Annotated in this window: 209 protein-coding genes, 1 riboswitch and 2 other annotated features (2 of these 212 only partly in view); of the genes, 164 read left to right on the forward strand and 45 right to left on the reverse strand. The window is 37.1% G+C overall.

What is annotated here, in order from left to right:
• The 17 genes from NSQ95_RS04320 to NSQ95_RS04400 form a co-directional block, all read left to right on the forward strand.
• On the forward strand, positions 1–729 hold the 3' portion of the coding sequence (locus NSQ95_RS04320; protein WP_342560382.1) for a long-chain fatty acid--CoA ligase. The gene continues 768 nt to the left of window position 1, outside the view; 729 of the gene's 1,497 nt are visible here — the last part of the coding sequence; its start codon lies off the left edge, out of view; the stop codon is at positions 727–729.
• Positions 730–741: 12 nt separating this feature from the next.
• Complete coding sequence (locus NSQ95_RS04325; protein WP_342560383.1) at positions 742–1,926, forward strand: acetyl-CoA C-acetyltransferase; 1,185 nt, start codon at positions 742–744, stop codon at positions 1,924–1,926.
• A 318-nt stretch (positions 1,927–2,244) separates the two neighbouring features.
• Positions 2,245–3,087, forward strand: coding sequence for a 3-hydroxybutyryl-CoA dehydrogenase (locus tag NSQ95_RS04330; protein WP_251552694.1), 843 nt, complete (start codon positions 2,245–2,247; stop codon positions 3,085–3,087).
• 806 nt (positions 3,088–3,893) lie between these two features.
• Positions 3,894–4,187, forward strand: a complete 294-nt coding sequence (locus NSQ95_RS04335) for a WXG100 family type VII secretion target (RefSeq protein ID WP_169358737.1) — start codon at positions 3,894–3,896, stop codon at positions 4,185–4,187.
• Positions 4,188–4,303: 116 nt separating this feature from the next.
• Positions 4,304–4,543 (forward strand): EsaB/YukD family protein, encoded by a 240-nt coding sequence (locus NSQ95_RS04340; RefSeq protein ID WP_169358738.1) that lies wholly within the window; start codon positions 4,304–4,306, stop codon positions 4,541–4,543.
• A gap of 13 nt (positions 4,544–4,556) precedes the next feature.
• The gene (essB, locus tag NSQ95_RS04345) at positions 4,557–5,969 is read left to right on the forward strand and encodes a type VII secretion protein EssB (protein ID WP_342560384.1); all 1,413 of its coding nucleotides are present in this window, start codon (positions 4,557–4,559) and stop codon (positions 5,967–5,969) included.
• A gap of 70 nt (positions 5,970–6,039) precedes the next feature.
• The gene (gene essC, locus NSQ95_RS04350; protein WP_342560385.1) at positions 6,040–10,518 is read left to right on the forward strand and encodes a type VII secretion protein EssC; all 4,479 of its coding nucleotides are present in this window, start codon (positions 6,040–6,042) and stop codon (positions 10,516–10,518) included.
• Positions 10,515–13,361: a type VII secretion protein EsaA gene (esaA, locus tag NSQ95_RS04355; RefSeq protein WP_340884930.1), complete on the forward strand. Its 2,847-nt coding sequence runs from the start codon at positions 10,515–10,517 to the stop codon at positions 13,359–13,361. Before essC ends, esaA begins: the two co-directional genes overlap by 4 nt.
• Positions 13,351–13,893, forward strand: coding sequence for a type VII secretion EssA family protein (locus NSQ95_RS04360; protein ID WP_340884928.1), 543 nt, complete (start codon positions 13,351–13,353; stop codon positions 13,891–13,893). The genes esaA and NSQ95_RS04360 overlap by 11 nt, the downstream gene beginning before the upstream one ends.
• Positions 13,894–13,895: 2 nt before the next feature.
• Positions 13,896–14,240 (forward strand): DUF5082 family protein, encoded by a 345-nt coding sequence (locus NSQ95_RS04365; RefSeq protein ID WP_340886077.1) that lies wholly within the window; start codon positions 13,896–13,898, stop codon positions 14,238–14,240.
• Positions 14,241–14,258: 18 nt separating this feature from the next.
• Positions 14,259–14,558, forward strand: coding sequence for a YwqI/YxiC family protein (locus NSQ95_RS04370; RefSeq protein ID WP_340884926.1), 300 nt, complete (start codon positions 14,259–14,261; stop codon positions 14,556–14,558).
• Positions 14,555–16,039 carry an LXG domain-containing protein gene (locus NSQ95_RS04375; protein WP_342560386.1) on the forward strand — a complete coding sequence of 495 codons (1,485 nt, stop codon included), beginning with the start codon at positions 14,555–14,557 and terminating at the stop codon, positions 16,037–16,039. The genes NSQ95_RS04370 and NSQ95_RS04375 overlap by 4 nt, the downstream gene beginning before the upstream one ends.
• 16 nt (positions 16,040–16,055) lie before the next feature.
• Positions 16,056–16,826: a hypothetical protein gene (locus NSQ95_RS04380; RefSeq protein WP_342560387.1), complete on the forward strand. Its 771-nt coding sequence runs from the start codon at positions 16,056–16,058 to the stop codon at positions 16,824–16,826.
• Positions 16,827–16,840: 14 nt separating this feature from the next.
• A complete protein-coding gene (locus NSQ95_RS04385) occupies positions 16,841–17,299 on the forward strand; it encodes a DUF5085 family protein (RefSeq protein WP_342560388.1) in 459 nt (152 codons plus the stop codon).
• Complete coding sequence (locus tag NSQ95_RS04390; RefSeq protein WP_342560389.1) at positions 17,296–17,745, forward strand: DUF5085 family protein; 450 nt, start codon at positions 17,296–17,298, stop codon at positions 17,743–17,745. Before NSQ95_RS04385 ends, NSQ95_RS04390 begins: the two co-directional genes overlap by 4 nt.
• Positions 17,746–18,045: 300 nt before the next feature.
• Positions 18,046–18,828 (forward strand): hypothetical protein, encoded by a 783-nt coding sequence (locus tag NSQ95_RS04395; protein ID WP_342560390.1) that lies wholly within the window; start codon positions 18,046–18,048, stop codon positions 18,826–18,828.
• Between the two features lie 36 nt (positions 18,829–18,864).
• Positions 18,865–19,671, forward strand: a complete 807-nt coding sequence (locus tag NSQ95_RS04400) for a hypothetical protein (protein WP_342560391.1) — start codon at positions 18,865–18,867, stop codon at positions 19,669–19,671.
• A 165-nt stretch (positions 19,672–19,836) separates the two neighbouring features.
• On the opposite strand, the gene NSQ95_RS04405 is transcribed toward NSQ95_RS04400, so the two are convergent.
• The gene (locus tag NSQ95_RS04405; RefSeq protein WP_169358751.1) at positions 19,837–20,037 is read right to left on the reverse strand and encodes a hypothetical protein; all 201 of its coding nucleotides are present in this window, start codon (positions 20,035–20,037) and stop codon (positions 19,837–19,839) included.
• 187 nt (positions 20,038–20,224) lie between these two features.
• On the opposite strand from NSQ95_RS04405, the gene NSQ95_RS04410 reads away from it, so the two are divergent.
• Both NSQ95_RS04410 and NSQ95_RS04415 read left to right on the forward strand, forming a co-directional pair.
• Entirely contained in the window at positions 20,225–20,650 is a 426-nt protein-coding gene (locus tag NSQ95_RS04410; protein WP_169358752.1) for a HEAT repeat domain-containing protein, read from the forward strand.
• Between the two features lie 135 nt (positions 20,651–20,785).
• A complete protein-coding gene (locus NSQ95_RS04415; protein ID WP_298466972.1) occupies positions 20,786–22,387 on the forward strand; it encodes a M20/M25/M40 family metallo-hydrolase in 1,602 nt (533 codons plus the stop codon).
• 94 nt (positions 22,388–22,481) lie between these two features.
• Here the strand turns inward: NSQ95_RS04415 and NSQ95_RS04420 are convergent, their stop codons facing one another.
• Positions 22,482–24,194: a HAMP domain-containing methyl-accepting chemotaxis protein gene (locus tag NSQ95_RS04420; RefSeq protein ID WP_342560392.1), complete on the reverse strand. Its 1,713-nt coding sequence runs from the start codon at positions 24,192–24,194 to the stop codon at positions 22,482–22,484.
• A 308-nt stretch (positions 24,195–24,502) separates the two neighbouring features.
• Between NSQ95_RS04420 and NSQ95_RS04425 the strand changes: the two genes are divergently transcribed.
• Positions 24,503–24,988 (forward strand): C40 family peptidase, encoded by a 486-nt coding sequence (locus NSQ95_RS04425; RefSeq protein ID WP_298466978.1) that lies wholly within the window; start codon positions 24,503–24,505, stop codon positions 24,986–24,988.
• Between the two features lie 67 nt (positions 24,989–25,055).
• Here the strand turns inward: NSQ95_RS04425 and NSQ95_RS04430 are convergent, their stop codons facing one another.
• Complete coding sequence (locus NSQ95_RS04430; protein WP_342560393.1) at positions 25,056–26,132, reverse strand: sugar diacid recognition domain-containing protein; 1,077 nt, start codon at positions 26,130–26,132, stop codon at positions 25,056–25,058.
• Positions 26,133–26,258: 126 nt separating this feature from the next.
• On the opposite strand from NSQ95_RS04430, the gene NSQ95_RS04435 reads away from it, so the two are divergent.
• Positions 26,259–27,395: a glycerate kinase gene (locus tag NSQ95_RS04435; protein WP_342560394.1), complete on the forward strand. Its 1,137-nt coding sequence runs from the start codon at positions 26,259–26,261 to the stop codon at positions 27,393–27,395.
• Between the two features lie 4 nt (positions 27,396–27,399).
• On the forward strand, positions 27,400–28,743 hold the full coding sequence (locus tag NSQ95_RS04440) for a GntP family permease (RefSeq protein WP_342560395.1): 1,344 nt from the start codon (positions 27,400–27,402) through the stop codon (positions 28,741–28,743).
• Between the two features lie 152 nt (positions 28,744–28,895).
• On the opposite strand, the gene NSQ95_RS04445 is transcribed toward NSQ95_RS04440, so the two are convergent.
• Positions 28,896–29,267, reverse strand: coding sequence for an S-layer homology domain-containing protein (locus NSQ95_RS04445; RefSeq protein WP_342560396.1), 372 nt, complete (start codon positions 29,265–29,267; stop codon positions 28,896–28,898).
• Positions 29,268–29,503: 236 nt separating this feature from the next.
• Here NSQ95_RS04445 and NSQ95_RS04450 point away from each other — a divergent pair, with 236 nt between their 5' ends.
• A complete protein-coding gene (locus tag NSQ95_RS04450) occupies positions 29,504–30,577 on the forward strand; it encodes a branched-chain amino acid aminotransferase (protein WP_169358759.1) in 1,074 nt (357 codons plus the stop codon).
• Positions 30,578–30,764: 187 nt separating this feature from the next.
• Here the strand turns inward: NSQ95_RS04450 and NSQ95_RS04455 are convergent, their stop codons facing one another.
• Complete coding sequence (locus tag NSQ95_RS04455) at positions 30,765–31,364, reverse strand: transposase (RefSeq protein ID WP_342560397.1); 600 nt, start codon at positions 31,362–31,364, stop codon at positions 30,765–30,767.
• A 270-nt stretch (positions 31,365–31,634) separates the two neighbouring features.
• On the opposite strand from NSQ95_RS04455, the gene NSQ95_RS04460 reads away from it, so the two are divergent.
• The 4 genes from NSQ95_RS04460 to NSQ95_RS04475 all read left to right on the forward strand — a co-directional run bounded on the left by NSQ95_RS04460 (position 31,635) and on the right by NSQ95_RS04475 (position 36,282).
• Positions 31,635–32,348 carry a response regulator transcription factor gene (locus tag NSQ95_RS04460; RefSeq protein ID WP_342560398.1) on the forward strand — a complete coding sequence of 238 codons (714 nt, stop codon included), beginning with the start codon at positions 31,635–31,637 and terminating at the stop codon, positions 32,346–32,348.
• Positions 32,338–33,699, forward strand: a complete 1,362-nt coding sequence (locus NSQ95_RS04465; RefSeq protein WP_342560399.1) for an ATP-binding protein — start codon at positions 32,338–32,340, stop codon at positions 33,697–33,699. Before NSQ95_RS04460 ends, NSQ95_RS04465 begins: the two co-directional genes overlap by 11 nt.
• Before the next feature lie 41 nt (positions 33,700–33,740).
• Entirely contained in the window at positions 33,741–34,940 is a 1,200-nt protein-coding gene (locus NSQ95_RS04470) for a PepSY domain-containing protein (protein WP_342560400.1), read from the forward strand.
• A 373-nt stretch (positions 34,941–35,313) separates the two neighbouring features.
• Positions 35,314–36,282 carry a carbohydrate kinase gene (locus NSQ95_RS04475; protein ID WP_342560401.1) on the forward strand — a complete coding sequence of 323 codons (969 nt, stop codon included), beginning with the start codon at positions 35,314–35,316 and terminating at the stop codon, positions 36,280–36,282.
• Positions 36,283–36,720: 438 nt separating this feature from the next.
• Here NSQ95_RS04475 and NSQ95_RS04480 read toward each other — a convergent pair whose 3' ends face one another.
• Positions 36,721–37,695: a proline dehydrogenase family protein gene (locus tag NSQ95_RS04480; RefSeq protein ID WP_251552820.1), complete on the reverse strand. Its 975-nt coding sequence runs from the start codon at positions 37,693–37,695 to the stop codon at positions 36,721–36,723.
• Positions 37,696–37,918: 223 nt separating this feature from the next.
• Between NSQ95_RS04480 and NSQ95_RS04485 the strand changes: the two genes are divergently transcribed.
• Positions 37,919–40,234, forward strand: coding sequence for a 5'-nucleotidase C-terminal domain-containing protein (locus tag NSQ95_RS04485; RefSeq protein ID WP_342560402.1), 2,316 nt, complete (start codon positions 37,919–37,921; stop codon positions 40,232–40,234).
• A 473-nt stretch (positions 40,235–40,707) separates the two neighbouring features.
• On the opposite strand, the gene menC is transcribed toward NSQ95_RS04485, so the two are convergent.
• The 4 genes from menC to NSQ95_RS04505 all read right to left on the reverse strand — a co-directional run bounded on the left by menC (position 40,708) and on the right by NSQ95_RS04505 (position 43,553).
• A complete protein-coding gene (gene menC, locus NSQ95_RS04490) occupies positions 40,708–41,817 on the reverse strand; it encodes an o-succinylbenzoate synthase (protein ID WP_342560403.1) in 1,110 nt (369 codons plus the stop codon).
• A 26-nt stretch (positions 41,818–41,843) separates the two neighbouring features.
• A complete protein-coding gene (locus NSQ95_RS04495; RefSeq protein WP_298467017.1) occupies positions 41,844–42,134 on the reverse strand; it encodes a hypothetical protein in 291 nt (96 codons plus the stop codon).
• Positions 42,135–42,205: 71 nt separating this feature from the next.
• Positions 42,206–43,066 carry a MurR/RpiR family transcriptional regulator gene (locus NSQ95_RS04500; RefSeq protein ID WP_342560404.1) on the reverse strand — a complete coding sequence of 287 codons (861 nt, stop codon included), beginning with the start codon at positions 43,064–43,066 and terminating at the stop codon, positions 42,206–42,208.
• A gap of 337 nt (positions 43,067–43,403) precedes the next feature.
• Positions 43,404–43,553 carry a hypothetical protein gene (locus tag NSQ95_RS04505; protein WP_169358770.1) on the reverse strand — a complete coding sequence of 50 codons (150 nt, stop codon included), beginning with the start codon at positions 43,551–43,553 and terminating at the stop codon, positions 43,404–43,406.
• A gap of 210 nt (positions 43,554–43,763) precedes the next feature.
• Between NSQ95_RS04505 and NSQ95_RS04510 the strand changes: the two genes are divergently transcribed.
• Positions 43,764–43,961, forward strand: coding sequence for a hypothetical protein (locus NSQ95_RS04510; protein ID WP_169358771.1), 198 nt, complete (start codon positions 43,764–43,766; stop codon positions 43,959–43,961).
• Positions 43,962–43,982: 21 nt separating this feature from the next.
• Here NSQ95_RS04510 and NSQ95_RS04515 read toward each other — a convergent pair whose 3' ends face one another.
• Both NSQ95_RS04515 and NSQ95_RS04520 read right to left on the reverse strand, forming a co-directional pair.
• Positions 43,983–45,974: a thioredoxin domain-containing protein gene (locus NSQ95_RS04515; RefSeq protein WP_342560405.1), complete on the reverse strand. Its 1,992-nt coding sequence runs from the start codon at positions 45,972–45,974 to the stop codon at positions 43,983–43,985.
• A gap of 263 nt (positions 45,975–46,237) precedes the next feature.
• Positions 46,238–46,414 carry a hypothetical protein gene (locus NSQ95_RS04520; RefSeq protein WP_169358773.1) on the reverse strand — a complete coding sequence of 59 codons (177 nt, stop codon included), beginning with the start codon at positions 46,412–46,414 and terminating at the stop codon, positions 46,238–46,240.
• Positions 46,415–46,737: 323 nt separating this feature from the next.
• Between NSQ95_RS04520 and guaC the strand changes: the two genes are divergently transcribed.
• Positions 46,738–47,721 carry a GMP reductase gene (gene guaC / locus NSQ95_RS04525; RefSeq protein ID WP_298467027.1) on the forward strand — a complete coding sequence of 328 codons (984 nt, stop codon included), beginning with the start codon at positions 46,738–46,740 and terminating at the stop codon, positions 47,719–47,721.
• 118 nt (positions 47,722–47,839) lie between these two features.
• On the opposite strand, the gene NSQ95_RS04530 is transcribed toward guaC, so the two are convergent.
• Entirely contained in the window at positions 47,840–49,204 is a 1,365-nt protein-coding gene (locus NSQ95_RS04530; RefSeq protein ID WP_340884864.1) for an FAD-linked oxidase C-terminal domain-containing protein, read from the reverse strand.
• A gap of 105 nt (positions 49,205–49,309) precedes the next feature.
• Here NSQ95_RS04530 and NSQ95_RS04535 point away from each other — a divergent pair, with 105 nt between their 5' ends.
• The 10 genes from NSQ95_RS04535 (at position 49,310) to NSQ95_RS04580 (ending at position 58,174) form a co-directional block, all read left to right on the forward strand.
• On the forward strand, positions 49,310–49,978 hold the full coding sequence (locus NSQ95_RS04535) for a GntR family transcriptional regulator (RefSeq protein WP_342560406.1): 669 nt from the start codon (positions 49,310–49,312) through the stop codon (positions 49,976–49,978).
• Positions 49,975–51,000, forward strand: a complete 1,026-nt coding sequence (locus NSQ95_RS04540; protein ID WP_342560407.1) for a DctP family TRAP transporter solute-binding subunit — start codon at positions 49,975–49,977, stop codon at positions 50,998–51,000. The genes NSQ95_RS04535 and NSQ95_RS04540 overlap by 4 nt, the downstream gene beginning before the upstream one ends.
• Before the next feature lie 21 nt (positions 51,001–51,021).
• Positions 51,022–51,516: a TRAP transporter small permease gene (locus NSQ95_RS04545; RefSeq protein ID WP_251552732.1), complete on the forward strand. Its 495-nt coding sequence runs from the start codon at positions 51,022–51,024 to the stop codon at positions 51,514–51,516.
• Positions 51,513–52,802 (forward strand): TRAP transporter large permease, encoded by a 1,290-nt coding sequence (locus NSQ95_RS04550; protein WP_251552733.1) that lies wholly within the window; start codon positions 51,513–51,515, stop codon positions 52,800–52,802. Before NSQ95_RS04545 ends, NSQ95_RS04550 begins: the two co-directional genes overlap by 4 nt.
• 21 nt (positions 52,803–52,823) lie before the next feature.
• Positions 52,824–53,987 carry an aminotransferase class I/II-fold pyridoxal phosphate-dependent enzyme gene (locus NSQ95_RS04555; RefSeq protein WP_342560408.1) on the forward strand — a complete coding sequence of 388 codons (1,164 nt, stop codon included), beginning with the start codon at positions 52,824–52,826 and terminating at the stop codon, positions 53,985–53,987.
• Between the two features lie 30 nt (positions 53,988–54,017).
• Positions 54,018–55,085, forward strand: coding sequence for a hypothetical protein (locus tag NSQ95_RS04560; protein ID WP_251552735.1), 1,068 nt, complete (start codon positions 54,018–54,020; stop codon positions 55,083–55,085).
• Positions 55,086–55,205: 120 nt separating this feature from the next.
• A complete protein-coding gene (gene pcp, locus NSQ95_RS04565) occupies positions 55,206–55,820 on the forward strand; it encodes a pyroglutamyl-peptidase I (protein WP_342560409.1) in 615 nt (204 codons plus the stop codon).
• Positions 55,810–56,553, forward strand: coding sequence for a 5-oxoprolinase subunit PxpB (gene pxpB / locus NSQ95_RS04570; protein ID WP_342560410.1), 744 nt, complete (start codon positions 55,810–55,812; stop codon positions 56,551–56,553). Before pcp ends, pxpB begins: the two co-directional genes overlap by 11 nt.
• The gene (locus NSQ95_RS04575) at positions 56,553–57,317 is read left to right on the forward strand and encodes a 5-oxoprolinase subunit PxpA (protein WP_342560787.1); all 765 of its coding nucleotides are present in this window, start codon (positions 56,553–56,555) and stop codon (positions 57,315–57,317) included. Before pxpB ends, NSQ95_RS04575 begins: the two co-directional genes overlap by 1 nt.
• On the forward strand, positions 57,314–58,174 hold the full coding sequence (locus NSQ95_RS04580) for a biotin-dependent carboxyltransferase family protein (protein ID WP_342560411.1): 861 nt from the start codon (positions 57,314–57,316) through the stop codon (positions 58,172–58,174). The genes NSQ95_RS04575 and NSQ95_RS04580 overlap by 4 nt, the downstream gene beginning before the upstream one ends.
• A 127-nt stretch (positions 58,175–58,301) precedes the next feature.
• Here the strand turns inward: NSQ95_RS04580 and NSQ95_RS04585 are convergent, their stop codons facing one another.
• Entirely contained in the window at positions 58,302–58,427 is a 126-nt protein-coding gene (locus NSQ95_RS04585) for a hypothetical protein (protein WP_285841610.1), read from the reverse strand.
• A 421-nt stretch (positions 58,428–58,848) separates the two neighbouring features.
• Here NSQ95_RS04585 and NSQ95_RS04590 point away from each other — a divergent pair, with 421 nt between their 5' ends.
• Positions 58,849–60,582 (forward strand): cache domain-containing protein, encoded by a 1,734-nt coding sequence (locus tag NSQ95_RS04590; RefSeq protein WP_342560412.1) that lies wholly within the window; start codon positions 58,849–58,851, stop codon positions 60,580–60,582.
• Positions 60,583–60,802: 220 nt separating this feature from the next.
• Here NSQ95_RS04590 and secA (NSQ95_RS04595) read toward each other — a convergent pair whose 3' ends face one another.
• The gene (gene secA, locus NSQ95_RS04595; RefSeq protein WP_342560413.1) at positions 60,803–63,163 is read right to left on the reverse strand and encodes a preprotein translocase subunit SecA; all 2,361 of its coding nucleotides are present in this window, start codon (positions 63,161–63,163) and stop codon (positions 60,803–60,805) included.
• Between the two features lie 162 nt (positions 63,164–63,325).
• On the opposite strand from secA (NSQ95_RS04595), the gene NSQ95_RS04600 reads away from it, so the two are divergent.
• The 20 genes from NSQ95_RS04600 to NSQ95_RS04695 all read left to right on the forward strand — a co-directional run bounded on the left by NSQ95_RS04600 (position 63,326) and on the right by NSQ95_RS04695 (position 90,240).
• Positions 63,326–65,650 (forward strand): hypothetical protein, encoded by a 2,325-nt coding sequence (locus NSQ95_RS04600; RefSeq protein WP_342560414.1) that lies wholly within the window; start codon positions 63,326–63,328, stop codon positions 65,648–65,650.
• A gap of 15 nt (positions 65,651–65,665) precedes the next feature.
• A complete protein-coding gene (locus NSQ95_RS04605) occupies positions 65,666–68,176 on the forward strand; it encodes a phosphodiester glycosidase family protein (protein ID WP_298467071.1) in 2,511 nt (836 codons plus the stop codon).
• Between the two features lie 89 nt (positions 68,177–68,265).
• Complete coding sequence (locus NSQ95_RS04610; protein ID WP_298467074.1) at positions 68,266–68,661, forward strand: hypothetical protein; 396 nt, start codon at positions 68,266–68,268, stop codon at positions 68,659–68,661.
• 220 nt (positions 68,662–68,881) lie between these two features.
• Positions 68,882–69,946, forward strand: a complete 1,065-nt coding sequence (locus NSQ95_RS04615) for an MraY family glycosyltransferase (protein ID WP_340884833.1) — start codon at positions 68,882–68,884, stop codon at positions 69,944–69,946.
• Between the two features lie 96 nt (positions 69,947–70,042).
• On the forward strand, positions 70,043–71,158 hold the full coding sequence (locus tag NSQ95_RS04620; protein ID WP_342560415.1) for a DegT/DnrJ/EryC1/StrS family aminotransferase: 1,116 nt from the start codon (positions 70,043–70,045) through the stop codon (positions 71,156–71,158).
• Positions 71,159–71,234: 76 nt separating this feature from the next.
• Entirely contained in the window at positions 71,235–71,975 is a 741-nt protein-coding gene (locus tag NSQ95_RS04625; protein ID WP_342560416.1) for a hypothetical protein, read from the forward strand.
• 178 nt (positions 71,976–72,153) lie between these two features.
• The gene (locus tag NSQ95_RS04630; RefSeq protein ID WP_340884826.1) at positions 72,154–73,470 is read left to right on the forward strand and encodes a nucleotide sugar dehydrogenase; all 1,317 of its coding nucleotides are present in this window, start codon (positions 72,154–72,156) and stop codon (positions 73,468–73,470) included.
• Positions 73,471–73,484: 14 nt separating this feature from the next.
• Positions 73,485–74,216, forward strand: coding sequence for an acyltransferase (locus NSQ95_RS04635; RefSeq protein WP_342560417.1), 732 nt, complete (start codon positions 73,485–73,487; stop codon positions 74,214–74,216).
• Complete coding sequence (locus NSQ95_RS04640) at positions 74,217–75,632, forward strand: oligosaccharide flippase family protein (protein ID WP_342560418.1); 1,416 nt, start codon at positions 74,217–74,219, stop codon at positions 75,630–75,632.
• A gap of 12 nt (positions 75,633–75,644) precedes the next feature.
• Positions 75,645–77,243: an asparagine synthase C-terminal domain-containing protein gene (locus NSQ95_RS04645; protein ID WP_342560419.1), complete on the forward strand. Its 1,599-nt coding sequence runs from the start codon at positions 75,645–75,647 to the stop codon at positions 77,241–77,243.
• Positions 77,240–78,307: a UDP-N-acetylglucosamine 2-epimerase (non-hydrolyzing) gene (gene wecB, locus NSQ95_RS04650; protein ID WP_340884816.1), complete on the forward strand. Its 1,068-nt coding sequence runs from the start codon at positions 77,240–77,242 to the stop codon at positions 78,305–78,307. Before NSQ95_RS04645 ends, wecB begins: the two co-directional genes overlap by 4 nt.
• Before the next feature lie 14 nt (positions 78,308–78,321).
• Positions 78,322–79,710 carry an O-antigen polymerase gene (locus NSQ95_RS04655; protein ID WP_340884813.1) on the forward strand — a complete coding sequence of 463 codons (1,389 nt, stop codon included), beginning with the start codon at positions 78,322–78,324 and terminating at the stop codon, positions 79,708–79,710.
• Positions 79,707–80,825 carry a glycosyltransferase gene (locus NSQ95_RS04660; RefSeq protein ID WP_340884811.1) on the forward strand — a complete coding sequence of 373 codons (1,119 nt, stop codon included), beginning with the start codon at positions 79,707–79,709 and terminating at the stop codon, positions 80,823–80,825. Before NSQ95_RS04655 ends, NSQ95_RS04660 begins: the two co-directional genes overlap by 4 nt.
• Entirely contained in the window at positions 80,822–81,895 is a 1,074-nt protein-coding gene (locus NSQ95_RS04665) for a glycosyltransferase (protein ID WP_340884809.1), read from the forward strand. The genes NSQ95_RS04660 and NSQ95_RS04665 overlap by 4 nt, the downstream gene beginning before the upstream one ends.
• 39 nt (positions 81,896–81,934) lie before the next feature.
• Complete coding sequence (gene galU / locus NSQ95_RS04670) at positions 81,935–82,798, forward strand: UTP--glucose-1-phosphate uridylyltransferase GalU (RefSeq protein WP_340884807.1); 864 nt, start codon at positions 81,935–81,937, stop codon at positions 82,796–82,798.
• A 12-nt stretch (positions 82,799–82,810) separates the two neighbouring features.
• Positions 82,811–84,031 (forward strand): glycosyltransferase family 4 protein, encoded by a 1,221-nt coding sequence (locus tag NSQ95_RS04675; RefSeq protein WP_340884805.1) that lies wholly within the window; start codon positions 82,811–82,813, stop codon positions 84,029–84,031.
• Between the two features lie 79 nt (positions 84,032–84,110).
• Positions 84,111–85,154 (forward strand): LCP family protein, encoded by a 1,044-nt coding sequence (locus tag NSQ95_RS04680; RefSeq protein WP_340884804.1) that lies wholly within the window; start codon positions 84,111–84,113, stop codon positions 85,152–85,154.
• Between the two features lie 144 nt (positions 85,155–85,298).
• On the forward strand, positions 85,299–87,833 hold the full coding sequence (locus NSQ95_RS04685; protein ID WP_340884802.1) for an SH3 domain-containing protein: 2,535 nt from the start codon (positions 85,299–85,301) through the stop codon (positions 87,831–87,833).
• 160 nt (positions 87,834–87,993) lie between these two features.
• Positions 87,994–88,701, forward strand: a complete 708-nt coding sequence (locus NSQ95_RS04690; RefSeq protein ID WP_340884799.1) for an SH3 domain-containing protein — start codon at positions 87,994–87,996, stop codon at positions 88,699–88,701.
• Complete coding sequence (locus tag NSQ95_RS04695) at positions 88,702–90,240, forward strand: SpoIID/LytB domain-containing protein (protein WP_342560420.1); 1,539 nt, start codon at positions 88,702–88,704, stop codon at positions 90,238–90,240.
• 477 nt (positions 90,241–90,717) lie between these two features.
• Here the strand turns inward: NSQ95_RS04695 and NSQ95_RS04700 are convergent, their stop codons facing one another.
• The 3 genes from NSQ95_RS04700 to NSQ95_RS04710 all read right to left on the reverse strand — a co-directional run bounded on the left by NSQ95_RS04700 (position 90,718) and on the right by NSQ95_RS04710 (position 93,046).
• Positions 90,718–91,122 (reverse strand): histidine kinase, encoded by a 405-nt coding sequence (locus tag NSQ95_RS04700; protein WP_342560421.1) that lies wholly within the window; start codon positions 91,120–91,122, stop codon positions 90,718–90,720.
• An 86-nt stretch (positions 91,123–91,208) separates the two neighbouring features.
• Entirely contained in the window at positions 91,209–92,378 is a 1,170-nt protein-coding gene (locus NSQ95_RS04705; protein ID WP_340884793.1) for a CAP domain-containing protein, read from the reverse strand.
• 32 nt (positions 92,379–92,410) lie between these two features.
• On the reverse strand, positions 92,411–93,046 hold the full coding sequence (locus tag NSQ95_RS04710; protein WP_340884789.1) for a YigZ family protein: 636 nt from the start codon (positions 93,044–93,046) through the stop codon (positions 92,411–92,413).
• A 139-nt stretch (positions 93,047–93,185) separates the two neighbouring features.
• On the opposite strand from NSQ95_RS04710, the gene NSQ95_RS04715 reads away from it, so the two are divergent.
• The 3 genes from NSQ95_RS04715 to NSQ95_RS04725 all read left to right on the forward strand — a co-directional run bounded on the left by NSQ95_RS04715 (position 93,186) and on the right by NSQ95_RS04725 (position 95,487).
• Positions 93,186–94,331, forward strand: a complete 1,146-nt coding sequence (locus NSQ95_RS04715) for a histidine kinase (protein WP_340884786.1) — start codon at positions 93,186–93,188, stop codon at positions 94,329–94,331.
• Between the two features lie 37 nt (positions 94,332–94,368).
• Positions 94,369–95,043, forward strand: coding sequence for a response regulator transcription factor (locus tag NSQ95_RS04720; protein ID WP_251552765.1), 675 nt, complete (start codon positions 94,369–94,371; stop codon positions 95,041–95,043).
• Positions 95,044–95,202: 159 nt separating this feature from the next.
• Complete coding sequence (locus NSQ95_RS04725) at positions 95,203–95,487, forward strand: hypothetical protein (RefSeq protein ID WP_342560422.1); 285 nt, start codon at positions 95,203–95,205, stop codon at positions 95,485–95,487.
• Positions 95,488–95,858: 371 nt separating this feature from the next.
• On the opposite strand, the gene NSQ95_RS04730 is transcribed toward NSQ95_RS04725, so the two are convergent.
• Positions 95,859–96,785: an NERD domain-containing protein gene (locus tag NSQ95_RS04730; RefSeq protein ID WP_342560423.1), complete on the reverse strand. Its 927-nt coding sequence runs from the start codon at positions 96,783–96,785 to the stop codon at positions 95,859–95,861.
• 134 nt (positions 96,786–96,919) lie between these two features.
• On the opposite strand from NSQ95_RS04730, the gene NSQ95_RS04735 reads away from it, so the two are divergent.
• The 22 genes from NSQ95_RS04735 to NSQ95_RS04840 all read left to right on the forward strand — a co-directional run bounded on the left by NSQ95_RS04735 (position 96,920) and on the right by NSQ95_RS04840 (position 115,476).
• The gene (locus tag NSQ95_RS04735) at positions 96,920–97,501 is read left to right on the forward strand and encodes a nuclear transport factor 2 family protein (RefSeq protein WP_342560424.1); all 582 of its coding nucleotides are present in this window, start codon (positions 96,920–96,922) and stop codon (positions 97,499–97,501) included.
• Between the two features lie 107 nt (positions 97,502–97,608).
• Positions 97,609–98,460 carry a DegV family protein gene (locus NSQ95_RS04740; protein ID WP_342560425.1) on the forward strand — a complete coding sequence of 284 codons (852 nt, stop codon included), beginning with the start codon at positions 97,609–97,611 and terminating at the stop codon, positions 98,458–98,460.
• Between the two features lie 326 nt (positions 98,461–98,786).
• Entirely contained in the window at positions 98,787–99,797 is a 1,011-nt protein-coding gene (locus NSQ95_RS04745) for a DEAD/DEAH box helicase family protein (RefSeq protein ID WP_342560426.1), read from the forward strand.
• 110 nt (positions 99,798–99,907) lie between these two features.
• Complete coding sequence (locus tag NSQ95_RS04750) at positions 99,908–100,402, forward strand: ComF family protein (RefSeq protein WP_342560427.1); 495 nt, start codon at positions 99,908–99,910, stop codon at positions 100,400–100,402.
• A gap of 46 nt (positions 100,403–100,448) precedes the next feature.
• Complete coding sequence (locus NSQ95_RS04755) at positions 100,449–100,856, forward strand: TIGR03826 family flagellar region protein (protein WP_342560428.1); 408 nt, start codon at positions 100,449–100,451, stop codon at positions 100,854–100,856.
• 177 nt (positions 100,857–101,033) lie between these two features.
• On the forward strand, positions 101,034–101,297 hold the full coding sequence (flgM, locus tag NSQ95_RS04760) for a flagellar biosynthesis anti-sigma factor FlgM (RefSeq protein WP_340884770.1): 264 nt from the start codon (positions 101,034–101,036) through the stop codon (positions 101,295–101,297).
• Positions 101,298–101,310: 13 nt separating this feature from the next.
• Positions 101,311–101,805, forward strand: coding sequence for a flagellar protein FlgN (locus NSQ95_RS04765; protein ID WP_340884768.1), 495 nt, complete (start codon positions 101,311–101,313; stop codon positions 101,803–101,805).
• 12 nt (positions 101,806–101,817) lie between these two features.
• The gene (gene flgK, locus NSQ95_RS04770; protein WP_340884766.1) at positions 101,818–103,344 is read left to right on the forward strand and encodes a flagellar hook-associated protein FlgK; all 1,527 of its coding nucleotides are present in this window, start codon (positions 101,818–101,820) and stop codon (positions 103,342–103,344) included.
• Between the two features lie 16 nt (positions 103,345–103,360).
• The gene (gene flgL / locus NSQ95_RS04775) at positions 103,361–104,290 is read left to right on the forward strand and encodes a flagellar hook-associated protein FlgL (RefSeq protein WP_340884762.1); all 930 of its coding nucleotides are present in this window, start codon (positions 103,361–103,363) and stop codon (positions 104,288–104,290) included.
• 51 nt (positions 104,291–104,341) lie between these two features.
• Positions 104,342–104,896 (forward strand): DUF6470 family protein, encoded by a 555-nt coding sequence (locus NSQ95_RS04780; protein ID WP_342560429.1) that lies wholly within the window; start codon positions 104,342–104,344, stop codon positions 104,894–104,896.
• Between the two features lie 14 nt (positions 104,897–104,910).
• Complete coding sequence (fliW, locus tag NSQ95_RS04785; protein WP_342560430.1) at positions 104,911–105,345, forward strand: flagellar assembly protein FliW; 435 nt, start codon at positions 104,911–104,913, stop codon at positions 105,343–105,345.
• On the forward strand, positions 105,345–105,569 hold the full coding sequence (gene csrA / locus NSQ95_RS04790) for a carbon storage regulator CsrA (protein ID WP_340884753.1): 225 nt from the start codon (positions 105,345–105,347) through the stop codon (positions 105,567–105,569). Before fliW ends, csrA begins: the two co-directional genes overlap by 1 nt.
• 136 nt (positions 105,570–105,705) lie before the next feature.
• On the forward strand, positions 105,706–106,518 hold the full coding sequence (locus NSQ95_RS04795; RefSeq protein WP_342560431.1) for a flagellin: 813 nt from the start codon (positions 105,706–105,708) through the stop codon (positions 106,516–106,518).
• 91 nt (positions 106,519–106,609) lie between these two features.
• Positions 106,610–108,295 carry a 6-hydroxymethylpterin diphosphokinase MptE-like protein gene (locus NSQ95_RS04800; RefSeq protein ID WP_342560432.1) on the forward strand — a complete coding sequence of 562 codons (1,686 nt, stop codon included), beginning with the start codon at positions 106,610–106,612 and terminating at the stop codon, positions 108,293–108,295.
• 14 nt (positions 108,296–108,309) lie between these two features.
• Positions 108,310–108,654 carry a hypothetical protein gene (locus tag NSQ95_RS04805; RefSeq protein ID WP_340862768.1) on the forward strand — a complete coding sequence of 115 codons (345 nt, stop codon included), beginning with the start codon at positions 108,310–108,312 and terminating at the stop codon, positions 108,652–108,654.
• 2 nt (positions 108,655–108,656) lie between these two features.
• Positions 108,657–109,913, forward strand: a complete 1,257-nt coding sequence (locus NSQ95_RS04810; RefSeq protein WP_340884745.1) for a 6-hydroxymethylpterin diphosphokinase MptE-like protein — start codon at positions 108,657–108,659, stop codon at positions 109,911–109,913.
• Between the two features lie 14 nt (positions 109,914–109,927).
• Entirely contained in the window at positions 109,928–110,905 is a 978-nt protein-coding gene (gene pseB / locus NSQ95_RS04815) for a UDP-N-acetylglucosamine 4,6-dehydratase (inverting) (RefSeq protein WP_340884743.1), read from the forward strand.
• A 61-nt stretch (positions 110,906–110,966) separates the two neighbouring features.
• Positions 110,967–111,698, forward strand: coding sequence for a glycosyltransferase family protein (locus tag NSQ95_RS04820; protein ID WP_340884741.1), 732 nt, complete (start codon positions 110,967–110,969; stop codon positions 111,696–111,698).
• A 5-nt stretch (positions 111,699–111,703) separates the two neighbouring features.
• Positions 111,704–112,591 (forward strand): SDR family oxidoreductase, encoded by an 888-nt coding sequence (locus NSQ95_RS04825; protein ID WP_340884738.1) that lies wholly within the window; start codon positions 111,704–111,706, stop codon positions 112,589–112,591.
• Positions 112,578–113,654, forward strand: a complete 1,077-nt coding sequence (locus NSQ95_RS04830) for an N-acetylneuraminate synthase family protein (RefSeq protein ID WP_340884733.1) — start codon at positions 112,578–112,580, stop codon at positions 113,652–113,654. The genes NSQ95_RS04825 and NSQ95_RS04830 overlap by 14 nt, the downstream gene beginning before the upstream one ends.
• Positions 113,651–114,175, forward strand: a complete 525-nt coding sequence (locus NSQ95_RS04835) for a GNAT family protein (protein ID WP_340884732.1) — start codon at positions 113,651–113,653, stop codon at positions 114,173–114,175. Before NSQ95_RS04830 ends, NSQ95_RS04835 begins: the two co-directional genes overlap by 4 nt.
• A 212-nt stretch (positions 114,176–114,387) precedes the next feature.
• Positions 114,388–115,476, forward strand: coding sequence for a DUF2920 family protein (locus tag NSQ95_RS04840; protein WP_340884728.1), 1,089 nt, complete (start codon positions 114,388–114,390; stop codon positions 115,474–115,476).
• Between the two features lie 54 nt (positions 115,477–115,530).
• On the opposite strand, the gene NSQ95_RS04845 is transcribed toward NSQ95_RS04840, so the two are convergent.
• Positions 115,531–116,349, reverse strand: a complete 819-nt coding sequence (locus NSQ95_RS04845; RefSeq protein ID WP_340886069.1) for a flagellin — start codon at positions 116,347–116,349, stop codon at positions 115,531–115,533.
• A 132-nt stretch (positions 116,350–116,481) separates the two neighbouring features.
• Here NSQ95_RS04845 and NSQ95_RS04850 point away from each other — a divergent pair, with 132 nt between their 5' ends.
• The 4 genes from NSQ95_RS04850 to NSQ95_RS04865 are packed head-to-tail and all read left to right on the forward strand — an operon-like array spanning position 116,482 to position 119,722.
• The gene (locus NSQ95_RS04850) at positions 116,482–116,862 is read left to right on the forward strand and encodes a flagellar protein FlaG (RefSeq protein ID WP_340862776.1); all 381 of its coding nucleotides are present in this window, start codon (positions 116,482–116,484) and stop codon (positions 116,860–116,862) included.
• Between the two features lie 11 nt (positions 116,863–116,873).
• Entirely contained in the window at positions 116,874–118,934 is a 2,061-nt protein-coding gene (fliD, locus tag NSQ95_RS04855; RefSeq protein ID WP_342560433.1) for a flagellar filament capping protein FliD, read from the forward strand.
• Between the two features lie 36 nt (positions 118,935–118,970).
• Positions 118,971–119,372, forward strand: a complete 402-nt coding sequence (gene fliS / locus NSQ95_RS04860; RefSeq protein ID WP_340884724.1) for a flagellar export chaperone FliS — start codon at positions 118,971–118,973, stop codon at positions 119,370–119,372.
• The gene (locus tag NSQ95_RS04865; RefSeq protein ID WP_340884723.1) at positions 119,372–119,722 is read left to right on the forward strand and encodes a flagellar protein FliT; all 351 of its coding nucleotides are present in this window, start codon (positions 119,372–119,374) and stop codon (positions 119,720–119,722) included. The genes fliS and NSQ95_RS04865 overlap by 1 nt, the downstream gene beginning before the upstream one ends.
• 36 nt (positions 119,723–119,758) lie before the next feature.
• On the opposite strand, the gene NSQ95_RS04870 is transcribed toward NSQ95_RS04865, so the two are convergent.
• A complete protein-coding gene (locus NSQ95_RS04870; protein ID WP_340884720.1) occupies positions 119,759–120,091 on the reverse strand; it encodes an SCP2 sterol-binding domain-containing protein in 333 nt (110 codons plus the stop codon).
• Between the two features lie 156 nt (positions 120,092–120,247).
• Here NSQ95_RS04870 and NSQ95_RS04875 point away from each other — a divergent pair, with 156 nt between their 5' ends.
• The 12 genes from NSQ95_RS04875 to NSQ95_RS04930 all read left to right on the forward strand — a co-directional run bounded on the left by NSQ95_RS04875 (position 120,248) and on the right by NSQ95_RS04930 (position 136,596).
• Positions 120,248–120,952, forward strand: a complete 705-nt coding sequence (locus tag NSQ95_RS04875; RefSeq protein WP_340884717.1) for an NlpC/P60 family protein — start codon at positions 120,248–120,250, stop codon at positions 120,950–120,952.
• A gap of 19 nt (positions 120,953–120,971) precedes the next feature.
• Positions 120,972–122,660, forward strand: coding sequence for a methyl-accepting chemotaxis protein (locus tag NSQ95_RS04880; RefSeq protein ID WP_340884715.1), 1,689 nt, complete (start codon positions 120,972–120,974; stop codon positions 122,658–122,660).
• Between the two features lie 160 nt (positions 122,661–122,820).
• Positions 122,821–124,503 carry a methyl-accepting chemotaxis protein gene (locus tag NSQ95_RS04885; protein ID WP_340884713.1) on the forward strand — a complete coding sequence of 561 codons (1,683 nt, stop codon included), beginning with the start codon at positions 122,821–122,823 and terminating at the stop codon, positions 124,501–124,503.
• Between the two features lie 834 nt (positions 124,504–125,337).
• Positions 125,338–127,005 carry a dihydroxy-acid dehydratase gene (gene ilvD / locus NSQ95_RS04890; protein ID WP_169358833.1) on the forward strand — a complete coding sequence of 556 codons (1,668 nt, stop codon included), beginning with the start codon at positions 125,338–125,340 and terminating at the stop codon, positions 127,003–127,005.
• 7 nt (positions 127,006–127,012) lie between these two features.
• Positions 127,013–127,271, forward strand: a binding site (T-box leader).
• 85 nt (positions 127,272–127,356) lie between these two features.
• The gene (ilvB, locus tag NSQ95_RS04895; protein ID WP_340884710.1) at positions 127,357–129,111 is read left to right on the forward strand and encodes a biosynthetic-type acetolactate synthase large subunit; all 1,755 of its coding nucleotides are present in this window, start codon (positions 127,357–127,359) and stop codon (positions 129,109–129,111) included.
• Positions 129,108–129,626, forward strand: coding sequence for an acetolactate synthase small subunit (ilvN, locus tag NSQ95_RS04900; RefSeq protein ID WP_340884707.1), 519 nt, complete (start codon positions 129,108–129,110; stop codon positions 129,624–129,626). Before ilvB ends, ilvN begins: the two co-directional genes overlap by 4 nt.
• 24 nt (positions 129,627–129,650) lie before the next feature.
• Positions 129,651–130,688 carry a ketol-acid reductoisomerase gene (gene ilvC, locus NSQ95_RS04905; RefSeq protein ID WP_340884703.1) on the forward strand — a complete coding sequence of 346 codons (1,038 nt, stop codon included), beginning with the start codon at positions 129,651–129,653 and terminating at the stop codon, positions 130,686–130,688.
• Entirely contained in the window at positions 130,675–132,216 is a 1,542-nt protein-coding gene (locus NSQ95_RS04910; RefSeq protein ID WP_340884701.1) for a 2-isopropylmalate synthase, read from the forward strand. The genes ilvC and NSQ95_RS04910 overlap by 14 nt, the downstream gene beginning before the upstream one ends.
• A 23-nt stretch (positions 132,217–132,239) precedes the next feature.
• A complete protein-coding gene (gene leuB, locus NSQ95_RS04915; protein WP_340884698.1) occupies positions 132,240–133,340 on the forward strand; it encodes a 3-isopropylmalate dehydrogenase in 1,101 nt (366 codons plus the stop codon).
• A 15-nt stretch (positions 133,341–133,355) separates the two neighbouring features.
• The gene (gene leuC / locus NSQ95_RS04920) at positions 133,356–134,765 is read left to right on the forward strand and encodes a 3-isopropylmalate dehydratase large subunit (protein ID WP_340884695.1); all 1,410 of its coding nucleotides are present in this window, start codon (positions 133,356–133,358) and stop codon (positions 134,763–134,765) included.
• Between the two features lie 12 nt (positions 134,766–134,777).
• Positions 134,778–135,362 carry a 3-isopropylmalate dehydratase small subunit gene (gene leuD, locus NSQ95_RS04925; protein WP_340884693.1) on the forward strand — a complete coding sequence of 195 codons (585 nt, stop codon included), beginning with the start codon at positions 134,778–134,780 and terminating at the stop codon, positions 135,360–135,362.
• Positions 135,363–135,750: 388 nt separating this feature from the next.
• Complete coding sequence (locus NSQ95_RS04930) at positions 135,751–136,596, forward strand: VOC family protein (RefSeq protein WP_340884690.1); 846 nt, start codon at positions 135,751–135,753, stop codon at positions 136,594–136,596.
• 481 nt (positions 136,597–137,077) lie between these two features.
• Here the strand turns inward: NSQ95_RS04930 and NSQ95_RS04935 are convergent, their stop codons facing one another.
• Entirely contained in the window at positions 137,078–137,869 is a 792-nt protein-coding gene (locus NSQ95_RS04935) for an SDR family oxidoreductase (RefSeq protein WP_340884688.1), read from the reverse strand.
• A 488-nt stretch (positions 137,870–138,357) separates the two neighbouring features.
• Between NSQ95_RS04935 and NSQ95_RS04940 the strand changes: the two genes are divergently transcribed.
• From NSQ95_RS04940 to NSQ95_RS05010, 15 genes are all read left to right on the forward strand, one after another.
• Positions 138,358–138,852 (forward strand): C40 family peptidase, encoded by a 495-nt coding sequence (locus NSQ95_RS04940; RefSeq protein ID WP_169358843.1) that lies wholly within the window; start codon positions 138,358–138,360, stop codon positions 138,850–138,852.
• Between the two features lie 388 nt (positions 138,853–139,240).
• Positions 139,241–139,651, forward strand: a complete 411-nt coding sequence (locus NSQ95_RS04945) for a PilZ domain-containing protein (protein WP_342560434.1) — start codon at positions 139,241–139,243, stop codon at positions 139,649–139,651.
• An 81-nt stretch (positions 139,652–139,732) separates the two neighbouring features.
• Entirely contained in the window at positions 139,733–140,290 is a 558-nt protein-coding gene (gene raiA / locus NSQ95_RS04950; protein WP_251552802.1) for a ribosome-associated translation inhibitor RaiA, read from the forward strand.
• 702 nt (positions 140,291–140,992) lie between these two features.
• Entirely contained in the window at positions 140,993–143,503 is a 2,511-nt protein-coding gene (gene secA, locus NSQ95_RS04955) for a preprotein translocase subunit SecA (protein ID WP_340886066.1), read from the forward strand.
• Positions 143,504–143,531: 28 nt separating this feature from the next.
• Positions 143,532–144,633, forward strand: a protein-coding gene (prfB, locus tag NSQ95_RS04960) for a peptide chain release factor 2 (RefSeq protein WP_340886063.1) whose coding sequence is annotated in 2 segments (ribosomal slippage) — positions 143,532–143,603 and positions 143,605–144,633 — 1,101 coding nt in all. Because the reading frame shifts where the segments join, the coding sequence is not laid out codon by codon here.
• Between the two features lie 75 nt (positions 144,634–144,708).
• Complete coding sequence (locus NSQ95_RS04965) at positions 144,709–146,172, forward strand: methyl-accepting chemotaxis protein (RefSeq protein ID WP_342560435.1); 1,464 nt, start codon at positions 144,709–144,711, stop codon at positions 146,170–146,172.
• A 208-nt stretch (positions 146,173–146,380) separates the two neighbouring features.
• Complete coding sequence (locus NSQ95_RS04970) at positions 146,381–147,208, forward strand: YitT family protein (RefSeq protein WP_342560788.1); 828 nt, start codon at positions 146,381–146,383, stop codon at positions 147,206–147,208.
• A gap of 48 nt (positions 147,209–147,256) precedes the next feature.
• Positions 147,257–147,607 (forward strand): cytochrome c551, encoded by a 351-nt coding sequence (gene cccB / locus NSQ95_RS04975; RefSeq protein WP_340884679.1) that lies wholly within the window; start codon positions 147,257–147,259, stop codon positions 147,605–147,607.
• A 1,317-nt stretch (positions 147,608–148,924) separates the two neighbouring features.
• Positions 148,925–149,611, forward strand: coding sequence for a cell division ATP-binding protein FtsE (gene ftsE / locus NSQ95_RS04980; RefSeq protein WP_340884677.1), 687 nt, complete (start codon positions 148,925–148,927; stop codon positions 149,609–149,611).
• The gene (gene ftsX / locus NSQ95_RS04985; RefSeq protein ID WP_342560436.1) at positions 149,601–150,488 is read left to right on the forward strand and encodes a permease-like cell division protein FtsX; all 888 of its coding nucleotides are present in this window, start codon (positions 149,601–149,603) and stop codon (positions 150,486–150,488) included. The genes ftsE and ftsX overlap by 11 nt, the downstream gene beginning before the upstream one ends.
• A 28-nt stretch (positions 150,489–150,516) precedes the next feature.
• Positions 150,517–151,824, forward strand: coding sequence for a peptidoglycan DD-metalloendopeptidase family protein (locus NSQ95_RS04990; RefSeq protein WP_340884672.1), 1,308 nt, complete (start codon positions 150,517–150,519; stop codon positions 151,822–151,824).
• A gap of 184 nt (positions 151,825–152,008) precedes the next feature.
• Complete coding sequence (locus NSQ95_RS04995; RefSeq protein WP_342560437.1) at positions 152,009–152,587, forward strand: redoxin domain-containing protein; 579 nt, start codon at positions 152,009–152,011, stop codon at positions 152,585–152,587.
• A 72-nt stretch (positions 152,588–152,659) separates the two neighbouring features.
• Complete coding sequence (locus NSQ95_RS05000) at positions 152,660–154,081, forward strand: S41 family peptidase (RefSeq protein ID WP_340884666.1); 1,422 nt, start codon at positions 152,660–152,662, stop codon at positions 154,079–154,081.
• 82 nt (positions 154,082–154,163) lie between these two features.
• Positions 154,164–155,333: a PDZ domain-containing protein gene (locus NSQ95_RS05005; protein WP_342560438.1), complete on the forward strand. Its 1,170-nt coding sequence runs from the start codon at positions 154,164–154,166 to the stop codon at positions 155,331–155,333.
• An 8-nt stretch (positions 155,334–155,341) separates the two neighbouring features.
• Positions 155,342–155,593 (forward strand): CsbA family protein, encoded by a 252-nt coding sequence (locus tag NSQ95_RS05010; RefSeq protein ID WP_169361045.1) that lies wholly within the window; start codon positions 155,342–155,344, stop codon positions 155,591–155,593.
• Positions 155,594–155,901: 308 nt separating this feature from the next.
• Here NSQ95_RS05010 and NSQ95_RS05015 read toward each other — a convergent pair whose 3' ends face one another.
• From NSQ95_RS05015 to NSQ95_RS05040, 6 genes are all read right to left on the reverse strand, one after another.
• A complete protein-coding gene (locus NSQ95_RS05015; protein ID WP_340884660.1) occupies positions 155,902–157,104 on the reverse strand; it encodes a M20 family metallopeptidase in 1,203 nt (400 codons plus the stop codon).
• 20 nt (positions 157,105–157,124) lie between these two features.
• On the reverse strand, positions 157,125–157,988 hold the full coding sequence (locus NSQ95_RS05020) for a MetQ/NlpA family ABC transporter substrate-binding protein (RefSeq protein WP_342560439.1): 864 nt from the start codon (positions 157,986–157,988) through the stop codon (positions 157,125–157,127).
• An 11-nt stretch (positions 157,989–157,999) separates the two neighbouring features.
• On the reverse strand, positions 158,000–158,662 hold the full coding sequence (locus tag NSQ95_RS05025; RefSeq protein ID WP_342560440.1) for a methionine ABC transporter permease: 663 nt from the start codon (positions 158,660–158,662) through the stop codon (positions 158,000–158,002).
• On the reverse strand, positions 158,652–159,677 hold the full coding sequence (locus NSQ95_RS05030) for an ATP-binding cassette domain-containing protein (RefSeq protein WP_342560441.1): 1,026 nt from the start codon (positions 159,675–159,677) through the stop codon (positions 158,652–158,654). Before NSQ95_RS05030 ends, NSQ95_RS05025 begins: the two co-directional genes overlap by 11 nt.
• Positions 159,678–159,825: 148 nt before the next feature.
• Positions 159,826–159,934: riboswitch (SAM riboswitch) on the reverse strand.
• An 830-nt stretch (positions 159,935–160,764) separates the two neighbouring features.
• Complete coding sequence (locus tag NSQ95_RS05035; protein WP_340884650.1) at positions 160,765–161,073, reverse strand: AzlD domain-containing protein; 309 nt, start codon at positions 161,071–161,073, stop codon at positions 160,765–160,767.
• 1 nt (position 161,074) lies between these two features.
• Positions 161,075–161,758: an AzlC family ABC transporter permease gene (locus tag NSQ95_RS05040; protein ID WP_340886060.1), complete on the reverse strand. Its 684-nt coding sequence runs from the start codon at positions 161,756–161,758 to the stop codon at positions 161,075–161,077.
• 134 nt (positions 161,759–161,892) lie between these two features.
• On the opposite strand from NSQ95_RS05040, the gene NSQ95_RS05045 reads away from it, so the two are divergent.
• The 9 genes from NSQ95_RS05045 (at position 161,893) to NSQ95_RS05085 (ending at position 176,708) form a co-directional block, all read left to right on the forward strand.
• Positions 161,893–162,534, forward strand: coding sequence for a TVP38/TMEM64 family protein (locus NSQ95_RS05045; RefSeq protein WP_340884648.1), 642 nt, complete (start codon positions 161,893–161,895; stop codon positions 162,532–162,534).
• Positions 162,527–163,075: a signal peptidase I gene (gene lepB / locus NSQ95_RS05050; RefSeq protein WP_340884645.1), complete on the forward strand. Its 549-nt coding sequence runs from the start codon at positions 162,527–162,529 to the stop codon at positions 163,073–163,075. The genes NSQ95_RS05045 and lepB overlap by 8 nt, the downstream gene beginning before the upstream one ends.
• Positions 163,076–163,154: 79 nt before the next feature.
• Positions 163,155–166,649 carry a helicase-exonuclease AddAB subunit AddB gene (gene addB, locus NSQ95_RS05055; protein ID WP_340884643.1) on the forward strand — a complete coding sequence of 1,165 codons (3,495 nt, stop codon included), beginning with the start codon at positions 163,155–163,157 and terminating at the stop codon, positions 166,647–166,649.
• Positions 166,636–170,349, forward strand: coding sequence for a helicase-exonuclease AddAB subunit AddA (addA, locus tag NSQ95_RS05060; RefSeq protein ID WP_342560442.1), 3,714 nt, complete (start codon positions 166,636–166,638; stop codon positions 170,347–170,349). The genes addB and addA overlap by 14 nt, the downstream gene beginning before the upstream one ends.
• An 11-nt stretch (positions 170,350–170,360) precedes the next feature.
• Positions 170,361–171,521, forward strand: coding sequence for a DUF418 domain-containing protein (locus NSQ95_RS05065; protein WP_342560443.1), 1,161 nt, complete (start codon positions 170,361–170,363; stop codon positions 171,519–171,521).
• Positions 171,522–171,599: 78 nt separating this feature from the next.
• A complete protein-coding gene (locus NSQ95_RS05070) occupies positions 171,600–172,496 on the forward strand; it encodes a fumarylacetoacetate hydrolase family protein (RefSeq protein ID WP_342560444.1) in 897 nt (298 codons plus the stop codon).
• 57 nt (positions 172,497–172,553) lie between these two features.
• Positions 172,554–172,916, forward strand: coding sequence for a YisL family protein (locus tag NSQ95_RS05075; RefSeq protein WP_342560445.1), 363 nt, complete (start codon positions 172,554–172,556; stop codon positions 172,914–172,916).
• Positions 172,917–173,203: 287 nt separating this feature from the next.
• The gene (locus tag NSQ95_RS05080; RefSeq protein ID WP_342560446.1) at positions 173,204–174,013 is read left to right on the forward strand and encodes an AAA family ATPase; all 810 of its coding nucleotides are present in this window, start codon (positions 173,204–173,206) and stop codon (positions 174,011–174,013) included.
• A 1,249-nt stretch (positions 174,014–175,262) separates the two neighbouring features.
• A complete protein-coding gene (locus NSQ95_RS05085) occupies positions 175,263–176,708 on the forward strand; it encodes an alpha-amylase family glycosyl hydrolase (RefSeq protein WP_340884627.1) in 1,446 nt (481 codons plus the stop codon).
• Between the two features lie 228 nt (positions 176,709–176,936).
• On the opposite strand, the gene NSQ95_RS05090 is transcribed toward NSQ95_RS05085, so the two are convergent.
• The 3 genes from NSQ95_RS05090 to NSQ95_RS05100 all read right to left on the reverse strand — a co-directional run bounded on the left by NSQ95_RS05090 (position 176,937) and on the right by NSQ95_RS05100 (position 179,269).
• Positions 176,937–177,440 carry a DUF3231 family protein gene (locus NSQ95_RS05090; protein WP_340884624.1) on the reverse strand — a complete coding sequence of 168 codons (504 nt, stop codon included), beginning with the start codon at positions 177,438–177,440 and terminating at the stop codon, positions 176,937–176,939.
• Between the two features lie 138 nt (positions 177,441–177,578).
• Positions 177,579–178,430: a DegV family protein gene (locus NSQ95_RS05095; RefSeq protein ID WP_340884621.1), complete on the reverse strand. Its 852-nt coding sequence runs from the start codon at positions 178,428–178,430 to the stop codon at positions 177,579–177,581.
• Positions 178,431–178,459: 29 nt separating this feature from the next.
• The gene (locus NSQ95_RS05100; RefSeq protein WP_340884619.1) at positions 178,460–179,269 is read right to left on the reverse strand and encodes a Cof-type HAD-IIB family hydrolase; all 810 of its coding nucleotides are present in this window, start codon (positions 179,267–179,269) and stop codon (positions 178,460–178,462) included.
• A 134-nt stretch (positions 179,270–179,403) separates the two neighbouring features.
• Here NSQ95_RS05100 and NSQ95_RS05105 point away from each other — a divergent pair, with 134 nt between their 5' ends.
• On the forward strand, positions 179,404–180,162 hold the full coding sequence (locus tag NSQ95_RS05105; RefSeq protein WP_340884617.1) for a prolyl oligopeptidase family serine peptidase: 759 nt from the start codon (positions 179,404–179,406) through the stop codon (positions 180,160–180,162).
• Between the two features lie 48 nt (positions 180,163–180,210).
• Positions 180,211–180,519: a metal-sulfur cluster assembly factor gene (locus NSQ95_RS05110; protein ID WP_169361026.1), complete on the forward strand. Its 309-nt coding sequence runs from the start codon at positions 180,211–180,213 to the stop codon at positions 180,517–180,519.
• A 262-nt stretch (positions 180,520–180,781) separates the two neighbouring features.
• On the opposite strand, the gene NSQ95_RS05115 is transcribed toward NSQ95_RS05110, so the two are convergent.
• Positions 180,782–181,474 (reverse strand): Crp/Fnr family transcriptional regulator, encoded by a 693-nt coding sequence (locus NSQ95_RS05115; protein WP_340884613.1) that lies wholly within the window; start codon positions 181,472–181,474, stop codon positions 180,782–180,784.
• 142 nt (positions 181,475–181,616) lie between these two features.
• Between NSQ95_RS05115 and NSQ95_RS05120 the strand changes: the two genes are divergently transcribed.
• Positions 181,617–183,743 carry an AAA family ATPase gene (locus tag NSQ95_RS05120; RefSeq protein ID WP_340884610.1) on the forward strand — a complete coding sequence of 709 codons (2,127 nt, stop codon included), beginning with the start codon at positions 181,617–181,619 and terminating at the stop codon, positions 183,741–183,743.
• Between the two features lie 55 nt (positions 183,744–183,798).
• Here the strand turns inward: NSQ95_RS05120 and NSQ95_RS05125 are convergent, their stop codons facing one another.
• Entirely contained in the window at positions 183,799–183,990 is a 192-nt protein-coding gene (locus tag NSQ95_RS05125) for a DUF2929 family protein (RefSeq protein WP_169361213.1), read from the reverse strand.
• 167 nt (positions 183,991–184,157) lie between these two features.
• Between NSQ95_RS05125 and NSQ95_RS05130 the strand changes: the two genes are divergently transcribed.
• From NSQ95_RS05130 to NSQ95_RS05160, 7 genes are all read left to right on the forward strand, one after another.
• The gene (locus NSQ95_RS05130; protein WP_340884605.1) at positions 184,158–185,093 is read left to right on the forward strand and encodes a beta-ketoacyl-ACP synthase III; all 936 of its coding nucleotides are present in this window, start codon (positions 184,158–184,160) and stop codon (positions 185,091–185,093) included.
• Between the two features lie 27 nt (positions 185,094–185,120).
• A complete protein-coding gene (gene fabF / locus NSQ95_RS05135; protein ID WP_298468610.1) occupies positions 185,121–186,359 on the forward strand; it encodes a beta-ketoacyl-ACP synthase II in 1,239 nt (412 codons plus the stop codon).
• Positions 186,360–186,706: 347 nt separating this feature from the next.
• Positions 186,707–187,735: an ABC transporter ATP-binding protein gene (locus NSQ95_RS05140; protein WP_169361210.1), complete on the forward strand. Its 1,029-nt coding sequence runs from the start codon at positions 186,707–186,709 to the stop codon at positions 187,733–187,735.
• On the forward strand, positions 187,716–188,663 hold the full coding sequence (locus tag NSQ95_RS05145) for an ATP-binding cassette domain-containing protein (protein ID WP_169361209.1): 948 nt from the start codon (positions 187,716–187,718) through the stop codon (positions 188,661–188,663). The genes NSQ95_RS05140 and NSQ95_RS05145 overlap by 20 nt, the downstream gene beginning before the upstream one ends.
• Before the next feature lies 1 nt (position 188,664).
• Positions 188,665–189,627 carry an oligopeptide ABC transporter permease gene (opp4B, locus tag NSQ95_RS05150; protein WP_169361208.1) on the forward strand — a complete coding sequence of 321 codons (963 nt, stop codon included), beginning with the start codon at positions 188,665–188,667 and terminating at the stop codon, positions 189,625–189,627.
• A 30-nt stretch (positions 189,628–189,657) separates the two neighbouring features.
• Positions 189,658–190,569: an ABC transporter permease gene (locus tag NSQ95_RS05155; RefSeq protein WP_251556044.1), complete on the forward strand. Its 912-nt coding sequence runs from the start codon at positions 189,658–189,660 to the stop codon at positions 190,567–190,569.
• Between the two features lie 62 nt (positions 190,570–190,631).
• Positions 190,632–192,482, forward strand: a complete 1,851-nt coding sequence (locus NSQ95_RS05160) for an oligopeptide ABC transporter substrate-binding protein (protein ID WP_340884596.1) — start codon at positions 190,632–190,634, stop codon at positions 192,480–192,482.
• Positions 192,483–192,727: 245 nt separating this feature from the next.
• On the opposite strand, the gene trpS is transcribed toward NSQ95_RS05160, so the two are convergent.
• Positions 192,728–193,714 (reverse strand): tryptophan--tRNA ligase, encoded by a 987-nt coding sequence (gene trpS, locus NSQ95_RS05165; protein ID WP_340884594.1) that lies wholly within the window; start codon positions 193,712–193,714, stop codon positions 192,728–192,730.
• A gap of 45 nt (positions 193,715–193,759) precedes the next feature.
• Positions 193,760–193,973, reverse strand: a binding site (T-box leader).
• A gap of 51 nt (positions 193,974–194,024) precedes the next feature.
• Positions 194,025–194,369: a DUF3899 domain-containing protein gene (locus NSQ95_RS05170; RefSeq protein ID WP_340884592.1), complete on the reverse strand. Its 345-nt coding sequence runs from the start codon at positions 194,367–194,369 to the stop codon at positions 194,025–194,027.
• Positions 194,370–195,001: 632 nt separating this feature from the next.
• Here NSQ95_RS05170 and NSQ95_RS05175 point away from each other — a divergent pair.
• The 10 genes from NSQ95_RS05175 (at position 195,002) to pepF (ending at position 207,742) form a co-directional block, all read left to right on the forward strand.
• Positions 195,002–196,726 (forward strand): peptide ABC transporter substrate-binding protein, encoded by a 1,725-nt coding sequence (locus NSQ95_RS05175; RefSeq protein WP_340884589.1) that lies wholly within the window; start codon positions 195,002–195,004, stop codon positions 196,724–196,726.
• Between the two features lie 197 nt (positions 196,727–196,923).
• Complete coding sequence (gene opp3b, locus NSQ95_RS05180; protein WP_169361202.1) at positions 196,924–197,856, forward strand: oligopeptide ABC transporter permease; 933 nt, start codon at positions 196,924–196,926, stop codon at positions 197,854–197,856.
• A complete protein-coding gene (opp3C, locus tag NSQ95_RS05185; protein WP_169361201.1) occupies positions 197,856–198,875 on the forward strand; it encodes an oligopeptide ABC transporter permease in 1,020 nt (339 codons plus the stop codon). The genes opp3b and opp3C overlap by 1 nt, the downstream gene beginning before the upstream one ends.
• Positions 198,876–198,890: 15 nt before the next feature.
• Entirely contained in the window at positions 198,891–199,946 is a 1,056-nt protein-coding gene (locus tag NSQ95_RS05190) for an ABC transporter ATP-binding protein (RefSeq protein WP_340884584.1), read from the forward strand.
• Entirely contained in the window at positions 199,946–200,887 is a 942-nt protein-coding gene (locus tag NSQ95_RS05195) for an ATP-binding cassette domain-containing protein (RefSeq protein WP_169361199.1), read from the forward strand. Before NSQ95_RS05190 ends, NSQ95_RS05195 begins: the two co-directional genes overlap by 1 nt.
• Positions 200,888–201,143: 256 nt before the next feature.
• A complete protein-coding gene (locus NSQ95_RS05200; protein ID WP_298466625.1) occupies positions 201,144–202,361 on the forward strand; it encodes a putative glycoside hydrolase in 1,218 nt (405 codons plus the stop codon).
• Between the two features lie 570 nt (positions 202,362–202,931).
• Entirely contained in the window at positions 202,932–203,327 is a 396-nt protein-coding gene (gene spxA, locus NSQ95_RS05205) for a transcriptional regulator SpxA (protein ID WP_053590237.1), read from the forward strand.
• Between the two features lie 218 nt (positions 203,328–203,545).
• Positions 203,546–204,211, forward strand: a complete 666-nt coding sequence (gene mecA / locus NSQ95_RS05210) for an adaptor protein MecA (RefSeq protein WP_169361197.1) — start codon at positions 203,546–203,548, stop codon at positions 204,209–204,211.
• A gap of 498 nt (positions 204,212–204,709) precedes the next feature.
• Positions 204,710–205,879: a competence protein CoiA family protein gene (locus tag NSQ95_RS05215; RefSeq protein ID WP_169361196.1), complete on the forward strand. Its 1,170-nt coding sequence runs from the start codon at positions 204,710–204,712 to the stop codon at positions 205,877–205,879.
• A gap of 48 nt (positions 205,880–205,927) precedes the next feature.
• Positions 205,928–207,742 carry an oligoendopeptidase F gene (gene pepF / locus NSQ95_RS05220; protein ID WP_340884574.1) on the forward strand — a complete coding sequence of 605 codons (1,815 nt, stop codon included), beginning with the start codon at positions 205,928–205,930 and terminating at the stop codon, positions 207,740–207,742.
• A gap of 734 nt (positions 207,743–208,476) precedes the next feature.
• Here pepF and NSQ95_RS05225 read toward each other — a convergent pair.
• The 4 genes from NSQ95_RS05225 to NSQ95_RS05240 all read right to left on the reverse strand — a co-directional run bounded on the left by NSQ95_RS05225 (position 208,477) and on the right by NSQ95_RS05240 (position 211,027).
• Positions 208,477–209,295 (reverse strand): ClpXP adapter SpxH family protein, encoded by an 819-nt coding sequence (locus NSQ95_RS05225; RefSeq protein WP_340884572.1) that lies wholly within the window; start codon positions 209,293–209,295, stop codon positions 208,477–208,479.
• Positions 209,292–209,690 carry a globin gene (locus NSQ95_RS05230; RefSeq protein WP_169358857.1) on the reverse strand — a complete coding sequence of 133 codons (399 nt, stop codon included), beginning with the start codon at positions 209,688–209,690 and terminating at the stop codon, positions 209,292–209,294. The genes NSQ95_RS05225 and NSQ95_RS05230 overlap by 4 nt, the downstream gene beginning before the upstream one ends.
• Before the next feature lie 125 nt (positions 209,691–209,815).
• Positions 209,816–210,403 (reverse strand): lytic transglycosylase domain-containing protein, encoded by a 588-nt coding sequence (locus tag NSQ95_RS05235; protein WP_240949626.1) that lies wholly within the window; start codon positions 210,401–210,403, stop codon positions 209,816–209,818.
• 48 nt (positions 210,404–210,451) lie between these two features.
• Positions 210,452–211,027 carry a CYTH domain-containing protein gene (locus NSQ95_RS05240; RefSeq protein WP_169358859.1) on the reverse strand — a complete coding sequence of 192 codons (576 nt, stop codon included), beginning with the start codon at positions 211,025–211,027 and terminating at the stop codon, positions 210,452–210,454.
• Positions 211,028–211,124: 97 nt separating this feature from the next.
• Here NSQ95_RS05240 and NSQ95_RS05245 point away from each other — a divergent pair, with 97 nt between their 5' ends.
• From NSQ95_RS05245 to NSQ95_RS05270, 6 genes are all read left to right on the forward strand, one after another.
• Positions 211,125–211,508: a hypothetical protein gene (locus NSQ95_RS05245; protein WP_340884566.1), complete on the forward strand. Its 384-nt coding sequence runs from the start codon at positions 211,125–211,127 to the stop codon at positions 211,506–211,508.
• Between the two features lie 28 nt (positions 211,509–211,536).
• Entirely contained in the window at positions 211,537–212,196 is a 660-nt protein-coding gene (locus NSQ95_RS05250) for a GTP pyrophosphokinase family protein (RefSeq protein ID WP_340884564.1), read from the forward strand.
• Between the two features lie 18 nt (positions 212,197–212,214).
• On the forward strand, positions 212,215–213,018 hold the full coding sequence (locus NSQ95_RS05255) for an NAD kinase (protein ID WP_340884562.1): 804 nt from the start codon (positions 212,215–212,217) through the stop codon (positions 213,016–213,018).
• A complete protein-coding gene (locus NSQ95_RS05260; protein WP_340884560.1) occupies positions 213,018–213,932 on the forward strand; it encodes an RluA family pseudouridine synthase in 915 nt (304 codons plus the stop codon). The genes NSQ95_RS05255 and NSQ95_RS05260 overlap by 1 nt, the downstream gene beginning before the upstream one ends.
• A gap of 293 nt (positions 213,933–214,225) precedes the next feature.
• Complete coding sequence (gene mgtE / locus NSQ95_RS05265) at positions 214,226–215,593, forward strand: magnesium transporter (protein ID WP_342560447.1); 1,368 nt, start codon at positions 214,226–214,228, stop codon at positions 215,591–215,593.
• 52 nt (positions 215,594–215,645) lie between these two features.
• Entirely contained in the window at positions 215,646–216,032 is a 387-nt protein-coding gene (locus NSQ95_RS05270) for a hypothetical protein (RefSeq protein ID WP_342560448.1), read from the forward strand.
• A gap of 177 nt (positions 216,033–216,209) precedes the next feature.
• Here NSQ95_RS05270 and NSQ95_RS05275 read toward each other — a convergent pair whose 3' ends face one another.
• Positions 216,210–216,728 carry a CotY/CotZ family spore coat protein gene (locus NSQ95_RS05275; RefSeq protein ID WP_298469850.1) on the reverse strand — a complete coding sequence of 173 codons (519 nt, stop codon included), beginning with the start codon at positions 216,726–216,728 and terminating at the stop codon, positions 216,210–216,212.
• A gap of 141 nt (positions 216,729–216,869) precedes the next feature.
• On the opposite strand from NSQ95_RS05275, the gene NSQ95_RS05280 reads away from it, so the two are divergent.
• The 7 genes from NSQ95_RS05280 to NSQ95_RS05310 all read left to right on the forward strand — a co-directional run bounded on the left by NSQ95_RS05280 (position 216,870) and on the right by NSQ95_RS05310 (position 219,987).
• Positions 216,870–217,259: a YhcN/YlaJ family sporulation lipoprotein gene (locus tag NSQ95_RS05280; RefSeq protein ID WP_340884554.1), complete on the forward strand. Its 390-nt coding sequence runs from the start codon at positions 216,870–216,872 to the stop codon at positions 217,257–217,259.
• The gene (spoVAC, locus tag NSQ95_RS05285) at positions 217,259–217,714 is read left to right on the forward strand and encodes a stage V sporulation protein AC (RefSeq protein ID WP_340884551.1); all 456 of its coding nucleotides are present in this window, start codon (positions 217,259–217,261) and stop codon (positions 217,712–217,714) included. Before NSQ95_RS05280 ends, spoVAC begins: the two co-directional genes overlap by 1 nt.
• Positions 217,708–218,715: a stage V sporulation protein AD gene (locus NSQ95_RS05290; protein WP_342560449.1), complete on the forward strand. Its 1,008-nt coding sequence runs from the start codon at positions 217,708–217,710 to the stop codon at positions 218,713–218,715. Before spoVAC ends, NSQ95_RS05290 begins: the two co-directional genes overlap by 7 nt.
• A 1-nt stretch (position 218,716) precedes the next feature.
• A complete protein-coding gene (spoVAE, locus tag NSQ95_RS05295; RefSeq protein WP_298469861.1) occupies positions 218,717–219,082 on the forward strand; it encodes a stage V sporulation protein AE in 366 nt (121 codons plus the stop codon).
• Positions 219,083–219,146: 64 nt separating this feature from the next.
• Positions 219,147–219,320 carry a YjcZ family sporulation protein gene (locus NSQ95_RS05300; protein WP_169358869.1) on the forward strand — a complete coding sequence of 58 codons (174 nt, stop codon included), beginning with the start codon at positions 219,147–219,149 and terminating at the stop codon, positions 219,318–219,320.
• 34 nt (positions 219,321–219,354) lie between these two features.
• Complete coding sequence (locus NSQ95_RS05305) at positions 219,355–219,600, forward strand: stage VI sporulation protein F (RefSeq protein ID WP_340884541.1); 246 nt, start codon at positions 219,355–219,357, stop codon at positions 219,598–219,600.
• A gap of 75 nt (positions 219,601–219,675) precedes the next feature.
• Positions 219,676–219,987, forward strand: a complete 312-nt coding sequence (locus tag NSQ95_RS05310) for a hypothetical protein (protein ID WP_340884539.1) — start codon at positions 219,676–219,678, stop codon at positions 219,985–219,987.
• Between the two features lie 52 nt (positions 219,988–220,039).
• Here NSQ95_RS05310 and NSQ95_RS05315 read toward each other — a convergent pair whose 3' ends face one another.
• From NSQ95_RS05315 to NSQ95_RS05325, 3 genes are read right to left on the reverse strand one after another with little or no spacing between them, the layout of a single operon-like run.
• Positions 220,040–220,468 (reverse strand): GNAT family N-acetyltransferase, encoded by a 429-nt coding sequence (locus NSQ95_RS05315; RefSeq protein ID WP_169358872.1) that lies wholly within the window; start codon positions 220,466–220,468, stop codon positions 220,040–220,042.
• Between the two features lie 2 nt (positions 220,469–220,470).
• On the reverse strand, positions 220,471–220,986 hold the full coding sequence (locus tag NSQ95_RS05320; RefSeq protein ID WP_340884535.1) for a YjcG family protein: 516 nt from the start codon (positions 220,984–220,986) through the stop codon (positions 220,471–220,473).
• 56 nt (positions 220,987–221,042) lie between these two features.
• Entirely contained in the window at positions 221,043–221,765 is a 723-nt protein-coding gene (locus tag NSQ95_RS05325; RefSeq protein WP_340884533.1) for an alpha/beta hydrolase-fold protein, read from the reverse strand.
• Positions 221,766–222,269: 504 nt separating this feature from the next.
• Here NSQ95_RS05325 and NSQ95_RS05330 point away from each other — a divergent pair.
• A complete protein-coding gene (locus NSQ95_RS05330) occupies positions 222,270–222,854 on the forward strand; it encodes a phosphatidylglycerophosphatase A (protein WP_340884531.1) in 585 nt (194 codons plus the stop codon).
• Positions 222,855–223,218: 364 nt separating this feature from the next.
• Here NSQ95_RS05330 and NSQ95_RS05335 read toward each other — a convergent pair whose 3' ends face one another.
• Positions 223,219–223,374, reverse strand: coding sequence for a hypothetical protein (locus NSQ95_RS05335; protein WP_340884529.1), 156 nt, complete (start codon positions 223,372–223,374; stop codon positions 223,219–223,221).
• Positions 223,375–223,687: 313 nt separating this feature from the next.
• Between NSQ95_RS05335 and NSQ95_RS05340 the strand changes: the two genes are divergently transcribed.
• Positions 223,688–225,076 carry an aldehyde dehydrogenase gene (locus NSQ95_RS05340; RefSeq protein WP_340884527.1) on the forward strand — a complete coding sequence of 463 codons (1,389 nt, stop codon included), beginning with the start codon at positions 223,688–223,690 and terminating at the stop codon, positions 225,074–225,076.
• A gap of 190 nt (positions 225,077–225,266) precedes the next feature.
• Entirely contained in the window at positions 225,267–227,444 is a 2,178-nt protein-coding gene (locus NSQ95_RS05345; RefSeq protein WP_340884525.1) for an EAL domain-containing protein, read from the forward strand.
• Between the two features lie 173 nt (positions 227,445–227,617).
• Here the strand turns inward: NSQ95_RS05345 and NSQ95_RS05350 are convergent, their stop codons facing one another.
• Positions 227,618–229,207 carry an ATP-binding protein gene (locus NSQ95_RS05350; RefSeq protein ID WP_340884523.1) on the reverse strand — a complete coding sequence of 530 codons (1,590 nt, stop codon included), beginning with the start codon at positions 229,205–229,207 and terminating at the stop codon, positions 227,618–227,620.
• Positions 229,208–229,314: 107 nt separating this feature from the next.
• Here NSQ95_RS05350 and NSQ95_RS05355 point away from each other — a divergent pair, with 107 nt between their 5' ends.
• Together NSQ95_RS05355 and NSQ95_RS05360 are read left to right on the forward strand one after the other, a co-directional pair.
• Positions 229,315–230,364: a M42 family metallopeptidase gene (locus tag NSQ95_RS05355; protein WP_340884521.1), complete on the forward strand. Its 1,050-nt coding sequence runs from the start codon at positions 229,315–229,317 to the stop codon at positions 230,362–230,364.
• A 121-nt stretch (positions 230,365–230,485) separates the two neighbouring features.
• Positions 230,486–230,686, forward strand: the 5' portion of a protein-coding gene (locus NSQ95_RS05360; RefSeq protein WP_340884519.1) for a peptide chain release factor 3. Its footprint extends 1,374 nt past the window's final position; the window shows 201 of its 1,575 coding nt (coding positions 1–201); its start codon is at positions 230,486–230,488; the stop codon falls past the right edge of the window.

The following is a 230,686-nucleotide window of genomic DNA, read 5'->3' on the forward strand; positions in this document are numbered from 1 at the left end:
TTGAACACGTCAAAGATTAAACAAATAGAGCTTCCAAGTTTGAGGCTATTGACTTATGGTGCAGCTCCAATGCCTTATGAACTCGTTCGAAAGGTGAAATCTTTATTCCCAAATGTAAAGGTTCAAAATCTCTATGGGCAAACAGAGAATTCTCCTGCAGCAACAACCTTAAAGGACCATTATGCACTGGATAAGGTCGGGTCTGTAGGAGAGCCACTACCGAAGACAGAAGTTCAAGTGGTTGATGAGTTTGGAGATCCGTTACCACATGGCCAGGTAGGAGAAATTGTCGTGAAGGGTCCTCAGGTGATGAAAGGTTATTTAAAGAACGAGGAGGAAACGAATCGGGCAATCCAAAATGGTTGGTTATATAGCGGAGATTTAGGTAGGTTTGATGAGGATGGCCTCCTTTATATTGTCGATCGAAAGAAGGATATGATTATCCGAGGCGGAGAGAATGTTTATCCCGTGGAGGTGGAAGAAGTTCTCTATCAAGTTCCCGAGCTGCTAGAGGCGGCAGTTGTTGGAGTCCCTCACACAGTGTATGGGGAAGTGCCTAAGGCGTTTGTTGTTTTAAAAGATGGAAATGAGATAACGGAGGAAGAAATATTGGCATTTTGTTCTAAACGCTTGGCGAAATTTAAAATGCCGGTAGAGGTCGACTTTATGGAAAGCCTTCCTAGAAATGCGAGTGGAAAGGTTTTAAAGAATTCTCTTCGAAACAGTTAGGAGGAATAGTGGATGAAATCAGTTTATTTAATAGACGGAGCAAGGACAGCATTTACGAGCTTTGGAGGATCCTTCGCTCAAGTGAAAGCAGATGACTTAGGTGCAGCAACAGCAAGAGAAGCAATGAAACGATCGGAAGTCGGGCCGGATCAAATCGATCATGTCATATATGGAAACGTGATTCATTCTAGTACGAACGCAGCTTTCCTTTCACGTCATATCGGATTGAAGGCAGGTATACCAGTAGAGGTTCCAGCGATGAATGTGAATCGCTTATGTGGATCCGGCTGTCAATCAATTGTATCGGCAGCTCAAATGATCCTGTTAGGCGAAGCGAATATTGTTCTCGCTGGTGGAGCTGAAAATATGTCGATGTCTCCCTATGCAAATTTTAATGCTAGATTTGGTGGTAGTAAGATGGGGTCGATGAAGTATGAGGATATGGTGCTTAGCACGTTAACGGATGAGTATATAGGAAGTGGCATGGGGATGACTGCTGAGAAGCTAGCAGAGCAATATAGCTCACCTCGAGAAGAGCAGGACGAGTTTGCCTTACTTAGCCAAAAACGAGCAGCTCATGCACAGGAATCGGGCAGATTTGCAGAGGAAATAGTAGCTGTAGAGGTTCCTTCTAGGAAGGGAACTATAATGGTGGATCAGGATGAGCATATTAAGGGGGAAGTTACTCAAGAAAAATTGGCATCCCTTAAGCCTTCCTTTATGCAAAATGGAACCGTGACGGCGGGTAATGCTAGTGGTATTAATGATGGAGCGGCTTCGGTTATTATAGCAAGCGGTGAGGCCGTGGAGAAGCATGAGCTTAAGCCTTTAGCTAAGATTATCTCGTGGGGGATAGCGGGCGTAGATCCATCCATTATGGGGATTGGTCCCGTACCCGCAATTAAACAAGCACTTGCTCGTGCAGAAATGACGTTAGAGGAAATAGATTTAATAGAAGTAAATGAAGCCTTTGCCTCTCAGTATTTAGCGGTAGAAAAGGAGTTAGGATTAGATAGAGACAAAACAAATGTCAATGGAGGAGCAATTGCACTAGGTCATCCAGTTGGGGCAAGTGGTACTCGTGTCTTCCTTTCTTTAGCATATGAGCTTAAGAGAAGAGGGTTAAAATATGGAGTCGCAAGTCTTTGCATTGGTGGTGGCCAGGGAATTGCCGTCATTATAGAGAATGTAAATTAATTTAGTATAGGACTTTTACTTTTTTTAAAGTAGAAGTCTTTTTTAGAGCTATTTAATTGGATTATTAGTGGTAGACGTTTTACATATGTTTTATTGATGGATAGTGTTCGTCTATTATTTAAGTAGTTATTTATACTCGGGAGCAATCAATTTTACTTTTAAACCATAATTTACATGTTTCTCTAGATAACTAATGGAATAGGAAGTATAATGTTATTATTAGATAATATTCTGATAATTGAAGCTAGATATGTGTCAAAAAGAATAATGAGGGAATAAGGATTACAAAGAACATCTAAGAGTTTTTAGGAGGTTATCATGATGAAAATTGGTGTATTAGGTGCAGGTACCATGGGAAATGGCATTGCACAAGTAATGGCTTCAGCGGGACATGAGGTCACGCTTTGTGATATTGATAACGAAATACTAAGAACAGCGGCATCTACAATCGATGCTAATTTATGGAGGCTTTATAAAAAGGAAAATAAAGAGTTTAGTGAGATTGGGCGGGTACTAAGCAGAATTACGTTCACTACTGATAAAACCAAACTAGCAGGACTTGATATAGTAATAGAGGCTATATTAGAAAATCGGGATATTAAGAAAAGAGTCTTTGCTGAACTGGATGCAATTTGTGACCCAAAAACCATTTTAGCTTCCAATACCTCTGGTTTAAGTATTACGGAAATAGGATCCGCAACTGGGAGACCTGACCGTGTCATTGGGATGCATTTCTTTAATCCTGTGCCAGTCATGAAATTAGTAGAAATCATAAAAGGCTCTGAAACTAGTGATGAAACATATGATACCGTAAAAAAACTAGTAGAAGACAGCGGTAAAGAAAGCATTACTATATTAGATGCTCCGTTATTCGTCGTAAATCGTATATTAGTTCCAATGATTAATGAAGCGATTTTTGTTCTAGGAGAAGGTATAGCTTCTGCCGAAGATATAGATAAAGGGATGGTGCTAGGAACAAACCAACCAATTGGACCACTAGCTCTAGCTGATCTTATCGGGTTAGACACACTTTTATCAGTAGCAGAGACATTATTTGAAGAAACGGGAGACACCAAATATCGAGTTGCACCTCTATTAAGAAAATACGTGAGAGCCGGCAAGCTAGGCAGAAAAACAGGCAGAGGCTTCTATACGTATTAAAATACAAAACCACATCCAGCATGGATTGTGGTTTTTTTATGTGCCAAGTATGTTACAGGTGCCTGGCACCTGTAACATACTTGGCACCTGTGACATACGAGACACCTGTAACATATTAAGCTCATCGAACTTAGCATTGAACAAATAAAAATGGTATTTATAATGTGATTTTTAATGTTTTCTGTAATGTTTTTGTAATGGAATGGAGAGTTGGAAGAAAATTTTGATGGAAGTTATTATGAGTTCAAGTATCTTCGAACTAAGATATTTGACAGATGCAATGTTACAAAAGATGGGTCAAAATAATTGGTTTATGTTAAGAGTGATAAATTATTGATATTTTAGTTTGAATAATAAATTATCTAGAGTAAAAATATATTATTAAATTTAAAATATTAAATTAACGGGACAAAAGTCTATGAGCGTTTAGTTCTAAGGTTATTTATTGATTTTTTTGGATGCTTTGACTACTTAGTTTGAGAATGTTATTTATTATATTAGGCAATGGACTTAAACTCCTTTTAATCTCCAAAAAAAAATATAAGGTAAGAGGTTTAGAGATTACAAAATAGGGGGATATGGCTATAGTAAATGGTTTTTTTAGTAAATTAAATAGTTAGAAGTATATTAAAAGTAAAAAATATCCATTAACAAATATTTTCTGTAAAATATTTGTAATCTATTTGGTAAAAGAAGTAAAGTGTATTGGAAGTATCTGTGAAGGAACGGCAAGTTCATCTTGTAGTTAGCTCTCACAGTTATTTTATAAATTCATCAAAATACTAAACAAAAGGGAGATGTATGAAATGTCAGGAATTATTCGCGTAACACCAGCTGAGTTGGATGCAATGGCATCACGTTACAGTCATGAGTCAAGTGAGGTTGCTTCTCAAATCGGTCGTTTGGACGGTATGATCGGTGAATTGCAATCTATGTGGGAAGGTGCTTCTAGTGCAGCCTTTGCTGAACAATATGAAAGACTTAAGCCACATTTCAATGATATGCGTGAGCTATTAAGTGAAGTTAGCGTACAGTTAAGCCGCACTGGTCAAGCTCTACAAGATGCAGATCAACAAATTGCAAGCCAAATCAGAGGGTAACTTGGAGTATTGTTCAGGATGTAATATATAGAGCGTCATTCCATATTGGAAGGCGCTTTTCCTTCATTTTCAACTATTTTAAGCAAGCTTACACTCTTTAGGAGAGGTGTTACATTTTGTATATAGAAATTACAGTTGACCTTTCAAAGTATAACGGGAAAGTTATTGACCTCCGACTATCTGATTACTACACGATGAAAAAGATGATTGATATTGCGTGGCAGGCCGCTTCCATTTCCAACCCAAAGCGTGAGGGTCATTGGATACGCGTGGTAAACAAGGATAAATTATTCCCTGGGCATTTAACAATGTCTGAATGCGGCATTACGACCGGCGACCGAATTGAAATCATTTGAAGGAGAAATGGACATGGCCCCTAAACAGAAAGATATGAGCAAAACAAAAACCAAACTTAAAGATAGACCATATACATATTTGAAAAATCGTACGGGTGCGGAAATTAATGAGGAAGCCAATAAAACCACCTTTGTATTTCAAAAGGAAAGAGTTGCTTTTAAGCGTACCGAGGAAATAATCTTCCTAAAAGAAGTTAACCCAAAGATCTCTAAGGAGATTGTTATTACTGACGACGAATTAATCGTTCAAGCCGAGATTCCAAAAGACCATATGCGTTTTAGAGACATTCATCGAGAAGAAGAAAAATCTAGGTGGATGCTAGGTTATCAGCTAGTAGAAAAGGTTTACTCTCACCCTTATCCCCGACTAAACCTAATAGTATGCCCGGAAAATATAATCTTTAGCAAGGCTTTGGATCCAATGTTTCTTTACTATGGTGTATTAGGAAGTTTACCTCCGTATGAAACAGATGAAGATAGGCTCTGGCTTGAAACAAAAGCAGTGGTAGCAGCAGCCATAGACAATTCATTCACCTTTGAAGAGTACTTAAAGTACTCCGAAATATTAGAGCTCAAGGAAGTTGGAGCTACCATCATGGGTATGAAGGATAGCCAAGCTCTATTGGACTATATTACAGAAAAAATGGAACAGCTTGAAATCGTAGAAATGGGCAATATCAAGCTACCAAGAAAGAAATGGAAGTGGACTAAATACTTAGCAATCGGACTTGGCATTCTAATTCTTCCTGCAATCATTTTTACTATCATTTATTTTGTACATGAAAAGCCAAAGAACGAAGCTTATACACTTAGCCATGAATACTTTCTAGGACAAAATTATAGTCAGGTAGTGACCTTATTAGAACCTTATTCGGTAAAAGGGATGCCCTACATTGTTCTGTATGAGTTAGCGTACGCATCGGTTACTAATGAAAGATTAGACGAAGAACAAAAGAAAAATGTGTTATCTAATATAACCCTTCAAACAGATGCAGAGTACTTGAAATATTGGATTCACCTAGGTCGAGGTGAGGCAGAAGATGCAGTGGATATAGCAAGAGCAATGGAGGACGGAGAGCTAATTACCTTTGGGTTACTAAAAAGACGCGAGGAAGTTAAAGCAGACAAAGACCTTACTGGTGAAGAAATGCAAATTCTTCTGAATGAAATTGACCAAGAGGTAGAGGAATTTGAAAAGCTAATGCTAGAAGCTGAGGAAGCTGAAAAAGAGGCAGAGGAAGAAGCACAGAAAATAGAAAAAGAAAAAGAAGCAAAAAATGAAACAGCAGAACCGGAGGCTGCACCAGTATCAGAAACCGCACCAGCAGAAACACCAGCACCTGCGACTCCGGAAACACCAGCTGCAACCGAAGCACCACCAGCTGCACCAGAAACACCAGCAGCTGAAGAAAACGCAGCTAATTGATGTTAGAAACTACTCACTTATTATTTGGCTATTTTAATAAACTATCAGGGTACGAAAGAGGGTGTTCAGGTTGTTACAGCTATGGGTATTTTATGGAGAAGATTATCAACGATTAGAGATAAAACAAAGAGAGTTTACAACACTAACCATTGGCCCTGCTATAGAGCATGATGTGACCGTCCAAAGTTTCCCTTTTCTTTTTGGAGAAATAAGGATTGAAAATAAGGAAAATCAATTATTCCTTCACGACGGGGCACAAGAATTGGGAGTGTTGACAGAAGAAAGTGGTCTTGCAATTGAGCAGAGAGATAAGATCTTAAAAGTGTTCGTATCTTCTTTACCGGTTCAGACAAAAACTTATTTTATTGATTATACAAACGAAGTGTCATTCGACAGTCATGAGGAACAAGCAACCTTTCATCGTACGAATATTATGTTCCCTGAAGTGGAGACTGGTCATTTCTCTTTCAATAAAATCAATGATGGCTGGATTATCAAAAAGGATTTTGCATGTCCTTTATATCTAAACGGAAAACGTTGCGGTACTAACCAAATTATTCAGCTCGGCGATGTACTACAATGGGCATTTATGGAGATTAAACTGGTTCAAAGAGATTTAATCGAAATAGTGACAAGTAAGGAATATATAAGCACGCTACCTGAAATAGAATTACCTAAAACGGAAAGATATGCTATGTACCCTGAATATAGAAGAACACCTCGAATGATTTATGACTTACCAGAGGATAAAGTATCTATCTCCTTTCCGGCTCAGGAAAGTGATGCAGCAGGTCGAGGATTATTGATGACGATTGCACTACCGCTTGTCATGCTAATCGCTATTGGAACGATTACCATTTTTGTTCCACGAGGGGTATTTGTCATCATATCGATCACGATGTTCATGGCTGTCCTTGTTACATCTACGATTAATTTCTTTAAGGAACGTAAAAAGAGAAAAGAAAACGAAGCTAAGCGAAGAAGAGTTTATGCGGCCTATATGGCAAATTTACGAGAAGAGCTGGATGGCTTATCGGAAAAGCAAAAGTTTGTGCTCGAGTATCATTATCCATCCTTTGAAAAAATGAAGATAATGACAGAGGAGTTATCGGGACGAATTTGGGAGAAAAGTTTAGAAAGCCATGACTTTCTGCAATTTAGATTAGGCATTGGGGATGTCCCATCAAGCTATGAAATAAAGCTTAGCTCTGGGGATTTAGCAAACAGAGAAGTGGATGACCTACTTGAAGAGGCGCAAAGAATGGAAAAAGTATATCAAACCATCCAATCTGCACCAATAACAACCGATTTACATCAAGGTATTTTAGGATTGATCGGTAAGGAAAATGTGGTCAAACGGGAGCTTCAACAAATAATTGGACAGCTAGCCTTTGCTCATAGCTATCATGATATTCGTGTGATTAATATTTTTAATCACAAAGAATACAAGGATTATGAATGGATGAAGTGGCTCCCTCACTCCACACTTCCAAACATGCATGCGAAAGGCTTAATCCACAATGAGGAAACTCGTGATCAGTTGTTGTCCTCACTTTACGAAATAATTCGGGAAAGAGATGTGGATGAGATGAAAGGGAAAGTAAGATTTGCCCCTCATCTAGTATTTATCATTTCGGATACATCTTTAATAGCAGAACATGTCATCATGGAATACTTAGAGAAAAAGAATACAAAAGAATTAGGTTTCTCGGTAATTTTTGCTGAATCGGCTGAGGAACGGATGACCGAGAATGTTCATACACTCGTTCGATATGTAAATGATCGTGAAGGAGATATTTTAATAGAGGAAGGTAAGGCTGTAAACAGACCCTTCTATTTGGATGACTACGACGCTACAACTAATGAGCGATTCTCTCGTATGCTGCGAACATTGAATCACCAAATAGGTATGAAAAATTCGATTCCCAATTCAGTTAGCTTTTTAGAAATGTTTGAGGTAAAGGACGTAGAAGACGTTCCTGTTCAACAATATTGGAAGACAAATGAATCAGCTAAATCTCTTGCAGTTCCGATAGGGCTCAAAGGGAAAAAAGAGCTTGTTCATTTAAATCTTCATGAAAAAGCACATGGTCCTCATGGATTGCTGGCTGGTACAACTGGATCAGGGAAAAGTGAATTTCTTCAAACATATATTTTATCACTTGCGGTTCATTTTCATCCGCATGAAGTTGCATTTTTACTTATCGATTATAAAGGAGGGGGAATGGCACAGCCGTTCAAGAAAATCCCTCATCTGTTAGGAACGATAACGAATATTGAAGGTAGTAAAAACTTTAGTATGCGTGCCTTAACATCTATCAATAGCGAGCTTAAACGTAGACAGCGCTTATTTGACCGGTATGAGGTTGCTCATATCGATGACTATACAACGCTGTATAAAAACGGTCTTTCTCTTGAACCACTTCCGCATCTTTTTCTTATCTCTGATGAGTTCGCAGAGCTAAAGAGTGAGGAGCCAGAATTTATACGGGAGCTAGTAAGTACTGCTCGTATTGGACGAAGCTTAGGAGTGCACCTAATCCTTGCTACTCAAAAACCTGGGGGAATTATCGATGAACAAATTTGGAGTAATGCCCGCTTCCGAGTAGCGCTGAAGGTCCAGGATGCGAATGATAGTAAGGAAATCCTCAAAAATAGTGATGCAGCTTCAATTACCGTGACAGGTAGAGGATATTTGCAGGTAGGAAATAATGAGGTCTACGAGCTGTTCCAATCTGCTTGGAGTGGTGCGCCGTATATGGAAGAAACGTTAGAAGGAGAAGAGGACATTGCAATTGTCACTGATTTAGGTCTAGTTCCACTAACGGGGATTGAAACAAAGGTAAGTAAGAAAAAGAGTAAGATGACAGAAATTGAGGCAGTGACTGCTAAAATTGCTCAAACCCAAGAAGAAATGGCTATCCAAAAGCTCCAAAGTCCATGGCTGCCACCTTTGGCTTTAAGGATTACCCAGTCCAAGCATATAGAAGAAATGGAGGATGCCTTCCTCCTGGGAATGATAGATGAACCAGAAAAACAGGCGCAAAATCCAATTTATTACGAATGGAAGAAGGACGGGAATGTAGGAATCTTTGGTTCTTCAGGTTATGGGAAATCTTATACATTATTAAGACTCCTACTTGGTATAGCAGACAATCTAAGCCCTGCCGAGGCTCACTTTTACATTTTAGATTATGGAAATGGATCTCTTCTTCCTATGAGGCAGCTGCCACATACAGCTGATTACTTTACGATGGATGAGGAGTTAAAACGAGATAAGCTTATAAAGCTAATAAAGGATGAGATATCTAACAGAAAGATAGCCTTCCAATTGGCAGAAGTGAGTAATATCCATATGTACAATAAAGTATCAGAGTCTCCATTACCTCTTATTTACATTGTAGTGGATAACTATGATATTGTACGGGAGGAAATGGAAGAGCTAGAGGCACAGCTGATACAGTTTGGGCGCGATGGACAATCATTAGGTATTCATCTGCTTGTTTCTGCAACAAGAGTACAGTCCATTAGACAATCACTCATGAACAATTTAAAAACTAAAATAGTCCATTATTTAATGGATAGCACAGAGTCATATGGTGTCATTGGAAGAGTCCCATTTGACTTAGAGCCTTTCCCAGGTAGAGCGATTATTAAAAAAGAAGAAGCGAAGTTTGCACAATTATTCCTACCAGCACATGGAGTAGACGATTTCGAGATTTTAGAATCTATTAAGTCGAAAGTACGAGCATTGAAGAGTGCTTATGCAGAAATGCCTGCACCAAAGCCAATTCCAATGTTGCCGCTTGAGTTAAACAGCGACAACTTCCAAAACTATTTAGAGGATGACATAATGCCTGGAATAGTACAGCTTGGCTTGGATGAAGAAACAGTTAGAACGATACCAATTAACTTTAATAAAAATCGTCATCTAATGCTGATTGGTCCGGTTCAAAGAGGTAAAACGAATACGATTAAGTGGTTATTACATCAATTATTAGAAATGGAGAATGGCTTTATTGCTATCTTTGATTCATTTGATCGAGGTCTTGCAGCATTCTCAGACGAACCAAAAGTAGACTACTTAGAAACGAAAGATCGATTGGTAGATTGGATTACCAACGTGGAGCAACATTATGTAGAAGTGGAAAGTAGCTATCTAGAAAGCTTGCAAAACGGACAATCACCAACAATCGTCCCTGCCTATTTCTTCATTGATGGCTATACGAGATTTTTACAGCTCGCAGATGTAGGCATTCAGGATCGTCTATCTAAGCTAATGAAAAAATATACTCATCTAGGCTTTAATGTGATTGTATCGGCTAACAACTCAGAAATTACAAAAGGCTTCGATGCATTTACGAATGAATTGAAGCTCGTAAGACAAGGATTAGTATTTATGAAAAAATCAGAGCAAACGCTGTATACAGTACCTTATGAAAGAAAAGAGGCAGAACTGCCTTTAGGCTATGCGCATTACGTATTCAACGGAAACGCCACAAAGGTTTTAATTCCGTTATGTAAGATGGAGAGGAAGATCACCCAATGAAAAATTTAAAGGGAACGGGATTATGGAAAATAGTTGCTGGGATTGTTCTAATATTAGCTCTCCCTATTTTGTTCTTCCAGCTGATGGGGGTCAGCATATTAGATTTAGACAATCCAAATAAAAGGGTTATTGCCATTGTCAATGAGGATCAGGGAATTACAAAAGGTCAGGAAAGTATTGACATGGGGGTAGAGGTAGTGACAATTCTTGCTACCGATTCACCATATGAATGGAAGGTAGTCGGCAGAGGGGCTGCTGAAAATGGTCTTAAGTCCAATCAGTATGAGGCAATCGTCTATATCCCTTCTAACTTTTCTTCTAATGTAATGTCTTATGATCAGCAAAATCCAGAAAGAGCAGAATTCTCTTATAAGGTGCATTCACAAAAAGCTGGGCTACGAAAAGAGAGAGTGCTCCATGAGATTGAGTCAGCTACCAATCGTGTAAATGAAAAGGTGTCTACTCTTTATTGGACATACGTAGCACAGGAAATGGATCATATTAAAAAGGAATTTGCTAATATTTTAGGTAAGGAAACAGAATTTCTATCGACGATGTCAGCATACTATAAGCCAGAATCTGAAACACTTGCTGAAGAAATGAAACGACAAAAGGAACAGATGGCTGGATTGCTTTCGACAATGAGCTCAGCTAATAATTCCCATGCTGCAAGGATTGAAAATGCGGAAACCTTCGGGAACCAAATGACTGGATTTATCAGCTACGTCCAGCAATATAAAACGTTCCAGGATAGTCAAAAAGAAATTTTAAGACAAGTCCAAGATGACAGTCTTGCAAAGATAAAGGTTGCTGCCGCTTCTCAAGCAGAGCATTTCAATAAAACCGTTCAGCAGCTAGAAGATAGCAACGAAAAGTTAAATGATGAAATTTACAAAGTGAACAATATTATAGATGCCAACCAGGAGAAGTTCAATGCATTGTCTGAGCTCCGAAAAAGTGAGGTAGATCGCCAGCTTAATGACTTACTTGTCGTTCAAAAAACTGCAATCGATCGCTATAACTATTCGGTGCTTACAAGCTTAGAAAAAGGAATTGAGGCAAGAAAGAACGGTACTGCTGTATTAGGGATAATGGATGTTGGAACAGATCCACAGCAACTAGTTACTATCGGTACAGAAATGGAACAAAAGGCTGCAGCAAAAACCGGAACACTTCTTCCTACTTTAGAGGAGGAGCGTACAAAGGTTAATGAAATCCTTACAGCTCTTCAGTCTTTAAAAACAAAAATATCGGAAACAGATCCAGAGTCTACATTGTTAACTGATTTGGATCAGCTACAAGGTGAATTGACAAATGTCACCGCGCTTATTTCTCAAAAAGAAAACATGTGGAGCAGTTCCAATCAAGAAGGAACAAATGATTATGCCACTGCCGCAAAGGAATATACAAGTCTTTTAACAGATTATCAGGCCGTATACAGGGAATATCAATCCGTGCAGCAAATTATAGACACCTACCCGGCTGATACGGTAAGGATAGGGTTGGAGATTAGTCAAAAAGAAGAAGTCTTACTGACTCATCCGAATCTAACAGCTGAACAGAAAACTAGATTACAGGAGTTATTTGGTAAAAGAGTTACCAATACAGAGCTAAGCTCTTTATTGTCCTATTATGCAACTTTAGAGCAGTTTGAATATACGTTGAATGAAGGAGGGGAAAGCACCAACAAGGATGCCCTGCTAGAAGACGAAATTTTAACAGCTTTACTAAAAAATGTGGTAGACGTTAATGAACTAGAATTAGAAGGCTGGACTGCAGTAGAAGAAAGTATACCGGAAACTCAATTGGGAATGACCGATTTAAGTACAACCTTTGCTGCTATTATGTCCGGTCAAAGAGAAACAGTGGAAGGGCAGCATTTATCCTTACTAAATGATTTAGATACGATCGATAAGCAGGCGAATTTATTGCTGCAGCAAATTCAAAACCCAGCTACTATGTTAGGTGCAGAACCACAGCAAACAGTAGGTGAGGGAGAAGTTGCATCCAGTCAACAAAATGTAAGTAATCAGCTAGTGTCTCTTAGTCAAATGATGAATACGTTATCGGACCGTCAGAATAACTTGGTAAATTACGCAAATGAATTGCACGCAAAAGCAGATAACATTAAAACTACATCTGATGAGTTTAGTAACAAATGGGAGACAAACGTGGATGCTATGTCTGATTTTGATGGAGATATACAAAGCTTCCTAGCAAACACTTACGTAGATGGACAGGAAAATGGATATGCATTTAACCATTTTGTGAATCCACTAGGAGTAAAAGGAGCAACTGCTGTCTCAGAGGAAGGACAAAAGGTTCCACCAGTTATCTTATTTATCGTCCTACTAATTAGTAGTCTACTAATAGGTTACTTTACGTATCACTTAAAGGATGGGGCAGTTGGGCTTCGTATAGCAATGACAATCATCTTATCTCTTTTAGTTGGGATTATTATTAGCCTATACAGTATTAACATGTACATCTTAAATGACGATCGTGCCATTCAGTGGACGATATTTACGGTGCTATTACTATTAGCAAGTGCTTCCATTGTTCGAGCAGCGTTAGAGTTTGGTCAGGCAGCCGGGTGGCTAGCTGGAATAGTACTTATGTGTATTTACATTATTCCGCTGTTGATTTTAGCGGTGCCAGATGTGAACGTACCTGATATTTTATCCAACGTGTATCTTTCAATAAAATATGAGGCGGAGACAAACTTTACGATAGGAGTAATCATTACAGGCGTTATAGCAATAATAATGCTAGTAGTATCCTATTTTGTAAGCAAGAATAATGGCCAAAACGCTACGACAGTAGATGAAGCATATGAAGGCTAAAAAGGTCATTTTAGTTGTCCTCTGTACAGCGCTACTCTGTTTTCCTAAAAGTGGAGTAGTGCTAGCAGATGAAAATAAAACAATCGATGAATTAGAGCCATTGTTATATGAAAAGCTAGAATTTAAAAAAAATACCGATTATCTACATGATGTGAAGAAAACAGAAATGAAAAACACGATTCCTATTAAGCAGTTTGATATATATTTTGACGGTAGGAAGAAGCTGCCTAATCGTAATGACTCATCTTTCCTTTTCCAAAGTGATGAAAGAGGTGAGAATAGCACGGTGGCAGCACGCTCCGTAGAATTAAAGCTTTTCACTTCTGGGGAGAAAGAGACAAACACAAAAGGGAACTTCTCACAGCAACAGCAAGAAGGAAGTTCAAATGGAAACCTTCTTACACTTGTTTTCCTATTGATTATAGCCAGTGGGATTATTATTCTCTTTGTAGTATTTTTGCCAAAGCTCGCACAAACGTCAAACGGTACTCCAAAAAAGAAGAAGGGTATAAGGGAGGGTGAATTAATTTGATTATGTATTGGTATATGAAGCTAGCAGAAGTTAAGGCGAAGATAACTAGGTTAAATGCGTGTCAAGCTTCTCTCGCAGGGAAGCAGGGAGAATTTCAGTCCAATGAGCCTAAATGTATGGACCCGGAGCTTACTCCAACTACTTGGCATGGAACACTTGCGACAGCCTTTGATGAGATTCGTGAAGCAGGAATACATCAACCTTATTTAGAGATTATAGGAACTCAATTTGGTGCTGTATTTGCAGCAATTGCGGCAAAAATTGCTGAACTTCAAGCAGAGATAGTTAGTATCCAAGCGACTATTGATCGGCTATTAGCTGAGGAAGCTGCCAACAATATGAAATAATAGCGGGGGTGTATGTATATGTCAGAGGAAATAAAAATTGTTTATGCGGATGTAGAGAACCAATTAGAGCAAATGACAGCCTCCAATGAAGCGTTAAATCCCACAAAAGAGGCGCCAATTGAAGGAAATGTGCTAGACGTGGCTACTAAGTTAAATGAGCTCTCCGTAAATCTAGAAACTTTGTTAATTAAATATCAACAGCTATTAGGAGAAAATATCCTTACAACTAAGGAATCTGTCACATTTATGAAAGAGACGGATGAAACCATATCAACGGGTATTAATAGCTCTGGTGGCCATAGGATGTTGGCTCAATGAAGGTATTGGATGTAGATTTACTTCAGACAGGAATAAAAAATAACGTGGATATGTTGTCGCGTTTAGAGGAAGAAATGAAGGTAATTGAAACTTCTATAACTGGTTTAGTGGAGTTGGATCACTCATTAACTGGGGAGGGGGGAGCGGCTATCCGATCATTTTACAACGATTGCCATCTCCCTTTCCATAAATACTTTTTAGAATTTAATCAAAATTTCAAAATAAAGCTAAACCAAATAAAATCTGCTCTGGATTCGTTGGAGCCTGATTACGCTGGTCATATTCAAGAGAGCTTTCTGGAAGGAGAGGTTGAAGAAGGACTGGTAGTAATATCTAACACTACTAGTAATTTAACTGAGGAGTCAAATGCCATAATAGATGGGGTTGCTGATATAGTAGCATTGCCTCATCTAGATGATAGTGAGGTACAGCAAGGTGTAACAGACTCTCGTAAAAAGAAGGATGTTACGGTTGAAAACTTACATGAGTTTGATACAACCCAGACTTCCGCACTTGTAGCCGTTGAGTCAACTTTAAATGCTCTTAATAAATGGCTAATGGAGATAGAAGGAATGATGAGTGCAGGACTAACTGATACTCATTTTCCTGCAAAAGCATGGGCGGAATTTACAGCTTGTACTCCAATCCTGAGTGAGCTATCCGGTAATGTAAATGACCCTGGATCAGTGGCGGATAAAGATGCTTCTGGTGAAGCTGGTAAAGTTTCTGAAGATAATAGATTTGATCAAGTTAATGATTCTCTCGGGTACTATGGTAATGCTACTACTATTGTGAAGGATGCTGAATCAGGGTTTCTTATGTGGATGGCTACTAGGAATGGGGAACTGTCTTCTGATCTTAGATTTTATGTTCCTCAAAAAGGAGGCACCTCTTATCGAATTTATGCTAGTCCACTGGCTATGGGAGTTTTGGGCTTTCCAAATCAGAGTGGTGGGATGCTAAAATATGCTGGAAAGAAGCAAGGGCAGTCTGGCTGGTCACCGCAAGGAGAAATGGTGTTAGAGAAACATCCTCATCTTAGGTATTGGGGAGAGAATACTACTTTTGCGGAAAAGGGTAAAACTATTGGTTCCGCAACTCTGAGGGGGACAGCAGAAGGTTTTAAGGATGTATTCGATTTAAGAGGAATTGCACAAAATGGGTTAGTAAAAGGAGCCACTAGAGCTGTTGCTCCTATTACCGCTGGTTTAAGCTACTATGATAATTATAGTACTGCCAAGGAGAATGGATCGAGTGAAGGTGCAGCACATGCAAGAGCAGTTGGAGAAACTGCTGCCGATGTGGCAATCGGTAGTGCCATTCAAGTAGGCTTAACTGCAGCTGGCACTGCGTTAATACCAATACCAGGACTAGGGACATTTTTAGGAGCAGCCGCAGGCGTAGGTGTCAATATGTTACTAAATGCAAAAGGTAAAGACGACGAATCCGTAATGGATAAATTAAAAGGTTTGTTCCGGTAAGAAAGAGGAGAGACATTTGGTAAGTAAGTTGAAGGAAGAAGACTTTCAGGTTTTAAGAATACCTTTAGAGTCTGGAAGACAAGGACCATCTCAATTGGCAACCGCCTTAATATTAGGGGCAATATTCATGCCCATGATTTATGCATTAGAATACTACGTGGCAGCTTACGATTCTATTTTCCCTTATAAACAAAAAATTTTAGAGGTGCACTTTTGGCTTACTAGTGTATTAGTTTTACTCTCAATTATTTATGCTATTCCATTCATATATCGTAGAAGCCAAAAAGTCCAATATTTATTGACCATATTAGTCTCTCAAAATCTTTTTACTTTTCCTTTATTTATTTGTGCGTTGTTTTTTATAGGAAAAGAAGGAGAAGGGATGAAGGCAACTCCTGAGTCTCTTCTAAATTTTACATATATTTTATTATTTATTGGTTTACTTGTTTTTCTCTTAACATTTGTTCGATTTTATACTTTGTTACGAAAAGGACAATATAGAAAAGGTTCTAGTAAGGAGCTCCTTCGGATAAAATTTGAAAAAAAATCGTTGTTACCTACAGCTATAATAGTTGGAATTGGATTAGTATTGGTTCTTCAATATATTATTAGAAATTCTGCTATTAACGATTTTAATATGTACGGGGTAATTCTTATTGGCATAACCCTTTTTTATGTCATGCTATTTATTTTACCGGAGCAGCTAGTAATCTTATATTGTAAAATGCGGTTTAAAAGCTTTAATTTTAATGAAAGTGGTTACTTGAATAGTTTGGAATCTGAATAGAGAAGGTGAAACTGATGGGAATTGAATTATGTGCACTAATGTTCGAAAACTTGCTAGTTTATAAAACAGAGGGTAAAAAAGAAAGCTGGCAGGAAGGTATTTATTATTTGGACGATATTGCTTTAAGTAAAGATGTATATAGAAATGGACCACTATTTTTCTCTTACAAAGGGAACGACACGGATCAAACATTAGGGGAATTTACATATTATTTGCCAATAAGTAGTCCAGTCGAGGTAACAGAGGACTCTGACTTTACCTTTCAAAAGGATTTTAAACTAGATCGAGCATTATTATTAAGGCAGGCTGACGAAAAGCTTGATATCAATATTGCATTTGCTGAAGTACAAGCATTTTCTATTGAAAATAATTTAGAGATTGAAGATTACTTTTATTGTATTCTTTTAAATGTGTATGGGGAATATATAGTCGATTTATATGCTCCATTAAAAAGTAAGGGTGATGAAGAATGATCGTCGAAAATCATCAAATTGCTTATCGTCATGTAGCTTCTAAACTATACAATTTTGTCCCTGAAGAAATTGAATTAGCTTTCCAAGATTTCGTGCACATATTATCTGAATACAATTATACACCTACAGGAGTGGTATTTTATTCGGTTATTGGTGAGTCCTCAGAAGGGGTTATGACAGCTGAGATATTTATACAAATAAGTGAAACTTCTATAGCTATACCTCGTGAGGAAGCAGTGAAGTTTACGAGCTATTTTTGTGTAGATCATTTACTTATGACTCGAGTGCAGGGTGATTTTGACATGAAATCTCAAGAAAAATATCAAGAACTATCTACTTATATGGAGCAGAAAAATTATATTCAGAAAACCCCACTCTTTGTTCAAATCAAAAAAATGCATACAACCGATTCTTCTTATGTGGAAATGAGTATAGGTGTTTTGTAATTTATAAATAATGACAATCAAAAACTTAGCCTATGCCATCGTTCGTTGGTATGGGCTTGGTGCTATTTTGGGGTATAGGTTGTTTAAATTAAATTATTTAAGCCTATGTATCGTTCTTTTTTTTGTCATCTTATATTGAAAATTTTATAAATGTGCATTTAACGATTTGGAATATTTATATATTTTATATGTCGTTAATGATGGCAGAATGTTTATAAATATGAAAGAAGTGTTACTGGGAATCTAAGAAAAACGAGGGATAGAAGTTTAATAAATAAATGGGAGATGACTAGGAGAATAATGGGAAGGCTAAATGAGGAAGATTTTGCAGTTTTAAAAGGACCACTAGTATCTGGTCGACAAAGTCCATCAGGTTTAGGGCCAATATTATTTATATCAGTTTTTCTACAAGCCTTAGTATTTTCATTAGAGTATTTCATGGTTGGTCCGAATACAGTATTTCCTTATAAAGATAAAATTATAGAGATTCATTTATATTTTACAGTTGCTTTGATTATACTGTCGCTTGTTTTTGCTATACCAATGGTTTATAGGAAGTTTAATAGAATTCAGTATTTAATCTCTATTTTAGTTTCTCAAAATTTATTTTCCATTTCCTTGTTTATCTGTGCCTTGTTCTTAATTGGAGAGGTTACAGGGGGGGAAGTAGTAAGTGCCGAGAAATTGCTCAAGGTTACATATCTTATCCTTAGTTGTGGTTTAGTGATATTCATTGCTACATGTGTAAGATTCTTTATTTTATTGAAAAAAGGACATTATAGAAAGGGAAGCGAGAGAGATCATGTTAGAGGTCAACTAGAAAAGAATACTACTCTTCTAATTTTTCCTGCTATTGTCTTTGGGTTAATTATAGTGTTCATTGTCGGATATATTGTGAGGATAATGCCCGAGTTTAATATAGATTCTATTTTAATTACTACTATTGGTATCGGTCTTTTCTTCGTTATGCTGTTTGTCCTTCCAGAGCAGCTAGTTATTTTATATTGTAAGTATAAATACAAGAGTTTCAATTTTAATGAGCGAGGTTATTTGTATTCTAGTGAGGATCAAAACGAGGGATAGGAGTTTAATAAATGAACGGAGTTGAATAGAAAAACAATGGGCACATTAACGGAGGAAGATTTTGAAGTACTGAGGGAACCGTTAGAATCTGGTCGCCAAAGTAGAGAAAGTATTAGTGTTGTATTAATACTAGGTATTTTTTTACAAGCATTAATATTTGTCTTAAATTATTATTTAGCAGCACCTTACTCTCTTTTTCCGTTTAAAGAGGAGATAATTAACATACATTTTTGGTTAACTGTTACTATAATCGGATTAAGTATTGTATACTCTATCCCGTTTGTTTATAAAAGAAGTGAAAGGATACAGTACGCACTTTCCATTTTGGTTTCCCATAATGTCGGTTCCATTTCATTCTTGATTATTTCCTTATTTACAATAGGTTTAGAGGATGAGGGCATGACAAACAATGCGGATAACTTAATGCAAATTGCCTACGTTATTTTAGCTGTAGCACTCTTATTATTTATTATTATAATGGTCCGTTATTATATCTCGCTTAAAAAAGGGTACTATCGAAAAGGCTCCGAAAAGGAAGAGCAAAGAAACGAACTAGCAAACATGTCGTTTGTTCCAAAAGTCGTATTAATAGGGGGAGCTGTATTTTTACTTATCACGAAGTGGATCTCTCATAACTCTAATTACTATGACAGCAGTACTCCTGGTATCCTTGTTTTGGGCATGCTTGTATTTTACGCAATGATAGCGGTCCTACCCGAGCAGCTAATCATTTTATATTGTAAGTGTAAGTATAAGAGTTTTAACTTTAGTGAGCGAGGTTACCTTTACTCCATTGGCGAACAAAAAACTGAGCGAAGAAGAAAACCAAGGATAGAGGCATAACACTATGTTACAGGTGCCTGGCACTTGTAATATATCATAAAAAAGCATATAAAAAACGCATCCGTTTTAAAAAGGGGTGCGTTTTGCTTTTTAAGGGAAATGTATGTTATTTTGAGGGTTGATTTTAAAATCTCTTAATTATTAGGACAGAGGAACGGTGCTTCATTATCGTTGTTTTTTGACTTGAATTCTTGCTACTTGGTTTAAATTGATAGTGTATTTATTTTCGGTTTCCACGAACATTCCACCATTTATGTATTCGCGCTCTGCTGTTCTAATGTCTGTGTTTGTTTCAAATAATAGTTGATGGCCATCGTGAAAGGACAATAAAAATTTATATTTTTTTATTTCATCGACGTTTTTCAATCAATCACCTCCTTTTGGAAATTGTATCATTTATATGTATTAATTACAATATAATTGGGAATTATACAGTATTATTTAATTGCTTTTTTAAGGGAAATATAAAAAATAGGTTTTAATGAGCACATAGTATATAATTAATGGACAAACATAATGTGTTTAAGATGAAATTTAAAGGAGTATGAATTGATTGAGTAAAAAGTCTATAAAAAATGAGTTACCAGAAAACTATGAGGATCTTAAAAAAGCAGCTAACCGTACTGGAAGCTGGAGAACTCGTTTAAGTGCTGTTGAAGAGTTGGGAAATTATAATACAAGCCAAGTGATTGATATACTAAAAGTAAGATTAGACCATGACCCAGTTTTTCAAATTCAAGAAGAAGCATATCGCTCATTGCTTGAGTTAGGGGAAGATGTCGTATTACCAAAGCGTAAAAAATTCGAATTGGTAAAAGGAGCAAATAAAGTATTTGTTCGTGTGAAAAAGAGCTTACCAAAAGATCATACGATTGACGACTACTTAACTAAGCTAAAAAGAATGCGTATCGATGTATATGATGCGTATGAAGGTGAAAAAGGCTTAGAATGGCTAGAAGAAGAATGGAAAAAATTATAAGGAATTCTGGAAAAGGTCAATTTGCATTGACCTTTTTTTGTATATTTATGGATGAAATATTACAGGTGCCAGGCACTTGAAATAATGTAAAATAAACTATATAAATATAAAAAACATTTTGTTAGGAGGATTAGTATGAATAAGCTTTTATGGGATACGCCAGATCGACTGCGTGAATTATTGTGTGAGCTTGTGAGCTGGAATAGTATTACGTTAACGGATGGAGAGAGGGAGTTTGCTCCTAAGTTAATAGAAAAGATTCGAGAGCTTGAGTATTTTCAAACTCATCCGAGTCAGCTCCAGCTTCATGATGCAGGTTTGGGAAGACAGGTAGTGACGGCTTTATATAAGCATCCTTCTGCAACAGAAACAGTTGTGCTTATTAGTCATTTCGATACTGTGCAGACAGAAGAATATGGTACTTTGGAGCCTTTAGCTTATTTTCCGGAGGAGTTAACTAGAAAGTTAATGGAGAATCCTAGTGAGTTGCCGGAAGATGCTCAAGAAGATTTGGCAACTGGCAAGTATTTGTTTGGCCGTGGAACGATGGATATGAAAATGGGATTAGCCTTACATATGCAGTTGATTGAAAAAGCTACTGTAGAAGAATGGCCAATTAATTTAATTCTCACAAGTGTGCCTGATGAAGAGGTAAACTCTGCTGGTATGCGTGCGGCTGTTACTCAGCTAGTTCGAATTCGTGAAGAGTTTGATTTATCATATAAGCTATTTTTAAATAGTGAACCTTCATTTTCACAGGTGCCAAAGGATATTGACGAGTATATCTACTCTGGTACGATCGGTAAAATTATGCCCGCTGCGCTGTTTTACGGAAAGGAAACTCATGTAGGAGAGCCGATGAAAGGGATGACGGCTAACTATATTGCTTCTTTCTTAACACAGCGAATGGAATATAACCCTATATTTACAGAGCATGACCTTGGAGAAAGTACTCCGTTGCCAGTTTCTTTACAGCAAAAGGATTTGAAAATGTCTTATTCAACGCAGACACCGTACCGAGCAGTTGCTTTGTACAACGTGTTTTTATTAAGAAGAACTGCTTCTGACATTATGGATCTGTTTGAACAGGTTGCGAATGAGGCAATGGACGCTTTGAATAAAACCTATCAACAAATTTGTGATAGAGAGCAGGTCCAAGGAATTGGACAGGTCAGAGTTTTGAAATATGACGAGCTGCTTGCGTATGCCAATAAAAAATTAGGCATAGAGGAAGTTCACAGACTTAAGCAAGAAGTACTTGCGGAAGAGGAATGGGACGATCGTGAAAAATCACTTCGAATAGTAGATAATCTCATGATTCAATGCCAGGAGCTTTCACCAGCTACCGTGTTGCTCTTTGCTCCACCATATTATCCAGCGGTTAACACATCCAAGGATCCACTGATTATAGAAGCGGTGGAGCTAATGAAGCAATCTGCACAATCCTTTAATAATACAGTAAAACAAATACATTATTTTAATGGGATATGTGATTTGAGCTATGTAAACTATGAAGACGATGGAAACGGCTGGACAGCATTTGAAAGCAATACACCAGTATGGGGAGATACCTATGATATCCCATTTGATGATATGGCTAAATTAAAGGGACCAGTACTGAACGTAGGACCATTCGGCAAGGATGCTCATCAAAAAACAGAAAGACTACATATAGACAGTGCTTTTGTTGAAATGCCAGTAATGCTAGAAACCCTTATTAAAAGCTTATACAAATAAAAAAATAGACGCCCCCTGTAACGTGGGCGTCTATTTTTGTGTCTTCTGAAAATATATTACAGGTGCCAGGCACTTGTAATAATGTAAATAATCGTTAGAGTTTAAATTTGTTTATGAGGTTATGAAGTTGTTGTGCTACTTCGGATGTTTCAGCGGAATGCTGTGAAATCTCGTCTATAGAGGCAGAGGTTTCTTCTGTTACAGCTGAAATGGTGGTAGTCACTTGTTCAATTTCTCTTATAGATTCTGTTAGATTTTCGATAAGATCTACTACTTGCTTAGAGTTAGCAGCTTCTTCGGTTGTCATTGTAGAAATCCTTGAGATTTCCTCTACTGTCTTACCGACAGCTGTAGAGATATTCTGCAAGGATTGAGAAGTTTGCTGAACGGTTGCATTTCCAGTTTCGATTAGTTTGGTGCTGGTGTCCGTAGAGGTTACTACGTGTGAGATGTTTTCCGTTATCTCTTTTACGATTTCTTCTACTTGTTTAACCTCTAAGTTAGACTGTTCTGCTAGCTTGCGAACTTCTTCTGCTACAACTGCAAATCCTTTTCCATGCTCACCAGCACGAGCTGCTTCTATAGAGGCATTAAGTGCTAGTAGATTTGTTTGAGCGGCTATGCCGGCGATAGACCCAGTAATTTGCTGTATTTTATTAGTTGCTTCATCGAGCTTCACAATCATTGCGCTAGTTTCAATGGAAGCATTTCTTATTTTGTTCATGTCTCGACTAGTTTCTTCGGCTTTCTTGAGGCCTTCTTGAGCAATCTGCATAGTGGTCATCGATTGTACCGAGCACTGGTCCGCAGTTTCCTTTGAATGCTGTAGGCCGGTCGCTAAATTATTTAAGATAACGGTTGAGCTTTCAGCAGATGCAGTACCCGTTGATATAGATGCAACATTTTCGCTCATATTATTGGCAATTTGATGCGCTGCTTCCTTCATTTCAATTAAAGAGGCTGTAGTTTCTTCTGCATTTTTCATTAATTGGGAGGAAGTGTTTTGAATCGTTCCAATCATCGTACGTAAGTTACCAGCAAGTGTATCAAGCGTCCTACTTAAGTTTCCAACCTCATCCTTGCTTGAAAAATTTGTGTCTTTAACGGATAAGTTTCCTTTAGCGATCTCTTCTGCATGAGCAATCAAAACAGATAAAGGCTTTGTTTTTCTTCTAATTAAAAGAAGAGTAACTAGAGACGCTAACAATAAAGGGATAATACTTAATAGTAAGCCTTTACTAACTACATCCCATGTTCTTTCAGAGACGATGTCCGCATTAAAGTCTATTACACTAATAGCAACAATTTTTTTCGAGGGGTCATGATCCTCGAAAATTGGAGCATAGCCAGACAAACGATTCATCCCGGCGTACTCATAGCTTTCTGAGTAGGTAGGGTGTCCCATCTTGACAAGCATATCAATCGCTTCTTGATCTATGTAAAATTGATCTCCTGCATTAAACCCAGTTTCTTTTAAGTTATCATCAGTAGCTAATAGGTTTCCTTCTAAGTCAATTATATATTGAGTCTCAAAAATATCTTTATGAGCAGTAGTCCAGTTTAGCTGCTCACCTACGCTTTTAACGGCAGCAGTGTCTCCAGCAAGTATTTTATTAATATCTTCAGGTGTAATTAAACCAGTAGTAATATTAGCACAACCATATGCTTCAATCCCAGCTGCTTTGTAAAGTTCGCCATAGGCAGTTTTATAAGTAGCTATAGAAGTAATCGTAAGCATAACAATCATTACCCCGACGATAATTGTCCCGAGATGTAGAGTAAGTGTATTTTTCCATTTCAGTTTCACAATAGTAATCTCCTATTCTTTTTTGGCAAATAATAGTTAACCATCTATTTATAACACATATATCCTATGGATAGATAGAGGAAAATAATAAGAATATTATAATTCATGCTAATAAATTAGGCATATTGTACTTATTTGTTCAAATTTAAAACGGGAGGAGAGTCTTAGTATACTTTTCGGCTTGTAATCTTATTGTTACACAACTGTAAAATCACTAATGTTTAAACCGTGTTAGTATGGGTATAGAGAAATTTTTAACGAGAAAAAATAGAGAAATTTTTCAATACTTCTTTGGGGGAACATCAAAATTGACTTCTTTGTTTAAAAAACTTATCACGATCTTAACACTAACTCTAGTTTTAGCCATGGGAACATTTGCGGGAAATACAGAAGCAGCTAGCTCTGTAAAATCCAACGAAATAGTATCAAGTGCGAAAAGTCTAATAGGAACTAAATATCGTTATGGTGGCACAACGAAGGCAGGATTTGATTGCTCTGGATTTATTGGGTACGTGTACAAAGGTAAAGGTGTCTCTCTTCCGAGAACTGCTGCTGGAATGTACAGTAAAGGAACGCCAGTAACTAAAGCTAAACTAGCAGTTGGGGATTTAGTATTCTTCAATACGACTGGTAAAGGTGTTTCACATGTTGGGATGTTTATCGGGAATGGTCAATTCATTCATGCTTCATCATCAAAAGGTGTAAGAATCGATAAAATTAATGATCCTTATTATTGGGGTAAAAAATACGTAGGCGCTAAAAAAGTTGCTAACGTTCAAGTTGCTAAAAAATAATACAAATAAATAATATAACCGTTTCGGCTAAAGAGCTGAAACGGTTTTTTCGTTGAAACGTAAATTTCTAGTTTTTTAATAACAAAGCTAACTGGAGTGCTAATGCATCCTGAAAGTTAGTAGGATTATAACCTGTTACTTGTGCTATTTTGTTTAGACGGTAGGTGAGGGTATGGCGATGAATCCCGAGTTCCTCAGCACAAATAGAGAGCTGAAGACTGCAATCAAAATATTTCTGCAAGGTAGTTTGTAGTTTAATATCCAATGGCTCTAGTATTTTTTTTGTATAGGTTTGAACCTCAAAGGATTCTTTATTTTTAAACAGAGAGTAAATTTCTACCTCCTCGAAGGAAATGACTGGTTTGTTAGGATTTCCGTATTGAAGAGCGAGCTTGGCTGTTCGGTAAGCATAATGGACTTGCTCTAATAATTGAACTTCTCTACCTAGCCCAATGGAAAGAGAATAATATTTCATTAGTTTTTCTGCTAATAAGGTAACTTTGCGAGTGAATGTTGTTTTATCCAAGCCAGAAATTAAAATAAAATGCTCGCTCGCTTGGTAATGACCGACCAAAATAGAATCTGTTTCTAGATAGTATTCTATTTCCTGAATAATATTTTGATAAGAGGAAGACTCTGGATCTACCTCAAGCATCATTGCATAAAATGGGGCTTTGTTTTGAAACCCTATTTTGTTGAGCCTTTCCTGTAAATATTTCTGGATTGGCTGTCCACTCATTAATTCTTCGAAGACGAGCTCTTGTATTTTCCGCTTCCACTCTCTCTCAGAGACTATTAATGCTTGATGTACCATCATTTCAGTTGTTAACTGAAGAAGTGTTGCTATCTCCTCCATGTCGGTAGGTTCACCTGTTACTCCAATGATCCCGACTATTTCATTTTGATAAAATATAGGTAAATTAATGCCACACTTTGTTCGGGGAAAAAGGTGATTATTATCCTTTGTAATCCTTAGCGGCGACTTAGTTTTAGCTACTTCAATAGCACCTTCATGTATATGATTTACTCTTAGCTCATCGCCAGAGGCAAGTATGACTCCATTTGTCTGCATAACGTTAATATTTCGATGAAGACGAAGCATAGTTTGCTGTACTATCTGTTCGGCTAATTGCTTGGTTATCAATTGAATCACCTCAATGTATAAAAAACTAGCTGTTATAATACAGGAAAATTATACATTAAGTATAATGTAATCATTTTTTCTTTGCAATATAATCTTTGTAAGCGCTTTAATCGGAGGAGAGAATATATGAAAATTGTAATTAGTCCTGACTCTTACAAGGGTTCATTGTCAGCAACTGAGGTTGCTAGGGCTGTTTCCAACGCGATTCATGAGGTTGATCCATCTATTGAAACTGTATTACTACCTGTAGCAGATGGTGGGGAAGGAACGCTAGAACCCCTTGTCATTGCAACTGGTGGAAGATTTGTAACAGCAAACGTTCAAGACCCATTAGGAAAACAAATAGAGGCGGTTTATGGGGTGTTAGGAGACAAAGAGACTTGTGTCATTGAAATGGCGAGAGCTTCTGGTTTGACTCTATTGTCGCAAGATGAAAGAAATCCGCTAAAGACATCAACGTTTGGAACAGGTGAACTGATTCGTCACGCGCTCGATCAAGGATTCCGGAAGTTTATTGTTGGAATAGGGGGGAGTGCAACGAATGATGGCGGGGCAGGGATGCTACGTGCATTAGGGGTTGAATTTAGGAATAAAGTAAAAGAAGAAATACAAGCTGGGGGAGGCTCTCTTGTAAATCTGGAAGAGATAGATATCAGTCGAATGGATAAGCGAATTCATAGTTCTCAGTTCATACTAGCTTGTGATGTGGATAATCCTTTATTAGGCAAAAATGGAGCTACGGCTGTGTTTGGTCCACAAAAAGGGGTAACTCCACAAATGGAGGACCAGCTAGAGAATGGTTTAAAGAACCTTGCAAATAAAATAGCTGAAGTGAAAGGTATTAGGGTGCATCAGATGCCAGGTGCGGGTGCAGCTGGAGGACTTGGAGGTGCTTTTCTTGCTTTATTTCCTGTCCAATTAAAGCCAGGTATAGAAGTTGTCATGGAGGCCATTCAATTTGAAAAGCACTTAGAGGATGCAGACCTCGTCATTACAGGAGAAGGTAAAACGGACAGACAAACTCTCTCTGGTAAGGCTCCGATGGGAGTTGCTGTTGCTGCAAATAAAAGAGGGATTCCCGTTATATTGCTCTCTGGCTTTATAGAGAAAGAAAGTAAAGTAGACTTGTCTACCTATTTCTCTAAGCTTGTTAGTATAGTAGATCATTCAGTAAGTATGGAAGAATCCTTGAAAGACCCGGTTCATTATTTAACTGTAAGGACTAAGGAAACAATGCAAGCCATTCTAAAGGAAGAGGTGTAAGGTCATGTTGTTTTTAGTTATTTTGTTAGGAGTTGTTTTTGTTGTAGTGGCAACTGCAGTGTTCAAGCTACATCCCTTTTTGGCTCTATTAATCAGTGCCTTCTTTGTAGGTATTGCTTCTGGTATGCCGCTGCTTACTGTTGTAGAGAATGTTAACTCTGGTTTTGGCGGTTTAATGACGAGTATCGGAATTGTAATTGTTGCGGGAACAATCATAGGGGTTATTCTTGAGAAGTCTGGTGCAGCTTACCGAATGGCAGAGGTTGTCCTTCGTATTCTAGGTGAAAAAAGACCGCAGTTAGCTATGTCCATTATAGGTTTTATTGTTTCAATACCTGTATTTTGTGATTCTGGATTTATTATTTTATCAAGTTTACAAAAATCATTAGCAAAACGTGCGAAGGTCAAGGTAGCATCTATGGCAGTAGCTTTGTCTACAGGGCTTTATGCAACGCACACATTAGTGCCTCCAACTCCTGGACCAATCGCAGCAGCAGGGAATATTGGAGCAACAGATTATCTTGGTACTATAATTTTGGTCGGTTTGTTTGTAGCAATTCCTGCAACTATCGTAGGTTATTTATGGGCCGTGAAGGTTGGGACGAAAATCGACGTGCCAGCGGATCAGGAAGATGCACTGGATTACGAGGAGGTTATTAAATCCTTTGGAAAAATGCCATCTACCTTTAAGGCATTTTTACCAATCGTACTACCAATCTTATTGATCGGTATAGGTTCGATAGCTGCATTAGTTGGCGATGAATCAGGATTAACGAACTTCTTAAAATTCCTTGGTTCTCCAACTGTGGCACTATTGTTCGGTGTTTTAGCTTCCTTCTTATTGCTACCTGAAATTAGTGAAAAAACGTTGTCTGGTTGGATTGGTGAAAGCCTTAAGGAAGCAGCACCAATTTTATTAATCACCGGTGCAGGAGGAGCGTTTGGTACAGTTATTAAAAACTCTGGAGTAGCAGAGCTTCTACAGGAAATGGACTTAGGGGTATTGGCTAATGGAGCATTATTCTTACTAGTGCCATTCCTTATTGCGGCAGCTCTTAAAACAGCACAAGGCTCCTCAACAGCTGCTCTAGTTATTACTTCATCACTAGTAGCACCAATGTTACCAACTCTAGGTATAGAGGGTGCATTACCGTTAGCGCTAGTTGTTATGGCGGTAGGAGCAGGAGCGATGACAGTGAGCCATGTAAATGACAGCTATTTCTGGGTAGTGACCCAATTTAGCGGCATGAAGGTTACTGATGCGTACAAAGCACAAACAATGGCAACTCTACTGCAAGGTATTACAACAATCATCGTTACAGCAATCCTTTGGTTTATATTTGTGTAATATGTTACAGGTATGTCTAGGTCACCTATGTTACAGGTGCCAGGCACCTGTAACATTATCTGCAACATGGCCCTATCATTTTAATTTGCAATCAAGTGAAAAACCCCATCTAGAACCGGTGCATTCGCCGGTGTTTAGATGGGGTTTTGAGTTTAGTTGAAATTAATCATATCATCGCGATAGTTTTGTTTTAGGTCAGATTCAAGGAAGTTCATATATCTAACAAGTAGCTGTGATGCTTTTCCTCGTGTAAGGACTTCGTTAGGGTTGATGCGATTTTTTCTATCTGGATCGATTAAGCCTAGTTCACTTGCGACATAGATACTATCCTTAGCTGATTTTGGTATTTTGTTGTCGTCAATAAACTTCGTTGTGTAACCAGGAGTTGGTGCACGTCCCTCTAATCCAAGAGAGCGAATAATAATAGTTACTGCCTCTGCTCTAGTGATAGATTTATTTGCTCCAAATATGTCAGCATTCACTGGAGTTACAATTTCTTTATTTAGTGCGCTTTCAATATACACATAGTTCGGATTCATAATATCTAAAAATTATCGGTTTATTTAAAGGGATATTAAGATATAATTCCTTTAAATTTACAAAAATGAAAAGTAGAGTTAAAAATACACAAAATTTTTAGAAAATTTTCTAAAAAAGGTGTTTTCAATTTTGAGAAAAGGAGTATAATTGCATATAATATATTGCACAGTTATAAAAGTTGCAATTTACTAAATAATTAAATTGATAGGGGTAATACAACATGAACAGTGTAAAAATCAAGTTTACAGAAAATGAAATAAAAAATGAGAAAACACCTGCCGGCCAACTTGCCTTTGGTACTAAATTTACAGATCATATGTTTATTGCAGACTATACAACAGGCATTGGATGGCATGATCATCGGATTGTCCCTTATCAACCGATTACGTTAGACCCTTCTGCAACTATATTACATTATGGGCAAACGGTATTTGAAGGCATGAAAGCGTATTTGTCTAAGGATGGTGTAGTTCGTTTATTTAGACCAGAACAAAACATGAAACGTATGAATATTTCCTGCGATCGACTTAGTATGCCTCAAATAGATGAAGAGTTTGCTATGGAAGCATTGAAAGAGCTGCTGGAGATTGATAAGGAATGGATTCCAAATGAACCAGGAACATCTCTATATATCCGACCATTTATGATTGGGACTGAAGCACATTTAGGTGTTTCTCCATCTAAGACTTACAGCTTTATGATTATTATGTCGCCCGTAGGCTCTTATTATAAAGAAGGTATCCATCCTGTGAAAATATTAGTAGAAAGTGAATACGTTCGTGCAGTGGCGGGTGGTACAGGAATGGCTAAAACAGCTGGTAATTATGCTTCTAGCTTAAAGGCACAGGAAGTGGCTGATAGAGAGGGTTACTCGCAAGTATTATGGCTAGATGGAATTGAACGAAAGTATATTGAAGAAGTAGGAAGCATGAATGTTTTCTTTAAAATAGATGGAGAGGTTGTTACTCCAGCCTTAAACGGTTCTATTCTAGATGGCATTACTAGAAAATCCATTATCGAGCTATTAAAATATTGGGGTGTGCCGGTAGCGGAACGCAAGGTGTCAATGGAGGAAGTTAGAGAAGCTTATTTAAACGGTAAGCTAGAAGAAGCGTTCGGAACAGGGACTGCTGCAGTTATTTCTCCAATTGGTGAGCTTCGCTGGAAAGGCGAGCTATTCTATGTAAATAACGGAGAAACTGGTGAGTTATCTAAGAAATTATATGATACATTGACTGGCATCCAAAGTGGCACAGTGGAAGATCCTTTTGGCTGGGTTACAGAACTAAAATAAAAGTGTGAATCGCTCCTAGGTTAAGAATAGGAGCGATTCTTTTCTTTGAAAAATGAACTGATGTTATAAATTTGTTGCAATTTACAGCTCGTTTAATGAAGGACATGAGATGGTTCTGGTAGGAAAGCATGTCTTTGCAGGTTGGTACCACTGTCTCCATTATTCACACGTTGTACATCCAATTAATTTAATTAGTAGGAATCTCGTAGTCAAAATGTAAATCTTGTTTAATCCGAAAATTTTCACAATAAGTTACGTAGGTTCTTTCTTTAATATCAGGGTAGTTTTTTATTAAATTGGGAAGCAGCTCGGTGTTTACAAAAGGATAGTCACATTTCTTATCAAAAAAATAATATTGAAACGAACTATAAGGATAGTATTCCATCTTATTGGTCATAGCCTTGGAAGTCGTTAAAGGGTTTTGATGAATGTAACTACTGACATTTAATAAGCCTATAGGGTCGGAAACCATACTGGAAAAAAATCTGGTTTCATAGAGTTGTCCAAAATAATTATATTTTCGTTTGAAGTATTCTGAGTAAGTCTTGTTGATGGATAACATCACTTCCGAAAGTGGTGTCTCAGGGGAGCGGATCAAAAGGTGGTAATGATTATTCATAATACAGTAAGCAATAATTATGAAATTCGATTTTTTATATGTACGTTGTAAAGCACGGAAAAAGAGAGAAACATCTCCCTCGTTCAAGAAAATATTCTGTCGATTATTGCCTCTCATTGTCACGTGATAATAAATCTCTGGCTGCCAAATCCTCCGCATTCTCCCCATTTTTCTAACCTCCATCTATTCTTTTAACAAACATACTATAAACCTATAAAATGTACAATAATGGAAATTATGCAATATTCACAATAATTTGATTTTTATAGATAATATTCGATTAAATTCTTGTTTTATCGCTTAAAATCGTATCGGAAATAAAATTATAGCGCTTTGTTAGCGGTTCATTACAGGTGCCAGGCACCTGTAATGATTCTGTAATGTGTATAATTTGGTCGGTATATTGTGTTAAAATAGCCATAAAGAGGGGGATTCCGTATGAAAGAGCAGATATTAATTATAGAGGATGAGGAAAATATTGCTCGTGTTCTACAATTAGAGCTGGAATTCGAGGGGTATTCTGTCGAGATTGCTTATACAGGTACAGATGGCCTTATTAAATATAGAGAAAAGCAATGGGATCTTGTGCTGCTAGATTTGATGCTGCCAGGATTAAATGGGTTAGATGTATTAAGGAGAATTAGAGCAACAGAGGCTAAAACTCCAGTTATTTTATTGACTGCAAAGAGCGGGCTGGAGGATAAGGTGAAGGGTTTGGATTTAGGGGCAAACGATTATGTGACGAAGCCGTTTGAAATTGAAGAGCTTCTTGCTCGTGTACGTTCAGCCATTCGTTTCAATAAATCCTCTGCTTCTTCACCAGATCAAGTAGACAATATTCATGTTCATGTTTTCCATTCTATTACTTTAAATGAGCAAACGAGAGAGATTACTAATGATGGGGAACAAGTCAATTTGACGCCACGAGAGTATGATTTACTACTTTACTTAATAAAGCATCCTAACCAAGTGTTATCAAGGGAACAACTTTTAGACGCTGTGTGGGGCTTTGATTATTATGGGGATACAAATATTGTGGACGTTTACATAAGATATGTACGAAAAAAATTAGAGGAGAAAAATTGTTCTTCTTTCATTCAAACCGTAAGAGGCGTTGGATATGTTTTGAAGGAGCTAAAAAATGAAGCTTAAAGCAAAAATTCATCTTTTCTCTACATTTTTAACGCTAGTAATTTTAGGGTTAATGAATATAGGTATCTATTTTATATTTGAGTCAATGGCTTTCGATACCGAGTATAATCAGTTGAATAATGAAGTGGATGAGCTGGTTGGCGCTCTCAGTAAAATGGGAGCGGATGACGATCCAGCTACTATTTTACGTGCTTTTATCCCTCCTAATGGAGGAATTAGAGTGATCAACGCCAAGGGTGAATCTATCGTCTTTGTAGAGTCAATCGAAGAGATGAAAGATTATAAACCGGAGTTAGAGAATGGAGAGCGATATACCTCAGGTTATTTTCGAGGTGTCCCCGTCCTAACTATAACAAAGCCAGTCATATGGCAAAATGGCGAAGTTGTTGAAATCCATACGCTTAAACAGCTTGTTGAGGTAGATAAAAATTTAAAATTCCTTCGTTGGACCTTAATAGGGGTAACTATAATAGGGATGCTCCTTATGACAATTTCAAGTGTCACTTTAGGTAATATCATTACTAAACCTATAAATAAATTAATTAAAACCATGTCCCAAAGCAGGATGTCAGGAAAATATCAAAAAATAGAGTTAAGTAAAAATCGTAAAGATGAAATGACTCAGATGGGAATAGCGTTTAATGAAATGATGGAGCAGCTAGAGGAAAACTACAATAAGCAGGAACAGTTTGTTTCTGATGCTTCACATGAATTAAAAACGCCACTCACTGTCATCGAAAGCTATGCAAAGCTATTGTCTCGTCATGGCTTCAAAGATAAAGCAATAGCAGAGGAATCAGTAAATGCAATCATTCATGAGACGGCAAGAATGAAAGAGATGATTTCTCAAATGTTGTTACTGGCCAAAGGGAATGGACAGCACACTCAAAAGTCGGAAACAATTGAATTGTATGAGCTGGTGGAAAATACCTTGCAATCTATGCGCACTGCTTATAATCGTAAATTTATATTAAAAGGTAATGGCCCTGTCTACGTGAATACAGATATGGAGCAGCTAACACAGCTTCTTTTTATTATTCTAGATAATGCGAGGAAATACAGCGAAAAAGAAATTAAGACAACGATTACCGAGGAAGAAAATCATACAGTAGTCGCAATTTTAGACTATGGGAACGGTATTCCTAAAAAAGATCTTGATTATATCTTTGACCGATTTTATCGTGTCGACGAGGATCGAAATAGGAAAACAGGTGGAACTGGTCTTGGATTGTCCATTGCAAAAGAGATTGCCAATCGTTTATCTCTCGAATTGGAAATAGATAGCACAATTGGGTTTGGTACTACTATTTATATTTTTATTCCAAAAACTCCAATTCTCATCAATTTTTAATGTTTGTCTTTTAAAATAGAATTGGGGGGAGGGGAGCATGAATGAAATTTACTAAAATCAAAAAATATACATTGATTTTTGTGTCAGTGATCGTCATTGTAGGCACTGGGTTTTTGTTTAATGTTACCCAAACGAACAGGCAATTTATGTCAGAGAATGATGTTCGTTCCCAGCTAGAGCAATTGTATGATGCAGAAGTAACTGATATAACGTTAAAAGAAAATGTATACAAGGCTGTTATTACAAAAGGTGGCTCTGTTTATTTAGTAGAGGTTAACTCTACAAATGGAGATATTTACACAATGGAGCAGACGAATGAATATATGTTAACAGGTATTTCTCAGCCTGTTGAGCAATCGGAATTCGCCACATATAGTGATACTTTTGAAGTTAGGGAATATCCATTAACTAGTAATATACGTAAAAAAGAAACTAACAATAACATTGTAGTAGAAATGAGTCCGATTACGCAAATACAGGTAAAAGAGGATACAATGAGCATGGTTAATAAAGTAGAAACCGCTCAAGCGACTGAAATGAAGTTGATTAAGTCTAGTATTTCAGCCACTTCTTCAATCCAAGAAAAGTTAAGTGATTCTAAAGTAGACAAGCCAATTACAGAAGTAATTAAAAATGCAATAAAGGATGTCCTGAAAACTGAGCCTGTGAAAACAGAGGAAGTTAAAAAGGAACCAGTCAAAGTGGAGGTTGCCAAGTCCGATGAGGGCAAGGCTGATGCTAAGGCAGAGGCTGCAACTGATTCTATAGAAGGTATTAAAACAGACTCTTCTAAAACAGAACCAACCAAAACAGATATAAGCAAGACGGAAACTACTAAAAATGAAACCTCCAAAGTGGAGTCTGTAAAGGTAGAATCTACTAAGGTAGAGACTAGCAAGACAGAAGAACCGAAAAAAGAGGAAGCTAAAAAGGAAGAGCCAGACCCTAGCTCTACTAGTACCAATAAAACACAAACTGAAACCAAAAAACCTGAAGAAGCGAAGCAGGAAAGTACTGCTACCGTGTTAATTACTCCGGAGCAAGCAACTAAAATAGCCCAGCAACAATACAAGGGAACCGTAGATAGTAATTCCTTTATAAAAACAAATGAAGGTGGCTACTATTTAATAGTGATGCAAACCGCAGATGGTAACTCGAAGGATAGTAAGGATAAAAAAACAAAAGCGACGATCCAGGTACATGCAATCTCTGGAAAAATATTATCAGTAACATGGGAATAAAAATTCTCATCAATTTCTAATAAAACTCTCTGTGTATTCTCATTTAGTTCAGATATGATGAATATATAGAAAAATTATCTTTAATGTTGTTGAACGAGTTTTGAAGGAGCTCTTTCTCCAACTTAGTATAATCGGGGATATCTAACACACGAGCGATAAAACGATGTGGAAGTACGAAGGCAAAAAATTTACGGCGTATTAAATATACCTTGAGCGATAACAAGGAAAAAACACCTCATTCTACCATCCCCGTAGAATGAGGTGTTTTTATTTACATTTTAACTTTTTTGGAAAATAGTATATCCTTTATTTAATCGATGAAACAGAGCTATATTTCATAGTTTACAATACTCTAATAGAGGTGATTACACATATGTATGACGTGGTAGCATTAGGTGAGATATTAATCGACTTTACACCATATGGGCAATCCGACAATAAAAATACATTATTTGAAAGAAATCCGGGTGGAGCTCCAGCGAACGTATTGGTTATGCTTAGTAAACTAGGGCTAAAAACATCCTTTATCGGTAAAATAGGAGCAGATGACTTTGGGACGTTTCTTAAGGAAACTTTAGTATCTAATCATGTAGATACGACTGGTGTAGTGACAACGGGACAAGTCAACACGACCTTGGCCTTTATTCATCTCCATCCGGATGGAGACCGTTCTTTTAGTTTTTACCGTAAACCAGGTGCTGATATTACTTTAGAGGAAAAAGAAGTGAACTATGAATTAATCGACAAAGCAAAGTTATTTCATTTTGGCTCCGTTTCCATGACTAGTGAACCTTCGAGACAAGCTACTATTAGTGCACTGAAACATGCTAAGGAAAAGGGTTTGCTTATTTCTTTCGACCCGAATTTGCGTGAAAGTCTATGGGACGATCTAAGTGAAGCGAAGAAAGTCATCTCTGATAGCATGCACTTTGCAGACATACTAAAGGTATCTGAAGAAGAGCTTCACTTTTTAACTGACACAATGGACTATGAAAATGGAACTGAACTATTAAGTAGAAACTATGGAATTCCATTGATTTTGGTGACTTTGGGCGAGAAAGGATGCTTTTTTAGATATAAGGATAAAACAGAAATGATTCCGCCATATGTAGTAGAAGCAATTGATACAACCGGATCAGGAGATGCTTTCTGTGGGGCTTTACTATTCAAAATTTTAGCAGAGTCTAATATGGAGAATTTGAATATAGACAAGCTAAAATCTAGTGTGCTCTTTGCTAATGCGGCAGGAGCATTAGCTGCTACAAAAAGAGGCGGAATACCTGCTCTTCCTACATTAAAGGATATTTGTCAATTGCAGGAGGACAGCCGTAACGAAGTCTAATAGTGGCTATGAATAAAAAACCGTGAAATCAAGTTACTCATTTCACGGTTTATTATTTAGGCTATGTTAAAGTGTAGGGTTGAGTTATGATGCAAAGAAATCTTCAAGAGAGTGGAATTGATTTCCGCCCCAGCCGGACGCTTTCCTCGGGTGAGCGATAAGCCATCACCCATCGCTTACGCGCGTGGTTGTGATGTCTGATCTGTCTCACTCATCCCGTAGGAGTCGCCGTCTGGTGCTCCAATCAATAAATGGAACAGCTTTAGCATCGATAAAGCATTAAAAACATTTACTCGCATAAACAAAGCTAAAAACTGTCACCAGTCCCAATTTCACAATCTATTTATGTTCTTAATAGCCATTCGAAAGTTCCTTTGTTTATGTTTACAGTCACTATAACAAAGCTTTTATTTATTGAATAGTATGCCTTATGCAGTATTATTTCTTTCTTTTTGTCAATCTTCCTAGGGCAAATGCACCTGCTGCAAGACCAATCATAGTGTTCGTTTTTTTGTTAAACACTTGTTTTACGACAAGATTCATGTTTGCAGGGCGTTCAGCAAGACGTCTCATGAAGTAACCGTACCAGTCTTTTCCGAATGGTACATATGTGCAGAAGTTAAAGCCTTCTTTTGCTAGCTGTAACTGCATATCTGTACGGAAACCATATAGCATTTGGAACTCAAATTTATCATGTGAAATATTATTATCAATTATAAATTGCTTGATATGATTGATGACATTATGATCATGTGTTGCGATAGAAGTAAATTTACCATTTAATAAGTGCCATTCAATTAGCTCTATATAATTTTGGTCAATTTCCTCTTTTGTTTGATAAGCTACGTCTGCAGGTTCTTTGTAAGCTCCTTTTACAATACGTAGACGGAAGTTTTTATACTTTTGAATATCTTCAGCTGCTCTAAAGAAGTATGCTTGGATAACTGTTCCAACTTGGTCGTATTCCTTAGATAGCTCGTCCAATATGTCAAAGGAAGGCTGTAAATGTTTGTTAGATTCCATATCGATATTAATGAATGTATTATATTTTTTTGCGACTGCAATAATATCTTTTAAATTTTGTAAAGCAAAATCATAATCTATATCCAATCCTAATTGGGATGGTTTTAATGAGATATGAGCATCAACTTGATGTTCCTCTATTGCTTCGATCACTGCGATAATTTGAGCTTTTGCTTCTAAAGCCTCTTCTTTTTCAAAGACAAATTCGCCTAAATTATCTACCGTACAAGAGATACCTTGAGCATTAAGCTTTTTAATACTTTCCATCGTTTCTTCGATATTAGTCCCAGCTACAACATGTTGGGCACCCATTTTTAAACCATACTTTTTAGCGGCCCCATTTAATACTTGGTTTTCTGATAATGTCATAAAAATATCTTTTAACATGATGATACTCCTATCTCTATTGTGATAATTAATTATAGCATATAACACCTTTTTTCGTGCAAGTAGGACAAATAACCTCATACTCCAAATGCAAATAATCACTATTTTTACCTTTTTTAAAATAATTAGAAAATGTCTTGCGTAAATAGTCGAATTGAGATAACTTTTAGTAGTATATGAATCTATTAGTAGGAGCATTTATACATATCATATTAGGAGGTAAGACATGAGAAACAAAAAAATTAAACAGACTGCTGTAGCAGCAATCGTGGCTACATCATTATTCTCAGCTTCAAACATTTCCTTCGCAAGTACATCTTTTCAACAGGTAGTAGATAATGCCAGAAAAGACATCAAACAAGCATCCTATTCTTATAGTACACCTGCTCAAGCTGGAAAACTGGCAACGAGCCAAGAACTATATCCTATTTTAAACAAAGCTAAAGCCAATTATCAAAAAGCAAGAAATGAAATTAATAAATCTAATGTAAAAAATAAATCTGCTCTTTTAAAAAGCTTAGATGAATTATATGCTGAACGAGTGACAAAAGGACTTATTCCCTATATCGATGCTTATAACTATGCAGACAAATATTTAACACCAATTATGAAAGAAATTGAAGCTGCTGAAGCGGGTAACGACTGGGAAAAAATAGAGAAAGGCTATCACAAGCTTTCTGCCCAATTAAAAACAAGAACTGCAATTCTATATCGTTTTACTGGAAGAGATGCTCGTCATCTATTGCTAACTCAATACAAGGATCCAGCTAATGAAGTAAGAAACGAATTGATGGTTCCGGTGACCGTTTATATGAAGGTCAAGCAAGCGCAGGCATTACTGACTGCAGATAAAACAGAGGAAGCAAATAAAGTAATTGAAACAATCCAGCCACTTCTTGACAGACTACCAAGTGACAAGGACCTTCCTGCAGTTAAACAGCTTTTAGAGATGGTTCATGCATTAGCTGATCATGTAGATGCAGACTTCACTCTATCTGTTATGCATGTCAATGATACACATGGCCACGTAGAAAAAGGGCCAAAACGTGTCACGGCAGTGAAAGAATATAGAACGTTGCATCCAGATGCGCTACTTGTAGATGCAGGAGATGTATTGACTGGTACACTATATTTTAACGAATTCAAGGGACAAGCAGACGTAGAAATGATGAATCTCATGAACTATGATGTGATGACGTTTGGTAACCACGAATTTGATTTAGGGTCTTCTCCTGAGGGACATAAAGCTTTAAAAGAGTTTATCGAGAAATCCAATTTCCCATTTGTTAGCTCCAACGTAGACTTCTCTCAAGATGATTTATTCAATGGGCTATTTAATGTAAAAGTATCATCGGACCCTAAAAATGGACAAATCTACAGCGGTATCGTAAAGGAAATTAACGGTCAAAAAGTTGGTATCTTTGGTTTAACGACTGCTGAAACAGAAGGAATTTCAAGTCCAGAAAAAGTGAAATTTACAGACTACATTAAAGCAGCTCAAACGATGGTAGATGAGTTTGAAAAACAAGGAATTAACAAAGTAATGGCAGTTACTCATATTGGTTACGATGACAACCCCGCAGTAGATAATGATTTGATGCTAGCAGCCGCTGTCACAGGAATCGATGTAATTGTTGGTGGACACAGTCATACACAGCTGGACAAGCCTGTGATTGTTAATAAAGACAGTAAGGGTGTTGAGAAAGATCCTACCGTGATTGTGCAAGCATATCAATATAGCGAATTCCTAGGCACTTTAGAGGTAGACTTCGATAAAGATGGTAAAGTAATAGCTCATGAAGGTGCTTTAATACCGATAAAAGATCAAAAAGATGATGAGGAAGCCCTTAAGCTTATCGAAAAGTACTCCACGAAAGTTAAAGAAGTTGAATCAAAAGAAATTGGAGTAACTACAGATAAAGATTTAGAAAATCCTCGCCTAAGTGGTGATGATTCACAGTCAAGCGTACGTAAAAATGAAACGATACTCGGCAATATAATTACAGATGGAATGTTAGCAAAAGCTAAAAAGTATGATGCCAAAGTAATCATGGCACTTCAAAATGGTGGAGGAATTCGTTCAGATATTAAAGCAGGACCAATCACTGTTGGTGACGTAATTACGGTACTTCCTTTCGGTAATACATTAGCGACAATGGAAATCAGTGGTGCTGACCTGAAGGCTGCATTTGAGATCAGCTTTAAATCATATCCAAAGGAAAATGGAGGATTCTTACACGTTGCTGGAGGTAAGGTAGAATTTGACTCATCGAAGCCAGCGGGTGAAAGAGTTGTTTCTATTAAATACTTTGGTGCTGATGGTAAATTAGTAGACGTGAAGGATACAGAGACTTATGTAATTGCTACCAATGCGTTTACAGCTAAGGGTGGAGACAGCTACGATGTTTTCGAGAAAATTTATAAAGCTGGTAAAGTAACTGACTTAGGTCTTTCTGATTGGGAGAATTTAAGAGAACAGTTTGAATCCCTTGATAAAATACCTACAGAAATAGAAGGTAGAATTGTAGATGTAAAAAAATAGTCTTAACTTTTTTCAGGAGGCTGGGACGTAACTAGTCTATAAATTAAAAAACATGAAACGGAAACTCGATTTCATGTTTTTACTTCATTTTAAAGGTCCGCACAATTTCTTGTAAGAAACCTTTCAATTTTAGTTGTTTGAAGTGGAGGTGGCGACTCCTGGGGGAACAGCACGAGCTGAAAGCCCCGCAGGAGCGAAGCGACGAGGAGATTGAAGCCGTGCCCCCGGAAAGCGTCCACTGTAACGGAAAACAACTACAGGTATATTTGAATAGAAGCCTCGAAAAATTTACAAGGTCGTAAAATTTTCGAGGCTTTTTATTTTTGAGTAGAGTTTTGTCCCACCCTCTTTTTAGATGAGAATAAGTAGGAGGGAACAAGTATACGTAATATTCTTTAAAAAGGATTGACACATGACAATAGGGCTGTAAGTGTAGTTTGCACTTACAACCCTTTTTTAAATGAAGATATTTTCTAGGCTTTAAATTCCCACAGATTCTCCGTGAATTTTTTAATTGATTCTAAATTCGGCTCATAGCCTATCCCATAGCCTGTCGGCACTGTAATATATCCATCCTTGGCAACGACTTCAGGAGTAATAATATCCTCCTCCCAATAACGGGATGAACTCGATGTGTCTCCCGGAAACGTAAAGTTAGGTAACGAGGCAAGTGCAATATTATGTGCACGACCAATACCAGCTTCCAGCATTCCACCACACCAAACTGGTATATTTTTTTCTAAGCAATAGTCATGAATTTTTTTTGCTTCTGTAAGTCCCCCGACGCGACTTATTTTTATATTAATAACTTTAGCGCTACCTAATTCAATGGCTTTCTTTACATCTTCAAGTGACAGGATACTTTCATCTAAGCAAATAGGTGTTTTAATTTCTCGTTGAAGTTTTGAGTGGTCAACTATATCATCGTAACCTAAAGGCTGCTCGATCATTAAAAGATTATATTGATCAAGCTGCCTAAATATTTCTATGTCATCTAAGGTATAGGCTGAATTAGCATCTGCCATTAAAGGTAATTCGGGAAACGCTTCTCTTAGAGCAGAGATTAAAGAAATATCGCTTCCGGGTTTGATTTTCACTTTAATACGTTTATACCCTGCCTGTACGTAATTCTTTACGACACTTATAAGTTCATCAGAACTCTTTTGTAAGCCAATGCTGACTCCCACCTCGATATTTTTGAAGGTCCCACCAAGTGCTTCAGATAAAGGAAGACTATTTCTTTTTGAGTAAAGATCCCAAATCGCACCTTCTATTGCAGCCTTAGCCATATTGTTTTTACGAATAGGGGAAAATATAGCAGACACTTCATCTGGATGATTTATATCCTTATTTAATAGTAACGGGATTAAGAAATCCTTAATAATATGTAAATTAGTTTGAAAGGTTTCCTCGTTATACCAAGGGGCATGAAAGGCGGTAGACTCACCCCAGCCGGTATTTCCACTTTCGTCCATAACTTCGACTAACAAAAAAGGCTTCTCCTGAACACTGCCAAAGCTTGTTACAAACGAATTTTTCATCGTCATATTTAGATGATGTAATTTTACTTTTTTAATAATCATTTTTATAGAACTCCTTAATTGGGAGGTTATTTCATCTTTTTTATAAACTGATAATAATTCACCGGTTCCTTAGTTTTACGAACAGCAATTATGGAATAATTTTCAATGAATAGAGTTTGTATGATTTTTCTAATCTGAAGGTCCCATTTTAATGCTAGATCAGGCTCTGTGACCCGCATTTCTTGAATCAGTTGAGGAATTGGCACTTCATAAGCTTCCTCAGTCGGTACAAATATGCGTGGCTCGATTAAGACAGGATAATTATTTTCTGTAAAGTCAATGTGAAAAGGCTGTGTAAACTTTGTATTCTCCGGCATCGATTATCCTCCGCTTTCTTACTCTTAATCTACCACTTTTTATACTTAATTTCATTGATATCCTACTAAAATTAAGAATTTTCATCGGCACCTTCAAAAAGAAAATGACTTGGGATACTTTGATACATCAGCTGTCTATTTTTAAAGGCATCCTTTTGTTCCACTATTAACCCTGAAACAATGGCGTTCATAAAAGAAAACAAAGGTGCAACGGCATCAAAGGTTGACTTGTTTTGTGTAGATACAGGGAATAACACGTCGCTATATTCATGTATAGGGGCAAGCATAGAATCACTTATGCCAATAATATAAGCCTTTTGTTTTCTAACTAATTCTGCAATTTGAAGCGTTTCTTTCAAATAACGGTGAAACGATATAATAATTACTACCGAATTTGAATTCATGCTAGCAATGGTCCTAATCACATCTTCTGTGTCCGGTCTTATAAAGTGAACATTTTCTTTTACTAAACCAATTGAAAAGGAAAGCCAATTGGCGGCAGGGTAGGAGGTACGAAGGCCTAATACATATATTGATTTTGCCTTTGAAAGTCTTTGTACGGCTGCGTAATAAGATGCGGCATCGATTTGATCCATAGTAGCTTGAATAGATTGAATATCTTTTTCCATGACTTGTCTATGAAAGCTTTCTTCCTTAGATAATTCAATTTCTGTGTATTGGTAAGGACTTGTTGAGGATTCGTTGATAAAATAATGTTCACGCATAAGCTTTTGAAGTTCTACATAGCCGGAAAAGCCAAGTGTATAGGAAAATCGAATAACAGTCGATTCACTTATTCCTATTCTTCCTCCTAATTCGGCAGCTGAACAAAGCGCTATATCCCGAGGATGATCTAATACATAAGTAGCCATTTTTTTTTGGCTTTTAGACATAGTAACAAAATTTTCGCGAATAAGATTTTGTAAATGCACGGGGTTCTCCTTTTGAAGTTAAGGCGTTATTTTTTATGTCGTTTGAAGGTTAAGCTTCAATTTCTGATAATGCTTAATTTATCATAATATTCCATTCATTACAATTACTTTTTTTAGATAGGGGTTTTAAATAGTGTATATCAATGTATATATATAAAATCCTTTTTTTATAAAGGACACAAACAATAAGGTACAGAATGTTCTTATTTATAGGTGAAAGTTAATTGATTTATGTTTTAAGTCAACGGTTTTAGCTAATCCAATCAAGTTCATAAAAATTTCACAACCTCATTTCCGCGCAACCCAATAAAAAACCCCACGTATGGTGGGGGGATAGTTATTTATTCTCTTTTTTCTCCTGAACTATTTTTTCTTCTTCGTCAAAAAATGGACAGCCTTCTCCAATCATATTAAGGGAGGCAATTTCATCTAGATCTTGCCTTCTTTTCATTTCATTAGAATCAACAGGATTTGAATTTGAGCTCAACCAATATCCCCTCTCAACTTTTACTTCAATATATTCTAAGGAAAAAGAAAAAAGTCCAAAAAAAAAATTTCATTCTGTAAATTGAGGCTAAAATTCTATTATTTATGCGTATATCATCGCATTATGTCATAATCACGATATATATTTAATTCTGAAAATTGCAGAAAAAAGTAGATAGAGTAAAATAATAAAAAAGAAGGAGGTCTATTAATGTCGGTTCAACATTTTGTAGATGGAATGAATAAAAGTATAATTCATGTGGAAAAGTCAGTAGAACAAATGGTGCATCAAACTAGCATGACAAAAATCGACCAGCAACAAATAATGCGAGCTTTAATTGAATTGAGTGAAAAAGTAAAGCTGATTGAGATGTATATTCACATACCAAAAAAAGAAGACCACTCTTGATGTCTTCTCCATGGAATTTATTTAAGTTATTTCTTTAATGACTTTTTCTATATCTTTAAGTGGTGCATGGCAACTATTATTTTGACAAATTTCTACCGACAAGGCTTCTAAAGGCGCTGTGGTTGACCAAATATCAAACGGTCTATATGTTGTCTGAAGCACCTTTAAGATATCGCTTATTGGGTTACCAATTAACTTAATTTCTCTTCCTTTGCTATTTAACGATTGGAATGCCATTAGCGAAGACAATAGAGAGGTAGGATAAAGTGTAATTTCCTCAGCAAAAGTGGAAATAGTATTTTCAGCTAGTTGAAGCATATCTGGATTGTCGGTAATTTTAGCTAACCTCCAAAACTGCCAAGCGATTGTCCCGTTCCCAGCAGGAATAATTTGATCCATAATTATTTTTTCTCGAACAATTAGTTTTTCTCCACGTGTACTCGTAAAATAAAATCCACCATTTACTTCATCTTTAAAGTTGTCCATGATCTCTGAGGCTATCTGTTTTGCCTTCTCTAAATACTCTTCCTCATCCGTTGCTTCATAAAGCTCAACAAATGCCCACAACAAATTTGCATAATCATCCAAATAAGCAACGTTCTTCGCTTCACCATCTCTATAAGTTGCGTATAAAACATTTTCCTTAATAAGATGATTTTCAATAAATTGCACAGCTCTTTTTGCAGAGCTTATAAAGTGAGGATTCGTAAAAGCGGCTCCAGCTTTGGCAAGAGCGGCAATCATTAAAGCATTCCATGAGGTAATTATTTTGTCGTCAATATGTGGGTAAGCCCTATTCTGACGATGCTCTAATAGAATAGCTTTAGAAGCATCTAATCGTTCTTCCAATTCATCCTCCGATATATTAAATTCCTCTAGAATAGAAGCAATATCAGTATAGATTAAATTAGGTATATTTCTTCCATCAAAATTACCTTCTTCTGTAATATCATAGGATCTTGCAAAAAGTGTACCCTCATCCTCACCCAAGACTTGTATTACTTCCTGAAAAGACCAAACATAATAAGTTCCTTCTTCACCTTCACTGTCCGCATCAATTGCTGAATAGAATGGACCTTCGGGATGAGTCATTTCTCGTTCAACAAATTTAACAGTGTTGTATACAACTTCTTCATACTGAGGGATTCTAGTAATTTGATAAGCCTCCGTATATGCCATTAAAAGTAATGCCTGGTCATAGAGCATTTTCTCAAAATGTGGAGTAAGCCACATTTCATCCGTTGAGTATCTAGCAAATCCACCACCAAGATGATCTGAAATTCCACCACGAGCAATACCGTCTAATGTAATTTCAACCATATGAAGGGCATCATCCTCATTAGTTTCATGATAATACCTCATTAAAAAGAGCAACTGTAGAGGGGAGGGAAACTTAGGTTCTTTACCGAAGCCTCCGTGCTGAGAATCGAACATACCAGCTAACTGATGAAAGGCAGTTTCTATTATATTTGGCTCTATAGCTGTATGGTTGTTAGTTGTAGTAGTTACTTGAAAAGCTTCTATTAATTTTTCACTTACTTCTTCTAGTTGATCAAATTCATTTTCATATGCTTTATGTAAGCGAGGCAATAAATCTAACAGTCCAGGTTTCCCATATTTTTGTTTCTTTGGAAAATAGGTTCCCGCGTAAAAAGGTTTTTGGTCAGGCGTTAGAAAAACATGGAGTGGCCAGCCGCTTTCTCCAGTTAGCATTTGACAAATAGTCATATATATCGAGTCAATATCCGGTCTTTCTTCACGATCTACTTTAATCGATATGAAATGCTTATTTAATATGTTAGCGACCTCTTGATCCTCGAACGATTCTCTTTCCATTACGTGACACCAGTGGCATGTACTATAGCCAATGCTTACAAACAGAGGTTTGTTTTCCTTGTGTGCTTTTTCAAAAGCTTCCTCTCCCCATGGAAACCAATCAACAGGATTATTGGCATGCTGAAGTAAATAGGGAGATTTTTCTTTGGATAATCTATTGTGACATTGTGACGACATGAACATCCCACTTTCTGTCTTTAAATGTTATTAAATACTTTACCCTTACTGCTAATTAGTTACTCTTTATTTCTTGAAAATATCTCTAGTATAGCTGAATTTTAGTGGCATCAATTTCATGATTTTTCTATGTAAATAAAGCGAAACTTTAATAGAAAATAAAATGACTAAAGTTCTTTTAATAACACACAGGAGCTAAGTTTTATTGATGAAGAAAAAAAGAATCCTGTTTACGCTTAGGTAAACAGGATTCTTTACAATTGCTAAATACTTACGCCGAGTGACACAAGTAAATAGTTGAGGGAAACGATTGCTACAGATATGTGCAATAAAACCGTTAACCAGTTTTTTTGTGTCCCTTGAAAGTCTTGTACTAGCATAGCTACTGACCATATAAAAATAAATAGGTAAGCAAACTGTAATAGTATAGCTGGCAACATAATAAAAACCTCCTCTCTCTTAACATATGAAATAGATTAGTAATGGATTCCGCTCGTGCCTGTCTACAAAATAATTTCTTAATTCACACGAGTAGGCACTATTTTATTTACTGGTTAGTTATAAACCTTTTTATTTACTATATAACGCTCCTTCACGTTATTTTCATGCCATTTCATACAAATGCTTCTATGTCTTCGTTCCTAATATTCATGTTTTTCTCTAAAAGTCTTTGACAAGAGTGGAGAAATCATGTAAATTATCAAATGGGCGAACAATTACCTTTGTTTTTAATATAAATATTCGTGTTTGGGAGTGTTGAGGCGTGGAAAACGTATTTGATTATGAGGATATTCAATTAATTCCTGCGAAATGTGTGGTTAACAGTCGTTCGGAATGTGATACAACAGTTTCGTTAGGTGGGTATAAATTTAAATTACCGGTAGTCCCTGCAAACATGCAAACAATTATAGATGAAAAAATAGCTTTGTATTTAGCTGAAAAAGGATATTTTTATATCATGCACCGATTTCAGCCAGAAAAGCGTATAGATTTTATTAAGGATATGCAATCTAAAGGCTTGATTGCTTCGATAAGTGTTGGTGTCAAAGAGGAAGAATATCATTTCATAGAGGAATTAGCGAACAAGTCATTAGTACCTGAATTTATTACAATAGATATTGCACATGGTCATTCTAATGCCGTGATTAATATGATTAAGCATATTAAAAGTTATTTGCCAAAAAGCTTTGTGATTGCAGGAAATGTAGGAACTCCAGAGGCTGTACGGGAGTTAGAAAATGCAGGAGCAGACGCTACTAAAGTTGGGATTGGACCAGGGAAGGTTTGTATTACAAAGATTAAAACAGGCTTTGGAACTGGTGGATGGCAGTTAGCTGCGTTACGCTGGTGTGCAAAAGCTGCTAGTAAACCAATCATAGCGGATGGCGGTATTCGTACACATGGCGATATAGCTAAGTCTGTTCGATTTGGTGCATCCATGGTAATGGTCGGTTCACTTTTTGCTGGTCATGAGGAATCTCCTGGAGTGACGATTGAAAAAGATGGAAAACGTTTTAAAGAATACTTCGGATCTGCTTCTGAGTTTCAAAAAGGGGAAAAGAAAAACGTTGAAGGCAAAAAAATGTTCGTCGAGCATAAAGGACATCTTGAGGATACTTTAAGAGAAATGGAGCAGGATTTACAATCTTCCATTTCGTATGCAGGCGGAAACAAATTGGACGCTATTCGTAATGTAGATTATGTCGTTGTGAAAAACTCCATTTTCAATGGAGATAAGGTATATTAATTTTAAAAAAAGGACTGCACAGTGAATTAAACTGCGCAGTCCTTTTGAATATACACGAAAGCGTATATATTACTACTTTCTACTAATTATTCGTGCTATTACATAAAAATACGAATAATTAAATAAATATTTTCCCAGGGTTTAAAATTCCATTCGGATCAAATAATAATTTAATAGACTTCATTAGCTCCACTGCCTCACCATGCTCCTTAAGCTGGTATTTCATTTTACCGACTCCAACTCCGTGCTCCCCTGTACAACTGCCACCCAAGTCGATCGCTTTTAAAGCAATCTGGTCATTTGTATACTTGGCTTTTGCTACTTCTGTTGGATCGTTAGGGTCGTACATGACCATCGTATGGAAATTACCATCACCCACATGTCCGAACACGCCACCTAGAAGACCACTTTCCTCTATTAGCATGCGACCAAATACGACCATTTCTGCTAACTTGGAAATAGGTACACAAGCATCGGCCCCAGTGTTATCTTTTCCTTTAATATGCTTATAGGCATAAGAAAGTTCATGACGAGCCTTCCAAATGTCAGCTCGGTCTTTTGGGGAATTGGCGCGCTCCCAATTGTTGCAGTCTAAATCCTTCATTAATTCTTCTACCACGGTTGCTTCCTCTTCCACGATATTGGGAGTACCTGCAAATTCAAAGAATAGAGAGTGCTCTTCTGGGAATCCATAATCCCCATATACATTTACTTGTTTTATACTTTCAGCATCTACTAATTCCATTCTAAGTACCGGAATCCCACACGATAAAACTGCTTGAGCAGCTTCAGCACATTTTCCAGGTGACTCAAACGTACAACGAGCAGCTATCACTTTTTCTGGAATGCCATGAAGCTTTAAAGTAACCTTTGTAATTACTCCTAACGTTCCTTCTGATCCAGCCATAATTCCATTCAAGTTATAGCCCGAGGAAGATTTTTTTGCCTTGGATCCTGTATGGATAACGGTACCGTTTGCTAAAACAACTTCTAAATCTAAAATTTGATCTCTCATTGAGCCGTATCGTACAGCGGTCGTTCCACTTGCATTATTTGCGACCATTCCTCCAATGGAGGCATCAGCACCAGGATCAATTGGAAAGTATAGACCGTGCTTATTAACAAAATGGTTTAGCTGTAGACGAGTGATACCTGGCTCCACAGTAACCATCATATCCTCAGGATTAAATTCTATTATTTTTTTCATATTATCAAAACTAATAGAAATCCCCTTGTGAATTGGAATAGCTTGACCTTCAAGGCCAGAACCAGCGCCATATGGAGTAACAGGTACTTTATGTTCATTAGCTATTTTAAGAACGGTCACAATGTCCTCTACACTATCCGGGAACAATACAAAATCTGGCTCCACAAAAGGGTGGGAGGATTCATCTCGACTATGTCTATATAATTCTGATTCACTTTTACTTATTTTCTCTTTTCCTAGTACCTCTTCAAATTGGTCAAATAGATGTGCTTCCATAAATGACAATCCTCCTGTATATCTAAAAATTCAAAATATTTATTTACAATAATATTAACATAATATATTATTCATGTATACAGTATACAGGAAGGAGAAATTATTTTGAAAAAGCTTTCTCCAAAAGAATCTTTAGCTGATCAAGCGTTTAATGCCTTAAAGGACGCTATTATTAGCGGGAAACTAGCACAGCAGGAAGAATTACCGGAAGAAAAGCTAGCATTAGATTTAGGGATTAGTCGAACTCCCTTGCGTGAAGCTTTAAAAAGATTAGCGGCTGAGGGCCTAGTTGAAGTAAATAAGGCTAAACCGGCAATTGTAGCAACCTTTACAAAAGAAGACGGGCTACATTATATGGAAATACGTAGATTATTAGAAATATATAATATTGACCAAAATGCAAGTTATATTTCCGAGGAAGTATTGTGTGCATTAGAAGAAAATCTTGAGGAGCAATTAACTTCCATTAAAGAGGAAAGATACAACACGTTTAACGACTTAGATCAACAGTTTCATTTGCTGATTGGAAGTATAGGACCCAACAGAAAGCTGGGTGAACTGATAAATGATGCTAACGCTGGAAGTAATCGTGCTTTTCTGATTCTTTCCAATACATTAGAGGTCAGCGCAGAGGAGGCTTATTATGAGCATGAAGAGATAGTACGGGCCCTGCGGGTACAAGATAACGATTTGGCTAAACAACTTATGGCAATTCACCTAGATAATGTAGAAAGAAGATTTTTATTATATTTCAATGAGGAGGAAAAGAAATGAAAAAATTATTAGCTATACTACTGATCACCTTACTTACGTTAAGTGCATGTGGAAGGCCATCAACAAGTACGTCAACATCTAGCTCAGGGGAGGAACAAGAGCAATATACACTTCGAATTGCATACTTAGTATCTGAAGAGCAATCTACTCATCTAGCAGCTAAGTCTTTTAAAGAAAAGTTAGAGGAAGAATCGGATGGACGTTTAAAAGTTGAACTATATCCAAATGGACAATTATATGCATCCGATCGTGAAGGAATTGAAGCGGTACAGTTAGGTAATATTGAAATGACTATTCCAGCAGTAGCACCATTAGCTTCTTTCAATAAAAAGTTTATGGTTTTTGACTTACCGTTTTTGTTTAATGACCATGATGCAGCTTATCGAGCACTTGATGGTGAATTAGGCGATAAACTTCTTGCAGAGTTAGAGAGTAACGATATGAAGGGACTTGTTTTTGCGGAGAATGGATTCCGTCATATGTCTAATAACGAGGGACCAATAGAGGGAATAGAAGATTTAAAGGGCTTAAAATATCGAACATTAGAAAACCCAGTACATACAGACACATTTAAAGCTTTTGGTGCCAATGCCTCACCTTTTGCTTTTGGGGAATTATACACGGCACTGCAACAAAATACATATGAAGCAATGGAATCACCCATTTCTTTATATTATACAAACAAGTTTTACGAGGTTCAGGAATATCTAACTTTAACTAGCCACGTCTATGCTGCAACTATTTTGTTGATGAACAATGACTTCTTTAATAGTTTACCAGATGATTTGCAGGAGCTAGTGCAAACTGCATCTGAAGAGTATCGAACAGAGCAACGTGAAATTGCCCAAAAGCAAGATGTAGAATTTTTAGAGAAATTGAAGCAGGAAGGTATGAAAGTAAATGAATTGACGGAAGAGCAACGTAACGAGTTCAAGGACGCAACTCAATCCGTTTATGATAAATATGTATCTGAAATCGGGGAAGATCTTGTCAATATGGCAGAAGAAGCAAACAATCAATAATAGAGCAGGGGTGAAACGTATATGCTAAAGAAATTTGCAAGGTTCGAAGAGATATTGCTAGTACTTTCCCTTGGTTTAATGGTTGCACTTATTTTTGGTCAAGTAATAGGCAGATATGTTTTTTCCTCTGCACCAAGCTGGACAGAGGAAATGGCGAGATATATTCATATTTTCCAAGTATGGATTGGGGCAAGCTATGCAGTTAAATTAAGACAGCACATTCGCGTGGAAGCATTTATCACCCGCTTCCACGGGGTGTTTCGTCAGGTGCTTGAGATTTTATCCATAGTAATTTGGTTTGTAATGGCACTGTTTTTAGCTGTGTTTGGTACAGAGCTTGTTTTAAGTAGTATTAATCATGGACAACTGGCTCCAGCTATGCAAATACCAATTTGGATTCCGTATTTAGCTATACCACTTGGTGGGATTGGGATGGCTATTCGGTTAGTCATTCAAGTAAAAGAAGTGATACGTGGCAATTACGAAAAACCTAAGGAAGAGGAGATTATGCTATGACAGTAGCTCTTTTGTTCGGTACACTGTTTATTTGCCTTTTAATTGGAGTTCCTATTGCTATCTCTTTAGGTGTTTCCGCACTAGTTGCCATTTATTTTGGTTCTAATCTTCCACTGGGTATTATAGCCCAAAAAGCATTTACATCCTTGGATTCATTCCCGCTATTAGCAATTCCTTTCTTTATGCTGGCTGGAGTACTAATGAGTAAAGGCGGAGTTTCTAAAAGATTGCTGGACGTAGCTACTGCTTTAGTAGGTTGGATAGTAGGGGGATTGTCTCTAGTAACCATAGTAGCATCCATGTTTTTTGCCGCTATTTCGGGATCAGGACCTGCAACTGTAGCTGCAATTGGCGGTTTTATGATTCCAGAAATGAAAAACAAAAAGTATGACGGAGGATATGCAGCGGCTGTATCCGCTTCAGCAGGATCTATAGGCGTAATTATTCCACCTAGTATTCCATTTGTGTTGTATGGGGTAATAGGAAGCGTATCTGTAGGAAGCATGTTCCTAGCAGGGATATTACCAGGTATTATCATTGGTATTGGTCTGATGATCACCGCGTATTTTATTGCTAAAAAACGAGGCTATAAGTCCGAGGGAACTGCCCGCTTTTCATTTAAGGATGTGTTAAAAGCTACATACGATGCCAAGTGGGCATTGCTTATCCCAGTTATTATTTTGGGTGGGATTTATGGAGGCTTCTTTTCGCCAACAGAAGCTGCTGTAGTAGCAGTGGTCTATGCTTTAATTATCGGCTTGTTTGTTTATAAGGAGCTTACATGGAAATCCGTATTTGAATGCTTCCGCGAAGCAGTTGTTATAAATGCTACTACGATGATTATTATCGGTCTTTCCGTATCCTTTGCATATTTCATGACTTTAGAACAGGTGCCCAATGATATTTCTTCTTTCTTGACCGAATTATCTACCAATCCAATTGTCATTTTACTAGCTATTAATGTCATACTATTAATAGTAGGAATGTTTATTGATACAATATCTGCATTAGTCATTCTAACACCGATTCTTTTGCCGATTGTTATTGCAGTCGGTGTCGATCCCATTCATTTTGGGGTAATATTAGTTACTAACTTAGCTATTGGTTTTATCACACCACCTCTTGGTGTAAACCTGTTTGTAGCTTCTAGTGTAGGTAATGTGAAGTTCGAAAGAATCATAATGGCGATTATTCCATTTTTATTTAGTATGATTGTTTGCTTAATCCTCATCACATTCTTACCGAGTTTATCTTTATGGCTTCCAAGTATTCTAAGCAATAAATAATTGTGAAAGAAGGATAATTATATGTCTTTACAACTTAACCCACGTGCGATAGCACTTGAACAACCTGGTATTCGTCAGTTCTCGAATCAGCTCGTTAATTTCCCAAATGCAGTTAATCTAACAATAGGACAACCAGATTTCCCTACTCCGCAGGCAGTGAAGGATGCGGGAATACACGCTATTCAAAATGATTTAACTGGTTATTCTCACAATGCTGGGTTAATAGAGTTAAGAGAAGCTGTTAATAATTTTTTTACAGATAAATATGGTTTTTCCTACAACCCAACTAAAGAAATTGTCATCACAAACGGTGCGAGTGAAGCTATCGATACAGTTTTTCGAACTATTTTAGAAGAAGGCGACGAGGTTATATTGCCGGCTCCGATATACTCGGGCTATGAACCTGTTATTAAATTTTGTGGCGCTAAGATCGTTTATTTAGATACAACTAATACTGGTCTACAGCCTTCAGTAGATGAATTAGAGAAGCTTATTACAGATAAAACGAAGGCTATTTTGTTTAATAATCCTTCAAACCCTACTGGCATGGTTATTGAAAAGCAGGTAATGGATCAGCTAGTGGAAATGTTAAAGGATAAAGAGGTTTATATTGTCTCCGATGAAATTTATAGTGAGAATACATTTTTAGGAGAGCATGTTTCGTTTGCTTCCTATCCGGAGCTGCGAGACAAATTATTTTATATCCATGGGGTTTCTAAGTCGCATTCGATGACTGGCTGGAGGATTGGATTCATATTAGGTCCTGAGAAAATTATGGAGCATGTGTTAAAAGTACATCTTTACAATTCTATTTGTGCTTCTTTGCCATCACAGTACGGTGCACTAGAGGCATTAACCAATTCCAAGGACATCCCAAGCGCAATGAATATGGAGTATGTAACAAGACGTGACTATGTATATGATCGCTTGTTAAAGATGGGTCTTCCTGTCATTAAGCCGAATGGTGCATTTTATATTTTTCCTTCCATAGAACGTTTAGGTATGAAGTCTTTTGATTTTGCAACGAAGCTACTACATGAAGGTGGAGTAGCAGTAGTTCCTGGCAGTACCTTTACACCTTATGGAGAGGGCTATATTCGAATTTCCTATGCTTATTCCATGGCCGTATTAGAAGAGGGTTTAAATCGTTTAGAACGTTTTATAGAAAAAATTCAGTCCCAATGAATTCTATTACATGACGAAATGGAGAATACAATGAAAAAAGTAATTACGTATTCACTTGCACTTGGAATTTTTAGTAGTGTTATACTCGCTCCCGTAGCGAATGTACAGGCAGCGTCATTAACAAAAGCGGAAGCACTAGTTCAGAGAGCGGAGAAAGAAGCAACGGCTTTAAAATGGCAAATTTCTATTGAACATACCCAGTCTATTAAAACTCCAGATATGAAGGTATTCAATTCGACTAAATCTGCTTATCTAACGGCACAAAAAGAGATTTCCTCGATAAGTGATCCAGCTAAAAGGGCAGAATTAGAAAAAAAATTAGAGGAAACAGCCGGGATTCATTATAAACGCTCCATGGGATATGTGGATGCTATTACGTCTGGCAATAAAATTCAAAAGCTGGCTAACACTCTTCAACAAGAGTATAGAAAGGATCCAAGCTCTAAGCTTACGGAAACTGCTTATCATGCTTTATCCGAGGAAATTAGAAAGCAAGGAAAGCTTTTATATAGAGTTTATGGTAAGTCAACACGCGACGCTTTTATTACTCAATATAAGAGTCCTGCCGAACAGATGCTACTTAATGTAAAATCTGCAAAGCTAGCGAAAGGCTTAATAACTAAGCTGGACCAGGCTATCCAAAAGAAAACCAAGCAAGACTCCATTCTAAACGAATTGTTTTTAACTTTAGAATCCATAAAAGATGATACGATGTATTATCGACTATTTGAAGAATACAGCAAGGTCATGCGAAAGGACATAAATTTTGTTGCACAAGAAAAAGACTTCAACATTTATTTTGGTCAAATGAACCAACTGATCAATAAAAAAGATGTAACGGGAGTTTTCTCGTTATACGGTAAGGATTTTCCTGACTATGAATTTTTAAAAGAGGATATTCAAACTTCCTTCAATGAAAATGATACAAAGTTCGAACTGGTAAACGTTTATGTCTACTCCATCATTAGTGGCTATGCCTATGTGGAAGTTGAGGACCTTGCTACTACAGGAAATAAGAAGGAATCTATTTTAAATGTATATCTATTGAAAAAAGAAAATAAGGAATGGAAAATTGTCGATATTTTTACTCCTTACTAACTATTTTCTTCAAACAACCAACGAGAGAAAACTTGTTGGTTGTTATTTTTTGCTCCAAGAATGTTAAACTAAATGATATGAAGATTCAATTAAATTAATAGAGTCAATAGGAGGAGTAGAATGAAAACATTGTTATTAACAGGATTTGAACCGTTTTTACAGCTTACTGTCAATCCAACTATGAAAATTGTGGAAGAGTTAAATGGTTTAGAGATTAATGGTCATAGAATTGTTGGTAAGATCCTACCGGTAGATTTTCGTGCCTCTGGTAAGGAGCTACTTCAATTACTGGAAGCAGAAAAGCCAGACGTACACATATCTTTAGGCTTAGCAGCTGGCAGGTATAAAATTACTCCTGAGAGAGTTGCTATCAATGTACAAGATGGGGATGTAGACAACAAAGGAAATAGGCCCGTTGATGAAGTGATCCAGGCAAACGGAGAACCAGGTTATTTCTCTACGTTGCCAATTCGAAAAATGGTGGAAAAGCTAATCCAAAATGGTTTTCCTGCTGAAGTTTCTAATACAGCTGGCACCTACCTTTGTAATAATGTCATGTATGAAGCACTACATTATGCACAGAAGTCCAATAATAAACTGATTTCGGGGTTCATCCATATTCCGGCATCTCATGAACTAGCGATTGCACATGGGAAAATTCCGAGCTGGTCTCATGAGGACTTGAAAAATAGTATTATCACTTGTATTGGTGCGTTAGAACATCATGACAATTGAAATGCCAACTTTTTTTAGAACAGGGGAGAGGACTTTACGTTTTAGTTTTAAAGAGACTATAAGTCAAGAAGTATGGAGTCAAGTACATTTCTTTGCTGAAATGGTTTCATTAGAATGGAATCATCTTATAGAGGAAGTGGTGCCAAGCTATCATACAATTACGGTGTTTTTTATTGATTCGTCGGCATTAGACAAAGTCGATATTAAGGGATTCTTATTCCAATGGCAGCATAAAAATTTAGCTTTAGAAAAAATGCCAACTAGATTAATACATATTCCCGTTTGTTACGAGGAGCCGTATTCGTTAGATATGGATAGAATAGCTTCTTTAAATGGTCTTTCTTCCAAACAGATTATTCAGCTTCACACACAACCATTATATACCGTATATATGATTGGATTTTTACCCGGTTTTCCTTATTTAGGAGAGTTACATAAAAGCCTTTGCATTTCTCGCCTAGACAAGCCTAGAAGTATAGTACCAAAAGGCTCTGTTGGAATTGGAGGAAATCAAACAGGCATTTATCCCTTAGAATCACCAGGAGGATGGAACATTATTGGAAGAACACCTTTGGAGCTCTATTCGGCTTTTAGCAATGACCATTTTCTATTAAGAGCAAGAGATTTAATTAGATTTTTTCCCATTTCAATACATGAATATGAAGAGATAGCTAGTGAGTTAAAACAAGATTCTCTTGCTATGAAACGTTTTGTAGAGGAGTTGTCTAAATGATAACAATTGATATAAATGCGGATGTAGGGGAAAGCTTTGGAGCCTTTAGCGTAGGGGAAGACCAGGAATTATTTAAAGTGATTACTTCAGCTAATATTGCTTGTGGATTCCACGCGGGAGATTTTTCGGTAATGAACCGAACAGTAAAGGAAGCTAAGAAAAATAATTTATCCATTGGTGCTCACCCAGGTTTTCCAGACCTGCAAGGATTTGGACGTAGGAATATGATAATGTCACCCGAAGAAATCTATGAGATGGTTATCTATCAAATTGGGGCCTTAAAGGCTTTCTGTCAGCTTCATCATGTACGACTTAGGCATGTAAAGCCACATGGTGCTCTTTACAATATGGCTGCAAAAGATTCCTCTGTTGCTAAAGCAATTGCGCAGGCGACGTTTGATATGGAACCAGACTTGATTTTATATGGGTTATGCAACAGTGAACTAATAGATGCGGGAAAAATGATAGGTCTTCAAACTGCACAGGAGGCTTTTGCCGATCGCCTTTATGATGATGATGGGCAGCTAGTTAACCGAACAGAGCCAAATGCTATTTTGACTACTGATGAAGATATCGTTACGCAGGTTTTACGAATCGTAAAAGATCGACAAGTAAAGACCAAGTCTGGGGATAGTATAAGAATCCATGCTAATACCTTGTGCTTTCATGGCGATGGCAAAAATGTCTCGGCAGTCGTTAGGAAAGTTAGAAAAGTCCTAGAGGAAAACAATGTGAGGATTGCACCTTTGGAGTTGGGAATATGAAGGCGCTTTTTAAAGTTATAAAAGAGGGGGTTTACGCATCCTATCAGGATTTAGGCAGACCAGGGTATCGGAAATTTGGGATGCCTGTTGCTGGACCGATGGATAAATATGCTTTTCAAATGGGGAATAAAATTGTATCCAACTCTCCAAACTCCTTAGCATTAGAACTATTTTTAGGTGGCTTATCACTGGAAGTTTTAGATACTCATAAATTAGTTATCAGTGGGGCGGATCTGGAGGCTACGCTAGATGGAAACCCCGTGGAGCTATGGACATCATTTTTAGTCATCAAAGGTCAAATCCTATCCTTTAATAGTCCAAGTAAAGGAAGTATTGCTTACATAATTCCACAAGGAGGATTTTGTGCGGACGAGGTGATGAACAGTAGTTCAGCATATCCAAGAGCAGATATTGGATATGTACTGAAGCCAAACATGATTTTATATGGGAGGGATACTTCGTATACAAACAAACGCTCTCGATTAATACCGTCTCTTATTCCTACTTATGAAAATGATGTAACTGTTAATGTTTGGAGAAGTCCCCATTTACCTTTATTTGAAACGAGCAGTATTGATACTTTTTTTAATTCGATTTATACATATAAGGCTGGGAATCGGATGGGATATTATTTAGATGGCCCTGAGCTAAAGTTCGTCTCTAAGGGCGATATTCTATCGGAGGCAACCCAGTTTGGTACTATTCAAATTACTAATAATGGTCAGCCGGTTGTTTTAATGGCAGATGCACATACGGTTGGTGGATATGCTACCATGGGGAAAATAGTAGACGAAGATTTATGGAAGATCTCCCAATTGAGGAGTGGTGGAAAAATTCGTTTTCAATGGAGAGAGTGATAAGGATTGTCATAAAATACACCTAGCAGTTGTGTGTTTTATGACAATCCTTTTTGAGCATGCATATATGTTGTTTATAGAATTTTTAATGCTTTTCTAAATGTAGCTTTATTTCCTCGGAAATTTTTTAAAATTCATTCTCGTTCATCATATAATACCAAATTCCATCCTTTAATTCTCCAGCACCTTCTTCAAAGGTCAGAGTTTCAATCGTATTTATACTTTTTTTATAATCTTTTTGTATATTTAGCATCTGCTCGAAGGTCATATTTGTTTGTAGGTTTTCTTCAATAATTAGAAGTAGTTCCGTTCCTTTTCCTCAGGAGTAGATTGAAGTTTGCTCCCTTTTTAAGTAGAGATTGAATTACTTGTTTTTGACGATGTTGTCTTCCAAAATCTCCTAGTGGATCATCTTTGCGCATTCTTACATAATCTAGCGCCTGCTGTCCCTGTAATCTAATTTTTTCCTCAAGAAAGGTATAGCCAAACACTTCAAAGGTCGTTTCTTTTACAACATTTACTCCACCTACAAAGTCTACGAAATAAGACTTTGTTCATTCCCTTTTTATTATTTTATAAATTATTAATGATATTTATATGCTTAAATGTGATAATTATCACATTTTTGTACAAATATTGTAGGTATAATTAATCAAAAAGGGAGTGTTATTTATATGCGTGGTTCTTTAAAAAGTAAACTTTTAGTTCTGGCTTTAATCGTTATATTACTACCTTTATCAATACTAGGCCTAAATAATTATTTGTTAGCTAAAAAAGAATTAGATGAATTAGGGAAAATGGGGATTCAAAATGGTACCTATGCAATATTGGATTTAATTGATGAATTGAATAAAGAGGTAGAAAAAGGCGTTATAACAATTGAAGAAGCAAAAGCACGAGTTGCAGATAAAATTATCGGTCCTTTAAAGGAGGACAATAAACGTTCAATCACTAATCCGGCATCCTACGGGAAGAATTTCTATTATTATGTTATGGATGATAAAGGCAACTTATTAGTACACCCTAGTCTAGAAGGGGAAAACTTATATGATAATCAGTCGGAGGATGGTCAGTATTTTATAAGAGATAGTATAGAAAAAGCATTAAATGGTGGGGGGTACGTGTCTTATAACTGGCCACTTCCTAGTGACGAAGCTCAAGTGGAACCAAAAATTGCATATAGTATAGAGGATCCCAATTGGGGGTGGATAATTGTAGCAGCTACATACGAAAGGGACTTTAATAAAGGCGCACATACTATGTTATTTACAACCATTGTGACGATTTTAATAGCGCTCCTGTTAGGATTAGTACTGTTTTGGTACTTTGCTAGAAAAATGACAACTTATTTAAAGAAGATTATGGTTTTAACCTCGGATATAGCAGATGGAAAGCATAGTGGAAATGAGATACCAATAGAAACAAGGGATGAGTTAGGTCAGCTTGCATTAAATGTGAATACTATGAAGAATAGTTTAGAGGAAATGGTGAGTCAAACAAAAGTATCTTCAGACCATATGAGAGGCTCCTCCGAGGTGCTGAGTGCTGTAATAGAAGAAACTACGGCAGCTGCTGATGAAATTTCACATGTTATTACAGAAATCTCTAAAGGTGCAGTTATACAAGCAGAGGAAGCAGAGGTAGCTTCTGATAAAGTAAATGATTTGTCTACAGTTATTGAGAAAACACTTAAGCAATATAATGAAATTATTGTAGGGGTTAGTCAAATGACAAGCGTACAAGAAAATGGTTTATCTAACATAAATACCTTAACTACAAATACTGATAGATTGCAAGCAGTGATGGATGTCCTACAGGCTACTTTTACTCAACTTACTAATCGAATGGGACAGATATCTCAAATTGTTCAGACCATTAATGATATATCTGCCCAAACCAACTTACTTGCTTTAAATGCAAGTATCGAAGCTGCAAGGGCAGGAGAGCATGGAAAAGGATTTGCGGTAGTAGCAGAGGAGGTAAGGAAGCTATCAGAAGGTACTCAGGTAGCTACAGATAGTGTACGTAATCTTTTAAAGCAAATTGAGCAGGACACACGTTTAGCAGAAATTCAAATGACGGAAACTCAATCGATTTCAAATGAACAAATGGATTCAGTTGAATATACTAAACAATCATTCATGGAGTTGACTAAATCCATTCAACAAATAAAAGAAGAACTTATTTATTTAAATGAAGAGATGAATATCATGTATTCTAATAGAGAAGTGGTTGTAGGGGCGATATCTAATATTGCAGCCGTTGCAGAGGAGTCTGCAGCAGCAACAGAGCAAATGAATGCCTCAATTGAAGAGCAGAACAATGCTATTAATTCTATTATGAATTCAGCCCTTCAACTTCAACAGGAAGCTGAAAACATGCATGACTTGGTATCGAGGTTCAAATAAGAGATAAATGTGTTCGAATAGTATTTATTCAAAATAAACAAGGATAACAGTACCTGTTACCCTTGTTTTTTATCGTAAGAAAGCGGGAATAACACCTTTATCTTTTTCTAGTTTTATTACTAGGTAAATGTTGGGATAGAAGAATAATAAAAAAACTGCAGCAAGCTCAGGGGAAATAACTTGAGCAATAGCTGCAGTCTTTAGTTGAAATCTGTCTTTATTATTCTTCCGCTTTAGAGCTATTAACCTGTAGAAAGTATCGGCTGATATCTCGGAAAAAGGCGTTAAGCATGTTATTGAACATGTCTAATGCATCAAATGAATATAGTCTATAAGGATCTTCTTGTCCGTAGCCGCGAACGGAAATACCTTCTCTCAAGTGGTGTAAGTTTCCTAAATGAGAAATCCAGTATCTATCTAGCGTTTCAATGTAAATGCTTTGGATGTCCTTCCAAGTATCTTCATCTACATCATTCTCTAGTTCATCTAGTGCCATTCGGTAAACAACATTTAGTTCCTTTTGTAATTGTTCCTTACTTTCCGCAGTGAAGTTAGAGTAATCGATTGGCTCCGTGGTAGTAAGCGTGCCGATTATTTTAATTTCATCAATCACTTCCTGGTGCAAAGCAGCTTCCCCCGCTGCATCCATTTCTAACATATCCTTTAAGAAGTAATTTAAGCGTTCCTGTATAGCAATTTGAATGAGTGATTGCATGTTTTCCAGTTTCAATGCTTTTTCACGATAATTATAAATCACTTTTTGTTGATCATTGTTTACATCATCTAATTTTAATAAGTGTGATCTACTTGAGAAATGCATTCCTTCAATAACCTTTTGTACATTGTAAACAAATTTAGTTGGGTTAGGGGAAATTATTAAACCACTCTCATCTGTTTTTACTTTCTTTTTATACTTAGCGAATTCTTCTTCATCATAGTAGTAGAATAGTTCATCGTCTAAGGAGACGATAAACTGTGTGCTGCCTGGGTCACCTTGGCGACCACTACGTCCCCGTAATTGCATATCAATACGAGCACTACTGTGAAGCTCGGTCCCGATAATATGCAAACCACCAAGCTCTGCTACACCTTCGCCTAAAAGGATATCCGTTCCTCGGCCTGCCATATTAGTAGCTAGCATAATTTTATGCATTTGACCTGCATTAGAAATAAGCTCTGCTTCATCTTCCTCTGTTTTAGCATTTAAAATATTGTGTTTCAAGCCTTCCTCTTTAAAGAAATTGGATAGCTTTTCTGATTGCTCTATAGAGGTTGTCCCAATTAAAACAGGACGCCCAACTTCGTGGTGCTTTTTAGTTTCAGCAACAATTTTCTTCATTTTATCTTCAGAAGATAAATAGACAACAGTCTCCATATCAATTCGCTTGTTTGGTTTGTTCGTAGGAATCTCTGTGACTCTTAAATTATAAGTCTCCCAAAATTCATCGCGTGAAGGCATAGCACTGCCAGTCATTCCAGAGATATGACTATACAAACGGAAATAATGTTGAATGGTAACAGATGCCTGTGTATTGTTCTCTTCTTTGATCGAAACCTTCTCTTTAGCCTCTATTGCTTGATGAAGGCCATCGCTATATGTTCTGCCTTCCATTATACGTCCTGTATACTGGTCAACGATTTGTATTTTATCGTCCTTCACAATATAGTCGACATCTTTTCTCATAACTACTTTTGCGCGAAGCGTCTGCATTGCTATATGAAGAAACTCTCTATGTTCGCGATCATATACATTATCGATTCCAAAGGCCTCTTCTAGACGATCTGCACCTTCATCTAACAATACAATTTGTTTTGTTTCTGGGTAATAATCGTATTCTCTTTTATCCTCAAACGATTCTACTACCATCTGCATCACAGGGAAGAGATTTAAGCTTGCGTTAGACTTACCTGCAATGATTAAAGGTGTCCTTGCTTCGTCTATTAAAATGCTATCTACTTCATCGATTAATGCGTAGAAAAGCGGTCTTTGTACGAGCTCATCTTCTCGTTGGATCATATGGTCTCTTAAATAGTCGAAACCAAACTCTGTACCAGTACCGTAAGTAATATCACAAAGGTAAGCAGCTTGCTTTTCCTCTTTTTCCAGACCAGCTACGTTTAGTCCAACGGAAAGACCAAGAAATTCAAAAAGGGGCTTCATTTGTTCATAATCTCGAGTAGCCAAGTATTCGTTCGCGGTAATAATATGTGTTCCTTTTCCGTAAGCAGCCATCACGTAAGCTGGTAGGGTAGCCACTAACGTTTTACCTTCTCCCGTTTGCATTTGTGCAATTTGAGATTGTGTTAGAACAGCCCCTCCCATCAGCTGAGAATCATAATGTCTCATTCCAAGCACACGTTTAGAGGCCTCTCGAACGACAGCAAATGCTTCAATAATTAGCTCCTCTGGTGATATTCCCTCGTTAAGCTTCTCACGAAAAATATTTGTATATGCTTGTAGCTCTTCATCATTTTTTTGAGTGAATGAATCTTCTAGGGCATTTATTTTATTTACAATTTTTTTTAGCTGATTTAGCTCTATGACTTCTCCTGAAATCATTTTTTTAATAGATTGTAACATGTCTAATCTCCTATCTTTTATTTCCAATACTATTATATCATGAATCATAAGTGGTAGCATTTACTATATAAATAGCTATGATTACAATTTAGTTACATGATTATATTTAAAAAGTTTCCATATCATGTTAAAGTTAGTATAGATATGAAAGGGGTTAGAATGTTGAAAAAAATTAGTACAGCAATGCTTGCTATGGTTTTAGCAGCGCCGATGAGTAGTGTTCACGCAGAAGAGATAGTCAAAAAGCCAATGGTAGAAGTAAAAGAGCAACAAGGAATAGAAGGTATTAAAGATGTTGTCGAAGAAAATCTAGAGGTCGATAACTCGGAGGAATGGCTGGACGATATAATAGAAGAAAAGCCAGTAGAAGAAGTAATTGAGGAAGGCTACGAAAATTTAGGACCAATGATTTTTAAAGCTTCCGCAGTATCCTCTAAAATTGCAGCAAATAACGAGGGCGACTATTTTATTTACTACATCATGCATGGCTCTCCAGCGGCACTTGTTGTCGTGGATTATACGTCTAAAGAAATCTTACATACGTTTACGTTAGAAGATTCGAAAAGTGCATGGGGCTTGGATGTAGATGAAAATGGGAAGCTATGGGTTGGTGGATCAGTATCGAGCGTACTTTATAGCTATGATCCGAACGAGGAAGTATTTGAAAAGCATGGAGCGATTTTTTCCAATAAGAGTGATACATCTATTCAAGATTTAATCGTATCCGGCAATAAAGTGTATGCAGGTTCGGCTTATGGTGGTTCGTTAGTAGCATTTGATACAGAAACAAAAGAAATAGAGGAATTTGGTCAAATTCGAAAACGAAAAGAATTCGTGAAAGCTATCGTTGCTGATGAAGATAAAGATGAAATTTACGTTTCTATTGGTTCTCCAATGGATTTATTAGTAAAAAAGCCGAACACAAAAAATTTCACTTCATTTTTGCCAGCAAAATACATGTCTGAAAAATATGCACAGGACTTAGTTTTAACGGATAATTATATTATTGCTAGATTACATCCTTCAAATATGGCTGTTATTTTTGACCGTAAAACACTTAAAATAGTGGATGAATTCGAATTGAGCTCTAAAACTGTATCAGCAGTTTCTCCAAATGGAGAGGGCATCTACTATACAAAAGGGCAACAATTGATTAAATATGAGTTCGAGACAAAGATGCATACCGAACTAGGTGTTTATCTACCTAAAGGAACGGAAGCTATTAATCTAGACTTTATCGTAAAGAATCCTAAGCTTCCGAACGAGGAAGGAACAGGGGATGAAAGTGAAAATACTGTTCCAGGCGCAGTTACTGCACCTAAAGTAGAATCTGGTGTAAAAAATACAGAGATTATCGTTCCAAACCCTGCCTTGCCAATAATAGTACCGCCTTTGAAAGAAAATCCTAATGGTGATCCTTCAGAAGAAACTTTGGAGGAGCCAAAGGAATGGATTTTATCAGGTATGGTTGATAACCTAGGTCAAATTTTTGAATACAATCCACAAACAGGAGAGTTACAATATCATAACTTTAACTTGCCGGAGCAGCCGGTTGAGCTTTACACTTTAGCATCTAGCTCAGATGGTAAACATATTTATGCAAATGGGTATATGTCAGGTGGCCTTGGCGTATACAACGTAGCAACGGGGAACAAGGAATTATATCGTAACATAAGCCAAGTGGAGTCTATGTTTGAGATAAATAACAAGCTTTATATTGGAGCCTATCCTCTAGCTAGATTATTAGTATATGATCGTTCGATTCCGTGGGGAGTTGGAAATCCTGCTGAAGTAATTAGAATGAGCTCACATGGGCAAGAACGTTCTACAGCAGTTGCGCCTTATAATAAAGGAAAAGAGATTATTCTTGGTACTCTACCTGATACTAGCGTTGGTGGAGGGGCATTAGTTTTTTATGATACTTCTACTAAAAAAACAGAGATTTATGAGGATTATATTTATAACCAAAGCATTGTTTCTTTAGTAAGCAGAGGAACTCAAGTATTCGGTGGTACATCGATTCATGCCAACCAACAAGTAAATCCTAGAGGAGCAAGACTGTTCTATTTTGATCGTTTTAATCCAGAGGCAAAAAAATATATTCATCTACCATTTAGTTCAAGTATGATTACTAGTTTAATAGTAGATAAAGAGAATTATGTGTGGGGAATGGCTGATGGAAAGCTCTTTAAATACAAGGATGAATGGACTGATATCGAGACAGTTGAGTTATTACCATTAATATCAGGTCGATTCCGTAATGCACAAATATTAGAGGGTGTAGATGGTTACATTTATGGAAGTGTTGAAGGTAAGTTGTTCCGTGTAACAAAAGATAGTTTAAAAGTTGAATGGTTAAAGGATAAAGGTGTTTATGGACTAGAACAGGACTTAAACGGTAACCTCTATTACTACGATGGAAGTAATCTATGGAGATACACGATTGAGAAAAATCGTGGAAAACAAGCTGAATCAGCTGGGAAATGAAGGAGATTTAATTAAATGAAACGAAAATTGCTATACCTTGTTGTCGTTTTTGCAGTGGTCACGAGTTCACTATTCCAACCAAGTCAAGTAGAAGCGCAAGCAACGAAAGTGTATTGGGACGGTATTTTAATGGTTCCAGGTCAAGTGGGAAAAATTAAAGTAGTAAAACCGATCAACCTATGGAAACGAACATCAGATGGTTTAGTATTTGAGAGAATTCTAAAACCAGGAGAGCAATACCGTGTCTATCGCTATGACAATCTTTATGGTGGACAATATGGGCTTGGTGGCGGAATGTATATTACTAAAATGGCGGGGTATGTCGATTATAAAACACCGTCTAAAGCTAAGCTTCGAGAATTGGAGAATGCTCAGGGTGGGTCAACAGTTACCCCCCCTGTAGGTACTCCTGCTTCTAACTTATTTCCAAAAGAAGCTATCCCTACTCTATCCATTGGTAAAGTAGCTGCTCAGGCTATTACTCAAATTGCTCCCGGAGTAAGAAAAAAACTGATAGACATTGATGGGGCACTAGGGGCTCAAAAGCTTTTTGTCATTGACTATGATGGAAAAACTTCCAATATTCAAATGAAGGCAGAGCTTGCGAAGGATCAAGTAGTTGGGTTTGAAACAACTTCCTCACAAGCAAATAGTGTTCCGCAAAATGATTCTTATCATGTCGTAGCAGGCGTTAACGGCGATTATTTTGATAAAACAGGTCAGCCAGTAGATTTAATGATGATTGATGGATCTATTGTAGCTACACCGCAAACTGCGTTAAGCGACTTAGCTGTACTTGGGATTACTTCTAATAAGAAAGCTATCATTGGTGCACCTCAAGTTTCTATGAACCTTTCTGTAAATGGGACATCCTATCCTATTAATTCGGTTAATAGAAAAAGATTAGCAGATCATCTAGTTGTCTATACTAGAGACTTTGCTCCAACAACAAGCACTAACGAGCTTGGCACAGAAGTACGTGTGAAAATCGACTCAGGTAAGCTAAACGGTGGTGAAACACTTGCTGGTACGGTTACCGAAGTGATATCTGGTGTTGGAAATGCTGCTTTAAATACGAATGAAATTATTTTGTCAGGTCATCATTTTGCTAGCGATTTCCTAAAGGGAATTAATGTAGGTGACCAAATTGAAATATCTACTAAATTTACTCCAGCCGAATGGAATGATGTTCGAGAGGCTGTAAGTGGTAGATATCATTTAGTAAAAAACGGAGTACTACAAACGATTAAAGTAGCAGGTGTTGCACCAAGAACAGCTGTTGGAGTTCGAAAAGATGGTAGTCTATTCACTGCTGTAATTGATGGAAGAACTACTCAAAGTAAGGGGCTTTCCTTACAAAATACTGCAAAGCTGATGAAAGATCTTGGAGCTAACTATGCGATGACCTTTGATGGTGGTGGTTCCTCTACGGTAGTAGTAAGAGAGCTTGGTAACACAAAAGTGACGGTAGCCAATACTCCTTCCGATGGATACGAGCGCTCGGTAGCCAACTCACTACTCTTTGTGAGTACGTATAAAACAGGTCCTGCGGTAACTATTTCTCCAGCATCTAACGTACTTGAAGTATTTCAAGGGGCGACCTATACGAATCTATCAGTTCCTGTAAAAGGGATTGACCAGTATATGAACCCAGTTGCAATTTCAGGAAATGGAAAAGTTACTTCTACTATATTGTCTACTGTAAATGGTAAGCAGGTTGTCAATGCAAAACCAGGGACTTATGCAGGAATGGTTACTTATGAAGGTAAGACTACTAATATACAGTTGAGAGTAACAAACACGATAGACAGTATTAAAGCATCTGAAAATTATTTGCAATTAGCGAAAGGGCAAGCCGTTCAGCTTTCCGTAAGTGGGATTAAAAATGGACAAGCAGTTTTAACGGATGCTAGTGCATTTACATTTAGTAGTACTGTAGGTACTGTTCAAGCGAATGGTAAGTACACAGCACCAAACAAAGATGGAATTGGAACGATTAATGTAAAATACGGAAATAAGTCTTTAACTATTCCTGTCATTGTAGGTGAGGTCGCACCAACTATTTTAGAGTCATTTAACAAAGGTATCTTTAACTATGAGGCTACTAGTGACAAAGCTAAAAGTGTTTCCGTGACGTCCGTTGCTAATGATAGAGATGGGTCAAAGGCTATCAAGTTAACCTATGATTTTAAAGACACGACTGGTACTTCAGGAGCTTATATTAATGCTAAAACGAACCTTACAATTAGCACACCGTTAAAGAAAATAGGAATGTGGGTTAAAGGTGACGGTAAAGGTAACTGGTTAAGATCTCAAGTAGTTGATGCTACTGGTAAAACGGTTCAATTGGACTTTGATAAAAATGTAACTTGGACCGATTGGAGATTTGTTACAGCGAATGTTCCTGCTGGACTTTCTTATCCATTGAAAATGGATCTTCCTGTCCGTTATATGCAAACAGAAAATGCTAAAAAAGCAAATGGTGAAATCATCATTGATGACATTCAAGCTATATATAAAGACTAAAATGAGTATATAGTAGTAGGTGTTGCGAAGCATTTTAATGTGTGATAACGTATTAAGTATGGATTTTGGTAAACTTTGGAGGGAAGTACATGGCTGCAGAGGAAAAAGGGAAAGAGAACAATATTGTAGGAAATGCTCAGAAAGTAATAGGGTTTTATAAGAGACAAGCTTGGGCAGCAAAGGTTTTTGAGAAAATTGAACAGGATTCCATAGTTCAAGACGGCAAAGATATTGTACTAGCATCCTCTATTATTCAATCAAATAACAATTTATATTTTCCAGCTTTTATGCGAATTAACATGAAGGAAAATGGTAAGGTAGTAGGGGCTTATATGATTCAAGAGGAAGAAGATAGCTTTAGTCTATTACCTTTAGAGATCTTGTTAGAGGAACCAGAGATGCAAGAAATGCTTCCCTTTAAGTACCGTACTTTAGAAAAGATTGAGGGAGACAGTTTACAAGTAAACTGGCCTGAGTTCTCGTAATATAGTACTAGAAAAAATAAAGCTTTTTACAAGAATAGAAAGGACTGATTTTTGCTCATACTAAAGCGAAAAGTCAGTCTTTTCTTTCTTTATATTAAATTTGGTTACAAAGCTAGTTTTATAGTATAATCATTAATTGAAGAAACTTTCATGTCGTTAGTTCGTCTATTTTGTAGAACCTAGCGGCTAAAAAGAAAATAAAAAAACAAGGATGATATTTTTGGATATAAAATTACTTCTTGCTTTTATCATATCTATGGCCACGGCAATCGCAGTTACCCCTTTAGTAATTAAGTTTGCACACATAATTGGGGCTGTGGATAAACCTTCTGAAAGAAAAGTTCATCAAAAAGTGATGCCTCGCTTAGGCGGACTTGCAATTTTTATAGCAGTAACAGTTGGTTATTTCGTTGCGGGATTGTATGAAGCAAAGATTACTGGGATTATTGTAGGTGCACTGATTATTATCGTGCTTGGTATTATAGACGATAAATATGAGATCTCTGCAAAAATTAAGTTATTAGGTCAAATATTAGCAGCTTGCGCTGTTATGGGTAGCGGGTTAACAATTGAAGTTTTAAATATTCCTTTTTTAGGTGTATTTGAACTTGGTATTTTCTCTTATATAGTAACACTGTTTTGGATTCTAGCTATTACGAACGCTATCAACTTAATTGATGGATTAGATGGCTTATCAGCTGGGATATCATCAATCGTATTTGCAAGTATCGCATTTTTAGCATTTTCTGCTGATAAAATGTTAATACTTACATTGTCACTTATCTTACTAGGTAGTACGCTTGGGTTTTTATTTCATAATTTCCACCCAGCAAAAATCTTTATGGGTGATACAGGGTCTATGTTCCTTGGATACGCTATTGCTGTCCTTTCGTTATTAGGACTTTTCAAAAGCGTTACATTATTTAGTTTTGTCGTTCCTATTCTAATCTTAGGAGTACCAATTTTTGATACTTCCTTCGCTATAATTCGACGGTTAGTTAATCGTAAGCCGATATCGGTGGCAGATAAGTCTCATTTGCATCATAGATTGCTTGCACTTGGCTTGTCTCATCGTGATACCGTATTAGTAATATATGGTTTCGGTTTGATATTTAGTATATCAGCGATTACATTTGAGACACTAACTTTACGTTGGGCAATTTTTATTATTTTATTTATATTAATTGCATTTGAAATTGTTGCTGAAAAAATTGGGTTAGTGAATGATGAATATCGACCAATTATTTCTGCTTTTCAAAAAGTTGTTGGGTATAAGCGTAATTAGCCCTCTAGTAGGTAGATAAAAACTATCTAGACCACTTTAAAAGGTGGGTTACGCTTTTCATATATTAAATAATTCATATAGGGTTGGTGTAAACAAATGAAAGTACCAATGTTAGATTTATCGGAACAATATGCATCGCTAAAAACAGAAGTTTTAGAAGCGTTAGACGGAGTTATGAGTAGCTCTGTTTTCATTCTAGGAAGCAATGTTAAAAAACTAGAAGCGGATATTGCCGAATATAGCCATGTGGCACATGGGATTGGTTGTGGGAATGGTAGTGATGCAATTCATATTGCATTACAAGCAGCAGGTATAGGTGCTGGAGATGAAGTAATTACAACTCCATTTACATTCTTTGCTACTGGTGGAGCAATCGTCAGAGCCGGTGCAACACCTGTTTATTGTGATATCGACCCTGTTTCTTTCAATATAGATCCAGCTGAGATAGAAAAGCATATTACGGACAAAACGAAGGCTATTATTCCAGTTCACTTATATGGTCAAATGGCTGATATGGTGAGCATTCGTAAAATTGCAGACAAGCATAACCTAATTGTGATTGAGGATGCTGCACAAGCAATTGGAGCTAAACAAGGTGACTTTACTGTTGGTGAATTAGGAGATGCAGCAACTTATAGCTTCTTCCCGACTAAAAACCTTGGAGCTTACGGTGATGGGGGTATGGTTGTTACCAATAATGCTGATATTGCTGAGAAATCTCGCGTTATTCGTGTACACGGTAGTAAACCAAAATATTATCATGCTGTGCTTGGTTATAATAGCCGTCTGGACGAGCTTCAAGCAGCAGTATTAAATGTTAAGTTCCCTCATTTAGACACTTGGAGTGAGCAACGTAGAGCTCATGCAGATTTTTACACTCAATTGTTGAATGAAAAGGTTGGAGAATACATTAAGACACCTGTAAAGGTAGAAGGTTTCCATCATGTATTCCACCAATATACTATTTTGACAGAGCGTCGAGATGAGCTTCAAGCTTATTTAAAAGAAAATGGAGTAGATACAATGATTTATTATCCACTACCATTACATATCCAACCGGTATTTGAAAGCTTAGGGTATAAACTAGGAGATTTCCCGAATGCAGAAAAAGCTGCAAACGAGGCACTTTCTTTACCAATGTTCCCTGAGTTAAAAGAAGAGCAACAGCAATTTGTTGTTGAAAAGATTGCTGCTTTCTTTTCTGGAAAATAATGATGTAAAAAGTAAAGGGAGACGTTTTTACGTTTCCCTTTAACTACCTTATGAATAGAATTAAAGGAGAAAAGATATGTCAGAAAATAGATCGTTTCGATTATATGATTCTCTAGAGTTTTTCTGGAGGAAAAAGATTTGGTTCATCATCATACCAGTCATTGCAGCTTTAATAGGCTACGGTGCGTCTTTCCTAGTACCAACCAACGGTAAGTATGTAGGGAAAAGTACAGTCTTCACTGGATCTGTAAAATTAGAGGCATTAACTAACCCTGATCATATTATGACTCAGTATGGTAAACATTTTACAGGGAAAACAGAAGTCTTTGTTCCAACTAGAAGTTACATAAAAACAGAGACCTATGGAGATACTGAAGAACAAGTAACGAAAGAATTAAATCAGTTTAATGAGCAACTATTAGCTGGATTAATGAACCAGCATGACAAAGTAATCGGTGGTACTGAAAAATATGCAAGCATTCAAGCAGAGCGTATTGAAACATTAAAAACCACAATAGAAGATTATAAAAAAATATTAATTGAATCTGATAATGTTACAGTAATTAACAACTTTACTACCTTATTATCTGCAGCTGAAATGGATTTAACAAATGCTTTGGCTACGGAACAAAGAGTAAGAAATGACGTCATTGCTTATGAAAAACCAAGCATTGCTGGAGAAACCAGAGTAGGACAAACAGAAACATACGGAACACAAGGAGCTATTGCAGGGTTCATCCTAGGAATCCTATTAGCAATCCTTTCCCTATCGATGTGGAAGTATCTAATCGATGCAAGAAACTATAGAAAAGCGTAAGCACCTATGTCTGCCCCGACAGGCAAATGGGGAAATACGAGGAGGCAGTTTTTCAGCCACCGCTTGTCCCCTTTGCGCTCGGGGGAAAGAAAATTTAAGTACCCAAACATGAAACATTTATTGATAAGATGGTGTCTTTACTAGAGTAAAACGGCACCAATTAAAAGGAGAGTATAAAATGTCTACATATTATGAAGAATTATTAGCAAAAATTGAAAACCACACTGCAGTTATTGGGGTAGTTGGTTTAGGTTATGTTGGTTTACCACTTGCGGTTGAAAAAGCTAAAGCTGGCTATAAAGTAATTGGATTTGATGTACAAGAATCTAAAGTTCAACAAGTAAATGAAGGAATTAACTATATTGGTGACGTAGTAGATGTTGACTTAAAACAAATGGTTGAGTCAGGACATTTAACTGCCTCTACAGATTATGGTTCAATTAGTGCAGTAGATGCAGTTGCTATCTGTGTACCGACTCCATTAGACATTTATCAACAGCCAGATACTTCTTATGTTGAAAGCTCAGTAAATGAAATTGCTAAATATGCTAAAAAAGGTACCCTAGTTGTACTTGAATCAACAACTTATCCAGGTACAACGGAAGAGATTATTAAAAAAGCATTAGAAGATAAAGGATTTGTAACAGGAGAAGATATTTTCATCGCTTACTCACCTGAACGAATTGATCCGGGTAATAAAAGCTTCAATACAAAAAATACACCAAAAGTAGTTGGTGGGATCACAGAAAAATGTACAACAGTAGCTGCTGCAATGTATAGCAATGTATTAGAAGGAGACGTGCATAAGGTTTCTAGTCCAGCTATCGCTGAGATGGAGAAAATTTTCGAAAACACATTCCGTCACATTAACATCGCTCTAGCTAACGAAATGGCTATTCTTTGTGAGAAAATGGGAATTGACGTTTGGGAAGTAATCGATGCTGCTAAAACAAAACCATACGGCTTTATGGCATTCTACCCAGGCCCAGGATTAGGCGGTCACTGTATTCCAATCGACCCATTCTACTTAACTTGGAAAGCTAGAGAATACAATTACCATACTCGCTTAATCGAGCTTGCTGGTGAGATTAACAATACGATGCCTGAGTATGTAATTACTCGTGCAATGCAGATTTTAAATGATGAAGGTAAAGCTTTAAGAAATGCAAATGTTGTACTTTTAGGTGTAGCTTACAAAAAAGATATCGATGATATGCGCGAATCTCCATCTTTAAAATTAGTAGAACTATTAATGCAACAAGGTGCTAATTTCAAAACGGTTGATCCACATGTAACTACATTTAGAGTTGCTGGTGAAACACATGAAACTGTCGAATTAACAGACGAGTTGTTAGATTCAGCTGACCTAGTTATCCTAGCTACTGATCATACTGGCTTTGACTATGCTCATATTGCACAAAAATCAAAAGTTATTTTTGATACTCGTAACGCGTTTAAAGGAATTGACACTCCAAATCGCTATATTAAATTATAAGGGCGGGATATAAGATGAATTTTATACATGAAACTGCTGAGTTAGGCGAGAATACGACAGTTGGACACTTTTCTGTTATAGAAGAAGGAGCAAAGATTGGCAATAACGTTCGCATAGGCAATCGTGTAACAATTCACGCTGGTACCATCATTGGTGATGGTACCACCATCGATGATGGTGCCGTAGTAGGCAAACAGCCTAAGCCTGCCAAAACAAGCACAATGCAAATTACGAAAGAAATCCCTCCTTTAGAGCTTGGCAAGGAATGTACAATTGGAGCTAATACAATTGTGTATAGAGGAGCAAAAGTCGGAGAGAGTACGTTAATTGCTGATTTAGCAACGGTTCGAGAAGATGTTGAAATTGGCTCTTTTGTTATCATTGGTCGGAATGTTACAGTTGAGAACTTTGTAACGATCGGGAACCGTACTAAAATCCAATCGAATTCATATATCACTGCTCATTCTACTTTAGAAGATCATGTATTTATCGCACCATGTGTGACAACTACAAATGATAACTATATGGGTAGAACGGAAGCACGCTTCGATAAGATTAAAGGAGCTATTGTTAAACGTGGAGCTCGTGTAGGTGGAGCGTCTATTATTCTACCTGGTATAACAATAGCAGAAGAAACATTTGTAGCAGCTGGAGCAATTGTAACGAAGGATACAGAAGAGAAAACTGTAATTAAAGGTTTCCCAGCAAAATTCTTGAAAAATGTACCTGAGGAGGAGCTTCTTTAAGTGTTCTCTCAGTTAAAACGTTTAGGAGCGGATTCGCTCCTTTATGCATTTATGAACGTAGGTACTAAACTAATCGCATTTATACTATTCCCTTTATATGCACATTATCTTGAAAAAGAATCGCTAGTGGGAATGCTACAGATGGTAGATACTACTGTATCTATGCTTACTTTCCTTGTAATATTTGGTACTGATTCCGCTTTAGCTTATTATTACTTTGAATATAAAGATAAAGAAACACGGGAAAAGTATGTTCGCTCGGTTATGACGTTCCGCTTATCAATAGTTATCTTGTTATTTGCAGTATTTTTAATCGGCGGAGATTGGCTGTCTGCTCTTATATTAGAATCAGCGGGCTATTCTCAACTATTTTATATTGCACTAGGTACGTTATGCTTAGATACCATTATTACACTAGTCTTAACTATTTTAAGATATGAGTTCCATACGAAGAGAGTAGTCTTTACTACGATAGGTAAAATGCTATTAATAGCAGTAGTTTCAGTCCTTTTCTTAATGTTTGTATGGACTTCATTAGAAGGGATACTAGTAGCTCGCTTAGTCAGTGTAGCTATTATAGTCTTAGTGTTAATAAAGCCTGTTAGGGTTTATTTGAAGCCACTGTACGATAAAGCTATTTTAAAGAAAATCTTAGTTTACGCTGCTCCCCTAGTTCCTGCCTCTTTAGCCTTTTGGATCATAGCTAATGCCAACAACTTTTTTATACGGGCATATGGAACATTAGATGATGTAGGTATTTATGGGACCGCTATTAAGTTTGCAACCTTTATAACTCTATTGACGAGCGGTATACAACTAGCGTGGAGACCATTCTCTATGTCTTTAAAAGACAAAAAGGATAGTCCCCAATTATTTGCCACATTATATGCGGCATTTTTAATCATTGGTAGCTTTGGAGTTTTAGCTTTAGCGACATTTATGCCATGGATTATTTTAGTAATGCCAGATAACTTTAGAATTGCATTTCAATATGTTGCACCTATTTCAATCGCAACATTTTTAAGCTTTTACTATATGATTGTTTCTACTGGAATATTTTATTCTAAACAAACAAAACATATTTCTATAGCATTTGGGATAGCTGCAATTGTATCAGTGGCATTGAATTTTGTTTTTGTGCCGTACCTCAATATATGGGGAACTGTTATTTCGTATATAGCAGCCTATTGTATCGCTTTATTTATGGTATTCCGTAAAAGTCAAAAGCTATATTATGTACCTTTCTCAGGTGTAAAAATGGGTTGGACAATCTTTTGGCTAATAGCTGCAACTCTTGGAATTGTATATATTCAATTACACGATTTAAATAGCTGGCTAATCTTAGGAGTATGGATTGTATTCATTCTTCTAGTCCTACTAGTTCGTATGGATAAGTATTTTGTAAAAAGAAAGTAATGGGGGATAGGCATGTCAAAAAAATGTATAACAAACCTTAGGCATAAAGATTTTCATACTATACAAGGTGTCGGGTATGAAGGATTTTTCAGAGGATACTTCTATTATGAAAATCAATATGTCACCCATGAAAACTTCGCTAGCATTATAAATGAAGAAATTTTAACATCTAATGACTTCGCCAAATGGAATGGGGAATATGCGTTAATCTATACAACTCCAGTCGAAACAAAACTGGTAACTGATATGAAGCGTTCTATTCCATTATTTTATATGGAGGATCAGTCAGGCAACTGGCTTGTCCAAGATTATATACAGCCTCAGGAAGGCTTAAATATGGATCCAGAGGCAGAGGAAGAGTTCCTAATCACAGGATTTGTTTTTAGAGAGAAGACGTTATTTAAGGAATGGAAACAGGTTCCTGCAGTTTCTTATGTTACATTGCAGGAAAAGGCTGTCCATGATTACTACTATTCGTATGTTCTTCCGAAAGAAACAGAGCCAATCGATTCATTTGCAGCCGAGTTAAAGACAGTATTTCATGACTTATTTGATGATCTTGCATTTCGTTTAAAGGATCGCCAAATCGTCATTCCACTTAGTGGTGGATATGACTCTCGATTAATCGCATTGGCCTTGGTGGAACGTGGTTTAAAGGATAATATTATTGCATTTACATACGGAAGAACAGGGAACGGAGAGTCAACTGTTAGTAAACAGATTGCTGATAAGCTAGGCTTAAAATGGAAATACTTTGCCTATGATAAAAAGATGTGGGAGGATATGTACAAGTCTGACGAATGGAAGGACTATGTGGTGTATTCTAGTAATGCTGTTTCGGTAGCACATCTTCAAGATTTTCCAAGCACTAAGCTGCTGGTTGAGCAAGAAGGGTTACAAGACGCAGTGTTTTTACCAGGTCATTCCTTAGATTATCTGGCAGGGGGACATTTACCTTATGAGTCGATTGTTGACAAGCAATTTGAAAAGAGTGAAATTCAAACCTTTATAATGAACAAGCATTTTCGATTATGGGAGCTAGCTGGTAAAGACAGCTATGCAGAAACAGATATCGGTAAAGGATTGTATCAGGATATTGAAGCGTATTCCAATTATACCAATGAACGTGTCACTTCTTTAATTGATGAATGGAATTGGAGAGAACGACAAGCGAAATTTATCATTAATTCTGTTCGTGTATACGAATATTTTGGACAAGGCTGGTCCATTCCGTTATGGGATGATCGTTTAATCCACTTTTTCAGTAAAATCCCTGCGGATTTAAAGTATAAAAAATATTTATATGATTACACATTGCATCAAATGTATCCGGAATACTATCCATTGCCTCAAAAGCCAGGACCAGAAAATTCCCTTAAAAATAAATATGGTATTCTCTATCCTTTACTACGCAAAATATATAGAAAGAAAAATCTATATCGTAAATATTTTGATGAGCCAATGGAGTGGTACGGAATCTATCCGACTTACAAGCAGTATGTACAGTCTCTTACTTTTAAAAGAAATGGTCAAAAGTATGAGCATCCGTACAATATCAATTCGTTTATCGTAAAAGACATGATTGAAATGATGAAGGAGATTACAAAATGAAGGTTCTAACTATTTTAGGAGCAAGACCTCAGTTTATAAAAGCAGCAGCAGTTTCACGTGTTATTCGTGAAGAAGTAACAGAGCTTATCGTTCATACTGGTCAGCATTATGATGCCAATATGTCAGATATATTCTTCGAAGAATTAAACATTCCAAAGCCTGACTATCATTTAGGAATCGGTTCAGGAAACCATGGTAAACAAACTGGTGAAATGCTAGCTAAAATCGAAGAAATAATTTTAAAAGAAAATCCTGATTTCTTATTAGTGTATGGTGATACAAATTCAACATTAGCAGGAGCACTTGCAGCTGCTAAACTGCATATTCCTATTGTTCATATCGAAGCAGGTCTTCGCAGCTTCAATATGAGAATGCCTGAAGAAGTTAACCGTATTTTAACGGACCATGTTTCCACGTTGTTACTTTGTCCAACGGAGACAGCTATCCAGAATTTAACGAACGAAAATATTAGCGCAGGCGTGTATAATATTGGTGACGTAATGTATGATGCAGTTCTATACAATAAAGAGCTAGCTAAGTCTACATCTACTATTTTAGAGACTGAAAAGCTCGCTCCAAAGGATTACTTACTAATTACGATTCATCGTGCGGAAAATACAGATGATGTTGACCGTATGAAGTCAATTTTAGATGCGTTCCGTCAAATCGAAGATAAAAAGGTTTGGCCAATCCATCCAAGAACAAAGAAAAAATTAGAGGATTACGGCTTTAAGCTAGATGAAATTCCTAATTTACAAGTTATAGATCCAGTTGGTTATTTGGATATGCTTTCCTTAGAAACAAACGCAAGAAAAATCGTAACAGATTCTGGTGGCGTTCAAAAAGAAGCATACTTTGCAGAAGTACCTTGTGTCACTGTTCGCGATCAAACGGAATGGGTAGAGACATTAATAGAGGATGCAAATATCTTAACTGGAACAGATACAAATAAAATCGTAGACGCAGTTAAAAAAGAAGTAACTCCTTCTTATACTCCTGTTTTCGGTGATGGAAAAACATCGGAAAAAGTGTTAGCTTTACTAAAGGAATATTCAAGTAAATAAAGTAGGTGTGAGCATTGTTAATATTTAGCATATGGCTCTTTACTGTGGTGGCTTCCACATACCTTTTTAAAAAGGTTTCTGGAAGCCTTTCTCTTGTAAAGCCAAATATGATTTCTATTGTTTATTATTATTCTTTCCTTATCTCCAGTTATATTGGCGGATTGTTAATAGCTTTAGGAATAGATGATTATTATATGATCAAAAGAATGGACCATGAGGAATATCGAATAATTGGTTTTATTTTATTGACGCTATTAATGATTTTATTCCCACTAACTCAGTTAGTTGTAGGTAGAATTTTTGGGTTTAATGGGGAGCTAGAATTTAATAACTATCTGCAAAAACCCGTTCGTACAAGTGTAGATAAGAATGAGCGTATCTTTAGATTGGCTTTTGGTGCTTTATCCGCTATATCTGTTTTAGCAGTTGCTTATACCTTATTGAAGACAGCGAATGTTCCTTTATTGGAGCTTTTAAAGGGGAATACATCGGAGCTTGCAAAGCTTAGAATTGATGCGAGTAGAGGCTTCAGTGGGAATGTGTATATTCGGAATATATTCGGTATCGCATTGACTCCAGTCCTTTCTATTATTGCATTTGTATATACTACGAAATCGAGAGCATTATATTGGAAAGTATTGTTCTTTGTTTTATTCATTTCATCCGTCCTAATCTCTACCTATGATTTAGCTAAGTCTCCAATTTTCTTTTATATCATCATGCTGCTTCTAGCTGGTGTATATACACAAAAGCTAAAGCTCAATTGGAAGAGAATCAGCGGTTATATTTTGGCGGGAAGTGCCTTATTAATCGTTATGTATGTGGCGATTCAAGGGGTTACAGAGATTGAAAGCTTCTTGTCTCATAATTCTGGCCCAATTGGAAGGATTATACTGGCGCAAATTTCACCATTCTTTTTACATTTGGATACGTACTCACATTCTCTAAGCTTCTTAGAAGCGAAAGGCTTGCCTTCCTTTATTGCAGGAATTTTCGATATCGAGCAAGTACGATCAGCACGAATGGTAATGGAGAATGTGTTTCCTGAAAACGTAGACAAAGGTACTGGTGGTGTTCTTAATACCATTTTCCTTGGTGAAGCCTTTGCTTCGTTTGGATATCTAGGTGTTATTATATCTATTATTTATATTGCAGCAGTTATTCAGGTGTTATATATCATCTTTTTACGCTTACCGAAAACACCAGTGGTTATAGCATTGTTTGTCTACTTTACGATTAATCTACCAAGAACACTTGTTGGAGGAGTAGCTGACTTTTTCTTTAACCCAGTGTGGATATTAATGACCGTAGTATTGGGTGGATTGTTTATTCTGGAACAGTATTTCCATATTATATGGACGTTCCTATTAAGCAAAGTACGAAAAAAAGGAGCACCACAATGAAAAATATTTTAATTTATTATCCTTTTACTCTTGCTACTAATCCGAAGAGTGGTTCAGCAATTCGCCCCGTTGAAATGATTAAGGCAATAGAAAAATATGCAACCGAAAATAATTTAGAAACTATTGTTATTTCAGGTACTTCTACTGAGAGACGTCAATTATGGAATAAGATGCTTGCTGAAAAGAAACAAGAGCAAACATTGTTTTGTTATTCAGAAAATCAAACGATTCCTTTATGGTTAACAGATCCGGGACATATTCCAAAAGACTGGATTATTGATAAGGATGTTTTTAAAACATTAAAGAGACTTCAAGTGCCTATAGGTGTTTTTTACCGAGATGTGTATTGGAAATTCGATGAATTATATCCTTTGAAGGGTATCAAAAAAACGGTTATGAAGACTATTTATAGGATGGAAGAAAGATTCTATGAGAAGTATGTTCATACACTGTTTCTTCCAAGTGATGCTATGGGAAAATACGTAGCTATCAATACGAACAAAATGGCTCTTCCACCGGGCGGTCGCTTTACCGAGTTGAATGACAACTATCGAGAAATGCAAAAGCCGTTTAAAGGTATTTATGTAGGTGGCATTAATAACGAGGATTATGGATTACCAACACTCGTCGATGCATATGCGCTTCTAAATAAGGACGAGACATTAGGAAACTTGGTCATTGTTTGCCGTGAGGAAGAGTATACTCAACTTAGCCAAGAAGAAAAAAATAAAATACAGCAGCCATACATCGAGCTAAAGCATGTGAGTGGGGCAGAGCTACAAGCATTATACGAGCAAGTAGACTTTGCATTTATCCCTCGTAAAAGATCCACTTACAACGACTTTGCAGTACCGATTAAATTAGTAGAATACTTAACGGCGAGCTTGCCTATTGTTGCAACGAATTGCTCTGCACAAGAAGACTTTATATTATCGGGACCATACGGCGTAATAGCCGAGGATGATGCTGAGGGACTTGTGAAAGGTATGCTAGCTATTCAACCTGAATATTTACAGTTCAAACAAAATATTAAAAAAAGCTTTTTACAGCAACATTCTTGGAATGCACGTGCCGAGCAGGCTGCACAAGCGCTTATAGGAGGTAATAAAAAATGAAAATAGCTGTATTAGCTCCAAGTAAGTCTATTCATACACATAAGTGGGCATTATTTTATCAATCGAAAGGTATAGACGTAAAAGTATTTACGTTCAAGGATCATTATTCGGAAGATAATGCCAAGCAAGTACCTACCGAAATTTTGCCGAAGGTGTTACCCGGTAAGGCATCTTATATTGCAGCAGCACCTGCCTTAAAGAAAATGCTAAAAGAATGGAATCCTGACATCTTGCATTCCCATTTTATCTCAAGCTATGGATTGCTAGGAGCGATTGTTGACTATAAGGTCCATTTTGTATCGGTATGGGGCAAGGATATCTTTGATTTTCCTAAGAAAAATAAATTAAATGAAAAGCTTGTCAGATTTACGTTAAGTAAAGCAACGGCTATCTGCTCAACAAGTCATATTATGGCGAAGGAAACGAATCTTTATACGAATCGTCCTGTATACGTAACGCCATTTGGAGTGGACTTGGAGAAGTTTTACCCTGAAGCCCATACAAATGAAAGTAATGACAAAATCATTGTTGGAACGGTAAAAGCATTAGAGGACAAGTATGGGATAGCTGATTTGGTAAAAGGCTTTGCTAAGTTTCATATAGAGTATCCAAATTCTGAGCTACTCATTACTGGGGATGGCCCTCAAAGAAAAGAATATGAGCAGCTGGCAGATGAGCTTGGTATATCCAACGTTACTACATTTACCGGAAAGGTACCAAATACAGAGGTTCCTGCTATTATTCGTAGCATGTCTATTTTCGCTGTTCCTTCCACAGAAGATAGCGAAAGCTTTGGAGTAGCCGCAGTAGAAGCGATGGCTTGTGGCGTTCCGGTCGTCGTGTCGAATGTCGGGGGATTACCGGAAGTAGTAGTGAAGGATGTCACGGGTATTGTCACTGATAAGGAAAGTCCAGATCAGCTGGCAGCTGCTTTTATAAAACTGGCCGGGAACAATGATTTAAGAGCTGGAATGGGTAAAGCAGGCATAGCTCATGTAAAGGACAATTATAGTTGGGTTGATAACGCTAATTACATGTTGTCATTATACGAAAAATATACAGAGGCTTAAAAGTTTAAATTGCCTCTAATAGAAGAAAAGGTGAATTATATGATTAAGAAAGCAGTCATTCCTGCAGCGGGCTTTGGTACAAGGTTTTTACCAGCTACAAAAGCATTGCCAAAAGAAATGCTTCCAATTGTAGACAAACCAAATTTACAATATATTATCGAAGAAGCTATAGCTTCAGGGATTGAAGATATTATCATCGTTACTGGACGAAACAAAAAATCTATGGAAGATCATTTTGATAAATCCATTGAACTGGAGTTATTGCTTAAAAATACGGGCAAGCTAGAGTTATTAGAACAAGTGGAGAACATCTCTAATTTGGTGGACATCCATTACATGAGACAAAAAGAACCACTTGGATTAGGACATGCCATTCTTTGCACTAAAAAATTCATAGGCAACGAACCATTCGCAGTATTGCTTCCAGATGACATCATCGATTCAGAAGTCCCAGCACTTCAACAAATGATTGCCAAGTATGAGGAAGTACATAGCAGTATTTTAGGCGTAAATGAAGTTCCAAGTGAAGATGTAAACAAATATGGAATTGTCGATTATAGTGCAGCGGAAAACGACTTATACTCAGTTAAACGACTAGTAGAGAAACCTGCTATTGAAGATGCTCCGTCCAATCAAGCTATAGTTGGACGCTATATTTTGACTCCTGGCATATTTGAAGAACTTGAAAAAGTACAGCCGGATGCAAAAGGTGAAATTCAGCTTACAGATGCTATTGATGCCTTACTGAAAAAAGAATCCATCTATTCTTATATGTTCGAAGGCAAGCGTTATGATGTTGGAGACAAGTTTGGGTTTTTGCAGGCAACATTTGACTTTGCATTAAAGCGTGACGATTTAAAGGAACCATTACTTGCTTACTTGAAGAATAAATTGAAAGATTAAACGGTGATTGCGATGCGTATTGTATATTTATGTCAACATTTTCCACCAGAAACAGGTGCACCTCAAATTCGTGTATATGAAGTTAGTAAGGAATTACTTGCTCAAGGACATGATATTCAGGTAGTTACCGCGTTTCCTCATCATCCACACGGAATTATTCCAGATGAATATAAAGGGAAAAAATATGAGTTTGAAAAATGGGATGACATCCCGGTTCACCGAACTTGGATTTATCCATCTAAAAAAGGGTCGTTTTGGAAACGCCTTGTTTCCTATTTTTCATTTACCTTTAGTTCGTTCTTTGGGTTAATGAAAACAGGGAAAGTGGACGTTATTATTGTCAATTCTCCACCGATCTTTCTAGGATTGACTGGGTTAATTGGGGCAAAACTAAAAGGAGCCAAGTTCGTTTTTAACGTAGCGGATGTTTGGCCAGAGTCGGCTGTTAAGCTTGGGCTTGTAAAAAATAAAATGTTTATTAAGCTTGCAGAAATTCTGGAATCCTTTCTTTATAAGCATTCTTGGAAAATCGCAACTGCCACGGATGGTATTAAGTCATACATCATTAACCACTCTCAGCCAGAGGAAAAAGTATTTGTATTACCTAATGGAGTTAATACAAAATTCTTCTATCCTCAGGAAAAGAATGAAGAGTATGTAGAAAAGTTTGGCTTACAGGGTAAGTTTGTTTTTGCCTACGGAGGAAACCTTGGATACGCTCAAGGGCTTGAGTTTATTTTGTATGCAGCGAAAAAAATGCAGGAAACCGTTCCACATGCTCACTTTCTTATTGCAGGAGCAGGACCAGAAGAAGAAAAGCTTCATAAATTGAAGGATGAGCTTGGTTTACAAAACACTACATTTTTAGGACATCTTCCTTTGAAGGAAATGCCAAAATTATTTTCAGTAACAGATGTAAGTATAGTTCCACTTCGTGACATACAATTATTTGAGGGCGCACGTCCATCGAAAATTTTCCCTGCAGCAGCATCTGGAGTACCAGTGCTATATTGTGGTAAAGGGGAAAGTGCAAAAATCATTACAGAAAATAATATAGGATTAGTAGCTCAACCAGAAAATGTTGACTCAATGTCTGAAAAAATGTTTGAATTTGTAGAAATGAAGGTAAATGATAGAAAAGCTATGGAAGAAAACGGTAGACGATTAGCAGAAGACGAATATAGCTGGACTACAATTGTAAATGACTTGTTACAAAATATTACTCAAAAGTAATATTCTTTACGATATACACCATCCGTTAAATTATGTATAATTGGTAAGATAAAATTTAAAAGTAAAGTAGGGAATTATTATGACTACTTCACGTCAAAACAAGAGAAAAAACAAGACGAGAAGAAAAATTTTATATACTGTACTGATCGTTGCGATGGTGTTATTGTCTGGAGTTATCGTATTTGCTACTAATTTGTCGTTTCAGACAAAGAACGCTGTTAACAAAATCTATGAGCCACTAGATCGTGAAAAGGAAGAACAAAACGAGGCAATAGAGAAGTTCGACAATGCGAAGGCAGAAGATTCAGCGTTTACTATTTTATTGGCCGGTATTGAGAATGAAGAAAAAGCTAAATATGGCCGTTCAGATGTGCTTTTAGTTGCAACAGTAAATCCTAAGACAAATAAGATATCCATGGTAAGTATACCACGTGATACAAGAGTTTATATTCCTGACCTAGGGTATAACGATAAGATAAACCATTCCTACGCGAATGGTGGTATTAACTATACGATCAATACAATTGAAGAGATGTTAGATATTCCGATAGATTACTATGTTTCGACAGACTTCCAAGGCTTTGAAGATATCGTTGATACGGTAGGTGGAATTGATGTAGAGGTGCCATTTACATTTAAAGCACAGTTAACAGGCAGCTTAAAGTGGAAAACGTACACAGAAGGCCCTATGGAACTTAACGGTAACGAAGCTCTTGCTTATGTACGTATGAGAAAAAGCGATCCGCAAGGTGACCTTGGTCGTAATAATAGACAAAAGCAAGTAATTAAAGAAATAATTGATAGAGGCACGAGCATATCAAATATTACTAAAATAGATGATATGATTGAAGATATAGGAAATAATGTGAAAACTAATATTCCTTCTTCCGAATATCTTGGTCTAATTAAGACATACCAAAAGATTAAGTCTTCACCAATCGAGCAGCTTCAGCTTAAAGGGGTAGATGATACACGTAGAGGCGTCTATTATTTCATACCAGATGAAGAAGGTTTAGAGGAACTTAGTGAGCAACTAAAACTAAACTTAAAAGATTTCGGTAATAATGCCCAAACTGATTCAAAAAAATCAACTAAAGTAACTGATTTAACAATTGGAGAGTAAAATGAGGAGTCCATATGGACTCCTCATTTTACTCTTTTTTCTATTCCTCGAGTATATTTCATGTCTATTAATACATTTGTTGGATTGTTTTATAGTAAAATTTGCATTAAAATGTAGAAAATACACGTTTTCAGGGAGGAAAAAATGAAAAAAGTAATCGCATCATCTGTTTTAGCAACTTCTGTCCTTTTGCCCATTAATCTTCTGACAAGTGATACAGTTTACACGTATGCTGCCTCGAACACAGCAATTGCGTCTACTCAACAATCTACTAAAGGCCTAATTACAAATAACAATGTCAATATTAGAAAAGGAGCTACTACTAGCTACAATAGCATTGGAAAAGTCCAAAATGGACAGCTAGTTACTATAATTGACCGCTTTACAAATGCTAGCGGTGAATTATGGTATAAAGTAAAGGCCGATTCTATGTCCGGTTGGGTAATAAGCGATTACGTAAAAGAGGTTTCAAATGCTGTAGGAGGAAACTCTACTACTAATGGAAATTCTTACGTTGGTTCTTCACAAAAAATAGGGAAATCTGCAGCTCATATGAGAAGCGGTGCAACTACTTCCTACAAAATATTGTCTACTGTTCCATCTGGAACTTCCTTGAAAATTTTAAGTAGTTTTACAAACGCTCAAAAAGAAGTTTGGTTTAATGTAGAATATCAGGGGAAAAAAGGGTGGGTTTTATCAGATCTATTTTTATTGAATGCTACTAATGGAGAGACTGGTACCTCTATGAAGGTAGTAAATCAATCGACGGTCCATAAAGGGGCAACTAAAAGCTATGCAACAGTTGCTACTGTCAAAGCCGGCACTACATTGACTGTTCATCAAGAGTTTACAAATGCTGCAAAAGAAAAGTGGATGCAAGTAACCTATGCAACTGGGAAAAAGGGTTGGATCCAAGCTACTGCTTTTGAAGAAGCAACAAGTGATTCTAAGACAGTTGTAAAAGCTTCTACTGTACATTCAGGGGCAACTAAAAGCTATAAAGTTGTTGCAACTATTAATGTAGGAACAAAGTTAGCAGTCCATCAGGAATTTACAAATGCTGCAAAAGAAAAGTGGTATCAAGTAACTTATGCAACGGGCAAAAAAGGCTGGATATCTGGGGAAGCATTCGATAGTGTTTCTACTTCACCAGAAGCACCACCAACTGAAACGCCAGATAGTGGACAAGTTATAGAACAAAATACAAATCTAGTAGTTTCTGTTTCCGTCGCTAATATGCGTTCAGGCCCTAATATGTCCTATGATGTTGTTACTCAATCTAGATTAAACGACTCTTTTATCTCTACCCATTATGCATTAGATACAAACAATGAAAAATGGTACAAGGTTGGCACAACTAGTGGAGAAGCATGGCTTCATGAATCTGTAGTAAACATAGTGGATAGCACAATAGAGCCCCCAGTAGTCACTCCAGGCAATGGAGAAACTGGAACTATTAAAAGATATAATGCTTTGGTATACGCAGATAGTAAATTTAACTCTGCCGTTTTACAGGGGCTTCCTAAAGATACAGCATTCACGGTATTAAATAAGATAAATGGTACAGACGGAACTAATTGGTTACATATTAAAGCAGGGGCAGTCGAAGGTTGGATTCCTGACTTTGAGGTAAGTGATAACATACCTACAAAATATGCAACAAAAGCGTCTACTGTATTCAGCAGTGCAAGTGCCACCTCTAAAAAGGTAGAGTCTGTCACAGCTAGCTCTCCTTTAAGAATCTTACGTACTTTAAACAGCTGGTTAAATGTTGAAACACAAAGTGGAAAACGTGGTTGGATTCAAGCTTCCTTAGTATCCGATGCATCACCAGTCTCTCTTATTAATGGAAGAACTGAAGTGCGTAACGGACAAAATTATTTAGTATGGACAAAACCTACTAATTTTAAGATAACTTATACAATGCCATCTGCAAATGTATTAAAAATTAATGGTAATCTATCTAGTATTAATACAATCGCTTCCGGCTTAAAGGGAGTAAAAAGCATGAAGGTAGATACAGTATCAGGAGGTACTTCGGTATTAACTGTTACATTTGATCCTAACTATACGTATACAATAAGAGATTACGATAAAGAGTTAACGATCAAGGTTGTTACCAAAGGCTTAGCTGGTAAGAAAATCATTATTGATGCAGGTCATGGAGCTAAGGATCCGGGAGCAGTAGGTCCTAAAGGCACTAGAGAGAAAGATGTTAACCTTGGCACTGCTAAATTCTTGAAGGCAGAGCTAGAGGCAGCAGGTGCGATTGTAACCTTAACACGTAGTACCGATGTATTTTTAGAACTAAAAGAGAGAACTGATATTTCTAATGCTTCTGATTATGATGCATTTATCAGTATCCATGCGGATTCATTCTCATCCACATCTAAAGGAACTACTACTTATTACAATACGTCAGTTAACTTTAACGGTCCAAAGAGTTTTACACTAGCGAAAAGCGTTCAAGCAAATCTAGTCAAAGAGGTTGGTACCTACAATAGAGGAGTAAAACAACAATCATTCTATGTTAACCGCATGAATGAGATTCCTTCTGTGTTAGTGGAGCTTGCATTTATCTCTAATCCATCGGAAGAGGCATTATTAGCCTCCGATTCCTTCCGCAAAAAAGCAGCGGTAGGTATTCGTAAAGGACTACAAGACTTCTTTAATCAATAATTGTTAAGTAATAGGAAATTATGCCGATAAATATCCTAGGAGTGATTCCTAGGACATATCGGCCATTTTTTTGAAAAAATTCTTTGTCGAAATATTGGGTCATTAGTCATTAGTCATTTCTAGCGATAAAACAATAAAAAGATAGGAAGGAAGACAAAAAATGAAAAAGAAAATACTTACAACGATTGGGGTTGTATTAGGTTTAAGCTTTCTAATTGCCATTAATACACCGACCACTACGAATGCAAATTCTAATCTACTATTAGCTTCAGTTGATTGGGTGCAATCTCAATTGAATCCGTTAAATTCAAAAGTAACAACTTTAGAAAAGAAAGTTGCTGAGCAGGACGCTATGATTAAACAACTGCAAAAAGCAGTTTCAGAGGGTGGCACAGTAATTCCGCCTATTCCATCAACACCTGACACACCTACACCTGGTACTTTACCTTCAGTTGTATACACAAATGCTAGCAGCGTGAAGGTTCATAGTGGAGCTACACGTAATTACAAGGTACTTGCAACATTTACAGCAAACAAATCATTAAATGTAATTGATCAGCACGGTACGGGAGCAAACCTATGGTACCGAGTAGAAGTATCTTCAACTGTAAAAGGGTGGGTTCACTCTGGAGACGTTACAACAACAAAGCCAAGTAATGTAACACCAAGCTCTGTTAGTGCAAAAGAAGCAGTGAACATCCGTAAAGGCGCTACAACTAGCTATGCTTCTATCGAACTAGTAGCAAAAGGAACTTCTTTAAAATACATAAGTTCTTTTAAAAATGCAAAAGGTGAAACGTGGTACAATGTTCAATCCCCAAAAGGAAACAAAGGTTGGGTACTAAGTACGTTAACTGAGGTGAGATAATTGAATAAAAAATTTGTAGCAGTATTAGCGGCTGTTTCATTAAGCTTTGCGTCAGCCAATACAGCACTTGCATATAAGCAGGAGACCTATTCGAAGCAAATACAAGTCGAGGTACACAATACTTTTACAACTTCCTTGTCTTTAAATGGGGTATATAAGTTAGAAAATCTTACAACTAAAGAAATGTTCTTTGCACTGCCTAATACACCTATAACATTTTCTCAGGTTAATGGGGAGGTTTCCATTTATCAAATGGGGGCAACTATGTACTCTTCCAAAGGCTATGCCTTACATGCACTTACAGGAAATGAAAAAATAGTTGTATTTCGAGCTCCTGTAGAAGGAAGAAAGGGTGCAACCGCTGATTATGGGGTTGTAAAATCCTATCAACCGTTCCAAGGGGCAAAATATGTAACGGAGTTTACGAATGGAAATGGAGAGCTTTGGTATTCCATTACGGATGAACAGGGGGTTTCCTCCTGGGTACCTGCCAAGGACGCAACTGTAGCGTCTGTTGTCTCTCAGCCACTCGGTAAGACACCAAACGGCTCGCAATATAGAGGAAGCTTCAATGTCGTGAAATCAGGAACTAACGTCCAAATTGTGAATAGACTAGATTTAGAAAACTACTTAAAGGGCGTTATTCCTAATGAGTCTTTTGCTTCCTGGCATCTTGAAGCATTAAAAGCTCAAACGATAGCAGCCCGTAGCTACACGCTAAGCAAAGCTGGCATCTTAAGCAATACCACTAAGGATCAAATGTATAAAGGCTATACATCTGAGCATAAAAACACAAATGCAGCAGTAGATGCTACTAAGGATTTAGTAGTTAAGTATAAAGGAAAACTTGTGGAAGCATTTTATTTTTCAACTAGTGGTGGGAAAACAGCAAATATTGGTGATGTATGGGATTCTACGCAGGTACCACAATTTATATCTGTGGATGATTCGATTGAGCAATCCCCATACAAAAACTGGTCTGTACAAATTCCGGTCACTAATATTTTGACGAAGTTTGGTTTTAGCAGGGCGGATCAGCTTTTAGATATTAAGCTGACAAAAGGTGGAGCAAATGGTGAAGTTACAGCAGTAACAGCTGTAACCTCTGCAGGAGAGAAAACTATTACAGGAAATGAAACAGTAATGCGTAATGTTTTCTTAGATGCAAGCAACAAATCCTTGAAGTCAAGCTGGTTTGACGTTGCATTTACAAAACCAACTGGTGGAGGAGTAAATGATATTACTGTTCAACAGGCTAATGGAACAACTCCTGTGGATTCGCTGACTGGTGTTTCCGTTCAAACAGCTAACGGTATTGTAACGATTCCAGAAGGAGCGGTAAGCATCCAAACTAGTAGCGGTACTGTGAACACAGATACTGTACAAACGGGCATTCAATCTGTGACGGTCAACGGAAAAGGCTACGGACATCGTATCGGTATGAGTCAATATGGTGCCAAAGCTCGAGCAGAAGCTGGCTGGACATACGATCGCATACTCAAGCATTACTATCAGGGTGTAACGATTGAAAAATATTAATAAAGCAAAAAGCAAGAACGTTGAGGAATCAACGTTCTTGCTTTTTATATATAAATAATTGCTTATCGCTTAATGGAATATAGGTGAATAGAAAATAGCCGATTTTTGCTTTAGGCGGACGCTTTCCACGGGGTGAGCGATAAGCCATCACCCAACGCTTTCGCGCGTGGTTGTGATGTCTTATCTGTCTCACTCATCCCGTTGGAGTCGCCGCCTGCTGCTACAATCACAGGGAAAGTAGTACCTTAAAGTGGGCTGCTTTTGCGTTAAAGAAGCTACAGTTGCTTTTTCATAAGTAACCTATAAAATCAATCATTAGTATTATGCCTGGTAATTATAGGGAAACGTTGAAAACGTGATGTTGAGACAACAACATCCCGCCAGGGGGAGTAATATCAATGTATAAGCATTTTTTAGCGTCGTGAGGTATTATCCATTCTTTCAGTACTTCTGCAAAGACATATGAAAAGAGTTTTATTAGTCTTCGCTTATATCTTTTTTATCCCACAAGCTAAACAATAAATATATTGCAGCTGAGGCGATAGCAAAAATTACAGCTCCCGTTACCGGTAAGTAGATGGAATCTAGGAAAAACGAAACGGTCATAATAAGTATAAATGATACAATCATATAACTAAAAAACTTATGGAATTTCTGATGATTATCCGACTTACCTTCAATCAATACATCAACTGCCATAATTATGACGAACTCAATAACTCCATAAATGATAATAAACCAAATTAGATTCGACCAATGATCATATTCAATGCCAACTAGCAATAGGACTCCAATTTCTGCTGCCATGGAGACAATAAGTGTGGCAAGTACACCAACAATTACTAGTAATATACCAAATGCGGTTCCTAAATTTTTCTTCATATAATTTCCCTCGTTATTCGTGATGTCATTTAAAAAGAGTGTAGACAAAGCCAAAATACGAGACTTTGTCTACACTCTACTAGTTATTAAGGTTTTATAAAATTTTGAGTGTAATAAGGAATGGAGCCATGTGTCCATTTCACAAAGTAGACACCCACTCCTACATGGGTGTAGGCAGTGTTTATTACATTTTTTCGATGGCCTAGTGAATTCATTAATGCTTCATGGGCAAAATATGGATCCGTGTATCCCATCGCAATATTTTCTCCGGCATTTCTAAATTGTACGCCACCTTTTTCTAAACGGTCAAAAGGTGATTCACCTTTAAGATTATTATGATTAAAATAATCGTTCTTGCCCATATCCGCACTATGCTTGCGCGCTACATCCGCTGCCTTTGGAGCCGATTGTAAAACTTGTACGCCATGAGCTTTTCTTTCTGCATTGATTAAATCAAATAAAAGATTCTCGTAACCTGTTTCTAGTGTTGTAGACTTTTTGGGATATAAATTTGGATTATTGTTTATTAGTTGGTAGTCTACTAAGTAAATAGCTGAGATTTTATTGTCGTTATGGACGTCTATGAAGAAGTTTGCTTCATATTTTGGTGTCGAGTAAGTGATAATCTCTACTGGGTACGTATTTCCACTTGTTTCATAGCTTTTACCAAATTTGTTCTCGAGCTGACTGATTGTATTGGAAACGGAAATTCCGTTAACTTGAAAGCTTTTATCCTTTGTATATAAAGAAGATATTTTATTGCTAAGTGTACTGATCGCATAAAATTTGTCGTAATTGTTATGGTAAATCCCAGTAATTGCTCCAAATTCGTTAGCGACTGTTTTCTTCGCAGCACCGAGCTTATTGGTGACTGTTGAAATGGAATCACCAATCATAAAAGAAGTTGTCGGAGCAGGTGTGCAATTTAATTGGCTAAGTTTAGATTTAGATGGTGTTTGATAAATAATCGATGTATCGTCCTTAATCACTAATCCGCCACCAAGGTGATAATATGTTGACTTGTTAGCATAGACTCGATAATTATCTCCAGGCTTTACTGTTCGGAATGGTTCAAAGTTGCCATTATTGTTTTTATAAATCGTTGTCGGCTGTTGGATAAGCACTCTACCAATCTGTCCTTTTTTCAGCTCAACGCCATCCCAAGTGACTTTATCTGGACAATCAGCTGCAAAAGTAATTGCAGGAGCAATACTTAAGCCGAATAGTAACACAAGTAAAATTGAGAATTTTTTCATCTTTTTCCATCACTCCTCTACCTAATTATAAATCAAACGACATCAAACTCCAAAAATACTTTTTCGACAATGTCGATTTTTGCTTGGCCGTTTGTTATTTCTGTTACCCACTCTAAAAATTTTAACTCATCTTCGGCTTTGGTGTATACATATATTTCCACTAAATCTGCGTAAGCAATTTCTTTTAGAGGATAGACGGAGTTTCTAATTTCATTTTCAACTTTACCTAGCCATGTATAGTCAATAGAAGCTTTCATTAAATGATGGAGCTGACATTCTACTTCGCCTGCTGCCTCGATGCCTTCCGTAGTCGCTTTACTATAAGCCCGAATAAGGCCCCCACCCCCAAGCTTAATACCTCCAAAGTACCGTGTAACTACTACGACAGTATCTTTTAGTGCTCTTTTCTTAAGGACTTCAAGCATCGGGACCCCAGCAGTACCACTTGGTTCGCCATCATCATTCGCTTTTTGAATGTGATCATGCTCGCCAATTATGTATGCAGAACAGTTATGATTAGCATCTTTATGCTTTTGTTTGATACTATTAATAAAATCTTGTGCTTCCTCTTCTGTCTCAGCTCGTTGTATATAAGTTATAAATCGGGACTTTTGAATAATAATTTCACTTTGTGCGTATCCCTTAATTGTTTGATAATTGTTTCTCATAATAAATTTCCCTCCTAAATGCTTTGAAACATACTTGTAAACTAATTTTAATTTAATTTTAGTTAATTAGTGCTATAATAGAATTTGTCAGTAAAAATGAATGAAGACTCATGTTAAATGTCTAAAGGAGAAAAAACAGATGACGAACAAGAATCTTGAATTGCAATCGTTAGATGTTATTTTCGATCGAATGGTCGAAGTAATGGATCATTCGAAAAAGGATATATTTATTATAAGCGAACAAAGTCGTCAAAGCTTCGAGGAAATGAAAGTTGAGTTAGAAATAATTCGTGGAAGCATTGAGGCCGTCATTCTGGAAGGAGACTCGCTTGAGGCAAAGTCGAGACTTGCTCGTAATAGATTAGCAGAGGTTTCGAAGAATTTTAACTCATACGATGAACCGCAAGTACGTAGCGCTTACGAAAATGCAAATGAGCTTCAAATTAATCTTTTAATCAAACGTAATGAAGAAAAACAACTGAGACAGCGTAGAGATGAACTAGAACGAAGGTTGCAAGGACTATTAGAAATGATAGAACGTGCAGACCAGCTTGTCAATCAAGTCAACATTGTCATCAACTATCTTACTTCAGATTTAAAGGAAGTGGGAGAAGCACTTGAAAACGCAAAAATTAAACAGGATTTTACACTGAAAATTATTGAAGCACAAGAAGAAGAAAGAAAACGCCTTTCACGAGAAATCCATGATGGTCCTGCCCAAATGCTAGCAAACGTCTTACTAAGAACTGATTTAATCAATCTTACGTATCAGCAGCGTGGTGGAGAAGAGGCCATGAAGGAAATTATCGAATTGAAGAGCACTGTGCGCGAAGCACTTTCGGAGGTACGTCGCATTATCTATGACTTACGCCCAATGGCCCTAGATGACCTAGGTTTAATCCCGACGCTCCGAAAATACATTGCCACTACGGGAGAATACAATCCCACAAAGAAAATACATTTTCAAACATATGGAGAAGAAATACGAATTCAGCCCAAATTTGAAGTAGCCATTTTCCGTTTAATTCAAGAATGTCTGACGAACGGACTAAAACACGGTCAGTTTTCAGAAGCATGGGTGAAGGTAGAATGGGTGAAACATAAGATGAACATTATCGTGAAGGATAATGGAGTCGGTTTTGATCCAAAAGTGGTAAAAGAAAAATCATTCGGCTTGATCGGTATGCAAGAGAGAGTCGATTTACTAGAGGGTTCGATGAAAATTTTATCGTCCCCAGGAGATGGAACTACTATTTTGTTTAGTATTCCAATAAATGAGGAATAGAAACTATAGCTGTTTTTTTAATAGGAGGAAATGACCAATGACAAAAATTATCATTATAGATGATCACCAACTTTTCCGTGAGGGAGTAAAGAGAATACTAGACTTTGAAGATTCATTTGAAGTAGTAGCAGAAGGTAGCGACGGCAATGACGTTCTACGCTTATATGAGCAAAACTTACCAGACGTAGTGTTAATGGACATTAACATGCCAACCAAAAACGGCGTAGACGCTACAGAAGAACTAATCGAAAAATTCCCAGAAGCAAAAGTAATCATGCTTTCTATCCATGATGATGAATCTTACGTATCTCACGCATTGAAAACTGGTGCATTAGGCTATATGTTAAAAGAAATGGATGCTGTGGCAATCGTTTCAGCAATCAAAGTAGTAGCTAAAGGTGGCTCTTACCTACACCCAAAAGTAACTCGTAATCTAGTATCAGAATTCCGTCGTCTAAGTGAACGCGAAAACAAAGGAAACTTCCACCAAACGGAAATCCGTCGCCCATTCCACTTACTAACGAAGCGCGAATGCGAAGTACTACAATTACTAACTGACGGACAAAGCAACCGTACAATTGGAGAAACACTATTCATCTCCGAAAAAACAGTTAAAAACCATGTATCCAGCATTCTTCAAAAAATGAACGTAAACGACCGTACCCAAGCCGTAGTAACCGGCATTAAAAACGGTTGGGTTGAAGTTCGATAATACTATAATAGATTAATATAGTGTGTAATATGTATGCCCCTCCAGATTTTTTTCTGGAGGGGTTTTTGGTTTTACAAAGGGAGAAGGGGCTAGCAGATAAATTAAGTGTTGCGCAAAACTTCCAAAGTGTTGCGGAAACGGGAGAGAGTGTTGCGCCAAATGGGTCAAGTGTTGCGCGAAAGGCATGAAGTGTTGCAGAAAAATAGAGAGTTGCGGCAAACTCCCGAAGTGTTGCGGAAACGGGAGAGAGTGTTGCGCCAAATGGATCAAGTGTTGCGCGAAAGGCATGAAGTGTTGCAGAAAAATAAAGAGTTGCGGCAAACTCCCGAAGTGTTGCGGAAACGAGAGAAAGTATTGCGCCAAATGGGTCAAGTGTTGCGCCAAATGGTCCAAGTGTTGCGCAAAAGGCATGAAGTGTTACAGAAAAATAAAGAGTTGCGGTAAACTCCCGAAGTGTTGCGGAAACGGGAGAAAGTGTTGCGCCAAATGGTCCAAGTGTTGCGGGAAAGGCATGAAGTGTTGCAGAAAAATAAAGAGTTGCGGTAATCTCCCGAAGTGTTGCGGAAACGGGAGAAAGTGTTGCGCCAAATGGTCCAAGTGTTGCGGGATAGGCATGAAGTGTTGCAGAAAAATAAAGAGTTGCGGTAAACTCCCGAAGTGTGGCGGAAACGGGAGAAAGTGTTGCGCCAAAGCCCCAAAGTGTTGCGCCAAATGGTCCAAGTGTTGCGCAAACGAGAGAAAGTATTGCGCCAAATGGTCCAAGTGTTGCGCAAACAACTCGAACTGGTGCTAAAAAAATACTCTAATATAACTCCTCACAACTTATCTTTCAATTTAAAATATCTTCTATTTGCCTTACCAAAGGCTTGTAATTCAGGCATATTATTTAACATACGCGAAGCAGCGTATTTAGAATCTATTTTGCAGAAATCACGAAAAGCTTTGATTGTTATCTTCGTATTTATTAATTGGAAGTATTCATAAACGGCTGCGATGTGCGCACCTCGATCAGTAACCCCACACTTCCCGCATTTCCATGTAGAGTATTGTCGTTGCATTCCAAACGCTCCACAGCTTGGACACTCGACTCCACGCAGCAAGTCTCCCGGAGCGATTCGATAATATTCGCATAAAGGGGGCATGACATATGGTGATAGACTTCGCTCAATCAAAGAAACAATTTCCTCAAACTTCGCAGAGTCAATTGGCTCGCTCAATCCATTACCATGCATTTGATAGATTCTCTCGATCATGCTTTCTAGTTTGAAAATTGGATAGTTGGAGGGTTTTTCGCGGATGCGACTGGACTTGGCGGTCATGATGATGGCGCCGGTCACCTTCATGGTGGGGCATACATTTCGAAGAAATTCTTTCATGAAGCGGATATTACGCGTTAATTGAAAATAGGGATTGGGGAAGGGAGTTTCAATTCCATCTACTTCTTTATAAAACTCTTCATCTTTAAAATACAAATTGCCGTTCATGTTTTTGGATTCGATTACCATACAGCAGCGGTCACTCACTATTAAACAATCAATCTGTATTTTCCATTCATCCAACAACAAACCTACATTGGAAAATATATGATAGTTTCCTTCTAATCTTAATTCCTCGAGCTTCCCGAGTAACCGATCTTCACCGCGCTCTCCGGCTTCACTCCGCCGGATATCCTCGGTGACGAACGTAAATTGCTCATGCTCCAACGACAATCTTTTTAATAAAATCTTCTGGGTTGGGTACAATAAATTTATTCACCTCCATTCTACATATATCTTACTTCAAACGTCTGAAAATTCCATTATTTTGAATATCGAAACTTATTCGTTGAGTTTTCGTCCTAACTATGACAAAATAACCAACAGCAGGAGGGAAACAGATGAAACTTATAATACAAGGACTTTCTCTAGCAGCAATTATATTAGTACTTGCTGCTTGTAACGATAAAGAAGAAGTAAATTCAGAGGCTGGATCTGTAAATGATGGTGCTCCATCACAGTCAGAATCAGCACTAGATCATGGCGTTAAGGACAAATCAGACGTAGGCTTCGAAATGTCTTCTGACGGAAATGTGGAAGAAGCAACGAATGTACCTGAAAAAGAAAAAACGGCAGTATTAAATGCATTCAACGAATATATAGAAGCATTTAACGCTGAGGATATCGACCGCTATTTGAGTGTAATCTCTAAAAAACCAGAGGGCTTCAACTATGAGGACGATAAAAAGATGGTAATCGAAACCTTCGAAAATTATGATACGGTACGTACAGCCGAAGATGTCACTATTATCGAATATAACGATAAAGAGGCGCAGGTTTACTCTAATCTTCATATTGCCCTTCATGAGCCCGGATCAGGTGCTAAGCTTGATCGAAATGGTCGCCAGGTGACTGTTTTTGCGAAGGAAGAAGGCAAGTGGTTGGTAACAAGTGTCTATTTCATAGGCGAAACATCTGAATAATGAACCACTTCCCCAACGTATATGATAAATATCATGGTTGGGGTCTTTTTATGCTTTCTTTTCCTATCCAGATTAAGTAAACTAGAGTTAGGAGAGTGATTTCTTATATGACGAAAACGGTAGTAGTAACGGATAGCACAGCGTATATCCCTGAAGAAATACGAGCAAGCTTGAATATTCAAATGGTTCCTCTAAGTGTCGTGATAGGAAACGAGACTTATAGAGAAGAAATAGATATTAATACAACAGAATTTTACGATAAAATCAGAAATGAAAAAGCACTTCCAAAAACCTCACAACCGTCTCTAGGAAACTTCGTAACCACCTTCGAAAATTTGGAGAAGGATTATGACTCCATCATTTCGGTTCATCTATCTAGTGGTATTAGCGGGACATTAGCTGGAGCTGAGCAAGCAGGCGGAATGGTAGAGGGAATCGATGTCCACACATTCGATACAGAGATTTCTTGTATGGTACAAGGCTTCTACGTAATACGTGCTGCTGAAATGGCACAGGCAGGAGAAACGCCTGAAGCAATTCTCCAAGAGCTGAACAAAATGAAGCAGTCCATGCGTGCGTATTTCATGGTAGATAACCTGGATCACCTTCACCGCGGAGGTCGCCTAAATGGCTTTGAGCGTGTTATTGGTTCAGTTCTTCAAGTGAAACCAATCCTTCATTTTGAAAATAAAGTCATCGTTCCTTTTGAAAAAGTTCGTACACGCAAAAAAGCGATGAAGCGAATTGCAGACATGCTAGAAGAAGACTCTAAAAAATACGATAAAATCAAGGCTACCATCATTCATGCAAACAACGAAGAAGAGGCTAATGCATGGAAGATACTTCTCGAGGCAATCATGCCAAACGTTGAATTTACGATTAGCTACTTTGGACCGGTTATCGGTACGCACCTTGGAGAAGGATCCATGGGGCTAGGCTGGTACCACGTCGAATCGTAATGATGAACGAGCAATTACAACAATTTCTCACTGGACGCATATGGCTTCGCGCGCACACACCATTTCCGCGCGAGGTCATTGACGACCATATCCGCAGCGGCCACATTCACCTCAAGCCAGGAATAGAAACAGTACAATCCCACTCAATTTTCCAATCAAACAAGCATATCTGCAATCGATGCCACAACACAAACCCATACCTATTTTATTCATTTCCATGTTCCCGTTGTAATAAAACCTGTACCTATTGCCGCCATTGCATCCGCATGGGACGAGTTAGCAGCTGTTCTGAGCTAATTACGTGGGCAAAAGAGCCAGCATATGGAATGACAAAGGACGTTTTTAACTGGAACGGTCAGCTAACGCCGCTACAGCAAAAGGCAAGTGAGGAGCTTCTCAGCAGTGTTCAAAACAACCAATCCCACCTCTTGCATGCAGTTTGTGGAGCAGGTAAAACAGAGCTGCTCTTCCCATCGATCTATACCTCTCTACAGGCTGGTAAACGTGTATGTGTTGCTGCGCCAAGAACAGATGTCATTTTAGAGCTGTTCCCTCGATTTCAAAAGGTATTCCCTAAAACAATTATTCATGCCCTTTATGGAGGAGCTCCAGACCAGGAAGGCTTTGCCACATTAATTTTAGCAACAACTCATCAGCTATATCGCTTCGAGCATGCCTTTGACGTTGTCTTTGTAGATGAAGCGGATGCCTTTCCGTACTACGCAGACAAAACCCTTCAGCAAGCCGTTGTCAAAGCAGCAAAGCCAGATGCCGCCATTCACTACGTCACAGCCACACCAACAGACTCACTACAAACAACTAACCATTCCATTCTTTCTAGGCGATATCACAGACATCCATTGCCAGTCCCACGATTCGATAGTCTATGGGGCTACCAGAGACAATTAAACAAAGGTAAAGTACCAAAAAAGCTGCAGCAATGGATGGATGATAAAATCCAAAATAACCTCCCATTTCTCGTATTCCTGCCAACGATAGAAATGCTTGAGCAATTCCCTGGAGACCTACCTAGGGTTCACGCCGAGCATCCTGAGCGAAAGGAACGGGTCATGCAGCTCCGTGAAAAGAAGGTTCCAGGTCTATTAACAACAACGATTCTAGAAAGAGGAATCACGATAGAAAATGTTCATGTTGCGGTAGTGGGAGCAGAAAAGGCCATTTTCACTGCTAGCGCACTAATTCAAATAAGCGGAAGAGTAGGGCGTTCTAGCTCCTATCCTGATGGGGATATTGTGTTCTTTCATCATGGGATCAGTCACGCGATGGATGAGGCAAAAGAAGAGATTGAGAGGTGGAATGAGCTATCATCTGTTTAATTTGTGGAAGTAGGTTTTCACGCCCTGCGACTTGGAGGAGGCTATTCCTCTATGAAACGGAGAGTGCTTGCTGTGACCGTTGCCGGCAAAACTTTGAAAAAGCAGAAGCTGTGCTTGATTTCTCCGATTTTATTGGAACGACATACGAGGGGGCTGTCGATCAAGTAACCTCCATTTTTACTTACAATGAAGCGATGAAAGACTATCTTCACCAATATAAGTTTCTTCAGGATGTTGCACTTGCTAACGTTTTTGCAGGGGAAATAAAAGCACTACCTATGCATGGAATAGTAGTACCCATTCCAATGCACCCAGAGAAGTTAAAGGAAAGAACCTTTTCTCAAGTGGAGGAGTTATTAAACCATGCAGACATACCATTCCAGAATCTTCTTATCAAGTCTACTCCCAGCGAGCAAGGGAAAAAGTCGAAAAAGGAACGTTTGGGAGCAGAGAATTTATTCGAACTGATCCATGATGTCGAAGCAACGCACTATATTTTATTCGATGATATATACACTACTGGCGCTACCGTCCACCAGGCTGCGAAAATACTGAAGGACGCGGGTGCTAAGAGCGTGGAGGCCATCACTTTAATAAAAGGCTAATCTGCCGATATAATACATAACTAGCAGAAATAGTGGAGGTATGGTCATGGGAGAGCTAAAGAATTGCCCAACATGTGGCGAGTTTTTTAACTATACTGGGTTAAGAGAAGTATGTAATCCTTGTGCAATGAATGAGGAAAAGCAATATGAAATAGTCTATCGATTTTTAAGAAAACGAGAAAATCGAGCTGCTACCGTAGAACGTATCGTAGAAGCAACCGGAGTGGAAGAGTCGCTTTTACATAAATGGGTTCGTAAAGGGAGACTACAGCCAGCGATGTTCCCGAACCTTGGGTATCCATGTGACAGCTGTGGTAAATTGACTCAGGTAGGAAAGCTCTGTGGGAAATGCACTGAGGAGCTAAAGTCAGGTTTACGCCAGTTTGATGCAGCAAAAGAATTCCGAGAAAAAGTAAACAACCAAGAAGCAGTTTATTATAAGGACCAGAAATAACTCTCACCTAGTGTGGGAGTTTTCTTTATAGTTCAATAGACCTACAAAAAGTTTATGATGCTCGTATAATAAGACTCTTTGCCTATTCCAATCATTTCCTTCAAAAGAACTCTAAACACTCGCGAAAATAAACCGAAATAAACAATAGACAATTTTATGAACGAAAGGGGAATGTATATGAAAATCACCAACCATGGTGTCAATCAAATCAATCCATACCAACGCAATCAAATGCAAGTAGGAAAAACACAACAAACGATGAAGCAAGCCGCTGATCAACTTGAAATCTCATCTGCTGCAAAAAGCATGCAGACGAAATCACCGATAGAGGTCAATCAAGCAGAGCGCGTTGCAGCTCTTAAAGCAGAAATTGAGGCAGGCACTTACAAAGTGGATGCGAAGCAGCTAGCTACAAATATTTTAAAATATTATCAAATCTAAAGGAGACCCGAGCATGTCCATCGAAAATATTCTGCACTCTCTAACGAACTTAAATATGCTTCACAAAAGTTTATTAGACATTGCATACAAAAAAACAGAAGCAATCAAAACGGGGGACATGGACAGTCTTAACAAGCTGCTCAAGGATGAGCAAGCGCACGTAGCCGGTATTTCTCAGCTAGAGCAACAGCGTCAATTAGGGGTAACGGATTACCTTCGAGCAAAAGGAATTGCTCCAATCGACAACCCAACTGTAGCCCATGTCTTAGAAAACACCAACACCGAGAAAGAAAAGGAGCAGCTAAGTGCTGCACGAAACCAGCTTCTTCTCACATTAGGAACGCTTAAAGACCAAAACGACCTAAACCAAAAGCTAACATTCCAATCACTACAATTTGTCAACATAACATTAGATATGCTACGACCAAAGCCAGATCAAATAAATTATTCGAAGAACGAAGTAAAGGGTCCTTCCAAGGATAAATCATACTTCGATTCACAAGCTTAAGGAGGCTGACCCATGCGCTCCACATTTATGGGACTAGAAGCAAGTAAACGAGGGCTGTTCACACAGCAGTCCGCTCTTTATACAACAGGACACAATATTTCAAATGCAAACACGCTAGGTTACTCACGTCAGCGAGTGAATATGGAAGCTACACTTGGTTATCCGGGAACTGGCTTGAATGCTCCAAAAACAGCTGGACATATTGGAACAGGAGTTCAAGCACATTCAGTACAACGAATAAGAGACAATTTTATAGATCGACAATATCAACAAGAAACTACAAAGCTAGGTTATTGGGAATCACGTTCTAATGCAATTAGCCAAATAGAAGACATTGTAACAGAGCCTTCTGATTTTGGTTTAAATGCTGCGCTCGATCAATTTTGGAGCTCTTTACACGACTTAAGTGGTAGTCCCGAAAACGCCGCTACTCGTAAAGTTGTTATACAACGTGCTTTACATGTAGCAGATTCATTTAACTATACACATAAACAATTATCCGATATTCAAGGAAACGTAGGGAATGAAATTAAAGTATCAACTGATAAAATTAATTCTATGTTAAAACAAATTGCTTCTATTAATGAACAAATTCAAGCTATTGAGCCAAATGGTTATATGCCAAATGACTTGTATGATGCAAGAGATACATTAATCGATGAGTTAGCCCAATATTTCCCTGTTGAAACTGAACGAGTAGCTTCAGGTGGTAACGCTTTAGCGATTGCCGAAGGAAGTTTGACAGTTAGTCTGAAATTAAAAGATGGTACTAAAGTAGAACTTGTAAAAGGTAAAGATTTTTCACAACTAGAAACTTTAGATACTTCTAATAAGAAATTGGATGGTACGGATTTAACTGCAGGATTTAAGGAGATTAAAATTACAGGTTTGGGCAGTCAAACAATTACTTATGAACAATTAGATCCGTCCAAAGGAAAACTAGTTTCTCTAATTGACTCATTTGGACATGGAAATCCTCCAACTGGTTATTTCCCAGAAACATTAGATAAATTAAATGATATGGCCAATGCTTTTATTAAGGAATTTAACGAGGTTCATAAAAAAGGATACACACTTGCTGAAGAAAATACGCTGAGTACCACTAATCAGGAGTTCTTTACAGGAGTAGGAGCTGCAGGTATAGATGTTCGTGAGGATATCATAAATAACCCTAATTTAATCGCTGCATCAGATGCAGTTGGAGAAGTAGGAAACGGAAAAAATGCAATTAAATTAGCAAACATGAAATTTAATAAGTTAACTGATTTGGATGGCGCAACGGTACAATCTTTTTATCAAGGAGTTATTGGTAAACTTGGGGTAGATGGTGAGCAAGCGAATCGTTTAACGACTAACGCCGGTACGATACTTTTAACGGTTGCAAATAATCGCGCTTCAGTAAGTTCAGTATCTCTTGATGAAGAAATGACTAATATGATTACATTCCAACAAGCGTACAATGCGAATGCACGTATGATTACGGTAATTGATGAGACTCTAGACAAAATAATAAACGGCATGGGTCGAGTAGGCTTGTAGAAAAGGGGATATTTAAATGCGTGTAACACAATCAATGCTTTCTAGTAATATGCTTCGTAATCTCTCCAACAGCTATTCCAAAATGGGGAAACTACAGGATCAAATTAATACGGGGTCAAAAATTAGCCGTCCTTCAGATGATCCAGTAGTAGCTGTAAAAGGAATAGGTTATCGAACAAATTTAAATAAAGTAGAACAATATAAGCGCAATATGGGGGAAGTAGAAAATTGGTTAGATACTTCCGATGATACCCTTGATCATGTTGGAATTGCTCTTCGTCGTGTTCAAGAGCTTGTAACCAATGCTGCAAATGATACGAACACAGACGAAGACCGGGAAAAACTAAAAAAAGAAATAGATCAAATTAAACTACAAATTCGTGATTTAGCAAACACCAAAGTTGGAGAAAAATATTTGTTTAGTGGAACAAATACTCTGAGTCCTGTTTTTGAAAATGGAAAATTTGCTGGTCAAACTTTTACAGAAGGTGACAGCCTAACTAATTTAGCTATTTCTGCTAACGCTGGCTTTAAAAACTCAGTAGAAATTGAAGTGTATGACGGAGTAAATTTAGATATTAATACTAAAGCTATTGATATGTTTGCTCAAATTGACGATATGCTAACAAGTATTCAAAAAGATTTAGCAGATCCTACTGGAACATTAGGAAGTAAAATTGGTGATCATTTAAGTACAATAAGTACTGTGCAAAATAAAGTGCTTGAAAATCGAGCTGATATCGGGGCTCGTCAAAATCGGGTAGATATGATGATCAATCGTCTTGCGACACAGGAAGTAGTTGTAACAAAGCAACTATCTGATAATGAGGACATTGATTATGAAAAAGTAATCACAGAAATGATTACTCAGGAATCAATTCATCAAGCTGCACTTTCAGTAGGTGCCAAAATCATTCAATCCACATTAGTAGATTTTATTAGATAATTCAAGGCGTTTGGACAACCTGTTCAAACGCCTTCTTTCGAGGTGAGACAAATGAATTTTCCACAGCTTCAAATACGGACCACAGATGCGAAGTTAGGTCTTAATATCGTTAATGCTAACCAAACAATTAAACAACCGAAGGCAACTCAACATATTGAACAACCTGCTGCAATTGTAGAAATAGACACAACTCGTGGTATTATGAGAATTGATGCTTCTCAAGCAAGAAGAGATATTGGATTAATAGGACCCCTCGAATCTGCTTCTAACTTTGCGGCAGAGGGGCGAAAAAAAGTCATGCAAGGGATAGCCAGGCGTGTTAGGGAAGGAAACCAAATGATGGATATTGCCCATAACCCGAATGCAGTTCCATCTATTGCTAAACAAAACACATTTCCTCATAAAAAGGCTTTAGGTATAGATTTTATTCCATCGGTAGGTTCAGTAAAATTAAATTATGAGCCAGCTAAGCTGGATATAAATGTTCAAACACAAAAGCCCACAATAAATGCACAAATAAATAGACCAATTTACGATTACACACCAGGGAAAGTATCAGGATTTATGCTGCAAAATCCAACGATTGAAATTGACTTCATAGTCTAAAGGAGTAATGAATTATGAACATTGAAACAAAATTTTTAGGATCAATTGTAATAGATGAAAAAGAAATTATTCAATTCCCACATGGAATACCAGGGTTTGAAGAAATAAAGGAGTTTGTAATCTTACCCTTAGAAAAGGATTCACCTTTCGCAGTACTTCAATCAATTAAAGAACAGGAAATTGGCTTTGTTATTGCTTTCCCTTTTGCATTTAAAAATGATTATACATTTGATATTTCTGAGGACGATAAAGAGGACTTGCAAATAGAAAAAAGTGAAGACTTAATCACTTACTCCATTGTAACCTTAAGAGATCCATTCCATAGTTCCACAATAAATTTACAAGCCCCTTTGTTGATTAATACCAAAAATAGACTTGCTAAACAATTAGTATTACAGGATGCAACCACTTATCCGATTAGGTTTCCTATTGAAGGGAGTGCTTTATAATGCTTGTTCTTTCAAGAAAGAAAGACGAATCTATAATGATTGGCGACCAAATAGAACTGAAAATACTGAGTGTAGATGGTGACCAGGTAAAGCTGGGAATAGTAGCACCCAAAAATATAAAGGTATACCGATCAGAAGTATATGAAAGTATACAAAAGCAAAATAAAGAGGCGTTAAATATCTCCCAATCATTAATAGAACAAATTTCCAAAAAAAATATCTAATAAACTATTAAACTATCTTCAACTTGTACGATAATACTAATGTAAGGCAGAAATGGGGCGGCCGACCTTATACTGCCAAACAACTTCCACAAGGATGTGGAACTAAATAAACCAAAATTCAAGGAGGAATCTCACAATGAGAATTCAACACAATATTTCAGCTTTAAACACACACAGAAACTTAACAGCTAACCAAGGATCATCTGCTAAAAACTTAGAAAAATTATCTTCAGGTTTCAAAATCAACCGCGCTGGAGACGACGCTGCTGGTCTTGCGATCTCTGAAAAAATGCGTGGACAAATTCGCGGTTTAGATATGGCTACTAAAAACTCTCAAGATTCAATCTCTCTAATCCAAACTGCTGAGGGTGCTCTTAACGAAACGCATTCAATTCTACAACGTATGCGTGAATTAGCAGTTCAATCTTCAAATGATACTAATACAACTTCTGACCGTGGAGAATTACAAAAAGAAGTTAAAGAATTAATCACTGAAATTGGACGTATTGCTAGCGATACAGAATTCAATACAAAGAAATTATTAAATGGTTCAGCTTCTGCACTTAACTTCCATATTGGAGCTAACGAAGGACAAAGTATTACACTAGCTATTTCTGATATGAGAGCAACTGCTTTAGGTGTAGATGCTATTTCTATCTCTTCACAAGGAGATGCAGATACTGCTATCACTACTATTCAAAAAGCTATTGATGATGTTTCTGCTGAGCGTGCAAAACTTGGTGCTAACCAAAACCGTCTAGAACACACAATCAACAACCTTGGAACTTCATCAGAGAACTTAACTGCAGCTGAATCTCGTATCCGTGACGTAGATATGGCTAAAGAAATGATGAACTTCACTAAAAATAATATCTTGACTCAAGCAGCTCAATCTATGCTTGCTCAAGCTAACCAACAACCACAAGGTGTACTTCAATTATTACAATAATCGTAAATGAAAGACCGAATTCCTTTTTGGAATTCGGTTTTTTTATTGATATTTATTTATTCACGCCGATATAGAACAAGAGGTGGAATTTGTGAATCTTGAAATAGAAAATATTAAAACTAAAACAAATGGATTTACTTTGAGAATAAACGGATATTTTTTGCATAGTAAATATAATCCAGTTAAAGAAGCCGAACAATTAGCCATTAATCATTTTAAAAAAAATCATATCCATATACTGTTTGGTAATGGACTGGGGTATATAACAGAAGCTTTACTTTCGATAATGGACGCTAAAAGTACATTATTGGTAGTGGATCCGTTAGTAGATGAATTATATAAATATAGTAAAAATACAAATAAAGCAACTATTATAAAGCAACTTACAAACGAAAACTTTGGAACTTATTTGGGAGCAAGCCTTGATAATTATAATAGAAATGTCACTATTTTTTCTTCACCAAATTACGATAAGTTATTCCCAAAAGAGTACAAAGAACTATTAAAATTAGTCAAAAATAAATTAAATTTAAATATCATAAATGAAAATACAGTTCGTTTTTTTGCTGACACTTGGCAGAAAAATTATATTAATAATCTCTTCTTGGCTCAGAAGGATTACTCAGTGAAAATATTAAATAAAAAATTTAATTGTCCCGTTATCATAGCATCAGGTGGACCATCATTAACAAAACAAATTCCTATGTTAAAAGAAAAATTGGAAAATGTCTTGTTAATTGCAGCGGGTTCAACTGTAAATACTTTGCTTTCACATGGAATTGAACCGGATTTTGTAATTTCAGTTGATGGTGGAATAGAGAATTACAATCATTTTCAAGAATTAAAGTTAAAAAAGCCACATCTTATATATAGTATGACAAATCATTATAAAATTAGAGACTCATTTCATTCTAAGTGTTTCTTTTTCGTTTCAAATGAATTTGTGAACTCAAAGGATAATATTGAGTATACTTTAAATAGGGAAGTTCCAATCATATTTGGTGGAGGCTCTGTAGCAAACTATGCATTTTCCATAGCAAGTTACATCTCAAATGGACCTATAGCATTGATAGGTCAAGACCTGGCATATACTTCCAATAAAACACATGCCGAGCATAATAAACACTATAAGATAATTGATGATCAATATAGAGAAGAAAGAGCGATGTTTTACGTTAAGGGTTATAATAACGAAGATGTCCTTACTGATTATGCATTTTTGTCAATGAAAGACACTTTTGAAAGACTTGTGAGTATAGTAAAACATGAAAATTCTATCTATAATTGTACAGAAGGTGGTGTGTTTATAGAAGGATTTAAACATGATACCTTTAGTAATTTCTGCAGAATACACGTAGGGAACAAAATTCAAAAGGATATTTTATTTCCTAATGAAATTAATGATTATAATGGATTTACAGAAAAAATTAAAGAAGAAATGACAAATTATAATAAAATTATTAGTTTTTTAAATTTAGGTTTACAGGAATTGAATAATAATAAAAACAATGTAGCTTTTTCAAATAATAGTTTAAGGAAATTGAAAAATGTGGATGAGGAAATAGGAAGGTTGTTCTCTAAAGTGTCTATGAGCACAATTATAAATCCTATTACAATAGATATTTTAAAAAAATTTCAAGAAAAAGAAGGTGAAACAACAAGTGAAACCTTCAATCGAATTTATAGCCAAAATAAAGAACTTTATTCTAGATTACTAGAAGCTGCAATAATATCAAAAAAATATACAGAGAACTTAGTAAAAAAAATAGAGAGTTGAAGAGGATGAAATTAATGAGCGATTTATTAAAAGATACAGTAGAGAGTTACAATAATTATTTAGTAAGATTGCCTATAGGTTGCCAAGAAATTTCGGACTTACTTAGAAAAGATCATATTATGGATGCCATGAATTTAATTACTAATTTTAGTGAAGGAGTTATATGGTTAACAACTGCTAACGACTTTTTTTTAAAGAGTAACTTACAAAGTGAATTAAATGCTAAAAAAATTCATGAGTTTTTATACGAAGTAAATAGTGGATTAGAAATTCAAGATTATATTCTTATTGCTGATATGTTTGAATACGAAATAAAACCTTTTTTTGACGAATGTCCAGCAATAGAATTTACAAACTGATTATGGAATTTAAGGTTGAGGTTGCCAAAAGTGGGGAAAACACCTTACTCTATAATGGGAAATATATTTATAGCAAATATCATCCTTCCAAAGATGCCGAAAAGTTTATTGAGAATGAAGTAGACTTTGATGCAAAAGGGTATTTATTGGTTGGTTTAGGATTAGGTTATCATTTAGAAAGTTTATTAAATCTTGCTCCCAATAAAAATATATTGCTATTATTGTTAGACATAGAAGAAATGAATATTTTTAAAAAACATTCAAGAGACAAGCAAATAATTTGTCAGAAAAATGTTAAGCTTATTAAAGCAGGAGATAAAATTCAAGAGTATTTAGACTATCAAGTGATTTTACCGAATGTCTGGTTAAAAGCAATTTCTGAAAACCATCCATATTTCACAATTTTAGAGGATATTAAAATTAGACAAATGAGTTATAACTCTACAGCGCAACTTTTAAAAAGTAACTTTTTAAGTAATATTCAAAATAGTAACTTGTATGTTAATGGATTAAAAAATTCTTTTGAAAATAAAAGTGCCTGTCTGGTATCAGGTGGCCCATCTTTAAATGAGACTGTGAAATGGCTTCAAAAAGCAAAAAACAAAACTTTCATTTTAAGTGTAGGTTCTTCATTGAAAACATTATTAATGCATGGTGTTGTTCCTGATGCAATTATCATCACGGATCCGTCAATAAATGTTGTAAAACAAATAGAAGATAGTCGATATAAAGGCCATTTGTTTTATTTATCAACAGCTAATAATGAAATGTCAAAGATACATGATGGTCCTAAAATATTGTTATTTCAGCAGGGATATTTTCTGGCAGAGCAATATGTATTAAAAAACGAAAGTCCACTAATGGAGACTGGTGGGTCTGTTGCAACAACTGCAATTTCGCTTATTGAATATTTAGGCTTTAAAAAACTTTTTTTATTTGGTCAAGATTTAGGGTTTAAGGGTAAGAGAACACATTCTACTACATCCACTTCTGGGATTGAAATAGCAGAGAGATTTAACTTTAGAAAGATACTTTCTAACAACGGGGAAATGATTAATACAACTCCTAATTTAAGTACCTATCATCGTTGGATAGAAAGAAAGGCAAGAAATTCAAATATGACAATTTATAACACAGCGAAAGATGGAGCTAAAATTGAGAATGTTCCAATGATTAAACAAGATATTTTTGTAGAATATATCCAAACTCTTTCAGATTGTCAGTTTAAACAAATATTAGAAAATAAGTTGAAAAACTAAAAAAGGTGAAATCAATGCAAAATAAGACATTATCTAAAAAAACGATACTAGTAACTGGTGGAACGGGATCATTCGGGAAAAAAATTATACGTAAATTACTAGAAATTGATGTAAAAAAAGTTATTGTTTTCAGTAGAGATGAGTTAAAACAATATGAGATGGCACAGGAATTTCATGATAATAGGATTAGGTTCTTTATAGGTGATGTTAGAGATAAAGATAGACTTTATCGTGCTTTTGATGGAGTAGATATTGTCATCCATGCTGCAGCAATGAAGCATGTTGAAGCATGTGAGTACAATCCATTTGAAGCTGTAAAGACGAATATTCATGGTGCGCAAAATATTATAGAAGCTGCAATAGACCGTGGTGTAGAGAAAGTCATAGCTCTTAGTACAGATAAAGCATGTAGCCCAGTGAATCTATACGGAGCGACTAAACTAGCATCGGACAAATTATTTGTTGCGGGAAATTCTTACGTTGGTGAAAAGAAAACTCGTTTTTCTGTTGTTAGATACGGAAATGTCGTTGGTAGTCGAGGAAGTGTAGTACCATTCTTTAAAAAGTTAAAGGAGACAGGTACGTTGCCTATTACTGATGAGCGTATGACACGATTTTGGATTACTCTTGATCAAGGGGTTCAATTTGTTTTAGATAATTTAGAGCGAATGCATGGTGGAGAGATTTTCATTCCTAAAATTCCAAGTATGAAAGTTACAGATTTAGCAATTGCAATAGCGCCTGAATGTGAAACTAAAATTGTAGGGATTCGTGCAGGAGAAAAATTACACGAAGCTATGATTACCGAAGATGACGCACGTCATACTGTTGAATTTGATGATTATTTTATCATACAACCTGAATTTTCTTGGTGGTCCAAAGAATTTGCTACGGGAGGAAAGCTTCTTCCAGAAGGCTTTAAATATGCAAGTGATATTAATGATGAATGGTTATCTATTGAACAATTAAAAGAATTAGTGGGAGAGATTTAGGCACCGTCTAAGCATTTTCATATCTGATAATTTTTTGAAAGAAAGCGAAGAGTGACATTTTATGAAAATAGTAGCGATAATTCAAGCTAGAATGACTTCCACACGTCTACCAGGAAAAGTTTTAATGCAAGTAATGAATAAGCCGTTACTAGCATATCAGTTAGAACGTGTGAAGTTATCAAAATTTATTGATGAGATTGTTGTAGCAACAACTTTAAATGATACCGATATACCCATCGTCGAATTATGTGAGCAGTTAAGTATATCATGTTATCGCGGTTCCGAATTGGATGTTCTCTCAAGATACTACGAAGCAGCAATAGAACATAAAGCGGACATAGTAGTAAGACTTACTTCAGATTGTCCACTTATAGATCCTGAAATAATAGATCAAGTAATTAATTATTATCTTAATAATAATTATGATTATGTTTCTAATACACAAGTGAGAAGCTTCCCTAGAGGAATGGATACAGAAGTATTCTCTCTTGAAAATTTAGAATTAGCTTTTAATAATGGTAACAAAGACTATGAAAGAGAACATGTTACCCCTTATTTTTATTTGAATAAGGAGCTTTTTTCAATTGGGCAAGTGATACATGAAGCTGATAATAGCAACTTTCGCCTTACAGTAGATACAAGAGAGGACTTAGAGTTAATTACAATCTTATTAAAAAAATTGTATCTTAAAAATGGGGATTTTTGTTTAAATAATATTATTGAAGAGTTAGAAAAAGATACAAGTCTTGCTAAAATTAATGCTCATATCGAGCAAAAAAAACTGGGTGAGTAATTTTAATGAAAATTATATTAATTGGTTCAACAGGAATGCTTGGGCAAGAGTTGTATAAAAAGTTCTCGCAAAAGGATTTTGAAATCTTGACCATATCACGTTCAAACAGTACAAATAATGTTGATTTATTAATAGATTCTAAAAAGGTAACAGATTTAATTACTCAAGAAAAACCAAATATCGTAGTGAATTGTGCAGCAATGATAAATTTAAAAGAATGTGAAAAAAACGTTGATAATGCATATATGTTAAATGCTAGGTTACCATCCATTATTGCAAGAGCTTGTAGTGAAATTAACTGTTATTTTATTCAAATTTCTACTGATCATTACTATGAAAATGATAAGAATCTACAACACTCTGAAAATGATACTGTTGTTTTATTGAATGAGTATGCTCGAACAAAGTATGCAGGCGAATTCTTTGCACTAACAAATAACAACTCTCTTGTCGTAAGAACAAACATAGTAGGATTCAGAAATAAAAAGGATGAACCAACTTTTATTGAATGGGTTATTAAGTCATTAGTACAAGAACAAACTATTGTAGGTTTTGAAGATTTTTATACATCAAGTATTGATATTTATAGTTTTTCAAATATTTTAATAGAACTAATTGAGCTAAAATATACAGGTATCATTAATATAGGTGCTAAAGATGTATATAGTAAGTATGATTTTATTTATGAACTTGCAAAGAAATTTGGAAAAGAAGGAAATGTAGTTAGAGGGAAATTAAACGATTTTCAAGAAATTAAAAGAGCAAATTCATTAGGTTTAGACATTTCTAAATTACAAAAAGTTCTTCATAAACAACAGGTTCCTTCAAGTAAAGAGGTTATCAACCGATTATACGAAAAATTTAAAGAAGGTGAATTTCATGAATTATCATAGTGAGATTAATATAGGTAGCCAAAAAATCTCTATAAATGATCCAACTTATTTTATTGCAGATGTTGCTTCTAATCATGATGGAGATTTAGCTCGTGCTAAAGAATTGATTTGGTTATCGAAGGAAGCTGGGGCAGATGCAGTAAAATTTCAGCATTTTCATGCTAATAAAATAGTAAGTGATCAAGGATTTAAGAGTCTTGGAAGACAAAGTAGTCATCAATCGAAATGGGATAAAAGTGTATACGATGTTTTTAAAAAATATGAGCTAAACAGAGATTGGAATCTAGAATTAGTTAAAGAAGCCCAAAAAGCAAAAATTGAATTTCTTACAACACCATATGATATTGATGCTGTTGATGAAATAAATAATCATTTGTCTGCATTCAAAATTGGTTCTGGTGATATTTCATGGATTGAATTTATTAAATATATAGCACAAAAAGGTAAGCCGACTTTATTAGCAACTGGGGCATCAGATTTTTCTGATGTAAAGCGTGCGGTCAATGCAATAACGAATATTAATCCTAAGATTGTACTAATGCAGTGCAATACAAATTATACGGGAAGTTTAGAAAATTTTAAATATATTAATCTATATGTATTAAAAACTTATTCTTTAATGTATCCAAATATGATTTTGGGTTTGTCTGATCATACACCAGGCCACTCTACTGTTTTAGGAGCCATAGCACTGGGGGCAAGAGTAATAGAGAAGCATTTCACAGATGATAATAACCGTACTGGACCAGATCATCCATTTTCTATGAACCCATCTAGTTGGTGTGAAATGGTGAATAGGACAAGAGAATTAGAAAATGCCCTTGGTGACGGGGTTAAAGTAATAGAAGAAAACGAAAAGGAAACAGTTATTGTTCAACAAAGAGGAATCTATTTAAAAGAGAATGTGACTAAAGGACATTTCCTTACTATAAAAGATTTTGATTTTTTAAGGCCAGCACTTAAGAATGGATATCTTCCTTATGAGGCAGAAGAACTTGTTGGAATGGAAATGAAATATGAAAAGAAGGTAGGAGAGCCTTTAATTAAAGGAGATTTACAATGATAAAGGGTAAGTTTACTGGACTTAGAGCAATTGAAAGAACAGATTTGCCCATTCTCTTAGAATGGAGGAATAAACCTGAATTTCGTATTTTTTTTAGAGAACATAAAGAACTAAATATGGAAAATCAACAATCTTGGTTTGATAATTATGTAATACTTGATTCTAATACTAGAATGTTTGCAATTATTGAACTAAGCACACAAGAGTTGATTGGCGCTTGTGGTCTTTGCTATATTGATTGGGTAAATAGAAGCGCCGATTTCTCAATATATATAGGAAAAAATGATTTATATATTGATGATATATTGTCAATAGATGCTGCTCTTTCAATGGAGAAATATGCATTTGAAGAATTAAATCTTCATAGACTCTGGGCTGAAATCTACTCAATTGATGAAAAGAAAATAAAGTTTTTTAATAAATTGCAATTTGAACAGGAAGGTCACTTAAAAGAGACTCATTGGACAACAGGACGTTGGGTAGATTCATTATATTTTGGGAAAATAAATAAAAATTATTGAGTTAAAATCTATACTCATTTTTAATCGTTTGAAAATAGATTTGTAAATTTAGTGGAATTTGTTAATGTTTTTTTATTGTTTTTTTTGAATTGATTTTGTTAAAAGATAATATAGATAATTAGTATTTAAAGGTCGAAAATAAATGAAAGAAAGAAGTACTTATTATCTCCTTAGAATATTATAATTCAGTTAAAGTTAGGTGTTGAGAGTAATTGCCTGAAAATCAAAGCATCAAAATCCCTGCACATCATAACATCTATACTGGTTATTCAAATAGAGAGTTAAGAATTGACTTTTCGGTTCCTGAAAAAGGAACAAATGAGAACACTGGTATTCTATTGTTAGCTCCAGGTTTTGGGGGGAATATTGATTCAAATGTGTATAAGAAAATGAGAGAAACATTTGCTGAAAAATATAATTTAGTTACGGTACAATGTGAGTATTTTGGCAGTGAATTTATGCAAAGTACTACATCATTTAAACTAAAAAATAATCTGGAACAATTATTAATTTCTCTATCTCCAGAGGAAAGAAATACAATAGGGAATGACACAGCTAAACTATTTGATATATTATCTAATAAAAAAATAAATCTTCCTGTAATGGCAGATATAAAAGAAACAAATGATGACTTTAATGATATGGGCTATATGCAAGCAATTGATATTATTACGTCAATTGAAGCTATACGAATTATATTAAAAGACAATAATTTTATATTTAACGAAAAAAAAATAATAGGATATGGTCATTCTCATGGTGCTTATCTAATTCATTTAAGTAACCGTTTAGCACCTCATCTTTTTTCTCATATTATAGATAACTCTGCATGGATTGAACCAGTTTATTTAACTGCTAATCGCTATTTATTTCAGAAGTATGGGGAAATGATATTACAAATTGAATTTGATTACTTTGCAAAAGAAATTATAGAAGATAAACAATCACTTAATTTATTCACTGTGTATAATGACTTTAATAACGTGGCAAAAATTATTTCATTTCAAGGAAATAATGATAATTTAATTAACTATTTGGAAAAAGAAAAATTAATCAAAAGTATACCTGATACAAAGTTTATTTTAGTTGATGAAAAAAGAGTAGATGGGCAAATATTTAAATCTAATCAACATGGATTAGATGCTGATTTTTTGAGAATGTTTGACTGTGGACTTAAAGAATTAGGAGTACATCTTAATGATACAGACCTATCAACTAAATATGGAATTACATTATCAAATACAATGATTCAGGTTGACTACTCTCGGGGACTTCCGATTTTTAATAGAAGGTTATTGTAGGTATAAATAAAAAAGACTAGAAACCTTAAAATGGTTTCCTAGTCTTTTTTTATTTTAACTAAATAATCTCAGTACATCATTAACATTCTGATTCGTATGCTTAATTAGCATTTCATCGCCCTTTTGGCGTATTCCTTGTTTAACAAATTCCATCATTTCATAAGCCAAATCTGGATCTCGAATAAGAGATTCTGACTTTTGAAGACTTGCCTCGGTATTCGACACGTTATCCTTATGGTGAGTTAGTGCTTCGTAGTCTGCTCCAGTATTTGCAAGGTGACTAGAAATAATACCTTGGGCTTTATCCACGTTTGTTATTAAATCCTCTGCTTTTTCTCGTGTAGAAAGCTCAGCGATTGCTATACCTAAAGAAGCCGTACTCACATTTACTGTATCAATACGAAGTGCCTGTCCAGAGTTAGCACCCACGTGTATGTACAATGGTCGGACGTCACCGAGAATAGTTTGAGTGTTAAACTCCATTTTGTCGGCAGTATCATCAATTGATTGGAGAAGCTGGTCTAATTCCTTTTGGGCTGCTCCTCTGTCTTCATCTGAAACAGTATCAGTAGATGTTTGTACTGCTAATTCCCTTATCCGTTGTAATACACCGCTAACATGTTGAAGACCTGCATCCGTTGTCTCAAGTACAGAGAGCCCATCCTGCATATTAAGCTGAGCCCTTGCAAGTCCACGAATTTGCCCACGCATTGTTTCCGAGATGGACAAACCTGAAGCATTATCTGCAGCACGAGTCAATTTGTCGCCACCTGAAAGTTTTTCTAATGTTCTAGTTATTGCATTGTCATTTTTCTGATAACGATTGATAGAGAAGGCTATCCCTGCTTGGTTTTGTATTTTCAATTCATTCACCTCCATGTGAATTATTTTACTACTCTATTATTATCGTCAGCTTAAATGGAAATTTTGCTAACAACTGAAAATTAATATTAAATTGCCGATAATGAATATAAGAACATTGTTAGCATAGGGGGAGAGCCTAGTATGCGTCTATCAGCACAGGCACAGTCAAAAGATGTTGCAATTACATCTCAGCTAAAAAAAGAAGTAGTGGGAGATATAACAAAATCAAATGTAACAGAAAATTCTCTAAGACAAATTATGCAAGCTGAGCAAAAAGCAAATGAAAAGGAATTAATTCCAAAAGAAAAAGTACAAAAGGCAATAGATGCATTAAATGAGTTTATGACTATCCAAAACAGAAACTCCAAATTTGTTATGCATGATGGTTTAGATCGCTACTATGTAGAAGTTATAGACGCAGAGACGGAAGAGGTAATAAGAGAAGTTCCACCTCGAAAGCTATTGGATGCATTTTACACGATGCAAAAATTTTTAGGCATGATAATTGACGAAAAAATTTAGGGGGTTATAAAATGGCAGGTTTAAGAGTTGGTGGATTAGCATCGGGAATGGATATTGATCAAATTGTTGGAGATTTGATGAAGGCAGAGAGAATACCATTAGATAAATTATTTCAAAAGAAAACAACAACGGAATGGCAAAGAGATTCTTATCGTTCTATAAATACAAAATTAAAAACCTTTAGTGATTACTTACTTGATAATTTCACATTGTCCAGAAACTTTAACAAAAAAACTGTACAGAGCTCTAATTCAAGTCTAGTAACTGCAACTGCAAATTCCTCTGCTTCAAGTGCTTTATCTCTTGAAGGGGTATCCCAATTGGCTACTGCAGCGAGACAGATTGGAAATACTATCTCTACTACAAGCGGGGGAACAGTATCTGGTACTACTCAAATGAGCGAGCTTGGTGTTGGGGACACGACAATTTCTTTGAAGGCTATCCAAGCAGATGGCAATCTTGCAGCAAAAGCAACAGAGATAGAAATAAGTTCTACGGATACTATTGCTCAAGTAGTATCTAAAATAAACAATAGTAATGCGGGAGTATCAGCATTATTTGAGAATGGTAAGCTATCTATTACTGCAAAAAATACAGGTGATGTAAAGGGCGGAGCTGAAGTCCAAGTAGTTGCAGGGAATGATGTATTTTCAAAATTAGGCATGGCAGATTCTACTAATTTAGCATCTGGAGGAACTAATGCTGTTTTCCAAGTGAACGGTATTACAACGGAAAGATCTTCTAACACTTTCAATATCTCAGGATATACAGTGACATTAAATTCTACATTTAATGTTAAAAATACTTTGCAAGAACAAGTGGCACGATTAGAGATAGCAAAAAAACAAGCAGAGCAAGATGTGACAAATGCAGAAGTCTCCAAAGAGTCTGCGTTGGAGGCTCAACGTGTCGCTAATGCAAACTATACCTCAGCTTATGGGAATTTATCTTCTAGTTTGCAAACAACCTATACAGACTTTGTTAGTGGGAATTCTAATATTAAAAATACATTAGCAAATTTAAGTGAAGAAAATTTCGAAAAATTTAAAGCACTTGCATCTACATCTGATGAAGATATAGATGGTTCTGATTTAACTGCTGACCAAAAAAAAATGCTGAAAATTTTATCAGCTGGCGATAGAGACGATCTAAAGAAAATGAGTACAGGAGATTTTACAGCTTTAAAAAGTGTAGCTGAAAAGGATATTCAAGCCGAAATAGCAACTTTGAAAGCAACGAATGCAACAAATGATCTAGCAGCAAAAGAAATGAAAAGTACTCAGTTGAATGATGATTATAATGATGCAGTTGCTAAAAATAATGCTACATCACCTGATACAACTGTAGCTCCTGTTCAACTTACAGCTAGTGCTGATATAGACTCCATGGTAGATAAAGTAAAAGAGTTTGTTGCAAAGTATAACGAGTTAATTACTGGTATGAATGATTCTTTAAAAGAAAAAAAATATCGTGATTTCCCTCCTTTAACAGACGAACAGCGCAAAGATATGTCTGATAAAGAGCAAGAATTATGGGATGAAAAAGCTAAAAGTGGACTTCTTCGCAGTGATTCAATAGTTAGTAGTGGTTTATCTAGTATGCGTAATGCAATTTATGGTAGAGTAGATGGTATTGGTGATGATTTAATTGATACTCTTGCTGAAATGGGTATCACAACTTCTAGTGTTTACTCAGATGGTGGTAAACTAGTAATTAGTGAGGATAAACTTCGAAAAGCAATAACAGAAAATCCTGATAAAGTAGTACAAACTTTAACTCAATCAGGAGAAAAAACTGCAACAGGAGACACCCGTGGTATTGTCAATAGGCTTCGTGATTCTATGAAGGAATTAACTGCAAAAATTGAAGCTAAGGCAGGGAAGGCTACCGCCACTGATCAGCAGTATACTCTTGGTAAAAGCTTAATAGACATGAATACTCGTATTTCTAACTTCCAACGTAGATTAGAAGATATCGAAACTCGTTATTGGAAACAATTCACTGCTATGGAGCAGGCGATTAGCAAAGCCAATTCACAATCAGGCTATCTATCACAATTTGGCCAAAGCTAAATAAAATTATATTTTCAACAAAAGGAGTTGTAAGATTTGTCAGCACAATCGGTCCACCAAGCTTATAAAAATAATAGTGTGAGTACTGCATCACCAGGTGAATTGACTTTGATGTTATACAATGGTTGTTTAAAATTTTTAGGTAAAGCAAAAATTGCGGTAACAGAAAAGAATATTCAAGAGAAAAATACAAACTTGCAGAAAGCACAGAAAATTATTCAAGAGCTTATGATGACCTTAAATATGGATATTGAAGTTTCTAAGTCAATGATGCAAATGTATGAATATATGAACCACCGCTTAATTGAAGCAAATATGAAGAATGACACTGCTATTATTGAGGAAGTGGAAGTATATGTCCTTGATTTCCGCGATACATGGAAGCAAGTCATCCAGATTAATCGTCAAAAGCAATTTACTACTGGCGGTCAAGCGTAATGGCTAGTGTCGAACAATTTTTAGCAGTCTCTGAAGAGCTTTACAACCATCTTTTGAAGAAAACAACTGATGATGAACGTACAGAATTTATAGAAGAAATTAATGAGTTACTGGATGTTCGTGAACAAGTATTGAAAACTATAGATGTAGAAGAAATATCTAAGTTGTCCATTTATAGTAAATTAATAGAGTTGGATTATGGAATTAATAAACAGTTAACTACTGTGATGACTCTTGTTAAGAAAGATATTAAGGAACTTCAGCAAAAGAAACGTCATGAAGGTTCTTATACCAATCCTTACGCCGCTACTCAAACAATTGATGGTATGTATTTTGATAATAAGAAGTAATAAAAAAACGACTTTCATAGCGAAAGTCGTTTTTTATTACGCTTGAAAATTATACTCCTTCAACAACCCCTCCAGCTTCAAAGCAAAACCAATACTCCCATCAACCTTCAGCTTCCCGAACATAAAGGCAGAAGTACTGTTCAAATCCCCATTAATCAGCTTTACAAAATCCTTTGAGCTTAATTTTAATGTGCAATCAGCCTTAGTAGAAGTGTCGTCTGTCACAAATGCTCTACCGTCTGCGATGACCAATTGTTTAACGGATGGCTCGTCGCCAGATAGGTGGAACTCGTAGCGGACGTTTTGGTTTTGGATTGGTGTTGGATTGTTGTTCATTGTGTTTTCGATTTGTGTCCATGTTTCATTCATAGTCATATCCCCTTTGTCTAAATGAATGGTTATTCATTTATGATTATGACATATTTTCTGATAACTTACGAGTGTTTATTTCCCAGGTAATATTTTGTTGAAAGTTGTGGATGTTACGAAAGTTTTACCGATATAAACAGAAAGGGGGTTTAAAGTATGAGAAAGAAAGTGCTGATTATAGCTTTTATGCTGTTTTTTATTACAGAAAATGCAAGTGCAAGTACGCTTTATGAGGTGAAGAAGGGAGATAGCCTTACAAAGATTGCTAAATTACATAAAGTAACGGTCGCTGATTTACGTACTTGGAACAAGCTGACGAAGGATAATATTTATATTAAGCAAAAGCTTGTTGTACAAAAACCAGCGACAGTTAAAAGTGCCACAAAGGTTGTCCCAGCTAAGGCGGCATCCGTTGTGACGCAGCCTGTTCAAACGGTAGCTGCTCCAGTAGCGACACCAGCTCCAGCACCTATTATTTCAGGTGAAGGACATGCCTATTACCCACTAATCATGGATTTTGCTAAACGTTTGGAAGGTATTCCTTATCTGTATGCTGGTAATACGATGGCTGGGTTTGATTGCAGTGGGTTTATTTACTTCCTACATAATCAGGCTGGAGTGAAAATAGAACGTAAAAGCAGTGAGTCTTATTATTTGGATAGTGTTGTGGTGACTAATCCGGTCCCTGGAGATTTAGTGTTTTTTCAAAATACATATAAAGAAGGAATCTCTCATATGGGAATCTTTTTAGGGGATAATCAATTCATCCATGCAGGATCTAAGGGAGTAGAAATTACTAAGCTCGATAATGTGTACTGGGATGAGCACTTTGTATCCTTTAATCGATTTGTTCAAAAGTAATTAAGACAGGAGAATGATTATGAAGTGGACCATTACAAAAAAAATGTGGTTGGGCTTCTCTGCAATTATCCTAGTGATGGTTGTTATTTCTTACTTTAGCAGCCTAGCATCGCAAACTACCACGAGTCAATACAGGGAAATCCTAGAGGTTGATAGTGTTAACGTGAGAATTATCCAGGACATTAAGATGGCTCAAAATGAGACTACAGAAAACCTTTATGATTTTTTATTGACGAAAACGGATGCTTCTAGAAAGAACGTGCGTGTTCATTTGGAGGATGAAAAGAAGCTGATGGAAGACCTTAAAAAAGGACTGAAATCTGATGAGTCGCTACCGTACATTGAGGACTATGAAAGAAAATACAAGATGTTTGTGGAAGCAAATGAAAAGCTAATTTCCAATCAAGTACTCATTGATCCATCTCAAATAAACACGTTAACAAAAGATGTTAAAACGATTAATGATAATATGATTTCTTTGCTAGATAAAATTGATGAGCAGGTTCAGCAGGATATGAATGCTACTGTTGGTGAGCTTTTGGATTACGAGCGCATTGCTATCATTTTTGTTATGTCTATTACAATTGTTGGAGCTGTCCTTGGAATAATCATTGCACTTTTAATCGGAAGAAGTGTTGCACGTCCGATTAAGCGTGTGACTTCCGGTCTGACAGAAATTGCAGGGGGCAATCTACATGTAGAGCCAATTCTTATTAAAAACAAAGATGAGGCTGGGGAAATGGCCACGGCATTTAACAAAATGTCAGCGGACCTCCGTATGATTGTTTCGAATGTACAGGAAACGTCTATGCAGCTTGCAGCTAATGCGGAAGAATTATCAGCCAGTTCAGAGGAAAGTTTAGCGAGCTCACAAATGGTAGCAAGCTCAGCTCATGAGCAAATGGCTAGCAGTGAACAGCAGGTACTCCATATGACAACTTCTATGGAAGGGATGTCGGAGCTTTCACAAGGAGTGAATGAAATTGCCTCTAGTAATGGCGAGATGCTTAATTCTGCTAATAATGTTGGAATGCTTGTAAAACAGGGATCTGATGTGATTGAGGCGGTGGCACAACAGATGAGCACTATTCATGAGACGTTTAATGAAACAGCAACCAATATGAGAGATATGGAGAAGCATTCTAATGATATTCAAGGTATTACTACTCTTATTACACAAATCTCAGAGCAAACAAATCTGCTTGCATTAAACGCTGCGATTGAAGCAGCTCGAGCTGGAGAATATGGAAAAGGATTCGCGGTCGTTGCAGACGAGGTACGAAAGCTTGCAGAGCAATCCAAAAATGCTGCATCTGAAATTGCTGAAATGGTTGGAGTCATCCAGGGAGCTACTGGAAATGCAGTAGTGGCCATCACTGCGGGAGAAGGCAAGGTTAAAGAAGGATTAGCGAAAACAAAAGAGTCCTTACGTGTGTTTGAGAATATTGAATCGGCCGTAGTAGAGGTAGGTTTTAAAGTGGAAACAGTTTCAGCTTCAATTGAGCAAATACAGGCAATTGCCCGAACGGTAACCGAGGGTTCAAGAGAGGTGCAAAGGCTTGCGGAGATCGTAGCTCAAGGGGCAACAGATACAAGCTCCGCTACAGAGCAGCAGCTTGCATCTAATAGTGAAATTACGTCTAATGCTCAATCTCTAGCAAATTTAGCAGAAAAATTACAAGATAATATAAGTCATTTTAAAATGTAGGTATAAAGGTTCTATACTTAATTTAAAAAGTGTAGAACTTTTTTATGCCATTAGGAATAAATATGTACATTTATCTATGTCAAAATACCTTATAAAGAGTATAATTATAGAGGTGCATTTTACTCATGTATGAAAATAATTACGGAAAAGGAGTTCCAAAATGAAATTATCAATTTCTAAAAAAATGTGGTTCGGGTTTTCATTTGTTTTACTTTTATTAGTTTTAATAAGTGTTATTTCTATTTTTACTTCTTATGACCTTGCAAATAAGTATAAAGATATTATTGATAAGGATATTGAAAAGATTAATTTAGTATCAGAAATTGAAGTAATTCAAAAGGATATGGCCACTGCTATTCTAGAGTTCGTTATGTTCGGTTCAGATGAGGCTGTCCAAAAATTTGATCAAGAAATAGAAAAGGGATCAGTCGCAGCTCGTGCTTTAATAGAATCTGTAAAGGATGAAGAGTCACAAAAGTTATTAAAGGACCTTCAAACAGAGACTGTACAGCTTTTTGAATCAAATGATAAAATAATCAAATTGAAAAAAAGTAATCAACCTTTTGAACAATATGCAGCAAAGTCAAGCGAACTTAACGGCAATGCTTTGGCAATTTTGGGTGAGTTAAAACAAATTCAACAAGATAATATGCTAAAAACTAGAGAAGAGTTAAATACATATAATGATAAAATTAATATATTTATAATTATATTGGCAATAGCAAGTATTATTATAGGTATACTCGTTTCTTATTTCATCAGTAAAGGTATTTCTAACCCAATTCGCAAGGTGACAGAAGGATTAGAGGAAATTGCAAGTGGTAACCTGAAAGTAGAACCAATTGTTATTAAAAATAAAGACGAAGTTGGGGCAATGGCAACTACCTTTAATAAAATGACAAGTGATTTACAGCGTATCGTTTCTAATGTTCGTGATTCGTCTATGCAGCTTGCTGCTAATGCGGAAGAGTTGTCTGCAAGCTCGGAGGAAAGCCTAGCCTCTTCTCAAATGGTTGCTAAATCGGCTGAGGAGCAAATGGCAGCAAGTGAAGAGCAAGTAAAGCATGTAGAAGACTCTGTGAGATCTATGTCCGAAATGCAACAAGGCGTCTCAGACATCTCACAAAACAACAAAGAGATGCTGGAAGCAACAGATGGTGTGAAAAAGCTGGTAACCAAAGGCTCTACAGTGGTATCTGGAGTAGCGAGTCAAATGAATACGATTCATGAAACATTCAAAGAAACAACAGAAATTATGAATAACATGGCTAAGCATTCCAATGAAATACAGTCCATTACAGCTTTAATCACGGATATCTCAGAGCAAACGAATTTACTAGCGCTAAACGCTGCGATTGAAGCAGCCCGTGCAGGGGAATATGGAAAAGGCTTCGCAGTAGTTGCAGAGGAAGTACGCAAGCTTGCTGAGCAATCCAAAAACTCTGCTTCTGAGATCGAATCTATGGTTAAACTCATCCAGTCCGCATCATCTGAGGCAGTTAAAGCAATCACAACAGGTGGAGACAAGGTAGAGGATGGTCTTTCTAAGACAACTGAATCATTAGACGTGTTCAATGAAATTGAGTCCAGTGTAGAAGAAGTTGCAGTGAAAGTTGCAACAGTTACTACCGCAATTGAACATATTAAGGAAATGAGTAGCTCAGTAACAGCAAGCGCACAACAGGTAGAAAACTTGGCAAACCATGCAGCAGAGGGAGCAAGTGATACGAGTGCAGCTACCGAGCAGCAATTAGCAGCAACCGAAGAAATTTCAACAAACGCACAAACATTGGCGACTCTTGCAGAAAAACTGCAAAGTGAAGTAAGCCATTTTAAAATCTAATAAATCGGGTTAACCCATAAAGAAGGCATTGTCACATATTGTGACGATGTCTTTTTTTGTAGAAATAAAAATTGGAGAAGGGATATAGAGAAGTCGCCAAGTGTAGGGTCTATGGCGGAAGTTCTACACTGATCGGGTGATATGTTGCGGGAAATAGGGAAAGAGTTGCGGAAATCAGTTGAAGTGTTGCGGAAATCGGGCAAAGTGTTGCGCCAACGGGAGAAAGTATTGCGGGAAATAAAAGTGTTGCGGGAAATAGGGAAAGAGTTGCGGAAATCAGTTGAAGTGTTGCGGAAATCGGACAAAGTGTTGCACCAATGGGAGGAAGTATTGCGGGAAATAAAAGTGTTGCAGGAAATAGGGGAAGAGTTGCGCAAATCAGCGAAGTGTTGCAGCAATCGGACAAAATGTTATTGCGCCAACGTAAGTAAGTGTTGCAGGAGAAAGAGCCACTGGCAAGTTAGGGAATGTTACATAGAAGTAAAGTAATTACAGTGTTACTTAATAGGAAAAATATTTTTTATCTCCCCTCTTCTTTTATCAAATCCCCACCCATATGCCTCTCACAATCATGTTATGTATAAACAAATTTCAAAATAATTTTTCCTTATACAAAATGCGATATATCGCTATTGTAAGCGATTACAATATAAATGAATATTCGAAACTAACAGAAAATTTAAAGAAATACGGTTGACTCTAAGGTTTATAGGGGTTATGATATCTTCAATATATTAAATATTGCAAGAAAATTCACATAGTAATTTTAACAGGTATTTACGATTTTTGCATAGGCAAACGCGTTGAAGCGGTAAAGTATAGGGGCGATAAAATATGAGAAGTGACATGATTAAAAAGGGTGTAGATCGAGCCCCACATCGTAGCTTACTTTACGCTACGGGGGTAAAAACAAGAGACTTGGATAAGCCGTTTATCGGTGTGTGTAACTCGTATATCGATATTATTCCTGGCCATATGCATCTAAATAAGTTTGCAGAGGTTGTAAAGGATGCCATTCGAGAGGCGGGAGGTATTCCATTCGAATTCAACACGATTGGTGTAGATGATGGAATCGCAATGGGGCATATTGGAATGCGATATTCGCTTCCAAGTCGAGAGCTAATAGCCGATTCAGCAGAAACGGTTATCAATGCCCACTGGTTTGACGGAGTCTTTTATATTCCGAACTGTGACAAGATAACCCCAGGAATGCTAATGGCAGCTGTAAGAACGAATGTCCCATCGGTTTTCGTGTCAGGCGGACCAATGGAGGCGGGTGTTTCTGCAGATGGTAAGCAGCTTTCCCTTACTTCCGTCTTTGAAGGAGTCGGCTCGTATAAGTCGGGCTCGATGACTGCAGAACAGCTGTTAGACATCGAACAAAACGCTTGTCCCACCTGTGGCTCATGCTCCGGGATGTTCACGGCAAACTCTATGAACTCTTTAATGGAAATGCTAGGTGTTACGCTACCGGGCAATGGAACGATTGTTGCTACATCGGATGAGAGACACCAACTGATTCGAGAGGCGGCAAAGCATCTTGTCCGGATGGTCAAGGAGGATGTGAAGCCTCGAGATTTGATTACGAAGGAAACGATCGATGATGCATTTGCACTTGATATGGCAATGGGCGGATCGACAAATACAGTGTTACATACGTTAGCAATCGCTCACGAGGCTGAAATCGAGTATAACGTAAGTGAAATAAATGAAGTAGCTAAGCGAATTCCATATTTATCGAAAATCATGCCGGCATCTGATTACTCCATGCATGATGTCCACTTAGCTGGAGGAGTCAGCGCGATTATAAAAGAGCTTTGTGAAATACCTGGAGCGGTTCATCCAGATCGTCTAACGATTACCGGTAAATCACTCTATGAAAATGTGAAAGACTGCGAGATTAAAAATGAGCAGGTGATTCGAAGAAAAGAAAATCCTTATAGTCCTGTTGGCGGTCTGTCTGTCTTATTTGGAAACATTGCCCCAGAAGGCGGTGTCATAAAGGTTGGTGCAGTTGATCCATCTATAAAGGAGTTTACTGGAGAGGCAATCGTCTTTGATTCGCAGGAGGCTTCCCAGGAAGCAATTGATAATGGAACGGTCAGAGAAGGTCACGTAGTCGTTATTCGCTACGAGGGTCCAAGAGGTGGTCCGGGAATGCCAGAAATGCTGGCACCGACATCGGCGATTCAAGGTCGAGGCTTAGGCACAAAGGTTGCCCTCATTACAGATGGAAGGTTCTCAGGTGCTTCCCGAGGAATTTCTATCGGACATATCTCTCCAGAGGCTGCTGATGGAGGACCGATTGCTTTAGTAGAAAATGGCGACATAATCGCGATTGATCTTATTAATAGAACGATAGAGTTACAGGTGAGTGAGGAAGAGCTCGTTAGAAGAAGAGCAGATTTACAACCATTTGAACCAAAGATTAAAAAAGGATATTTAGCAAGGTATTCCAAGCTCGTTACATCTGCAAGTACAGGTGGCGTGATGAAAATATAAATATTGCTGTAAATCTATGATGAGGTAAAAGTTAAAGGAATTTTGTATTCACAGAGAGCCGGTAGTGCTGGGAGCCGGCAATACAACCTTTAGCGACATCCCCTCGGAGTGAGGTGTTGAACGGGATTATCCCTTTTAGATACTTCCGGGTGTAGTAATAAGCTACTCTCGTTAAAAATGGACGTTCGATGCTATGTCGTTTGTCTGCGAGGTAGCGGTTGCGCTACGAATTAGGGTGGTACCATGAAAAGAATTTCATCCCTATACAAAAGAACGATGGTTTCTTTGTGTGGGAGGAAATTCTTTTCTTTTTTATTAGATAAAAACTGGACGATTTGAGGAAGAGGAGGAATGATGATGAAGTTAACTGTAGAAGCGGAGCAATTGTTAGAGGAGCCGGCGACCAGTATAGCTGTCCCGGAAAAGAATGGTGCAGACGTGTTTATCGAGACGCTAAAAAAGCACCAGGTGGAAGTAGTATTTGGATATCCAGGTGGTGCCGTCTTACCAATTTATGATGCACTTCATAAAAACCCGATTAAGCATATTCTTGCCCGTCATGAGCAAGGAGCAATACATGCAGCAGAAGGATATGCACGAGTGTCTGGGAAAGTCGGAGTGGTGATTGCAACCTCTGGCCCTGGTGCTACAAACGTGGTGACAGGGATTGCAGATGCAATGATGGATTCGATTCCATTAGTCGTATTTACTGGCCAGGTCGCCACAACCGTTATCGGAACAGATGCCTTCCAGGAGGCAGACATCATTGGAATCACACAACCAATTACGAAACACAATTATCAAGTAAAGGATGTAGCGGATTTCCCAAGAATTATGAATGAAGCATTTCACATTGCTTCCACAGGTCGTCCAGGACCAGTAGTCGTCGATATACCTAAAAATATAGCAACAGGTATTTTCACCCCAAGGGAAGGGGAAACGGAAGCAGTTAATTTACCAGGCTATCAGCCAACTACTACGCCGAACTTCCTGCAAATTCAGAAGGCTGCTCAGGCAATCTCTACCGCAAAGCAACCATTAATACTAGCGGGAGCAGGAGTGCTGTTTGCAAACGCCTCAGAACAATTGAAGGACCTAGCGGAAAAATACCAAATACCGATTACAAATACGCTACTAGGGCTAGGTAGTATCGAGGGAACACATCCTTTGTTTCTAGGAATGGCCGGTATGCACGGGACATACACAGCGAATATGGCCATCCAAACATGCGACCTACTCATTAATATAGGAGCAAGATTCGATGACCGTTTAACAGGGAATTTAAATTACTTTGCTCCAAACGCTAAAGTAATTCATATCGATATAGATCCAGCGGAAATCGGTAAAAACGTACCAACCGAAATACCGATTGTGGCAGACGCAAAAGAGGCATTAGAGGCCCTGCTCCACCAAAATGCACCAAATGGCAACACGGCAGCTTGGCTAGAGAGCTTAAAGGTCAATCAAGAGCAATACCCATTACACTATGATGCAAGTGGAGAGAGGGGTCTGCTTCCTCAGCAGGTTTTAGAACTAGTGCAGGAATACACAAATGGAGAGGCAGTTGTGACAACTGATGTCGGGCAGCATCAAATGTGGACAGCGCAGTATTACAAGTTCCAAAAGCCGCACAATTGGGTGACCTCAGGTGGTCTAGGGACAATGGGATTTGGCTTCCCAGCAGCGATTGGAGCTCAAATAGCTAAGCCGGATGCGAAGGTGGTATCCATCGTTGGAGATGCTGGATTCCAAATGACACTTCAGGAGCTCTCGTTACTCCAAGAAATGCGTATACCGGTAAAGGTCATTATTTTAAACAATCAGGCACTCGGTATGGTTCGACAGTGGCAGGAGACTTTTCACGGAGAACGTTATTCTCACTCCTTAATCCCGGTACAGCCAGATTTTATCAAGCTCGCAGCTGCCTACGATATTAAGGGATATAGAATCGAGACATATGAAGAGGCAAAGGTGCAATTAAAAGAAGCACTTGAGTCGGATGAGCCAGTGTTGATCGATTGCCGAGTAGTCCAAAAGGAAAGTGTCCTTCCAATGGTTGTCCCGGGCACAGCATTACACGAAATGATCGGGGTGAAGCCAGAATGAAACGAATCATTACTGTCACGGTCATCAATCAAAGTGGAGTGCTTAATCGCGTGACTGGTCTCCTGATGAAGCGTCAATTCAATATTGAGAGCATCACAGTAGGTCACACCGAACAGCCCCAAATTTCTAAAATGACCTTTGTCGTTAACGTAGAAGATGAACAGAAGCTTGAACAGCTGTTAAAGCAGCTTCAAAAACAAGTAGACGTGCTGAAGGTAAATGATATTACAGAAAAATCAATAGTAGTAAGAGAGCTCGCGTTAGTAAAGGTCGTATCTCCACCGTCTGGAAGAGCAGAAATCAATAGTTTAGTAGAGCCATTCCGAGCATCTACCATTGATACAGGAAAAAATGTAGTGACATTTCAGGTTACTGGAAACCCAGAAAAAATAGATGCGTTCATCGAGCTCGTCAAGCCTTATGGCATTAAAGAATTAACAAGAACCGGTGTTACAGCCTTTGTAAGAGAAACACAAAAGGCCGCAAATGCACCTTATCTTTCTATATTGCAATAACAAAACAAACAATTTGAGGAGGAAATGAAAATGGCGAAAATGTATTATAACGGGGATATCAATGAAGGATCTTTAAAGGAAAAAACAATTGCAATCATCGGGTACGGATCACAAGGTCATGCACATGCACAAAACTTAAAGGATTCAGGCTTTAACGTTATTGTAGGAATTCGTGCTGGAAAATCATTTGACCAGGCAAAAGAAGATGGGCAAGACGTTTACTCTGTACAAGAGGCTGCAGAAAAAGCAGACGTAATCATGATTTTATTGCCAGATGAACGACAAAAAGCAGTGTATGAGGCAGAAATTGAAGCTGCTTTAACAGCGGGCAAGGCGTTAGTATTCGCTCACGGCTTTAATATTCACTTCGACCAAATCGTTCCTCCATCAGACGTGGATGTATTTTTAGTAGCTCCAAAGGGACCAGGGCATTTAGTACGCCGTACATTTGAGTCTGGAGCAGGTGTACCTGGATTATTTGCGGTATATCAAGATGCAACTGGGCAAGCAAAAGATTTAGCTTTGGCTTATGCAAAAGGTATTGGAGCTGCTCGTGCTGGAGTATTAGAAACAACTTTCAAGGAAGAAACAGAAACAGATCTATTCGGAGAGCAAGCAGTGCTTTGCGGCAGTACAACAGCAATCGTAAAAGCAGGCTTCGAAACATTAGTAGAAGCAGGCTACCAGCCAGAACTTGCTTACTTTGAAACGTTACATGAGTTAAAGCTTATCGTTGACCTTATGTACGAGGGAGGAATGGCAACGATGCGCTCTTCCATTTCTGACACAGCGGAGTGGGGAGATTTCGTTTCCGGTCCACGCATCATTGATTCGTCCGTAAAGGATCGCATGAAGGAAGTTTTAACTGATATTCAAAATGGTAAGTTCGCTAAGGAATGGATTGAAGAAAATGAAACAGGCCGTCCAAAATACAATGCCATCAAACAAGCAGAGGCAGAGCACCCAATCGAAACGGTAGGTGCACAGCTAAGAGAAATGATGCCATTTATCAATGAAGGAAAAAAAGCGAAGAAGGAAGTGGTGACGAGTGGCCAAAATTGATATTTTCGACACTACGCTAAGAGACGGGGAACAGTCTGCGGGCATTAACTTAAACACTCATGAAAAGCTGGAGATTGCTCGTCAATTAGAAAAGTACGGCGTTTCAATTATCGAGGCAGGCTTTCCTGCTTCGTCACCTGGTGACTTCAATGCAGTTCAGCAAATAGCGAACACCGTTAAAAACTCAGTCGTAACAGGTCTCGCTCGTTCGATCAAAAGCGATATTGAAACGTCCTGGGAGGCATTAAGAGGAGGGGTTCAGCCTCATCTTCATACATTTATCGCTACATCGCCAATCCATATGCAATACAAGCTCAACAAAACACCGGAGCAGGTTATAGAAATCGCAGTAGAGTCAGTGAAGCTAGCACGTAAATACTTTCCATTAGTGCAATGGTCTGCAGAGGATGCAACACGATCTGACAAGGATTTTCTAGTTCGTATTATCAATGAAGTCATTAAAGCCGGAGCTACAACGATCAATATCCCAGATACAGTAGGCTATGCAACACCGATTGAATATGGTGCTTTATTTAGATATTTGTCTGAGAACGTAACTGGTATTGAGAAAGTTAAGCTTTCTGCACATTGTCATGATGATCTAGGTCTTGCCGTTTCGAACACACTTGCAGCTATTGAAAATGGAGCGACACAGGTAGAGGGCACGATCAATGGAATCGGTGAACGTGCAGGAAACGCGGCCTTAGAAGAGGTCGCAGTCGCATTGCATATTCGAAGCGATTATTACCAAGCGGAATCAGGCATCGTTCTGAAGGAAACTAAGCGTACGAGTCAGCTAGTAAGTAAGCTTACAGGAGTCGTCATTCAGCCGAACAAAGCAGTCGTCGGAAAAAATGCCTTTGCTCATGAATCCGGCATTCATCAGGATGGGATGCTCAAAAACCCTGAAACATATGAAATCATTACTCCAGAGCTAATTGGAGATGTCGCAACCGAGCTAGTGCTTGGTAAGCATTCCGGTCGTCACGCTTTCTTTAGTCGTGCAGTGCAAATGGGCTTCCAGTTAAGCGATGAAAAGCTAAATGCAGCCTTTAATGCATTTAAGAAGCTAGCGGATCGTAAAAAGGAAATATCCGATGAGGATCTATTTGTTTTATTGACAGATCAGCAAGTAAGCAGTGGAGAAGTTGAGGTTTACGAATTAGAGGAACTAGTCATTAACTACGAAAACAATGTACCGACTGCATCCATCACAGTGAAGATGCCAACTGGTGAGAGTAGGACCTCAAAAGGCAACGGCTCTGGTGCGGTAGAGGCCATCTTTAACACATTAGAAAAGCTAGTAAATGGAGAGGTAAGAATTTTGGATTATCGGGTTTCCTCTGTTTCAAAAGGGCGAGATGCTCTAGGTGAGGCAGTGATCAATCTATCGTATAACGGAGCAACCTCTTCCGGAAGAAATGCATCGCAGGATGTACTTAAGGCATCTGCGAGAGCGTATATCAATGCAGTCAATCGACAACTAATGAATGCACATTATAAAGAGCGTGTAGCAGTCATTCAATAAATAAAACAATGGGAGTGAATGGGATGGAAAAAACAATAACGGTATTACCTGGTGATGGAATCGGTCCTGAGGTTACGGAGGCAGCGGTAAAGGTGCTTCAAACAATTGCAAAGCGATATAATCATACATTTAATCTGCAATTTGCGTTAATCGGCGGAGCAGCAATTGATGCTTGTCAAAATCCACTGCCAGAAGAAACGATCAGCTTATGCAGTGATAGTGATGCCATCCTATTAGGTGCGGTAGGTGGACCTAAATGGGATCAAAACCCATCTCATTTACGCCCTGAAAAAGGTTTATTGGCAATCCGTAAGCACTTCGGACTTTATGCGAATATTCGTCCAGTGAAGGCTATTCCAGCTCTACTAGATTCTTCTCCACTTAAAAAGGAAATCGCTGAAAATGTTGACATGGTAATTGTTCGAGAGCTTACTGGCGGCTTATATTTTGCAGAGCCTCGTAAGAAAACGAAAGATTATGCATTGGACACTTTAGTCTACACTCGCTCTGAAATTGAGCGAATTGTAGACACGGCATTCCAGCTTGCCCGGAGCCGAAGAGGTAAGCTAGCCTCTGTAGACAAAGCAAATGTACTGGATTCCAGCAAACTATGGAGAGAGATTGTGGAAGAGAAAAAACAAGGCTATCCGGACGTTGAGGTAGAGCATATGCTAGTCGATTCAACTGCGATGAAGCTTATCACAAAGCCTGGTGCTTTTGATGTCATCGTAACGGAAAACATGTTTGGAGATATTTTAAGCGATGAAGCGTCTGTGATCACCGGCTCACTAGGAATGCTACCATCTGCGAGCACTCGTGGCGATGGCTTCGGTCTTTATGAACCGGTACATGGCTCTGCACCAGATATTGCAGGTCAAAACAAAGCGAACCCTGCTGCCTGCATCCTATCTGCTGCCATGATGATCCGTGAGGCTTTCCAAATGGAAACAGAGGCTGCAGCTATCGAAGAAGCGGTATTTAATGTACTAAACGACGGTTACTTTACAGGAGACTTGCAGACGAACGGGAAGCGAGTTCTATCCACAAGTGAATGGACTGACAAGGTGTTAGATGAATTAGACTCAGAATTTGTTTCAGAAAGCATTATGTATTCATACGTATAAAAGGAGAGGGACTAAATGGCAAAAACGATTATCGAGAAAATTTGGGATGAACATATTGTATACGAAGAAGAGGGGAAACCAGACCTTCTCTATATCGACCTTCATTTGCTTCACGAGGTAACGTCTCCCCAGGCGTTTGAGGGCTTGCGCTTAAATAATCGTAAAGTACGCCGCCCAGACCTTTGCTTCGCAACGATGGATCATAATGTGCCAACGAGAAATCAAAAAGAAATTAAAGATGAAATTGCTCGTAAACAAATTAATACGTTACAGCAAAACTGTGATGAGTTCGGAGTTCCTTTAGCAAATATCGGACATCCAGACCAAGGAATTGTTCACATTATCGGCCCAGAGCTAGGCTTAACGCAGCCCGGTAAAACAATCGTGTGTGGAGATAGTCATACCTCCACACACGGTGCCTTTGGTGCCATCGCATTTGGTATCGGTACAAGTGAGGTAGAGCATGTTTTATCGACTCAAACTCTTTGGCAGGCTAAACCAAAAACAATGCAAATTAAAGTGAATGGCGAGCTAGGCATAGGAGTAACAGCAAAAGATATTATCCTAGCTATCATCGCCAAGTTCGGAATTGATATGGGAACTGGCTACATCGTGGAATATACCGGAGAAGCTATTCGGAAACTCACGATGGAGGAGCGCATGACCATCTGTAATATGTCGATTGAAGCAGGAGCGAGAGCAGGTTTGATTAGCCCAGACGAGACAACAGTCGAGTTTTTACGAGGCAGAGAATACGTCCCAACAGGTGAAGCATTTGAACAGGAAGCTTCACGCTGGCTAGCCTTGGCGTCTGATCCAGAAGCTACTTACGACAAAACAGTGGAAATCGATGCAGATGAAATTGAGCCATTTGTCACTTGGGGAACAAACCCTTCGATGGGCTCTGGAGTGTCCCAAAGCATTCCGTATATAACAGACTTCCAAGATGCTTCCGATCAGCAGGCACATGAAAAAGCACTTACGTATATGGGACTGCAAGAAGGTATGCCATTGACGGATATTCGAATTAGTAATGTCTTTATCGGTTCTTGTACGAACGCTCGCTTAAGCGACCTGCGCAACGCAGCAAAAATAATAGAGGGGCGCACTGTTCATCCAAACGTCAAAGCTATAGTAGTACCAGGCTCGCAAACCGTGAAGAAGCAAGCGGAAGAGGAAGGCATCGACCAAATCTTCAAGGCAGCAGGCTTCGAATGGCGTGAATCCGGTTGTAGTATGTGTCTAGCGATGAATGATGACATCGTTCCCGCTGGAGAGCATTGTGCATCCACATCTAATCGTAACTTTGAAGGCAGACAAGGAGCAGGAGCGCGAACTCATCTTATGAGTCCAGCTATGGCAGCTGCTGCAGCTATCGAAGGACATATTGTAGACGTTCGAAAATTTCAACTAGTGCCTGCTTAAGGAGGAAAAAACATGGAGCCCATCAATGAAATTAATAGTATCGTTACACCTTTAAATAGAAAAAACGTTGACACAGACCAAATTATTTCCAAAGAGTTTCTTAAAAGAATCGAGCGCACAGGATTCGGAAAATATCTTTTCTACCATTGGCGCTTCGATGCAGAAGGAAACGAACGTCCAGATTTTATCCTAAATGACGAGCGTTATAAGGAATCCACTATTCTAGTGGCTCATGAAAACTTTGGATGCGGCTCCTCACGTGAGCATGCCCCATGGGCGATCCTGGACTATGGCTTCCGTGTCGTCATCGCACCAAGCTTTGCGGATATCTTCTACAACAACTGCATGAAAAACGGCATTCTTCCTATTAAATTATCAGTAGAGGAAGTGGAAGCCATCTTAAGTAAAGAAAATTACTCAATAGAAGTAAATTTAGAGGAGCAAACAATAGTGGGTGAGGATGGAGTCTCGTATTCATTCCCAATCGATCCCTACCAAAAGAAGATGCTTCTAAACGGCTGGGACGAAATCTCATTAACCTTCCAATACGAAGACCATATCAAAGCTTATGAGGAAAAGAAGTTTGCCGCTGTATAAATAGAAAGCCACTAATCGAAGCGGATTAGTGGCTTTTATAGTGTAAAGGATTAGGTACAGACTTGAGAAAGGAAGAATGCATTGTCAAAGCAATGGCAGTAGAAGTATATAGCCGAGCGGAGAGATTTATGACCGTTCAGAGAGAAGTATAACCGTTCGCGGAGATTTATGACCGTTCGGAGAAAAATATAACCGTTCGAGGAAGATTTATAACCGTTCACAGAAATATATGACCGGTAAGGAAGATACGAGTAGTATAACGTGGAGGTCATTCTCCAAAACTAATATCAGTGCAATGTTTTCCTACAATAAAGAGTAGTTGACTTAAGTAGGTAATTAAAATATAATTACTTACGAAAAGTAACTTAAAAAGAGGAGCTAATAAATTATGAAATTCCATCAAAAACCATCTACATATGTAGAACTAGTCGAGTTAAAAGTAACTGACCTAGAGCAATCACTTAAATTTTACGAAGAAGTAATAGGGTTTAAGGTATTAGATAGACAAGGGAATAAAGTATGGCTAACTGCTGATGGCAAAACAGCTTTGATATCTATTGAGCAGCCTGAAAATGTAATACCTAAGCAGCCAAAAACGACGGGACTTTATCATTTTGCATTATTATTGCCAAGTCGCGAGGATTTAGGAGCTGTATTAAGATTCTTTGCGGAAAATGGAATTCGAATTGGTGCAGGAGATCATCTAGTTAGTGAAGCACTGTATTTAAATGATCCAGATGGGAATGGGATTGAAATTTATAGTGATCGACCAGAAACAGAATGGAATTGGGAAAAGGGTGCAGTTGCCATGGACACTTTAGCAATTGATGCGCAAGCTATTTTAGCTGCGGGGGCAAACACCGAGTGGAATGGTTTACCGAAAGAAACAGTGATGGGGCATATACATTTACAAGTGGTGAATATAGAAGAAGCACAAGATTTTTATGAGCTATTGGGATTTGAAGTAGTTACTCCTTACCCTGGTGCATTATTTATGTCCACTGGAAAGTACCATCACCATATTGGCTTGAACACTTGGGCTGGAGCTGGAGCACACCCTGCATCTGAGGATATGTCAGGATTAGAGGCGTTCCATATTATTTATCCTTCTATAGAAGAAAGAGACACAGCGGTAAAGAATTTGCGTGAAAAAAATATTTCTGTTCTAGAAGAGAACGAGATCTTCTACACAAAAGACCCATCTGAAAATATAATAAAAATGGTAGTAAAATAAAGCTATATTAAAGATTAGGGTTGAGTCATAATGCATAATTCTCTAAGTCAGAAAGTAGAATTGATTTCCGCGCCAGCCGTACGCTTTCCGCGGGGTGAGCGATAAGCCATCACCCATCGCTAGCGCGCGTGGTTGTGATGTCTTATCTGTCTCCCTCATCCCGCTGGAGTCGCCGTCTTTCGCTCCAATCGATAAATGGAGACGAATTTATTTTCATCTTCAAGCTCTATTTAGGAATAAAAAAATCGATAAAAATAACTCTAACCCACTTCATAATTTATTTATGTTCGGAATAGTCATTTGAATTATCCCATTCGTAATCTTTAGAGTCCCTTTTTAAAATAAATCTAAAAATCAACCCATAACTTTAACATAGTCTAAAACAAAGGAAATGCCTCCCATTCTTAGATGGAGGCATTTTTTCTTATGTTCCAAATGCAATAAAAAAAGACTGGAACAAACTCCAGTCTTCTTCCTCATTTTATAATGCCTTCAGCATTCCACCATCAATTACTAGGCTTTGGCCTGTCATATAAGTATTTGCCTCAGAGCATAAAAACGTGATGACTTTTGCAAATTCAGCAGGCTCTCCATATCTGCCCATCGGAATGATTTGTTTAAACCCTTCTCGAACCTCTTCTACGGTTATCTCACGCTTCTTTGCTGCAATTTCATCTAGCTCTGTTACGCGATCTGTTTGAATGCGCCCTGGTCCAACGGTATTAATCAAAATATTATCCTTGCCATATTCTCTTGCAATACTTTTAGACAAACCAACCATACCCAATCGGAAGGTATTCGACAAAATTAGACCATCTAATACTTCTTTAGTAGAAGATGACGAAATGTTTACTATTCTACCGAATTTTTGTGCTTGCATGAATGGAATAGCTTGTCGAATGGTACGTATATAGCTAAGGAGATTTTTTTCAAATGCATCCATCCAGTCTTGGTCGGTTACTTGTCCGAATCCTCCTGGAGATGGGCCACCAGCATTATTGACTAAAATGTCTACTCCACCAAGCTTAGTTTCTGCTTCTTTAAATAATTGAGCAATATCCTCTTCCTTCGTAACGTCACAAACGGTGTAGAAGATATTTGGATTGGAACTATGTTGTTTAATGTCCTCCATGGTTACCTTTAATTCTTCTTCATTGCGACTAGAGATAAGCACCTTTGCTCCTTCTTGTGCAAACTGTAAAGCGGTTGCTTTTCCTAAGCCCTTACTTGATGCCGTCACTATAACACGTTTATTTTGGAGGCCTAAGTCCATTGAAGCGCTCAACCCTTTCTTTTCTTATTTATTAGTATATCTTACATTTAATATTCAGATTTGTCAGTGTAAATGATTATCCTTCGATATGATCGTCATTATTTGTTTAAACAGCAGCCTCCAAAGAGAGATTTATACGCTGTTTTTAATTTGTTAAATATTTTATTCCTCCTACTTTATAACTACCTATTTTTTTAGTATGCAGAGATGAATAAAATTATTCGTTTTGTCCTAAACACAGATTAAGAGAAGATTTCACAGATTTTACATCTATATTTAGCGAAGAAACCATCGACAATTGTCGATGGTTTTTTATTGAAAACCTTATGTATCAAGGGTTGTCCCAAATTTAACAAGAAATTTCTTTGATTACATTAGACGTCTTTTGTAATGAAAATGTTACATAACTGTAAAATAAAAAAGGTTTAAAGAGTGATAAGATGAATATAGTTAAGTTTTCAGAAAATTTATGACGTCGGAGGAACTACATGAACTTGAAGTCTATATCGCAAAAAGTCATTGGTATAATTATTTTATCTATGCTTTTAGTCACAATTCCATATGCAGCTAATACTGAAGCTTCTAGCTCAATAGATTCATCTGAATTAGTATCCACTGCTAAAAACTTAATAGGCATTAAATATCGCGGAGGCGGAACTACTACTGCTGGATTTGATTGTTCAGGGTTTGTAGGTTACGTATTTGATGATTTAGGAGTTAATCTTCCAAGATCATCCGCAGGTATGTATGCAAAAGGATCAAAAGTAGAAAAGGACGATCTTTCATCAGGGGATCTAGTTTTCTTTAATACATCTGGTAAAGGCGTATCGCATGTTGGCATCTATATTGGAGACGGGAAATTTATTCACTCTTCAAGCTCAAAAGGTGTAAAGGTAGATAAGCTAAGCGATCCATATTATTGGGGCAAACGTTTTGTTGGAGCTAAACGAGTAGCAGATGTAACGATGACTGCAAATAAATAAACATATAACAAGGTACCTTATCGGATTAGTCGATAAGGTATTTTTTTATAGCTTCATATAATAATAGTTTTAATCACACTAGGATGGTTTGCATTTAATATATCAGCGGTTTTCTTTTTCTAAGCTTTATGATTTTTTATATGACTATGGCGACAACACACCCATTAAAGTTTCTCTGACTTATGATTACCACTTATAACTCCAATATAAGCGGAATTATAGTATGGAATATCAAAGTGTTTAAAATACATAATTAGGGTATAAAAGTAATAGCAACATTATTTTCATATACCTCTAGCAGTCGAATAATTTCTTGTAAATAAATTCTTTATTAGTCATAATGAAGAAAAATAGAAGGTTATTATTGGTTCTTGTGGGAGGACATAGTATGCAATATAAAAGAAATGAATATTTTCGGTACACATTTGGTGAACCTACTGAAGCAACTTTTCGTCTAATAAAAGAATCGGGAGGTGACCAACCTGCTGAATTCTCTAATAAGGGGAACTGTCAAATCGTAGATATAAGCCCGAATGGCTTGCGAATGGTCACAGAGCTATCCATTGCTATCGAGCTAATAAAGCGAATTGAGATAAGTTTTATTATTGATGAGACCCAGCTAGATATGATAGGTGAGCTTGTTTGGTGCAAGAAGAGTGTACATGGTTTCTTCGAATACGGAGTACGATTAGTTGGGGATCATGACACGGAGCAAAGAATTATTAATGAACTGAAAGCTCGCCGGAGAAAAGAAGTGGAAAATAAACCCAAAGATGTGACAAGATTCGACAAAAAATAATTATTTTATTTCTTAAAAAGAAGGATATTAAATAGGGATTGTAGAAATATTATATAGAGTTAAATTAAAGGAGGAGTTTACATGCTAAACTTTAACATTCGTGGAGAAAACCTTGAGGTGACTCCTGCAATTCGTGATTACGTTGAGGGCAAGATCGAAAAAGTTGGTCGATACTTTAACGAGGAAATTCAAGCGACTGCAAATGTCAACTTAAAGGTATACAATGACAAACAAACTAAGGTCGAAGTGACAATCCCGATGAAGAATTTAACTTTAAGAGCGGAAGAACGTCATACTGATATGTATGCCGCTATTGATTTAATAGTAGATAAATTAGAACGTCAAATTCGTAAATATAAAACTAAAGTAAATCGTAAAAGCCGTGAGCGTGAAGGGGTTGGAGCTTACTTCGCTGCAATCGATCCGCCAGATGCACCAGTTTCAAATTTAGAAGAAGACGAATACAATATCGTCCGTACTAAACAATTTGATTTAAAACCAATGGACCAAGAAGAAGCAGTTTTACAAATGAACATGCTTGGTCACAACTTCTTCATCTTCACTGATGCAGACTCAATGGGTACTCATATTGTTTATAAACGTAGAGATGGGAAATACGGTTTAATCGAAACAAACTAAATACATCAATGAAGCTTTCTGTGCCACATATGAATGGTCTATAGGGCATCGACAAAAAGCGACAAAGCTCTTCTCGTTACTTGAGAAGAGCTTTTAATATTGGGTAGGAAGTGTATCAGGGGATAAATTGATGTCTAGCTCCATCGCCTTGCCCCTCGGGGTCAAATGGATAAAAGCTGCGGTGGCTGAAGAGCTGCCTCCTCGCATTTCCCCATTTGCCTGTCGGGACAGAGATAGGCGGTTGCGCTTTTCTTGATGTCTAGCTCCACCGCCTTGCCCCTCGGGGTCAAATGGATAAAAGCTCCGGTGGCTGAGGAGCTGCCTCCTCGCTTTTCCCCATTTGCCTGTCGGGGCAGAGATAGGCGGTTGCGCTTTTCTTGATGTCTAGCTCCACCGCCTTGCCCCTCGGGGTCAAATGGGTAAAAGCTCCGGTGGCTGAGGAGCTGCCTCCTCGCTTTTCCCCATTTGCCTGTCGGGGCAGAGATAGGCGGTTGCGCTTTTCTTGATGTCTAGCTCCACCGCCTTGCCCCTCGGGGTCAAATGGGTAAAAGCTCCGGTGGCTGAGGAGCTGCCTCCTCACTTTTCTCCATTTGCCTGTCGGGGCAGAGATAGGCGGTTGCGCTTTTCTTGTGTTACTCATTTGCGTGACTTTGTAACGAATGGTAAAATGGAGAGTAAGACTAAATGGGAAGTGAATATAATATGCTTAACGTTCTGAATAAAGTATTCGATTTAAATAAACGCGAGTTAAAACGATTAGAAAAAATCGCAGATAAAGTAGAAGCATTAGCAGGAGAGATGGAAGCTCTTTCTGACGAAGCATTAAGTGCAAAAACAGTTGAATTCCGTGAAAGACTTGTCGGTGGAGAGAAATTAGACCAGCTTCTACCAGAAGCATTTGCTGTTGCGCGAGAAGGGGCTAGACGAGTACTTGGTCTGTATCCTTTCCGAGTACAAATTATGGGTGCTGCTGCATTAAATGAGGGCAATATAGCAGAGATGAAAACCGGGGAAGGTAAAACACTTACCTCCACGATGTCTGTTTATTTAAATGCGTTAAGTGGACAAGGCGTACACGTAGTAACTGTCAATGAATATCTTTCTAGTCGTGATGCGGAAGAGATGGGTAAATTATATAATTTCTTAGGTTTAACGGTAGGATTGAATTTAAATTCTCTTTCTAAAGATGAAAAACGTGAAGCTTACGCTGCTGATGTAACTTATTCAACCAATAATGAGCTTGGCTTCGATTATCTTCGTGACAATATGGTGCTTTATAAAGAAGAAAAAGTACAACGTCCGCTTCATTATGCTGTAATTGATGAGGTCGATTCAATCTTGATCGATGAAGCAAGAACTCCTTTAATTATCTCAGGACAGGCTAACAAAGCTGCAGCTTTATATATGCAAGCCAATGCTTTTGTTCGTACGTTAACGAAGGAAGAAGATTACACGTACGAAGAATCAACAAAAGGTGTTACTTTGACTGATGTAGGTGTGGAAAAAGTTGAAAAGGCGTTCCGTATAGATAACTTGTTTGATTTAACCCATGTTCGCTTAAACCATGCGATTAATCAATCCTTAAAGGCGCATGTTTCTATGCATCTAGATGTAGATTATGTGGTGCAAGATGGGGACGTAGTAATTGTTGACTCCTTCACTGGACGTTTGATGAAAGGTCGTCGCTATAGTGATGGCTTGCATCAAGCTATTGAAGCAAAAGAAGGGTTAGAGGTTCAAAATGAATCTATGACGATGGCTACAATTACGTTCCAAAACTTTTTCCGTATGTATGACAAGCTGTCAGGGATGACTGGTACAGCTAAAACAGAGGAAGAGGAATTCCGTAACATTTATAATATGAATGTTATAGCGATACCAACGAATAAGCCAATTGCTAGAGATGATCGTGCCGATTTAATCTATGCATCTATGAATGGGAAATTTGAAGCGGTTGCTGCAGATATTGCTGAACGAAATAAAAAAGGGCAGCCAGTACTGATTGGTACTGTTGCCATTGAAACTTCTGAAATCATTTCCAAGCTGTTAACAAAGCATGGCATTAAGCATAATGTATTAAATGCAAAAAACCATGAGCATGAGGCAGAAATAATTGCAACAGCTGGACATCTTGGTTCTGTAACGATTGCCACTAACATGGCTGGACGTGGTACAGATATCAAACTTGGAGATGGAGTACTAGAAGTTGGCGGTTTAGCTGTCATTGGTACAGAGCGTCATGAATCTAGACGTATTGATAATCAGCTACGTGGTCGTTCAGGGCGTCAAGGAGATCCAGGGGTAACACAATTCTATCTTTCTATGGAAGATGAATTAATGCGTCGATTTGGTTCAGATAATATGCGTAATATGATGTCTAAGATGGGTATGGATGATTCACAGCCAATCCAATCTAAGATGGTGTCACGCGCGGTAGAATCTGCTCAAAAACGAGTAGAGGGTAACAACTTTGACTCTCGTAAGCGATTGCTGCAATATGATGATGTATTACGTCAGCAACGTGAAATCATCTACAAAGAGCGTAATGAAGTTCTGGAAACAGAAAACATGCGTGACCTAGTGGAAACCATGATTTTCGCTGTTATTGAGCGTCTTGTAACTACGCACACTAATGCAGAAAACAAAGCAGAGTGGAATTACAAAGCGATAGAGGATTATATTCAAGCGAATATGCTTCCAGAGGGTGTTATTACGCAAGAAACTTTAGAAAATCTTTCTCAAGAAGAAGTTATTGAGAAGATTAAAGAAGAAGTTATCTCCTTCTATGATGCAAAAGAAGAAGAAATGACAGCTGAACGTATGCGCGAATTTGAAAAAGTTGTACTGCTTCGTTCAATTGACTCGAAATGGATCGATCATATTGATGCAATGGATCAGCTTCGCCAAGGGATTCACTTACGTGCATATGGTCAAACAGATCCGCTTCGCGAATATCAAAGTGAAGGCTTTGCAATGTTCGAGGCAATGGTTGAGTCAGTCCAAGAAGATGTTGCTAAATATGCGATGAAAGCAGAAATTCGTAACAACTTAGAGCGTGAAGAGGTTGCAAAAGGGCAAGCTGTAAATCCAAAAGAAGAAGGCGGTCCTGTAAAGAAAAAACCTGCTCGCAAGCAAGCAACAGTGGGACGTAACGAACCATGCCCATGTGGTAGTGGAGAAAAGTTTAAAAATTGCCACGGAGCAGTTAGATAATAGAGATATTCGGAGGAAATAAAAAATGATAGAAATTTCAGTTGTAAGAAATGAATTAGACCGTACGGCGGGCAAGTTAAATGACTTTAGGGGGTCTCTTTGACTTAGAAAACAAAGAGGTTCGTATACAAGAGCTAGAGGAATTAATGACTTTCCCTGACTTTTGGGATGATTCCCAAGGAGCTCAAAAGGTCATCAATGAGTTAAACGCTTTAAAAGGCATAGTGGAGCAATACAACGACCTTATGTCTACACAAGAAAACTTAGAAATGACGTTAGAGTTATTGAAAGAAGTTCCTGATGAAGAATTGCAAGAGGAGCTTGGCAGTGAGCTGAAAGAGTTTACAGCTGCACTGGGAGAGTTTGAGCTTCAACTTCTTTTAAGTGAGGAATACGACAAGCACAATGCTATTTTAGAATTACATCCAGGTGCTGGTGGAACTGAATCCCAAGATTGGGGTTCAATTCTTTTACGTATGTATCAGCGTTGGGCAGACAAACGTGGCTTTAAAGTAGAAACAATCGATTACTTGCCAGGAGACGAAGCAGGTATTAAATCGGTTACGTTACTGATCAAAGGTCACAATGCCTATGGTTACTTAAAAGCAGAAAAGGGTGTACATCGTCTAGTACGTATTTCACCGTTCGATTCATCTGGTCGTCGCCATACGTCCTTCGTGTCGTGTGAGGTAATGCCTGAATTTACGGATGAGATTGAAATTGAAATCCGCACAGAAGATTTGAAAATTGATACGTATCGTGCAACTGGTGCAGGTGGTCAGCATATCAATACAACGGACTCCGCTGTCCGTATCACTCACTTACCAACTAACTCGGTTGTAACATGCCAATCAGAGCGTTCACAGATTAAAAACCGTGAGCACGCAATGAAGCTTTTAAAATCAAAGCTGTACCAATTAAAAATCGAAGAACAGGAAGCTCAGCTTGCTGAAATTCGTGGAGAACAAAAAGAAATTGGATGGGGAAGTCAGATTCGTTCCTATGTATTCCACCCATACTCCATGGTTAAGGATCACCGTACCAATGAGGAAAGTGGAAATGTCCATGCAGTCGTTGATGGGGAAATTGACCCGTTTATTCATGCCTACTTACGTTCCAAAATAAATTAATAGACGGTAAAAAATCCCATGCTATAATAAAATAGTTGGGGTTTTTTATTATTTTAATTGAATTGAGGAAAAAGTATGAACATTGATGATTTAAAGCAGAAGGATTTATTAAAGAAAAATAATATTCTTTATTTAGCATTTGCATTAGCAGGTGGGCTTGGACTACTAGTTCAAATCATTATTCAAGCAAAGTCTGTAATTATTTTTTCAATAGGTATACCTGTAGGCGCTTCTATCATTTTTTATTTTTTAGCAAAAAAATCAATGAAAATAGCTAAATTATTTCCTTATATTATAATTTTAGCAGCCACAATCGTTGCAGTAAGTAATGCGTATTTCAATATAATCAGTTTAGCAACAGTTATTTTAGCGTTTTTTGTACTCGTATTAAGTAGTATACATAATGATCGTTTTGTATTTATATATGGCTATATTTTATCTGCTATTGCCTTATATATAAATGTTGCAATGGATGAACCAAATTTATTTGCTGGACAGACAATTAATGTATTCTTTATACAATTTATAATGGCTTTAGGCGTCTACCTACAAGTTACTCAAAGTAAATCTTTATTCGGGAAGATGCAGCAGTTAACGGAAGAAGCTGCCATTAAAGCTCAAGAAGACAATCTCTTGAATGACAAATTACAAAATGCAGTGCATGTCATTTCAACCAATTTAGAACAGATTCGCACAAGCACACAATCCGCTAATATTGCACAGCAGGAGATGCTATATGCAGTAGGGGAAGTGAGTGTCGGTGCTCAACGTCAGGCAGATCATGTGTCTGATATAGTACGAAACACTGAAGCAACTAGCAGCTCAGTAAAAGAAATGGCGAACAACTTAGAGCTAATTGTTCAAAAGGCAGAATCTGCTGGGCAAGATGCTTCAGAGGGCTCAAAAGTGATGGCAGAAATGACAAAAGATATCACCCAATTTACAATCTTTTTTGAAGAGTTAAATGAAACATTTCAAAACTTGTTCGAAAAAATTAATGAAACAAATCAATTTGCTAAAGATATTCGACAAATTACAGAGCAAACAAATCTATTAGCATTAAATGCCTCTATCGAAGCTGCCAGAGCTGGAGAGCATGGCAAAGGATTTTCTGTAGTAGCTGAAGAGATTCGAAAACTTGCAGGGGTAACCAATCAAACAGTAGAGAAGATAGATGACAATCTTAACAATGTCAATAAATTTAACGAGGCTGCTCTTCAAAAGCTGAAATTAGGGTTAGCACAAACGCACACACAAGCCGAAACAGCGGAACAATCCAATGAGTCCTTCAAAGGTCTGTTTGAAACGATGAAGACGCTTCAGTTATCATTAACAAGCTATTTAAAAGAGATTGAAACAATTGCTGAAAACAGCGAATCCATCAATGTAAGTACAACAGAGTTTGCTGCAATCATTGAAGAAAGCACAGCTACTGTCGAGGAAATCAATGCAACTTTAGTCAATATCACAGAGGATCAGCTTGCCATTTCGGACTATATCGACGAAACCTATAAGGAAGCACAATCTATTAGTAAATAATTGCTGGTAATTTAAGTGTATCTAATTTATTTTAGATACGCTTTTTTATTTTGTGCAAGTAGCCTGTTAATACACCATCTTGCTAAAGTTCACAAAAATCTTTTCTGTTGTTATACTATTTCAGGTTGAATAAAAGAATTTACATGAAAGAGGAATAGTAATGACTACTACGACAAATAATAGAGTTCATAAAGAAATTTCTCCTTGGATGGCGAATGTTAGAGATTATTTATATGTCATCATTGGTGCTGCCATTATAGCACTTGGCTTTAACGTCTTTCTTTTGCCAAACCAGGTTGCTTCAGGCGGAGTAAGTGGGATAAGTACTATCTTAAAAGGAGTTTTTGGCTGGGAGCCTGGGCTTGTTCAATATGCTTTTAACATTCCTTTGTTTATCGCAGGCTTAATATTTCTTGGTGCAAAATTTGGGATTAAATCTTTTGTAGGAACCTTAGTTTTACCTGCAGTAGTTTTGCTAACTGCAAGCTGGGAACCATGGACGTATAATCCTTTGTTAGGTGCATTATTCGGTGGTATTACGGTTGGCCTAGGTTTAGGAATCGTTTTTAGAGGCGGCGCATCAACAGGCGGAACAGACTTAGCAGCTCAAATCATAACCAAATATACTGGCTTTTCTTTAGGGAGAAGTGTCTTGCTAATCGATGGCCTAATAGTGTTGAGTGCTGCCGTAGTATTTGATATTGAACAAGCTTTATACGCTTTAATAGGTTTATTTGTAACTACTAAAACAATCGATATTGTGCAGCTAGGATTTAGCCAATCGAAAATGATTTATATCATTACGAATAAACAGGACGAAGTTAGAGATGCTATCTATAAGGAGATTGATCGAGGGGTAACTAAACTACCTGCATATGGTGGATATACCAATGAAGAGAAATCTATCCTTATGGTGGTGGCGTATCAGACTGAGTTCACAAAGATGAAACAAGTGGTTCAAACCATTGACCCCACTGCATTTGTAATAGTTTCTGATGCCTATGAGGTATTAGGAGAAGGTTTCAAAAGGTACTAAATTTGGTATAATATGAGTGCATTCATAATGTTGAGGGAGGTTCATTAAATGAATAAAAAATTATTAGCTGTTATCTTTGGAGCAGGTCTTATGCTTGCTGCTTGTGGCGGTGGAGACGACGAAGCAAAAGATACTGGCACAACTGACACTGGTGCAACTGATTCAACTGAAACCGCGTCTGTAGATGCTGAAAAAATTGTAAATTCTAAATGTATTAGCTGTCATGGCGGAAATTTAGAAGGACAAGGTAATTTCCCAGCACTTGCTGATGTAGGTTCTCGCTTATCAGAAGATGAGATCTTAGATGTTATTTTAAATGGTCGAGGCGCAATGCCAGGTAAAATTATTGAAGGCGCAGATGCAGAAGCAGTTGCTGCATGGTTAGCGGAGAAGAAATAAGATAGTAGGACACACAGCTACTTTTATTGGTAGCTGTTTTTTTTGTGGGAATGTGTCTATAGTGTAGGGGATGGTGTCCCAAAAATTAGAGGACGTGCGCCATAAATTAGATGAGTGCGCCCATAAAGTAAGTGAAGTTGTCCCGTAAATCTCAGGTATCCGCCCGTAAAGATGAAAAGTGCCCATAGAGTTGAGAGAAATGACCCATAAGTAAGAGGAAAGCGCCCATTAAGTAGGTGGATATGTCCCATAAAGGCGAGTTATCCGCCCGTAAGGTTGAAAAGTGCCCATAGAGTTGAGGGAAATGACCCATAAGTAAGAGGAAAGCGCCCATAAAATATGTCGAAGTGTCCTATACATGCGAGTTATCCGCCCGTAAGGTTGAAAAGTGCCCATAGAGTTGAGGGAAGTGACCCATAAGTAAGAGGAAAGCGCCCATAAAGTAAGTGGATATGTCCCATAAATGCGAGTTATCCGCCCGTAAGGTTGAAAAGTGCCCATAGAGTTGAGGGAAATGACCCATAAGTAAGAGGAAAGTGCCCATAAAGTAAGTGGATGTGTCCCATAAATCTCAGGTATCCGCCCGTAAGGTTGAAAAGTGCCCATAGAGATGAGGGAAATGACCCATAAGTAAGAGGAAAGCGCCCATAAAATATGTCGAAGTGTCCTATACATGCGAGTTATCCGCCCGTAAGGTTGAAAAGTGCCCATAGAGTTGAGAGAAATGATCCATAAGTAAGAGGAAAGCGCCCATTAAGTAGGTGGATGTGTCCCATAAATCTCAGGTATACGCCCATAAGGTTGAATTACTCTAATTGTTTCTAGAGGTGTAACCTAACCTCCAGCGAAACGCACATAAAGAGAGCAAAGTGTCGCCTAAATCCCAGCAACACGCACCTATCATCATCCCATAAAACTCCAATATCCACTCAATACCGCCCAAAAAATACCAGAAATATTACAAAACCCCTCACACCACACCCAAAATTCGCTCCAAGAAACTATCCCAACTTCATAGCTTTATTTGTAGATTTTCACAGAATGTTAACTATATTGGAGAAATAAACCTGTAGTTGTAAATATTTTCTCTGGCAAGAAAATATAGCAGGAATTATGAAAGAATGTGTAGAAATAAAGGGTATAGTCCTTTTGTAACTGAGTAAAAAACACTAAAAAAACTGAAAAATCGCTAATATTTTAGTTTTTCTGACTAAATTTACCTACAAAATGAAATCTATTTGTAACATTAAGAAAGACATCAAGTGTTATAATAAGCATTGTTGTATTTAATAAAAGAAAGTAATTAGGTGGTATAAAATGATAGAAATGACTAACGTCTATAAAAAATATCCTAATGGTATTGTTGCAGCTAACGGGATCGACGTAAATATTAAGCAGGGCGAATTTGTGTACGTAGTTGGACCAAGTGGAGCAGGAAAATCGACATTTATCAAAATGATGTATCGAGAAGAGCGCCCAACGTCAGGTACGATCATAGTCAATGGTATGAATTTAGCAACCTTAAAAAACAAAAATGTACCTTACTTGAGAAGACAAATTGGCGTTGTCTTTCAAGACTTCAAACTACTTCCTCGACTAAACGTGTATGAAAACGTTGCTTTTGCTTTAGAAGTAATAGAGGAATCCCCTAAGGTGATCCGTAAAAAAGTAATGGACGTATTGGAGCTAGTAGGACTAAAAAATAAGGCAAGAATGTTCCCGACTGAGCTATCAGGTGGAGAACAACAACGTGTTTCCATAGCGCGCTCCATTGTTAATACTCCTAAACTAGTAATTGCAGATGAGCCGACCGGAAATTTAGACCCCGAAACTTCATGGGAAATTATGAACACATTTGAAGAGATTAATTCCCGAGGAACTACAATTGTTATGGCAACTCATAATAGAGAAATTGTAAATACAATTCGACACCGTGTTATTGTAGTTGAGGGTGGCTTAATCACTCGAGACGAGTACGGAGGAGATTACGGATATGAAGGCTAGAACAGCAGGACGACACTTTAGAGATAGCTTAAAAAGTATCAGCAGAAATGGTTGGATGACATTTGCATCCGTCAGTGCTGTTACTGTTACATTATTACTGGTAGGCGTGTTCGTCATGATTATGATGAATTTAAATAAAGTAGCAGACGACCTAGAAAGAGACGTTGAAGTAAAAATTTATGTTGAATTGACAGCAAGTGAAGAAGACATTGCTAAGCTACAAGAAGACATTAAAAATATTCCGGGTGTTGCAGAGCTAGTATACGCGACTAAGGGAGAAGAATTAAAGAAACTGGTTATGGATTTTGGGTCAGATTTAGAGTTATATGAGCAAGAAAACCCATTACATAATGTATTTTATGCAAAAGCGGTAGACCCTCAAGAAACTGAAGCGATTGCGAAGGAAATCGATAAGTTAGATAACACATTTGAGGTTAGTTACGGAGAAGGAAAAATAGAACGATTATTTTCCGTGTTAAACATGGGTAGAAACGTGGGCGTAGTGTTAATCCTTGCTCTATTATTTACAGCTATGTTCTTAATCTCGAATACAATTCGAATAACGATTGTTGCTAGAAGAAGAGATATAGAGATTATGAAACTAGTTGGAGCTACAAACTGGTTTATCCGTATCCCATTCATATTAGAAGGAATGTGGCTTGGTATTTTAGGAGCGATTGTACCAATCACGTTAGTTACGGTGCTTTACTATAATCTTTATAATGCATTACAGCCGAAATTAGAGCTAGGAAATTTATTTAATTTACTAGAGTTTTCCCCATTTATTTATCAATTAAACGCATTAATTCTATTAATGGGAGTTTTAATCGGTATTTGGGGTAGTTTCATGTCAGTTAGAAAATTTTTACGAGTATAAGAAGGTATCTTGAAAGGAGCAATAAGATTTGAGAAGACAATCCAAATGGGTGTTGCGTATTGTCGCAATAGCTGCATCCGGAGCGCTACTATTTAACACACCAAGCGCTCTTGCCAATTCATTGAACGACCTTAAAAAAGAACAACAGAACATTCAAGAAAAGAAAAGTTCTATTCAATCGAATATTAAAGAAACTGAAACAAAAATTGATACTAATGAGTCTAAAATTGATCAAATAATGGCTCAAATCAAAAAGTTGGATAATGAAATCATGGCAACTGAAAAAAGTATTTCAGCGGTTTTAAGTGAGATTGAAAAGACTACAAGTGAAATCGAAGCATTAAAAGCTTCTATCGCTGAGTTGGAACAGAAAATTGCAGCTCGCGATGAATTGCTAAAAGAAAGAATACGAGCTGTTCAAGTTAGTGGCGGATCAGTCAATTATTTAGACGTATTACTTGGAGCTAATAGCTTCGTAGATTTTATTGACCGTTTTTCAGCAGTAAATACATTGATGGAAGCTGACCGTAAAATTCTAAAAGAACAGTCAGAAGATAAAAAAGAACTTGAAGAGCAAACTGCAAGCCTAGAGAAGAAACGTCAAGAGCAAGAAGCAAGTAAAGATCAGCTTCTCTCCTTAAAAGCTAATTTAGATGGCCAAAAATCTTCTAAGAGCACATTAGTAGATCAACTAGAAGTTGAACAAGCTAAACTTCTGGAAGACAAAGAACAAATGGAAACAGAATATGAAGAAGTTTTAAACCTAGATAAAGCGATTCAAGATAAAATTGTTGCAGAGCAAAAGCGTCAAGCAGAAATAGCTAGAAAAGCAGCAGAAGAGAAAAAGAAAAAAGCGGCTGCAGAACGTCAACGTCAGCAAGCTGCTAGCGGATCTTCAACTGCAATTCCTGCCGTTTCAGCTGGTAACTGGACTAAACCTGCATCAGGAAGCTTTACCTCTGGTTATGGATACAGAATGCATCCGATTTACGGTAAAGGAAAAATGCATTATGGTATAGATATTGCCAACAGTACTGGGACACCAGTATTATCGGCTGCTGATGGAGTCGTATCGTATGCATCACCTTTAAGCACATACGGTAATGTAATTATGGTGACTCATTCTATTGATGGTCAAACTTTCACTTCATTATATGCTCATTTAAGCAGTATAGGTGTAGGAGTTGGACAAGTTGTCTCTAAAGGGCAACGTATCGGAGCAATCGGAACTACAGGTAATTCCACTGGACCACATCTTCACTTTGAAATCCATTTAGGATATTGGGAAGGTATGGCAGGTAACTCAGTGAATCCATTGAGATACATTTCTTTATAAAAGTAAAACTATAGTGAGCATTCAATTATTATATAATTGGATGCTTATTTTTATATATTTTAAACTTCATAGAAGTCTTATTTTGTACACATTTGGAAAAAACATAAGCTATCGAATGGTATCTATTAGGATTTATGCATATAATTAAAATAATAATATTTTATAAGTAAAGTGGAGGTTAAGTGTGAAAAAAATAATTGGATTACTAGTTATAGGTTTCTTAATAGCGATTGCTACTATATCATTTGTAAAAAACAATATTGATGAAAAGGAAGATCCTTTTGAAGGAGAACAAATGGGAACGGATATGGCAGAGAACCCAGCAAATAAAGGGACTGGTAAAGGTGATCAAGCTCCAGATTTCACTTTAACCACATTAGATGGAAAAGAAGTTTCGTTATCTGATTATAAAGGAAAGAAAGTAGTGTTAAATTTTTGGACCTCGTGGTGTCCGCCTTGTAAGGCAGAAATGCCGCATATGCAAAACTTTTACGAGGATATGACTGATGAAGATAATGTGGAGATCTTAGCAGTCAACCTTACTAGCAATGATCATGGATTAGATAAGGTTACTTCCTTTGTCGATGATTATGGTCTGACCTTTCCAATACCCTTGGACGAGGATGGCCGAGTAGAAAATGCGTACAAGATAATTCCTATTCCAACTACATACATGATCGATACTAACGGTATCATTCAAAATAAGATAGTAGGTCCTATGGATGAGCAAATGTTGATAGATTATGTCGATAAACTAAAATAAGAATCTGATTTTTGGGCAAGTATTAAACTTCGTTTTCCTCACATATATTAGTGGAAAACTAGGAGGTTGAACTTGCGCAAAAATCGGATTATTTTATTTGGATTCATTTTAGCCATTGTATTGGTATTAGGGTATTTATGGATGTCTGGAAAATCGTCAGAGTCCGAGAAAAGTAACGTTAGTAGTAGTCAAGTGATTGATGAGGCGTATCAGTTAATAAAAAAAGAGGCTGTTTTCTCGAAGAATGAAAAGTTATTAGTAGAGGGTGCAATTAGAGGCATGGCTGAAGCTTTAGAAGATCCACATTCTTCGTATTTAACGAAAGAGGAAGCGGAGACGCAAGAATCTTCTTTAGCTGAGGAACGGGTTGGTATTGGTGTAGAAATTATGAATTCTGGCGGTAAGTTTATTGTTGTAGCTCCCATTAAAGACTCTCCAGCTTACAAAGCAGGTTTGAAGCCTCAGGATGAAATCGTGCGGGTGAACAGTGAACGAGTAGATGGGAAATCTATGGCTGAATTAGTTCGATTATTAAGTGGTGACAAAGGCAGTAGTCTTAAAATGACGATATATCGTCCAAGCGAAAATCGTCATGTAGAGTTACATATGAAACGAGAGACAATCGCGTTGCATACTGTTTCCAGTGAAGTACTAGAGGTTGATGGAAAATCTATCGGTATTGTTACTATCACAATATTCGGAGAGAAAACGGCAGAAGAGTGGGAAAAACAAACAAAAGCGTTAGTCGAGCGAGGAATAAACGGACTAGTTGTGGATGTCCGAGGTAATCCTGGAGGTTATTTATTTAGCGTTTCTTCTATTATAGGAACCCTTCTACAAAATGGAAGTACATTTGCTTACATGCAAGATGCTAAAGGTGTTTTAGAAACGTTGAATACGGTAAATAAGGATACCCCTTATCTGAACAAGCTACCAGTTGTTTTATTGCAAAATGGAGGTAGCGCATCTGCAAGTGAAGTTTTGGCCGGAGCATTAAAAGATAATAATCGTGCCATGATCGTAGGAGAAACAAGCTTTGGTAAAGGTACTGTTCAAGAAACCCATCCTTTGTCTAATGGCGGAAAGTTAAAAATCTCTACCCATAAGTGGTTAACTCCAAAGCAACAATGGATTCATCATAAGGGGATAGAGGCAGATTTGAAGGTAGAGCAGGATGAGTTATTCAATACAGATATTAAATATTATCATGGTGAGTTCCACCAAGGAGATTATGGAGATGAAATTAAGTACGTACAACAAATTCTTAGTGGATTAGGCTACAACATATCACGCAAGGACGGTTATTTTGATGAAGCTACTGTTGAAGCCATAGATAAATATAGAGAGCAAAATAAACTAGAAATTAATTCGAAGCTAGATGAGACGTTCTTTCAGGATTTAACGAACACAATTAATGAGTATAAGGCGCGCAAAGAGAATGATCAGCAGCTTCAAATGGGTGTAAGTTATATAATTCACACCTTAAATAAGTAACTTGAGACAATAAACCTATACGGAAGTTCTCCTCGTTTGTTACAATAATAGGAAGACTATGTTGTAAGCGAGGAGGATTCGTATGGTACAAGAAATATTAATAGAATTGGCAAAAGGGATTGGACGTTTCTTCCTTCATCCAGCTGTTTATATAACACTTCTTTTTTCTGTATTAATCGGATACTTTCGGGTGAAGAGAGAGAGAAAACAATTTCGAGCGAGAATACTTTGGGGTTGGACAGAGGCCAAGCATTTTTTGCTAGATGGTTATGTATGGGCAATTATTATATCTGTAATTAGTGTGGCGGTTGGATTGGTTATACCGTCCAGTTGGTTAATGGTTTATAGTGTATGGATGATTTTATTTGTTCTACTCTTTATGTATCAGGCCGGTTCTGCAATTTATGCAATTGCCTTAGCGGTAGCTACTTTTTATATCATGTTTTTCTATGATTGGTCTTATGAAATATTTTCATGGGAGATTGTTGGACAAGATATAGATGGACAAGTCATTGTTCCAATTGCTATTTTAGCGGGTTTATTGCTGATAGCAGAGGGTTATATTATCCAAAAGCATGGAGCGACAAATGCTTCGCCTAGATTGGTTAAAACGGCAAGAGGCAGCGAGGCAATGGAATATGTTACTAAACGACTTTGGTTGTTACCGATTCTATTAGTCATACCTGGAGATGTTATACATACATATCTACCGTTTTGGCCACAGTTTACTTTAGGAGAGTCTACATTTTCTTTAATATTGTTTCCTTTTGTAATAGGCTTTCAACAAAAAAGCAGACATTCGCTGGCAGAGAATTTTTTCCCTAAGTACGGAAAAAAGGTGTGGCAATTAGGAATAATCGTGACAGTTGTAGCAGCGGTAGGCTATATAGAACCACTTATCAGTCTAATAGCTTTGGCGTTGGGAGTAATAGGAAGACTAGTAATATCCTTTGTTGAGTATAGAAGAGAGCGTAATGGCTCCTTTGCTGTGTCTCCGCAATCAAATGGGGTAATGATTGCTGGTGTGCTTTCCGACTCTCCAGCAGAAAAGATGGGCTTAAAAATTGGAGAATGTATAGTTAAAGTAAACGGACAAAAAGTAACAGATGAGCAAGAGCTTTATGAAGCTGTTCAAATCAATGCAGCCCATTGTAGATTAGAAGTATTGGATCATAATGGAGAGCTTCGATTGAGACAGCATGTTTTGTTTAGACATGACCATTACAGACTAGGATTAATCTTAGTAAGGTAGGAGAAACAATGGAAACTTTATCTATACCAACACAAGTGATACTTGCGATTGTTGCACCTGCTTTGTTAGTTGTGCTATTTACTCGAATTACCTTTAATCGATATGTGGCCTTGCTACTAACAGTCGCTCTCTTCGCAGCATCTGTGTATGCAGGCTATACTCATCGTTGGTGGATTTATATATTAGATGCTGCATCTCTGACATTTGGATTTTGGTATGCTAGCTATATGAAAGCGCGCGACAAAAAATCCGCCCCATAAAGGGCGGATTTTTTTTTACCTATCGACTGATGGAAATTAATAGTTTAGTAGACTTCCTCAAACAGGGGGAGGCAAGAGGAAGTCAATTGGTAAAGTGAGATACTTGGATTGATGCAACACTTCAAGCCGTAAGTGCAACACTTTCCATTTAGTGCAACACTTCGGGTAAAATGCGCAACACTTGAAGTCATTCCCGCAACACTTTGCCCATGTACAATACTTTCAGCGGCTACTGCAACACTTCTACCCAAATGCCAAAACTTCACCATTTAACCATAGGCTATCATTCAGCGAATCAGGTATTCATCTCAATCTTGCTTCTTAGCTAGCGCTTCTTCATATTCCTTTCGTACGTTGTGAAGCAGTTCAGCATCTGTTAGGATGCGATAGCCGGTATTGGCTAGAGCCTTAGCTCCCTTAATTAGTGCTTCGTCGCCAAGCTGGGATTTGGCAGCTTCACGGAACTCGATGGTGTGACCTACTAAATCATCTGGACCAATTTTAATATGTGGATGGGCAGTAGGGACAGCATAGCTGATGTTGCCAGCGTCTGTTGATCCTTTGCCTTTTCGTTTTTCTGTATGGACAAACTCTCCTACTGCCTCAAGCTCTTCATGAAGAATTTCATCTAATTTAGAATTTAATACAAAGTCCTGAACCTCGTTTTGGAATCGCTCAATTCGTACAGAGGCTCCTGTTGCAAGTGCTGCGCCATTTGCAATAGCATGGACTTTTTCTGCTACTTCCTCTGTTTTCTTCCAGCTTTCTGCTCGGATATAGAAGCGAGCAGAAGCGTAGTCAGGAATAATGTTTGGAGCATCTCCACCGTGGGTGATGATTCCATGGATACGTACATTGCTTGGAAGCTGCTGACGAAGGGCATTAATGCCATTGAATAAAAGAATGACAGCGTCTAAAGCGTTTATTCCTTTCTCTGGAGATCCAGATGCATGTGCTGCTTTCCCATGAAAATGAAAATCTAATGGATCCACAGCCAGTGTTTCACCAGTTAAAGAAGTCTTACCAGAAGGGTGAATCATTAGTGCAACATCAACATCTTTAAGGAAACCGTGTTTCACAAAACTTCCTTTTGCACTTCCATTTGGTCCACCTTCCTCAGCGGGAGTCCCAAGAACGACTACGTTTCCTCCTGTGAGAGGGAGGGCCTCTGCTAAGGCAATTCCAGCTGCAACGCTCGTTGTTCCGATAATATTATGCCCGCATGCGTGACCTAGTCCTGGAAGGGCATCATACTCTGCAAGGTAAGCTACGGTTGGCCCTTCTTTTGCTCCCTTTTTTATAGCGTAGAAGGATGTTTCATGGCCTGCAACGGAAGTAGTTACCTCGAAGCCGGCGTCACGTAGTAGCTTTACATGTTTTGCACTAGCGAAGAACTCCTGGTTGCCGATTTCAGGATTATTATGGATTTCCTGACTGACCTGCACGTATAATTCTTTGTTTTCCTCAATTGACTTTAACAATAATTCCTTTGGTTCTTTTACAATACTCATCTGTATTCCTCCAATTTTTTTTATTTGATTAGATCTTCAAATGTTTTATCTAGTTGTTCTTGCGTTAAAATAACTAAAGCGGATCCGCCTTTTGTATCCTCGGTGATAACTTTTTGGATATCTTCTTCTTGATATAATTCGACAATACGTGTGTATGTTTCGTTATTTTTATCTTCTCCACGGGCTACTATTGTGTTGACATAAGGATAGATGGATTCATCCTTTCCTTCTTCTTTAAATATAGGGTCCTCACCAGGAGAGAAGCCAGCTTGACCGGCAACGCCGTTATTAATGATAGAAGCAGTAACGTCAGGTAACACTCGTGGTGTTTGCTGTGCAACCATTGGGATGATGTCTAGGTTCAATGGGTTCTCTACAATGCCACTTGGGTCTCCAAATAGGCCGAAGCTATCTGAAAGAGTGATTAAATCTGCAGACTCTAACAAACGAAGTGCACGAGCCTGGTTAGATGGATCATCTGGAATTGCAATTTTATCGCCTTTTTTAATTTCGCTAATGTCTTTGATTTTTTCGGAATAAACGCCAAGTGGTGCAAACATCGTTGAACCGATCGGAACAAGGTCATTACCACTTTCCTTTACATATTGGGATAGGAAAGAAATATGTTGGAAGGCATTTAAATCGATATCTCCCTGTGCTAAAGCATTATTGGGTAAAGTGTAGTCTGCAAACTCGATTAACTCGATTTCAATTCCTTCTTTTGCTGCTTTTTCCTTTAAAACTGGCCACTGGGCACCATCTGATCCATTCACTCCAATTTTCACTTTAACCGTATCTTTGTCTGAAGCAGCGGAAGAGTCGTTACAAGCTGCTAAGACTACTGCTGCTAGAAGAGCAATTATTAATAAACTAATTTTTTTCATATCTATTCTCCTTATCGTCTGATGAATTTTTTAGATAATGCATTTCCTAACCACTGGGCAAGCTGTACTAAAACGATGAGTATAACAACGGTTACGAGCATAACACTTCCCTCAAATCGCTGATATCCATAGGTCATTGCTACATGGCCTAGTCCGCCTCCGCCGACTGTCCCTGCTACAGCAGAAAAGTCTATTAAGCTAACAGTTATAAAAGTTAAGCCGAGAATAAGAGGTCCAAGAGCTTCAGGTATTAAAACGGTAAATATAATTCGTAAAGGACTTGCACCCATCGCTTGTGCTGCTTCTATCACCCCGGGATCAATGCTAACTAAGTTATTTTCCACAACTCGAGCTATAGAAAAGCTGGCGACAATCGTCATTGGGAAAATGGCGGCTGCAGTTCCAATAGTTGTTCCCATTACAAATCTAGTGAGCTGAGAGATGGCCACTAAAAAGATGATAAATGGGATTGGTCGAATAATATTGATTAATATGTTCAACACTTGAAAAACAATTTTGTTTTCTAAAATGTTTCTTTCTCGTGTTACGAATAATAGAAGACCTATCGTTATTCCTAAAATAGAACCAAATACTAAAGTGGCAATAACCATAATAATGGTTTCCCCAGTAGCTTCTACAATCCTTGGCCAGAAAGTACTCCAATCAACTTTCATGCTTTGCCACCTCCTGAATGTCAACGATTGTCTCTAGCTCATTAATGGCACTTTGTATTGCCACCGTGTCGCCTTCAAAAGACACGATTAAATCTCCAAAAAGCCTTTCCTGTAACTCTCGTATAGAACCATAAACAATATTGAAATGAATGCGATGCTTCTGAGTTATTTGAGATAAAATGGCTTTATTTGTTACGTCGCCCTTGAAGATTACTCGATAAAAGCCGTTGCCTCCTCGAGAACGCCAATCCTCTAAAATTTGTGGAGAAGGTAGATCCTGTTGTACAGATCGTATAAAGCGCTGAGAGGTAAGATGCTGTGGATCAGTAAATACATCGAATACGTCTCCTGATTCAATAACCTCTCCATTTTCCATTACAGCTACTCGATCGCAAATGGACTGAATGACGTGCATTTCATGTGTGATTAACAAAATGGTAATTCCAAATTCCTTATTCACCTTTTTAAGTAAGCGAAGAATTTCTGCAGTAGTTTCGGGATCCAATGCAGAAGTTGCTTCATCGCAAATGAGAATATCAGGTGATGTTGCAAGAGCTCGAGCAATGCCAACGCGCTGTTTCTGTCCTCCAGATAATTGACTAGGGTAATCCTTTTCCTTATCAGAAAGTCCGACAAAGCTAAGTAGTTCAGTCACTCTTTTTGTAATTTCATTTTTACTCAAGCCCGCTAGCTTTAGAGGGTAAGCTATATTTCCGCCAACTGTTCGAGAGTGGAACAAGTTAAAGTTTTGAAAAATCATTCCAATATTTCTTCGTCTTGCTCGTAACTGTTTGGAAGTCAATGATTTAACATCGATATTCTGAATAAATACAGAGCCTGCAGAAGGACGTTCCAGCATATTAACTAGTCGGAGCAGCGTACTCTTTCCCGCACCACTAAATCCTATGATGCCAAATATCTCACCTTCTTTTATTTTTAGAGAAACATCTTTTACTGCATGCACCTCCCGCTTGCCAAGACGAAAGGTCTTGGAAACATTTTTAAACTCGATCATTCAAATTACCTCCTCATACATCATTGGTTCGTTACAGACAAAAGATAGTCATCTACCTTTCTATCACGAGAAAAAGAGAGCTTCCTTGTTCTTATCTAAAAACGATAAGAAAAAGAAAGCTCTCCAGAATTTACGAAAAAGCCAACTTTTCTCATCTTTCAAGCATTGCGCTTGCAGGAGTTGGCACAGTATTCAAAGATTTGAACCTGTTGCCGAAACGTCATAGGGCCTGATCCCTCGGTTTCTCTAGATAAGAAAGTGATGTGCTATTTAATTGTTGTAAGAATTGTTTTAAACTTTAAACAATAAAAACATAACAGTCAAGAGGTTTTCAAAATTAGGGTAATTTGAACTACTTAATTGATTAATTAAATATAAATTTTTGAAGGGTTCGAAAAAATAATAAATAATATAGTTTTATACGCTAGGAGGAAGCATTCATGGATGAGCTATAACTTATCCGTCATCGCTTCCCCTCGATCAATAATTCGTAAAAGAGTTTTTAATAAAGGCTATGTTAAAGAGTAGGGTTGATTTATGATGCAAAGAAATCTATAAATCAGAAAGTAGAATTGATTTCCGCCCCAGCCGGACGCTTTCCTCGGGGTGAGCGATAAGCCATCACCCATCGCTTACGCGCGTGGTTGTGATGTCTTATCTGTCTCACTCATCCCGTAGGAGTCGCCGTCTGGCGCTCCAATCAATAAATGGGAATGGCTTTCCTTTATCGATAAAGCGCGAATAAGTTTACTCGCATAATCAAAGCTAAAAAACTGTCACCAACCCCAAATTCATCATCTTTTTATGTTCTTACTAGCCATTTGAAAGTTCCTTTGTTTATGTTTACAGTCACTATAAAAAAGAATTGTGAGTCAAAATCAACCAATAACTTCAACAAAGCTTATTTAAATTACAAATTTATTAAAGTCACGGACAATTAAGAGAGAATTATTAAAAATATAAAGTTTTGTACTCTACGAGGAGGCATTCGTCGGTGAACGATAAGCTATCAGACGTCGCTGCCACTCTATCATAATTCGTAAAATGCATGTTTAATAAAATGAATTTTTTGAAGAAATTAACCCCTTTATATAAAGAGGCTATAAACTGCTAAAAAACCAACTGTTCCAAGGACTACTACCATCACATTTTGAAATAAAAAGGCGAGAGTAAAAGCAATGATTGCACCTATAAAACCAAATAAAATATCGCCTTCTTGTATGTATAAAACTGCTGGAAATATTAATGCCCCTAAAACAGCAAAAGGGATATTACGTAATATACCTGAAATAACAGGTGGCAGTTCCTTGCCTTCTAAAAATGTTAAAGGAAATGCTCGAGGAATGTAAGTAACAACTGCCATACCAAAAAGCATCCACCAATACCAACTACCCAATTTATAACACTCCTTTTGGCAAGCTTTTTTGTTTTCTTGCATAGATGATTTCAACTAGAATAGAAGAAGCAAGTGTTGCGACTAATATAGCCCATCCAGTAGAAAGTAAGCTAGTCCAGTAAAAAAAAGCATTAATCACAGCAGAAATGAGGGCTAGCATGACTACTTTTCGGTTATCCTTCATAGACGGGACTAGTAATCCTATGAACATGGCATATAAAGCTATAGCCATCGCTGCTTTTAAAAAAGCAGGGAGGTTTGCACCAATCGCATGACCAATTGCAGTGAAGACAACCCAGCTACTATAGGCAATAATCACGACACCAAATGCAAACGGGGTGGAAATTTTCTCGCCTTTTTTAGTAGCAAGAACCGAAAAGGCTTCGTCCGTTATCCCAAATGCATAAATTCCTTTTATCCATCGTTTCTCGCTTTGCATCTTTTCATTGAGTGATGCCGTCATAAGAAAGTGACGGATATTTACTACAAAAGTATTTAATACAATTAATATAGGGTCTACCCCTTTTGTAATAAGCGTTAAGGACATATATTGGGCTGCTCCAGCGTAGACAAATATGCTCATGGCGGTTGCCTCCAGAAGAGACAATCCTGAGGTTTTTGCTAATAGGCCAAAGGTGAGAGCTACGGGAAAATAACCAATAGCGATACTTAGTCCATCCCGCATCCCGCTAGCGAAAGATCTATTCACAAAATATTCACATCCTTTTTACATAATGAAAAAATTATACTATAAGAATATAGTTTTATGTATACAATAAAAGGGGAAAGTATAAATATACATAGGCGGAGGAGAGAGACATGCCAGATTGGTTATCGTTTGAGACACTTACTGATTTAACAAAAGAATATCGGACACTTGGCCCGATTATCGGCATTTTTCTGCCCTTTCTGGAAGCCTTTCTGCCATTTTTACCATTAGTGGTTTTTATCGTTGCTAATGTAGCTGCTTATGGTTTATTGTTTGGATTTTTATTATCATGGGTTGGTTCCTTTGTTGGAGCTTATACTGTATTTTTAGTTATTCGTAAATATGGACGGGCCAGAGTTTTAGGTTTTATAACTAGGCATGAAAGAATACAAAAATTAATATTATGGGTAGAGAGGAATGGTTTTGGACCACTATTCCTATTGATCTGTTTCCCTTTTACTCCATCTGCTCTGGTTAATATCGTAGCAGGGTTATCGAATATAAAAAAACATACGTATTTATGGACTGTAGCCTCAGGAAAGCTCATTATGATTTTTGTCGTTAGCTTTATCGGCTCAGATCTTAAAGCGCTTGTTACACAACCGGTTCGAACTGCAATTGTTATCCTAATTATTGCTATCTTATGGTTTATTGGAAAGCGTGTGGAAAAAAGAATTGAAAAGAGAGTAGAAGAAGACATAAGTGGGGTCAATATAAAAAGAAAGAGAAAAAGAGGAGAGACATTTGAGTAAATTTAAGCAGGAGACAATGGAATGGGTCATTGCCATAACTATCGCTATAGCTATTGTAGTCGTAGTTAGAATGTTTCTTGTAACAAATTATGAAGTTAGTGGTAAGTCGATGATGCCAACCCTTGCGGATAAGGATAGGGTATTAATTAGTAAAATCTCTCCAATCAACCGTATGGACGTCATCATTTTTAACAATGGAGAGGAAGACTTTGTAAAGCGTGTCATTGGGTTGCCGGGAGACACAATCCGGTATGAAAATGATGAGCTATTTGTGAACGAAAAACAGATAAAGGAGCCATTTCTAGAAAGTAATCTTGCTTATAAAAATCCAGATGAACATTTTACCGAAGACTTTAATTTACTTGAATTAACTGGCAGTAATACGGTACCGAAAGGCAAGCTTTTTGTACTTGGAGATAATCGAATTGCCAGTCTAGACAGTCGGTATTTTCATTTTATAGATAAAGATGAAGTTATTGGAGAGGTTAAATTCAAATACCTTCCATTGGCAGATGCCACCTTCAATTTTACGTCCGAATAATTTCCCTCACTTGACTATGTTTTGTACAATAGAGAGTAGGAGATTATTCGTTTTTTTTATGGAAAGGAGCTTGTTTAGCTTGTCATTACGAATTATTAGTGGTCGGTCTGGATCCGGTAAGACAAAGTTTATACAACAAGAAATTGTTCAATCAGTAGATGCGGCTCCATTCGGAGATCCGATTTTTTATATAGTACCTGACCAAATGTCATTTTCCAGTGAATATGACATGGCCGCTGATTCAGGGGTAACTGGAATTATTCGCGCCCAAGTGAGTACATTTAAACGGCTTGCTTGGCGTGTTCTTCAAGAAACAGGTGGTATAGCTAAAGAAGAAATTAGTGGCTTTGGCTATCGTATGCTTATTCGTAGCTTATTAGAGGACAACAAGGACGAATTTACTTTGTTTAAGCGTGCATCTACTAAACGGGGGTTCACTGACCAAATAGAAGTGCTATTGAAGGAATTTAGTCGTTATTGTGTGGACTCCTCTTCGATGAGCAATGCCTTTAGCAGCTTAAAGGCTGTCGATGCCCCTCAAACATTATTAGATAAATCCTCGGATATTATGATGATGCTTGATTTAATCGAACAAAGGCTAGGGACAAGCTATGTAGACGGAGAAGGGTATTTAACAATACTCGCAAATAATATTAAGGACTCCTATCTATTGGAAACCTCAGAAATTTATATTGATGGGTTCACCTCCTTTACTGCTCGAGAGCTAGAAATTATTCAAGCATTGATGAAAAAGGTGAAGAGACTATCTATTGCACTGCCGATGGAGAGTCTTTCAGATGCCTATGATGAGCAATCTCTTTTCTTCCAGCCTGCTAATACAGCTGCTAGATTAATTGAAATGGCTCAGACTGAACACGTTCAGGTAGAGGAAACGATGCATTTTAAAGATCAAAGACGGTTCGTAGCAGAAGAGCTTGCTCATATTGAAGCTAATTTCGATCAAATACCAGCTTCTCAAATTATGTCTAACGGAGCACTAAGGCTAACGGAGGCAATGAATAGACGCGCCGAGATTCATGCGGTTGCTAGACAAATTAGAGATTTAGCTCATTTTAAAAATGTCCGCTATAACGAAATGGCAATATTACACCGGGATACTGAAAGTTATGAAGGGCTAATAGAGACAACCTTTCCCCAATATGAAATCCCATTTTTCATAAGTAAAAAGAAATCTATGCTTCACCATCCTCTGATCGAGCTCAGCAGAACAGTTTTAGAAATTATTCAATCTGATTGGAAATATGAGCCGATGTTCCGAGCGATTAAAACGGATCTTTTCTTCCCGATCGATGCACCTAAAACGATGTGGAGAGAGCGAGCAGATCGTTTAGAGAATTTCGTACTGTCCTTTGGTATATACGGGGATAGATGGTTTGATAGTCGAAGATGGGTGTACAAAAAGTATAGAGGCCTAGAATTCTATTCAAAGGTACAAACGGATGAAGAGCTTAGTATTCAGGCTGATATTCATGCTGCGAGAGATATTCTTATCCAGCCGATAAAGAATCTGGCAGATGCCCTGGAGGAATGTAATACAGGAAAAGATATAGCTATTGCGCTCTATACCTTTATGGAATCATTACAGGTGTACGAAAAACTGCAAAATCTTAAAGAAGTGGAGGAGGAAAGCGGACAGCTGTTGCTGGCTACAGAGCATGACCAAGCATGGAATGAATGGGTCGATGTGCTAGACCAATTTGTTCTAATGTTCGGAGAGAAGGAAATGTCTCTCGAAGAGACTATGAAAATCCTTGACGAGGGCTATGACCAGTTAGAGTTTTCTCGCATTCCTCCATCGATTGATCAGGTGATTGTTGGAAACGTGGATACTGCGCGTCTGACAAATATAAAAGCGGTTTTTGTAGTTGGAGTGAACGATGGTGTGTTTCCAAAAAGAATCGATCACGAGGGCTTGCTGTCGGATACGGAGCGTGAGTGGTTCGCACAAGTAGGCTTCGAGCTAGCACCGACTTCTCGAATGAGATTGCTCGATGAAAATTACTTGACGTATAAAGCCTTTGCTACGCCTTCTCACTATTTGTATGTTTCCTATGCTATTGCCGATAGTGAAGGGAAGGCTCAGTTGCCTTCCATGTATATTAGTAAACTCCAACAGCTTGTAGGAGGGGTACCACTAGAAATAGCGGTAATCGACCCTTCTGATATAAAGGACCCTAGCTTTAGTATGACGTTAATCAGCCACCCGAGAACGACTCTTGCTTACCTGTCGATGCAGTTACGACAGGCTTTACAGTCTGGAGAGTTGTCAGATGAATGGCAGGCTGTGTATCAGTATTATATGGAGGATCCTTATTGGTCAACGCTTATTAAGCGAATTATTCGCCCAATGCTGCGTGGAAACAAAACAGACCTTCTATCCTCGAATATAACGGCTGCTTTATACGGAGAAACGATTAATTCCAGTGTTTCAAGGGTTGAAAAGTATTATAGCTGTCCGTTTGCCCACTTTGCTGGTTATGGGTTAAAGCTAGAGGAGCGTTCAGAATATCGCTTAGAGGCACCGGCTATGGGAGATCTTTTTCATGCTGCAATGAAATGGATTTCAGATGAAACCTCTCGCTTAGATTTAACGTGGGGACAGTTGACTAGAGCACAATGCATGCAGCTTGCCAAGCAGGCAGTCGACCATATCGTACCAATTTTTGTACACCAACTATTGTTGAGTACAAATCGTTATCGTTATATTCAAAGAAAATTAGAGCAAATCGTTGGAAATACGTTAGTGGCATTAAGCAGACATTCCAAAGTATCGGGCTTCGTACCAATTGCTATCGAGGCAGGCTTTGGTCCAGGCGAACAATTGCCACCTCTAGAGATACCATTAAAACATAGACGTAAGATGCAATTGCGTGGAAGAATTGACCGAGTGGACGCAGCGAATGTAAATGGCAATATGTTCATGCGTATCATTGACTATAAGTCCTCCAAAAAGGGTCTTGATCTCAATGAAGTGTATCACGGTATTTCCTTACAATTGTTAACGTACTTAGACGTTGCTGTAGAAAATGCTAAAATATGGCTCCAGGAAGAAGCAGAGCCTGCTGGTGTACTTTATGTTCATATGCATAATCCGTTTATTCAAAGCGAGAAGGAATTAGAGGATGAGGAGCTACAGGATTCCATATATAAATCCTATAAAATGAATGGACTGTTGTTATCGGATCCAGAAGTGATTACAGAGATGGACGAGCAAATAGATGGATTTTCGAAGGTAATTCCTGTCCGGATGAATAAGGACGGCAGCCTTTCCAAATCCTCCTCAAAAGTTGTAGAACCAAATCAAATGAAACTTCTTCAAACCTTTGTCCGTAAAAAGCATGAACAGGCTGGGAACGGCATGAACGCAGGTGACACGAGAGTATATCCATATGTCATGAAGGATAAGATGCCTTGCCAATTTTGCTCATATAGGAGCGTTTGTCAATTTGACCCGCAGGATCCGGAGCAAAAGGTGCGAGTGTTAAAAGTAGATAAACCAGATATTATAGCGGACAAGATACAAAAGGAGATGAGTACAAATGAAGATTCCTAAGATGCCTGATGACTTAACTTGGACACCAGCGCAGTGGAAGGCAATCTGGGCAACTGGTTCAGATGTGCTCGTAGCTGCCGCTGCAGGTTCTGGTAAAACAGCTGTGCTCATCGATCGACTTATACAAAAAGTGATTGCAAAGGAAAATCCAATAAACGTAGATGAATTGCTAGTCGTTACATTCACAAATGCTTCAGCAGCAGAAATGCGTCATCGAATGAGAGAGGCATTGGAAAAAGCGATTGCCTTGGACCCTAACTCAAATCATTTAAGAAAGCAGCTGACGTTGTTAAACAAAGCACAGATTTCCACCTTGCACTCCTTTTGTTTAAACATTGTGCGTCAGTATTCCTATATGCTTACAATCGATCCGGGCTTTCGAATAGCAGATGACACAGAGGCAGCTCTTCTGCGCGACGATGTACTTGCAGACATCCTAGAAGAAGCGTACCAGACAGAAAATCCAGAAGCTATGTATCTATTATCCGACAGCTTCACCTCCGATCGAGATGATCAATCGATTGAAGTGATGATCGATAAGTTATATACGTATGCTCGTGTGCATCCAGAGCCAAAGAAATGGCTACTAGCTATCCCGGAAGCTTATGAGCTAGACAGTGACATGACGATAGATGAACTGCCATTCATCGACCCATTAAAGCTCGCAATAATTTATCAGCTGGAGGAAGCGATGGCGCTGGCAGAGGATATTCGAAAGCTTGCGAATCTTCCTGATGGCCCTGCTCCACTCGAAGACACGGCTAAAAATGATCAACAACTTATACAGGAAGCCATACGCTTACTGAAGATGGGGAGCTGGCAGGACGCGTACTATTACTTCCAAGGTTTAAAATGGGGGAAAGCTGCCTCCATCCGAAAGGATTCCTGTGATGAAGAGCTGAAAAAGAAGGCTACGACTAAGAGAAATAAGGCTAAAAAGGTAGTCAACGATCTCAAGGATAAATATTTTACGCGCACACCTGAACGACTTTTAGAAGAGATGAGATTAATGGCTCCTCACTTAAAAACATTAGTAAATCTTGCTATTTCTTATGGAGAAAGATACACTGCAGCAAAAAATGATAGAGGGCTAGTAGACTTTTCTGACCTCGAGCATTATGCCTTAGAGATACTCACTGATCATGATGAGGACGGAAATTTAGTCCCTTCAGCTATCGCAAAGGAATATCAGGAGCGATTTAAAGAAGTGCTCGTGGATGAATACCAGGATACTAATAATCTCCAAGAAACTATTCTTCAATTAGTTAAAAGCGGTGATGAATTAACTGGGAACATGTTCATGGTTGGAGATGTAAAGCAATCTATTTACAGATTCAGACTTGCCGAGCCTATGCTTTTTCTTGGAAAGTATCGCGTATTTAATGAAGAGCCATTAGAATCTGGAGTGAAAATTGATTTAAATGCAAACTTCAGAAGTCGTCAAGAAGTGCTCCATGGAACGAACTATATTTTCCAACAAATTATGGGTAAAAATGTTGGAGAAATAGATTATGATGATGCTGCTTCCTTAAAGCCTCAAGCTCCATATGATGACAAAGACGCAGCGGTAGAGCTTGCTTTGTTATATGAAGTGGAAGATGGAAGTGCCGAGATAGATTCAGATGAGGAGGATTTTTCATCTGTTGATGCCGAGGAGGAATTAAAAAAATCTCAAGCAGAGGCACGTTATATTATTTCAAAAATAAAAGAAATGATATCGAGCGGACATTCAGTGTATGATCCATGGAAAAAGAAAGAACGACCAGTACAATATAGCGATATGGTTATTCTCATGCGGTCTATGACCTGGTCACAGGAAGTCAATGAACAGTTTAAAGAGGCTGGGATTCCTTTATATGCAGAGCTTTCCAAAGGCTACTTTGAAGCGATAGAAGTTCTCATCATGCTACATACCCTACGTACCATTGATAATCCTTACCAGGATATTTCATTAGCTTCTGTTCTTCGAGCACCTTTCGTTGGTTTAACCGAATCAGAGCTTGCCCTTATACGATTAGCTGCACCGAAGGAATCCTTTTATGAAGCGTTGAAGCTATTTGTCTCAAGTGGTGGAGCAGGCTTATCCTCTGAGACGGCAGAGAAGCTCCAAAGATTCCTGCTACAATTTGAGGATTGGAGAGATCTTAGTAGAAGAGGCTCTTTAGCAGACTTAATATGGCAAATCTATTTGGACACCCATTATTATGAAATTGTTGGCTCTATGCCCAACGGAAAGCAGCGCCAAGCGAACCTACGTGTGTTACATGACCGAGCAGTTGCTTATGAAAAGACATCCTTCCGTGGATTGTTCCGTTTCTTACGATTTATTGATCGGATGAGAAAGCGTGGAGACGATTTAGGTGCAGCTAGATCTATTAGTGAAAAAGAAAATGTTGTTCGCTTAATGACCATCCATTCCTCTAAAGGTCTGGAATTTCCTGTAGTGTTCCTCGCAGGTATGGGAAGACCATTTAACCAAATGGACTTTAATGAGTCATATTTATTTGACCAAAACTTTGGACTTGCCGTAAAGGCAATAGACCCTATCAAACGTATTTCCTTTACATCGCTTCCATTCCTAGCGGTAAAAGAAAAGAAACAAATGGAACTAAAAGCAGAGGAAATGCGAGTTCTCTATGTGGCGATGACTCGTGCCAAAGAGCACTTATTCTTAGTAGCAACTATAAAGGACTTAGCAAAAACCCTAGATAAATGGGAGGATTCTCAAACACTTATGAGTGATGAGATGATCCCAGATTATAAAAGGGCGAAAGCGAAAGGATATTTGGATTGGATAGGTCCTGCTCTTGCTCGACACCGGGATTATAGTCAGCTATCTCAAATAAACGAGGCAAACATAGTGGAGGGTCCCTCCAAGTGGAATATAGTTGCTAAGCATATAGATGAACTTAAAGTTCACCAGGAGGAAGAGAAAAAAGAGGAAACTTCGCTTCAAGGACTTCTGCAGCTAGAAAATACTGCGGTACTAGACGATATAAAGAAAATTTTTGATACGCGTTACGAATTCGAGGGGTCCACTCATAAACGTTCTAAGCAGTCAGTGAGCGAGATGAAGCGACTACAATTATTGTCCGAGCGCCATGATGAAGAGTTCTTTGGCCCTACTACTACTCCTTTAAAAAGTAAAGTGGCTAAGCGTCCTTTCTTTTTACAGGAAGGAACGAAGTTGACGGGAGCAGAAGCAGGTACTGCTGTCCATGCATTTATGCAGCATGTAGATTTATCTGAACGAAAGACCGAAGAACAAGTACTGGCATTTGCAGAGAGGCTAAAAGAACGAGAAATCATTACTAATGCTGAAAAAGAAGCGATTAATCCACAAAAGATGGTCCCTTTCTTTCATTCCGAAATGGCCGAACGTTTGAGAGTTGCTAAAAAAGTAATGAGAGAATTTCCTTTTACCTATGCTTTAGTTGATCAAGATGGCGATAAGCAGATTGTCCAAGGGGTTGTAGACTGTTTATTCCAAGAAGATGATGGTCAGTGGGTGCTGCTAGATTATAAAACAGATAAAGTAAAGCATTTACAAAACAACGAGAATCTTTTACTACAAGAGATGAAAAACAGATATGCAATACAGCTTTCGTTATATGAAAAGGCTATCGAAGACATCTTGAAGGTCGATATAAAAGAGAAAGTATTATATCTATTTGATATAAATAAAACAGTAGTTATTTAGGGGGAAGTTTGGTGATTTTACCTACGCAAGAAAAAGAAAGAATCATTTCTATCGATGTAATGAGAGGCTGTGCTTTACTAGGGATCTTTGTAGTAAATATGCTATTTTTTCATGGCCCGTATATTTATGTGAATCCATATGACTGGTATCAAACTCCAGCTGATCAAGAAGCCTATAAGTGGATTGATATTTTCGTACAAGGCAGTGTCTATCCACTGTTTGCGATGCTATTCGGATACGGATTAGCAATGCAATTTATGAAGTCTGAGTCAAAGGGTACCTCCTTTTCTCGCCTCGCAGTAAGAAGGCTATTGATACTACTAGGAATTGGGTGTATTCATGCGTTTCTGATCTGGTCTGGTGACATTTTGATTACCTATGCATTAGCCGGATTGTGTTTAATAGTGTTAATGAAGTTAAAGCCTCTATGGTTAATGCTAATTGCAGCTTTATTGTATTTACTACCTAATGGCTTGTTAACTGGATTGGTCTACTTCATGACAAAATTAGCTCCTGACCAGTCCGTTCTTTATACAGCAATTCAAAAGGTAGAGGAATCGGCCGTAGCCTATTCACAAGGATCATGGTTTGATGTATTTGGACAAAGGTTAGCTGATTGGCTATACATGCAAGGCTATGGTCTAAATGTTGTACTTATTCTTTGTACGATATTGCCGCTTTTAATGCTTGGTTCGGCTGCTGCAAAGCTAAGACTAATCGAGCGAGCGAGAGAGCTGAAGCTATTTTGGATCATTACAGTAATTATTGCGATGACAGCAGGAACTGCTATTAAGTGGTTACCGTTTAGTCAAGGTGATGATTTATTTACAATGACTGCACAAGACACTTTTGGTGGGCCTCTTCAAGCCATTGCTTACGGTGGTTTCCTTGCATTGATTTGTACAATTCCTATAGTAGAAAAACTATTATCCCCAATTGCTAAAGCTGGAAGAATGTCTATGACCATTTATTTAATGCAATCTATTCTTGCAACTACTATATTCTATGGTTATGGCTTTGGTTTATACGGTAAGGTCGACATAGCGACAGGAACATGGATGGCAGTAGGTATCTTTGTGATACAATTGATTTTTGCAGAAATCTGGTTTACTAAGTTCAAACAAGGGCCCGTCGAATTATTGTGGAGAAAACTGACTTATTCGAAAATATGATCGAAAAAGATGAAATTAAACAAAGTTTGTAATAGACTATATTAATAGATTCAAATTTCTTTAGAGGAGTGTTTATAGATGAAGCTATTGTCATACCGATTAAACGATAAAATTTATTTTGGTCCAAAAGTAAAAAAAGAAGAAGCAGTATGGGATGTACTTACTATTCAAGAAGAATTACAAGTGCTACCTAATTTTCCTGCAACTATCGTCCAAGGTGTCAGCTTCGGGATGGATTTTATTGAACAAATACGTGTTTTAATAGAAACAGCTTTAAAAGAAGAGGATCCAAATCGTTTTAAACGCTCATTTACAGAAATTGAATGGCTATCACCGATACCTCGCACACCAAAAAATGTAATGGCAATTGGTAAAAACTATGCGGATCATGCAAAGGAAATGGGTGGGGTAGCGGAGGACTTTGTTGTATTTACAAAGGCTCCAACAACAATTGCAGCAGATGAACAAACATTACCAGTTCACTCAGAGGTTACTACTTCCTTAGATTACGAGGGAGAGCTTGCCATTGTTATAGGAAAAGAAGGGAAAAACATTCCATCCAAACTTGCGTATGATTATATCTTTGGATATACAATTGCCAATGATATAACAGCACGAGACCTACAAAAGAAACACCAACAGTTCTTTTTAGGAAAAAGTTTAGATTGGTCATGTCCGATGGGACCTTATGTCGTGACGAAGGATGAGATTCCAAACCCGCAGGACTTAACGATCGTTACAAAAGTAAACGATGAAATCCGTCAAAACGGAGTAACTTCAGATATGATTTATTCTGTTGAGAATATTATTTGTGAGATATCAAAAATTGTAACCTTGGAGCCTGGAGATATCATTTTAACAGGCACACCTGCTGGAGTAGGTAAAGGGTTTAATCCTCCAAAATTCTTGAAATCAGGCGATATTGTGAAAGTTTCTATAGAAGGAATCGGAACGCTTGTAAACAAGTTTGAGTAATGGTAGTTTAAAAGTGGTATAGTAAAGATATATTAAAATTAACGTTGAGGTGAAACAATGGATTTCTTAGCAAGTACGCACTTACACATAACAACTTGGGTAGTAGCATTAATTTTATTTTTTGTTGCTCTAGCAATGTCTAATTCAAAGGTTGTTCATATGATCTTACGTTTAGATTATTTGCTAATCATCCTTACAGGAGTTGCTTTATTCATCAAAGGGATGGATTATGGAGAAGGCATGCTGTATGGCTTGAAGTTTATAGCTGGTATTCTTGTAATTGGTATGATGGAAATGACTTTAGTTAAAAAAGCAAAAGGTAAACCATTTACGACGTTCCTTGTATTAGTATTTGTATTCTTCTTTATCGCTTTGTTCCTTGGATTCAAGCTTCCAATGGGTATTAATTTCTTAGCGTAATTATTAAAACTCTCATGTTTACATGGGAGTTTTTTTGTATTTAAATAAAAAGTTTATACCCATTGTGATACAGGGAAGAGCGATGGTAGATTTTTGCTTCGGTAGACGCTATCCTTATGGTGAGCTAGAAGCTATTACCCATATCTGAAGTGATGATTTATATAGTCCCTTTAAGAAGCTATGGTGAAAATGAAGGTTGATTTAAGATTCAACCCTCTAGAGCAATAATAAAAAGATGATAATATTGATTATAGCTATTCATTTTTCCAAAAGGGAGGTTAACCCATATGATCTATCTGAAAAGCTTCAAGCTTTCTCCTCATACAGTCAATAATCCAAATGCATATCCATACAATGTGTTAAAAAAAATAACTGGAGAAGTGTTAGTCTTTCATAACATTACAGTAGTGTATGGTAACAATGGTTCCGGTAAGTCCACACTATTAAATTTAATGGCAAACAAGCTTAAAATTACAGGGGCTGAGGAAATAACAAATAATAGCCATAACATGTACCCGTTAGATTACATATCAGAATGTTCATACGCGCTAGGTGAAAATAAGAGTGACGGAGAGTCAGATCAACTACCGTATAATAGTTTGTACGTCAAAAGCGAAGATATTTTATATGAGATCAAGAAGATTCAGCAGGAGGCAGTTCTTAAGGAAGGTTACCTGTACCAACACTCTAGGTTGGGATATACTAAGGAACAATTGGAAGAGTTGAAACATTCTTCACAGATGTACAAACAAATGAAGATTATGAATTTTTCTAATGAGAAGTATTCTAACGGTGAGACATCCATGCAAATATTTGATGAATATCTTGTCCCAAACGGATTATACTTGCTCGATGAACCTGAAACCTCTCTTTCTCCTACAAACCAAATTCAGTTGGCAGAAGAAATCAATAAACTCGCAAGGTTTTTTGACTGTCAATTTATTATAGCGACACATTCTCCATTTATGTTGGGAACACTAGATGCTAAGATTTATAACCTTGACGCACCCCTTTTGACAACAAATAGATGGACTGAGCTTGAAAACGTAAGATTTTTCTATGACTTTTTCAATAATCGGAAGAATGAATTTGAATAATCTGCAGAAACATCTGCCGGTTCTTCAGAACGCATATAATAGCCAGCCAAACTAGCCACTTAATGGTTGAATAAATAAAGTAATATACTTCTAATAACTTTTCGAAAAAAATAAGTAAGTGAATCAATTTCATAATTCCTATTTTTATAGAAGAATATGAACATTAAAGATAAACCAATTAAAATCATGTGCTTTTTAAAGAGTAAAGTAGAATTGATTTTCGCTCTAGGCGGACGCTTTCCGTGGGGTGAGCGATAAGCCATCACCCATCGCTAACGCGCATGGTTGTGATGTCTTATCTGTCTCACTCATCCCACAGGAGTCGCCGCCTGCCGCTGCAATCAATACAGAGATAATATTCGTGTTTCATTGTTGAAACGCTATTTATAAAATTAACTCAAGTATGACTCTTTAAAAAAAAGGCATAGAGCTCGCGAAATTTCATCTTCGCGAGCTGCTTGACCAATAGAAAAGTTAGTTATTCCTTCATTAGCTAAAACGCCTTTATTCTGTTTCTAATAGTTGAAGGGAGGTGACGGATAGGGACGAGCCATAAGATTACCGAAAGTAGAGTGTTGTCGTGACGGTAGTCACGACAACACTCCTAAAACTTCTCCGATAATGATATGGCCAAAGTCTATCCCAAAGCCGACCGGAAACGAATAGGCACCAGCTTAAGGTTTTTATACCTCAAAATAGGAAGTAAAGATTTAATGGTTTATCATTAAAGATATACATATCCTTCTTATTAGCCCTTTCAAAAAATAAGTAAGAATTATTCTTTAAAAAAGCGAAGAGCTCGCGAAATTACATCTTCGCGAGCTACTTGACCAATAGAGAAGTTATTTATTCCTTCATTAGCTAAAATCCTTTATTCCGTTTCTAATAGTTGTAGGGAGGCGACGGAGAGAATTAAGCCATAAGATTACCGAAATTAGAGTGTTGTCGTGACGGTAGTCACGACAACACTCCTGAAATTTATCCGATAATGATATGGCCAAAGTCTATCCCAAAGCCGACCGGAAACGAATAGATTCCGACTTGGTTTTATATCTTGTTGTCAAAGGAAGAATAGAACAACTTAGTATATGACACAGTTTGGACGAATACTTTTTTATTTTCTACCGATTTCTGTTTAAAACATAGCGAATGAAACGTAGCTTTGTTAAAATTAACGATGATAAGTCTTGTTTTAGGGTATAAATAAACAAGACAATTTTATGTTTACCCGATGTAGAGGAGGATTACCTTGAAATTTAAAAAATGGCTTGTTTGTATTGTACTTTTCAGCAGCCTATGGATGACAACTGCTTTTAGTGCTCAAGCAGAAGCTGATTCATCTATACAAAATGAAAGTATTTATGACTTATATGTTGATCGATATTTTAATAGCACTGTTGCTAATGACTACAATGTTAATACGAAAGATCATCTTGCTTTCGCTGGTGGAGACTTTAAAGGAATCATGGATAAAATGGATCATATACGTGATTTAGGCTTCACGATTTTATCGATTGGTCCAGTTTTCTCAACGGAATCCTATGATGGTAAAGCAATTTTAGATTTTAATGAAATTGAAAAACATTTTGGAACAGCTGATGAATTAGAGGCTTTGATTGAGAAAACACATACTCAAAAGATGAAACTAATGATAGAATTTCCATTGAATAACTATAGTACGCAGCATACTTGGGCAAGTGAAGAGGACAAGCAAGATTGGATTATATCCAAAGACGGTGTACTACAACTAGATTTAGAAAATTCAGAAGTACAAACAGAACTTATAGACACGATTGTAGCTTTTGCTAATAAGTACAAAATTGATGCAGTGAAGCTTTCTGAAATAGAAGGCGCACCTACAGAATTTATAAACGAAATGATTACAGCATTAAAAGAAGTAAGGAATCCAATGTACGTTATAGCATTAGAGGAAAGCGATGCGAATTTTGATGTCAACTATTCAGAACAACGCATGGTCGAACTAAGAGATGCGTTCAAAAACACGGATTACCCTTCAGATGTTATTAGTTCTGTTGAATCCAATGATTTACTCTTAATTGATAATTTAGTATCAGAACGTTTTACTTACCATAGTGCTTTGGAAAACATGTTCCCTCCGACGCGTATTCGCACTGCTATTGGAACCCTACTGACATTACCTGGAGTTCCTTATATGACATATGGAACGGAAATTGCGATGAACGGTCAGGTACCAGAAGAAAGCCATCAAATCATGAATTTTCGTGTGGATGAAGAATTAATCGAATATATCCAAGACGTTAACTCCATTCGCAATAAATCGGCTGCACTTAGATCTGGTGACATAGAAGTACTAAAAAATGAAAATGGTTATGCAGTATATAAGCGTGAATCAGGTGAAGAAACGTTTATCATAGTCGTAAATAATACTAGTGCTACTCAACGTATTGATCTTTCAAGTAAAGTGATCGGCGAAGACAAGGAAGTTAGAGGGATTTTTGAATCCGATTTAATTAGAAGCACGGATGACGGCTCCTACCGCATAGTTATAGATCGCGAAATTGTGGAAGTCTTTCAAGTAACAGACCGCAAAGGTTTAAATACAGCTTATATAATCGCTATGGTAATCTCTTATTTGTTGTTTATCGTATTCCTCGTAATTGTTTGGAAAAAAGGAAAACAAAGAAGAAGAGACGATGAAAACAAAGCGAAATAATTAAAAAAACTATCTCTTGAGTGCCAAGAGGTAGTTTTTTATTAGTTAGAAAATTATTAAATTACGAATCTTTAGATGAATTGTTGTCTAGCTCCATCGCCTTGTCCCTCGGGGGCAAATGAATAAAAGGGACTCGTTGCAAAACAAGAAAGTTTGCGGTAGCAGAGGAACTGCCTCTTCGCTTTTCTCCATTTTCCGGGGCAGACCTAGGCGCTTGCGCTTTTCTTGTTAGCTATGATCTGTATGAAGTGGAGGTAGGATTAACCAACCTTTTTCCTTCGTTAACTGCAATAATTTTGCACCTAATTGAGCTTTTTTCATATGGAATTGACCATACATTGTAGCTATGTCTTCTCTTGTAGAAATACCCATTGCCTTACTGCAGGCTACTAATCCTGCTGCACCATCGATTGCTAACGCAGCTGCAATTTCAGGATCATTGAATTTTGCACCTGGTGGGATATTTTCCACTTGAGCTACAGGACGCTCAGGAGGGGCAGGTGGAAGTCCAATGCCATTTTCCTTGAGAATTCTTTCCAAATACTTGTTTTCATCCTTCATGGCATCCACGGAATCTTCAAGAATTTTTTTAAAATCTGTATCTCCTGCGTGATTATAAAAGGTTTGGTGTGCAGCAATTAATCCTTGGTTGGTTGTTAAATTAGTCCAAATAGCAAAAACTTCACCACAGTGTAATGGTTGCTCTTTTTGATTCCCAGATAAAATACCCATTTTTTCACTCCATTTCGTCTTAAGTCGACATGATTTTTTCAGGTCGACCTTATTATGTGACAACATGGAGGAACTATTCTAGTTCCAATAAAAAAGACAAATCTGCTGGAAGATTTGTCTTTTAATCTATTAAAAGTTTTATGCTTCTTTGTTCAAAAAGAAGACAGAGATTGCTCCAGGTCCAGTGTGGGCACCAATTGTGGAACCAATCATATGAATTTCTACATCTGTAGGCTGCATTTTTTCTAATATCATTTCTTTTAGTTCTTGTGCTCGATCTAATACGTCTGCATGACTAATAGCAATTACTTGTCCTTCTAGATTTCCTCCGCGTTCCTCGACTAATTCTACTATACGCTTCATTACTTTTTTAGTGCCGCGAATTTTTTCAATCGGTACAAGTTTGCCCTCTTCTACATGTAGTACAGGCTTGATGTTTAATAGGCCACCGATAAATGCACTTGCTTTTGATACTCGTCCACCGCGGGCCATATAATCTAAGTCATCTACAGTGAAAAGATGCTCCATATGCTTAGCATTATATCTAATTTTCTCTTCTATTTCTGTATGGCTTAGTCCTTCATCTCTTAGCTTTACCGCTTCTTTTACAAGCAGTCCATATCCAAGGGAAGCACATTTTGAATCAATGATCGTTAGCTTCATCTCGGGATATGTCTCTATTAATTGTTCCTTCATCATGACAGCTGTGCTATAAGTTCCTGAAAGCTCAGAAGAGAAAGCGATGTAAATACCCGGTTCTCCCGATTTAGCAAGGTCCTCAAAAATACGTAGGAAATGTTCAGGAGAAGTTTGAGAAGTTTTAGGTTGCTTACCGTTTCTTATCTCGGCGTATACCTCTGTTGAATTAATATCGTTTATGTCTTCATATTCTTTATCGTCAATATGAACACGAAGTGGTGCTAACTCGACTTGATTTGTTTCAAAAAATAATTTTGGTAAGTCACTTGCACTGTCGGCAAATATTCTCATTTTTGTCCTCCTAAAATTTGTGAATTATATTAATTCAATTTTAATCTTTCTTTTAAGAATTCTGCAATACCATCTTCATTATTTGTTGCAGTAATTTCATTTGCGATATTTTGCAAAGGGGAAATAGCATTACCCATTGCGACACCAACGCCAGCATATTCAATCATTTCTAAATCATTGTCCTCGTCTCCAAATGCAATAATTCTATCTTTAGGGATATTTAAATATTTGGATACATGGTCTAGACCTACTGCCTTATTTAGACCGTGTCTAACAATTTCAATAACATCCCAAGGTGCTCCCCAACGGCGGTGGTCAATAACTTCTGCATGTACTTCTTTCAGATGCTTGCGAACATCGTCTATTGAATTTTCTTCAGCATGTATGAGAAGACTAGTAGGATCCGCTTGTAAAAATTGACGAAGGTCACCAGTAGTTATATTGGGATTTCCTTGTACTAAAGCGGAGATCATTTGTTCATCATGATAATGTAAGTATACGTCATCTAGGACTTCTGCGAGCATATTTTTTATCGAATAGCTTTGGACGGCCTCAACTACTTCTTTTACAACTTTCAAGCTAATTGGTTTATGTATCATTTGCCATGAACGATTTCTTGGATGATGTACGAATGCCCCATTGAAGTTGACAATAGGTGTAGTTAGCCCAAGTTCATGATAATACATTTCACTTGCGCGATAGGGTCTACCCGTTGCAATCATTACTTCATGCCCTTCATCCTTAGCCTTTAATAAAATTCTTTTAGTGTTATCAGAAATAACCTTTTGGTCGGTTAATAAAGTTCCATCTAAGTCTAATACGATTAAGTGTCGTTCCATGTGCATATTCCCCCTCATCTTATTAAAGTTTATCTTGTTCCAGATGTTCCGTCAAAATGTATTAGTTCGCGATTTTGTAAAAAAACTTTTACTTTGCTAAAATAGTAATATAACGAATAAGGGGTGTATATTCAATGATTACTAATTTAGAAAATTGGGGAGACATCCCTGTGCTACATATATCAGAAGAAAACTTTACAAATAATGCTCCCGTAGTCTTTTTCCTTCATGGTTTTGAGAGTGCAAAAGAGCATAACCTTCACTATGCGTATCAGTTAGTCCAAAAGGGTTGCAGAGTAATTATGCCTGATGCCCATTTACATGGAGAACGTGATATACATCTTGACCAAATACAGATCAGCCTTCGTTTTTGGGAAATTGTTTTAACATCAATCGAAGAGCTAGGTAAACTAAAAAAAGAATTAAACACACGCGGATATGACAACGGACAAAAAATAGGTTTGGCTGGAACCTCTATGGGCGGTATTACTACACTGGGCTGTTTAACGGCCTACCCCTGGATCGATGCAGCTGCTATTATGATGGGAACCCCGGGATATGTAAACCTTGCTAAAGATCAAATGACTTTAGTTGAGCAAAGAGGATTTAAGATTCCAATGAATGAAGAAGAAAAGAAAAAAATGTTTGATACACTTTCTATATTTGATGCTTCTAAGCAATTAGAGAAACTAGAAAATAAGCCATTATTTTTCTGGCATGGCATGAAGGATGAAGTAGTGCCTTTCGCACCTACTGCCAAATTTGTTGAAGAATTGATTGAAAAATATAGTGATTCTCAGATTGAGTTTATGAAAGAGAAAAGCGTTGGTCATGCAGTTTCAAGAAAAGGTATGCTTCGTGCAACGGAATGGTTAGCTAACCGTTTGGCATAATTGATATATCTTTGTTATGATGAATGAAAGATGTAAGGAGGTATTAGTATGGATCAAGATATGAAAGATAGTATGATGGCTGCCCTGGAAAATGTTATTGACCCAGAGCTTGGCGTAGATATTGTTAATTTAGGTTTAGTATACGATGTGGATCTAACTGATGAGGGACAAGCAACAGTTACGATGACATTAACTTCTATAGGATGCCCGATGGGTCCAATGATAGTAGATCAGGTTAAAACAGCACTAGCTGAGCTACCTGAGGTTAAAGACACTGAGGTTAATATTGTCTGGAACCCGCCATGGTCAAAAGATAATATGTCTCGATATGCAAAAATTGCATTAGGTATTCGATAATTATAATAACTTCTCTATTCATAAGAGAAGACATTTAAAACAAAAACAAGGCATCTTCTGTTCAAGTCGAACAGGAAGTGCCTTGTTTGATTATACGCGTTTTTTTGTGAATTATAAGAGTCGTTTTCCTGAGCTGCTTAGGATTTGAGACTGAATGCAGCGAGGGAAAATCCTGGAGTCGTGCCCACGAAAAGCGTCCGCAAATGGAAATCAACATTATAAACAAGTGAGTAAACGAACGACAATCGTTCACTTACTCTAATTAATCTATCCGACAAACGCAAAGAGGACAGCTTTCGCACTGGTTTTCTCTTCTTAATAACTCTAAATCGTTTATCGTAATAATACCTTTATGAAACGAAATTAGACCCTCGCTTTTCATATCATTTAACATTCGATTAACTACTTCCCTACTCATCGAGCAAAGGTTAGCTATCTCCTGATTAGTAAGTGAGAAATTAATTTTAATCTTACCATCAGACAATGGTTCACCATACGTGTTACACAAGCGTATTAAAGTAGAATATAGAGCGCCTTTTTTACCATAAAGCATCAAATCACGAAACCTTGTCTGGTTTTTTAAGTAAATAAGCTGTATATATTTTGTCCATTCCACCATTAACTGAGTAGAATTAACAAGAAAATTTTCTAATTTATTTTTTGGTAGCACTAATAGCTGTGTAGTCTCCAACGTAAGAGCAGAAAAGCTATGATGAGTATTATCTGCGAAAACACCAGATTCACCTATACAGTTTTCGGGACCTACTATTCTTAAAGTGAGTAATTTGCCACCCTCTGTATCTTTATTAATCGCAATAGAACCGCTTACGATAAAATATACGTCTTGTGCTAGTTCGCCTTCTACATAAACCGAACGATCCTTCTCTAATTTTATAATAGAACCGTATTGTTTAAATAATAACCTAATATCTGGGGATACTAAAGTATGATCCACCTCAACACCACCTTTATATGTACCTATAAATATAGCATATATTCCGTTACATAAAGCTTAATACTTTACAAATTATGCTACAAGGATTTATATTTATAATAGTCAATAAAGGTCAAAGTTTTGTGAAATGGAGCTGTTAATTATGCAAATGAACCAACAAGATCAAAAAAGTCCTTTAGAAACGTACGGACGTAATTTAGTAAATGCAGTAAAAGACGGCAAAATGGACCCGGTTATCGGTAGAGATCAGGAAATTCGAAATGTCATTCGTATTTTATCAAGAAAGACTAAAAATAATCCTGTTCTGATCGGAGAGCCAGGGGTTGGTAAGACCGCTATTGTAGAAGGATTGGCACAAAGAATTGTAAAAAAAGATGTACCAGAGGGCTTGAAGGATAAAGAGATATTCGAATTAGATATGAGCTCGCTAATCGCAGGAGCAAAGTATCGTGGGGAATTCGAAGAAAGGCTTCAAGCAGTACTTAAGCAAATCAAAGAGAGCGAAGGAAAAATCATTTTATTTATTGATGAAATCCACACAATAGTTGGTGCTGGGAAATCAGATGGTGCCATGGATGCGGGGAATATGTTAAAGCCAATGCTCGCACGAGGAGAACTGCACTGTATTGGAGCGACTACTCTTGATGAATATCGTATGTATATTGAAAAGGACCCAGCTTTAGAGCGCCGTTTTCAGCAAGTATTAGTAAGAGAACCCTCCGTAGAGGATACAGTATCCATCCTTCGCGGTTTAAAGGAACGCTTTGAATTACATCATGGTGTACGTATACACGATCGAGCAATTGTAGCAGCATCTCAGCTTTCCAACCGCTATATTACAGAACGTTTTCTTCCTGACAAGGCAATAGACTTAATAGATGAAGCATGTGCCATGATTCGTACGGAAATAGATTCAATGCCTCAAGAGCTGGATGAAGTAACAAGAAGAATGATGCAGCTCCAAATTGAGGAGCAAGCGCTGATGAAAGAAAAGGATTCAGCTAGCAAAAAGAGATTAGAACAATTGCGTCAGGAATTAGAGGAGTTAGACAAGTCCTCAGCAGATATGCGTAAAAAATGGGAATCAGAGAAAGAGTCCATTCAAGTAGTTCAAAAAAAGAGAGAGCTGTTAGACCGCTATCGTAGAGAGTTAGAGGAAGCAGAAAATAAATACGATTTAAATAAAGCAGCAGAGCTACGTCATGGTAAAATACCACCTTTAGAAAAGGAACTTCAATCATACGAAGATGAGATAAACAATGATTATGATTCACGTTTACTTCGTGAAGAGGTAACTGCTGATGAAATAGCCCATATTATTTCAAGGTGGACGGGTATACCTGTAACTAAGCTGGTAGAAGGAGAAAGAGAAAAACTTCTCCGTCTCAAAGAAACATTAGGAGAGCGTGTAGTTGGTCAAGATCAGGCAGTACAATTAGTGACAGAGGCTGTTTGGCGCGCACGAGCAGGCATAAAAGATCCAAATAAACCAATTGGCTCGTTTCTCTTCTTGGGGCCAACTGGTGTAGGTAAAACAGAACTAGCTAAATCTTTAGCCGCAAACCTGTTTGACTCAGAAGAACATTTCATTCGTATAGACATGTCCGAATATATGGAAAAGCATAGCGTATCTCGATTAGTCGGTGCACCTCCAGGATATATAGGCTATGAGGAAGGTGGTCAACTTACAGAGGCTGTGCGAAGAAATCCATATTCTGTAGTGCTATTAGATGAAATAGAAAAGGCTCATCCAGATGTTGCTAATATTTTGTTACAGCTGATGGATGATGGAAGGATTACAGATAGCCAGGGAAGAATCGTCAATTTTACAAATACGGTTGTCATTTTGACTTCCAATATAGGCTCCCAATATTTATCCAATACCACAGGGGAAGTTTCAGAAACGGACGAGGAACTGGTAATGACTGCTCTTCGCGCACACTTCAAGCCAGAGTTATTAAACCGTATGGACGACATTATAATGTTCCACTCCTTAACGACTCATCACTTTGAATTGATTGCGAAAAAGTATGTAAAACAACTACAGAATCGTTTGTTGGAGCAGGAAGTTACATTAGAGGTAGAGGAAAATGTCTATACGTGGATCGTGGAAGAGGGAACAGATGCAGCTTATGGTGCTAGACCGCTCAGAAGATTTATTCAACGATATCTCGAAACAGCAGTTGCAAAAATGCTAATTGGAGGGAATGTCCTGCCTGGTAGCACAATTGTAGCGAGCCTGGAGGATGGCCAGCTAATGGTGAAATAGTATCGCTATACAGCTATCAAATAAAAAAACTCCCTTTTGAAGGGAGTTTTTTTTATTAATGATGTTTAGCTTCTACAGGCTCATCCGGAATTACTTTAGTAATTAGTATAATTATAATAGCTGCTGGGATAGCCATATATAAACCATGGAAAAAGTTAAATTCTTCTACGCCATTAACTGATCCTACTACGTAATTTAACATCGTAACCAAGATAAGTGTCCAAATTACTGTCATAACATATTGCATATAATTTCACCTCAAAAAAATTAATTTATCTATAGCTATCATAACATAGGGTTGTCCTATACAAAAGAATTATTCTTAACATCCAACAACTATGTTGAAAAATGTTCATATATTCGCTATTATTAATACCAGGTACTAATAATAGATTACAAGAAAAGAGGAATTTCATGAATGCAGGAATTATAGGTTTAGGAACTTATGCACCTGAGAAGATTTTAACCAATGAAGACCTTGAAAAAAGAATAGATACATCGGATGAATGGATAAAAACAATGACTGGTATAGAGGAGCGTCGAATAGCTGCTCCTGGAGAAGAAAGTTCACATATGGCTGTAAAGGCAGCTAAGGAAGCAATAGAGGATGCAGGAATTTCTCCGGAACAAATAGGACTAATTTTGGTAGCAACAGTAACCCCGGATCGCCCTTTTCCTAGTGTCTCCACGATGCTTCAGGAGCAATTAGGGGCTACTAATGCAGCTGCAATGGATATATCCGCAGCATGCGCAGGGTTTATGTATGGTGTCGTTACTGCAAAGCAATTTGTAGAATCTAAAACGTATTCTCATGTGTTAGTAATTGGTGTGGAAAAGCTGTCTAAAATTACAGACTGGGAAGATCGAAATACTGCTGTCCTCTTTGGGGATGGAGCAGGGGCTGTAGTTATTGGAGAAGTCTCAGAAGGCAGAGGCATATTGTCCTTTGAGCTCGGAGCCAATGGTAGTGGAGGAAAGTATTTATTGCAGGACGGACCTTACATTACGATGAATGGTAGAGAGGTATTTAAATTTGCGGTTCGCCAAATGGGTGAATCTGCTATTAATGTTATCGAAAAAGCAGGATTGCAAAAAACAGATATTGATTTGTTAATCCCTCATCAAGCAAATATTCGTATTATGGAGGCATCTAGAGAACGATTAGAGTTGCCTGCTGAAAAAATGGCAAAAACCATTCATAAATACGGCAATACATCATCTTCATCTATTCCACTAGCATTAAAAGAAGAAGTAAAAAATGGAAAAGTGAAAGATGATGATATTATTGTAATGGTAGGTTTTGGTGGAGGTTTGACTTGGGGAGCAATAGCGCTAAAATGGGGAAAATAATTTAATTTGTCGAAGGGACGGACATACATGACGAAACGTAGGGTTGTAGTAACAGGATTAGGTGCCGTAACACCACTAGGTAATGATGTAGAAACTACTTGGGCTGGTATTAAGGAAGGTAAATCAGGTGTTGGAATGTTAACAAGACTTGACGCATCTTTGTTTCCAGCGAAAGTGGCCGCAGAGGTAAAAGATTTTGACATAGAGAAGTATATTGAAAAGAAAGATGCACGAAAAATGGACCGTTTTACTCATTATGCTTTAGCTTCTGCAATTATGGCAGTAGAGGACGCCAATTTAACAATCACAGAAGAGCTAGGTCTACGAACGGGCGTTTGGATTGGTTCAGGTATTGGTGGAATGGAGACATACGAGAATCAGTTCCGAGTATTTTTAGAAAAAGGAACGAGACGCGTAAGTCCATTCTTCGTGCCAATGATGATTCCTGATATGGCTGCAGGTCAGGTGTCAATTCATTTTGGGGCAAAGGCGATTAATTCATGTACGGTAACGGCTTGTGCATCCGGCACTAACTCTATAGGGGATGCTTTTAAAGTAATCGAACGAGGAGATGCAGATGTGATGATTACCGGCGGAGCAGAGTCTCCGATTACGCATATGTCTGTAGCTGGTTTTTGCTCCAATACGGCACTTTCTTTAAATACAGATCCTAATACCGCATCGAAACCTTTTGATGCTAATCGAGACGGATTTGTTATTGGTGAAGGAGCTGGAATTCTTATATTAGAAGAATATGAGCACGCTGTTGCTCGTGGTGCTAAAATCTATGCAGAAATAATAGGTTATGGTTCTACAGGAGATGCCCACCATATTACTGCACCAGCTCCAGAAGGAGAAGGGGCAGCTAGAGCGATGAAGCAAGCATTAGACGATGCAGGAGTGTCTCCGGAGAAAATCGATTATATTAATGCGCACGGTACTAGTACGCCTTATAATGATCAGTTTGAAACAATGGCTGTAAAATCCGTATTTGGTGAGCATGCGTACAATCTGGCTATGAGTTCCACTAAATCTATGACTGGTCACTTGCTCGGTGCGGCAGGAGGGGTAGAGGCAATATTCAGTGTATTAGCTCTCCATGAAGGCATCTTACCGCCTACCACAAATCTGGAAACGCCTGATCCGTTATGCGATTTAGACTATGTTCCAAATGAGGCAAGAAAAGAAGAAATTGACTATGCTATGAGTAATTCATTAGGTTTTGGTGGTCATAATGCAAGTATATTATTTAAAAAAATCAAATAAACAACAAAAAATCCACGTTCTTGTGAACGTGGATTTTTTTGTATATTATAGTTCTTTTAGAACAAATATATATTAAAAAGTATTAAGAAATAAGTGTATATTTAATTTATTTTCATAACAATTTTCCATTATTTAGACTAATTAAAACCTTGATATTCCAATGTTTATAATAATTTTGTATGGTTCAGAATATATTAAATAAACAAAATATATAAAAAATTTGTATTGCGCTTGTAATCATCCTGTAATAGACTTTACAAAAGGAATCAAATAACAGAAAAGTTTTAATCTTTAATTATTTGGAAAAAATCAGACCGAACATAAAGTTGCGTGAGAGGAGAATTAGTTTGAACAACTCAGAACAGCTATTAACCATAAACAATTTACATACCGGATTCAGAATAAAAGATACATATTATGATGCCGTGGATGGGGTATCCATTTCGCTAAAGAGAAATGAAATTCTGGCAATCGTAGGAGAATCAGGTTGTGGGAAATCTACTTTAGCAACGTCCATTATTGGGTTACATGACCACAACAAAACAAGAGTGGAAGGCGAAATTATATACAATGGTATCAATCTTGCTAAATTGAATGATGAAAACTTTAATGCTGTTCGAGGAGAAGAAATAGGGATGATTTTCCAAGATCCCTTATCTGCATTAAACCCGTTGATGAAGATTCAAGACCAAATTGAAGAAAGCCTTGCCTTTCATACAAAGCTGAGTAAGTCTGAAAGAAAAAAAAGAGTATTAGAGTTATTAAAACAAGTAGGTATCCCAAATCCAGAGCGAACTGCAAAACAATTCCCACATCAATTGTCTGGAGGGATGAGACAGCGGGTTATCATTGCGATTGCAATCTCTTGTAAGCCTAAAGTAATCATTGCAGATGAACCAACTACTGCATTGGACGTAACCATTCAAGCTCAAATATTGGACTTACTTATTGACTTACAAAAAGAAACAGGTTCGGGAATTATATTAATAACACATGACTTAGGCGTAGTAGCTGAAGTAGCAGACCGGGTTGCAGTAATGTACGCAGGACAAATTATTGAAGAGGCTCCTGTAGAGGAACTATTTTCTAATCCGTTACACCCTTATACTCGTTCATTATTTAACTCTATACCACAGATGAATAGTGAGAATGATAGGCTTGAAGTTATTCAAGGAATTGTACCTTCTTTAGCCAAATTACCTCGAGAAGGATGTAGATTTTCTGCCAGAATCCCTTGGATCAGTGAAGAGACACATGAAAAAAATCCAGTATTGCATGAAGTTTCTCCAGGACACCTTGTCAGATGCACATGTTGGCAGCATTTTCATTTTGAGGGTGAGAAAGGGGAAGTAACCAATGAGTTTTATGCAAATTAAGGACTTACATGTTCATTATCCTATCAGGGGTGGATTTTTTAATACAGTGGTTGATCGTGTGCATGCAGTAGATGGAATCTCGTTAGAAATTGAAAAAGGGAAAACGTATGGATTGGTAGGAGAATCTGGCTGTGGAAAGTCTACTACTGGTAAATCTATTATTGGACTTGAAAAAATAACATCTGGACAAATCATATACGAAGGACAGGATGTTACAAATAGCCGTCGTAGTCCATCTTCTTCCTATAATCGAGATATTCAAATGATATTTCAAGACGCTCACTCAAGTTTAAATCCTAGAAAACGAGTTCAAGATATCATAGCAGAACCTATTAGAAATTTTTTGAAACTGTCTCCTACCGAAGAAAAAAGAAAAATTAATGAACTGTTAGAAATAGTGGGAATGAGCGAGGATGTCAAGGTAAAGTATCCTCATGAGTTTTCAGGCGGTCAGAAACAAAGGATTGGCATTGCTCGTGCTATTGCAACAAATCCTAAATTGATCATAGCAGATGAACCAGTATCAGCACTAGATTTATCGGTTCAAGCACAAGTGTTGAATTTTATGAAAGATATACAAAGAGAATTTGGATTAAGTTACTTATTTATATCCCACGATTTGGGTGTAGTTAAACATATGTGTGATGAAATTTCTATTATGTACAAAGGTAAATTTGTAGAAACTGGAAGTAGGGAAGATATTTATACAAATCCTCAACATATCTATACAAGGAGATTGCTATCGGCTATACCTGACGTAAATCCAAAAGGTAGAGAAGCAAGAAAAAGAGAAAGAATTGAAGTAGAAAAAAATTATGTAACTGATCATCAGAAATACTTTGATAAGGATGGGAAAGTATTAGATTTAGTACCAATCTCAACTACTCATCAAGTAGCAATGGCCACTAGAAGCAAGGAGGTCATCTAATATGTGGAAAACAATATTGAGAAGAGTTTTAGCCATGATTCCACAGCTTTTTGTCTTAAGCCTACTAATATTTATATTAGCTAAGCAAATGCCTGGAGACCCATTCACAGGCCTAATAACACCAGAATCCGATCCTAATCGATTAGAAGAAATGAGAGTGTTAGCAGGATTTTACGATCCTTGGTATGTACAATACTACAATTGGATAACGAATGCAATTCAAGGGGATTTTGGTAAGAGTTATACGTATAGCATGCCTGTTGCGGATTTAATAGGATTTCGGGCGATGAACACACTGTGGCTATCCTTGCTCAGCGTTGTTCTTCTATACTTAATAGCTATTCCGTTAGGAGTATTGGCGGGGCGCTTTCAAGATACATTCCTAGATAAAACAATCGTACTATACTCTTTTGTGACCTATGCGATCCCAACATTCGTACTTGGCTTGCTAGCATTATTCTTTTTCGGTTATCATCTTGGATGGTTTCCGACAGCCGGTACGGTGGACATAAAGTACGAGGAAGGTACCCTTGGGTATGTATGGAACCGAATTTATCATATGCTATTGCCTGCAATGACCTATGCAATCCTTGGAACGACCGCAGTAATTCAGTACCTAAGATCTGAAATTATAGATGCAAAGTCGATGGATTATGTCCGTACAGCAAGAAGTAAGGGAATTCCTATTAAAAAAGTATACAGTAGACACATTTTCCGAAACTCATTATTGCCAATTGCAGCTTTTCTAGGGTTTACAATTACTGGGTTACTAGGTGGCTCCATATTTATAGAAACCATTTTTGGATATCAAGGCATGGGGCAATTGTTTATACAATCTATATCCTCCAGGGATTATAGCGTTATTACCGCTTTAGTATTGCTTTTTGGCTTCTTAACTTTATTAGGTAGTCTATTGTCTGATATCATCATGAGCATTGTAGATCCACGTATTAGAATAGATTGACCCAAAATATAAGGTTAAGGAGAGAGTATGATGAGTGAACAAATACTTAATACAGAAATTCTAGAAAAAAACACACAAAGCTCTCCGCCTACAGGTTTTCAAGTGCTAGTAAGAGAGTTTAAAAAAGATAAGTTAGCAATGTTCTCGCTATTTTGTTTAGTCATTGGAATAATAGCTATCTATATCTCAGCAGCAATGATCAATCAAGAAGAATTAATGAATGTAAGTTTAAGAGACAAATTTTCAGAACCTGGCGAAAAGTTTATTCTGGGAGCTGATCAGGGTGGACGTTCCATTTTAGGACAGTTAATCATCGGAGCTAGAAACTCCATTACTATAGCATTATCGGTGACAATTATAACAGGTATTGTAGGTGTGGCCATTGGTATGATTACAGGCTACTTTGGTGGTTTAATAGACAATATATTTATGAGAATTATTGACTTTTTCATCACTATTCCAACTTTAATGATCATCATTGTGTTTGTAACAATTATTCCGAAATACTCTATATTTGAGTTCGTTCTTATTATGAGTACTTTTTTATGGGTGTCAACGGCCCGACTGGTTAGAAGTAAGTCATTAACTGAGAGTAGAAGAGATTATATAAATGCCTCTAAAACATTAGGAACTGGCAATGGCAGAATTATCTTTACAGGTGTTATGCCTAATCTTAGCTCTATTCTAATCGTTGAACTGACGTTAAGTTTTGCAGGAAATGTAGGTTTAGAAACAGGATTATCTTATTTAGGCTTTGGCTTACCGCAAAGTGTACCTAGCTTGGGAACTCTTGTGAGTTATGCGAATAATCCGTTAATTTTAGAGGACAAATGGTGGGTATGGCTACCAGCTTCCTTGCTAATTTTGTTATTAATGCTTTCCATCAATTATGTAGGGCAAGCGCTACGTCGCTCGGCAGACGCAAGACAAAGGCAAGGATAATGAATATGGTATTAAACGATTTCTGTTTGATATATAAAGATATATAAAAAGGAGGAAAAAGGATGAATAAGAAGCTTTGGACATTATTAGCTGTACTAATAGCATTTATGCTTGTGTTAGGCGCATGTAACAACGACGAAGAATCTTCAGGCTCAAATACTGAAGGAACAACAGAACCGGCAAAGACTGAGGAAGATAAGGATAAAGAAGAAGATAAAGAGGAAGAACCTGCTGCAGAAGAAGGTACTTCAGAATTTTCTCAAAAGGTTGAGCATGAGGGAGATGCAATTGATGGCGGAATTTTAAAGGTTGCATTAGGAACAGATACTCCTTTTGAAGGGATCTTCTCTCTAGTATTATATCAAAATGGTGTAGATGCAGATATTTTAGATTACGCTAGTAATTCCATTTTCTCTGTAGATGGTGACTTTTTAATTGATGACAGAGGTATTGCTACACTTGAAGCAGACCCTAATACAAACAAAGCAACAATTAAAATCCGTGAAGGTGTAAAATGGTCAGATGGCGAGCCTTTGAAAATTGAAGATGTTATGCTTCCATATTTAATCATTGGACACCCAGACTATCAAGGTATTCGTTATGACGGAGATTTTAAAAATATCATTGGTGCAGAAGAGTATAATGCAGGAACTGCTGATACAATTTCTGGATTAAAAAAGGTTGACGAAACTACATTAGAAATTTCCTTTAAAAAATTATCTCCAGCAATTTATTCAGGTGGAGATGGTCTATGGGGTTCTGCTGAACCAAGTCATATTTTAAAAGATATTCCAGTAGGACAATTGTTAGAATCTGACCCAGTTCGTAAAAACCCATTATCTTTAGGTGCATTTAAATTTGAAAAAATTATTCCTGGTGAATCTGTTCAATTCGTAAAAAATGAGCATTACTTTAAAGGTGAGCCTAAGTTGGATGGAGTACTTTTAAAAGTAGTACCTTCTAGCTCTATCTCAAAAGCTTTAGAAACTGGTGAATACCACATGACAGCTGGATCATTACCAGCAACGAAATATGCGGAAGTAAAAGAATTTAAAAATGCTTCAATACTTGTACAACCAGAGCTATCTTATTCTTACCTTGGATTTAAATTAGGAAAGTTTGATACTAAAGCTAAATTAAGTACGATGGATCCAAATGCCAAGATGGCTAACTTAAACTTACGTATGGCAATGGGTTATGCTTTAGACGTAGAGTCTGTAAATGAGGCATACTACGATAATTTACGTACTCGTGCTACTGGTTTAATACCACCAGCATTTGCTTCTTTCTATGATGACACTTTAGAAGGCATTAAGTATGATCCAGCAAAAGCAGAGCAATTATTAGATGAAGCTGGTTATAAAGATATCGATGGAGACGGATTCCGTGAAACTCCAGAAGGCGAAAAATTAGAGATTAATTATGCAGGTATGTCAGGAGACGTTACAGCTGAAGAAATGGCTGCATATTGGATTCAAAACTGGAGAGACGTTGGTCTAAAAGTGGTTTTAACAACTGGCCGTTTAATCGAAATGAACTCTTTCTATGATAAAGTAGAAGCAGATGATCCTGAAATTGATATTTACATGGGAGCTTGGGGAACAGGTACAAACCCATCACCACTAGGCTTATATGGAAAAGACTCAGCATTTAACTATAGCCGCTTTACTTCACCTGAATTAGATGAATTATTAGCAGCTATCGATTCACCGGATGCATTTGACTCTGCAAAACGTGCGCAAGCATTCCGTGATTTCCAAGTATACATGTCAGAGCAAGTTCCAGTAATTCCTACTCAATTCCGTAGCGCAATTTATGTAGTAAACAAAGCAGTGAAAAACTATGATGTAACTTATGGAACTGACTTTGGATTACATGAACTTCAACTAGTATCAGAAGAGCCATTAAAATAATCTTCAAAAAAACCGTTCCTAGACGAAAGTTTAGGGACGGTTTTTCATATGTTTTATGAAGGACGTGATACTAATGAGACTACTAATTTTTCTAATAAGCTACGGAATAGCAATTATCAGCTGCTCCCATTTAGTACTATATTTAAATTTCTTATCTTTAGGATATTCATGGAAATCTGTGTTGATGTATATGCTAAACTCAAAAGACTTTATTGTATTTTGTCTATCTATTTTAGGATTAACGATTAGTGTCTTCTACCGAGACCCATTGCGGCTTCCATCTTAACTAGTGTTTCATTTGCTAATTGGTTAGCTTTTTCTGCACCGCGATCTAGAATGGAATCTAGTTCTGATGAGTTTAATAATTCCTCGTATCTCTGTTGAATAGGTGCTAGATGATTAATAATAGCTTCTGCAACAGATGCTTTAAAATCTCCATAACCTTTTCCTTCATATTTAGCTACTAATTCTGGAATAGGTGTACCCGTCAAAGCAGATTCTATTGTTAATAGATTAGAGACACCTGGTTTGTTTTCAGTATCAAATGCTACGATTCCTTCTGAATCAGTAACAGAGCTTTTGATTTTCTTTTCTATTTGCTTTGGCGTATCTAAAATACGAATAGTTGCTTTTTGATTAGGGTCTGACTTACTCATTTTTTTCGTTGGATCCTGCAGGGATTTGATACGTGCGCCGTGCTTAGGAAGCTGGATTTCAGGCATAGTTAATACATTACCGTATCTTTTATTGAAACGTTCTGCCAAGTCACGAGTTAGCTCTATATGTTGTTTTTGATCATCGCCAACAGGTACGATGTTTGTTTGGTAGAGAAGTATATCAGCGGCCATAAGTGGTGGGTAAGTCAATAATCCAGCAGTCACAGCATCTTTCCCATCTGATTTATCTTTGAACTGCGTCATTCTTTCCAGTTCTCCAATGTGAGAAATACATTGCATCATCCATCCTGCTTTTGCATGGGCTGGAACCTCTGATTGGACAAACAAAATCGACTTCTCTGGATCTATTCCTACCGCTAGATATAAGGCTGCCAACGAACGAATATGATTTTGAAGTTCTTGGGGGTCTTGAGCTACAGTAATAGCATGCTGATCTACGATGCAAAAAATACAATCGTTATCATTTTGTAGGTCTATAAACTGTCTAAATGCGCCGATATAATTTCCCAAAGTAATTGTACCGGTAGGCTGGACGCCCGAAAAAAGTGTTTTCATAAAATTTTCCTCCTTAGAATATAAAAAAACATCATGCATCCCTAAAAAAGGGACGAATGATGTAATATCCGTGGTACCACCCAGCTTGCTAAAATAAATAGCCACTCTTCTTCATAACGCGAAGGAAACGGTATAAGCTACTTGACCTTTCACTTATACTGCTCAGAAGCCCATTCCATTTATCGTATGATCTGCTTGCAGCATCCGCAGACTCTCTAAACATACTCTATAAATGTACTTTCTTCATCAAAGCTCTTTATTTAGTTTTGATTATTATATATAGAAGAAACTCAAAAATCAAGGGACAAATTTATCCATAATAAAAAAGTAACGCTATACATGTACAAGCTAAAATCGATAACCCTAAAGCAAATAGTGGTTTAGGGGAGAAAGAAAAAACTTCGGAAGGAAGTCGCATATTCTCTATTTCTTCTCTCAAATGCTTCCGCGTGAAAAATTTTCTAGAGCTTGATACATATAAGTCAAAAAATCCTCCTGATACAACATATGTAACTAACCCTACAAATGTAACAAGCCCTCCTATATAGAAGGAAACATTAATATATGCTTCCAAATCGATACGTATAGACGTTAATAGCATCACTAAAACTATTATAATTTGAGCACTAAAAAAATAGATAAGCTTCTTTTTCATAATTCACCTCTAATAATTTAAATTATAGAAGATTTGCTTGAAATAATCAAAACTAATAAAAAAATATGGCTATGTTAAAGTTCGGGGGTGATTTATGATGCAAAGAAATATTTAAATCAGAAAGTAGAATTGATTTTCGCGCCAGCCGGACGCTTTCCACGGGGTGAGCGATAAGCCATCACCCATCGCTTACGCGCGTGGTTGTGAGGTCTTATCTGTCTCCCTCATCCCGTAGGAGTCGCCGTCTGGCGCTGCAATCAATAAATGGGAACAGCTTTAATGCATCGATAAGTGCTTATAAATTTACTCGCATAAACACAGCTAAAAACTGCACCAACCCAATTTCATAATCTAGTTTATGTTCTTAATAGCCATTTGAAAGTTCCTTTTTTAATTATTACAGTCACTATAAAAAAGAATTGTTAATCAAAATCAACCAATAACTTTAACAAAGCTAAAAATATAAAAGATAATTAACAAAATAGTTAAGAATCTTCCTAATTCGTTAGGACAATGTAATGATTTTGTTACATGATTGTAAAAATATTTAAAAAAAGGTATGTACAACTCTCTTATAAAATGTATAATAATAAATGTAATGAATTTTTCTGAATATTAGGGAGGTTATTTTTGTGAAGAATAGTAAATTAGTATGGCTTCTTAGCCTACTGTTAGTTGTAGGTCTATTCCTAGCTGCATGTGGCGGCGACGATGAGGCTAAAGAAACACCAGCTAACGAACCAGCAACTGAAACAGATGGAGAAAAAGAAGACGATGGTGCTGAAGAAGCAACATTAGACGAAGAGCAAGTATTAAACTTAATCATGGGTTCTGAAATTCCAACTCTTGATTCTGCTTTAGTAACTGACTCAGTAGGTTTCGATCTACTAAACAACGTAAATGAAGGTCTTTACCGTTTGAATCAAGAAAATGTAGCTGTACCAGCAATTTCTGATGGAGAGCCAACAGTTTCTGAAGATGGATTAGTTTATACGTTCAAATTACGTGACGCTAATTGGTCTGATGGTACACCAGTTACTGCAAATGACTTTGAATTCGCTTGGAAACGTGCTATGAACCCAGATACTGCTTCTGAATACGGTCCATATATGATGGAAGGCGTAATCGCAAATGCATCTAAAATTGTAGCTGGAGAAGTTGAGTATACTGAATTAGGTGTTAAAGCTCTAGATGAGAAAACATTAGAAGTTACTCTTGAAAAACCAGTTCCTTACTTCTTATCATTAATGTCATTTGGTACATTCTTACCACAAAAAGAAGAATTCGTTACAACTCAAGGTGAAAATTACTCTAAAAACTCTGAAGCACTTTTATACAACGGACCATTCGCTTTACAAGATTGGGATGGAACAGGCTTAAGCTGGAAACTAGTTAAAAATGATCAATATTGGGATAAAGATACTGTGAAACTTACTGAAATTAACTATGATGTAGTTAAAGAAGTAGCTACAGCGGTTAACCTTTACACTAATGGTGAAAAAGACCGTACTGGTCTATCTGGTGAGTATGCAATGCAATATGCTAATGATCCAGAACTAGTAACAGAAATGGAAACATCAGTATTCTATTTCAAATACAATCAAGAACGTAATGGAGAACCTACTCCACTTGCTAACGTAAATATTCGTGAAGCAGTTTCAAAAGCTATCAACAAAGAAGATTTAGTTAAAGTAGTTTTAGCTAATGGTTCTGTACCTGCTCATTACCTAGTACCACAAGGATTCACTTTTGACGAAGATGCTAATGATTTCCGCGAAGTTAATGGAGATATGTCTACATTTAACGTAGAAGAAGCAAAAGCAGCTTGGGACAAAGGCTTAAAAGAACTAGGAGTTACTGAGCTTACTCTAGAAATTCTTGGCGGAGACTCTGATCTTTCTAAGAAGATGGATGAGTATTTCAAAAATCAATTAGAAACAAACTTACCAGGTTTAACTGTTACTCTTAAAGAAGTACCATTTGCAGTGCGCTTAGATCTTGATACAAACCAAGACTATGACATTCAAGTTGCTGGATGGGGACCAGATTACCAAGATCCTTACACATTCATGAGCTTATGGTTAACTGATGGTGGTAACAACCAAATGTCTTATTCTAACCCGAAATATGATGAGTTAGTAACTTCTGCTAACAATGAATTAGCATTAGATACAGAAGCTCGTTGGCAAGCACTTGCTGATGCTGAAAAACTTCTAATTGCTGAAGACTATGCTATTGGACCAATTTACCAACGTGGTCTTATGCAACTTCAAAAACCATATGTTAAAGGTATCGTTGCTCACCCATTCGGTGGAGACTATAGCTACAAATGGGCATATATCGAAGGTAAAAACTAAGATAGTTTAAAGTTTTAAAAATCTCATAAAATGAGAGTATATGTATTCCTTTCGGAACATATACTCTCTTTTTAAATGAGTCGAAATATACGCAATATTTTTACTATAAAATATGATTTTGACAAATTACTATTTTTTTTGTTTAATATATAGATTAGTAAAATTATAATTTATTAAATAATTTAGGAGGTGCAAAGATGGCGAAATATATTTTGCGTCGTGTTTTTTATATGTTTATCACGCTTTTCCTGATTGCGACAGCTACATTCTTCTTAATGAAGACGCTACCAGGATCCCCTATAAGCTCTGCTTCAAAACTATCCCCGTCTCAACTTGAAATAGTGGAAGCGAAATATGGATTAAATGATCCAGTTCCCGTCCAGTATGTAAATTACATGCTTAACTTAGTTCAAGGTGATTTAGGTAACTCGTTTCAGTTCAAAAATGCTGAAGTTACTGATTTGATTTTAAGTCGTATTGGACCATCGTTCCAAATTGGTGCCCAAGGTCTTATTGCCGGAGTACTAGTAGGTATTCTTTTAGGAATGATTGCTGCATTAAAACAAAATACATTTTGGGACTATGGAAGTACCATCATAGCCATTATTGGTATCTCTATACCATCGTTCGTGTTTGCCACAGTATTACAATATTGGTTAGGTGTAAAGTGGGGAATTCTACCGGTAGCTTTATGGAAAGATGGATGGGCCTCAAGTATTATGCCTTCCATTGCATTAGCACTGGGACCACTGGCTACTGCAGCTCGTTTTATAAGAACCGAGATGGTAGAAGTTTTAAGCTCTGATTATATAACATTAGCAAAGTCTAAAGGAGCCAATGGTACTGAAATAGCATTTAAACATGCTTTGCGAAATGCTTTGATTCCGTTAGTGACTGTACTTGGTCCGATGGCAGCAGGATTGTTAACTGGGTCATTAGTAATTGAACAAATCTTTGCTATCCCAGGAATCGGAGAACAATTTGTAAAATCTATTAATGTAAATGACTATTCTATTATTATGGGTACTACGATTTTCTTCTCTGTATTCTTAATTGTTGTAATATTCATTATAGATTTACTTTATGGAATCATTGATCCACGTATTCGTTTGTCAGGAGGTAAAAACTAATGAGTCAAGACTTGAAAAAATTACCTGCTGATTCATTTGATAGAATCCATGTAGATAGCAGTCAAGCGGAGAGAATTTCTAAACCGAGCGTAAGCTTTTGGAAAGATGCTTGGTATCGTATAAGAAAAAATAAAGCTGCTATAGTCAGTGTTTTTATACTAGTATTTATTATTCTTATGTCATTGATTGGTCCATACATTGGCCCTCATGATGCAGAAACACAAACAATTACACATGCTAACTTGCCACCAAAAGTTCCAGGAATCGAAAAGCTTGGAATTATGGACGGATATGGAAACTTGGCAGGTAAAGAAGTCAATTTATATGAATTAAAAAATGTAGATACTTATTATTGGTTTGGAACAGATGGTCTAGGTCGTGATATGTTTGCTCGAGTATGGGAAGGAACTCAGGTGTCACTTTTCATCGCATTCATGGCAGCGCTAATTGACATGGTTATTGGAGTGGCCTATGGAGGTATCTCGGGTTACTACGGTGGACGTGTAGATGATGTTATGCAGCGTATAGTAGAGATTCTAATTGGTATTCCGAATCTAGTAATTGTTATTCTCATGATTATGTTTATGGATCCTGGTATCACGGCAATTATTATTGCCATTACGATAACTGGATGGATAGGTATGTCTCGCGTTGTTCGAGCTCAGGTTTTGAAATATAAAAACCAAGAATTTGTTTTAGCTTCTCGTACGTTAGGTGCTTCAAATAACAGAATCATAACAAAACATATTCTACCAAACGTTTTAAGTATTATTGTTATTAACACGATGTTTACTATACCTGGTGCGATTTTCTTCGAAGCTTTCTTAAGCTTTATCGGGTTAGGATTACAACCGCCTGCAGCTTCTTTAGGTACACTAATTAATGATGGAGTTAAATTACTAAAATTCCAGCCACATATTTTAGTATTCCCAGCTGTAATTATAAGCTTACTAATGCTGTCCTTTAACCTTCTTGGTGATGGTTTAAGAGATGCGCTAGATCCAAAAATGAAAGACTAAAGGAGGAAAGCAAGGATGGATAAAATATTGGAAGTTAAAGATCTAGAGCTTTCCTTCCATACTTTTGCAGGTGAAGTTAAAGCTATTCGTGGTGTTAACTTCGATCTTTTAAAAGGTGAAACACTTGCAATCGTAGGGGAGTCTGGTTCTGGTAAGTCAGTTACAACTAAGGCGATTATGCGTTTATTACCGGAATCAAGCTCTGAATTTAAAAATGGACAGATTCTTTTTAATGGTAAAGATTTAACAAAGCTTACGGATAGAGAAATGCAAAAGATTCGCGGAAAAGATATCTCTATGATTTTCCAAGATCCAATGACTTCTTTAAACCCAACAATGACAATAGGTAAACAAATTATGGAGCCTATTTTAAAGCATCGTAAAGTAAGTAAGGCAGAGGCAAGAAAAATAGCGGTGGATTTATTGCGTCTAGTTGGTATGCCAAAGCCGGAAGCTCGTATAAAACAATATCCTCATCAATTCTCTGGTGGACAGCGTCAACGTATTGTTATAGCTATTGCCCTAGCTTGTAATCCACAGATTCTGATTGCGGATGAACCAACAACGGCATTGGATGTAACAATTCAAGCGCAAATTTTAGAATTAATGAAAGACTTACAAAAGAAAATTGATACATCCATCATCTTTATTACGCATGATTTAGGAGTAGTAGCTAATGTTGCGGACAGAGTAGCTGTAATGTATGGTGGTAAGATTGTGGAAACTGGGACGGTAGATGAAATATTCTATAACCCTCAGCATCCATATACATGGGGCTTGTTAAGCTCTATGCCTTCATTAGATACTGCTGAAGAAAAGCTCTATGCAATTCCAGGAACACCACCCGATTTGTTAAGCCCTCCTAAAGGAGACGCTTTTGCTCTTCGTAGTGACTATGCGATGAAAATAGATATGGAGCAATCTCCTCCATTCTTTAAGGTTAGTGATACGCATTACGCTGCTACATGGTTATTGCATCCCGATGCACCAAAAGTAGAGCCACCTGCTTCTATTGTTGAACGTATGAAAAATTTCCCTGGAAGTCGTTACTACGAAGGGAGTACTAACTAATGGCTGAAAAATTACTAGAAATTAAAAATTTAAAGCAATATTTTAACGAAGGTAAAGAAAATGAAGTTCGTGCAGTAGACGACATTAGCTTTGATATCTATAAAGGTGAAACTTTGGGTTTAGTAGGTGAATCCGGATGTGGTAAGTCTACAACTGGACGAACTATTATTCGACTTTATGATGCTACTGACGGAAAAGTTATTTATGATGGTGTAAACGTACATGATAAAAAATCAAAAAAAGATTTAAAAATCTTTAACCGTAAAATGCAAATGATCTTCCAAGATCCTTACGCATCTTTAAATCCGCGTATGAAAGTTTTGGATATCATAGCAGAAGGTTTAGATATTCATGGCTTAGTTAAAAATCAGACTGAACGTAAGGCGCGAGTAATTGAATTGCTGGAAACAGTGGGTCTTAATAAAGAGCATGCTGAACGTTATCCTCATGAATTCTCTGGTGGTCAGCGTCAACGTTTAGGTATAGCTAGAGCGTTAGCTGTAGATCCTGAATTCATTATTGCGGATGAACCAATATCAGCTTTAGATGTATCTATCCAAGCCCAAGTAGTTAACTTATTAAAAGAATTGCAGGAAGAAAAGGGTTTAACATATCTTTTCATCGCGCATGACCTTTCCATGGTTAAATACATTTCAGATAGAATTGGTGTAATGTATTTCGGTAAATTAGTAGAGCTTGCACCTGCCGAAGAATTATACTCAAATCCATTACATCCATATACGCAGTCTCTATTATCTGCTATCCCGCTTCCAGATCCTAACTATGAGCGTACTCGTGTACGTAAGTCTTATGATCCTTCTTCGCACAAATATACGGATGGGGAAGAAATTGCAATGCGTGAAGTTACACCGGGTCACTTTGTATTTTGTTCTGAAAAGGAATTTAAAGAACTAAAAGCTATATCCCAATCACGTATTTAATAAACCATTAAAAGTAGGCTAATCGAAGAAATTCGAATTAGCCTACTTTTTTTGTCAGAATATATTTTCAAAGTTAAAGCTAAAAATAAGTTATACAAAATTTCTATGCTTATGGAGTAAAAGGGTGAAAAAGAAATAATGATATAGCTGAACATTTAGATTAATTATAATTTTTATTGTAATATTAGACGTATGTACTCTTTTCATCGTACGATATAGTTGTTAGAATGTTAGACGTAAAGAAAGGGAGACGGTTATGAAACAAAAATTATTAACAGTAATTTCTGGTATTATGCTAGGTGTTTTAATGATGACACCATTCGAAGTTTCAGCTGAAACAAAAGCTTTCTCGAAGGATTTTACATCGAAGGAATTTGGCTTTAATTCAATAGAGGAAACGTTAGTATCCTCTTCTAAGCTATTTGTCTATGACTCCGGACTTACTTTTAACTATCCTGATGCGGTAAGAGGAGTGTACGTGACGGGTCACTCAGCAGGCGGTTCAAGGTTTAATCAATTAGTAGAGCTAATGGATAATACTGAGTTAAACGCTATGGTCATCGATATTAAAGATGATTTTGGGAACCTAACTTATAAGCCTAAAGAGGATTCACCTTTGTTCAAGTATGAAATTGGAAAACCATACATAAAAGATCTTAGAGGAATTCTAGAAGTGATGGAGAAAAAAGAGATTTATCCGATTGCCCGCGTTGTTGTTTTTAAAGACACGGAACTAGCGGAAAGAAAGCCAGAATTATCATTTGTTGAAAATGGTTCCGTTTGGAAGAATGGAAGAGGCGAAGCTTTTGTTAATCCATTTATGCAAGAAGTATGGGATTACAATGTAGAAGTTGCAATTGAAGCAGCGAAAATGGGATTTAAGGAAGTTCAGTTTGACTATGTACGCTTTCCAGAAGGATTTGAAAAAAGAGACACTACATTAGAATATGGTAAGGGAAAATATGAGGCATCTGAGTTGGACTCAACCCAGCGTAGAGTTTCAGCAGTAACTGACTTTGTTGCTTATGCTAGAGAAAAATTAAAGCCATATGGTGTACAAGTGTCTGTTGATATATTTGGATACTCCGCAACACTACCAGAAGCTCCAGGTATCGGACAAAATTTCTCGAAGATATCGGAAAATGTAGATGTCATTTCATCCATGATTTATCCAAGTCATTGGACATCTTATTTTGGGATTGCGAAACCGGATTTAGAACCATACCGTCTTGTCCAAGAATACGCTAAGGTTGAGAATGCCAAGCTAGGAGAGCTAGAAAACCCTCCAGTGTCCAGACCTTGGTTACAAGATTTTACTGCTTCTTATCTAGGTAAGGGGAATTACTTAGTATATGGTAAGACCGAGGTAGAGGCTCAAATAAAGGCATTAAACGAAGCCGGTATTAACGAATTCTTATTATGGAATGCCGGGAATAAATATACACCAGGTGTAGATTATACACCAGTTAACTAATGTGACAAGTGTCTAGGATTAAAAGCTCCCAAGATTTTACGAAAGTAAAATTTAGGGAGCTTTTGCTTTTTTACTATCTGCTATTTTGATAGGATACTTCCATACAGTTGCTTAAAGCGACAACAATGGGGGAAATTAAAACTATAGATGTACGTGATATCCAATCCAACTGACTATTCGATCATTTTACTTAAAAAATGAGCAAACGCGCCTTAATTACAACATAAAATGAAACTTTTTTTCATGAAAAACGTACTATATAGTGTAACAGTTGTTTTCATTAAAGAACTGCTAATTGAGAATGAATATTTTTTAGAAAATATGGTTTAAATGCTTTTAAAAAAGGGTATCATTGTATTAAAGAAACATTATTATTCTAAAAATGTATCAGGTTGTTCATTATATGGACAAATTGTAAATACTCTTTATAAGTGAGAAAATTTCTGGAAAAATGTATTTTAAATACTTATTAATTAGTGTATACTATAAAAGTGCTAAACTACATTAAATTAATTATAATCTACTTTATATAACACAAGTAACAATCGAGAGGAAGTGTTTTTTAATATGATGGTTACATTATTTACTTCTCCAAGCTGTACTTCATGTAGAAAAGCAAAAGCCTGGTTAGAAGAGCATGACATTCCTTACACAGAAAGAAATATCTTTTCTGAACCATTAAGTATCAGTGAAATTAAAGAAATACTACGTATGACCGAAGACGGTACAGACGAAATAATATCTACTCGTTCAAAAATATTCCAAAAATTAAACGTTGATGTGGAGAGCCTACCACTTCAAAGGTTATATGAATTAATTCAAGAATATCCAGGTTTACTTCGTAGACCTATCATATTAGACGAAAAACGTTTACAAGTTGGATACAATGAAGATGAAATTCGAAGATTTTTACCTAGAAAAGTTCGTGCGTATCAATTACTAGAAGCGCAAAGACTTGTGAATTAGTTCAGGATTAAGCTGATGATTTTCAAAGAAATTTTGAAAATCATCAGCTTTTCTTTATTAGTTTTTCTTGCCTCATGTTATAATTTTTAAAAACATAAAAAGTTGTATTAATATTTTTAAAAGTGAAGCTGGAATCCTTTTCTTTTTTTATTAAACAACATACAATAGTAATAGACACTACAATAATGAGGCGGAAGAAGCGAAAGGAGATGTGTTAAATGGATATCGAGCGCATCAATGACAACACTTTCAAAGTATACATTTCATACATCGACATTGAAGAAAGAGGCTTCAGCCGAGATGAAATATGGTTTAATAAAGATAAGAGCGAGCAGCTTTTTTGGGAAATGATGGATGAGGTTCATGATGATGATCATTTTGAGGAGTTAGATGGTCCCTTATGGATACAAGTTCATGCGATGGAAAAAGGTTTAGAAGTGATTGTCACTCGAACGGAAATGGCAAAAGATGAACGATCAGACGATAGCTTAAGTGCAGAGGATTTATCAAACAAGATATTTAAAAGTGCTGTCTCCAATTCCATGGGGCCACATGAGTTTGATGATTTTTCAAATTATATGGATGACTTAGATGAAATACCCGCAGAATATACTTTTATATTCGAAAATTTTGAAGATGTTATTGGATTGTCCAAAAAACTTGATGATTTAGATCTTGACACTTCTTTATATCATTATAATGAAAAATATTACTTACACGTAATTTTTGATATGGATATGGTGGAGTTAGAAGTTATTTTAAATACGTTGAGTGTTATTTCAGAGTTTGGGCAAAGCACAAAAACAACAATTCACATAATACAAGAGTATGGCAAAGAAATTATAGCAGCCAATGTGATGGAAGAATTAAATAAACATTTTTAAAACCTTCTGAAAAGAAGGTTTTTTTGTTTTAAAAATTTGGCTATGTTAAAGGGTAGGGTTGATTTATAATCCAAAGAAATCTTAGATCAGAGAGTAGAATTGATTTCCGCCCCAGCCGGACGCTTTCCGTGGGGTGAGCGATAAGCCATAACCCGTCGCTAACGCGCGCGGTTGTGATGTCTTATCTGTCTCACTCATCCCACTGGAGTCGCCGTCTGTCGCTCCAATCAATAAATAGGAACAGCTTTAGCATTAATAAAGAACTAATAAATTTACTCGCATAAACAAAGCTAAAAAACTGTCACCAACCCCATTTTCATCATCTATTTATGTTCTTAATAGCCATTTGAAAGTTCAATTGTTTATGTTTACAGTCACTATAAAAAAAAGAATTGTTAGTCAAAATCAACTAGTAACTTTAACGAAGCTAAAAATTTTAACCTCATACCATTATGATTTTGATTATTGTGTTTTATTTCTTTTATTTGTATATTAAGAATGGAGGTGATTATCATATTAACAGCCCTAACAAAGGACGGCGAAATCTTCATACCAGCTCATTATTCAAGAGACAGTTTAAAAATGATGAGACAAAATGTCTATAATTGTGCTGAATGTAAAGAGACGCTTATTTTAAAAGTCGGCAACATCAAAATTCCTCATTTTGCTCATCAACATAATACCGTTTGTGCACAGTCATTTTCAGAAGGGGAAAGTGAAGATCATCTGAGAGGGAAAATTCAACTGTACGATTTTTTGCAAAGTAAAAAAGTACCTTGTAATTTGGAACCATTTATTTTAGATATTAAGCAAAGGCCGGATATTTTAATCTTTACAGACAATATAAAGGTTGCACTGGAGTATCAGTGTAGTAAAATACCCACTAGCATCATACGAAAGCGTAATAAAGGCTATATGCAGGTCCATATCAAACCACTTTGGGTTTTAAAAACCCCTAACCCACTGGATTTTCCCCTTCAGCAAATTGGTTCCATGAAGATTTCTGCTTTTCAAACAGAACTTTTATATCATAGTATGAATGGTAAAGTTCTAATCACGTACTGTCCTCAAACCAAATCCTTTTCCTATATTTCTAATCTCCTTTATCTATATTCCAATCATTTTATCGTAAAAATTAATAGGCTACCCATTACTATGCAAACATGGCCTTTAGCTATGGTTAAAACAATTACTGAGCACGAGTTTCAGACTTATTTAAAACTCTACCAAGATAAGAGAATGAAACGTTTAAAAAATTTATATCTATATAACCGTAAAGGTATTCAATCTTCCTTTTTACAGGTGTGCTATAAGTGGAGAATAAATCCTATAAATCTTCCTTTGTTTATTGGGGTACCGTCTTATGGGGCTGATGCGTTTGATGAGCATGCCTGTGAATGGCAGCTGCAGTGGATCGATTTTTTACTAGGCAATAGTCTGATGTTAGACACGATTACCGACCAACACTATCGCTATTTCTTACTGGTTCATCGTTGGAAGGATCCCAATCGATTAGTAATGCGGATAAAGGCTTTAAAAGCGTATGTAGCGATTCTCTTGGAATGCTTAGATATACCGAAACAACTTCACCTAGAGAGTACATGCAACTATACCAAAATGCATAAATTACTTTATAACCAATTCCTTGCAAAAGGAGCTGAAAATTGAGAAAATAGAATTGGTTCGTAGTTCGAAACAATAGGAGGAGAGAGTATTTTGACAGCAGATACAAAAAATAAAATCTTAACAAGAAGTGAAGTAGATGAACGTCTTACTTGGAAGTTGGAGGATATATTTTCTACTGAAGCGGATTGGGAAAAAGAATTTAAGGAAGTAGCGGAGTTAGCTAAAAAAGCCTCTTCTTATCAAGGAACAATAAGTTCTGGACCAGAAGCATTATTAGAAGTTTTAACATATCGTGACGAGCTAACTAGCCGATTACGTAAGCTATATACTTATGCTCATATGCGTAATGATCAAGATACTTCAAATAGTAAATACCAGGCTTTAGATAGCCGTATAAAGTCTTTATACGTAAAAGTTTCCACAGAGCTTTCGTTTTTAGTACCAGAGATATTGTCTTTAGATGAAACGGTACTAGGAAATTATCTAAAAGAAAACAACGACCTTCAAGTATATAAACAAATGCTAGAAGAGATAAACAAAGAACGTCCACATGTACTTCCAAAAGAGCAAGAGGCACTACTTGCTCAGTTTTCTGAAGTGACCGGGGCATCAGCAGATACTTTCGGTAAGTTAAACAATGCAGATTTGGAATTCCCCTTCATTAAGGATGAGAATGGCAATGAAGTACAACTTACACATGGTCGCTATAGTAGATTTTTAGAAAGTGAAGATCGACGAGTGCGTGAGGATGCATTTAAGGGTATGTACGAAACCTATGGTAAATTTAAAAATACATTTGCGTCTACTTTGAGTGGGAATATCAAAGCAGATAATGTTAATGCAAAGATCAGAAACTATTCATCTGCTAGAGAAGCTGCTTTATCAGCTAACCACATCCCTGAATCGGTTTATGATAACTTAGTGGAAACGGTTAACAAAAATGTACATTTACTTCATCGATATGTCAGTCTTCGTAAAAAAGTTCTAGGTGTAGATGAGTTACATATGTATGATTTGTACACACCACTTGTCAAAGAATTGAAAATGGAGTATACGTATGAAGAGGCTTGTGCTGTAATGCTAGAGAGCTTTAAACCATTAGGTGAGGAATATGTATCTATCGTTAAAAAAGGTCTTGAGAGCCGTTGGGTAGATGTTGTAGAGACGAAAGGAAAGCGTTCTGGTGCCTATTCATCCGGTACTTATGGAACTAATCCTTATATTTTAATGAACTGGCAAGATAACGTAAATAACTTATTTACACTTACTCATGAGTTTGGACATAGTATTCATAGCTATTATACTAGGGAAAATCAACCGTATGTGTATGGGGACTATTCTATATTCGTTGCAGAGGTAGCGTCAACTTGTAACGAGGCTTTGTTAAATGATCATTTACTAAAAACAATAGAAGATCCTAAGAAACGTATTTATTTACTAAACCATTGGCTTGAAGGGTTTAGAGGGACAGTATTTAGACAAACCATGTTTGCGGAGTTTGAGCATATCATTCATCAATTAGACCAAGATGGAGAAGCATTAACAGCTGATAAGTTTACAGAGGTGTATTACGAGCTAAACAAGAAATATTTTGGTGACGATATTGTTATAGATGAGCAAATTGGTTTAGAATGGTCTAGAATTCCTCACTTCTATTACAATTACTATGTATATCAATATGCAACTGGCCTAAGTGCCGCTACTGCACTGAGCAATCAAATCTTGTCTGAAGGACAGCCAGCGGTTGATCGTTATATTAATGAGTTCCTTAAAGCTGGGTGCTCAGATTATCCAATCGAAGTTTTGAAAAAAGCTGGAGTAGATATGAACACAGCTTCTCCAATTGAAGAGGCTTGTAAAGTATTTGAAGAAAAACTAAATGAATTAGAGCAGTTACTGAGCTAATTAGACAAAGCCATCTCTTAATAGAAGAGGTGGCTTTTACTCGAATGGAAAAATATAAATTCTAGGATAATGTTTGACGAATTTGTGAAAGTGAAGTACAAGGAGTTGTTTTTATTACTGGAGCATGCTAAAGTAAGAGTGTGAAATAAATCACAAGATAACATACACCCCTTTGTTTGAACGTGAACATTTCTCCCATCCCCTTTGTAAAAAACCCTTTCCTAATTGAGGAAAGGGTTTTTTCTTTTGGCTATGTTAAAGTTATTGGTTAATTTTGATTAACAATTCTTTTTTATAGTGACTGTAAACATAAACAAAGGAACTTTCAAATGGCTATTAAGAACTTAAATAGATGATGAAATTGGGGTTGGTGACAGTTTTTCAGCTTTGTTTATGCGAGTAAATTTATTAGCGCTTTATCGATGCTAAAGCTGTTCCGGTTTATTGATTGGAGCCCCAGACGGCGACTCCAGTGAGATGTGTGAACAGATAAGCCATCACAACCTCATGCGTAAGCGATGGGTGATACGCGGAAAGCGTCCAGTTGGAGTGGAAACCAATTTACTTTCCGATTTAGAAATTTATTTGCATCATAGATCAAGCCTAGCCTTTTCTTTATATAAAATCTAAAGCAGTATATGGCAATAGCTATGGCTCATTAACCGAGGGGAAAAGCTCTTTTATTACATAATAAAAGGCTGTAAACAAGTGTTTACAGCCGATGAATAATCTATTTATCTATTTTTTAAACGCCAAACTACTAGATTTGGAAGTACGATTCTTTCAACCTCTTGACGCAATAAAAGCTTTTTTAATTCACATTCAGCTTGTTGCATCGTTAAACCGTAGTAATCAGCTATTTCCTTAGTAGTCAATGAATGAAATCGATTTAATAATTTATCAAGTCCGGGTGGATCTTGTCTTTTGGGAGAAGCATTTAACATCTCCTGTAAAATTTGTACATATATATCATAAGGATAAGTGCCAGAAATTTTGATGCCTTCATCTTCAATGTTTTCATTAAAAAATACAACCGTTGGGAACGTATCAACTTCCATTTCACAAGTGATGGATAAATCACTTTGGAAGGAGCGTAAACATTCCTGAGACTGGAAGTCACGTGTAAATTCCTCTACATCAATTTTCGCTTCATATGCAAGCTCCTGTAATACCGAAAAAGAAGTTACATTTTTTGTTTGAAGGAATAGATATTCCTGTATTTTATTAAAAAAACGAAGTCCAGCTTTTTTTCCTTGAAATTCTGCTGCTTTTACTGCAATAGAAGGCAATACAGAATGCTGAATATATGGATAGTTGATATCATCTTCAACTGTTCCTTTGGAAAAAACGCAGGCAGTATTTAAATTGTTTAGTCTTGTACTAAGCACTGTTCGAATAGTAAAGTACTGCCCATACTCCACTTGTAATTTTCTAATAATCGGTTGCAAATCCCAACAAGCAGAACAAAGCGGATCTAAAAACATATACATTTCAAGTGGCTTGTTTGTAATAGGAGCATTGATCGGCTCAACAGGAATTTGTATTCTTGTCACATCTTTTCCTCCTCATGACTCATTTGATTGACCATGTGGTTGGCAGTAAGTACAAGTCTTCTATATAAATCATGACGCACCTTTCCATCAAGTTCGACTTCGTCCATTGCATCTGACATACAGCTGAGCCAAGCTTCTGCACGTTCTGGTGTGATAGAGAAAGGGTTATGGCGCATCTTTAGCATGGGATGGCCATGTTCTTCTGAATATATGTTTGGTCCCCCAAGGTATTGGGTTAAAAATTGTTTTTGTTTACGCGCTGTTTCCGTTAAATCTTCAGGAAATATTGGCTTTAGCTTTGGATGTTTTGCTACTTTGCTATAAAACGTATCAACAAGGAGTGATAATTTATCTGCACCTATCTCGTCATATGGTAAAATCGGCTTCTGGGTCATAGTTGTTTACTCCTTTGCTTTAGCACTAAATACATTTTAGCAATCAAATACGAATATCTCAAACAATTAGACTGTAATCAGAAACAATATAGAAAAAACGACCAATTTTGGCGGTCGTTTATACGTCAAGCTAAGAAATTATTTAGAACTTTTTTCACATAATTTTCTGTTTCCTTATAGGGAGGAATTCCGTCGAATTTTTTAACTGATCCTGGTCCGGCATTATAAGCGGCCAGCGCTTTTTCTATATTACCATCAAATTGCTCTAACATCTGTTTCAGGTATTTTGTTCCACCCATGATGTTTTGCTCTGGATCCAGAATGTTTTGTACACCTAAATACTTAGCTGTGCCTGGCATAAGTTGCATTAAGCCAGATGCCCCAGCAGAGCTAATTGCACTAGGATTAAAATTCGACTCTTGTTTGATGACAGAAGAAATTAATTTTGCTGGCACATTATATGCGTCAGAAGCTTTGTTTATGATTTCTTCTATTGATGAGGGGTTACCTACAGAAACTTTCATAGACTGGTAGGAATTATTTATACCGTTTTCGGGTATATAAACAGGTGAGTCACCACTATAGAAAAGGGAATCGAAAGTAGTTGTGGGACCCCCAATAGATGTTTCTTGTAGAACCTGTCCAAGCATTTCTGAAAAAAGGGAAGAAGCGTTGTTAGTTTGAGAACTTTGGACACTTCCCAATGTTTGCATAGCATTAATATCCATTAACGTTTTTAGTGACTTTATATCTATAAAGCATCAACCTTTCAAAGAATTCATAGCCTTTACAAGACGTGCAATCTTTTTATCGGTCGAACGAAGGGGGATTTGATGTTTTTTCAATAATTCATAAAAGAATTTTTGCCCTTTTTCGACATCTTTACTTTCATATTCTACCTCATAATCTTCAGTATGACTATATGAGGAGTGGTCTAAGAAAAGTATGCCTTCCTCCAGCTTCAATTGAGCACGATTAGTCTCTATACTACCAAAGCAAGAAAGGGATTTAGAAGCAATCAGCTCATCAATGAAAGCGATAGAAGGAAAAATTGCTTGGTTAATGATTAAATCTCTTTGCTCATCCGTTACTAAAATTGTTTGCTCATTCATCACGTGCTTTTTTACTGGTGATTTTAGGGTAAGTTCATTTCGATCTTCCAACACTCTTAAGCGAAAGCCCATATGATTATTTTTAAAATATTGGTCAGGTGTATCAAAATAATAGTTTATTTGACTTTGAAAATGCTTAGGCTCGATATGGAAAAAGTCTGTCAAACTCATGAATTCTTCTTTCGTTAATAAGTTTTTAAATTCAATCTCTTGTTCAGATAACATAGTCTCACACCTTTCATATTATTTCATTATAGACGGTTTCCAATGAGTTTCAATATGTTAAAATAGTTACAGAATAGACAGAAGGGAACGATGTGTTTTGCCTATTACATTTCAAGTACAAAGTGGCGTGCAACTAGAAAATGATATTCGGTTTACTTTAGAGGATGTGCCTAAAGGGTTAAATATAAAAGCTGGCGGACAAATGATTACAGATTCTGATTCTTTAGCTTTCGTATATTTATTAGAAGGAGATAGCGAATATCACTATCTTAAATTTGGTCAGGATGTATGGCCATTACTAGTTAATACTTTAAAAGCTACCGAGGATCCTATTTTACAAATTGGAGACCAAAGGGTCGTTTTAGTGAAGTTTAAAGAAGAGTTAGAGATGCTAATTTTCAATATAGAAGGCAATGATAACTACGGAGCAGAATTTGCTCAAGCCGTTGAAAATGCTTTTAAAGAAATTTTAAAAGCATAATAAGTGTTCAAAGTGGAGGTTTAGTAGTATGGGCCAATGGGAACGTTTTTTAGAGCCGTATAAGCAGGCAGTTGATGAGTTAAAAGTTAAAATGAAAGGTATGCGGACTCAATTTGATATTGAGAATACTAACTCCCCTATTGAATTTGTAACTGGTCGGGTTAAACCACTGGCTAGTATATATGATAAGTCATTAGAAAAGGGAATTGTATTTGAACCTTCTGCAACACTTGCAAGAGAAATCCCAGACATTGCTGGACTTCGAATGATGTGTCAATTCGTAGATGATATAGAAACCGTTATCCAATTACTCCGTAGTAGAAAAGATATGACTATTATTGAAGAAAGAGATTATGTTAGTCATAAAAAGCAAAGTGGCTATCGATCCTTTCATGTCATCATTGAATACCCTGTACAGACAATTCACGGTGAGGTTACTATATTAGCGGAAATTCAAATTCGTACATTAGCAATGAATTTTTGGGCATCCATAGAGCATTCGCTAAACTACAAATATAAAGGTGTGTTTCCAGAAGAAATTAAAACCAGGCTGCAATATGCCGCAGAGGCCGCATTTCGTTTAGATGAAGAGATGTCACTTATTCGAGGTGAGATTCAGGAAGCACAAAAATATTTTAGTGAGAACAAGGAACAATCCCCACCTCACATAAAAGAAGAAAAAATATAAAAGAGAGGCCGTGGTACAATGAATTTCTTTATACAGTCTCGAAATGATGAACTATCCAATCAATTAATGGAAACTGCTAAAATGTACCTTACAGATTTTGGACTAACTTTAAATGAAGAGAATCCTGATATCGTTCTTTCCATCGGTGGTGACGGGACATTATTGCATGCTTTTCATAAGTACAAGCATATGACAGATTCTGTTGCATTTGTTGGTATTCACACAGGGCATCTTGGTTTTTATGCGGATTGGAAACCTTCAGAAATAGAAAAACTAGTTATTAGTATTGCCAAAAAAGAATTTAAAGTTATCGAATATCCATTACTTGAAGTAACGATTAACTATAAGCATGGAGAAGATAGCTCTGTTTATTTGGCATTAAACGAATCGACAGTGAAATCTCCAGACGTTACCCTTGTGATGGATGTGGAGCTAAACGGTAGCTTATTCGAGCGATTTAGAGGAGATGGCTTATGTATGTCCACTCCATCAGGAAGTACTGCTTACAATAAAGCACTAGGAGGAGCAATAGTACATCCTTCTTTAGAGGCTATGCAGCTAGCTGAAATTGCTTCCATTAATAATCGAGTGTTCCGTACGGTTGGTTCTTCTTTAGTGTTGCCTAAGCATCATACCTGTTTACTAAGACCAGTGAATGGTCCAGATTTTATGGTGACTGTCGATCATCTACACCTGCTACATAAGGACGTTGCCTCTATTGAATATAAGGTCGCAGAAGAAAAAGTTCGTTTTGCTAGATTCCGTGCCTTTCCTTTTTGGACTAGAGTGCATGACAGCTTTATAGATAGTGACTTAAAATAATGATGGAAAATAGAATACAGCTTTCCTTCACTGTGGACAAATCACTTCTACTAAGAGAAGCGATTAGCCAATATGGCATATCAAAAAAAGCCCTTACTAGTATTAAGTTTGAAGGTGGTCAAATTATAGTAAATGGGGAAGAAAAAACAGTTAGACATACACTTGAAAAAGGTGACCTCGTAACTATTGTGTTTCCTAAAGAGAAAAAAAGCGAAGGCTTAATAGCCGAGGAAATGTATTTTCCTATATTATTTGAAGATGAACATTTACTTGTTATATCTAAAAAGGATGGGATAAGTACAATTCCTTCTCGTGAGCATCCTACGGGAACAATAGCAAATGGGATTGCTGGTTACCTTGAAAAGAATTCATCTGTTTCCACCGTACATATCGTGACTAGGCTGGACAAGGATACGTCGGGCATTGTCTGTATTGCAAAACATCGTCATGCTCATCACTTAATGAGTGAAATGCAAAAGGCTGGATCTATTTATAGAACCTATGAGGCAATTGTTCATGGCAGTGTAGAACAAGATTCTTTCCTTATCGATGCCCCAATAGGCCGAAAGGATACCAGCATTATTGAGCGAAGGATTGACCCAGAAGGTAAGCAAGCTAAGACGTCTGTAGAAGTAATAAAAAGATTTACTGTTAATGGTGAAAATCTGACTCATGTAAGGTTGAAGCTTTTTACCGGTAGGACTCACCAAATAAGAGTACATATGATGTCAGTGGGGCACCCATTAATAGGTGACGATCTGTATGGAGGAAGTTTGGCTATAATGACTCGTCAGGCATTACATGCTAAGCAACTAAAATTGGTGCATCCATTTACAAAACAAGCTTTAACGATAGAAGATGAATATCCTATGGATATGGCGGCGGTTTTGGAAAAAGCTACGATAGATAAATGAGTAAATAAACTCAAAATAAATACTGGATGAAAACAAGGGGGGGGTGAATCAAATCGCTGCCCTTGTTTCATTTGATAGGTAGTGTTCGTCTTGTTGTGACATCGATACAGAACAACTTTATACATTGTACTAATGTAGGGTTAAGTAGTGAATTCTTTTACATTTAGTTTTAGTATGATTTCCCGGGGAATAATATATTGATGTAACTTTTTTGCCAAATTAAGAAAGCAGTTGCTTAATAAAAATTGTGGTCTTACAATAGTAAAGGATAAATGCCGAAGGGAGGGAAAGATATGAGAGAAGAAAAGATGGATTTATTAGAATTAGAAGAATCAAATTTAATTCATTTTTTACTTGCAGATTCTATGGATGAATTTAGAGAAATTTTTATGGAGCTACATCCATACGATCAATCATTATTTTTTGAGAAGGTAGAGCCAGAGCTGCGACAGAAAATCTTTCATTATCTTTCTCCAAAAGAGATGGCAGAGCTTTTTGAAGCAAATAAGTTTGATGAAGAACTGTATGAATTTTACTTAAAAGAAATGGATACGACATACGCAGCTGATATGCTTTCCTATATGTTTGCTGATAACGCAGTAGACGTCTTAAACGAACTTGAGGATGCCCAGGTTGCTAGCTACTTAAATATAATGGATAAGGAATCTGCTCAAGAAATAAAAGACTTACTACATTACGAGGAATATACTGCTGGGTCTATTATGACTACAGAATATGTAGCAATTCCAGAAAACTCAACCTGTCGTTCTGCAATGATCATTTTAAGAAATGCAGCTCCTGATGCAGAGACCATTTATTATTTATTTGTAGTAGACGAAGCTCATCGACTTTCTGGAGTAATTTCCTTAAGGGATTTAATAGTAGCAGATGAAGATACCCTTATAAAAGACATTATGAATGAACGTGTTGTTAGTGTGCTAGTAAACGAGGACCAAGAAGAGGTTGCTAGAATGATCAAGGATTATAATTTTCTTGCGGTTCCTGTTCTAGATTTTGAGAACCACCTACTTGGAATTGTAACAGTAGATGATATCATCGATGTATTGGATGAAGAAGCTTCTGATGATTATTCTAAGCTTGCAGCGGTTTCTGACATGGATACTTTCGATAAAGGGCCATTTTCTGCTGCAAGAAAAAGATTGCCATGGCTAGTTATACTTCTTTTCTTAGGTATGATGACAGCAAATCTTATGAGTATTTTCGAGCAAACACTAGATAAGGTAGCTCTGCTTGCTGTGTTTATTCCTTTAATTGCTGGAATGGCTGGTAACAGTGGAACTCAAGCTCTCGCTGTAGCAGTTCGAGGAATTGCAACAGGTGATATTGAAGAACAAAGTAAAACAAAACTATTGTTTCGTGAGGCGGGAACAGGTTTAATAACAGGATTAATATGTGGCTTACTAGTTATTGGAGTCATTTACTTCTGGAAACAGGATCTGTTAATTGGAATGCTTGTAGGAGCAGCAATTTTTGGCTCTATATTTTTTGCAACGCTTGGAGGATCTTTTATACCCTTACTTATTCATCGGTTGAAAATCGATCCTGCAGTAGCTTCAGGTCCTTTTATAACGACTATCAACGACTTGGTTAGTATTTTAATTTATTTAGGCTTAGCAACACTGTTCATATCTTCCTTATAGATTCACCTTTCTAAACTTTTTGGCATAAAGTAAAGGAAAAAAGGATGTGCCCATGAGCGCTTTAAATGATCCTATACTTTATATATCAGGTCCCCCTGTATTCCATCTACCTCCACAGCTACGTACCAAGGAGGAAGTAGAAATAGTAGTAGATGAGACCATCATAGAAGAAGAAAGTACTTCTATTTATGAGATGAAAAAAAAAATATCAGAGAAGAATATTGCTGTATTTGAAAAACTGAAATTTTTATCTAAACCATTTCAACGGAAAGTTTATCGCCCGCTAAGTTTTCACATGGTTGATGGTAGTATTATTCAAGGTGAAGTGCAAGAAGTAACTGATGATCAGGTAATAATTAGTACCAATGGCGAGAACTTAGAGACCTATCCCATTCATCAAGTAAACAAAATATTTTGGCGTGGAAGTATATTGAAATAGTTTGAGGCTACCTTATATAGGTAGTCTTTTTTTTTTACCCGGATAAGTATATGGCATTGTTTACAGAGGTTAACGAGTGCAGGGACTATGCAAGAGAATATTTTATACTTTGACACATGAAAAAAACCCGTTCGGTGAGTAACCGAACGGAAAAGACACTACAATATTGAAAGACGATCAGTCACACACATCTAAGAATACATCTGCTACACATTCAATTCCACAGAAACAATTTAAATCTACAGTTACACAGCTACCAGTTAAATCGAAATTACGGACTTTACAAATTTGTTTTAGGTCAATCTTAGTACCATCACCATTCAATAGATTGATCCCTTTCCTATGAGCATCAAGTGGTTCTAAAACTCTTAAGGTAGCACAGCAATCATCAAAAATATCTTCTACACGGAAAAATACTGATACACAATCATTATCATTTGGTCTAGGTGTTAAATCACGGAAGAAGGCTTTGAAAGGATCACCATCTTTTGTCAATAACATAAAAACACGTGTATCTGCTTGATTTCTTGATGGACTTACAAGTCCTCCAAGTGGCTCTAAAAAGCAACTAGTTGGACATGGACCGCAATTATTTTCTGCTTGATCTTGTATATCCTTGATAGCTCGAACTACATCACATACGCAACGTTTAGTTCTATCATGACCATTAAAGTCATCTACATTTCCACAACCCATTTTGTTTCACCTCCTTTGCTTCTTTCTTTAGTAATTTATGTTGAGGGTTCTAATTGAACAAGGGCAAATAGCTCAGTTCCATTTGTATATTTACAAAGTCTGCGTACATACTAACCTAAAAAAAGAGGAGCAAATAGCCAAATGCGCAAAATAGTGTATATTCTACTGTTGTCTTTATTATTGACGGCTTGTTCTAGCTCTAAAGATCAGGTGTATTCGGACAGAGATACCTCAAAACTTGAGCAAGTCCTTAAGGAGCAGGATAAGATTGCCGGATATCAAAGTGTAATTGATAACAATGATGTGGTTGTTGCAATAGATATTCCGAGGTTCAAACGTTTCCAAAAAGTTAAAATAGAAGATGAAGTAAAAAAAGCAATTGAAAAAGAGTTTCCAGATAAAGAAGTAATCGTTACAGGAGATATAAAAATTAAATGGGAAATTGAAAAAATAGTAGACAAGAAGAAGAAAAATGACGAATTAAAAAAGTCAATTAGTGACATTAAATCCCTATCGAAGGAAGAGACATGATGGATCAAAAACAATATCAAAAAATTGTCGATAAGCAAACTCCTAAGGCCCCATTATTTATGAGCTGTTTTAAAGCATTTCTAGTAGGTGGAATATTTTGCACAGTTGGACAACTAATTACTTTTTTCTATATACGTTTTTTCAATTTTACCGAAAAGACTGCTGGTAATCCCACAGTAGCAACGATGATTTTTATTGCCATGATTTTAACGGGGACAGGTTTATACAAAAAAATCTCTCAGTTTGGAGGGGCAGGATCAGCGGTCCCTGTTACTGGGTTTGGTAATGCTGTAATTTCAGCGTCCATCGAGCATAAGACAGAAGGATACGTTTTAGGTGTAGGTGGCAATATGTTTAAGCTTGCAGGATCTGTTATTGTGTTTGGTGTACTTTCCGCTTTTTTAGTGGCTTTAATTAAAACTATTTTAGTTAAATTGGGAGTGGTTTCGTGGTAAGTACCGGTGGAACGATTTCATTTACGCAACGACCTAGTATTGCAAGTGCCGGAGTAATCGTTGGTCCGGTTGAAAAATCAAGTCCATTTGCCGAGGGCTTTGATGAAATACTAGAAACTGAAAAAGAAACTAATGAAACATATGAGCAGGCAGCAAGTCGATTTATTGAAAAGGCCTGTTCTACGGCAGTAAAAAAAGCACATGAAAAAATGGATAATATTGACTTGTTAATTGGAGGGGACTTAGTAAATCAAATGTCACCTTCTAACTTTGCTGCAAGAAAGCTTGCTATTCCTTATTTCGGTGTTTTTTCTGCATGTGCGAGTTCAATGGAGGCAGTTATCATTGGATCGCTTATATTAGAATCCGGAAATGCTAAGAATGTCCTTGCCGGGGCATCGAGTCACCACCCTTCTGTGGAAAGACAGTTTAGATATCCCTTAGAATACGGAGCTCAGAAACCAAAAACAGCTCAATGGACAGTAACTGCAGCTGCTTTTGCATTATTACAAAGTAAGGCTAAAAATGCTCCTTATATTACTCATGCTACTATGGGCAGAGTTGTGGATGGCCAGCAATCGGACCCTCTTCATATGGGAGCTGCAATGGCACCTGCTGCGAGAGATACGATTGAAAGGCATCTGAAAAACACGAATAGCAAAATGACTGACTATGATTTAATTATGACTGGCGATCTTGGGAAAATAGGTCTTTCTATATTAAAGGAAATGTTCCAAGACGAGAATAGTGGAGTTATTTTACAGGATGCTGGTGCTCAATATTATGGAGACAACCAATTTTTTAATGCTGGAGCGAGTGGTCCTGGTTGCTCCGCCTCTGTATTCTTTAGCCATATTTATAGTCAACTTAAAAAAGGAACGTTTAACCGAGTATTGTTAGTAGCTACAGGGGCTCTATTGTCCCCTTTAACTTATCAACAAGGGGAAACAATCCCTTGTATAGCACATGCCATAGAATGTCGAATGGAGAAGAAGGGATAATATGATATCATCATTAATTACAGCTTTTGTAGTAGGTGGATTAATATGTGTAGTTGGGCAAATCTTAATGGATGCATTTAAGCTTACGCCAGCCCATACGTTAAGTGGATTAGTTGTTACAGGATCGATTCTAGATGGGTTTGGTTTATATGAGCCTCTCATCGATTTTGCTGGAGCTGGTGCAACTATACCAATTACCTCTTTTGGAAACTCATTAACTCATGGAGCGTTGGCCGAAGCAGAGAAGCACGGATTAGTTGGAGTAATAACAGGAATGTTTGAAGTAACTAGTTCAGGTATTAGCGCAGCAATCTTATTTGGTATCATTGGAGCCTTTATATTTCAGAAACGGAAAACCACCTACTAATTAAAATGCCCTACTTCCTCTTACCCCTTTGCATACTATAAGTTGAAAGGAAGGGGGGAAAGATATGTACGGCTATTGTGGTGGCGAAAGTTTTTGCTATGGTGGTGGTTACGGCTATGGCTATGGCGGAGGTTATGATGGTGGAGGATACGGTGGTTTTCAAGGTTCTAACGCATTTGTTCTGCTTGTAGTGTTATTCATTCTTTTAATAATAGTAGGAAGCACCTTTCTCCCTTAACACCTGGATATAAATAATGCGAGGGGGAAAATACATGCAAAATTCTTTTTTTAGAGCGATTGAGAATAAAACTGGCGTATCAATGGATCAGCTTTTTACATTAGCTAACGCTATTTCAAATGCGGATTTTACTGATGAACATCAAGTTAGAAAAATCGTAAGAAAAGTAGGTAGGGTAGCTAACAAACCTGTTTCTGAAGAATTAGAAGATCAGCTGACGAACTCTATCCTCCAAAAAGGAAGTTCCATCAGTTTAACTGATATTGAAAAAATGTTGTAATTTTTTTAAAAAAGAGGTTTAAGGTAATTTCAAATGGGGTAAAGAGCATAGAGTTTATAATGGAGGTGGATAAGAATGGGGTATATTATTCCAGTTCAACCTTTGCAGTCACAAATTTATGCTAATCGAATGCAAATGGAAGAATATAATTTTGCTCAAATCAGCAATGTTCAAACAGTTAAAATGAAATCACTTTTTGATAATCACTTAACAAACCTTCAACAAAATGAAGACGTAGAACAAAAAGAAGAGAAGCAATTATCGGGTAATAAGGAACTTTCTAGCTTGCCATTATACAAAGGCTTTATCCAACCTAACCCCGTCAATTTATCACCTATTATTGCAGAAATATCAGGTAAAGGTCATTTTGTAAATACCTATATTTAAGCAAAAAGCAAAACCCTCTAACTTAAAGTTAGCGGGTTTTGCTTATGTAGGATTATAATTCTTTTTCCATAGCTCGGTGAGGAATATTAGCCTCCAGAAATTCTGGGGATGTAATAGTATATCCTCTTTTTTCATAGAAAGGTAGCGCCTGACTTTGAGCATTAAGCTTTAGCTTTTTAAATTGATGATCCAATGCATATTTCTCCATACAATCCATCATCAAGTTACCTAAATGCTTCCCTCTATACTCTGGTAAGATACATACTCGCTCTACTTTACCGACATGGGGCTCTGCAATACGGATGCGGCCAGCTCCAAAAGGAGTGTCTCCATCATAGGCTACAAAATGCGTCGATTTCATATCATATTCGTCTAACTCTAAATGTAGAGGAACATCTTGTTCCTCTACGAATACTTTTCTTCTTATATGAATAGCATCCTCATATTCTTTCTCTGTTTCAACAATTTTTGCAAATACCAAGTTTACTCAGCTCCAGACAATCTAAATGTTTCATATACGGTCCATGAACCGTCTTCTAATTGGTACAACAGGTGAATTCGGTCAATTTCTTCCTCAAACTGTGCACCAATCATTTTTAATTGAGGTAAAATATCGTCGTGTTCACTTCCACTAAGTTTTTGTGCAATAGTAATATGAGGAACAAATGAATACGTTTCGTCATCATGAAATTCAATAGAATTTAAATCCTCATGAAGCTTCTCTAGCTCTGGAGTTGATTGAACATTAAAATAGATAGCATTTGTTACAGGTGCAAAAGAACTTACCTTTGTAGTTTTCATAGTAAAAGGTTTATGTTTTTTAGCTATATCATTAATATGGTTAGCTATTGTTTTAATTTGGGCTTCATCTGCCTCAAAAACTCCCTTCAATGTCATATGAGGAGTAATTAGGGCATAATGGGGATCATAACGCTTTCTATAAGAGTTTGCAAAATCTTGTACCTTTTTTGATGGAAAAGCAACAATACCGTATTTCATAATCATGACCTCCTTATAATTATCTTACAATATATTTCTATTATATCAAAAATACCCTACAGACTGAAATTGTTTAGCAGTGATCTTTTAATATCTGGCTGCCAAAGCTTCCATGTATGGTCTCCATTTAATTCGTCGTAAAAGGTAGAAACTCCTTTATTTTTTAGCAAATCATGAAGTTGTCGATTAGGTGTAAGGAAATCGGTGAGTAGTCCGTCTCCTGTTTTAACTGCCGTTTCTTCATTTCCTATTACTTGATAAATGGAAAAAGCACTTACCTCTTTATGATTTTCCACCTTTTCTAATATTTCTTCATTAACCAAAGGGGAGTGAAGGATGACCTTGCCGAAGGTGTTTGGGTATCTCAGAGCAGTAAGCAAAGAAATTGTTCCTGCCAGTGAATCACCTATTAGAGCTCTTCCCATTCCAATTTGATAAGTGGGATAATTTTCATCAATATAAGGAACAAGCTCTTGTGCTATAAACCTTGAATACGCAAGCTGTTGTTCTCCCTCTGGATGATATTTACTTCGGCGATCTTTTACATTTTTATAAGGCACGCCCACAATGATTAAGTTTTCTATTTCCCGGTTTTCATATAACTCATCTGCAATCCTGGATATTCTGCCAAGCTGAAAGTAGTCTTTTCCGTCTGATGCGATTAAAACACTATATTTGTATAATGGTGAATAATTGGGAGGTAAATAAATTAATAACTGGATCTCTTCATCTAACGCTTTACTGTAAATTGTTATGTCTTGTAATGTGCCTCGATTCATATTTACACCTCGTTGTCATGTTATATAGAAATTGTATCATATACTGGTAAAGAGGTATAATAAGAGGAGTTCACAAGGATTGTTTTACATTGTTAGATTAGGATATGTTAAACGGTGGGTTGATTTAGGGTGCAAAGAAATCTTAGATCAGAGAGTAGAATTGATTTTTCGCACCAGCCGGACGCTTTCCACGGGGTGAGCGATAAGCCATCACCCATCGCTTACGCGCGTGGTTGTGATGTCTTATCTGTCTCACTCATCCCGTAGGAGTCGCCGTCTGGCGCTCCAATCAATAAATGGAACAGCTTTAGCATCGATAAAGCAATCAATTTACTCGCATAAACAAAGCTGAAAAACTGTCACCAACCCCCATTTCATCATCTATTTATGAATAGCCATTTGAAAGTTCCTTTGTGTATGTTTACAGTCGCTATAAAAAAGAATTGTTAGTCAAAATCAACCAATAACTTTAACAAAGCTTTAGATTATAAGGAGGTTATTTTTTTGGAAAATGAATCATTAAGAGTGCATTCGAGAACAGTAGAGCAAGCCACGTTAGATGCCTTAAAACGTAGAGGGGTTACCATCGAAGAGGTTGCTAAAATAGTATATGAAATGCAGTTTCCTTATAATAAAGGATTAACAATTGAACATTGTATTGAGTCGATCAAGAGCGTCATGAAAAAAAGAGAAATGCAGCATGCCATTTTAGTTGGTATTGAATTAGATGAGCTTGCTGAGAAGAAGATGCTTTCCGCTCCTCTTCAGCAAATTGTAGAAGCAGATGAAGGTTTGTTCGGAGTAGATGAAACAATCGCATTAGGCGCTGTATTTACATATGGAAGTATAGCCGTCACCACGTTTGGGCATCTTGACAAGAATAAAATAGGTATTATATCAAAACTAGATACAAAGAAGGGTGGAAGTATTCATACCTTTTTAGATGATTTAGTTGCAAGTATCGCTGCTAGCGCAGCATCTCGTCTCGCTCACCGAACGAGAGACTTAGAAGAAGCAAATGAAACCTTTGAAGATATAACACCAGAAGAAACAGCTCCAGAAACTAAAATTAAAGGTGCAACAACATAATATAATATATAATCGTATTAAAGTCTGTGGACAAACTGAAATTGAAGTTTGTTTGCAGTCTTTTTAGTTAAATGAATTTATTAGTACAATTTATTTCGCCTATCAATTGGTAATTTCCAATGAGTGGAGGCGAAGTTATTATCCCTCTTTTCCATTCACATAAATATAATGATTTTGAGTTTATATTTTATCAATTAACATGATTAGGTACATTATTTCTAAAGTATTGTAAAGAATAAAATATATAAGAGCGTTGATCTCCATATTAAAAGGAGGAGAATCTTCGGACTCTCCTCCTACATGTTCTAAGTAACTACGATATATTACTAATTCAAAATAAAAAAACTGACTTTTAGAAAATAATCTATTCGATTGTAGTTGGCTCGGTTATAGTAGAGTCACTTTGTTGGAAATATAAAAAAGTTTCCTCTTCTAGTTCATTTTGTAAACGTTCTTTGTTTAAACCTATGGACATTGGTCCTTGAAAAATAGGTTCCCACCATGTTTGAGTTTCAGTCATTATATTTCCTCTCCTTTTTAAAAGCTTTTAAATAATTCATTTGATTTTTATATACCCCAATTTGTTGCACCATCAAACACTAATTACGAAATTAAAACTTTTCATAAGACAGGACTGGTTAAAGAACGGTTAAAAAGATTACTTTATAACTCATCCTTTAAAAGTAGTATGCCATTTTTGAATCATTTAATGTACTAGTTAGAAAATCCAATTTCTTTCGTCTACTTGAAAAAAATAGTATGCTTTAGCAAGAAGGTCTTTTAGCACTAAAGAAGTTTTACTACAAAACAAAGTCGATGAGGAGATGATTTATGTGAAATTTAATTCACAGCAGTTGGATATTATGTTAGAGGAGCATCATGCTTTTTACTACTCAGGCATAACAAAATCCGCGAAGTTTCGAATCGAACAATTAGAAGTGTTGAAAAAAACGATTAAGAAGTATGAAACTGAAGTAATTGAAGCTCTTTATAAGGACTTGAGAAAGAGTGAGTTTGAGTCATATACGACAGAAATAGGCTTAATATATGAAAGTATTTCAAACATGAACAAAAATTTGGAGCACTGGATGCAACCTAAACAGGTAAAGACTCCAATGGCCTTAATGCCATCTAAAAGTCAGATTATTAGTGACCCCTATGGAACTGTATTAATTATTGCCCCATTTAACTATCCTTTTCAATTAGTAATGGAACCGTTAATTGGTGCAATTGCTGGCGGTAATTGTGCCATGATTAAACCTTCAGAAACTACTCCTTACACTACTAATATAGTGAAAAAGATTGTTACAGAGGCATTTCATCCGCATTATATAAGAGTTGTGGAAGGAGAGAAAGAAGAAACTTCCCTTTTAATCCATGCTCCATTTGATTTTATTTTCTTTACAGGTAGTGTAAATGTAGGGAAGGTAGTAATGGAAGCAGCTTCTAAAAGACTCACTCCTATTGCTTTAGAATTAGGTGGGAAAAGCCCGGCTATTGTCGATCATACAGCTAACTTAGATTTAGCCGCTAAACGTATTATTTGGGGGAAATTAGTGAACGCCGGACAAACTTGTATTGCACCTGATTATTTACTAGTAGAAGAGCAGGTAAAAGACAAGCTAATTGAAAAATTACAGGAAGCAATTCATCATTTTTATGGAGAAAATGTACAAGAAAGTCCAGACTACGGCAGGATAGTTAATACCAATCACTTTAAACGACTACAAAAAATGATTGTACAAGAAAAGGACCAGATTATTTTTGGTGGAAAATCAGACAAGGAAGATTTATATATAGAGCCTACAATTCTAGATGGTGTGCAATTTTCTAGTCCATCTATGCAGGAGGAAATCTTCGGACCAATTTTACCTGTAATCACTTACAAAGAGTTACCTGATATTATTCGTCAGATTAGAAAATTTCCTAAACCTTTAGCTGCCTATATGTTTAGTGAGCATGAGGGGGCTCAAAACTATTTCCTAGAAGAGCTTTCATTTGGAGGCGGTTGTATAAATGATACTATCATGCATGCAGGTAGTGCACATTTACCTTTTGGTGGGGTAGGAAACTCTGGAATGGGTGCATATCATGGGCTAGCGAGCTTTGAATTATTTACTCATCAGAAATCTATTGTGAAGAAGAGCACAACTATACCTCTTAATGTAGCATTCCCGCCTTATAAGAACAAAATAAAGCTAGTAAGAAGTTTATTAAAATAATAGTATTTTTTGGAGGTGCGATGATATAAAATTGTCGCACCTTTAGTGCGTTATAATTAACTAATGTCCAAATGGTGACAATGAATAATCCTATTATATCAATGCAATATTGACATTTTGTATCTTTTTTACTAATATTTGAAGTGAAGCGGTTAGGTTTTTACGATAAATTAAAATTGGAGGACAAATTATGGAGTCCATATTTGGAACAGGTTCCGAAGATTTATTGCTCACAGTAAAAGAAGCTTTACATAAAGAGTCATTGTCAGATATTAACCTTTTGGGAGAAAAACTTGAAGATACATTATATAAAATGAATCTGATGAGCTATGCAGTAAATAAAACAATGATTATAGCTTTAACTAATCGTGCAGGAAAAATATTATATGTAAATGACAAATTTACAGAGATATCTGGTTACTCTCGTGAAGAATTAATCGGAAAAACTCATCGAATTATTAATTCCTTCACCCACCCGTCTGGTTTTTTTGAAGAATTGTGGAAAACTATTCTTCATGGTCAAACATGGGTAGGTGAAATATGTAACAAACGTAAAAATGGAGAATTGTATTGGGTAAAGACTTATATTTTGCCTATTAATACGATTGACCAAGGTACATACTTTTTAAGTATTCGAACAGATATAACGCCTGAAAAAGAAAATGAGCTACGTTTAAAGACTAATATCATTAATTCCTTTGATACTGTAGTGAGGCATGTAAACAACTTAATTTTTAGATTAGATAAAGAGTTGAATTTTACCCTACTAACCGGAAAGATAGCAACAGAGTATTTTTTGGAAAGAGGAATTCCGATGATTCACCCTTCCAATGAACTGTTTGCGGAACAAACATCTCAATCCTTCAGTCAGACGATGGATTATTTCCCTAAAGAAATATCTGATAGATTTAAGGAGAATATTTCAAAGGTCTTTTTAGGGAAGGAAGTTTCTTATAAAGAGTGGTTTGGGCCGAAATGCATTCATATCACCATCTCACCTATTGAAAAAGAAGGTGAAATAATGGGCGCTATAGGAATAGGAAATGATATTACGGAAATAGAAAACACTAGAAGGAAGCTATCAGAGCTAGCGTACGAGGATCACTTAACAAATACATACAATACTGCAGCGTTAAATAGGGATATCCAGCTTAAGATAAAATTAAAGGAAAAGTTTAGTTTTCTATATATTGATTTAGACCGATTTAAAAATATTAATGACTCATTAGGTCATGTTACAGGGGACTTGCTATTACAAAAGGTTTCTAAAAGAATGAAGAAATTCTATAACAAAGGCGCCAAGATATATAGGATGGGCGGGGATGAGTTTGTTATCCTTTTGGAGGATGACTATTTTTCTTGTAGAGACTCATTAAGTAATGCCCAACTTTTATTAAAAGAAATTGAAAGGCCGTTTAGCATTCATGAAATGGAGTTATACATTTCATGCTCTATTGGAATTTCCTGCTTTCCTGAACACGGCGATAGTTATACCGCTTTACATAGAGCTGCAGATTTAGCGTTAAATGAATCGAAAGATAAAGGGAAGAGAACAGCAGTCTTGTATACATCTGAATACGAAAAAGGATATATAGATAAATTGTCTTTAGAGAGTGATATTCGAAAGGGACTTAAAAAGAACGAATTCTTTCTAGTCTACCAACCGAAATTAAACATAACTACCAACAAGGTTCAAGGCTATGAAGCTCTTATTAGATGGAATAGAAAGGGGGGAAATATTATTCCTCCGAATGAGTATATTCCATTTGCAGAAGAGACAGGGCTAATTATTCCGATTGGTAGGTATGTTCTTAAGGAAGCATGTAAGCAAGCTACACAATGGTTAAAAGAGGGATTGTCTTTTAGTACAATATCTGTGAATATAAGTCCAGTTGAGTTAGATCAAAATGACTTTACAACCAATGTAAAATATATTCTTCATGAGACGGGGCTTCCAGCACATTATCTAGAATTGGAAATTACGGAAAACATTCTAATGAAAAATATAAGCAAGCTGTCTAGTATATTGGATGATTTAAAACAACACGGTGTTCGAATTGCAATGGATGATTTTGGCTCCGGCTTTTCAAATTTCCGTTATTTAAAGGAACTCCCTATTCACACTTTAAAAATAGACCAAGTCTTTATGAATCAGATCATAGAAAAAAGAGACGAAGTAATAGTGTCCTCTATTATAAAAATAGGCAAAAGTCTTGGTTTAGAAGTAGTAGCAGAAGGTGTGGAAACAGAGGAAGTCATCCAGTTTTTAAAGCTGCATAATTGTGAAATTGTCCAAGGCTTCTATTATTCTAAGCCTCTTCGTGTGGAAGACGTTCCGGGATTTAAGCTATTGGCTTCGCAAATATAAAATTATATGGGGATCTTTTAATCTTTTAAATTGGATGATAACTACCTTTTCATTTTTGAGAATTAGCGAACTCCTACTAAAGTAAAAATACCTTGAGATTCACTTCTCAAGGTATTTTTACTTAGTATATGGAGGATGTAAGTCTTTGATGCAATGGATATAAAAAGAAGAGACTAGCCCGTAGCCTCTGTGTTTGAAGTGTAAGGTAACTGAATAGTTACCGTAGTTCCTTGTCCTTTTTGGCTTTCAATGGCAATCGTTCCACCATGTTCAGTAATAATTTTTTCGGAAATCATCATTCCAAGGCCTGTCCCGTTAATCTTAGTAGAGAAAAATGGATCGAAAATTTTCTCTACAATCTGCTTGTCCATTCCTACTCCATTGTCTCTAATTTTAATAAGGATGATATCCTGGGGATCGATGGAACAGCTAATATGGATTTTGCCATTGTCAGAAATTGCCTCTATCGCATTTTTCACTAGATTAATAAGTACTTGCTTCATCTGACCTTCCTCACCATAAAGGTGTATTGGACCTTTTATAATATCAGTAGTCAAAAATATCCCATTCAAGTTAATCTCGGGTTGAAACAAAACGAGAAGGTCATCTAATGTTTGAGTTAAATCATATTTCTTTGGCAATTTTGCGTGTGGCTTTGCTAAAACTAGGAATTCACTAATAATGTAATTGATTCTTTCAATTTCGTTTTCAATTACTTTCGTGTAACGGTAATAGGGCTGAGTAGGGTCCCCATTCATAATCTGCATAAAGCCAGATATAACTGTTATAGGATTTCGAATCTCATGAGCTACTCCAGCAGCCATTTCCCCAGCAACTTTTAACTTTTCTGATTGTAGTAATAAATTCTCAGTTTCTTTTTTAAAGCTAACGTCCCTACTAATTATAGAAAGAGCAATGAGCTCGTTTTGGTAATCATAAATAGGAGAAAAAGTGATTTGGGCATCAAAATAAGTTCCATCTTTTTTTCGATCAGTTGTTTCGAGAAAATGATAGCTGGCCCCTTTTAATACCTCTTGTTTTCTTGCTTCATCTAGCTGATATTGTGGGGATAAAATAGAAACACTTTTTCCTATTACTTCTTCCCTTTTCCAACCATATAAATCCTCAAATGCAGGATTTACCTCTATTATTTTATTGTCTTTATCAAATACGGTAATACTATCCTTCGCATTGTCAAAAAAAAGCTGTAAATAACTTTCTCGCGAATATTGCTCTTTTCTCATAGAAGTATTTAGTTCAGAAATCTTATTCCAATATTTACGGTCAAAGTATGTATTTAAGATGGAAGTGAAAATAAGTATAGCTAAAAGTAGTATAAAAGCAATTAAATCTTCTGAGGACAAAATATATGTATAGTCATCATATTTATAATAGATGAGACCAAGAATTTCAATGATAGTTAGAAAGAATAATAATATTCTAGGAACGATGTTGGAATAGATGACTGCGATGTATATTGGGTAAATAAAAAATACTATCATTACTACGCTGTCACTGTATATATTCAAGATTAATAGATAAAGATTGAGTGTTGTAAACAAAATGTATTGGATAATTGGGTTCTCTGAGTTTACCCAACATAACAACGATAATATGAGTAGGTATACAATCCCAGCGTACAGATAAATTAATAGGTCCTTGTTATGTAAAAGTGTTGCAAGAATAATATGGCATACGGTAAAACAGGAAAAAATAATGAAAAACAATTTATTTTTATCTTTCGTAATATTAATATATTCCATTTTTCCCACCTCCTATCAAATTAGATACTTCTTATATTAGCCTATTTAGAGGTATCTGAAAATACAAGATTTTGATAAGATGGAGTAAGAATAAAGGAGGAGTCATTATGTCATACAAATTCCAAGAGCAAGAGACTGTCTCTTTGCTAAAACAATTAGTGGAAATTCCTAGTCCTTCCGGTTATACAAAGGACATCATGGACTTTATGGAGCAGTTTTTAAAGGATATTGATGTGAATTATATTAGAACTAACAAGGGAGCGCTTATTGGCACCATTACAGGTGAAAATGATACTAAACATCGTTTACTGACAGCACACACCGATACTTTGGGAGCTATGGTAAAGGAAGTGAAGTCTTCTGGCAGATTGAAGCTTGCAATGGTAGGTGGCTTTAACTGGAACGCAGTAGAAGGTGAGTATTGTACAATCCATACTGCAGATGGAAGAAAAATACGGGGCACCATTCTCATGCATCAAACAACAGTACATGTATATAAAAATGCGACTACGCTCGCTCGTGATGAGCAAAACATTGAGGTACGAGTGGATGAGAAAGTAAAAAATGCTAGTGAAACAAGAGAGTTAGGTATAGAGGTCGGGGATTTTGTTTCATTTGATCCTCGATTTGAGCAAACGGAATCTGGCTTTATCAAGTCACGTCATTTAGATGACAAAGCAAGTACTGCCCTTTTACTCCAACTAATGAAGGCTATTAAAGAAAATAAATGGACGATTCCTTATACAACACACTTTTATATTTCTAATAATGAGGAAATTGGATTTGGGGGCAATTCTAACATTCCAGAACAAACAGTGGAATATATAGCAGTAGATATGGGTGCAATAGGCGATGGACAAGCCTCGGATGAGTATACTGTTTCCATTTGTGCAAAAGATTCCTCTGGGCCGTATCATTATGAATTAACCCGAAACTTAGTAGAACTAGCTAAGGCAGAAGGAATCGATTATAAGTTAGACATCTATCCATACTATGGTTCTGATGCTTCTGCTGCAATAAGAGCAGGTTTTGATGTCAAGCATGCATTGTTTGGACCAGGAATCGAAGCGTCGCATGCATATGAAAGAACGCATATTGAATCATTAGAAAATACAGCGAAGCTATTGTATTCTTATATACAATCTGAAATTCTGTAATGGATACTAGTAGACATTTTTACGATTAATTTGTAAAATTGTCTGCTAGTTCTTTTTTTACTTGTATTTTTGCTAGTAAATCCATATGATAAAAAAGTGAATAAGAAGGAGATATACAAATATGGACAAACAATTACAAGAAGAAATACTTAAGAGAAGAACCTTTGCAATAATTTCCCACCCAGATGCTGGTAAAACGACTATAACGGAAAAGCTTTTATATTTTGGAGGAGCTATTCGTGATGCAGGTACAGTGAAGGGGAAAAAATCTGGGAAATTTGCAACTTCAGACTGGATGGAAATTGAAAAGCAACGTGGGATT

Source organism: Psychrobacillus sp. FSL W7-1457, assembly GCF_038593405.1.
GTDB lineage: Bacteria > Bacillota > Bacilli > Bacillales_A > Planococcaceae > Psychrobacillus.

Bases quoted from the DNA above. Each gene is read 5' to 3' on its own strand.
- NSQ95_RS04805 (WP_340862768.1), top strand. From the start codon at position 108,310: ATGAGCGATTTATTAAAAGATACAGTAGAGAGTTACAATAATTATTTA.
- NSQ95_RS04880 (WP_340884715.1), top strand. From the start codon at position 120,972: ATGAAGTGGACCATTACAAAAAAAATGTGGTTGGGCTTCTCTGCAATT.
- NSQ95_RS04940 (WP_169358843.1), top strand. From the start codon at position 138,358: ATGAACTTGAAGTCTATATCGCAAAAAGTCATTGGTATAATTATTTTA.
- fabF (WP_298468610.1), top strand. From the start codon at position 185,121: ATGACGAAACGTAGGGTTGTAGTAACAGGATTAGGTGCCGTAACACCA.
- leuB (WP_340884698.1), top strand. From the start codon at position 132,240: ATGGAAAAAACAATAACGGTATTACCTGGTGATGGAATCGGTCCTGAG.
- NSQ95_RS04450 (WP_169358759.1), top strand. From the start codon at position 29,504: ATGAACAGTGTAAAAATCAAGTTTACAGAAAATGAAATAAAAAATGAG.
- NSQ95_RS04555 (WP_342560408.1), top strand. From the start codon at position 52,824: ATGTCTTTACAACTTAACCCACGTGCGATAGCACTTGAACAACCTGGT.
- NSQ95_RS04725 (WP_342560422.1), top strand. From the start codon at position 95,203: ATGGGTCAAGTGTTGCGCGAAAGGCATGAAGTGTTGCAGAAAAATAGA.
- NSQ95_RS04875 (WP_340884717.1), top strand. From the start codon at position 120,248: ATGAGAAAGAAAGTGCTGATTATAGCTTTTATGCTGTTTTTTATTACA.
- NSQ95_RS05090 (WP_340884624.1), bottom strand. From the start codon at position 177,440: ATGGGTATTTTATCTGGGAATCAAAAAGAGCAACCATTACACTGTGGT.
- flgM (WP_340884770.1), top strand. From the start codon at position 101,034: ATGAAAATCACCAACCATGGTGTCAATCAAATCAATCCATACCAACGC.
- NSQ95_RS04660 (WP_340884811.1), top strand. From the start codon at position 79,707: ATGAAAAATATTTTAATTTATTATCCTTTTACTCTTGCTACTAATCCG.
- NSQ95_RS05350 (WP_340884523.1), bottom strand. From the start codon at position 229,207: ATGGAATATATTAATATTACGAAAGATAAAAATAAATTGTTTTTCATT.
- NSQ95_RS04620 (WP_342560415.1), top strand. From the start codon at position 70,043: ATGAAAGTACCAATGTTAGATTTATCGGAACAATATGCATCGCTAAAA.
- NSQ95_RS04400 (WP_342560391.1), top strand. From the start codon at position 18,865: ATGGGCACATTAACGGAGGAAGATTTTGAAGTACTGAGGGAACCGTTA.
- NSQ95_RS05240 (WP_169358859.1), bottom strand. From the start codon at position 211,027: ATGTTATCTGAACAAGAGATTGAATTTAAAAACTTATTAACGAAAGAA.
- NSQ95_RS05310 (WP_340884539.1), top strand. From the start codon at position 219,676: ATGGGGTATATTATTCCAGTTCAACCTTTGCAGTCACAAATTTATGCT.
- NSQ95_RS05020 (WP_342560439.1), bottom strand. From the start codon at position 157,988: ATGAAAAAAATTAGTTTATTAATAATTGCTCTTCTAGCAGCAGTAGTC.
- NSQ95_RS05010 (WP_169361045.1), top strand. From the start codon at position 155,342: ATGGAAACTTTATCTATACCAACACAAGTGATACTTGCGATTGTTGCA.
- NSQ95_RS05030 (WP_342560441.1), bottom strand. From the start codon at position 159,677: ATGATCGAGTTTAAAAATGTTTCCAAGACCTTTCGTCTTGGCAAGCGG.
- NSQ95_RS05155 (WP_251556044.1), top strand. From the start codon at position 189,658: ATGAGTGAACAAATACTTAATACAGAAATTCTAGAAAAAAACACACAA.
- NSQ95_RS04385 (WP_342560388.1), top strand. From the start codon at position 16,841: ATGGGAATTGAATTATGTGCACTAATGTTCGAAAACTTGCTAGTTTAT.
- NSQ95_RS04810 (WP_340884745.1), top strand. From the start codon at position 108,657: ATGGAATTTAAGGTTGAGGTTGCCAAAAGTGGGGAAAACACCTTACTC.
- NSQ95_RS04530 (WP_340884864.1), bottom strand. From the start codon at position 49,204: ATGGAAGCACATCTATTTGACCAATTTGAAGAGGTACTAGGAAAAGAG.
- NSQ95_RS04455 (WP_342560397.1), bottom strand. From the start codon at position 31,364: ATGGGGAGAATGCGGAGGATTTGGCAGCCAGAGATTTATTATCACGTG.
- NSQ95_RS04970 (WP_342560788.1), top strand. From the start codon at position 146,381: ATGGCGAATGTTAGAGATTATTTATATGTCATCATTGGTGCTGCCATT.
- raiA (WP_251552802.1), top strand. From the start codon at position 139,733: ATGCTAAACTTTAACATTCGTGGAGAAAACCTTGAGGTGACTCCTGCA.
- NSQ95_RS04560 (WP_251552735.1), top strand. From the start codon at position 54,018: ATGAAAAAAGTAATTACGTATTCACTTGCACTTGGAATTTTTAGTAGT.
- NSQ95_RS04965 (WP_342560435.1), top strand. From the start codon at position 144,709: ATGAACATTGATGATTTAAAGCAGAAGGATTTATTAAAGAAAAATAAT.
- NSQ95_RS05015 (WP_340884660.1), bottom strand. From the start codon at position 157,104: ATGAGTATTGTAAAAGAACCAAAGGAATTATTGTTAAAGTCAATTGAG.
- leuD (WP_340884693.1), top strand. From the start codon at position 134,778: ATGGAGCCCATCAATGAAATTAATAGTATCGTTACACCTTTAAATAGA.
- pcp (WP_342560409.1), top strand. From the start codon at position 55,206: ATGAAAACATTGTTATTAACAGGATTTGAACCGTTTTTACAGCTTACT.
- secA (WP_342560413.1), bottom strand. From the start codon at position 63,163: ATGTTACAATCTATTAAAAAAATGATTTCAGGAGAAGTCATAGAGCTA.
- NSQ95_RS04580 (WP_342560411.1), top strand. From the start codon at position 57,314: ATGAAGGCGCTTTTTAAAGTTATAAAAGAGGGGGTTTACGCATCCTAT.
- ilvB (WP_340884710.1), top strand. From the start codon at position 127,357: ATGATGATGAAGTTAACTGTAGAAGCGGAGCAATTGTTAGAGGAGCCG.
- NSQ95_RS04755 (WP_342560428.1), top strand. From the start codon at position 100,449: ATGGGAGAGCTAAAGAATTGCCCAACATGTGGCGAGTTTTTTAACTAT.
- wecB (WP_340884816.1), top strand. From the start codon at position 77,240: ATGAAGGTTCTAACTATTTTAGGAGCAAGACCTCAGTTTATAAAAGCA.
- mecA (WP_169361197.1), top strand. From the start codon at position 203,546: ATGGATATCGAGCGCATCAATGACAACACTTTCAAAGTATACATTTCA.
- flgK (WP_340884766.1), top strand. From the start codon at position 101,818: ATGCGCTCCACATTTATGGGACTAGAAGCAAGTAAACGAGGGCTGTTC.
- pxpB (WP_342560410.1), top strand. From the start codon at position 55,810: ATGACAATTGAAATGCCAACTTTTTTTAGAACAGGGGAGAGGACTTTA.
- NSQ95_RS05105 (WP_340884617.1), top strand. From the start codon at position 179,404: ATGATTACTAATTTAGAAAATTGGGGAGACATCCCTGTGCTACATATA.
- NSQ95_RS04630 (WP_340884826.1), top strand. From the start codon at position 72,154: ATGTCTACATATTATGAAGAATTATTAGCAAAAATTGAAAACCACACT.
- NSQ95_RS05305 (WP_340884541.1), top strand. From the start codon at position 219,355: ATGCAAAATTCTTTTTTTAGAGCGATTGAGAATAAAACTGGCGTATCA.
- ftsE (WP_340884677.1), top strand. From the start codon at position 148,925: ATGATAGAAATGACTAACGTCTATAAAAAATATCCTAATGGTATTGTT.
- NSQ95_RS05145 (WP_169361209.1), top strand. From the start codon at position 187,716: ATGAGTTTTATGCAAATTAAGGACTTACATGTTCATTATCCTATCAGG.
- NSQ95_RS04870 (WP_340884720.1), bottom strand. From the start codon at position 120,091: ATGAATGAAACATGGACACAAATCGAAAACACAATGAACAACAATCCA.
- NSQ95_RS05130 (WP_340884605.1), top strand. From the start codon at position 184,158: ATGAATGCAGGAATTATAGGTTTAGGAACTTATGCACCTGAGAAGATT.
- NSQ95_RS04820 (WP_340884741.1), top strand. From the start codon at position 110,967: ATGAAAATAGTAGCGATAATTCAAGCTAGAATGACTTCCACACGTCTA.
- NSQ95_RS04440 (WP_342560395.1), top strand. From the start codon at position 27,400: ATGTTGTTTTTAGTTATTTTGTTAGGAGTTGTTTTTGTTGTAGTGGCA.
- NSQ95_RS04335 (WP_169358737.1), top strand. From the start codon at position 3,894: ATGTCAGGAATTATTCGCGTAACACCAGCTGAGTTGGATGCAATGGCA.
- NSQ95_RS04585 (WP_285841610.1), bottom strand. From the start codon at position 58,427: ATGCTAAATATACAAAAAGATTATAAAAAAAGTATAAATACGATTGAA.
- spoVAC (WP_340884551.1), top strand. From the start codon at position 217,259: ATGGATCAAAAACAATATCAAAAAATTGTCGATAAGCAAACTCCTAAG.
- leuC (WP_340884695.1), top strand. From the start codon at position 133,356: ATGGCAAAAACGATTATCGAGAAAATTTGGGATGAACATATTGTATAC.
- NSQ95_RS05200 (WP_298466625.1), top strand. From the start codon at position 201,144: ATGAAACAAAAATTATTAACAGTAATTTCTGGTATTATGCTAGGTGTT.
- NSQ95_RS05120 (WP_340884610.1), top strand. From the start codon at position 181,617: ATGCAAATGAACCAACAAGATCAAAAAAGTCCTTTAGAAACGTACGGA.
- NSQ95_RS05215 (WP_169361196.1), top strand. From the start codon at position 204,710: ATGGAGGTGATTATCATATTAACAGCCCTAACAAAGGACGGCGAAATC.
- NSQ95_RS04330 (WP_251552694.1), top strand. From the start codon at position 2,245: ATGATGAAAATTGGTGTATTAGGTGCAGGTACCATGGGAAATGGCATT.
- NSQ95_RS04495 (WP_298467017.1), bottom strand. From the start codon at position 42,134: ATGCCGGAGAATACAAAGTTTACACAGCCTTTTCACATTGACTTTACA.
- NSQ95_RS04765 (WP_340884768.1), top strand. From the start codon at position 101,311: ATGTCCATCGAAAATATTCTGCACTCTCTAACGAACTTAAATATGCTT.
- opp3b (WP_169361202.1), top strand. From the start codon at position 196,924: ATGGCGAAATATATTTTGCGTCGTGTTTTTTATATGTTTATCACGCTT.
- NSQ95_RS04635 (WP_342560417.1), top strand. From the start codon at position 73,485: ATGAATTTTATACATGAAACTGCTGAGTTAGGCGAGAATACGACAGTT.
- esaA (WP_340884930.1), top strand. From the start codon at position 10,515: ATGAAAAATTTAAAGGGAACGGGATTATGGAAAATAGTTGCTGGGATT.
- NSQ95_RS04325 (WP_342560383.1), top strand. From the start codon at position 742: ATGAAATCAGTTTATTTAATAGACGGAGCAAGGACAGCATTTACGAGC.
- ftsX (WP_342560436.1), top strand. From the start codon at position 149,601: ATGAAGGCTAGAACAGCAGGACGACACTTTAGAGATAGCTTAAAAAGT.
- NSQ95_RS04795 (WP_342560431.1), top strand. From the start codon at position 105,706: ATGAGAATTCAACACAATATTTCAGCTTTAAACACACACAGAAACTTA.
- NSQ95_RS04835 (WP_340884732.1), top strand. From the start codon at position 113,651: ATGATAAAGGGTAAGTTTACTGGACTTAGAGCAATTGAAAGAACAGAT.
- NSQ95_RS05230 (WP_169358857.1), bottom strand. From the start codon at position 209,690: ATGACCCAGAAGCCGATTTTACCATATGACGAGATAGGTGCAGATAAA.
- NSQ95_RS04685 (WP_340884802.1), top strand. From the start codon at position 85,299: ATGAAAAAAGTAATCGCATCATCTGTTTTAGCAACTTCTGTCCTTTTG.
- pseB (WP_340884743.1), top strand. From the start codon at position 109,928: ATGCAAAATAAGACATTATCTAAAAAAACGATACTAGTAACTGGTGGA.
- NSQ95_RS04665 (WP_340884809.1), top strand. From the start codon at position 80,822: ATGAAAATAGCTGTATTAGCTCCAAGTAAGTCTATTCATACACATAAG.
- NSQ95_RS05345 (WP_340884525.1), top strand. From the start codon at position 225,267: ATGGAGTCCATATTTGGAACAGGTTCCGAAGATTTATTGCTCACAGTA.
- NSQ95_RS04395 (WP_342560390.1), top strand. From the start codon at position 18,046: ATGGGAAGGCTAAATGAGGAAGATTTTGCAGTTTTAAAAGGACCACTA.
- NSQ95_RS04705 (WP_340884793.1), bottom strand. From the start codon at position 92,378: ATGAAAAAATTCTCAATTTTACTTGTGTTACTATTCGGCTTAAGTATT.
- NSQ95_RS05005 (WP_342560438.1), top strand. From the start codon at position 154,164: ATGGTACAAGAAATATTAATAGAATTGGCAAAAGGGATTGGACGTTTC.
- NSQ95_RS04715 (WP_340884786.1), top strand. From the start codon at position 93,186: ATGACGAACAAGAATCTTGAATTGCAATCGTTAGATGTTATTTTCGAT.
- NSQ95_RS05300 (WP_169358869.1), top strand. From the start codon at position 219,147: ATGTACGGCTATTGTGGTGGCGAAAGTTTTTGCTATGGTGGTGGTTAC.
- NSQ95_RS04710 (WP_340884789.1), bottom strand. From the start codon at position 93,046: ATGAGAAACAATTATCAAACAATTAAGGGATACGCACAAAGTGAAATT.
- fliD (WP_342560433.1), top strand. From the start codon at position 116,874: ATGGCAGGTTTAAGAGTTGGTGGATTAGCATCGGGAATGGATATTGAT.
- NSQ95_RS04485 (WP_342560402.1), top strand. From the start codon at position 37,919: ATGAGAAACAAAAAAATTAAACAGACTGCTGTAGCAGCAATCGTGGCT.
- NSQ95_RS05045 (WP_340884648.1), top strand. From the start codon at position 161,893: ATGCCAGATTGGTTATCGTTTGAGACACTTACTGATTTAACAAAAGAA.
- NSQ95_RS05080 (WP_342560446.1), top strand. From the start codon at position 173,204: ATGATCTATCTGAAAAGCTTCAAGCTTTCTCCTCATACAGTCAATAAT.
- NSQ95_RS04690 (WP_340884799.1), top strand. From the start codon at position 87,994: ATGAAAAAGAAAATACTTACAACGATTGGGGTTGTATTAGGTTTAAGC.
- flgL (WP_340884762.1), top strand. From the start codon at position 103,361: ATGCGTGTAACACAATCAATGCTTTCTAGTAATATGCTTCGTAATCTC.
- trpS (WP_340884594.1), bottom strand. From the start codon at position 193,714: ATGAAAACACTTTTTTCGGGCGTCCAGCCTACCGGTACAATTACTTTG.
- NSQ95_RS05255 (WP_340884562.1), top strand. From the start codon at position 212,215: ATGAATTTCTTTATACAGTCTCGAAATGATGAACTATCCAATCAATTA.
- NSQ95_RS05320 (WP_340884535.1), bottom strand. From the start codon at position 220,986: ATGAAATACGGTATTGTTGCTTTTCCATCAAAAAAGGTACAAGATTTT.
- NSQ95_RS04370 (WP_340884926.1), top strand. From the start codon at position 14,259: ATGTCAGAGGAAATAAAAATTGTTTATGCGGATGTAGAGAACCAATTA.
- NSQ95_RS04360 (WP_340884928.1), top strand. From the start codon at position 13,351: ATGAAGGCTAAAAAGGTCATTTTAGTTGTCCTCTGTACAGCGCTACTC.
- NSQ95_RS04745 (WP_342560426.1), top strand. From the start codon at position 98,787: ATGACAAAGGACGTTTTTAACTGGAACGGTCAGCTAACGCCGCTACAG.
- NSQ95_RS05100 (WP_340884619.1), bottom strand. From the start codon at position 179,269: ATGGAACGACACTTAATCGTATTAGACTTAGATGGAACTTTATTAACC.
- NSQ95_RS04605 (WP_298467071.1), top strand. From the start codon at position 65,666: ATGAAACGAAAATTGCTATACCTTGTTGTCGTTTTTGCAGTGGTCACG.
- NSQ95_RS04375 (WP_342560386.1), top strand. From the start codon at position 14,555: ATGAAGGTATTGGATGTAGATTTACTTCAGACAGGAATAAAAAATAAC.
- NSQ95_RS04825 (WP_340884738.1), top strand. From the start codon at position 111,704: ATGAAAATTATATTAATTGGTTCAACAGGAATGCTTGGGCAAGAGTTG.
- ilvC (WP_340884703.1), top strand. From the start codon at position 129,651: ATGAAAATGGCGAAAATGTATTATAACGGGGATATCAATGAAGGATCT.
- NSQ95_RS05355 (WP_340884521.1), top strand. From the start codon at position 229,315: ATGTCATACAAATTCCAAGAGCAAGAGACTGTCTCTTTGCTAAAACAA.
- fliW (WP_342560430.1), top strand. From the start codon at position 104,911: ATGAACATTGAAACAAAATTTTTAGGATCAATTGTAATAGATGAAAAA.
- NSQ95_RS04675 (WP_340884805.1), top strand. From the start codon at position 82,811: ATGCGTATTGTATATTTATGTCAACATTTTCCACCAGAAACAGGTGCA.
- NSQ95_RS04930 (WP_340884690.1), top strand. From the start codon at position 135,751: ATGAAATTCCATCAAAAACCATCTACATATGTAGAACTAGTCGAGTTA.
- mgtE (WP_342560447.1), top strand. From the start codon at position 214,226: ATGAGAGAAGAAAAGATGGATTTATTAGAATTAGAAGAATCAAATTTA.
- NSQ95_RS05335 (WP_340884529.1), bottom strand. From the start codon at position 223,374: ATGACTGAAACTCAAACATGGTGGGAACCTATTTTTCAAGGACCAATG.
- NSQ95_RS04865 (WP_340884723.1), top strand. From the start codon at position 119,372: ATGGCTAGTGTCGAACAATTTTTAGCAGTCTCTGAAGAGCTTTACAAC.
- secA (WP_340886066.1), top strand. From the start codon at position 140,993: ATGCTTAACGTTCTGAATAAAGTATTCGATTTAAATAAACGCGAGTTA.
- NSQ95_RS04850 (WP_340862776.1), top strand. From the start codon at position 116,482: ATGCGTCTATCAGCACAGGCACAGTCAAAAGATGTTGCAATTACATCT.
- NSQ95_RS05095 (WP_340884621.1), bottom strand. From the start codon at position 178,430: ATGAGAATATTTGCCGACAGTGCAAGTGACTTACCAAAATTATTTTTT.
- NSQ95_RS04365 (WP_340886077.1), top strand. From the start codon at position 13,896: ATGTATTGGTATATGAAGCTAGCAGAAGTTAAGGCGAAGATAACTAGG.
- NSQ95_RS04645 (WP_342560419.1), top strand. From the start codon at position 75,645: ATGTCAAAAAAATGTATAACAAACCTTAGGCATAAAGATTTTCATACT.
- NSQ95_RS04735 (WP_342560424.1), top strand. From the start codon at position 96,920: ATGAAACTTATAATACAAGGACTTTCTCTAGCAGCAATTATATTAGTA.
- NSQ95_RS05235 (WP_240949626.1), bottom strand. From the start codon at position 210,403: ATGCAAACATTGGGAAGTGTCCAAAGTTCTCAAACTAACAACGCTTCT.
- NSQ95_RS04550 (WP_251552733.1), top strand. From the start codon at position 51,513: ATGACAGTAGCTCTTTTGTTCGGTACACTGTTTATTTGCCTTTTAATT.
- NSQ95_RS04545 (WP_251552732.1), top strand. From the start codon at position 51,022: ATGCTAAAGAAATTTGCAAGGTTCGAAGAGATATTGCTAGTACTTTCC.
- NSQ95_RS04515 (WP_342560405.1), bottom strand. From the start codon at position 45,974: ATGTCGTCACAATGTCACAATAGATTATCCAAAGAAAAATCTCCCTAT.
- NSQ95_RS05195 (WP_169361199.1), top strand. From the start codon at position 199,946: ATGGCTGAAAAATTACTAGAAATTAAAAATTTAAAGCAATATTTTAAC.
- NSQ95_RS05275 (WP_298469850.1), bottom strand. From the start codon at position 216,728: ATGGGTTGTGGAAATGTAGATGACTTTAATGGTCATGATAGAACTAAA.
- NSQ95_RS04700 (WP_342560421.1), bottom strand. From the start codon at position 91,122: ATGAAGAAAAATTTAGGAACCGCATTTGGTATATTACTAGTAATTGTT.
- NSQ95_RS05280 (WP_340884554.1), top strand. From the start codon at position 216,870: ATGCGCAAAATAGTGTATATTCTACTGTTGTCTTTATTATTGACGGCT.
- NSQ95_RS05325 (WP_340884533.1), bottom strand. From the start codon at position 221,765: ATGAATCGAGGCACATTACAAGACATAACAATTTACAGTAAAGCGTTA.
- NSQ95_RS05125 (WP_169361213.1), bottom strand. From the start codon at position 183,990: ATGCAATATGTTATGACAGTAATTTGGACACTTATCTTGGTTACGATG.
- cccB (WP_340884679.1), top strand. From the start codon at position 147,257: ATGAATAAAAAATTATTAGCTGTTATCTTTGGAGCAGGTCTTATGCTT.
- spoVAE (WP_298469861.1), top strand. From the start codon at position 218,717: ATGATATCATCATTAATTACAGCTTTTGTAGTAGGTGGATTAATATGT.
- NSQ95_RS05260 (WP_340884560.1), top strand. From the start codon at position 213,018: ATGATGGAAAATAGAATACAGCTTTCCTTCACTGTGGACAAATCACTT.
- galU (WP_340884807.1), top strand. From the start codon at position 81,935: ATGATTAAGAAAGCAGTCATTCCTGCAGCGGGCTTTGGTACAAGGTTT.
- NSQ95_RS04625 (WP_342560416.1), top strand. From the start codon at position 71,235: ATGTCAGAAAATAGATCGTTTCGATTATATGATTCTCTAGAGTTTTTC.
- NSQ95_RS04830 (WP_340884733.1), top strand. From the start codon at position 112,578: ATGAATTATCATAGTGAGATTAATATAGGTAGCCAAAAAATCTCTATA.
- opp3C (WP_169361201.1), top strand. From the start codon at position 197,856: ATGAGTCAAGACTTGAAAAAATTACCTGCTGATTCATTTGATAGAATC.
- NSQ95_RS05160 (WP_340884596.1), top strand. From the start codon at position 190,632: ATGAATAAGAAGCTTTGGACATTATTAGCTGTACTAATAGCATTTATG.
- NSQ95_RS04780 (WP_342560429.1), top strand. From the start codon at position 104,342: ATGAATTTTCCACAGCTTCAAATACGGACCACAGATGCGAAGTTAGGT.
- NSQ95_RS04520 (WP_169358773.1), bottom strand. From the start codon at position 46,414: ATGTTGCCAGCTATACTATTACAGTTTGCTTACCTATTTATTTTTATA.
- NSQ95_RS04470 (WP_342560400.1), top strand. From the start codon at position 33,741: ATGAAATTTACTAAAATCAAAAAATATACATTGATTTTTGTGTCAGTG.
- essB (WP_342560384.1), top strand. From the start codon at position 4,557: ATGGCCCCTAAACAGAAAGATATGAGCAAAACAAAAACCAAACTTAAA.
- opp4B (WP_169361208.1), top strand. From the start codon at position 188,665: ATGTGGAAAACAATATTGAGAAGAGTTTTAGCCATGATTCCACAGCTT.
- spxA (WP_053590237.1), top strand. From the start codon at position 202,932: ATGGTTACATTATTTACTTCTCCAAGCTGTACTTCATGTAGAAAAGCA.
- NSQ95_RS04435 (WP_342560394.1), top strand. From the start codon at position 26,259: ATGAAAATTGTAATTAGTCCTGACTCTTACAAGGGTTCATTGTCAGCA.
- NSQ95_RS04475 (WP_342560401.1), top strand. From the start codon at position 35,314: ATGTATGACGTGGTAGCATTAGGTGAGATATTAATCGACTTTACACCA.
- NSQ95_RS04720 (WP_251552765.1), top strand. From the start codon at position 94,369: ATGACAAAAATTATCATTATAGATGATCACCAACTTTTCCGTGAGGGA.
- NSQ95_RS04740 (WP_342560425.1), top strand. From the start codon at position 97,609: ATGACGAAAACGGTAGTAGTAACGGATAGCACAGCGTATATCCCTGAA.
- NSQ95_RS05040 (WP_340886060.1), bottom strand. From the start codon at position 161,758: ATGCGGGATGGACTAAGTATCGCTATTGGTTATTTTCCCGTAGCTCTC.
- NSQ95_RS04390 (WP_342560389.1), top strand. From the start codon at position 17,296: ATGATCGTCGAAAATCATCAAATTGCTTATCGTCATGTAGCTTCTAAA.
- NSQ95_RS05270 (WP_342560448.1), top strand. From the start codon at position 215,646: ATGAGCGCTTTAAATGATCCTATACTTTATATATCAGGTCCCCCTGTA.
- NSQ95_RS04415 (WP_298466972.1), top strand. From the start codon at position 20,786: ATGAATAAGCTTTTATGGGATACGCCAGATCGACTGCGTGAATTATTG.
- NSQ95_RS05075 (WP_342560445.1), top strand. From the start codon at position 172,554: ATGGATTTCTTAGCAAGTACGCACTTACACATAACAACTTGGGTAGTA.
- ilvD (WP_169358833.1), top strand. From the start codon at position 125,338: ATGAGAAGTGACATGATTAAAAAGGGTGTAGATCGAGCCCCACATCGT.
- NSQ95_RS04590 (WP_342560412.1), top strand. From the start codon at position 58,849: ATGCGTGGTTCTTTAAAAAGTAAACTTTTAGTTCTGGCTTTAATCGTT.
- NSQ95_RS04540 (WP_342560407.1), top strand. From the start codon at position 49,975: ATGAAAAAATTATTAGCTATACTACTGATCACCTTACTTACGTTAAGT.
- NSQ95_RS04680 (WP_340884804.1), top strand. From the start codon at position 84,111: ATGACTACTTCACGTCAAAACAAGAGAAAAAACAAGACGAGAAGAAAA.
- addA (WP_342560442.1), top strand. From the start codon at position 166,636: ATGAAGATTCCTAAGATGCCTGATGACTTAACTTGGACACCAGCGCAG.
- NSQ95_RS04610 (WP_298467074.1), top strand. From the start codon at position 68,266: ATGGCTGCAGAGGAAAAAGGGAAAGAGAACAATATTGTAGGAAATGCT.
- NSQ95_RS04465 (WP_342560399.1), top strand. From the start codon at position 32,338: ATGAAGCTTAAAGCAAAAATTCATCTTTTCTCTACATTTTTAACGCTA.
- NSQ95_RS04935 (WP_340884688.1), bottom strand. From the start codon at position 137,869: ATGGACTTAGGCCTCCAAAATAAACGTGTTATAGTGACGGCATCAAGT.
- NSQ95_RS05190 (WP_340884584.1), top strand. From the start codon at position 198,891: ATGGATAAAATATTGGAAGTTAAAGATCTAGAGCTTTCCTTCCATACT.
- NSQ95_RS05070 (WP_342560444.1), top strand. From the start codon at position 171,600: ATGAAGCTATTGTCATACCGATTAAACGATAAAATTTATTTTGGTCCA.
- NSQ95_RS04885 (WP_340884713.1), top strand. From the start codon at position 122,821: ATGAAATTATCAATTTCTAAAAAAATGTGGTTCGGGTTTTCATTTGTT.
- NSQ95_RS05110 (WP_169361026.1), top strand. From the start codon at position 180,211: ATGGATCAAGATATGAAAGATAGTATGATGGCTGCCCTGGAAAATGTT.
- NSQ95_RS05250 (WP_340884564.1), top strand. From the start codon at position 211,537: ATGGGCCAATGGGAACGTTTTTTAGAGCCGTATAAGCAGGCAGTTGAT.
- csrA (WP_340884753.1), top strand. From the start codon at position 105,345: ATGCTTGTTCTTTCAAGAAAGAAAGACGAATCTATAATGATTGGCGAC.
- NSQ95_RS04945 (WP_342560434.1), top strand. From the start codon at position 139,241: ATGCAATATAAAAGAAATGAATATTTTCGGTACACATTTGGTGAACCT.
- NSQ95_RS05170 (WP_340884592.1), bottom strand. From the start codon at position 194,369: ATGAAAAAGAAGCTTATCTATTTTTTTAGTGCTCAAATTATAATAGTT.
- ilvN (WP_340884707.1), top strand. From the start codon at position 129,108: ATGAAACGAATCATTACTGTCACGGTCATCAATCAAAGTGGAGTGCTT.
- NSQ95_RS04510 (WP_169358771.1), top strand. From the start codon at position 43,764: ATGTCGGTTCAACATTTTGTAGATGGAATGAATAAAAGTATAATTCAT.
- menC (WP_342560403.1), bottom strand. From the start codon at position 41,817: ATGATTATTAAAAAAGTAAAATTACATCATCTAAATATGACGATGAAA.
- NSQ95_RS04460 (WP_342560398.1), top strand. From the start codon at position 31,635: ATGAAAGAGCAGATATTAATTATAGAGGATGAGGAAAATATTGCTCGT.
- NSQ95_RS05025 (WP_342560440.1), bottom strand. From the start codon at position 158,662: ATGAAAGTTGATTGGAGTACTTTCTGGCCAAGGATTGTAGAAGCTACT.